The 223,117-nt window shown below is 62.2% G+C and carries 222 protein-coding genes, 3 tRNA genes and 5 pseudogenes (1 of these 230 cut by a window edge); 95 read left to right on the top strand and 135 right to left on the bottom strand.

Translation table 11 applies throughout. The features are described 5' to 3' along the window. Positions 1-21 precede the first annotated feature (21 nt). The 8 genes and pseudogenes from cas1 to ACCAA_RS21875 form a co-directional block, all read right to left on the bottom strand. Entirely contained in the window at positions 22-870 is an 849-nt protein-coding gene (gene cas1, locus ACCAA_RS03015) for a CRISPR-associated endonuclease Cas1 (protein ID WP_186405771.1), read from the bottom strand. After that, entirely contained in the window at positions 867-1,187 is a 321-nt protein-coding gene (locus ACCAA_RS03020) for a CRISPR-associated endonuclease Cas2 (RefSeq protein ID WP_186405772.1), read from the bottom strand. The genes cas1 and ACCAA_RS03020 overlap by 4 nt, the downstream gene beginning before the upstream one ends. A 177-nt stretch (positions 1,188-1,364) precedes the next feature. Continuing rightward, a tRNA-Asp gene (locus tag ACCAA_RS03025) sits at positions 1,365-1,441 on the bottom strand. 173 nt (positions 1,442-1,614) lie between these two features. Further along, entirely contained in the window at positions 1,615-3,060 is a 1,446-nt protein-coding gene (locus ACCAA_RS03030; protein ID WP_186405773.1) for an HDOD domain-containing protein, read from the bottom strand. Beyond that, positions 3,061-3,510, bottom strand: a complete 450-nt coding sequence (locus ACCAA_RS03035; RefSeq protein ID WP_186405774.1) for a hypothetical protein — start codon at positions 3,508-3,510, stop codon at positions 3,061-3,063. A 173-nt stretch (positions 3,511-3,683) separates the two neighbouring features. Next, positions 3,684-3,923, bottom strand: coding sequence for a CCDC90 family protein (locus ACCAA_RS03040; protein WP_186405775.1), 240 nt, complete (start codon positions 3,921-3,923; stop codon positions 3,684-3,686). Between the two features lie 274 nt (positions 3,924-4,197). Further along, on the bottom strand, positions 4,198-4,407 hold the full coding sequence (locus tag ACCAA_RS03045) for a BrnA antitoxin family protein (protein WP_186405977.1): 210 nt from the start codon (positions 4,405-4,407) through the stop codon (positions 4,198-4,200). 15 nt (positions 4,408-4,422) lie between these two features. Beyond that, positions 4,423-4,666, bottom strand: a pseudogene (locus ACCAA_RS21875) (BrnT family toxin); the annotation flags it as partial. A 610-nt stretch (positions 4,667-5,276) separates the two neighbouring features. On the opposite strand from ACCAA_RS21875, the gene ACCAA_RS03055 reads away from it, so the two are divergent. The 3 genes and pseudogenes from ACCAA_RS03055 to ACCAA_RS03065 all read left to right on the top strand — a co-directional run. Then, complete coding sequence (locus tag ACCAA_RS03055) at positions 5,277-5,960, top strand: hypothetical protein (protein WP_186405776.1); 684 nt, start codon at positions 5,277-5,279, stop codon at positions 5,958-5,960. A gap of 315 nt (positions 5,961-6,275) precedes the next feature. Further along, positions 6,276-6,854 (top strand): hypothetical protein, encoded by a 579-nt coding sequence (locus ACCAA_RS03060; protein WP_186405777.1) that lies wholly within the window; start codon positions 6,276-6,278, stop codon positions 6,852-6,854. Between the two features lie 125 nt (positions 6,855-6,979). Next, a pseudogene (locus ACCAA_RS03065) lies at positions 6,980-7,121 on the top strand (transposase family protein); the annotation flags it as partial. Positions 7,122-7,266: 145 nt separating this feature from the next. On the opposite strand, the gene ACCAA_RS03070 reads toward ACCAA_RS03065, so the two are convergent. The 12 genes from ACCAA_RS03070 to ACCAA_RS03125 form a co-directional block, all read right to left on the bottom strand. Then, positions 7,267-7,575, bottom strand: coding sequence for a DUF1640 domain-containing protein (locus ACCAA_RS03070; RefSeq protein ID WP_245754408.1), 309 nt, complete (start codon positions 7,573-7,575; stop codon positions 7,267-7,269). An 89-nt stretch (positions 7,576-7,664) separates the two neighbouring features. Continuing rightward, positions 7,665-8,609: a protein translocase subunit SecF gene (gene secF / locus ACCAA_RS03075; protein ID WP_186405778.1), complete on the bottom strand. Its 945-nt coding sequence runs from the start codon at positions 8,607-8,609 to the stop codon at positions 7,665-7,667. Positions 8,610-8,621: 12 nt separating this feature from the next. Beyond that, positions 8,622-10,499, bottom strand: a complete 1,878-nt coding sequence (secD, locus tag ACCAA_RS03080) for a protein translocase subunit SecD (protein WP_186405779.1) — start codon at positions 10,497-10,499, stop codon at positions 8,622-8,624. A gap of 60 nt (positions 10,500-10,559) precedes the next feature. After that, positions 10,560-10,886: a preprotein translocase subunit YajC gene (gene yajC / locus ACCAA_RS03085; protein ID WP_186405780.1), complete on the bottom strand. Its 327-nt coding sequence runs from the start codon at positions 10,884-10,886 to the stop codon at positions 10,560-10,562. A gap of 48 nt (positions 10,887-10,934) precedes the next feature. Then, entirely contained in the window at positions 10,935-12,050 is a 1,116-nt protein-coding gene (tgt, locus tag ACCAA_RS03090) for a tRNA guanosine(34) transglycosylase Tgt (protein WP_186405781.1), read from the bottom strand. 86 nt (positions 12,051-12,136) lie between these two features. Continuing rightward, a complete protein-coding gene (ppdK, locus tag ACCAA_RS03095; protein WP_186405782.1) occupies positions 12,137-14,866 on the bottom strand; it encodes a pyruvate, phosphate dikinase in 2,730 nt (909 codons plus the stop codon). Between the two features lie 163 nt (positions 14,867-15,029). Further along, positions 15,030-16,652 carry an NAD(P)-binding protein gene (locus tag ACCAA_RS03100; protein WP_186405783.1) on the bottom strand — a complete coding sequence of 541 codons (1,623 nt, stop codon included), beginning with the start codon at positions 16,650-16,652 and terminating at the stop codon, positions 15,030-15,032. Next, positions 16,652-17,665: a thiamine pyrophosphate-dependent enzyme gene (locus tag ACCAA_RS03105; protein WP_186405784.1), complete on the bottom strand. Its 1,014-nt coding sequence runs from the start codon at positions 17,663-17,665 to the stop codon at positions 16,652-16,654. The genes ACCAA_RS03100 and ACCAA_RS03105 overlap by 1 nt, the downstream gene beginning before the upstream one ends. 11 nt (positions 17,666-17,676) lie before the next feature. Next, on the bottom strand, positions 17,677-18,930 hold the full coding sequence (gene porA / locus ACCAA_RS03110; protein WP_186405785.1) for a pyruvate ferredoxin oxidoreductase: 1,254 nt from the start codon (positions 18,928-18,930) through the stop codon (positions 17,677-17,679). Continuing rightward, positions 18,923-19,519: a 2-oxoacid:acceptor oxidoreductase family protein gene (locus ACCAA_RS03115; RefSeq protein ID WP_186405786.1), complete on the bottom strand. Its 597-nt coding sequence runs from the start codon at positions 19,517-19,519 to the stop codon at positions 18,923-18,925. Before ACCAA_RS03115 ends, porA begins: the two co-directional genes overlap by 8 nt. Positions 19,520-20,022: 503 nt before the next feature. Beyond that, entirely contained in the window at positions 20,023-20,157 is a 135-nt protein-coding gene (locus ACCAA_RS22825; protein ID WP_483771140.1) for a DUF3024 domain-containing protein, read from the bottom strand. Positions 20,158-20,199: 42 nt separating this feature from the next. After that, positions 20,200-20,418 (bottom strand): hypothetical protein, encoded by a 219-nt coding sequence (locus ACCAA_RS03125; protein WP_186405788.1) that lies wholly within the window; start codon positions 20,416-20,418, stop codon positions 20,200-20,202. A gap of 221 nt (positions 20,419-20,639) precedes the next feature. On the opposite strand from ACCAA_RS03125, the gene ACCAA_RS03130 reads away from it, so the two are divergent. Beyond that, positions 20,640-22,082, top strand: coding sequence for a DUF1254 domain-containing protein (locus tag ACCAA_RS03130; RefSeq protein ID WP_186405789.1), 1,443 nt, complete (start codon positions 20,640-20,642; stop codon positions 22,080-22,082). A gap of 43 nt (positions 22,083-22,125) precedes the next feature. Here ACCAA_RS03130 and ACCAA_RS03135 read toward each other — a convergent pair whose 3' ends face one another. Continuing rightward, positions 22,126-22,533 carry a nitronate monooxygenase gene (locus ACCAA_RS03135; RefSeq protein WP_342674022.1) on the bottom strand — a complete coding sequence of 136 codons (408 nt, stop codon included), beginning with the start codon at positions 22,531-22,533 and terminating at the stop codon, positions 22,126-22,128. A 533-nt stretch (positions 22,534-23,066) separates the two neighbouring features. On the opposite strand from ACCAA_RS03135, the gene ACCAA_RS03140 reads away from it, so the two are divergent. The 3 genes from ACCAA_RS03140 to ACCAA_RS03150 are packed head-to-tail and all read left to right on the top strand — an operon-like array spanning position 23,067 to position 27,913. After that, positions 23,067-24,989, top strand: coding sequence for a PrkA family serine protein kinase (locus ACCAA_RS03140; RefSeq protein WP_186405790.1), 1,923 nt, complete (start codon positions 23,067-23,069; stop codon positions 24,987-24,989). Between the two features lie 33 nt (positions 24,990-25,022). Next, the gene (locus ACCAA_RS03145) at positions 25,023-26,303 is read left to right on the top strand and encodes a YeaH/YhbH family protein (RefSeq protein WP_186405791.1); all 1,281 of its coding nucleotides are present in this window, start codon (positions 25,023-25,025) and stop codon (positions 26,301-26,303) included. Beyond that, complete coding sequence (locus tag ACCAA_RS03150) at positions 26,300-27,913, top strand: SpoVR family protein (RefSeq protein ID WP_186405792.1); 1,614 nt, start codon at positions 26,300-26,302, stop codon at positions 27,911-27,913. The genes ACCAA_RS03145 and ACCAA_RS03150 overlap by 4 nt, the downstream gene beginning before the upstream one ends. Before the next feature lie 92 nt (positions 27,914-28,005). Here the strand turns inward: ACCAA_RS03150 and ACCAA_RS03155 are convergent, their stop codons facing one another. From ACCAA_RS03155 to ACCAA_RS03165, 3 genes are all read right to left on the bottom strand, one after another. Then, positions 28,006-29,064 (bottom strand): MaoC family dehydratase, encoded by a 1,059-nt coding sequence (locus ACCAA_RS03155; RefSeq protein ID WP_186405793.1) that lies wholly within the window; start codon positions 29,062-29,064, stop codon positions 28,006-28,008. Positions 29,065-29,076: 12 nt separating this feature from the next. Further along, on the bottom strand, positions 29,077-30,156 hold the full coding sequence (locus ACCAA_RS03160) for an HpcH/HpaI aldolase/citrate lyase family protein (protein WP_186405794.1): 1,080 nt from the start codon (positions 30,154-30,156) through the stop codon (positions 29,077-29,079). Between the two features lie 69 nt (positions 30,157-30,225). Beyond that, the gene (locus ACCAA_RS03165) at positions 30,226-31,446 is read right to left on the bottom strand and encodes a 2-methylfumaryl-CoA isomerase (RefSeq protein ID WP_186405795.1); all 1,221 of its coding nucleotides are present in this window, start codon (positions 31,444-31,446) and stop codon (positions 30,226-30,228) included. A 422-nt stretch (positions 31,447-31,868) separates the two neighbouring features. Here ACCAA_RS03165 and ACCAA_RS03170 point away from each other — a divergent pair, with 422 nt between their 5' ends. Genes ACCAA_RS03170 through ispF form a run of 3 tightly spaced genes read left to right on the top strand, consistent with a single transcriptional unit; the run spans position 31,869 to position 33,908 of the window. After that, positions 31,869-32,723, top strand: a complete 855-nt coding sequence (locus tag ACCAA_RS03170; RefSeq protein WP_186405796.1) for an HTD2 family dehydratase — start codon at positions 31,869-31,871, stop codon at positions 32,721-32,723. Between the two features lie 10 nt (positions 32,724-32,733). After that, positions 32,734-33,432: a 2-C-methyl-D-erythritol 4-phosphate cytidylyltransferase gene (gene ispD, locus ACCAA_RS03175; protein ID WP_186405797.1), complete on the top strand. Its 699-nt coding sequence runs from the start codon at positions 32,734-32,736 to the stop codon at positions 33,430-33,432. After that, positions 33,429-33,908 carry a 2-C-methyl-D-erythritol 2,4-cyclodiphosphate synthase gene (ispF, locus tag ACCAA_RS03180; protein ID WP_186405798.1) on the top strand — a complete coding sequence of 160 codons (480 nt, stop codon included), beginning with the start codon at positions 33,429-33,431 and terminating at the stop codon, positions 33,906-33,908. Before ispD ends, ispF begins: the two co-directional genes overlap by 4 nt. 6 nt (positions 33,909-33,914) lie before the next feature. Here the strand turns inward: ispF and ACCAA_RS21880 are convergent. The 3 genes and pseudogenes from ACCAA_RS21880 to ACCAA_RS03190 form a co-directional block, all read right to left on the bottom strand. Then, positions 33,915-34,040, bottom strand: a pseudogene (locus tag ACCAA_RS21880) (antitoxin); the annotation flags it as partial. A gap of 276 nt (positions 34,041-34,316) precedes the next feature. Beyond that, the gene (locus ACCAA_RS03185; RefSeq protein ID WP_186405799.1) at positions 34,317-34,733 is read right to left on the bottom strand and encodes a type II toxin-antitoxin system VapC family toxin; all 417 of its coding nucleotides are present in this window, start codon (positions 34,731-34,733) and stop codon (positions 34,317-34,319) included. Then, positions 34,730-34,984: a FitA-like ribbon-helix-helix domain-containing protein gene (locus tag ACCAA_RS03190; RefSeq protein WP_186405800.1), complete on the bottom strand. Its 255-nt coding sequence runs from the start codon at positions 34,982-34,984 to the stop codon at positions 34,730-34,732. Before ACCAA_RS03190 ends, ACCAA_RS03185 begins: the two co-directional genes overlap by 4 nt. Before the next feature lie 176 nt (positions 34,985-35,160). Here ACCAA_RS03190 and ACCAA_RS03195 point away from each other — a divergent pair, with 176 nt between their 5' ends. Both ACCAA_RS03195 and ACCAA_RS03200 read left to right on the top strand, forming a co-directional pair. Next, on the top strand, positions 35,161-36,045 hold the full coding sequence (locus tag ACCAA_RS03195) for an alpha/beta fold hydrolase (protein WP_186405801.1): 885 nt from the start codon (positions 35,161-35,163) through the stop codon (positions 36,043-36,045). Positions 36,046-36,121: 76 nt separating this feature from the next. Then, entirely contained in the window at positions 36,122-37,552 is a 1,431-nt protein-coding gene (locus ACCAA_RS03200; RefSeq protein WP_186405802.1) for a 3'-5' exonuclease family protein, read from the top strand. Here ACCAA_RS03200 and ACCAA_RS03205 read toward each other — a convergent pair. Genes ACCAA_RS03205 through mltG form a run of 6 tightly spaced genes read right to left on the bottom strand, consistent with a single transcriptional unit; the run spans position 37,544 to position 42,052 of the window. Then, complete coding sequence (locus ACCAA_RS03205) at positions 37,544-38,197, bottom strand: ankyrin repeat domain-containing protein (RefSeq protein WP_186405803.1); 654 nt, start codon at positions 38,195-38,197, stop codon at positions 37,544-37,546. The genes ACCAA_RS03200 and ACCAA_RS03205 overlap by 9 nt on opposite strands. After that, positions 38,197-38,976, bottom strand: a complete 780-nt coding sequence (locus tag ACCAA_RS03210) for a TatD family hydrolase (protein WP_186405804.1) — start codon at positions 38,974-38,976, stop codon at positions 38,197-38,199. Before ACCAA_RS03210 ends, ACCAA_RS03205 begins: the two co-directional genes overlap by 1 nt. An 18-nt stretch (positions 38,977-38,994) precedes the next feature. After that, a complete protein-coding gene (locus ACCAA_RS03215) occupies positions 38,995-39,375 on the bottom strand; it encodes a PilZ domain-containing protein (protein ID WP_186405805.1) in 381 nt (126 codons plus the stop codon). A 6-nt stretch (positions 39,376-39,381) separates the two neighbouring features. Then, on the bottom strand, positions 39,382-40,422 hold the full coding sequence (holB, locus tag ACCAA_RS03220; protein ID WP_186405806.1) for a DNA polymerase III subunit delta': 1,041 nt from the start codon (positions 40,420-40,422) through the stop codon (positions 39,382-39,384). Beyond that, positions 40,419-41,054, bottom strand: a complete 636-nt coding sequence (tmk, locus tag ACCAA_RS03225; RefSeq protein ID WP_245754409.1) for a dTMP kinase — start codon at positions 41,052-41,054, stop codon at positions 40,419-40,421. The genes holB and tmk overlap by 4 nt, the downstream gene beginning before the upstream one ends. Continuing rightward, positions 41,051-42,052, bottom strand: coding sequence for an endolytic transglycosylase MltG (gene mltG, locus ACCAA_RS03230; protein ID WP_186405807.1), 1,002 nt, complete (start codon positions 42,050-42,052; stop codon positions 41,051-41,053). The genes tmk and mltG overlap by 4 nt, the downstream gene beginning before the upstream one ends. A 117-nt stretch (positions 42,053-42,169) precedes the next feature. Between mltG and ygfZ the strand changes: the two genes are divergently transcribed. Then, the gene (gene ygfZ / locus ACCAA_RS03235; RefSeq protein ID WP_186405808.1) at positions 42,170-43,186 is read left to right on the top strand and encodes a CAF17-like 4Fe-4S cluster assembly/insertion protein YgfZ; all 1,017 of its coding nucleotides are present in this window, start codon (positions 42,170-42,172) and stop codon (positions 43,184-43,186) included. Between the two features lie 128 nt (positions 43,187-43,314). Continuing rightward, positions 43,315-44,097, top strand: a complete 783-nt coding sequence (locus tag ACCAA_RS03240) for an NRDE family protein (protein WP_186405981.1) — start codon at positions 43,315-43,317, stop codon at positions 44,095-44,097. Here ACCAA_RS03240 and ACCAA_RS03245 read toward each other — a convergent pair. Beyond that, positions 44,067-44,549 (bottom strand): L,D-transpeptidase, encoded by a 483-nt coding sequence (locus tag ACCAA_RS03245; protein ID WP_186405980.1) that lies wholly within the window; start codon positions 44,547-44,549, stop codon positions 44,067-44,069. The genes ACCAA_RS03240 and ACCAA_RS03245 overlap by 31 nt on opposite strands. A gap of 2 nt (positions 44,550-44,551) precedes the next feature. Then, a complete protein-coding gene (gene tadA, locus ACCAA_RS03250) occupies positions 44,552-45,013 on the bottom strand; it encodes a tRNA adenosine(34) deaminase TadA (RefSeq protein WP_186405982.1) in 462 nt (153 codons plus the stop codon). A gap of 163 nt (positions 45,014-45,176) precedes the next feature. On the opposite strand from tadA, the gene ACCAA_RS03255 reads away from it, so the two are divergent. Further along, positions 45,177-45,677 carry a cyclic nucleotide-binding domain-containing protein gene (locus ACCAA_RS03255; RefSeq protein WP_186405809.1) on the top strand — a complete coding sequence of 167 codons (501 nt, stop codon included), beginning with the start codon at positions 45,177-45,179 and terminating at the stop codon, positions 45,675-45,677. Here the strand turns inward: ACCAA_RS03255 and ACCAA_RS03260 are convergent. Together ACCAA_RS03260 and ACCAA_RS03265 are read right to left on the bottom strand one after the other, a co-directional pair. Then, positions 45,671-46,063: a CZB domain-containing protein gene (locus ACCAA_RS03260; RefSeq protein ID WP_186405810.1), complete on the bottom strand. Its 393-nt coding sequence runs from the start codon at positions 46,061-46,063 to the stop codon at positions 45,671-45,673. The genes ACCAA_RS03255 and ACCAA_RS03260 overlap by 7 nt on opposite strands. Before the next feature lie 203 nt (positions 46,064-46,266). Further along, complete coding sequence (locus ACCAA_RS03265) at positions 46,267-46,497, bottom strand: hypothetical protein (protein WP_342674024.1); 231 nt, start codon at positions 46,495-46,497, stop codon at positions 46,267-46,269. 672 nt (positions 46,498-47,169) lie between these two features. Between ACCAA_RS03265 and ACCAA_RS03270 the strand changes: the two genes are divergently transcribed. After that, the gene (locus ACCAA_RS03270) at positions 47,170-47,805 is read left to right on the top strand and encodes a PEP-CTERM sorting domain-containing protein (protein ID WP_186405812.1); all 636 of its coding nucleotides are present in this window, start codon (positions 47,170-47,172) and stop codon (positions 47,803-47,805) included. Between the two features lie 238 nt (positions 47,806-48,043). Here the strand turns inward: ACCAA_RS03270 and ACCAA_RS03275 are convergent, their stop codons facing one another. Together ACCAA_RS03275 and ACCAA_RS03280 are read right to left on the bottom strand one after the other, a co-directional pair. After that, the gene (locus ACCAA_RS03275) at positions 48,044-49,015 is read right to left on the bottom strand and encodes a ParB/Srx family N-terminal domain-containing protein (RefSeq protein ID WP_186405813.1); all 972 of its coding nucleotides are present in this window, start codon (positions 49,013-49,015) and stop codon (positions 48,044-48,046) included. A 205-nt stretch (positions 49,016-49,220) separates the two neighbouring features. Further along, on the bottom strand, positions 49,221-50,048 hold the full coding sequence (locus tag ACCAA_RS03280) for a hypothetical protein (RefSeq protein ID WP_186405814.1): 828 nt from the start codon (positions 50,046-50,048) through the stop codon (positions 49,221-49,223). 85 nt (positions 50,049-50,133) lie between these two features. On the opposite strand from ACCAA_RS03280, the gene ACCAA_RS03285 reads away from it, so the two are divergent. Further along, complete coding sequence (locus ACCAA_RS03285) at positions 50,134-50,316, top strand: hypothetical protein (RefSeq protein WP_186405815.1); 183 nt, start codon at positions 50,134-50,136, stop codon at positions 50,314-50,316. Between the two features lie 32 nt (positions 50,317-50,348). Here the strand turns inward: ACCAA_RS03285 and ACCAA_RS03290 are convergent, their stop codons facing one another. Both ACCAA_RS03290 and ACCAA_RS03295 read right to left on the bottom strand, forming a co-directional pair. Beyond that, positions 50,349-51,554, bottom strand: coding sequence for a patatin-like phospholipase family protein (locus tag ACCAA_RS03290; protein WP_186405816.1), 1,206 nt, complete (start codon positions 51,552-51,554; stop codon positions 50,349-50,351). Further along, a complete protein-coding gene (locus ACCAA_RS03295; RefSeq protein WP_186405817.1) occupies positions 51,551-52,039 on the bottom strand; it encodes an Lrp/AsnC family transcriptional regulator in 489 nt (162 codons plus the stop codon). Before ACCAA_RS03295 ends, ACCAA_RS03290 begins: the two co-directional genes overlap by 4 nt. 168 nt (positions 52,040-52,207) lie before the next feature. Between ACCAA_RS03295 and leuA the strand changes: the two genes are divergently transcribed. The 13 genes from leuA (at position 52,208) to asd (ending at position 66,289) form a co-directional block, all read left to right on the top strand. Then, positions 52,208-53,908 (top strand): 2-isopropylmalate synthase, encoded by a 1,701-nt coding sequence (gene leuA / locus ACCAA_RS03300; RefSeq protein ID WP_186405818.1) that lies wholly within the window; start codon positions 52,208-52,210, stop codon positions 53,906-53,908. Positions 53,909-54,241: 333 nt separating this feature from the next. Beyond that, positions 54,242-54,538, top strand: coding sequence for a CCDC90 family protein (locus ACCAA_RS03305; RefSeq protein WP_186405819.1), 297 nt, complete (start codon positions 54,242-54,244; stop codon positions 54,536-54,538). A gap of 233 nt (positions 54,539-54,771) precedes the next feature. Continuing rightward, the gene (locus ACCAA_RS03310) at positions 54,772-55,662 is read left to right on the top strand and encodes a metallophosphoesterase family protein (protein ID WP_186405820.1); all 891 of its coding nucleotides are present in this window, start codon (positions 54,772-54,774) and stop codon (positions 55,660-55,662) included. Further along, positions 55,659-56,042, top strand: a complete 384-nt coding sequence (locus ACCAA_RS03315; protein WP_186405821.1) for a cupredoxin domain-containing protein — start codon at positions 55,659-55,661, stop codon at positions 56,040-56,042. The genes ACCAA_RS03310 and ACCAA_RS03315 overlap by 4 nt, the downstream gene beginning before the upstream one ends. Before the next feature lie 19 nt (positions 56,043-56,061). Continuing rightward, a complete protein-coding gene (locus tag ACCAA_RS03320; RefSeq protein WP_186405822.1) occupies positions 56,062-56,592 on the top strand; it encodes a sigma-70 family RNA polymerase sigma factor in 531 nt (176 codons plus the stop codon). A 1-nt stretch (position 56,593) separates the two neighbouring features. Then, positions 56,594-57,238: an anti-sigma factor family protein gene (locus ACCAA_RS03325; protein ID WP_342674025.1), complete on the top strand. Its 645-nt coding sequence runs from the start codon at positions 56,594-56,596 to the stop codon at positions 57,236-57,238. A 78-nt stretch (positions 57,239-57,316) separates the two neighbouring features. Beyond that, positions 57,317-58,159: an oxidoreductase gene (locus ACCAA_RS03330; RefSeq protein ID WP_186405823.1), complete on the top strand. Its 843-nt coding sequence runs from the start codon at positions 57,317-57,319 to the stop codon at positions 58,157-58,159. 291 nt (positions 58,160-58,450) lie between these two features. After that, entirely contained in the window at positions 58,451-59,023 is a 573-nt protein-coding gene (locus tag ACCAA_RS03335) for an O-acetyl-ADP-ribose deacetylase (RefSeq protein WP_186405824.1), read from the top strand. Positions 59,024-59,059: 36 nt separating this feature from the next. Beyond that, entirely contained in the window at positions 59,060-60,460 is a 1,401-nt protein-coding gene (locus tag ACCAA_RS03340; protein ID WP_186405825.1) for an erythromycin esterase family protein, read from the top strand. 193 nt (positions 60,461-60,653) lie between these two features. Next, entirely contained in the window at positions 60,654-62,498 is a 1,845-nt protein-coding gene (locus ACCAA_RS03345; RefSeq protein ID WP_186405826.1) for an FAD-dependent oxidoreductase, read from the top strand. A 9-nt stretch (positions 62,499-62,507) separates the two neighbouring features. Next, positions 62,508-64,346, top strand: coding sequence for a 2-oxoacid:acceptor oxidoreductase subunit alpha (locus ACCAA_RS03350; RefSeq protein WP_186405827.1), 1,839 nt, complete (start codon positions 62,508-62,510; stop codon positions 64,344-64,346). A 2-nt stretch (positions 64,347-64,348) separates the two neighbouring features. Then, positions 64,349-65,404: a 2-oxoacid:ferredoxin oxidoreductase subunit beta gene (locus tag ACCAA_RS03355; RefSeq protein ID WP_186405828.1), complete on the top strand. Its 1,056-nt coding sequence runs from the start codon at positions 64,349-64,351 to the stop codon at positions 65,402-65,404. Positions 65,405-65,431: 27 nt separating this feature from the next. Then, positions 65,432-66,289, top strand: coding sequence for an archaetidylserine decarboxylase (gene asd / locus ACCAA_RS03360; RefSeq protein ID WP_186405829.1), 858 nt, complete (start codon positions 65,432-65,434; stop codon positions 66,287-66,289). Positions 66,290-66,390: 101 nt separating this feature from the next. Here asd and ACCAA_RS03365 read toward each other — a convergent pair whose 3' ends face one another. The 3 genes from ACCAA_RS03365 to ACCAA_RS03375 all read right to left on the bottom strand — a co-directional run bounded on the left by ACCAA_RS03365 (position 66,391) and on the right by ACCAA_RS03375 (position 68,272). Further along, positions 66,391-66,894, bottom strand: a complete 504-nt coding sequence (locus ACCAA_RS03365) for a hypothetical protein (RefSeq protein WP_186405830.1) — start codon at positions 66,892-66,894, stop codon at positions 66,391-66,393. A 5-nt stretch (positions 66,895-66,899) separates the two neighbouring features. After that, on the bottom strand, positions 66,900-67,055 hold the full coding sequence (locus ACCAA_RS03370; RefSeq protein WP_186405831.1) for a hypothetical protein: 156 nt from the start codon (positions 67,053-67,055) through the stop codon (positions 66,900-66,902). 194 nt (positions 67,056-67,249) lie between these two features. Beyond that, positions 67,250-68,272: a hypothetical protein gene (locus ACCAA_RS03375; protein WP_186405832.1), complete on the bottom strand. Its 1,023-nt coding sequence runs from the start codon at positions 68,270-68,272 to the stop codon at positions 67,250-67,252. 343 nt (positions 68,273-68,615) lie between these two features. Here ACCAA_RS03375 and ACCAA_RS03380 point away from each other — a divergent pair, with 343 nt between their 5' ends. The 3 genes from ACCAA_RS03380 (at position 68,616) to ACCAA_RS03390 (ending at position 71,280) form a co-directional block, all read left to right on the top strand. Continuing rightward, the gene (locus ACCAA_RS03380) at positions 68,616-69,248 is read left to right on the top strand and encodes a LysE family translocator (RefSeq protein WP_186405833.1); all 633 of its coding nucleotides are present in this window, start codon (positions 68,616-68,618) and stop codon (positions 69,246-69,248) included. Positions 69,249-69,302: 54 nt separating this feature from the next. Continuing rightward, positions 69,303-69,965, top strand: coding sequence for a carbonic anhydrase (locus ACCAA_RS03385; RefSeq protein ID WP_186405834.1), 663 nt, complete (start codon positions 69,303-69,305; stop codon positions 69,963-69,965). Positions 69,966-70,080: 115 nt separating this feature from the next. Next, positions 70,081-71,280, top strand: a complete 1,200-nt coding sequence (locus tag ACCAA_RS03390; protein WP_186405835.1) for an outer membrane protein assembly factor BamB family protein — start codon at positions 70,081-70,083, stop codon at positions 71,278-71,280. A 12-nt stretch (positions 71,281-71,292) separates the two neighbouring features. Here the strand turns inward: ACCAA_RS03390 and ACCAA_RS03395 are convergent, their stop codons facing one another. From ACCAA_RS03395 to ACCAA_RS03415, 5 genes are all read right to left on the bottom strand, one after another. Beyond that, positions 71,293-72,528: a Card1-like endonuclease domain-containing protein gene (locus tag ACCAA_RS03395; RefSeq protein ID WP_186405836.1), complete on the bottom strand. Its 1,236-nt coding sequence runs from the start codon at positions 72,526-72,528 to the stop codon at positions 71,293-71,295. Between the two features lie 6 nt (positions 72,529-72,534). Continuing rightward, entirely contained in the window at positions 72,535-73,818 is a 1,284-nt protein-coding gene (locus ACCAA_RS03400; protein WP_186405837.1) for a DUF3422 family protein, read from the bottom strand. A 110-nt stretch (positions 73,819-73,928) separates the two neighbouring features. After that, positions 73,929-74,243, bottom strand: a complete 315-nt coding sequence (locus ACCAA_RS03405; protein WP_186405838.1) for a BON domain-containing protein — start codon at positions 74,241-74,243, stop codon at positions 73,929-73,931. Positions 74,244-74,416: 173 nt separating this feature from the next. Continuing rightward, the gene (locus ACCAA_RS03410; RefSeq protein ID WP_186405839.1) at positions 74,417-74,704 is read right to left on the bottom strand and encodes a ferritin family protein; all 288 of its coding nucleotides are present in this window, start codon (positions 74,702-74,704) and stop codon (positions 74,417-74,419) included. Between the two features lie 48 nt (positions 74,705-74,752). After that, positions 74,753-74,941 carry a hypothetical protein gene (locus tag ACCAA_RS03415; RefSeq protein WP_186405840.1) on the bottom strand — a complete coding sequence of 63 codons (189 nt, stop codon included), beginning with the start codon at positions 74,939-74,941 and terminating at the stop codon, positions 74,753-74,755. A gap of 354 nt (positions 74,942-75,295) precedes the next feature. Here ACCAA_RS03415 and ACCAA_RS03420 point away from each other — a divergent pair, with 354 nt between their 5' ends. From ACCAA_RS03420 to ACCAA_RS03430, 3 genes are all read left to right on the top strand, one after another. Beyond that, positions 75,296-75,631 (top strand): ElaB/YgaM/YqjD family protein, encoded by a 336-nt coding sequence (locus ACCAA_RS03420; RefSeq protein ID WP_186405841.1) that lies wholly within the window; start codon positions 75,296-75,298, stop codon positions 75,629-75,631. Positions 75,632-75,738: 107 nt separating this feature from the next. Continuing rightward, complete coding sequence (locus ACCAA_RS03425; RefSeq protein WP_186405842.1) at positions 75,739-75,897, top strand: DUF3309 family protein; 159 nt, start codon at positions 75,739-75,741, stop codon at positions 75,895-75,897. 29 nt (positions 75,898-75,926) lie between these two features. Then, on the top strand, positions 75,927-76,238 hold the full coding sequence (locus ACCAA_RS03430; RefSeq protein ID WP_186405843.1) for a transporter: 312 nt from the start codon (positions 75,927-75,929) through the stop codon (positions 76,236-76,238). Here the strand turns inward: ACCAA_RS03430 and ACCAA_RS03435 are convergent. The 5 genes from ACCAA_RS03435 to ACCAA_RS03455 form a co-directional block, all read right to left on the bottom strand. Next, on the bottom strand, positions 76,194-76,979 hold the full coding sequence (locus ACCAA_RS03435; RefSeq protein WP_186405844.1) for a Crp/Fnr family transcriptional regulator: 786 nt from the start codon (positions 76,977-76,979) through the stop codon (positions 76,194-76,196). The two genes, ACCAA_RS03430 and ACCAA_RS03435, sit on opposite strands and share 45 nt — an antisense overlap. A gap of 37 nt (positions 76,980-77,016) precedes the next feature. Further along, complete coding sequence (locus tag ACCAA_RS03440; protein WP_245754410.1) at positions 77,017-77,844, bottom strand: response regulator; 828 nt, start codon at positions 77,842-77,844, stop codon at positions 77,017-77,019. Then, complete coding sequence (locus ACCAA_RS22675; protein ID WP_186405845.1) at positions 77,841-81,065, bottom strand: PAS domain S-box protein; 3,225 nt, start codon at positions 81,063-81,065, stop codon at positions 77,841-77,843. The genes ACCAA_RS03440 and ACCAA_RS22675 overlap by 4 nt, the downstream gene beginning before the upstream one ends. A gap of 122 nt (positions 81,066-81,187) precedes the next feature. After that, positions 81,188-81,766, bottom strand: coding sequence for a ferritin-like domain-containing protein (locus ACCAA_RS03450; RefSeq protein WP_186405846.1), 579 nt, complete (start codon positions 81,764-81,766; stop codon positions 81,188-81,190). 317 nt (positions 81,767-82,083) lie between these two features. Continuing rightward, positions 82,084-82,233 carry a lmo0937 family membrane protein gene (locus tag ACCAA_RS03455; RefSeq protein WP_186405847.1) on the bottom strand — a complete coding sequence of 50 codons (150 nt, stop codon included), beginning with the start codon at positions 82,231-82,233 and terminating at the stop codon, positions 82,084-82,086. A gap of 131 nt (positions 82,234-82,364) precedes the next feature. Here ACCAA_RS03455 and ACCAA_RS03460 point away from each other — a divergent pair, with 131 nt between their 5' ends. The 3 genes from ACCAA_RS03460 to ACCAA_RS03470 all read left to right on the top strand — a co-directional run bounded on the left by ACCAA_RS03460 (position 82,365) and on the right by ACCAA_RS03470 (position 84,010). After that, positions 82,365-82,928 (top strand): sll1863 family stress response protein, encoded by a 564-nt coding sequence (locus ACCAA_RS03460; protein WP_186405848.1) that lies wholly within the window; start codon positions 82,365-82,367, stop codon positions 82,926-82,928. Positions 82,929-83,011: 83 nt separating this feature from the next. Further along, positions 83,012-83,485: a CHRD domain-containing protein gene (locus ACCAA_RS03465; protein WP_245754411.1), complete on the top strand. Its 474-nt coding sequence runs from the start codon at positions 83,012-83,014 to the stop codon at positions 83,483-83,485. Positions 83,486-83,575: 90 nt separating this feature from the next. Further along, positions 83,576-84,010, top strand: a complete 435-nt coding sequence (locus ACCAA_RS03470) for a PRC-barrel domain-containing protein (RefSeq protein WP_186405849.1) — start codon at positions 83,576-83,578, stop codon at positions 84,008-84,010. 1,033 nt (positions 84,011-85,043) lie between these two features. Here ACCAA_RS03470 and ACCAA_RS22410 read toward each other — a convergent pair. The 13 genes and pseudogenes from ACCAA_RS22410 to ACCAA_RS03535 form a co-directional block, all read right to left on the bottom strand. Next, positions 85,044-85,403 (bottom strand): annotated as a pseudogene (locus ACCAA_RS22410) (beta-ketoacyl synthase N-terminal-like domain-containing protein); the annotation flags it as partial. Continuing rightward, a complete protein-coding gene (locus tag ACCAA_RS03480) occupies positions 85,385-85,957 on the bottom strand; it encodes a PIN domain-containing protein (RefSeq protein ID WP_186405850.1) in 573 nt (190 codons plus the stop codon). The pseudogene ACCAA_RS22410 and the gene ACCAA_RS03480, both read right to left, overlap by 19 nt. After that, complete coding sequence (locus ACCAA_RS03485) at positions 85,958-86,422, bottom strand: helix-turn-helix domain-containing protein (RefSeq protein ID WP_186405851.1); 465 nt, start codon at positions 86,420-86,422, stop codon at positions 85,958-85,960. It lies immediately after the preceding gene. Positions 86,423-86,716: 294 nt separating this feature from the next. Continuing rightward, positions 86,717-86,911 (bottom strand): hypothetical protein, encoded by a 195-nt coding sequence (locus ACCAA_RS03490; RefSeq protein WP_186405852.1) that lies wholly within the window; start codon positions 86,909-86,911, stop codon positions 86,717-86,719. Continuing rightward, complete coding sequence (locus ACCAA_RS03495) at positions 86,878-87,543, bottom strand: ATP-binding protein (protein ID WP_186405853.1); 666 nt, start codon at positions 87,541-87,543, stop codon at positions 86,878-86,880. Before ACCAA_RS03495 ends, ACCAA_RS03490 begins: the two co-directional genes overlap by 34 nt. Further along, positions 87,488-88,660: a hypothetical protein gene (locus ACCAA_RS03500; protein WP_186405854.1), complete on the bottom strand. Its 1,173-nt coding sequence runs from the start codon at positions 88,658-88,660 to the stop codon at positions 87,488-87,490. The genes ACCAA_RS03495 and ACCAA_RS03500 overlap by 56 nt, the downstream gene beginning before the upstream one ends. Next, positions 88,657-89,739 carry a S1 family peptidase gene (locus tag ACCAA_RS03505; protein ID WP_186405855.1) on the bottom strand — a complete coding sequence of 361 codons (1,083 nt, stop codon included), beginning with the start codon at positions 89,737-89,739 and terminating at the stop codon, positions 88,657-88,659. Before ACCAA_RS03505 ends, ACCAA_RS03500 begins: the two co-directional genes overlap by 4 nt. Before the next feature lie 379 nt (positions 89,740-90,118). After that, positions 90,119-91,360 carry a beta-ketoacyl-[acyl-carrier-protein] synthase family protein gene (locus ACCAA_RS03510; protein WP_186405856.1) on the bottom strand — a complete coding sequence of 414 codons (1,242 nt, stop codon included), beginning with the start codon at positions 91,358-91,360 and terminating at the stop codon, positions 90,119-90,121. Beyond that, the gene (locus ACCAA_RS03515) at positions 91,360-91,632 is read right to left on the bottom strand and encodes an acyl carrier protein (RefSeq protein WP_186405857.1); all 273 of its coding nucleotides are present in this window, start codon (positions 91,630-91,632) and stop codon (positions 91,360-91,362) included. Before ACCAA_RS03515 ends, ACCAA_RS03510 begins: the two co-directional genes overlap by 1 nt. A 49-nt stretch (positions 91,633-91,681) precedes the next feature. Further along, on the bottom strand, positions 91,682-92,974 hold the full coding sequence (locus ACCAA_RS03520; RefSeq protein WP_186405858.1) for an NAD(P)/FAD-dependent oxidoreductase: 1,293 nt from the start codon (positions 92,972-92,974) through the stop codon (positions 91,682-91,684). Then, positions 92,974-93,717 carry a class I SAM-dependent methyltransferase gene (locus ACCAA_RS03525; RefSeq protein WP_186405859.1) on the bottom strand — a complete coding sequence of 248 codons (744 nt, stop codon included), beginning with the start codon at positions 93,715-93,717 and terminating at the stop codon, positions 92,974-92,976. Before ACCAA_RS03525 ends, ACCAA_RS03520 begins: the two co-directional genes overlap by 1 nt. Positions 93,718-93,766: 49 nt before the next feature. Continuing rightward, entirely contained in the window at positions 93,767-94,825 is a 1,059-nt protein-coding gene (locus ACCAA_RS03530; protein WP_186405860.1) for a 3-oxoacyl-[acyl-carrier-protein] synthase III C-terminal domain-containing protein, read from the bottom strand. A 56-nt stretch (positions 94,826-94,881) separates the two neighbouring features. Continuing rightward, positions 94,882-95,388, bottom strand: a complete 507-nt coding sequence (locus ACCAA_RS03535; RefSeq protein WP_186405861.1) for a hypothetical protein — start codon at positions 95,386-95,388, stop codon at positions 94,882-94,884. A gap of 236 nt (positions 95,389-95,624) precedes the next feature. Between ACCAA_RS03535 and ACCAA_RS03540 the strand changes: the two genes are divergently transcribed. Together ACCAA_RS03540 and ACCAA_RS03545 are read left to right on the top strand one after the other, a co-directional pair. Next, positions 95,625-96,752 (top strand): sensor histidine kinase, encoded by a 1,128-nt coding sequence (locus tag ACCAA_RS03540; protein ID WP_245754412.1) that lies wholly within the window; start codon positions 95,625-95,627, stop codon positions 96,750-96,752. Then, entirely contained in the window at positions 96,749-99,190 is a 2,442-nt protein-coding gene (locus ACCAA_RS03545) for a two-component system response regulator (protein ID WP_186405862.1), read from the top strand. The genes ACCAA_RS03540 and ACCAA_RS03545 overlap by 4 nt, the downstream gene beginning before the upstream one ends. A gap of 37 nt (positions 99,191-99,227) precedes the next feature. On the opposite strand, the gene ACCAA_RS03550 is transcribed toward ACCAA_RS03545, so the two are convergent. The 5 genes from ACCAA_RS03550 to ACCAA_RS03570 all read right to left on the bottom strand — a co-directional run bounded on the left by ACCAA_RS03550 (position 99,228) and on the right by ACCAA_RS03570 (position 101,519). Next, positions 99,228-99,725, bottom strand: coding sequence for a hypothetical protein (locus ACCAA_RS03550; protein ID WP_186405863.1), 498 nt, complete (start codon positions 99,723-99,725; stop codon positions 99,228-99,230). A 199-nt stretch (positions 99,726-99,924) separates the two neighbouring features. Beyond that, positions 99,925-100,362, bottom strand: coding sequence for a hypothetical protein (locus ACCAA_RS03555; protein ID WP_186405864.1), 438 nt, complete (start codon positions 100,360-100,362; stop codon positions 99,925-99,927). 86 nt (positions 100,363-100,448) lie between these two features. Beyond that, positions 100,449-100,781, bottom strand: a complete 333-nt coding sequence (locus ACCAA_RS03560) for a collagen-like protein (RefSeq protein WP_186405865.1) — start codon at positions 100,779-100,781, stop codon at positions 100,449-100,451. A gap of 196 nt (positions 100,782-100,977) precedes the next feature. Next, entirely contained in the window at positions 100,978-101,172 is a 195-nt protein-coding gene (locus ACCAA_RS03565) for a hypothetical protein (RefSeq protein WP_186405866.1), read from the bottom strand. Positions 101,173-101,294: 122 nt separating this feature from the next. Further along, positions 101,295-101,519, bottom strand: a complete 225-nt coding sequence (locus ACCAA_RS03570) for a glycine zipper 2TM domain-containing protein (protein WP_186405867.1) — start codon at positions 101,517-101,519, stop codon at positions 101,295-101,297. A 388-nt stretch (positions 101,520-101,907) separates the two neighbouring features. Here ACCAA_RS03570 and ACCAA_RS03575 point away from each other — a divergent pair, with 388 nt between their 5' ends. Further along, on the top strand, positions 101,908-102,342 hold the full coding sequence (locus ACCAA_RS03575) for a Spy/CpxP family protein refolding chaperone (protein ID WP_186405868.1): 435 nt from the start codon (positions 101,908-101,910) through the stop codon (positions 102,340-102,342). A 7-nt stretch (positions 102,343-102,349) separates the two neighbouring features. On the opposite strand, the gene ACCAA_RS03580 is transcribed toward ACCAA_RS03575, so the two are convergent. Next, positions 102,350-102,898, bottom strand: coding sequence for a cytochrome b (locus tag ACCAA_RS03580; RefSeq protein WP_186405869.1), 549 nt, complete (start codon positions 102,896-102,898; stop codon positions 102,350-102,352). 74 nt (positions 102,899-102,972) lie between these two features. Between ACCAA_RS03580 and ACCAA_RS03585 the strand changes: the two genes are divergently transcribed. Further along, the gene (locus tag ACCAA_RS03585; protein WP_186405870.1) at positions 102,973-103,452 is read left to right on the top strand and encodes an OsmC family protein; all 480 of its coding nucleotides are present in this window, start codon (positions 102,973-102,975) and stop codon (positions 103,450-103,452) included. Positions 103,453-103,500: 48 nt separating this feature from the next. Here the strand turns inward: ACCAA_RS03585 and ACCAA_RS03590 are convergent, their stop codons facing one another. Further along, a complete protein-coding gene (locus ACCAA_RS03590; protein ID WP_186405871.1) occupies positions 103,501-103,884 on the bottom strand; it encodes a VOC family protein in 384 nt (127 codons plus the stop codon). A 107-nt stretch (positions 103,885-103,991) separates the two neighbouring features. Continuing rightward, positions 103,992-104,831 carry a cytochrome C assembly family protein gene (locus ACCAA_RS03595; RefSeq protein WP_186405872.1) on the bottom strand — a complete coding sequence of 280 codons (840 nt, stop codon included), beginning with the start codon at positions 104,829-104,831 and terminating at the stop codon, positions 103,992-103,994. Positions 104,832-104,861: 30 nt separating this feature from the next. Here ACCAA_RS03595 and ffh point away from each other — a divergent pair, with 30 nt between their 5' ends. Both ffh and ACCAA_RS03605 read left to right on the top strand, forming a co-directional pair. Beyond that, positions 104,862-106,217 (top strand): signal recognition particle protein, encoded by a 1,356-nt coding sequence (gene ffh, locus ACCAA_RS03600; RefSeq protein ID WP_186405873.1) that lies wholly within the window; start codon positions 104,862-104,864, stop codon positions 106,215-106,217. Between the two features lie 156 nt (positions 106,218-106,373). Then, the gene (locus ACCAA_RS03605) at positions 106,374-106,673 is read left to right on the top strand and encodes a hypothetical protein (RefSeq protein WP_186405874.1); all 300 of its coding nucleotides are present in this window, start codon (positions 106,374-106,376) and stop codon (positions 106,671-106,673) included. Positions 106,674-106,736: 63 nt separating this feature from the next. Here ACCAA_RS03605 and ACCAA_RS03610 read toward each other — a convergent pair whose 3' ends face one another. The 4 genes from ACCAA_RS03610 to ACCAA_RS03625 all read right to left on the bottom strand — a co-directional run bounded on the left by ACCAA_RS03610 (position 106,737) and on the right by ACCAA_RS03625 (position 110,624). Beyond that, the gene (locus ACCAA_RS03610) at positions 106,737-107,504 is read right to left on the bottom strand and encodes an MBL fold metallo-hydrolase (protein ID WP_186405987.1); all 768 of its coding nucleotides are present in this window, start codon (positions 107,502-107,504) and stop codon (positions 106,737-106,739) included. Then, positions 107,504-108,655 (bottom strand): outer membrane protein assembly factor BamC, encoded by a 1,152-nt coding sequence (bamC, locus tag ACCAA_RS03615; protein WP_186405875.1) that lies wholly within the window; start codon positions 108,653-108,655, stop codon positions 107,504-107,506. The genes ACCAA_RS03610 and bamC overlap by 1 nt, the downstream gene beginning before the upstream one ends. A gap of 14 nt (positions 108,656-108,669) precedes the next feature. Beyond that, entirely contained in the window at positions 108,670-109,554 is an 885-nt protein-coding gene (gene dapA / locus ACCAA_RS03620) for a 4-hydroxy-tetrahydrodipicolinate synthase (protein ID WP_186405876.1), read from the bottom strand. A gap of 143 nt (positions 109,555-109,697) precedes the next feature. After that, positions 109,698-110,624, bottom strand: coding sequence for a histone deacetylase family protein (locus ACCAA_RS03625; RefSeq protein WP_186405877.1), 927 nt, complete (start codon positions 110,622-110,624; stop codon positions 109,698-109,700). A gap of 110 nt (positions 110,625-110,734) precedes the next feature. On the opposite strand from ACCAA_RS03625, the gene ACCAA_RS03630 reads away from it, so the two are divergent. The 4 genes from ACCAA_RS03630 to mltB are packed head-to-tail and all read left to right on the top strand — an operon-like array spanning position 110,735 to position 115,614. Continuing rightward, positions 110,735-111,661 (top strand): AAA family ATPase, encoded by a 927-nt coding sequence (locus ACCAA_RS03630; RefSeq protein ID WP_186405878.1) that lies wholly within the window; start codon positions 110,735-110,737, stop codon positions 111,659-111,661. Then, entirely contained in the window at positions 111,661-112,623 is a 963-nt protein-coding gene (locus ACCAA_RS03635) for a DUF58 domain-containing protein (protein ID WP_186405879.1), read from the top strand. The genes ACCAA_RS03630 and ACCAA_RS03635 overlap by 1 nt, the downstream gene beginning before the upstream one ends. After that, positions 112,620-114,581 (top strand): transglutaminase TgpA family protein, encoded by a 1,962-nt coding sequence (locus ACCAA_RS03640; protein ID WP_186405880.1) that lies wholly within the window; start codon positions 112,620-112,622, stop codon positions 114,579-114,581. The genes ACCAA_RS03635 and ACCAA_RS03640 overlap by 4 nt, the downstream gene beginning before the upstream one ends. A 1-nt stretch (position 114,582) precedes the next feature. Next, a complete protein-coding gene (mltB, locus tag ACCAA_RS03645) occupies positions 114,583-115,614 on the top strand; it encodes a lytic murein transglycosylase B (RefSeq protein ID WP_186405881.1) in 1,032 nt (343 codons plus the stop codon). Between the two features lie 60 nt (positions 115,615-115,674). On the opposite strand, the gene rpoS is transcribed toward mltB, so the two are convergent. Genes rpoS through surE form a run of 4 tightly spaced genes read right to left on the bottom strand, consistent with a single transcriptional unit; the run spans position 115,675 to position 119,043 of the window. Further along, on the bottom strand, positions 115,675-116,625 hold the full coding sequence (gene rpoS, locus ACCAA_RS03650) for an RNA polymerase sigma factor RpoS (protein WP_186405882.1): 951 nt from the start codon (positions 116,623-116,625) through the stop codon (positions 115,675-115,677). A 2-nt stretch (positions 116,626-116,627) separates the two neighbouring features. Continuing rightward, positions 116,628-117,650, bottom strand: coding sequence for a peptidoglycan DD-metalloendopeptidase family protein (locus tag ACCAA_RS03655; protein ID WP_186405883.1), 1,023 nt, complete (start codon positions 117,648-117,650; stop codon positions 116,628-116,630). Beyond that, complete coding sequence (locus ACCAA_RS03660; RefSeq protein WP_186405884.1) at positions 117,647-118,303, bottom strand: protein-L-isoaspartate(D-aspartate) O-methyltransferase; 657 nt, start codon at positions 118,301-118,303, stop codon at positions 117,647-117,649. The genes ACCAA_RS03655 and ACCAA_RS03660 overlap by 4 nt, the downstream gene beginning before the upstream one ends. Beyond that, entirely contained in the window at positions 118,300-119,043 is a 744-nt protein-coding gene (surE, locus tag ACCAA_RS03665) for a 5'/3'-nucleotidase SurE (protein ID WP_186405885.1), read from the bottom strand. Before surE ends, ACCAA_RS03660 begins: the two co-directional genes overlap by 4 nt. Positions 119,044-119,364: 321 nt before the next feature. Between surE and ACCAA_RS03670 the strand changes: the two genes are divergently transcribed. From ACCAA_RS03670 to fliK, 8 genes are all read left to right on the top strand, one after another. Next, the gene (locus ACCAA_RS03670) at positions 119,365-119,763 is read left to right on the top strand and encodes a type II toxin-antitoxin system VapC family toxin (RefSeq protein ID WP_186405886.1); all 399 of its coding nucleotides are present in this window, start codon (positions 119,365-119,367) and stop codon (positions 119,761-119,763) included. Between the two features lie 186 nt (positions 119,764-119,949). Then, entirely contained in the window at positions 119,950-120,138 is a 189-nt protein-coding gene (locus tag ACCAA_RS03675) for a CsbD family protein (protein WP_186405887.1), read from the top strand. 334 nt (positions 120,139-120,472) lie between these two features. Then, positions 120,473-122,260 (top strand): flagellin N-terminal helical domain-containing protein, encoded by a 1,788-nt coding sequence (locus ACCAA_RS03680; RefSeq protein ID WP_186405888.1) that lies wholly within the window; start codon positions 120,473-120,475, stop codon positions 122,258-122,260. 87 nt (positions 122,261-122,347) lie between these two features. Next, positions 122,348-122,725 carry a flagellar protein FlaG gene (locus tag ACCAA_RS03685; RefSeq protein WP_186405889.1) on the top strand — a complete coding sequence of 126 codons (378 nt, stop codon included), beginning with the start codon at positions 122,348-122,350 and terminating at the stop codon, positions 122,723-122,725. A gap of 170 nt (positions 122,726-122,895) precedes the next feature. Beyond that, positions 122,896-124,302, top strand: a complete 1,407-nt coding sequence (gene fliD / locus ACCAA_RS03690) for a flagellar filament capping protein FliD (protein ID WP_186405890.1) — start codon at positions 122,896-122,898, stop codon at positions 124,300-124,302. 9 nt (positions 124,303-124,311) lie between these two features. Further along, positions 124,312-124,725 (top strand): flagellar export chaperone FliS, encoded by a 414-nt coding sequence (gene fliS / locus ACCAA_RS03695; protein ID WP_186405891.1) that lies wholly within the window; start codon positions 124,312-124,314, stop codon positions 124,723-124,725. Next, the gene (locus ACCAA_RS03700) at positions 124,722-125,024 is read left to right on the top strand and encodes a flagellar protein FliT (protein ID WP_186405892.1); all 303 of its coding nucleotides are present in this window, start codon (positions 124,722-124,724) and stop codon (positions 125,022-125,024) included. Before fliS ends, ACCAA_RS03700 begins: the two co-directional genes overlap by 4 nt. After that, entirely contained in the window at positions 125,021-126,316 is a 1,296-nt protein-coding gene (gene fliK, locus ACCAA_RS03705; protein ID WP_186405893.1) for a flagellar hook-length control protein FliK, read from the top strand. Before ACCAA_RS03700 ends, fliK begins: the two co-directional genes overlap by 4 nt. 138 nt (positions 126,317-126,454) lie before the next feature. Here the strand turns inward: fliK and ACCAA_RS03710 are convergent, their stop codons facing one another. Continuing rightward, a complete protein-coding gene (locus tag ACCAA_RS03710) occupies positions 126,455-126,739 on the bottom strand; it encodes a DUF1640 domain-containing protein (RefSeq protein WP_186405894.1) in 285 nt (94 codons plus the stop codon). Between the two features lie 53 nt (positions 126,740-126,792). Between ACCAA_RS03710 and ACCAA_RS03715 the strand changes: the two genes are divergently transcribed. From ACCAA_RS03715 to ACCAA_RS03750, 8 genes are all read left to right on the top strand, one after another. Further along, complete coding sequence (locus ACCAA_RS03715; RefSeq protein ID WP_186405895.1) at positions 126,793-127,221, top strand: DUF4351 domain-containing protein; 429 nt, start codon at positions 126,793-126,795, stop codon at positions 127,219-127,221. A gap of 13 nt (positions 127,222-127,234) precedes the next feature. Then, positions 127,235-135,034 (top strand): O-linked N-acetylglucosamine transferase family protein, encoded by a 7,800-nt coding sequence (locus tag ACCAA_RS03720; RefSeq protein ID WP_186405896.1) that lies wholly within the window; start codon positions 127,235-127,237, stop codon positions 135,032-135,034. A 58-nt stretch (positions 135,035-135,092) separates the two neighbouring features. Next, positions 135,093-135,773 (top strand): DapH/DapD/GlmU-related protein, encoded by a 681-nt coding sequence (locus ACCAA_RS03725; protein ID WP_186405897.1) that lies wholly within the window; start codon positions 135,093-135,095, stop codon positions 135,771-135,773. A 5-nt stretch (positions 135,774-135,778) separates the two neighbouring features. Continuing rightward, positions 135,779-137,329: a class I adenylate-forming enzyme family protein gene (locus ACCAA_RS03730; protein ID WP_281193155.1), complete on the top strand. Its 1,551-nt coding sequence runs from the start codon at positions 135,779-135,781 to the stop codon at positions 137,327-137,329. Next, on the top strand, positions 137,326-138,453 hold the full coding sequence (locus ACCAA_RS03735) for a Gfo/Idh/MocA family protein (RefSeq protein ID WP_186405899.1): 1,128 nt from the start codon (positions 137,326-137,328) through the stop codon (positions 138,451-138,453). Before ACCAA_RS03730 ends, ACCAA_RS03735 begins: the two co-directional genes overlap by 4 nt. Next, positions 138,450-138,734 carry an acyl carrier protein gene (locus ACCAA_RS03740; protein ID WP_186405900.1) on the top strand — a complete coding sequence of 95 codons (285 nt, stop codon included), beginning with the start codon at positions 138,450-138,452 and terminating at the stop codon, positions 138,732-138,734. The genes ACCAA_RS03735 and ACCAA_RS03740 overlap by 4 nt, the downstream gene beginning before the upstream one ends. Positions 138,735-138,844: 110 nt before the next feature. After that, positions 138,845-141,247 carry a glycosyltransferase gene (locus tag ACCAA_RS03745; protein WP_186405901.1) on the top strand — a complete coding sequence of 801 codons (2,403 nt, stop codon included), beginning with the start codon at positions 138,845-138,847 and terminating at the stop codon, positions 141,245-141,247. 11 nt (positions 141,248-141,258) lie between these two features. Beyond that, positions 141,259-142,404: a class I SAM-dependent methyltransferase gene (locus ACCAA_RS03750; protein ID WP_186405902.1), complete on the top strand. Its 1,146-nt coding sequence runs from the start codon at positions 141,259-141,261 to the stop codon at positions 142,402-142,404. 54 nt (positions 142,405-142,458) lie between these two features. Here ACCAA_RS03750 and ACCAA_RS03755 read toward each other — a convergent pair whose 3' ends face one another. Next, entirely contained in the window at positions 142,459-144,327 is a 1,869-nt protein-coding gene (locus ACCAA_RS03755; RefSeq protein ID WP_186405903.1) for a B12-binding domain-containing radical SAM protein, read from the bottom strand. A 220-nt stretch (positions 144,328-144,547) separates the two neighbouring features. After that, positions 144,548-145,660, bottom strand: a complete 1,113-nt coding sequence (locus tag ACCAA_RS03760; protein WP_186405904.1) for a DegT/DnrJ/EryC1/StrS family aminotransferase — start codon at positions 145,658-145,660, stop codon at positions 144,548-144,550. 499 nt (positions 145,661-146,159) lie between these two features. On the opposite strand from ACCAA_RS03760, the gene ACCAA_RS03765 reads away from it, so the two are divergent. From ACCAA_RS03765 to ACCAA_RS03790, 6 genes and pseudogenes are all read left to right on the top strand, one after another. Continuing rightward, complete coding sequence (locus tag ACCAA_RS03765) at positions 146,160-146,327, top strand: type II toxin-antitoxin system HicB family antitoxin (RefSeq protein WP_186405905.1); 168 nt, start codon at positions 146,160-146,162, stop codon at positions 146,325-146,327. A 146-nt stretch (positions 146,328-146,473) separates the two neighbouring features. Next, on the top strand, positions 146,474-147,388 hold the full coding sequence (locus ACCAA_RS03770; RefSeq protein WP_186405906.1) for an ABC transporter permease subunit: 915 nt from the start codon (positions 146,474-146,476) through the stop codon (positions 147,386-147,388). Further along, positions 147,388-148,689, top strand: a complete 1,302-nt coding sequence (gene livM, locus ACCAA_RS03775; protein ID WP_186405907.1) for a high-affinity branched-chain amino acid ABC transporter permease LivM — start codon at positions 147,388-147,390, stop codon at positions 148,687-148,689. The genes ACCAA_RS03770 and livM overlap by 1 nt, the downstream gene beginning before the upstream one ends. Next, a complete protein-coding gene (locus tag ACCAA_RS03780) occupies positions 148,686-149,552 on the top strand; it encodes an ABC transporter ATP-binding protein (RefSeq protein WP_186405908.1) in 867 nt (288 codons plus the stop codon). Before livM ends, ACCAA_RS03780 begins: the two co-directional genes overlap by 4 nt. Continuing rightward, positions 149,552-150,034: pseudogene (locus ACCAA_RS03785) on the top strand (ABC transporter ATP-binding protein); the annotation flags it as partial. The gene ACCAA_RS03780 and the pseudogene ACCAA_RS03785, both read left to right, overlap by 1 nt. Before the next feature lie 274 nt (positions 150,035-150,308). Continuing rightward, positions 150,309-151,211 (top strand): DMT family transporter, encoded by a 903-nt coding sequence (locus ACCAA_RS03790; protein ID WP_425394448.1) that lies wholly within the window; start codon positions 150,309-150,311, stop codon positions 151,209-151,211. Between the two features lie 69 nt (positions 151,212-151,280). Here the strand turns inward: ACCAA_RS03790 and ACCAA_RS03795 are convergent, their stop codons facing one another. After that, the gene (locus ACCAA_RS03795) at positions 151,281-153,566 is read right to left on the bottom strand and encodes a putative bifunctional diguanylate cyclase/phosphodiesterase (protein ID WP_186405910.1); all 2,286 of its coding nucleotides are present in this window, start codon (positions 153,564-153,566) and stop codon (positions 151,281-151,283) included. After that, complete coding sequence (locus tag ACCAA_RS03800) at positions 153,559-154,875, bottom strand: diguanylate cyclase (RefSeq protein ID WP_186405911.1); 1,317 nt, start codon at positions 154,873-154,875, stop codon at positions 153,559-153,561. The genes ACCAA_RS03795 and ACCAA_RS03800 overlap by 8 nt, the downstream gene beginning before the upstream one ends. Before the next feature lie 365 nt (positions 154,876-155,240). Between ACCAA_RS03800 and ACCAA_RS03805 the strand changes: the two genes are divergently transcribed. Together ACCAA_RS03805 and aroG are read left to right on the top strand one after the other, a co-directional pair. After that, positions 155,241-156,338: an HD domain-containing phosphohydrolase gene (locus ACCAA_RS03805; protein ID WP_186405912.1), complete on the top strand. Its 1,098-nt coding sequence runs from the start codon at positions 155,241-155,243 to the stop codon at positions 156,336-156,338. 15 nt (positions 156,339-156,353) lie between these two features. Beyond that, the gene (gene aroG / locus ACCAA_RS03810; protein WP_186405913.1) at positions 156,354-157,433 is read left to right on the top strand and encodes a 3-deoxy-7-phosphoheptulonate synthase AroG; all 1,080 of its coding nucleotides are present in this window, start codon (positions 156,354-156,356) and stop codon (positions 157,431-157,433) included. A 23-nt stretch (positions 157,434-157,456) separates the two neighbouring features. Here aroG and rpmG read toward each other — a convergent pair whose 3' ends face one another. Next, positions 157,457-157,612 (bottom strand): 50S ribosomal protein L33, encoded by a 156-nt coding sequence (rpmG, locus tag ACCAA_RS03815; protein WP_015767232.1) that lies wholly within the window; start codon positions 157,610-157,612, stop codon positions 157,457-157,459. A 14-nt stretch (positions 157,613-157,626) separates the two neighbouring features. After that, a complete protein-coding gene (rpmB, locus tag ACCAA_RS03820; protein WP_015767233.1) occupies positions 157,627-157,860 on the bottom strand; it encodes a 50S ribosomal protein L28 in 234 nt (77 codons plus the stop codon). 261 nt (positions 157,861-158,121) lie between these two features. Here rpmB and ACCAA_RS03825 point away from each other — a divergent pair, with 261 nt between their 5' ends. Continuing rightward, positions 158,122-159,975: an AsmA family protein gene (locus ACCAA_RS03825; RefSeq protein WP_186405914.1), complete on the top strand. Its 1,854-nt coding sequence runs from the start codon at positions 158,122-158,124 to the stop codon at positions 159,973-159,975. 61 nt (positions 159,976-160,036) lie between these two features. On the opposite strand, the gene ACCAA_RS03830 is transcribed toward ACCAA_RS03825, so the two are convergent. Continuing rightward, positions 160,037-161,257, bottom strand: a complete 1,221-nt coding sequence (locus ACCAA_RS03830; RefSeq protein WP_186405915.1) for an amino acid aminotransferase — start codon at positions 161,255-161,257, stop codon at positions 160,037-160,039. A 50-nt stretch (positions 161,258-161,307) separates the two neighbouring features. Between ACCAA_RS03830 and uvrB the strand changes: the two genes are divergently transcribed. Next, positions 161,308-163,386 (top strand): excinuclease ABC subunit UvrB, encoded by a 2,079-nt coding sequence (gene uvrB / locus ACCAA_RS03835; RefSeq protein WP_186405916.1) that lies wholly within the window; start codon positions 161,308-161,310, stop codon positions 163,384-163,386. Positions 163,387-163,454: 68 nt separating this feature from the next. On the opposite strand, the gene ACCAA_RS03840 is transcribed toward uvrB, so the two are convergent. Next, positions 163,455-163,901, bottom strand: coding sequence for a rhodanese-like domain-containing protein (locus ACCAA_RS03840; protein ID WP_186405917.1), 447 nt, complete (start codon positions 163,899-163,901; stop codon positions 163,455-163,457). Positions 163,902-164,198: 297 nt separating this feature from the next. Here ACCAA_RS03840 and ACCAA_RS03845 point away from each other — a divergent pair, with 297 nt between their 5' ends. The 3 genes from ACCAA_RS03845 to ACCAA_RS03855 all read left to right on the top strand — a co-directional run bounded on the left by ACCAA_RS03845 (position 164,199) and on the right by ACCAA_RS03855 (position 166,357). Beyond that, positions 164,199-164,714, top strand: a complete 516-nt coding sequence (locus tag ACCAA_RS03845; protein WP_245754413.1) for a hypothetical protein — start codon at positions 164,199-164,201, stop codon at positions 164,712-164,714. A 312-nt stretch (positions 164,715-165,026) separates the two neighbouring features. Then, entirely contained in the window at positions 165,027-165,344 is a 318-nt protein-coding gene (locus tag ACCAA_RS03850) for a hypothetical protein (RefSeq protein WP_245754414.1), read from the top strand. Between the two features lie 134 nt (positions 165,345-165,478). Further along, the gene (locus ACCAA_RS03855) at positions 165,479-166,357 is read left to right on the top strand and encodes a dienelactone hydrolase family protein (RefSeq protein ID WP_186405918.1); all 879 of its coding nucleotides are present in this window, start codon (positions 165,479-165,481) and stop codon (positions 166,355-166,357) included. A gap of 19 nt (positions 166,358-166,376) precedes the next feature. On the opposite strand, the gene ACCAA_RS03860 is transcribed toward ACCAA_RS03855, so the two are convergent. After that, complete coding sequence (locus ACCAA_RS03860; RefSeq protein ID WP_186405919.1) at positions 166,377-167,075, bottom strand: glycine-rich domain-containing protein; 699 nt, start codon at positions 167,073-167,075, stop codon at positions 166,377-166,379. Between the two features lie 179 nt (positions 167,076-167,254). Between ACCAA_RS03860 and ACCAA_RS03865 the strand changes: the two genes are divergently transcribed. Next, positions 167,255-167,755: a C40 family peptidase gene (locus ACCAA_RS03865; protein ID WP_186405920.1), complete on the top strand. Its 501-nt coding sequence runs from the start codon at positions 167,255-167,257 to the stop codon at positions 167,753-167,755. A gap of 13 nt (positions 167,756-167,768) precedes the next feature. Further along, complete coding sequence (locus ACCAA_RS03870; RefSeq protein ID WP_186405921.1) at positions 167,769-169,514, top strand: cation:proton antiporter domain-containing protein; 1,746 nt, start codon at positions 167,769-167,771, stop codon at positions 169,512-169,514. A gap of 161 nt (positions 169,515-169,675) precedes the next feature. Here the strand turns inward: ACCAA_RS03870 and ACCAA_RS03875 are convergent, their stop codons facing one another. Continuing rightward, positions 169,676-172,366 (bottom strand): cation-translocating P-type ATPase, encoded by a 2,691-nt coding sequence (locus tag ACCAA_RS03875; RefSeq protein ID WP_186405922.1) that lies wholly within the window; start codon positions 172,364-172,366, stop codon positions 169,676-169,678. Next, the gene (locus tag ACCAA_RS03880; RefSeq protein WP_186405923.1) at positions 172,356-173,360 is read right to left on the bottom strand and encodes a sodium:calcium antiporter; all 1,005 of its coding nucleotides are present in this window, start codon (positions 173,358-173,360) and stop codon (positions 172,356-172,358) included. Before ACCAA_RS03880 ends, ACCAA_RS03875 begins: the two co-directional genes overlap by 11 nt. A 109-nt stretch (positions 173,361-173,469) precedes the next feature. On the opposite strand from ACCAA_RS03880, the gene ACCAA_RS03885 reads away from it, so the two are divergent. The 3 genes from ACCAA_RS03885 to ACCAA_RS03895 all read left to right on the top strand — a co-directional run bounded on the left by ACCAA_RS03885 (position 173,470) and on the right by ACCAA_RS03895 (position 175,063). Next, entirely contained in the window at positions 173,470-173,610 is a 141-nt protein-coding gene (locus ACCAA_RS03885) for a hypothetical protein (protein ID WP_186405924.1), read from the top strand. Continuing rightward, positions 173,611-174,414, top strand: a complete 804-nt coding sequence (locus ACCAA_RS03890; RefSeq protein ID WP_186405925.1) for an SIR2 family NAD-dependent protein deacylase — start codon at positions 173,611-173,613, stop codon at positions 174,412-174,414. It begins immediately after the preceding gene. A 73-nt stretch (positions 174,415-174,487) separates the two neighbouring features. After that, positions 174,488-175,063 carry a DUF4337 domain-containing protein gene (locus tag ACCAA_RS03895; RefSeq protein WP_186405926.1) on the top strand — a complete coding sequence of 192 codons (576 nt, stop codon included), beginning with the start codon at positions 174,488-174,490 and terminating at the stop codon, positions 175,061-175,063. Between the two features lie 164 nt (positions 175,064-175,227). On the opposite strand, the gene ACCAA_RS03900 is transcribed toward ACCAA_RS03895, so the two are convergent. Next, positions 175,228-176,133 (bottom strand): SHOCT domain-containing protein, encoded by a 906-nt coding sequence (locus ACCAA_RS03900; RefSeq protein ID WP_186405927.1) that lies wholly within the window; start codon positions 176,131-176,133, stop codon positions 175,228-175,230. 275 nt (positions 176,134-176,408) lie between these two features. Between ACCAA_RS03900 and coaBC the strand changes: the two genes are divergently transcribed. Both coaBC and dut read left to right on the top strand, forming a co-directional pair. Further along, entirely contained in the window at positions 176,409-177,626 is a 1,218-nt protein-coding gene (coaBC, locus tag ACCAA_RS03905) for a bifunctional phosphopantothenoylcysteine decarboxylase/phosphopantothenate--cysteine ligase CoaBC (protein ID WP_186405928.1), read from the top strand. Beyond that, on the top strand, positions 177,602-178,063 hold the full coding sequence (gene dut, locus ACCAA_RS03910; RefSeq protein ID WP_186405929.1) for a dUTP diphosphatase: 462 nt from the start codon (positions 177,602-177,604) through the stop codon (positions 178,061-178,063). Before coaBC ends, dut begins: the two co-directional genes overlap by 25 nt. 22 nt (positions 178,064-178,085) lie before the next feature. Here dut and ACCAA_RS03915 read toward each other — a convergent pair whose 3' ends face one another. Both ACCAA_RS03915 and ACCAA_RS03920 read right to left on the bottom strand, forming a co-directional pair. Beyond that, the gene (locus ACCAA_RS03915; RefSeq protein ID WP_186405930.1) at positions 178,086-178,574 is read right to left on the bottom strand and encodes a disulfide bond formation protein B; all 489 of its coding nucleotides are present in this window, start codon (positions 178,572-178,574) and stop codon (positions 178,086-178,088) included. Positions 178,575-178,586: 12 nt separating this feature from the next. Beyond that, a complete protein-coding gene (locus tag ACCAA_RS03920) occupies positions 178,587-179,750 on the bottom strand; it encodes a DesA family fatty acid desaturase (RefSeq protein WP_186405931.1) in 1,164 nt (387 codons plus the stop codon). Positions 179,751-179,931: 181 nt separating this feature from the next. On the opposite strand from ACCAA_RS03920, the gene ACCAA_RS03925 reads away from it, so the two are divergent. The 4 genes from ACCAA_RS03925 (at position 179,932) to ACCAA_RS03940 (ending at position 182,527) form a co-directional block, all read left to right on the top strand. Next, positions 179,932-180,654, top strand: coding sequence for a winged helix-turn-helix domain-containing protein (locus ACCAA_RS03925; protein ID WP_186405932.1), 723 nt, complete (start codon positions 179,932-179,934; stop codon positions 180,652-180,654). Continuing rightward, a complete protein-coding gene (locus tag ACCAA_RS03930) occupies positions 180,641-182,044 on the top strand; it encodes an ATP-binding protein (protein WP_186405933.1) in 1,404 nt (467 codons plus the stop codon). Before ACCAA_RS03925 ends, ACCAA_RS03930 begins: the two co-directional genes overlap by 14 nt. 76 nt (positions 182,045-182,120) lie before the next feature. Further along, positions 182,121-182,273, top strand: a complete 153-nt coding sequence (locus tag ACCAA_RS03935; protein WP_186405934.1) for a hypothetical protein — start codon at positions 182,121-182,123, stop codon at positions 182,271-182,273. Positions 182,274-182,284: 11 nt separating this feature from the next. Continuing rightward, a complete protein-coding gene (locus ACCAA_RS03940) occupies positions 182,285-182,527 on the top strand; it encodes a hypothetical protein (RefSeq protein ID WP_186405935.1) in 243 nt (80 codons plus the stop codon). 19 nt (positions 182,528-182,546) lie between these two features. On the opposite strand, the gene ACCAA_RS03945 is transcribed toward ACCAA_RS03940, so the two are convergent. Genes ACCAA_RS03945 through ACCAA_RS03965 form a run of 5 tightly spaced genes read right to left on the bottom strand, consistent with a single transcriptional unit; the run spans position 182,547 to position 187,432 of the window. Beyond that, positions 182,547-183,848: a mechanosensitive ion channel family protein gene (locus ACCAA_RS03945; protein WP_186405936.1), complete on the bottom strand. Its 1,302-nt coding sequence runs from the start codon at positions 183,846-183,848 to the stop codon at positions 182,547-182,549. Continuing rightward, positions 183,845-185,101 carry an RsmB/NOP family class I SAM-dependent RNA methyltransferase gene (locus ACCAA_RS03950; RefSeq protein WP_425394447.1) on the bottom strand — a complete coding sequence of 419 codons (1,257 nt, stop codon included), beginning with the start codon at positions 185,099-185,101 and terminating at the stop codon, positions 183,845-183,847. Before ACCAA_RS03950 ends, ACCAA_RS03945 begins: the two co-directional genes overlap by 4 nt. Positions 185,102-185,103: 2 nt before the next feature. Further along, positions 185,104-186,138, bottom strand: a complete 1,035-nt coding sequence (locus tag ACCAA_RS03955; protein ID WP_186405938.1) for a DUF3108 domain-containing protein — start codon at positions 186,136-186,138, stop codon at positions 185,104-185,106. Further along, positions 186,123-186,800, bottom strand: coding sequence for a phosphoribosylglycinamide formyltransferase (purN, locus tag ACCAA_RS03960; RefSeq protein ID WP_186405939.1), 678 nt, complete (start codon positions 186,798-186,800; stop codon positions 186,123-186,125). Before purN ends, ACCAA_RS03955 begins: the two co-directional genes overlap by 16 nt. Then, complete coding sequence (locus tag ACCAA_RS03965) at positions 186,797-187,432, bottom strand: DedA family protein (protein WP_186405990.1); 636 nt, start codon at positions 187,430-187,432, stop codon at positions 186,797-186,799. The genes purN and ACCAA_RS03965 overlap by 4 nt, the downstream gene beginning before the upstream one ends. A 67-nt stretch (positions 187,433-187,499) precedes the next feature. Here ACCAA_RS03965 and mutL point away from each other — a divergent pair, with 67 nt between their 5' ends. Then, on the top strand, positions 187,500-189,368 hold the full coding sequence (gene mutL, locus ACCAA_RS03970) for a DNA mismatch repair endonuclease MutL (RefSeq protein ID WP_186405940.1): 1,869 nt from the start codon (positions 187,500-187,502) through the stop codon (positions 189,366-189,368). Then, positions 189,365-190,321, top strand: a complete 957-nt coding sequence (gene miaA / locus ACCAA_RS03975; RefSeq protein ID WP_186405941.1) for a tRNA (adenosine(37)-N6)-dimethylallyltransferase MiaA — start codon at positions 189,365-189,367, stop codon at positions 190,319-190,321. Before mutL ends, miaA begins: the two co-directional genes overlap by 4 nt. Before the next feature lie 85 nt (positions 190,322-190,406). Here miaA and ACCAA_RS03980 read toward each other — a convergent pair whose 3' ends face one another. The 7 genes from ACCAA_RS03980 to ACCAA_RS04010 are packed head-to-tail and all read right to left on the bottom strand — an operon-like array spanning position 190,407 to position 199,587. Continuing rightward, positions 190,407-191,045, bottom strand: coding sequence for an energy transducer TonB (locus ACCAA_RS03980; protein ID WP_186405942.1), 639 nt, complete (start codon positions 191,043-191,045; stop codon positions 190,407-190,409). Positions 191,046-191,058: 13 nt separating this feature from the next. Then, positions 191,059-196,287, bottom strand: coding sequence for a pilus assembly protein (locus ACCAA_RS03985; RefSeq protein ID WP_186405943.1), 5,229 nt, complete (start codon positions 196,285-196,287; stop codon positions 191,059-191,061). 33 nt (positions 196,288-196,320) lie between these two features. After that, a complete protein-coding gene (locus ACCAA_RS03990; RefSeq protein ID WP_186405944.1) occupies positions 196,321-196,833 on the bottom strand; it encodes a pilus assembly PilX family protein in 513 nt (170 codons plus the stop codon). Beyond that, the gene (locus ACCAA_RS03995) at positions 196,830-197,933 is read right to left on the bottom strand and encodes a PilW family protein (RefSeq protein WP_186405991.1); all 1,104 of its coding nucleotides are present in this window, start codon (positions 197,931-197,933) and stop codon (positions 196,830-196,832) included. The genes ACCAA_RS03990 and ACCAA_RS03995 overlap by 4 nt, the downstream gene beginning before the upstream one ends. Continuing rightward, entirely contained in the window at positions 197,921-198,544 is a 624-nt protein-coding gene (gene pilV / locus ACCAA_RS04000) for a type IV pilus modification protein PilV (RefSeq protein ID WP_245754415.1), read from the bottom strand. Before pilV ends, ACCAA_RS03995 begins: the two co-directional genes overlap by 13 nt. Positions 198,545-198,554: 10 nt before the next feature. Then, positions 198,555-199,178, bottom strand: a complete 624-nt coding sequence (locus ACCAA_RS04005) for a GspH/FimT family pseudopilin (RefSeq protein ID WP_186405946.1) — start codon at positions 199,176-199,178, stop codon at positions 198,555-198,557. Next, complete coding sequence (locus ACCAA_RS04010) at positions 199,135-199,587, bottom strand: type IV pilin protein (RefSeq protein WP_186405947.1); 453 nt, start codon at positions 199,585-199,587, stop codon at positions 199,135-199,137. The genes ACCAA_RS04005 and ACCAA_RS04010 overlap by 44 nt, the downstream gene beginning before the upstream one ends. A 342-nt stretch (positions 199,588-199,929) precedes the next feature. Here ACCAA_RS04010 and ACCAA_RS04015 point away from each other — a divergent pair, with 342 nt between their 5' ends. Continuing rightward, positions 199,930-200,358, top strand: a complete 429-nt coding sequence (locus ACCAA_RS04015; RefSeq protein WP_186405948.1) for a CHRD domain-containing protein — start codon at positions 199,930-199,932, stop codon at positions 200,356-200,358. 53 nt (positions 200,359-200,411) lie between these two features. Here the strand turns inward: ACCAA_RS04015 and ACCAA_RS04020 are convergent. The 4 genes from ACCAA_RS04020 to uvrC form a co-directional block, all read right to left on the bottom strand. Then, positions 200,412-200,485: transfer RNA gene (locus ACCAA_RS04020), tRNA-Cys, on the bottom strand. Between the two features lie 42 nt (positions 200,486-200,527). After that, positions 200,528-200,603: transfer RNA gene (locus ACCAA_RS04025), tRNA-Gly, on the bottom strand. A gap of 92 nt (positions 200,604-200,695) precedes the next feature. Further along, a complete protein-coding gene (pgsA, locus tag ACCAA_RS04030; RefSeq protein WP_186405949.1) occupies positions 200,696-201,274 on the bottom strand; it encodes a CDP-diacylglycerol--glycerol-3-phosphate 3-phosphatidyltransferase in 579 nt (192 codons plus the stop codon). Continuing rightward, positions 201,274-203,097 carry an excinuclease ABC subunit UvrC gene (gene uvrC / locus ACCAA_RS04035; RefSeq protein WP_186405950.1) on the bottom strand — a complete coding sequence of 608 codons (1,824 nt, stop codon included), beginning with the start codon at positions 203,095-203,097 and terminating at the stop codon, positions 201,274-201,276. The genes pgsA and uvrC overlap by 1 nt, the downstream gene beginning before the upstream one ends. A gap of 44 nt (positions 203,098-203,141) precedes the next feature. Here uvrC and earP point away from each other — a divergent pair, with 44 nt between their 5' ends. Together earP and efp are read left to right on the top strand one after the other, a co-directional pair. Next, positions 203,142-204,326, top strand: a complete 1,185-nt coding sequence (earP, locus tag ACCAA_RS04040; RefSeq protein WP_186405951.1) for an elongation factor P maturation arginine rhamnosyltransferase EarP — start codon at positions 203,142-203,144, stop codon at positions 204,324-204,326. Positions 204,327-204,363: 37 nt separating this feature from the next. Continuing rightward, positions 204,364-204,921, top strand: a complete 558-nt coding sequence (efp, locus tag ACCAA_RS04045; protein ID WP_186405952.1) for an elongation factor P — start codon at positions 204,364-204,366, stop codon at positions 204,919-204,921. Between the two features lie 142 nt (positions 204,922-205,063). Here efp and nagZ read toward each other — a convergent pair whose 3' ends face one another. The 13 genes from nagZ to rpoE form a co-directional block, all read right to left on the bottom strand. Beyond that, positions 205,064-206,107 carry a beta-N-acetylhexosaminidase gene (gene nagZ, locus ACCAA_RS04050; protein ID WP_245754417.1) on the bottom strand — a complete coding sequence of 348 codons (1,044 nt, stop codon included), beginning with the start codon at positions 206,105-206,107 and terminating at the stop codon, positions 205,064-205,066. Further along, positions 206,104-206,481 (bottom strand): holo-ACP synthase, encoded by a 378-nt coding sequence (gene acpS, locus ACCAA_RS04055; RefSeq protein WP_186405953.1) that lies wholly within the window; start codon positions 206,479-206,481, stop codon positions 206,104-206,106. Before acpS ends, nagZ begins: the two co-directional genes overlap by 4 nt. Further along, the gene (locus tag ACCAA_RS04060; protein WP_186405954.1) at positions 206,478-207,233 is read right to left on the bottom strand and encodes a pyridoxine 5'-phosphate synthase; all 756 of its coding nucleotides are present in this window, start codon (positions 207,231-207,233) and stop codon (positions 206,478-206,480) included. Before ACCAA_RS04060 ends, acpS begins: the two co-directional genes overlap by 4 nt. Continuing rightward, on the bottom strand, positions 207,230-207,946 hold the full coding sequence (gene recO, locus ACCAA_RS04065; protein WP_186405955.1) for a DNA repair protein RecO: 717 nt from the start codon (positions 207,944-207,946) through the stop codon (positions 207,230-207,232). Before recO ends, ACCAA_RS04060 begins: the two co-directional genes overlap by 4 nt. 38 nt (positions 207,947-207,984) lie before the next feature. After that, on the bottom strand, positions 207,985-208,884 hold the full coding sequence (era, locus tag ACCAA_RS04070; protein WP_186405956.1) for a GTPase Era: 900 nt from the start codon (positions 208,882-208,884) through the stop codon (positions 207,985-207,987). Beyond that, positions 208,881-209,552, bottom strand: a complete 672-nt coding sequence (gene rnc, locus ACCAA_RS04075) for a ribonuclease III (protein ID WP_186405957.1) — start codon at positions 209,550-209,552, stop codon at positions 208,881-208,883. The genes era and rnc overlap by 4 nt, the downstream gene beginning before the upstream one ends. Next, the gene (locus ACCAA_RS04080) at positions 209,549-209,914 is read right to left on the bottom strand and encodes a DUF4845 domain-containing protein (RefSeq protein ID WP_186405958.1); all 366 of its coding nucleotides are present in this window, start codon (positions 209,912-209,914) and stop codon (positions 209,549-209,551) included. The genes rnc and ACCAA_RS04080 overlap by 4 nt, the downstream gene beginning before the upstream one ends. Positions 209,915-209,926: 12 nt before the next feature. Beyond that, entirely contained in the window at positions 209,927-210,715 is a 789-nt protein-coding gene (gene lepB / locus ACCAA_RS04085) for a signal peptidase I (protein WP_186405959.1), read from the bottom strand. 12 nt (positions 210,716-210,727) lie between these two features. After that, positions 210,728-212,518 (bottom strand): translation elongation factor 4, encoded by a 1,791-nt coding sequence (gene lepA, locus ACCAA_RS04090; protein ID WP_186405993.1) that lies wholly within the window; start codon positions 212,516-212,518, stop codon positions 210,728-210,730. A gap of 96 nt (positions 212,519-212,614) precedes the next feature. Next, positions 212,615-212,866: a glutaredoxin family protein gene (locus tag ACCAA_RS04095; RefSeq protein ID WP_186405960.1), complete on the bottom strand. Its 252-nt coding sequence runs from the start codon at positions 212,864-212,866 to the stop codon at positions 212,615-212,617. A 7-nt stretch (positions 212,867-212,873) separates the two neighbouring features. Further along, a complete protein-coding gene (locus ACCAA_RS04100; RefSeq protein ID WP_186405961.1) occupies positions 212,874-214,313 on the bottom strand; it encodes a DegQ family serine endoprotease in 1,440 nt (479 codons plus the stop codon). A 78-nt stretch (positions 214,314-214,391) separates the two neighbouring features. Next, the gene (locus tag ACCAA_RS04105) at positions 214,392-214,808 is read right to left on the bottom strand and encodes a SoxR reducing system RseC family protein (protein WP_186405962.1); all 417 of its coding nucleotides are present in this window, start codon (positions 214,806-214,808) and stop codon (positions 214,392-214,394) included. A gap of 4 nt (positions 214,809-214,812) precedes the next feature. After that, positions 214,813-215,412, bottom strand: coding sequence for an RNA polymerase sigma factor RpoE (rpoE, locus tag ACCAA_RS04110; protein WP_186405963.1), 600 nt, complete (start codon positions 215,410-215,412; stop codon positions 214,813-214,815). A gap of 204 nt (positions 215,413-215,616) precedes the next feature. Between rpoE and nadB the strand changes: the two genes are divergently transcribed. Then, entirely contained in the window at positions 215,617-217,200 is a 1,584-nt protein-coding gene (gene nadB / locus ACCAA_RS04115; RefSeq protein WP_186405964.1) for an L-aspartate oxidase, read from the top strand. Here nadB and ACCAA_RS04120 read toward each other — a convergent pair. The 8 genes from ACCAA_RS04120 to rpmF all read right to left on the bottom strand — a co-directional run. Beyond that, the gene (locus ACCAA_RS04120) at positions 217,172-217,606 is read right to left on the bottom strand and encodes a protein YgfX (protein ID WP_186405965.1); all 435 of its coding nucleotides are present in this window, start codon (positions 217,604-217,606) and stop codon (positions 217,172-217,174) included. The two genes, nadB and ACCAA_RS04120, sit on opposite strands and share 29 nt — an antisense overlap. Before the next feature lie 30 nt (positions 217,607-217,636). After that, positions 217,637-218,875, bottom strand: coding sequence for a beta-ketoacyl-ACP synthase II (gene fabF, locus ACCAA_RS04125; RefSeq protein ID WP_186405966.1), 1,239 nt, complete (start codon positions 218,873-218,875; stop codon positions 217,637-217,639). Between the two features lie 122 nt (positions 218,876-218,997). Beyond that, positions 218,998-219,234, bottom strand: a complete 237-nt coding sequence (gene acpP, locus ACCAA_RS04130; protein WP_186405967.1) for an acyl carrier protein — start codon at positions 219,232-219,234, stop codon at positions 218,998-219,000. A 117-nt stretch (positions 219,235-219,351) separates the two neighbouring features. Next, positions 219,352-220,092 carry a 3-oxoacyl-ACP reductase FabG gene (gene fabG / locus ACCAA_RS04135; protein ID WP_186405968.1) on the bottom strand — a complete coding sequence of 247 codons (741 nt, stop codon included), beginning with the start codon at positions 220,090-220,092 and terminating at the stop codon, positions 219,352-219,354. A gap of 5 nt (positions 220,093-220,097) precedes the next feature. Continuing rightward, the gene (gene fabD / locus ACCAA_RS04140) at positions 220,098-221,039 is read right to left on the bottom strand and encodes an ACP S-malonyltransferase (protein ID WP_186405969.1); all 942 of its coding nucleotides are present in this window, start codon (positions 221,037-221,039) and stop codon (positions 220,098-220,100) included. A gap of 10 nt (positions 221,040-221,049) precedes the next feature. After that, complete coding sequence (locus tag ACCAA_RS04145) at positions 221,050-222,009, bottom strand: beta-ketoacyl-ACP synthase III (RefSeq protein ID WP_186405970.1); 960 nt, start codon at positions 222,007-222,009, stop codon at positions 221,050-221,052. Position 222,010: 1 nt separating this feature from the next. Next, a complete protein-coding gene (gene plsX / locus ACCAA_RS04150; protein WP_186405971.1) occupies positions 222,011-223,024 on the bottom strand; it encodes a phosphate acyltransferase PlsX in 1,014 nt (337 codons plus the stop codon). 69 nt (positions 223,025-223,093) lie between these two features. Beyond that, positions 223,094-223,117: the 3' end of a 50S ribosomal protein L32 gene (gene rpmF / locus ACCAA_RS04155; protein ID WP_186405972.1), read on the bottom strand. 156 nt of this gene lie beyond the right edge of the window; only the last 24 of its 180 coding nucleotides appear in the window; its start codon lies off the right edge, out of view; the stop codon is at positions 223,094-223,096.

Consider the following 223,117-nt stretch of genomic DNA (forward strand, 5'->3'; position numbering starts at 1 on the left):
CACGCTCTCGTGAAACGCCGGTCACGCTTTGGTGAAATCACCGGTCACGATGGCGTGAAATACACACCCGTCGCGCAGCAGGCAGCAATCGCCGTCGGTCTGGAAGTCGTCGGGAGTGAGTTCCGACTTCAGTAGCCGGGCACTGAAGCGGTCGGCGAGAGGGCGCAGGGGCTCGACCAGATCCATCAGCAGCGTCGGCCGGCCATCCGCGGCGGCGTGATAGAACCCGCCGGCCAGATCGAGCCCGGCAGCGGCAACGCCCACTTCGACTTCGTTCATCAGCAGGGTGTACGCCAGCGAGAGCACTGAATTGACCGGATCGGGAGGCGGATGCTGCCGGCGCTGCTCGAACTGGAAGGGGCTGCCTTCCAGGTGCTGTCGCAGGCCGTCAAAGAACGCCCGAGCGGCGGCACCTTCGTGACCGCGCAATCTGTCCAGATCCTGGCAATGGTGGCTGGCGAGCAAGCCATCGGTGATCTCGTGCCGCCGTGGCAATTGCCACTGCCGCCGCAAGCGGCTGTGGCCGCGCAGCTTGGCCTGAACCAGCGCGCCGGCGACAACCAGGCTTTCGGCAGGGTCGTCCATGGCTTGGTACTGGCGTTTGCGGCGCATGATCTGGCGTCCCGGTTGACCGGCCAGGACGCCCCGAAAGCCACCGCGCAGCGCCGAAAAAATAACCGGAATGCCTTCCCGCAGCAGCATCGCTATGGCGTCATGACTGAAGTTGGCGTGCGCCAGCACGACGATCACCTGCTCGATCTGATGACGGGGCAGTGTCTGTTCTTCCTGACCGGTGGTCTTGAGCGTCAGTCGCCCCTGTGCGCTGCCGACCTTGACGCCGTGACGATCGATGTAGAGGACGGCGCTCATTCGATGACCCATTCCCGGGCCGGAGCCTGCAGCGAGCCGGTTCGCGCCGGGATGCAGTCGATGCGCTCGTCGCCGGCATGCGGCAACTGCCGAAAGGTGTCGAGAAGTTTTTCGAGACGGCGCTGGTGTAGGGGGTCGAGCCAGCACAGGAATACCGATTCCTGCAGTGGCTCGCCAAAACCAAACAGCAAACGCCGCAAGCGGTTGCGCCGGCGACATTCCGAGATGTCGTAGGCGGCATAGACCGGGAGTGCGTGCGCAGCAACGGAAGCGGCGGCTGCCGGGGACGAGAGGTCGTGATGGGAGTCGGTTTTCATCGCCGTGTCGGGATTGATCGAGTATCCATGCAACGCGCGCGGCGGCACCGAATTCAACACTCAACACTCGCCACGGCGGTGACTGCGCCTTCCCGAGGCGAGTCTTGATTGAAATCCGGGTCGCCAGAAACCAGAAACCCGCAAAACCTGAGGCTTTGCGGGTTCTAGAGGTGTGACTGGCGGAGTGGACGGGACTCGAACCCGCGACCCCCGGCGTGACAGGCCGGTATTCTAACCAACTGAACTACCACTCCGTGCTTCAATTCCAGCGGAGATTTTTTCTCTCGCGCCAAGGAAGGAGCGCATTATAGCCGATTTTGGCAGGCAAGCAAGCGCTATGAGCAGAGAATCGTCCACGCCCTTCCGCACCGGTCAGCAACGCCGCGCAGTACGCGCCCGAATAGCCACCGCCGGCTTGCCGTGAATCTCACTGGATCGCGCCAACGAAGGCGTCGATACTCTGCCGGGCCTCCTGCAGGTGGTGCAGGCAGTCTTGCCAGTGCAGCGAGTCAAGGCCCAGGGTATCGAGCAAGGCGGTCAGCCCGCCGTCTCTTTCGCTCGGCGTGTAATCGACGGCGAGCGCGGCGTAGGCAGCCCGGTCGGCCAGTCCGATCAGCGCGCAGAAGGGGCTCTCGTCTCCGGCGCCGGCGGGGTCGTGGTGGTGGGCGATGGCAGCGACGTATCTGCTCGGGAGATCCCAGCGCTCGGCGACCATTTCACCGACCTCGGGATGGGTGAACTCGAACAGCATTCGCTCAGCTTCCAGACTGCTGATCGCCGATCCACGCCGCAATTCGAGCACCCGCTGGTAGGCGGGTTCGGCCTGAACGGCGAAGATCAGTTTGCCGATATCGTGCAGGATGCCGGCGGTGAATGCTTCGTCCGGCGAGCAGCCAACCACGGGAGAGCGTAAGCGCAGGAAGCGAGCGGCGGTTGCCGTCGTGATCGAGTGCGTCCAGAACTCCCGCAGGTTCAGTCGTTCGGTGCGGAAAGCGTCGAAAGCACCCACCGAGATGATCATTCCCTGCACGTTGGTGAAGCCAAGCACGCGCACGGCGTCGGCGATCGTGCTGATGCGCCGCGAAAAACCGAAGAACGCCGAGTTGGCGACGCGCAGGATCTTGGCCGAGATGGCGAGGTCGTGAACGATGACCCGTTCGACCGCCGTGGCCCCACTATTGGGATCCTGCATCACCCTGAGTGCGTGCAGGACAACAGAGGGCAGGGTAGGCACTTCGTAGAGGTCGATCGGCCTGAAGCGGGCTATCGGCTCGGCCTCCAGTTTGTGGCCACCCGACGTGTCGCCGAGTTCGAGCAGGTCCGGGGACAGCCCCGGGTGCATCAACTGGAAGACATGGACCGGACGCGGCAGGTCCCGCAGGCGAAGCAGGCCGGTATCGCGCAGCGTGCTGTGGGCGGGCAAGGCAGCGCGCAGCAGCGTCTCGGTGGCCGCGGTGAGCAGCGTCTGCCCACCGCGCGTGACGGCCAGCAGGCGGGCACAGCGATTGACCGTGGTGCCGAAGTAGTCGCCCTCGCACAGGTATGCCGGGCCGGTATGCAGTGCGACGCGCACCCGTAGTGGCGCCCGTGTCGGCCAGGTTTCGGCGCCGAGGCTGGTCTGGATCTGGTAGGCCGCGGCGAGCGCATCGGCGCCATCGTCGAAGGTCACGCAGAAAGCGTCGCCGACGGTCTTGAAGACACAGCCGCGATGGCGTGCAATTGCCGACGAAAGCAGCGCGTTATGGCGCTGCAGGGCGACGCGCATCGCCTCGGGCTCACGCTCCCACAGGCTGGTCGAGCCTTCGATATCGGTGAACAGGAAGGTCGCCGTGATCAGCGATGCGTCTCCCAGAGTAGATCCTGGCGGTCCCATTCAACAGCCTCTCCAAGAGGGAGCGGCAGCTCGCGCGCGCGATCGGAGCAAACCACCGCCCGCGCTGAAAGAACTGAAGATCAGGGCACCGCTGCCGGAGAGGATGCCGATGTTCGGCCAGATCGTGCCCGCATCGCTCCGCGTATCCCGCAGGTCGTAACTGATCGATCCGCCGAAGAACGCGCTCTGGTTGCCGGCATATACCGGCGACGAGCGAAAGGTATTCCAGTCGTGGATGTCAGACGACTGAATCATATGGCGTGTTGCGTCGTAGTTGACGCGGTCAAAGACTCTTTCGTCTGGCAGTGGATTGACTCCCAACTTGATACGGCCGGTTCCCCAACCCTCCGCATCGAGGTCGAACGTCGACGTGATTACCGCTGCCGAAACGCCGAAGGCGGGAAGACCAAGACAGGCCACCAGCAGCCGCACCGCAAGATTCTTCTTCATGTCACCTCCGGTCTGAAAGAACTACATGTCGGATTTGGCTTCCGCAAAGCTCACGCCGTGCGTGCTTCTTCGCGTTTGCGGCCGCTTTTCGATCATCCAGCTTGCGCACTGAGGCGTCCTTTTTTGGCACGCCGCTTGAGGAATGCCGGAATCTCGATCTTTCGTGGCAAGGCTCAGGAGAACTGCTTGGCGAAGTTGGCCAGGGCTATTGCCAGAGCGGTCGCCAGCATCCACCTGTTGAGCACCCATTCTGCTTTCAACTCTGTGCGCATCGGCTCGATGTCATGTTTGGTCGCCAGATCGGTGTGCGACTTGACGATCGTGCGCACCACCGCTTCTGCCTGCTCCGGCGGCATCCCGGCGGCGTGTAGCTCCTGGACAAGCTCTTGGGTGTCGAAGGTCACGGTGCTCATGGGCGCGAGCATAGCGCAGTTGATAACTCGCCAGCAAGGCTGACGCGCAAGACCGGCTGGCGCTGCCCTTGACCCGTAATGAGCGCTGAACTTAGATTTTCTGTTCGCGTAGTGTGGCGGGATGGAAAAACAAAACGAGATCAAGCGAACATTATCCCGACAAGGGTCGACAGAAGCGATCCGTGGGCTGCTGGGGAGCGCTGGAAACCTGGACCGCAGGTGATTCGCCGAAAAAGTTCCGCAGGGTGTACCCCAGGCCGAAGAGAAAAGGCGCCTACTTCCAGTTGAGATCGAGCTTGCGATGCGAAGCCGCGCAGTCGCGCAAATACAGGTTGATGAGGCTCTGGTAGGGGATACCAACGTCTTCCGAGATTCTCTTGAAGTACGTGATGGACTCTTCGTCGAGCCGAATGGTGATTTGCTTTTTGAGTTGTGCTGCGTATGGGTTTTTTCTGGCAGCGGAGAAGTCGTATTCTTTGCGCATGTGGCACCTCTGTGGATAAGACTTGGATTCCTCGGCAGTTGTCTTGCGAGCGGAGATAATACGAATGACATGACTTTCGCTCCGATAGCAATGACAGACAAGCAGCAGTCGAAGCGCGCTGCTCAGGAGTGATCGGGATCAACCTGGCGCGCTCATCACCGAAGACGGATTTGGCTTCCTCGACGCTCACGCCGTGCTTCGTCGCGTTTGCGGCGGCCTTCCGATCATCCCACTCGAAGTGGAGTGAGGTAACATTCAACCCTATCCATGCAGCATCTCTCCACCGGTCACGATCACGCGAAACGACCGGTCACGTTCCGCGAAATACGCACTCCCGCAAGACCTTCACCAAGCGCAGCACCCGGCCTTGGCCGGAATGATGATCAAGGCCGAGTGTGGCCATGTGCCAAGTCCCGGAATTGCTAGCCGATTCTTCCTGTCGGATTTCTTTACACCTCCATCGGGCAGCCCCATTGATCGGGTAGCCCCATTGTTTACACTGGCGGGGCTTTCAGCCCTATTCCTGCCTTGGCGGAAGCCGGGGGAGAGGTTCCATGTGTCGAAATATTTTACACTCGGACCAAGCAATCGATAACCATTTGCCTTCGGGAAGCAAGTAACGGTCTGAATTCAAAAGCTAACTATATAAATGGCATGAGTCTTGCTTTTCTCTTGAACACGGTCGCGGTGACGCGGCCCTGTCGGACTGATGGGCGACTACCTTGGGGGGACCAACCCTTTGTTGGACCATCGCGGTGGCCGCCACCATTCCCTTTCTTCGACGCGTGCTCAAATGTTTCGTGCGGGCTGAACGACTCGTCTGGCTCGGACAGACCACAACCTTAAGGGGTCAAAGTATGAAGATTTCCATGAATCAGGTGCTTGGCTGCACGAGTTTGGCACTCTTGATCGCTGCCGCCGCGCCGTCGGCGCAGGCGAACCTGCTCTCCGATCCTGGCTTCGAAACAAACACGCTCACCACCATAGCCAACGTGCTTGGCGACTTCGTCACATATAAGGGTCAATGGGGCGTCGAGAATGCGGTGATTACAGGCACAGTAGGCGCTGTCGTGCCGTTTCAAGGTATCAAGATGCTCGCCATGCTTGATGATGGCCTCATCACGACCCAGTCTGCTCAGACGATCGACGTAACGTCGTATGCATCAGATATTGATGCTGGGGGTGCGAAATTTCAATTGAGCGCCTTTTTCAACACTGATTTCGAGACTGCTGGAGCCATCGGCGGCGTAATCCTGCAGTTCTTCAGTGGTTCCAGCTACAGCACGCAGGTCGGCAGCTTTGCCAGTGGCAATATCACGCTTGACGACAATCCCCTCACATGGCAGCAATCTTCGATCCATGGTTTCATCCCGGTAGGCACGAGGTGGTTCGTCGCGCAAGTCCTGTGCGACGATGCGTCGCTGCAGGGCCATACGTGTTATGTCGATGCGACGGATTTGAGCATTCCCGAGCCGACGACAATGTCCTTGTTGGTTATCAGCGGCTTGTTTTTGAGGCGGCGGTTGCGGCGGTTCGGCGGCCAGTCTGCTTAGGCGATTTCCGGCAGAGAGCACCCCTGAATTCCGAAGAGGGATATTCTTGCCCAAAGAACTCCTCCCCTTTCAAGGGGGAGGCTGGGAGGGGATGGGGCAAAGCGACGTATCCCTGCCATGTACTATAACCCCATCCCCCCCGACCCTCCCCTTGAAGGGGAGGGAGCGCGTCTCTGTCGCTGGTAAGCACATTGCCGGAAATCACCTTAATGCGTCGGAGCGGGCAGCACAGTTGCACCGGGTGCATTCTGGCCTTCATTCACGGATGCATTCTGGATTGCTGGATTCGGGGTCAGCCCCTGTTAGGAGATTGTCATGAAAGATACGTCAACGCTAGGCAGGCTTCCAATGCATGCAAAGATGATTGTTACCAGCAGAAAGGTATTTAAATATATTCTGCTGGCTGGTTGCTTGCTGTTCCCCGCGATTGCGAAAGGGTATTATATTTATGACACGACACTGGCTATACAGCCGAATTCACCAATAACGACACAGGATGCGGTTTCAGCCGTACTGGGAGGCAGCTTCGCAACGAGCGGCTTTTGTGGTTCCATAAATACCTGCAGCAACTCAGTGACAATCACGGGCTACAACATTGATATCAATTTCTATTCCACGTCCCCAACCGGCAACGTCAGCCAGGTGCTGGTTCCATTTTTTAGTACTGCAAGCATTGGACACTTGAGCGCCGGTATATATGTAGCAAACGCGTATTTTTATGTAGATAATAGTACGCTTGATGTTGTGGGTCCACCTGCGGCAAATCCGGTCACAAAATCGTTCACCGTATTGGCGGTGCCCATTCCAGGCACGCTATGGTTGCTGGGCGCTGGATTATTCTCGATTCTCATTTTGAATAAGCGACCGGGATTACGGAATCTTGCCTCGTGGTAGACATGACCAGCGGGCTGGCCACCAGCGGACGAGTAGATGCCGAAACAGCTGCCGATGACAACGAGCAATAGTGCCAAAGCGCCGTTTTCCGCCAGTTCACGGCCGACCTGCGGGCCGACGAACTACGAAGGGCGTGGTTGCGTGAATTCATGGTGCTCAGGAATGGGGTTCCGTCGGAGAAGGCGTTTCTGCGCATCTTCCAGGCCCGCCGACCCAAAGCAATTCGAGGCGGCGTTCCGCCGCTGGGTGGCTGGGGTGGTCAGCGCGTAGGGTGCCAATAAAGCGAAGCGCATTGCACCAACTACCGGATGCCAAAGTCGACCGCAATCAGGCATCAGGCGAGTGATGGCGCAAAGCCCTTCAGTTATTCCGCCCAACGAGCTTGGGTGTCGAAGTTCATTGTGCTCATCAGTCAGTGTGGCAAGCGCAGCACGGCGATGATGACGCCGGCGGCGGCGGCGATGAAGGCGCCGAGTTTGACGGTGAGCCTCAGTTCAAGTGTTTCGATACGGTTTTGCAGGCGAGTTTCAAGCCCGTCAATCCTCGTTTCCAGACGAACAGCATCAGCCTTGGTTGCCAGGGTGGCGTCCAGCGCCTCGGACAGAGACTCCTTTTGCGCCTCGGCGATGGCCGCGGCTTGTTCGCGGGAGAGACCGGCCTTTTCCAGCCGGTCCACGAATTTGAAGGTATCGAACGTGGTTGTGCTCATGGGCGCGAGCATACCGCAGTTGATAACTCGCCAGCAAGGCTGACGCGCAAGACCGGCCAGCGCGCTTCATTCCATCGCGAATACGATGGAATGGCTGAGAACTAAACGACGGCGCCCTCGTCATTGGCGCCCTCGATCTGCTTCTTGGGCCGGATGAACTGCTCGCGCGAGACGCCGAGCCACATGACCAACGGACTGGCTACCAGCACCGACGAGTAGATGCCGAAACAGATGCCGATGGTCAGCGCCAGGGCAAAGTAGTGCAGCGTCTCGCCACCGAAGAGCAGCATCGAGAGGACCATCATCTGTGTACAGCCGTGCGTGATGATGGTCCGCGAAATGGTACTGGTGATCGCGTGGTCCAGCACCTGCGGCGTGGTCAGTCCACGGACTTTCCTGAAGGTCTCGCGGACGCGGTCGAAAACGACGACCGACTCATTGACCGAGTAGCCGAGCACGGCAAGGACCGCCGCCAGCACCGACAGCGAGAACTCCCACTGGAAGAAGGCGAAGAAGCCGAGAATGATGATCACATCGTGCAGGTTGGCGATGATTGCCGACACTGAAAATCGCCACTCGAAACGGAACGAGAGGTACAGGACGATGCCGATGACGACGAGCAACAATGCCAGAGCACCGTTTTCTGCCAGTTCACGGCCGACCTGCGGGCCGACGAACTCGACTCGACGCAGCGTGGCGCCGGGCGCCTCGGCATTGAGCGCCTCCATCACCGACTCGCCGATCTTGGTCGTGTTCTGATCTGCCTTGAGCGGCAGGCGGATCAGGAGATCCTGGCTGGAGCCGAAATTCTGCACCGAGAAGTCGCTGTAGCCCGCCTTGCCCAGCCCGTCGCGGACTTTTTCCAGATCGGCTGCCTGAGCGTAGTTGAGCTCGATCAAGGTTCCGCCGGTGAATTCGACCGACAGATGCAGGCCGCGGCTGAACAGGAAGAACACCGCCAGCAAAAAGGTGAGCAGCGAAATGACGTTGAACACCAGCGCATGGCGCATGAACGGGATGTCTTTTCTGATGCGGAAGAATTCCATCTTCGTGCTTCCCTATTTGACTGCCGCAGTGGCGGTGTTGCCGGGTTTCCAGACCTGACCGATGGCCAGCGACTCGACCTTGCGACGACGACCGTAGAACAGATTGATCATCGCTCGCGAGACGACCACGGCCGAGAACAGCGAGGTCAGGATCCCGAGGCAGTGCACCACGGCAAAGCCGCGCACCGGGCCAGAGCCAAAAATCAGCAGCGCGACGCCGGCAATCAGCGTCGTGATGTTCGAGTCGAGGATGGTCCCGAAAGCGCGCTCGTAACCCGTATGGATCGCTGCCTGCGGACTCGATCCATTGCGCAACTCCTCACGGATCCGCTCGTTGATCAGGACGTTGGCGTCGATCGCCATGCCCAGCGCGAGTGCGATCGCAGCGATTCCCGGCAGGGTCAGCGTCGCCTGCAACAAGGAGAGCAGGGCGACCAGGAAGAGCAGGTTGGCGGCCAGGGCGATCACCGAGACGAGACCAAAGAGCGCATAGTAGGCGATCATGAAAACGGCAATCGCGGTAAAGCCCCACATTGTCGAGTGGAAACCCTTCTGGATGTTCTCGGCTCCCAGGCTTGGGCCGATTGCACGTTCCTCGATGATCTCCATTGGCGCGGCGAGCGAGCCGGCGCGCAGGAGTAGCGCCGTGTCGTTGGCTTCCATGGTGCTCATGCGGCCGGAGATCTGGACGCGGCCGCCGCCGATCTCTGCCCGGATGACCGGCGCCGTGACCACTTCGCCCTTGCCCTTCTCGATCAGGACGATGGCCATCCGCTTGCCGACGTTGTCGCGGGTGATGTCCTTGAAGATGCGCGCCCCGGCCGAATCGAGCGTCAGGTGAACGGCGGGTTCGTGCGTCTGGTTGTCGAAACCCGGCTGTGCGTCGGTCAAACGATCACCGGTCAGGACGACCTGTTTCTTGACCAGCAGCGCCATGCCGCCACGCTCGACATACATCTCGGTGCCAAAGGGTGCCTGCCCAGCCTGGGCCGCTTCGAGGGCGCCGGGGGTGTCATCGACCATCCGGATTTCCAGCGTCGCTGTGCGGCCGAGAATGTCCTTGGCTTTCGCCGTGTCCTGCACGCCCGGCAACTGGACGACGATACGGTCAGCGCCTTGCTGCGCGATCACCGGTTCGGCGACGCCGAGTTCATTGATCCGGTTATGCAGCGTGGTCATGTTCTGCCGGACCGCGAACTCCTGGATGCGCTTGATCGCCTCGGGCTTCAAGGTGGCGACGAGCTTCAGATCTTCGCCCTCGCCCTGGTCGGCCAGGAGCAGATCCGACTGGCTATCCTCCAGGAGGATGCGGGCCTTGCTGCGCGTGTCGTTGTCGCGGAAGCGGATGACCACCCGATCACCTTCCCGGGTGATGCCGGCATGGCGAACGGTCTTGTCGCGCAGCAGGCTGCGGAGATCCGCGCTGATCGAGTCCAGACGTTTGGTAGCCGCGCCCTTCATATCGACCTGGAGCAGGAAATGCACACCGCCACGCAGATCGAGGCCGAGGTACATCGGCAGGGCATGCAGGCGAGTCAGCCACTGCGGCGAACTCGAGAGCAGATTCAAGGCGACGACATAGTGCGGGTCGCTGGGGTCCGGGTTGAACTGTTTCTCGAGCAGGTCCTTGGCCTGCAACTGGCTGTCCGCGCTGGGCAGGCGAACCTTGACGCCGTTGCTGTCGAGGAAGAGGCCATTACTTTCGATGCCCGCGGCCTGCAGGGTCTTGGCGACGCGCTCGCGCGTCTTGTCATCGACCTTGAGCGTCACCTTGGCGCTGGAAACCTGGACCGCAGGTGATTCGCCGAAGAAGTTCGGCAGCGTGTACACCAGGCCGAAGACCAGCGCGACGGCGACGAGGATGTATTTCCAGAGCGGATAGCGGTTCATGGATGATTGCCGTCGGAGGGCGCGGGCACTGCCGTGAGGGCAGGCGGCCCGGCGGGGTGGTTAGAGTGCCTTGAGCGTGCCTCTTGGCAGAACCAGCGTCACAGCCTGTTTCTGGACCTGGATTTCGACCGCGTCGGCGATTTCCAGCCCGACGAAGCTGTCGCTGACCTTGGTCACGCGGCCGGCAATTCCGCCACCGGTGACGACTTCATCGCCCTTGACCAAGCCTTCGACCAGAGCCTTGTGGTCTTTTGCGCGCTTCATCTGTGGGCGAATCATCAGGAAGTAGAGGACGACGAACATCAGAACGATCGGCAGGAACTGCATCAAACCACCGAACGGTTCGGCGGCAGCAGCGGTTTGGGCATGGGCGGTGCTGATCAGCACATCAGTCTCCTAGAACGGAAGGGTTGAATTCAACCCAAGATTGTACCACTACCGCTGCGCCTCCTGAGCGCGCGCGCGGTGGAAGGCGCTGACGGCGATGGCCAGCGTGCCGCCAGCAATCGCCGTCCGCAGATCGCGCATCAGATCGTGATAGTAGGAGAGGTTATGCAGGGTGCCCAGGTGGGCGCCGAGAATTTCGCCCACGCGGTTGAGATGGTGCAGATAGGCGCGTGAGAAATTCCGGCAGGTATAGCATGGGCAGCCCTCGTCCAGCGGCCGCGGATCGTTCTTGTGGCGCGCATTTCTGATTCGGACGTCGCCGTGACGAGTAAATAGATGGCCGTTGCGCGCATTGCGCGTGGGTAGAACGCAGTCGAACATGTCGATGCCGGCGCTGACCGCAGCCACCAGATCCTCCGGTGTACCGACCCCCATCAGGTAGCGCGGCTTGTCCTGCGGCAGTCGCGGTGCGCTGTGTGCGAGGATGCGCGCCATGTCGCCTTTCGGCTCGCCGACCGACAGACCACCAATCGCGAAGCCGTCGAAGCCAATCTCGGCGAGCCCGGCCAGCGACTCGTCGCGCAGGTCTTCGTACATGCCACCCTGGACGATTCCGAAGAGGGCGTTGCCGTTGTCGAGCCGGTCGTGGGTCGCGCGCGAGCGCTGAGCCCAGCGTAGCGACAGGCGCATCGACGTGGCGGCCTGGTCATGGCTTGCGGGGTAGGGCGTGCAGTCGTCGAGGATCATGACGATGTCGGAGTTAAGTACGTGCTGAATATGCATCGACTCCTCCGGCGTCAGGAACAGGCGGTCGCCATTGATCGGCGACTGGAAACGGACGCCCTCCTCAGTGATCTTGCGCAGCGCACCGAGTGAAAAGACCTGAAAACCGCCGGAGTCGGTGAGGATTGGGCCGTTCCAGCACATGAAACGGTGCAGTCCGCCGTGCGCGGCGATGACCTCCAGTCCCGGCCGCAGCCAGAGATGGAAGGTGTTGCCCAGGCAGATTTGCGCGCCGGTCTCGGTCAGGTCACGGGGCGTCATTGCCTTGACCGTGCCATAGGTGCCGACCGGCATGAATGCCGGTGTATCGACGCTGCCGTGGGCGAGGGTGAGGCAGCCACGACGGGCGGCGCCATCGTTGGCCAGAAGTGCGAATTTCATATGGACAAAGAAAAAAACCCTGCCGTGGCAGGGGTGTTCGGGCCATTGTCGGCAGTCACGCAAGTGACTGCCGACAAATGAAACACTTACTCGTTATTGATGGCCGCCTGCGCTGCCGCCAGGCGGGCAATCGGCACCCGGAAAGGCGAGCAACTGACGTAGTCGAGGCCGGCACGATGGAAGAACTCAATCGAAGCCGGGTCGCCGCCGTGTTCGCCGCAGACGCCCAGCTTGATTCCCGGGCGTACCGAACGACCCTTCTCGACGGCCATCTGGACCAGCAGGCCAACACCCTTCTGGTCGATCGACTGGAAGGGATCACGCTCGTACATGCCATCCTTGAGATAGCTCGGCAGGAACTTGCCCGCGTCGTCGCGTGAGAATCCCATGGTCATCTGGGTCAGGTCGTTGGTGCCGAAGGAGAAGAACTGCGCCTGCTGGCCGATACTGTCGGCGATCAGGGCGGCACGCGGTGTTTCGATCATCGTCCCGAGCAGGTAGTCGAGCTGTTCGCCACGTTCGGCAAAAACAGCGGCGGCCGTCTGGCGGATGACACGGGCCTGGGAGTTGAATTCGCGCACCGTGCCGACCAGCGGAATCATGATTTCGGCCTTGACGTCGAAACCCTTGGCCTTCATGTTCAGGCCGGCTTCGAGGATCGCCCGGGTCTGCATTTCGGTGATTTCCGGGTAGCTGATGCCGAGGCGGCAGCCGCGGTGGCCCATCATCGGGTTGAACTCGTGCAGATCATCGACGCGCATCTTGATCACGCCGAGCGGGACATTCATCTCGTGCGCCATGATCTTCTGGTTGGCTTCGTCGTGTGGAACGAACTCGTGCAGCGGCGGATCGAGCAGGCGGATGGTCACTGCCAGTCCGCTCATCTCGCGGAACAGACCTTCGAAGTCGGCACGCTGCATGGGCAGCAGCTTGGCCAGTGCCCGGCGCCGTCCGCCTTCGTCCTCGGACAGGATCATTTCACGTACCGCCTTGATGCGCTCGCCCTCGAAGAACATGTGCTCTGTACGGCACAGGCCGATACCCTTGGCGCCGAAGTTGCGCGCCGCCTTGGCGTCGTCTGGGGTGTCAGCGTTGGCGCGCACGGCCAGCTTCTTGTAGCGGTCAGCAAGATCCATCAGCGTGCCGAAGTCACCGGTCAGTTCAGCTTCCTTGGTCGCGACCTGGCCCAGATAGACTTCGCCGGTCGATCCGTCGAGCGACAGCCAGTCGCCTTCCTTCCACGTCTCGTTGCCGATCGACATGGTGCGTGCGTGGTAATCGACGCGCACGGCGCCTGCGCCGGAGATGCAGCACTTGCCCATGCCGCGCGCCACGACGGCGGCGTGCGAGGTCATGCCGCCGCGGGCAGTCAGAATTCCCTTGGCGGCACTCATGCCGCGCAGGTCCTCAGGCGACGTTTCCTGGCGCACCAGGATCACGTCCTTGCCCTTTCTGACCCATTCCTCGGCTTCGTCGGCAAAGAAGACGATCTGCCCGGTCGCCGCGCCCGGAGACGCTGGCAGGCCATGGGCGATCGAACGTGCCTTCTTGATCTCGGCCGGGTCGAAAACCGGGTGCAGCAGCTCGTTCAAGCGCTCCGGGTCAACGCGGCGCAAAGCTTCTTTTTCATCGATGATTCCCTGCTGCAGCATTTCCATCGCGATGCGCACCATCGCCGAACCGGTGCGCTTGCCGTTCCTGGTCTGCAGCATCCACAAGCGGCCTTCCTGCATGGTGAACTCGACGTCCTGCATGTCCGAGTAGTGCTGCTCGAGCTTCGTTTCGGCTTGCAGGAGCTGTGCATAGATGTCGGGCATCAGCTCTTCGAGCGACGGGAAGCGCGTGCGGCGTTCCTCTTCGCTGACCAGCGCCAGCTTCGCCCAGCGGCGCGAACCCTCGAGGGTGACCTGTTGCGGAGTGCGCGTGCCGGCGACGACGTCTTCACCCTGGGCATTGACCAGGAACTCGCCGTTGAACAGGTCCTCACCGGTTCCTGCGTCACGCGTGAAGGCGACACCGGTACCGCTCTTGTCGCCAAGGTTGCCGAAGACCATCGCCTGAACGTTGACCGCGGTTCCCCAGGAGTCCGGGATGTCGTTCAGTTCGCGATAGACCTTGGCGCGATCGTTGTTCCAGCTCTGAAAAACCGCGTTCACTGCTCCCCACAGCTGTTCCCAGGGATCGGTCGGGAACTCACGGCCAACGCGGGCGCGGATCAAGCCCTTGAAGCGCAGCACCAGTTCCTTCAGGTCTTCGGTGTTGAGCTCGGTATCGAGTTGAACGCCTTTTTTCTCCTTGAGCATGTCGATGACCACTTCGAAGGGATCGTGATCCTCTTTCGATACCGGCTTGAGACCCATCACCACATCGCCATACATCTGCACGAAGCGTCGATACGAATCCCAGGCGAAGCGCTCGTTGTTGGCTTTGCGAGCCAGGCCGACGACCGCCTCGTCATTGAGGCCGAGGTTCAGGATGGTGTCCATCATGCCCGGCATCGAAGCGCGCGAACCCGAGCGAACGGACAGCAACAGCGGATCGGCAGCGTCGCCGAACTTCTTCCCCATTTCCTGTTCAACGAAGGCCACGCCAGCACGAACGTCAGCCTCGATCAGCTTGAACACCGCCTCCTTGCCCTGCTCGGTATAGACGGTGCAGGCTTCGGTACTGATCGTGAAACCGGACGGCACGGCGATTCCCAGGCGACACATTTCGGCAAGGTTGGCACCCTTGCCTCCGAGTATATTCTTCATCTTGGCGTCGCCGTCAGTTCGGGCGGCACCAAATACGTAGACGTTCTTTGTTTCAGTTGACATACATACCTCGCGGGTCAGGGAAGAAGGAAAAGACACTTCGAACGGCACGTTCGAAGTGTCCCCAGAGTGGGTGACCCGGCCACCGGCACCGGATCACGGTATTTTCGCGTTCCTGGCCGGGAGGCAGGAACGGCAAGGCGAGTACAACCGTGCGACCGCGCGGTCAGATTTCCTCGGCCTCCATCTTGATCGCGCCGCAGGGGCATTCGGCGACGCACATGCCGCAGCCCTTGCAATAGTCGTAGTTGAACTCGAAGCGCTTGCCGGGGCCGAGCTTGATTACCGCGTTGTCGGGGCAGACGCCGTAGCAGTTGTCGCATTCGAAGCAGTTACCGCAGGAAAGGCAGCGCCGGGCTTCAAAGAGCGCATTGCTCTCGTCGAGCCCACCCTGGACTTCATCGAAGGTGGACTGACGACGGATGATATCGAGCATTGGCCGCACGGTCTTTGGTGCATCGGCATAGTACCAGGTGTTGAGGTTCTCGAAGGTAGCGACCTCGCGCTGGACCGGCGGGAAATACTGTTCGCCGCGCAGCCAGCCATCGATATGCCGCGCCGCCTGCTTGCCGTGTCCGATGCCGACGGTTACGTTGCGCTCGGCGGGGACCATATCCCCACCGGCAAAAATGCCCGGATGGCCGGTCATCATGTTGGCACCGACCTCGACCACGCCATCGGTCACCTTTAGTCCGGGAACGCCTTCGAGCAGACCGAGATCAACGTCCTGTCCGAGCGCGAGGACCAGCGAATCGGCCTCGATGGTCTCGAACTCGCCGGTCGGCTGCGGGAATCCTTTGCTGTCGAGCGCCATCTTCTCGATCGTCAGTGACGATTCATCGGCCTGCTTGATCGTCGACAGCCACTTGACCATGATTCCTTCTTGCAGCGCCTCCTCGAGTTCGAAATCGTGCGCCGGCATTTTCTCGCGCGTGCGGCGATAGACGATCAACGGCTCGGCGCCCATGCGCTTGGCGGTGCGGGCCACGTCGATGGCCGTATTGCCGCCGCCATAGACGACGACGCGGCGGCCGAGCAGAGGCTTGTCTTCACCCTCCATGCTGCGCAGCAGGGAAATGGCGTCGATGATCTTGGCGGCGTCGCCGGCCGGGATCATCGCTCGCTTGCCGATGTGGGCACCGACGGCCAGGAAGGCGGCGTCGAACTTGCCTTCCGCCATGGTCGTCAGGATGTTGTCTACCTTGCTGTTGAGCTTCACCGTGACGCCGAGGTCGACAACCCGCTGCATTTCCGCTTCCAGAATATCGCGCGGCAGGCGGTACTTGGGGATGCCGAAGCGCATCATGCCGCCGAGCAGCGGACCCGCTTCGTAGAGCGTGACACTGTGGCCGAGCCGGCGCAGGTGGTAGGCCGCGGACATTCCGGAGGGGCCGGCGCCGACGACCAGGACGTGCTTGCCTGATTCGGTGGCCGGTGGCGTCAGCTTCCAGCCCTGCTTGAGCGCTTCGTCACCGAGAAAGTGCTCGACCGAATTGATGCCCACCGGTGCGTCGAGCTGCCCACGATTGCAGGCACCCTCGCAGGTGTGGTAGCAAACCCGACCCATGATTGCCGGAAATGGGTTGTCTTTCGTCAGATGCCGCCAGGCACTTTCGTAGTCTCCGGATTCCGCATGGAACAGCCAGCCCTGGATGTCCTCGCCGGCCGGGCACTGTTTGTTGCACGGGGGTAGCCGGTCAAGATAGACCGGCCGCGACGTACGCCACGAGCCGGTATGGTTGGCCAGGGATGAGCCTGGGTCTAGGGTAATGGCAAAGGGTTTTTCCATCAGTTCGCCTCCTGGTCGAGCAGTCCGTATCTGCGAATGTTCTTGTCTGCCGCCGCTTGCAAGCGGGCGATCGTTTCCACTGCCGGCTTCTTGCCGAACAGGTGTGCGTAGCGCTTCTGAAGCTTCAGATACTCCTCGACGGGCTGCTGTCGGCGGATTTTCAGGGAGTTGGTGAGGTCGCCACGTTCGGCTTCGAAAACCGGAAAGATGCCGGTTTCCTTGGCCAGGCGCGCCAGTTTGATGGTGTCTTCCGAAGCGGCACCCCAGCCAAGAGGGCAGGGTACGAGGATGTGGATGTAGCGCGCGCCGCGCATGCCCATGGCCTTGGTGACCTTGTATTCGAGGTCACGCAGGTCGGCGACGGTCGCCGTCGCGACGTAGGGGATCTCGTGGGCCATGGCAATCGCCGGCAGGAACTTGCCCTGGCCGAAAACGTTGCCGGGTTCCGGGCCGACCGGCATGGTGGTCGCCGTGCGCGCTGCCGGCGGGGTCGCCGAACTGCGCTGGACGCCGGTGTTCATGTAGCCGCCGTTGTCGTAACAGATGTAGAGCACGTCATCGTTACGTTCGAACATCCCCGACAGGCAACCGAAACCGATGTCGGTGGTCCCCCCGTCACCGCCCTGGGCGACGACACGCACGTCGCCCATCTGTCCCTTCTGCCTCTTGATCTTGATCGCCGCGGCAATGCCCGTGGCCACCGCAGCCGTGTTGCCGAACAGCGAGTGAATCCATGGAATCTGCCATGAGGTTTCCGGGTAGGGCGTCGAGAAGACCTCGAGGCAGCCGGTGGCATTGGCCGCAATCAGGCGGCCACTGGCCGCTTTCATCGCGGCATCGATGGCATAGCGTGCGCCGAGTGCTTCACCGCAGCCCTGACACGCACGGTGCCCCGAGTTGAGGGAATTGGTACGTTCCATGTTGGCCTGCACACTGCGCTCTTCCTCGGCCAGCAAGCGATTGCCGACCGTGAAGGTGCCGGTCTGATAGAAATGAACGGGTTGGAAGCTCATCAATTTTCTCCTCAGACAATACCGGTGGCAACGACGCCGATGTCGCGCAGCATGCTTTCGGCTGCCGGACCCGAACGGCGCGTGGTGCGCTCGCGTTCGAGTTGCTTATTGACCACGTTCCAGTCGAGATCGAGAAAGGTCAGGTGGCCCAGTTCGCCGCGCGCTGCCTTGGTAAACAGCGCATGCAGGGATTTCCGAGTGATCGCCCGTCCGCCGAGTCCGGCGACGACGGTGTGTCCATGCAGTTGCAGACCCGACATCGCCATCCGTACATCGGTAGACACAACGCCGCCGATGCCCACAGCGAGGCTCTTCTCGAGCACGACGACGCGCTGCGCGTTCTGTAGCGCGGCACGTACGCTGTCGATCGGGAAAGGACGGTAGGAGGTGATGCCGAGCACGCCGATCTTCTCGCCGGCTGCGCGCATGTCGTCTACGGTGTCCTTGATCGTTCCCAGCACCGAGCCCATGGCAACGACGATGGTTTCTGCGTCTTCAGTCCGATACGAGTGCGTCAGACCGCCCGAGTCGCGACCAAAGATCGTCTTGAATTGTTCGGCCAACTGCGGGATGAGTTCAAGCGCCTGCATCTGCTTGGCGTGCGCTAGGTAGCGCACCTCGGAGAAAGCTTCCGGTCCGACCATGGCGCCGATCGATACCGGATCGGCGGGGTCGAGCACCTGGCGCGGTTCGTAAGGCGGCAGGAAAGCGTCGACCTGCTCCTGGGTGGGAACGTCCACGCGCTCGTAGGCATGCGTCAGAATGAAGCCATCCATGCAGACCATCACCGGCAGGCTTACTTCCTCAGCCAGCTTGAAGGCCTGAATATGCAGGTCGAGCGCCTCCTGGTTGGTCTCGGCGAAGAGCTGGATCCAGCCGCTGTCGCGCTGCGAGAGGGCGTCGGTGTGGTCATTCCAGATATTGATCGGCGCGCCAATGGCGCGGTTGGCGACCGTCATGACAATCGGCAGGCCGAGGCCGGAAGCGTTATAGACCGCCTCGGCCATGAACAGAATGCCTTGTGAAGCCGTGGCGGTGTAGGTGCGGGCACCGGTCGCCGACGAGCCAATGGCGACGCTCATGGCAGCGAACTCGGACTCGACGTTGATGAACTCGCAGTTCTCGATTTCGCCCGCTTTCACCATTTCGCCGAGACCTTCGACGATGTGCGTCTGCGGTGAAATCGGATAGGCGCAAATCACCTCCGGCCGGCAAAGGCCGACCGCTTCGGCAACGGCATGTGAACCTTCAGTCTGCTTAAGCATGTGCGGCCTCCTGGTGACGTGCTCCGGCGATTTCGTCCATCACGAACTGATAAGCCTCGCTGGCGGCAGCGATGTTTGCAGTGGCGATCTTTTCAGGGAACTTGGCATTGATGGCCTTGATCACCGACTCCAGCCGAATGAGACCGGACGCGGCGGCGAATCCGGCGAGCAAGGGCACATTGGGCATGGGTCGGCCGACGTGCTTGCGGCTGAGTTCGGTGGCCGGAACCGTACAGAGTCTGTCCGCTGGCCAGTCACGGACGTAATCACCAAGGCCCAACTCGTCGAAAGTGCGGCTGGTGTTGATCAGGATGTAACCGCCTTTCTTCAGTCCCGAGAAGACGTCGACCTGGAGCAGCAGGGTCGGATCCTGGATGATCAGGGCATCGGGTTCCATGATCGGTTCGCGCATTCGGATCTCCTGGTCCGCGATGCGGCAGAACGCCACGACGGGAGCGCCGGTACGTTCCGAACCAAAACTTGGGAAGGCCTGGGCATGGCGGCCTTCCTCAAACGCAGCAATCGACAACATCTCGGCAGCCGTAACCACGCCTTGGCCGCCGCGACCGTGTATTCGGACTTGGAACATGTTTCCTCCATTGTTTTCCATCGTTCTTTTAACGCTCGCGCAGCATAGCTTAGTTCGAGTCCATTGAAAACAACGATACCGCGGCGTATGGACGAACTTTTTGCGCGGGGGGGGGTCTGCGTAGCCAGCTCCGCCGCCGAGGTCAACATGAATGAATACCAGGCCGCGCAAGGACCGAGTTCTTGCGCAACCAGCATTCCGATGAGCGCTGCTATTTCGTCCTGGCCGGCCTGCACGCTCGTCTCGAAGCGTTCGTCCTGCCGCCCTCACCGTTGAGCCTCGATAGTTCGGAAACCCTGGCCGCGGACGAAGGCTTGATGATCCGCCTGACCGGGCGCGAAGCCTTGCAGGAAGTGGCGATCATGTTGCGCACGATCGAACAGGCACACGTTCCGGTCAGCGGAGAGACCGAGCTGCCACGCTGCGCTTGCTCAGCGAAAAGCTGGCGGGTGGTGACTTTACCCATGGGTCGAGAAAAAGTCCTGAATCAGGTGAGCGACGATTTACGGCTCAAAGAACGGATCGTCTCTGATCGCCTCCAGAGATTTCTCGAGGCCAAGATCGCGATAAACCTCGGCCCATTGCTGGGTATGACGCATGAATGATAGGTTGAAACGCGTCGGGCCGACATATTCCAGGCGAGCAAACTTTGCTTCAAATTCAGAACAGTTTCGACGAGTTCATCCATCTGCTGCTGCACAACCGCCTTGACACTCGCTGGCACGGTGACCGCCGGCGGTTTCGCTGGGCTGAAGACCCACGCCTTTCGTGTTCTGGCCATATCGAATATCGAGTTGCTCGCGCTGCTGGTGACGGTTGGTGCGCGGACAAGAAAACGCTTCCTGTCGCGGTTCCGCTTTGGCCTCTGCGAAAGTCTTCAAGAACGGCGTCGCGGCCATGGGCGATGTCCAAGCTGTAATCGTTGCACAGATCCGAGATTTCTACCATGCGTGTTACCATCGAAAGCCCGTTTAAAATATAGGACTATGACGTTAAGCTGCACCAGATGATCATTCTGGCCGCTACGGGAGCGATCTTGGGGTGCTGCCGGCACCGATCGACGGCAGGTTCATGAACCAATTTTCATCAAAACCAGGGATGCAATATGTATAAATCAGGCATGTATGGACTTGCGAAGCGATTGGCGCGGACGGTGCTCGTCGCCCTTTTTGGCCTTGGACTCGGTGCGGCTCAGGCTGCCGGCACGGGTTCGCTGACCACGGACGAAGCCAGGCAGATTGCGATCGACGCCTACATCTACGGTTATTCGCTCATTACGACGGATGTGACCCGTGTGCAGATGAGCAATGTGACAAAAGTGGAGGAGATCAAGGCTCCGACGGGCACTTTTTTCAACATCAAACGCTACCCGCCGGCCACCTTCCGCGGCGTCTCGGCGACGAACGCCGACACCTTGTACTCGGTGGCGTGGCTCGACCTGTCCGAGCCCCAGGTGTTCAGCCATCCCGAGATCAAGGACCGTTTCTTCACCTTTGAACTGGTCGATCTGTGGATGATCGTCAAGAATAGTGTCGGCACCAACACCAGCGGCTCGAAGGCGATGACCTACCTGTTCACCGGCCCGGGCTGGAAGGGTTCGGTACCGGCGGGCATGACGCACATCAGCTTCCCGACCCGTTACATGGTCGCCCTAGGCCGAACGTACGCGCAAGACACCGAAAAAGACCTCGCAAAAGTGAACGCCCTGCAGGCTCAGTACAAGGTGATGCCCCTGTCGGCCTACGGCAAGCCCTACACGTTTGTGGCCGGCCCCATTGATCCGAATCCGGGTTTCAGCATGACTGAAGCACCGCAAAAGGCGATTGCTGACCTGGGTACGACCGGCTACTTCAACCTGATGACGAAGCTGATGGGCGGTGCCGCACCTGCTGCTGCGGAAGATGCACCCATGTTGGCGCGCATGGCCAAGATCGGCATCGTGCCGGGACAGGCCTTTGACCCGAGCAAGCTTGATCCGGCGGTGCAAGCTGCACTCAAGGACGTGCCCGAGGAAGCGGTCCGGCGCACGACCGCCGCGTGGGAATCGCTGGGCAAGGATGTGAACGGCTGGCGCGTCACGACGGTCGGCGGCCGCTACGGCACCGACTATCTGCTGCGCGGCGCCTGGGCGACCAGAGGCTGGCCTTCGCAACTGCCCAACGTTTCCGTGTATCCGACCACCTACGTCGACAGCGCGGGGGAGAAGCTCGCGGGCGCAAACAAGTACACGCTGACCTTCCCGAAAGGGCAGTTGCCACCGGTCAATCCCTTGGCCTTCTGGTCGATCACGATGTACGAGAACACGCCCACGGGCCTGTGGTTCTACCCCAACCCATTGAACAAACTCACCGTGAGCCCCCGCAACAAGCTCAAGTACAACAAGGATGGATCGCTGACGTTGTACTTCTCGCACGCCTCTCCCGGCAAGGACAAGGAAGCCAACTGGCTTCCCGCACCCGAAGGGCTGTTTGCGCCCACGCTGCGGCTGTATTGGCCCAATACCACGCCACCTTCGATCCTGGATGGGACCTGGCAACCGCCGGGCCTCGTGAAGGTTCATTGAGGCCAGCCGCTTGAGGCAGCAATGACAATCATGCGGCCGAGGCCTATTTGGGTATGACGTATCGGTTCTCGGTGATATGTTTCGCTTTGTAGCCACAACGGCTCTCAGAACGGCGCTCAAACAAGGGCGCCGTTTTTATGGGCTGAGCCTTCGCCCGCAGTGGCGCAATGGCCCCGTTCGCCAGCGGAAACTTCGGTGCCAGCGCGTTGATCGGCCCCAACTCGCGCATGATGCGATTCATGATGCCGCGCGCCGGGCGGCCGGTGAACAGGTTGGTCGGTGCGCTGTGGTGCGCCGCCTCGCTCTTGAGCGCGGCGCGGTGGATGGCGCTGGTAGTCGCTTCCGAGCACAGTTCGACGGTGGTGGCCGAGCAGAGAATCTTGGCGCCCCAGGAACAGGCACGCGGGCGATGAGTTTCGGCACCAGCAGGCCAAGCCGGTGTCCGCGGCAATCAATGGCGGCGGCCTCGAACTGGCGCTGGCCTGCGATATCCGTACACAGCAGCATCGATGTGCCCTGTTTTGGTGCGCGCCGCGTGGCTTGCTCGAAAAAGTCGCTCTACAGGGCTCAGGCTGCTTGCTGGCGGATGAGGTCGGCCAAGAGCGGCACCTGGCGCCGCAGTGATCCGGTCGTTGAGACCGGTCTGGAAAGACGCTCCGCTGTGACAAGTTACCGCGCTTCGCCAAAGAAAACGTTGTCCAATGTCATGACACGCCAGCCCTGCGCATAGCCTGGCGCCTTGCAGCGGCAGTGCAAGTAGCGCGTATCCGCTACTTGCTGTCGCGTTCGGGCCGAGCGGCAGTGTCGGCTGTGGCGAATTGCCGCTCAGCCTGGCCTGATTGAAGGGCAGCAAAGGTGGCCCGCTATTTGCTTGGATCTTGTGGACCATGGGCGTTGCCGCCGTCGGGAAACACTGGCTGGTAGCGGCGCGGGATCGTCCGTGCCTCGTCAGAGTTGGAAGGTCAACAGATTGTGGAGATCAACATGGACATCGTCAGTCATTTTGCCGCCCGCTTCGAGCGGACCCGCGAAGAGGAGCTTTCACTGGAAGACTATCTCGCGGCTTGCAAACGGGATCCGCTGAGCTATGCCAGCGCTGCCGAACGGATGCTGCGGGCGATTGGCGAGCCGCAGACCATAGACACCCGCAAAGACCCGCGGTTGTCACGCCTTTTCGCCAACAAGGTGATCAAGATCTATCCGGCTTTCGCCGAATTCTACGGCCTAGAAGACGCGATAGAGCAAGTGGTGAGCTACTTCCGCCACGCGGCGCAGGGGCTGGAAGAGAAAAAGCAGATTCTGTACCTGCTCGGTCCGGTCGGCGGCGGCAAGAGCTCGATCGCCGAACGGCTCAAGTCGCTGATGCAGGAGGTGCCTTTCTACGCGATCAAGGGTTCGCCGGTGAACGAGTCGCCACTGGGGCTCTTCGATGCCGATGAAGATGCCGCCATCCTCGATAAGGAGTATGGCATCCCACGCCGCTACCTCAACCGCATCCTCTCGCCTTGGGCAGTCAAGCGTCTGGAAGAATTCGGCGGCGACATCCGCCGCTTCCGGGTGGTCAGGCGCTACCCGAGCGTGCTCAAGCAGATCGGCATCGCCAAGACCGAACCCGGCGACGAGAACAACCAGGACATCTCCAGCCTGGTCGGCAAGGTCGACATCCGCAAGCTGGAAACCTACGCCCAGGACGACCCGGACGCCTACAGCTTCTCCGGTGGTCTGTGCCTGGCCAACCAGGGCTTGCTCGAATTCGTCGAAATGTTCAAGGCGCCGATCAAGGTCCTGCACCCGCTGCTGACCGCCACGCAGGAAGGGAACTTCAAGGGCACCGAAGGTTTCGGCGCCATTCCCTTCGACGGCATCGTCCTCGCCCACTCCAACGAGAGCGAATGGAAGGCCTTCCGCAACAACAAGAACAACGAAGCCTTCCTTGACCGCATCTACATCGTCAAGGTGCCCTACTGCCTGCGCGCCTCAGAGGAAGTGAAGATCTACGAAAAGCTGCTGCGCGGCTCGTCACTCGCCGAAGCCACCTGCGCTCCGGGAACCCTGCGGATCATGGCGCAGTTCGCGGCCCTGACGCGCCTGAAGGAGCCGGAAAACTCCAGCCTGTATTCGAAGATGCTGGTCTACGATGGCGATAACCTCAAGGACACCGACCCGCGGGCGAAAAGCTATCAGGAGTATCGCGACTATGCCGGCGTCGACGAGGGGATGAGCGGCATCTCGACGCGCTTCGCCTTCAAGATCCTCAGCAAGGTCTTCAACTTCGACTCGGCCGAGGTCGCCGCCAATCCGGTGCATCTGATGTACGTCCTCGAACAGCAGATCGAGCGCGAACAGTTCCCGGCCGAAACCGAGGCCAAATATCTGGCGTTCATCAAGGAACACCTGTCGGTGCGCTACGCCGAATTCATCGGCAAGGAAATCCAGACGGCCTATCTGGAAAGCTACAGCGAGTACGGCCAGAACATCTTCGACCGTTACGTGACCTACGCCGACTACTGGATCCAGGACCAGGAGTATCGCGATACCGATACCGGCGAGGTGTTCGACCGCGCCTCGCTGAATGCCGAACTCGAGAAGATCGAAAAGCCGGCCGGCATCGCCAACCCGAAGGATTTCCGCAACGAGATCGTCAATTTCGTGCTGCGCGCGCGGGCCAACAACCAGGGCAAGAACCCGCTATGGACCAGCTACGAGAAACTGCGCACGGTGATCGAGAAAAAGATGTTCTCGAATACCGAAGAGCTACTGCCAGTGATCAGCTTCAACGCCAAGGCCAGCGTCGACGACGTCAAGAAGCACGAAGACTTCGTCAATCGCATGGTCAACAAGGGCTACACCTCGAAGCAGGTACGCCTGCTGTGCGAGTGGTACCTGCGCGTGCGCAAGAACTCGTGACCTGACAGCGACAAAGGGCCAGGAGGACATCCCATGCAACAGATCATCGATCGAAGGCTGGCCGGCAAGAACAAGTCGATCGGCAACCGCGAACGCTTCCTGCGCCGCCACAAGGCACAGATCCGCGAAGCGGTGAAGCGCGCGGTCGCCGGGCGTGGCATTCGGGAGATCGCCCAGGGTGAGGACATCCATATCCCGCGACGCGACCTCAGCGAACCGGTTTTCGGGCACGGCCAGGGTGGGCGACGCGAAATGGTGCACCCGGGCAACAAGGATTTCGTGCGCGGCGACCGCATCGAACGACCGAAGGGCGGCGGCGCCGGCAGTGGCGGTGCGGGGCAGGCCGGTGATGGCGGCGATGGCGAGGACGATTTCGTCTTCCATCTGACGAAAGAGGAGTTCATGCAGGTCTTCTTCGACGACCTGGCGCTGCCCCGACTAACGCGCACCACGCTCGCCGACACGCCCGAGTACAAGACGCACCGCGCCGGGTTGTCCAGCGACGGGACACCGAACAACCTGCACATCGTTCGTTCGCTGCGCGGCGCCATCGGCCGACGCATCGCGCTGGGCAGCGAATCACGACGCCAACTGGCCTACCTCGAAGAACTGCTCGCGGCCGTGCGTGAGGAAGCCGCAACTCAGTCACGCCGAGAACAGATCGCCGCGCTGGAGCGCGACATCGAAGCGCTGCACGCGCACATCCTGCACATTCCCTACCTCGACCCGATCGACCTGCGCTATCGCAGCCGCGTGCGGACGCCGGTGCCGACCGCCAGGGCGGTGATGTTCTGCCTGATGGATGTCTCCGGTTCGATGGACGAGGCGCGAAAGGATCTCGCCAAGCGCTTCTTCATTCTGCTCTATCTCTTCCTGACCCGGCACTATGAGCGGATCGACCTGGTCTTCATTCGCCATCACACACAGGCGCAGGAAGTGGACGAAGACGCCTTCTTCCAGGCGAAAGAAACCGGCGGCACAGTCGTGTCCAGCGCGCTGGTGCTGATGGAACAGATTATCCGCGCCCGCTACCCAAGCGGCGAATGGAACATCTACGGCGCACAGGCCAGCGACGGTGACAACTGGCATAACGACAGCCCGCACTGCCGTGAACTCCTGGCCAGGGACATCCTGCCGCTGTGCCGCTACTTCGCCTATATCCAGGTGGTCGAGCAGGAGCAGAACCTGTGGCACGAATACGCGCTGCTGGCTGAAGAGGCGCCCGAGGCCTTCGCCATGCGCAAGGCGAGCACTGTCGACCAGATCTATCCCGTTTTTCGCGAGCTGTTCAGCAAGGAGGGCAGGAGCAAATGAGCGACACCTTCAACCGCCGGCACGCCGGGCAGGCGGGAACGGCAAACGAGTATGGCGGACGGCGCTCGCAGGCGCCGTTGTCTCCCCCTTTGCCGTTGACCGAACGACCCATGTCGCACCTGCCCGCGCCGAGCGACTGGACTTTCGAGCTGCTCGATCGCTACCACGCGGTGATTCGCAGCACCGCCCAGCGCTTCGGCCTCGACACCTATCCCAACCAGCTCGAAATCATCACCGCCGAGCAGATGATGGACGCCTACGCGTCGGTCGGCATGCCGGTCAACTACCGCCACTGGAGCTACGGCAAGGAATTCATCAGCACCGACCGAAACTACCGGCGTGGGCAGATGGGCCTGGCTTACGAAATTGTCATCAATGCCAACCCGTGCATCAGCTACCTGATGGAAGAGAACACGATGGCCATGCAGGCGCTGGTCATCGCACACGCGGCCTACGGCCACAACAGCTTCTTCAAGGGCAACTACCTGTTCCGGATGTGGACCGACGCCTCGTCGATCATCGACTACCTGGTCTACGCAAAAGACTATGTCGCCGCCTGCGAAGAGCGTCATGGCATCGACGCGGTCGAACTGTTGCTGGACAGTTGCCATGCGCTGATGAACTACGGCGTCGACCGCTATCGCCGGCCGAGCAAGCTGAGCCTGGCCGAGGAGTTGGCGCGCGCCAAGGACCGTGAAATCTACGCGCAGCAGCAGGTCAATGAAATCTGGCGCACGCTGCCGCGGCGGCCGGAAAAGGAGGCCACCGAGAAACAGTCGACGCGCTTTCCCGCCGAGCCGCAGGAAAACCTGCTCTATTTCATCGAGAAGAACGCGCCGCTGCTCGAACCGTGGCAGCGGGAAATCGTCCGCATCGTGCGCAAGGTGGCACAGTACTTCTACCCGCAGCGGCAGACGCAGGTGATGAACGAGGGCTGGGCGACATTCTGGCACCACCACCTGCTGAACACTCTGTACGACGACGGTCACCTTGCCGACGGCATGATGATCGAGTGGCTCAAGTCGCACACCAACGTCGTCTTCCAGCCGCCGGTCGGCCACCCGGCCTACCACGGTTTGAACCCCTATGCGCTGGGTTTCGCGATGTACTCGGACATCAAGCGTATTTGCGAAGCGCCGACCGACGAAGATCGCGACTGGTTCCCGGATATCGCCGGCAGCCACTGGCTGGCCACGCTCGATCACGCCATGCGCAACTTCAAGGACGAAAGCTTCATCGGCCAGTACCTGTCGCCGCGCCTGATGCGCGCCTTCCGGCTGTTCGCCGTGGTCGACGACGAGAAGGCACCGACGCTCGAAGTCTCAACGATCCACGACGAAGCCGGCTATCGCGCGCTGCGCGAGGCGCTGTCGCGCCAGTACGACCTGGGTTCGCGCGAACCCGCTATCCAGGTGTGGAGCGTGAACCTGCGCGGCGACCGCTCGCTGATCCTCCGCCATACCCAGCACAACGACCGGCCGCTCGACAACGGCGCCGAAGAAGTGCTCAAGCACGTCGCGCGGCTGTGGGGCTTCCCCGTACATCTCGAAAGCGTCGGCGGCAACGGCAAGATGGCCCGCAGTTGGGTGGTCGCTCCGCCGACCGACTGAAGCCGCCGTGGCCAATGCCGGCAGGCATTATCTGGTGGCCACGAGACGATCGGGACGAAAATGGCGCGGTTTGTCCGCGGTGCGGCGGCTCGCTACGCTCGTCTCGGCATCAGCACCGTATAGTCGAAATCGAGCAGTACGCTCGGATCGAAGCCGCCATCGGCAGTCTTGTACGGAAAATCGGCGCAGGGACGGTCCTTGGTCGCCACGGTACGCAGGCGCAGCGCGCCGAGGTCGTTGCGCCCCGGCAGGATCAGCTTGTCGAGCACTTCGGACCAGGCGTAGACCGTGTCGCCGGCGAAGGTCGGAGTGACATGCCGGCCACCATTGATGGCCACGACGAGGAAGGCATTGGCCAGGCCATTGAAGGAAAGCGAGCGCGCCAGGCTGATGACGTAACCCCCGTACACTATCCGGCGGCCAAAGCGCCCGGCCTTTTCGACATGCTGGTTGAAATGCACTCTGGCGGTGTTCTGGTACAGGCGAGTGGCCATCATGTGTTCGCTTTCTTCGATGGTCGTCCCGTCCACGTGATCGATCCGTTCGCCGACCTGATAATCGTCCCACAGGTCGGGACTGCCTGACAGCGCGCAGTCGTACTGGTCGACCCGGATTCCCGCGGGAACGATCAGATCACCCACGGCGACGGCATCGAGAAGCTCCGGGACGATGGTTTCCGGGGCTGGCGACGCGGGATCACGCTTGCGAACCATGACCCAGCGGCAGTAGTCGAGTGCGATCTGCTGGTGCTGATTGACCCCGCATGTGCGCACATAGACGATTCCTGTCTTGCCGTCGCGGTTCTCCTTGACGCCGATCACCGTCGAATCGGCGGTCAAGGTATCCCCGGCGAAGACCCGGTGGCCGAAGCGGCCAGCCGCGTAGCCCAGGTTGGCGACGGCATTGAGCGAAATGTCGGGCACCGTCTTGCCGAAGACAATGTTGAAGGCCAGCAGGTGATCCACCGGCGCGCGAGGGAAGCCCAGACTGTGGGCAAAGGTATCTGCCGAAGTCATCGCAAAGCGCGAACCAGTCAGCGCCGTGTACAGCGCCACGTCGCCCTCGGTAATGGTTCTCGGTGTGGCGTGGGCGATCGTCTGCCCGACGCAAAAATCCTCGAAGAAGTTCCCCAGTCTGGTTTTCTCGTTCATCAGGCTATCTCCTTATTGTTGCGCGTGGCTGCTCGACGACCAACCGTAGGCTGCCGCCAGTTCGGGGTCCCGCCTGGCGACCAGTCGCGCCAGGTCAACGATGACTTTGGCCTGCTTCCAGGTCGCATCATCCTGCATCTTGCCGTCGATCGTCGCCACACCGCTGCCGTCGGGCATCGCTTCGAGGATGCGTTTGGCGAACAGCACTTCCTTGACGTCGGGGCTGAAGACCCGTTTGGCGATCGCGATCTGGTTTGGCGCCAGCGACCAGGCACCCGAACAGCCCATCAGGAAGGCATTGCGGAATTGTGCCTCGCACGCCGCTTCATCCTTGAGGTCGCCGAACGGGCCATAGAACGCGTGCAGGCCATGCGACACAGCCGCATCGACCATGCGCGCGACGGTGTAATGCCAGAGGTCCTGCTGGAAGAATGCGCGGCGCTGCTGGCCTTCCTCCTGGCCTGCTTCCGGGTCGGCGAGAACGCCGTAGCCCGGATGGCCGCCACCGACCCGCGTCGTCTTCATGCCGCGTGAAGCCGCCAGGTCGGCCGGGCCGAGGCTCAGGCCGTGCATGCGCGGGCTGGCACCGCAGATCGCCTCGACGTTGGTCACCCCCTGCGCGGTCTCGAGCAAGGCATGCAGGAGGATCGGCTTCTTGATCGCGTATTTCGCTTCGAGCAGCGAGACGTACTGATCGACGAAATGAATGTCCCATGGCCCTTCGACCTTGGGAATCATGATCACGTCGACCTTGTTGCCGACGTGCTTGATGATTTCATGGAGATCGTCGAGGACCCAGGGGCTGTTGAGTGCGTTGATGCGCACCCACATTGCGGTGTCGCCGAAATCGTTCTTGCTCAGCAAATCGATGAAGCCGGCGCGAGCGGCGTCCTTGGCTTCGATCGGGATGGCGTCCTCGAGGTTGCCGCACATCGCGTCACACTGCCTGGCGGTTTCGGGCGCCTTGGCGCGAATCTTGTCGATGTGCGGCGGAAAGAAGTGGATCATCCTTTCCGGTCGCACCGGCAGTTCACGCAGGGGCTGTGGCGCACCGATGGCGAGCGGCTTGTAGAAGTGGACTGGTAGCTTCATGGCAATTTCCCTGATCAAAAGAATGCGGGTGGGTGCGGCGCCGGCAGCAGGCCCGCTGCCGGCAGCTTTTCACTTGGCTCCGGCGACGACGCGCGCGTCGTGCAGGCGGCCGATTTCGGCTTCGCTCAGGCCGAGGATTTCGAGCAGAATCTGATCGGTGTGTTCGCCCAGTTTCGGTGCCGGCATCGCCGGCAGGCGCGCTACGCGGTCGAAGTCGAGCGGCGTCGAAGGCATCAGGTACGACCCGATGCCGGGCTGTTCGGTGAGGGTGAACAGCGGATTGTCGGTCGAGCAATCGGGGTCAAGCGCTATTTCCTCACGTACCGTGCGATAGGGGCCCCAAGCGACGCCGTGCGCATCGAGGGTCAGCGCCGCTTCAGCCAGGGTGCGCGCGTGGAACCATGGTTCGAGCAGCTTGGCGATCTCCTGGCGAGCGCGATAGCGATTGCCCTCGTCCTCAAAGTCGAGGCCCAGCCGTGCGGCGAGGGCGCTGACTGGCTCGCGAAGACCGGTGGCCTTGGTCAGACGCCGCCACTGCATGCCGGTAAGGCCGACGACCATCAGGCGCTTGCCGTCCAGCGTTGCGAAGTCGCGACCAAAAGCACCGTAGAGATAGTTGCCCTGCCGCGGTCGGTCGGCGTCATTGACCATGACTTCGGCAATCATGCCGAAATTGCCGAGCATCGCCAGCGCCACGTCCTTCAGCGCCAGACGAACCAGTTGTCCTTCGCCGGTCAGTCGCCGGTGCCGTTCGGCGGCGAGCAGACCGAGGGCGATCATCTGGCCGCTGATGAAATCCCACGCCGGGAAGACGTGGTTCACCATTTCCGGCGAAGTGTCTGGACCGGTCATCATGGGCAGGCCCATCTGTGGGTTCAGCGTGTAATCCACTTCCGAGCTGCCATCGCGACGCCCGGTGAGATTGACCATGATCAGGTCCTGGCGTTGCGCCTGCAGCGCTTCGTAGGCGAGCCAGCCTTTGGCCGGAAAGTTGGTGCTGAACAGGCCAGCGTGCTCACCCGGCGCGCAGATCAGTTGGGTGAGCAGCTCCTGTCCGCGCGGCAGGCGGAAGTCCACAGCGATCGAGCGCTTGCCCTTGTTCAGTCCCGCCCAGAACAGGCTGTGTCGACCATCGAGCGTCAGCGGCCAGCGACCGTAGTCCAGGCCGCCGCCGATCGGGTCGAAGCGGATCACCTCCGCGCCTAGTTGGGCCAGCGTCATGCCACCGAGCGGTGCGGCAACGAAGGCCGATCCCTCGACGACGCGCAGGCCCTTCAGAATTCCTTCCATTGCTTCCTCCAGTCCGGCGGCCGGCGTTCAGAGTTGAAAGTGTTCCCGGCGCAGTGAGCCACACTCTCAGTCATGACCGATCCTCCCGACATCCGAGCCGCAGAGCTTGCCCACTTCGTGATCTTGCCAGACGCGGCGACGGCGCGTGGCGCACAGTATAGGAGTAAAAATGGTTATTGGCGCAAAGATCTGACGGTCCCGGCAACTGCTCGACCCCATCGTGCGGCAACTTGAGTTTGCACGCTGGCTGTGCTGTACTTGTCGAACGGTCATGACTTTGCAAGACGCCTCGATAATGAAAGTTGTGACTGCTTCCCTCACCCCCGACCCGTCTCCCGCAATGCGGGAGAGCTGAGATTCGTGAGTCGCTGTCGCGACTTTCAAAGGAACTGCATGCGCACAATCCCGAAAGGATCGCCGTGATGACCGACTCGACAACAGACTACGCGCAATGGATTGGCCGTCAGGAGACCACCGACGATGACCTGGCACTGGCGCCGGCGCTGGCCGCAGCGGCGACTTTCGACGACACGCTGACCCGGTTCGAAAAGGGAAGCGCACTGCCACCCCTGTGGCACTGGTTCTATTTTCTGCCCAGAGCGCCGCAAGCGCTGCTCGACGTCGACGGTCATCCGCAGCGTGGCGGCTTCATGCCGCCGATTCCCTATCCGCGACGGATGTTTGCCGGCGCGCGCATGCGCTTTCACCGCCCGTTGGTGATCGGTCAGCCGGCACGCCGCGAGGCCACGATTCGCGACATCAGGCAGAAGTCGGGACGTTCCGGCTCGCTGGCCTTCGTTTCCGTCGTTCACAACTTCTATCAGGATGGCCTGCTGTGTATCGAGGAGGAGCAGGACATCGTCTACCGCGAACCGGGGCCGGCGGTGGCCTGCCCGCGAGCGATCGACTGGAAACCGGTGCCCGCCGGCGCCTGGTCGCGAATCGTCACGCCGGACCCGCGACTGCTGTTCCGCTTTTCGGCGCTGACCTTCAATGCCCACAGGATCCATTACGATCGTCCCTACGCGACCGGGGAAGAGGGTTACCCCGGCCTGGTCGTGCACGGACCGCTGACCGCAGTTCTGCTCATGGAACTGGCCAGGAAGCATGTCGCGCGGCCGGTCCGCGAATTCAGTTTCCGCGGTCTGGCGGCGCTTTTCGACCTGGCACCGTTTCGACTCGTCTGCACAGTTGATGATGGCCAACTATCCCTCGAGGCGCAGGCACCGGATGGCGCGCTGGCGATGAGCGCCAGCGCCGAACTGGCAGCGGCCTGAACATCACCCAATGCCAAACTACTACGCAATCGTTCCCGCTGCCGGTATCGGGTCACGCTTCGGCGGCGAAACGCCAAAACAGTACCGCTTACTAGCCGGGCGACCCATGCTCTACCACAGCCTCGCAGCCGTCTGCCGCTGCCCGCGCATTGATCGCGTCTGGGTGGTTCTTTCCCCAGACGATACCTGCTGGCGACAGCACGACTGGACAAGTCTCGGCTACAAACTGGAGACCGTTTTCTGTGGTGGCACGACACGATCCGAAAGCGTTGCCAATGGCCTGCACGCCGCCGCGACCGCCGCCGATGACGACGACTGGGTGCTGGTGCACGACGCCGCGCGACCCTGCCTGTCGCAAGCGATGCTGGCTGCGCTGTGTGACGAACTGGCCGGCGATCCAGTAGGCGGCATTCTCGCCGTGCCAGTGGCCGATACCCTGAAGCGCGCCGACGCCGACCAGTGCATCGCGAGTACCGAGTCGCGCGACGGCCTGTGGCAGGCACAGACCCCACAGATGTTCCGCTACGGACTGCTGACCCGCGTGCTGGCCGAGCACCGGGGCTGCACCGACGAAGCCTCCGCGATGGAGGCCGCCGGCTGCAGACCGAGGCTGGTTTGTGCCGACGCCAGCAACCTCAAGGTGACTTATCCGGCCGATTTACGCCTGGCCGAGACGATCTTGCAGGCGAGAATACGGGTAGACGAATGATCCGTATCGGACAAGGCTGCGATATTCACGCGCTGGTTCCTGGCCGCAGAATGATTCTCGGCGGCGTCGAGATCGCGCATCACAGCGGACTGCTCGGCCATTCCGACGCCGATGCGCTGCTGCACGCCGTTACTGACGCGCTGCTTGGCGCGGCAGCGCTCGGCGACATCGGCCGCCATTTTCCCGAAACCGACGAGCGTTATCGAGGCGCCGATAGCCGGCAACTGCTGCGCGCGACGCTCGCGCTGCTGGCCCAGGACGGCTGGCGGGTGGGTAACGTCGACGCGACGATCATCGCTCAACAGCCGAGAATGGCGCCTTATCTGCCGCAAATGGTAGCCAACATCGCTGCCGACCTGCAGGTAGCCGCAAGCTGCGTCAACGTCAAGGCGAAAACCGCTGAACGCTTGGGTTTTATCGGGCGAGGGGAGGGTGTCGCGACCGAAGCAGTGGTGCTGATTAGCCGAGACGTCTGAGACTGGGAGAAGCCGATCATGCTGGAGGATGACTTCGTCACAGGGTAGTTCGAATTCGCGTGGAATGCGCAAGGCCTGGTTACGTCCATTACGAAACAGCCGGGCGTGCCGTTCTTTAGCAGTATTGGCCATCAGGAAATCCCTGAAGTTAACATAGGCCAAGCATCTGCCTTGAATGAGCGGTCGTCAAGCTACGCTCTCTATGGCAAGTGCGTGTACTTTACATAATACAAATTATGCGAAGTCAGAGCAACTTGTCCGCCGGTCCCTGATGAGGCTCATATACTCTCAATGGTGCCGTTGGATTTCCTATCCTTCAGACCGAGTAACGGACTCAGAAAGACGCTCTTGAGCAACGCCACCGCGAAATCGGCACTCCGCTACCTTCGGTGCCGCGTGGCGGCACCTCTACGCTTCCCACGGATTGATGACGGTGACGCTGGCGGCCTCATAGGGAGCCGTGTCGCGTGACGCCACGATGAACCTCCGCGAAGCTGCAATCGCGGCGATGTAGCCGTCAGGTGTCGGGAATCCTCGTCCGCCGGCCTTGGCTGTCACAGCCAGCTCGGCATAGCACCGTGCTGCATCAGTGTCGAATGGCAGCACCCGATCCCTGAACAGTCCCATCAGACCGTCAAGGGCCTGTGTCAACATGTCCTTGCGCTTGCCGCCTGGGAGCGCCCCGATGCCAAACAGAAGCTCTGCCAGCGTCACACTGGACAGATACAGCGTTTCGGCGACTTGTTCATTCAGCCAGGCCCGCACGGCCGGATGCGGCTCGGGTTTCATCGCCTCGGAAACGACATTGGTATCGAGGATGATCATTCAAACCTCAGCGGCTCGGCCGGTGTCTTGTCTCTCCCTTGGTTGAAGACCTCGTAATCCTCGTTTGTCAGGCCGATCTTGCGGCCCAATGCCGCGAGGGCTTCACCCAGGCGAACGCGCGCCTCTGGCTTGACCGCGATCGCCAGAATCTCGCGGACCTCGGCCTCAGTGCTATGCCCATGTTGAGCGGCCCGCACCCGTAATGCGCGGTGTACGTCGTCGGGCAAATTACGTACTGTCAGCATTGCCATAGCGGCACCTCACAAAGATACACTCGATGCATTCATTTTACTAAAATGTATGCAATCCTTCAAGGCTGGCTGAGCGCGTTAGCCATGTCATCAGGGGCGATTCAGTGGTAAATTGCAGGGCGGCAGGTCCATCGGTCCATCCTGTCGCTGACTTCAACTTTCGCCTTCGCTCTCCTATGCCACAGATTACTGCCAACAAGCTGCAATTCGAATATGAAACCTTTGGCGACGCGTCGGCGCCGGCCGTCCTGCTGATCATGGGACTTGGCGCGCAACTGGGTCGCTGGAATATCGAACTCTGTGAGGCACTTGTCGACCGCGGTTTTCGCGTCATTCGCTTCGACAACCGCGACTGCGGCCTGTCGAGCAAGCTCGACGAGGCGGACGTTCCGGATGTCGGCCAGGCACTGCGCACCGGCACAGCACCGATGGCACCCTACGCACTGGAAGACATGGCGGCTGACAGCGTCGGTCTGCTCGACGCGCTGGGTATCGACTCGGCGCATATCGTCGGCGCGTCGATGGGTGGCGCGATCGCCCAGATCATTGCCGCGCTTTACCCGCAGCGCACGCTGTCGTTGACCTGCATCATGACCACCAGCGGCCATCCCGAGCTGCCGCCGCCGACGCGCGAGGCGGCGCAGGCGCTGTTTGCGCCATTGCCGGCGGCTCGCGACAAGGACAGCCTGGTGGAAGACGCCATGCGGCGCCAATTGGCTGTCGCCAGCCCCGATTTCCCGAGTTGTCCGCAGCGCCTGCGGGACTTGCTCACCGAGGAGCATGAGCGCGGCTTCCACCCGCGCGGGGTGACGCGCCAACTGGCGGCCTTCCTGGCCAGCGATCATCGCCGCGATCTGCTGCAGACGATCCGCGTGCCGACGCTCGTTGTGCACGGTGCTGAAGACCCACTGATTCCGGTTGCCTGCGGTTACGATGTCGCCGCCCACATCGCCGGTGCAGAAATCCGGGTGATCGAGGGCATGGGCCATGATCTTCCGCTGGCCCTGACCGACGTTTTCGCCGATGCCATCGCTACCGTGGCGCATGCGCGACAAGCCTGAGTCCCGTGTGCCCATCCTCGGCCACCCGCCGGCTGCCGTGCCCAGCCTGCTGGCAACGCACGCTTCCTGAGTGCCGATGAACGCGGTCCTCGCTCCGGAACCGCTGGTCTTCGTCGATCTTGAAACCAGCGGAGCGAATTTTGCAAACGATCGGATCATCGAAATCGGCCTGGTCGAAGTGGATGCCGAGGGTGTCCGTGAATGGAGCGTTCTGGTCGACCCCGAAACGCCGATCTCGGCCTTCATTACCGGCCTGACCGGCATCGACGACGCCATGCTCTCCGGCGCAGCGACTTTCCGGCAACTGGCACCGACGTTGCTGGACAGGCTGAGCGGACGCCTGTTCATCGCCCACAATGCGCGCTTCGATTACGGCTTCCTGCAGCGCGAGTTCAAGCGACTGGGCCTCGACTTCCGCGCACCGGCGCTTTGTACCGTCAAGCTGTCGCGCAAACTCTTTCCCGAACACCACCGGCACAGTCTGGATACACTGGTCGCGCGTCACGGTCTGAGGGTGGGCGGCAGTCGCCACCGCGCCCTTCCCGACGCGCGCCTGTTGTGGGATCTATGGCAGTGCTGGCATCAGCAACTGCCGAGCGAAACGATCCGCTGCGCGGTCACGGCCATCGTTGGTCGTCCGGACCTGCCGCCGCAACTCGATGCGGCGCTGATCGACGACCTGCCCGAGGCGGCCGGTGCTTATGCGTTTTTCGGCGACGACGGCCGCTTGCTGCTGAGCAGGCGCAGCAGCAACATTCGGCAGCAGGTGCTGGCCCATTTCACTGCCGCCAACCGCGAAACCCCCTTGGTTCGCGACACCTGGCGCATCGATTGGCGAGATGCTGCAGGCGAACTGGGCGCGCGTTTGCGGGAGATTGAACTTCAACTCGCCGCCTCACCGTCTGCCGCCAGTTCAAGTCCGTGGCCGCGTCCAGCGGCCGATGAACTGTGCTCCTGGCAGTTGCTGCAGGCTGCCAAAGGCGATTTCCGGCCGCAACTCGTTGTCGCCGCGGAAGTTGATTTCGCTTTGGCCGACGACCTGTTCGGCTTCTACCCAAATCGCCGCGAAGCCTTGCGAGCCTTGCGCAAGCTGGCTGACGCCCATCACCTGTGCCACCGCCAGTTGGGGCTAGAGGAAACGGCACGAGGAGAAGCCTGCGCCGCCTACAGGCAGAAGAACTGTCGCGGCGTCTGCATCGGTAAGGAAGCCGTGGCGCTGCATAGCGCCCGGCTGCTGACCGCGCTGGCCAAGTTCAAAGTGAAGGTCTGGCCCTACAAGGGGCCGCTGGCGCTAATTGAACGCGACGAGTTCGGAATGCGCGAAGATATTCACCTGGTCGACCGCTGGCGCCATGTTGGCACAGTACACAGCGAAGAGGCGCTGCAGGCCTGCCTCGCGAATGGCCCCAGCGGCCTCGGCTTCGACCCCGACATCTACCGCATCATCCACAAGGCACTGCAGGCCGGCAAAGTCCGCATTCGCGCCCTGCCCCCTTTTTCACCTTGACGGCTGGGGCGCGTCGCCGGCGCGGCCGCCCGCCTTGCGCAAGAGGTCGGCGATATCGGTGTTGTCGGTCTTCAGTGCCCAGTCGATGGCCGTCGCGCCACGCTCATTGGCGATGTTCGGATCTGCCTTGTTCTTCAACAGGAGTTCTACCAGTTCGAGGTGTCCGAAGCGTGCGGCGAAGAGCAGCGCCGTCGAGCCATTTTCTGTCCTTGCGTTGACCTCGGCACCTTTGCTGAGCAGGTATTCGGCTACCGCGGTATGGCCTTTGAAAGCGGCGTAGATCAGCGGCGACCAGCCATAAAGATTGATGTCGGCACCTGCTTCGACGAGTCGCTGGACAAAATACATGCGCTCCCGGTAGGCAGCCAGGCTCAGTGCGGTCTCGCCATGGCGGTTGCGGGTATTGATCCGGGCGCGGTGGCGCAGCAAGTAGTCGAAGAACTCCTTGTTGTCGCGATTCACCGTCTGCATCAGCAGCGTGTTGCCGGCGGCATCGACCGAGTTGACGTCCATGCCACGGGTGATCAACTGGATGGCCCACGGCGTATCAGCGGAGATCAGCGCTTCCTCCATGTCTTCGTACACCCCGGCTGCGGCAAAGGCCGGCAGGAGCAAGGCAAACAGTAGAGCGACAGTTTTCTTCATCAGGGACCTTTTTTCAGGGCTTCAGGAAACAGACGGAAGAAATTATCCGTCGTGGCGTCAACAACTTCTTGATAATCCAGACCACGCAGTCGCGCCACCTCCTCGGCAACGTGCTTGACGTAGCCAGGCTGGTTGGTCTTTCCCCGATATGGAACCGGAGCGAGATACGGTGAGTCGGTTTCGACCAGGAGCCGGTCGAGCGGAACGCGCCGGGCGACGTCCCTGACCGTGTGCGCATTCTTGAAGGTCACGATGCCGGACATGGAAATGTAGAAACCCTGATCAAGCGCCGCTTCGGCGACCTCCCAGTTCTCGGTGAAACAGTGCATCACGCCCCCTGCTTCGCCTGCCTCCTCCTCTTTCATCAGCCGCAGGGTATCGGCTGCCGCATCTCTGGTGTGCACCACCAGCGGCTTGGCGGCCTCACGAGCGGCGCGAATGTGCGTCCGAAAGCGCTCTCGCTGCCACTCGGGCGCGTCCTTGTGCCAGTAGTAATCCAGCCCGGTCTCGCCGATGGCGATGACTCTCGGATGGCGAGCCAGGTCGACGAGTTCGACGATGCTCGGTTCTTGCACCGCAGTCGCCTCGGGATGGACACCGACCGAGGCGAGCAGCATCGGCCAGGCTTCAGCCAACGCCAGCACACGCGGCAGGTCCTCAAGCGTGACGCTGATGCACAGGGCGCAACCGACATCATTACTTGCCATTAACGCCACGATCTCGGCGATCCTCGCGGACAGATCAGGAAAGTCAAGGTGGCAGTGCGAATCAACCAGCATGTGGCAAGCGTCAGACCGTCAGATGGTGTGTGTCGGGCGACCGGACTGCATGACTCCGCCGAGGAGGCCTTCGATACGCCGGCGAGCCTCGGTACCGGCGTCATCGTTCTTGAAATGAACGCCTATTCCCTGTGCCTTGTTGTTCTGGGCGCCAACCGGCGTGATCCACACCACCGTACCCGCAATCGGTAGTTTTGCCGGATCGTCCATCAGCGATAGCAGCATGAACACTTCGTCGCCGATGGAATAGTTGCGGGTGGTCGGAACAAAGACGCCTCCATAACGCAAGAGCGGCATGAATGCGGCGTAGAGCGCCGACTTCGAGTTGATGGTCAGCGACAGGACAGTCGGCCGCGGTACGGCAGGGACCGCTGGCTTGTGCTGGTTTGCGTCTGGCATAGCGCCTCAGGAGGTTCGGAAAAGACGGGTGTAGTTCAGGAAAAAGTCTTCGAGAAACAGGCGGCTATTCAGGGGTTGCTCGCACTGGCGCTGGTATTGTATCGCCTTTCGGTTGAACACCAAAAGCCTGCGCGTGTCGGTCGCTTGCGCCAGGCGTTGGAGCAGCGCTGCCTGCGCCAGAAAGTAGCGTGGCGGCAGACCCTCGCTAGCCAGAGTCAGATCGAAGAGCCATTTCTGTGCCCAGTCGAGCGTGCGTTTCAGAGGCGCCGGCCGTTTTTCCGCCTTCACCACCTTGTCCATCTGGGCGGCGCCGGCCAAGGGGTCAAGGCGCTCGGCTCGCGAGACCTGCGCCAGCAGCGAATCGAGCAGCGCGCGCTCGTTGCTGCCAGCGAGTTCAAGCGCCAGCAGCGGCGAACCACCGGCCAGCGCCAGCCAGTCTCCGGCGTCGCATACGCCGGCCTGGTGCAGCCATTTTGTCGCCGTGTGGACCGCCGGCCGTCGCACGGGAATCGACTGACAGCGGCTACGAATCGTCGGCAGCAAGCGGTGAGGCTCACTTGAAACCAATATAAATACGGTACCTGAAAGTGGTTCTTCAAGTGCTTTCAGAAGTGCGTTGGCGGTCGCACGATTCATCGCCTCAGCCGGGTTGAGCAACACCACGCGCGCACCATGGCGGTGAGTCCCCAGATGGAGAAAGTCATCCAGTGCACGCACCTGATCGATGGTGATTTGCTGGCTTGGTTTCTTCTTGCCCGCTTCCTCGCCGGCCACCACATCTCCCCCCTCGCCTTCGGTGAGAGCACCTGGCAGCAGCAAGCGCAAGTCCGGGTGGTGACCCTGCGCCAGCCAGCCGCAGGCCAGGCATCTGCCGCAGGCGCTGCCCACCGTGGTGAGCTTCTCGCAGAGCAGCGATTCGGCAAAGGCGCGCGCCAGATCGAACTTGCCGATTCCTCGCTGGCCCGTCATCAGAAGTGCGTGCGGCAACTGCGCTCGCCTGGCACCAAGTTGCTGCCAGACTTGATCGTGTAGTTCAATTATGTTCATAAACAGTACGTCACAATGTTTGTTTCAACCAGTTTCTGGATTGTTTCCGGCACCTGATCGGCGTCGATCACCCGCATGCGCCGCGGCGCCGCGGCCGCACGCTCGAGATAAGCGACGCGCACACGCTCGTGGAAGTCGGCCCGTTCGTGCTCGAAGCGGTCCAACTCACGCGCCTGAGCGGCTATTCGCCGGCCTGCGATCGGCGAGGGCAGATCGAAGAGCAGCGTCAGATCAGGTTGCAGGTCAGCATGTACCCATTGTTCGAGTTGGGTGAACTTTCTCCGTTCAAGGCCACGGCCACCACTCTGGTAGGCGTAGGTTGCGTCGCTGAAACGGTCGCAGATGACCCAGTCGCCACGTTCCAGTGCGGGTTCGATCACCTGTGCCAAGTGCTCGCGACGGGCGGCGAACATTAGCAGGGCTTCGGTCTCGAGGTGCATGGCTTCGTGCAGCAGCAGTTCGCGGAGCTTTTCACCGAGCGGCGTGCCGCCGGGTTCGCGGGTCGAGATCACCGGCAGGCCGCGCCCGCGCACGAACGCCGCTGCGGCGGCAATATGGCTACTCTTGCCCGCACCGTCGATGCCCTCGAAAGTGATGAATTTGCCGCGCGGCTTGCGCTCGCCTGGGATCAATATTTTCCGCCTTTCTGATAACGCGTCACCGCCTGCCGGTGTTCGTCGAGCGTACGCGAAAAATGACTGCTGCCGTCGCCACGCGCGACAAAATACAGCGCTTCGGTGAGTGCCGGATGCATTGCCGCTTGTACGGAAGCCAGGCCCGGCATGGCGATCGGTGTCGGTGGCAGACCAGGACGCGTATAGGTGTTGTAGGGGGTATCGCTGAGCAGGTCGCTCTTGTGCAGTTTGCCGTCGAAACGCTCACCCAGCCCGTAGATCACCGTCGGATCGGTCTGCAGCAGCATCTCCCGGCGCAGGCGGTTGACGAACACGCCGGCAATCAGGGATCTGTCTTCCGCACGGCCGGTTTCCTTTTCGATGATCGACGCCATGATCAAGGCCTGGTAGGCATCACGATAGGGGAGTCCCTCCGCCCTCGCCTGCCACTCTCGCGCCAGGTGTCGCTGCATCGCCCGTCGCGCACGAGCCAGCAAATCGACATCGCTGCTGCGCTTGGCAAAGAGATAGGTATCGGGAAAGAAAAGGCCCTCGGCAGCCTCTTCCGGCGCACCGATCAGGCTCATGAGTTCGCTTTCCGACACTCCGGCGGTGTCGTGCCGAAGGTCCGGATTCGCGTCCAGGCGCTCGCGCATCTGGCGGAAGGTCCATCCTTCAATGAAGGCGAGTTCGCCTTGTGTGACATCGCCACGAGTCAGTTTCCGCAACAGGTCCAGCGGCGTGACACCACGGTCGATGGCGTAACTGCCAGCCTTGATCGACGTCTCGATGCGCAGCCAGCGAGCAGCAAGGACCAGCATCCAGGGGTCGAGTTCGGCACCCGCCGCGGCGATCTCGCGGACGGCAGCGCGCAGGCTGCTGCCGGGCGCGATGGTAAATTCAATCTGCTCGCGCGGCAGAGCGATCGGCGACAGCAGCAGCGACGCAAAAACGGCCGCCAGCAGCAAGACCACAAGCAGAGCGACAATGAACAGGTTTCGGAGGTGTTTGCGCATCAATCCGGCGAAGCGGGGCGGCTGCTGGGGCTGGGACGGGAGCAAGGGCTGCGACTGGCTCTATAATAGCCGAAACCCTAAGCACTCCCCCAACCCTTGATGGAATCTAGAGCAACGATGAACTCGATCTGGCAGGAATTTCTGGGTGCCTCTGGTGCCCGCATCGATCACGGTCTGGTCATGGATTTCGGCGATGCGGCGGCAGAACTGGCGGCAGCCCGTGACGCAACCATCGTCTCACCGCTGACCCATCTTGGCCTGATCGACGTCGCGGGGCCTGATGGCAAGGATTTTCTGCATCATCAACTGACCAGCGACGTGAACCACCTGGCCGCTGATGCGGCGCAGCATTCGGCCTGGTGCTCGGCCAAGGGCAGGATGCTGGCCAGCTTTCTGATCTTTCGCAGCGGTCCCGACTACCACCTGCAACTGGCGGCGGATCTGCTGCCGGCGATGCACAGGCGACTGCAGATGTTCATCCTGCGCAGCAAGGTGACCGTCGCCGACCAGTCTGGCTGCCGTGAACTCGTCGGTTTGTCCGGTCCGCAAGCGGAAATGGCCCTGCAGACGGCCAGCCTGCCGATTCCCGCCGGGCTGCTGAGCACTGCCGCTTTCGCCGAGGGGGTCGTCATCCGGCTCGACAACAGTCGTTTCGAGATTGCCATCGATAGCGATGCGGCCACCCGTCTCTGGCCAGACCTGCAGTCGCACGCTCGCCCGGCGGGGACCGCGGTCTGGCAATGGCTCGACATCCAGGCCGGCATCCCGCTGATCACCGCGCAGACGAAAGAGGAGTTTGTTCCGCAAATGGCCGATTTCGAGCGACTGGGTGCGGTCAGCTTCCACAAGGGTTGCTATCCCGGCCAGGAAATCATCGCCCGCACGCAGTACCTGGGCAAGGTCAAGCGTCACCTGTATCGCGCTCACTCGGCCAGCCCGATGGCCGCCGGCAACGCGATCTTTTCGCCGGCCAACCCTGACCATCCTTGCGGCATGGTCGCCAACGCAGCGCCGGCTCCGACTGGGGGATACGACGCCCTGGTGGTCGTCCAGGAGAATTTTGTCGCCGCAGGAGATCTCGAGCTTGCCTCTCCGGGCGGCCCGCGCATCGACCTGCGATCGCTAAGCAGCTAGAGCGTGCTGGCCCACTCCCTGCCCGATGACCTTGCTGTAGGGTGCAATAAGCGAAGCCCATTGCACGGCATCATTCCAGCGCCATGTCCGTTGCTTATTGCGCCCTACCCTATCTTTGTCAGCCGACGATGTGCCTGATCGTACTCGCCTGGCAGGCACACCCCGACTATCCGCTGGTTGTGGCCGCCAACCGCGACGAATTCTTCTCCCGCCCGGCAGCACCTGCTACGTTCTGGCCTGAAGCGCCGCAGGTCCTGGCCGGGCGCGATCTCGAAGCCGGCGGTACCTGGCTGGGAGTCAGCCGCGGTCAGCGCTTCGCCGCGCTGACCAATTACCGTGACGGCAGCAAGCAGCTCGTCGATGCGCGCTCGCGCGGCGCGCTGGTCGCCGATTTTCTGACCGGCAATACCCGCTCGGACGCCTATCTGGCGCAGGTCGCGGCAGCATCGGCCGCTTACAATGGTTTCAATCTCTTCGTTGGCGATGGCGAGTCCCTCGCCTACTACTCGAACCGTGGCGACGACCCGCCACGCCGACTGATGCCCGGGGTTTACGGCCTCTCCAACCACCTGCTTGACACCCAATGGCCCAAGCTGGCCAGCGCCAAGGCTGCCTTTGCCGAAGCGCTGACGACGCTGCCGGCACAGGCGCCGTTCTTCGAACTGCTCGCCGACCAGGAGATCGTTCCTGACTCCCATCTGCCGGAAACCGGCGTGCCGCTTGAGTGGGAACGCATCCTGTCGGCCGTTTTCGTGCGCTCCGAAAACTACGGAACGCGGGCAGCCACACTCCTCACTCGGCACCGGAACGGGCAAACCTGCCTCGTCGAACGAAGCTTCGACGAGGCAGCGGTGGTCGTCGGCGAGGTCTGCGAAGCGTTTCAGTCGTCGCTGATATCGACCTGCGTGTAGGGCGGCACCAGGTCGAAGAGTTCTATGATGTCCGCGTTGTGCATGCGAACGCAACCGATCGAACCGGGGACACCCAGCGGCGTGCTGTCGGGGCAACCGTGGATATACACGTAGCGACGCATGGTATCGACGTTGCCCAGCCGGTTCCGACCAGGCTCGCAGCCGGAAAGCCAGAGGATGCGCGTCAGAATCCAGTCGCGCTTCGGGAAGCGCTCGCTCAGTTCGCGGCAATAGATCTCGCCGGTCGGTCGCCGGCCGACGAACACCGTGTTCTCTGCCTGCCCGGCGCCGATCCTGGCGCGCACCAGGTGGCGGCCGCGCGGCGTGCACAGGCTGCCGTGGACTTCGCCCGGCCCCTTCGCCGCAGTCGACACGGGATAGGCGCGCAGCACCCGGCCAGACTCGTCCGACACGGTCAGCTTCTGGGTTTTGATCGAGACGTCAATCCGCACTCTCATGTCGCTTTCCTGATCCGCCGCGAGGCAAAAAAATCGGAGAGCAAGCGGCCACACTCGTCGGCCAATACCCCACCAACGACCACAGTGTGGTGGTTCAGGCGCTCGACGGCAAAGAGGTCAACCACACTGCCATGGACGCCGGTCTTGGCGTCACGAGCGCCATAGATCAGGCGTGCGATGCGCGCCTGTAGCACCGCGCCGGCACACATCGCGCAAGGTTCGAGAGTCACGAACAGTTCGCAACCGGGTAGACGGTAGTTGCGCAGATGGCGCGCCGCATCACGCAGCGCGGCGATTTCGGCATGCGCCGTCGGATCGTGTTCGCCGATCGGCGAGTTGAAGCCCCGGCCAACGACGACGCCGGCGCAGACGACCAGAGCACCGACCGGCACTTCACCGAGACATTCGGCAGCCTGCGCCAGGGAGAGCGCCTCACGCATGAAGTATTCGTCTTTCATCGACAGCATTCTACCCCAGCAATCCTTTCGCCATTTGGTGACGAGTCAGAACAGCGCGATCAACAGCCGTCGGCTTTCTTCTTCCGTTCGCCTCGCGCGAGGCGCACAATGACGAACAAAGACGAGCAGAACAGACGACCACTATCGATGTCCGGGGTGAGCAGTGAAGACAGGCATATTTCTGCAGGAGCAACCGCTGTTCGGCGGGGTTGACGACCATGCGATGAGCGCCATCATCCCGCTCTTGCGGGAACTGGAATTCGCTGCGGGTGAGGCGATTGTCCGCGAGGGCGAAGATGGCGATTCGCTGTTCGTGATTTGCCGCGGCTCGGTCGAGGTGCTCAAGGCCAGCCCTGCTGCGAATGGTATGGTCGCCACGCGCATCGCCGTTTTGAACGTCGGCGATGTCTTCGGCGAGATGGAGTTGATCGACATGCAGCGCCGATCGGCGACCGTGCGCGCACTCGAAGCGGTCTCTGTTCTGGCGCTGTCGAACGGCGATCTCTTCCGTATCTACGAGTCCGACATGCCGACGTTCACCCTGATCGTCCTTAACCTGGCGCGAGAGCTGAGCCGCCGTTTGCGCAGCATCGACGATCTGGCGGTGCGCTGGATGCCCAGCGGCGCTGACGCCGACTCCTCGGCACTAGCGTCGAATCACTGACCCGCCTTCAGCTTCTCCTGCCACGCGCGCATGGCAATCACGAGCCTTCCGGACATCGTGACGTATTCGCCGTAGAGCAGGCTATAGGCCTCAACCATCCTGCCGGACGCAGCCAAGTCAAGCACCCGTGCGGCGAGTTGATGAAACTCGGCGTGCAAACGTTGCACAGCCTGGAAGTACTCTGAAACCCGTTGTTCAGCCGACAAGTGAGATCCGTACAGCCATTTGCCGAATTCGCATTGGTTGTCCGCTCGAATATACTCCCGATCCATCCCCGAATACGCCCCAAGAACCGCGTTCCTGAGATGCGTCATCCACACGGCATGCTGGCCGATCGCCGCTTCGATGTCCACCACATCATTCATCCCGTTTTTCTCCTGAAACATCAATGCACACTTTAACCGCATAGGCACAGCATTGACCTCGGCCGTGCGATCAGTGCTTATCCGAATCGTTCGGCAGAGGTGACATAAGGCATCGTGACGTTCCTTTCCAATAGGGTGTACTCGTCCGTGCGAAAGGCACGTGCCATGGCTTCACGGCGGACGGGAGGCTGCTCGAAATCGGCCAGCGATCTTGAGGTGCCGCCTCAGAAGAACTGCTTGGCGAAGTTGGCCAGGGCCAGCGCCAACACGGTGGTGACAATCCACTTGACCAGGCCCAACTCAGCCTTGACCTCGGCGATGTCCAGCTTGGTGGCGATTCTCTCGTCGATCAAGCGGGCCTGTTCTTCCGCGAGGATCTCTGCCTGTGCTTCAGGCATACCGGCTTCGGTCAGGCGTTTGACGAACTTGTGGGTGTCGAAAGTGATCGTGCTCATGGGAAGCATCCTACGCTACTTGACGAGCCAATCACAACGGGAGTTTGGTGCCCGCCGAAATCGTGACGGGCAACCATAAATCTGTCATCGGCAAAAATGCCGAACGACTTGGCCACGTGCAGGGCACCGACGGTTTTCGGGGGCCGCAAACGCGGCCAGAGGCGCAGCCCGGGTAAACACGCCCGGACTACCGCCTTGGTCCATATGGGTGACTCGTGCGGACTAGTTCCGACACCGCAAGAACGAAAACCAGGGCGCGAACGCCGCACTGATGCCAAGAGCGGAGTAGCTCACGAAATTATCACCGCTGCATAGCACGAGATCTTTTTAACTTGCTGACAAGGGCCGGTAATGGGTGACCCCGGCGGCGCGTGACCCCGGCGGTTGTGATCTGACCCTGGCGGCTTGTGCTGGCGCGTGATCCGCAATGTGATTAGGGCATGTGGAGACCGATGCCGCGCAACCGAACAACTGATTGGCCTAAAAAGCCTTCGATGTGTCGAAAAATTTTACACATGGCCTTTTCAGAATCGTTCTACTTTTACTATGTAACTGTTTAAATTAATGTATATATTTATGGCACGGAAATTGCTCAGTAGTGTTTGCTCGGGTCATCGCGATTAAAGCGTGACATTTCTCTCACAACCAACTTAACCCCACACAGAGGTAGCCATGCAAATCAAAAACCTGATCTCCGCAGCAGTTGTCGCCGCTGCAACCGTCGCCGCTCCGGCTGCGCAAGCCGCCTTCATTAATGGCGGCGTCTCCTTCGTCGGCGGCTTCCCTATTCCCGCTGCACTGACCAACCTGCCGACCAGCCTGGTAAGCGGACTGTCGTCGTTCGACGTTGATGCCGTAACGATCGGCGTCGGCGCGTCGGGTGATCTGACCCCCGCCGCTGGTGTGGGAACAGCGTTCGACTTCAGTAACACTAGCGTGCCGCAGACCGTGTTCCTAGCGGGCGGCTTCACTTTCAAGGTCCTGAGTTGGGGCGCGCCGGTTCCGACGGCGATGACTTGCACCGCAGGCAATTGCGGGGATGCGATTTCATTCAGCGCGCTGGGTGAAGTGAGCGGAGGAGGTTTCGACCCCACCGGCTTCACGATGTCGTGGTCTGCCAACGGCACCTGCAATGAGAGCACTACCGTTCCGGGAACTTGTGGCGATGGCGAGACCGCTTCGTGGTCAGCGAGCATCAGCGCCACCGGTAAAGAGCCGACCGTTCCCGAACCTGGTTCGCTCGCCCTGGTCGGCTTGGCGCTCGCTGGTGTGCGTTCCTTGTCCCGTCGCAAAACTAGCGAGGCCTGAGCTTCGCTTCCGCGCACCGCCGGGGTCACCCCGCCGGGTAGCGTAGCGGGCAGGCTTGCACCTGCCTGCCCTCATCAAACCGTGCGTGCGAATTTCCCGCACACGGCTTTCCGATGCTCTTGACGCCAAGGCCATGCGCCGAGTTACCGCCCGTCTTCGCAGGAACTTGGTACAGCCCGTAGCGCCCGTAGAGATGAGCACTTGGAAACCGGCGGAAGCCGGTTGGGCCGGTTGGCGCTTACTGGCAGGGGGGCACGACGCCCTGGTGAGGCTGCGGGTTGTAGCCGGCGCCCGCACCCACGTAGGCCCGCGTTTCCGGTGCCGCCGCCGCCGTCATTGCCGCGAGCAGAACCTGGGCCAGCTTCTCACGCTGGCGATCGAGACACTCCAGATTCAATGGGACCTGTTGCGAGCAGGAAATGCCGTCGCCGAGAGTCGACTTCACTTCCGGGACCGTGCTGTGATGCGCGGCCCATTTGAATTCGACGAAGAACGCCCGGGTGCACTCGACATCCGAGAACTGTGTCGCGCAGCTTCCTTCGGCGTCCTCGTCCGTCACACCGGGCGGATTGCACTTGACATAGCCACAGTTTGTCCGCACCCAGGCTGAAAGGGTCCGCAGCGGATCGTCCTGCAAGTCGGCGATTTTTTTCGGCAGCTCGCTGGGCGAGATCTCCTTTCCGTCCGGATTCTTCAGCCAGGTCAGGTTCTCCTGTTCCATCTTCGCCCAGAACGCGCCCTCCTTCATCTGGGACCAGTCCTTGAGAAGGTAGGCATACAGCTTCTTCTGCTTGGGCGGAATGTCTGCGTTGAGGACGGCGGTGGATAAATGATGATGGTCGGTCAGATAGAACTTCCCGCCCGGACCACGCACGAGGGGCACCCAGCGACCGTCCTCAAGCAGCTTGTCGTTCAATTTTCCAGCCTTGGCCCAACTCGCGATCTTGCCCGATTTGCAGGTCACGGCGCCCATTCCCACCGCTGACTGGGTCGGATGGAGGTCCTTGACGTCGATCCAACACCCTTTCCTCTTCTTTTCGTTCAAGGTGACGATCCTGATCGGCGCCTCGCCTGCGGCTGAATTCGTGCCATCATCATAATCAACGAGTTTGACGACCTTCGTGTTCTTGCCGCACTCGGCGATGCCCTTCGCCCACTCGTTCTTGCCACTCCCGGCCTCGGCGATGCCCGCCAGGCCGGTGATCAGCAATCCCGAGAGCATTACAGTGATCGCGCGCATATCTCTTCTCCTTGGTGACTGCGACAGGGAATGAAAATCATACGAAGACGCCTTTTACCCGTCGTGCCGAAAATAGCCTCAATGCCTTGACGGCAACCAATTGAATATCTTTATGACTGCCCACCGAGGCAGAGCATGACTGAGCGTTCCTGAAGGTTTCCGCCTCGTCCATCGGCTAACGTTCGTAGAAGCGCGCCCCTTGCTGCTCGAGCTTCTTCACCCACGGCTCCTTCGGTGGCGGCGGCGGTGGCACTGGCTCGTCGACGTGGATCGGCAACGGCATCGGCCGTTGCCGTGGGTAGCGATGCACGGTAACGTAGCGCAGGTAGAAGGTGACCGGCGATGCTCTCTTGAGCACCTCACCATCGCGGTCGACGATCGCCGCGTCGAGTTGGTAGCGCTGATTGGCCGGCGGCAGCGTATCTCCCCAGAACTCGGGCGGAATCGTGAATTCGCTGGCCGTGAAGCGCTGGCCAACCGGCCGGCCGTTGACGCTGACCCTGATCGCGTGCCCCTCGCCCAGTTGCAGCGGGGGTTCGAGCGCGACGCGCACCTCAAAGATCGCCGTGTTGGCCGCGACGCTGCCGTCGTCCTCGGGGAATACGATCCGGAAGCGGCGGTAGGCACGAACGACTGCCGTCGGGTGAGTGGCTTCAAGGTGCTGCCGGCTGGCCGCCGGGACGCCTTTGGCGACCGGCACCGGCTCGATCACGTTGAGCGGCGGCAAAGTCACCGGCTTGGCGCCGGGTTGTGGCTGGTCGGAAAAAGCCGGGCTACCGCCAGATCCACGCGTGACAAAAACCTCCTGCGCGAGCACCGCCGCCGGTACCGCCAACAGCAGGCACAACGGCACCGTCGCCTTCAGGCGACCGATCCAGTCGGTCGGGCGACGTTTTGCAGCGGGTGGTGGGCGGTTTGATGGCAGCATCACGAAACGGTTGAGCGAGCAGCAGATGGCACGAGTATCGAGGACTGGCGCCGAACTGGCAAGCGCCGGCCTCATTTCATCATTTCCCTGATTGGCATCCCTGCGGCAGTTGACGAGCGGAATCGCAATACGCCTCCTCGAACAGCTTGACGCTCACCCGATGCGCAGCGTCGTTTGCTTGCGCATCCTGTTGCAGACGGTGCCGGCGCTCAACTATGCCCTGGCTATGTCGGGAATCCGGTTCCGCGCGTACATGATCGGTACGCTGCTCGGCCCGCCGCTGCCAATCGCCGCCTATTGTCTGTTCTTCGACTTTCTTGCCGAGATACTGCATCTGAGCTAAACGGCAGCGCGCTGGCAACCGCCGCCCGCTGTTCACTCACCGGCGAGCAGGGCGAGCAGTTCAGCCTCGCGAGCTGCGGCATCGCTTTCTCCAAGGGAAATCAGCGAGTGCACAAAGCCGGGCTCAAAGAGCAGATAGCTGGCCAGTGTCCCGCCGCTCCCCTTGAGCATCCCCAGGGCACCCAGTGCCTCGCGGATGGGCACCGGCAATTCGGTCGTGTACCTCTGTGCCAGCGCGTCGAGCGACTGCGACGGCTCCATGGCCAGCACCTCGATCGCCTGGTAGCGCATTGCCGCGACCGCCTCGGGCGGCAGACTGTGGATGGTCTCGGTCACCCGCCTGGTCTGCTCCACATCTGCCTGCAGCGTATCGTGAAATACACTCGCCATGACGTGGCCGGCCATGCTGCCCAGCGTGGGACCGCGCGTCGGCGTGCTCAGCGGATCGATCGCCAGCGCCGGCTGCTCGGGTTCCCCGACGCCGATCACCAGGATCTTGCGTGCCCCCAGGTGCATCGCCGGCGATAGCGGCGTGATCTGGCGCATCGCGCCGTCGCCAAAGTGCTCTTCCCTTCCATCCACCCGCAGCGTGGTCGCCGGGAACAGGAAGGGGATCGCGCTCGAAGCCAGCAGATGGTCAACGGTGAGCGGCTGAAACTCGGCGCGGCGCCCCGGATGGCTCCACGGCTGAAAGGCATCGCGGCTCGCCGTGTGGCAGAAGGTCCAGTGCACGCCAGTGTTGTAACTCGATCCGGTCACCGCCAGTGCGTCGATGCGCCGCGCACGCAGGGCATCGTCGATACCGTTGAAAGCGATACCCTCGCGCAGCAGGGCTGCCAATGGAGTGCTGTCGAGCAGCGCGCCATTCACCTGCAGGTGGCGGGACAGGCCAAGGACCAGTGCCACACGGCTGAAGCGCAGCCAGTGCGGCAGGTTGAGCTGGTAGACGTCGGTCGACCGCAGGCGACCCCAGAATTCCGCCAGTTGCGCGAACGCATGCAGACCGTCCAGCGCCCGCCCGGCGAGAAAAGTGGCGTTGATCGCGCCGGCCGAGCTGCCAACCAGGATCTGGAAGGGAAACGACCTCGCGGCGCCGGGCTGTGACTGCAGCATGCCGGCCACGGCGCGTAGAACGCCGACCTGGTAGGCCGTGCGCGCGCCGCCGCCCATCAGCACCAGGGCCAGCGACGGCCGCTCGTACTGGCGCATGCCGGCATAAATGATCGTCGCCAGGCTCATGCTGCGACAGACGATATGAGCCGCGGCAGCGGCAGCGCGGTCTTGTCGACCACCCGGCGCAAGACAAAGCTGGAATGGACGCCGGTCACTCCAGGGATACGCGTGATCCGGTCGAGGAGGAGTTCCTGGTAGGCATCCATGTCCTTGACCACCACCTTGAGCTGGTAGTCGGCATCCTGGCCGGTGACCAGCAGACATTCGAGCAGTTCAGGGATCTCGGCAATCCGCGCGTCGAAGGTACTGAAACGCTCCGGCGTATGTTGATCCATAGAAATGTGGATCAAAGCCATCAGCGACAGTCCGAGTTTCCTGGCATCGAGCAGCGCGCGATAACCGGTGATCACTCCGGATTCCTCGAGCGCGCGCACGCGGCGCAGACAAGGCGAAGGCGACAGGCCAATGCGGTCAGCGAGGTCCTGATTGCTGATCCGGCCATCCTGCTGCAGGGCCTGCAGAATCTGACAGTCGTAGCGGTCGAGCGGCACGAAGCGTCTCCGTGGTTTGGATTCCGCAATATTAATCTACTTTGGCAGAGTTTTTGGCAATTTAATGGCCAACAAGCTCGCTGATCAGCCACATAACGCAAGCACCTGCGGGCCGCTTTTGCTTAACATTGAACTCCTTTCCTCAATCGCCCTTCAGGAGCCGTCATCATGTTGCAGAACCCTGCCAGCAAATACCATGCCTTCCCGCCGGTCGACCTCGCCGACCGCCAGTGGCCGAGCCGCAGCATGAGTCAGCCGCCGATCTGGATGAGTACCGACCTGCGCGACGGCAACCAGTCATTGTTCGAGCCGATGAATCTCGAACGCAAGATGCGCCTCTTCCGCCTGCTTTGCGAGATCGGCTTCAAGGAAATCGAGGTCGCTTTTCCCTCGGCATCGCAGACCGAGTTCGACTTCGTTCGCGGCCTCATCGAGGGCCAGCAGATCCCGGCTGAAGTCACCATCGAGGTCCTCACCCAGGCGCGCGAGCACCTGATCCGGCGAACGATGGAGTCGCTCCGCGGCGCCCGCCGGGCGATCGTGCATGTCTACAATGCCACCTCGCGGCCCTTCCGCGACTTCGTCTTCGACATGAGCCGGGCCGAGGTCGTCGACATGGCCGTCGCGGCCGTCAAATTGGTCAAACAACTGGCTGCTGAACAACCGGCCACCGAATGGGTGCTCGAATACAGTCCGGAAACCTTTACCGCTACCGAACTCGATTTCGCGCTCGAAGTCTGCAACGCGGTAACCGCAGCCTGGGGGGCAACACCCGACGACAAGGTGATCCTCAACCTGCCAACCACCGTCGAACTCGCGACGCCCAACGTCTATGCCGACCAGATCGAGTGGATGCACCGTCACCTCGAACGCCGCGACAGCGTCATCCTCAGCCTGCACCCGCATAACGACCGCGGCACTGCCGTCGCCGCCGCCGAACTCGCGCTGATGGCCGGTGCCGATCGCGTCGAAGGCTGCCTGTTCGGCAACGGCGAGCGCACCGGCAACGTCGATCTCGTGACGCTGGCGCTCAATCTCTATACCCAGGGTATCGCGCCCGGCCTCGACTTCTCCGACATCAACGCCGTCGCCCGAACTTTCGAGCATTGCACTCGCTTGCCCATCCATCCACGCCATCCCTATGTCGGCGACCTGGTGTTCACCGCCTTCTCCGGTTCGCATCAGGACGCGATCAAGAAGGGCTTCGCCGTCAAGCAGGACGATGTCGCCTGGAACGTTCCCTACCTGCCGATCGACCCGGCCGACGTCGGCCGCAACTACGACTCGGTGATCCGGGTCAACAGTCAGTCCGGCAAGGGCGGCATTGCCTATTTGCTCGAAGCTGAATATGGCGTCGTGATGCCGCGCCGCCTGCAGGTCGAATTTTCCAACGTCGTCCAGCAACATACCGAAGCGCACGGCGGCGAAGTCAGCGCCGCCGAGATCTGGCAACTCTTCGCGACGGCCTATCTCGACACCTGCGAACCGATACGCTACCGCGAGCACCGCCTGTTCGAAAACGGCCAGGCGCAGGGCATCCGCCTGGCGGTCGACATCGAAGGCGCGCCACGTTTGCTCACCGGCGAAGGCAACGGTCCGGTCGACGCGGCGGTGCACGCGCTGCACAACGCCGGCATCGACGTCCAGGTGCGCAGCTTTGAGGAGCGTTCGATGAGTGCTAGCGGTGAAGGAGGCAACGCCAGCGCCTGCGCCTTCATGGAAATCATCCGCGCCGATGGTGCCGGCGGCGAGTTCTACGGCGCCGGCGTAGACGCCAACATCGTCACAGCGTCGATCAAGGCGCTGCTCAGCGGGATCAACCGCATAGCGCTTCGGCTGCAACCAGGCGGGCAGCAGGAAGCAGCCTAGCTCTGGCGGAACGAGCGCCGGCACGGACGACGGCCAACGGCAGCGGCCACACCGACAGCATCGACCACGCCGGCGGCGTGTCAGCGCTGTCCGAACCGACCTCGCCGCCACGCCTTATGCCCGCCCGTGCGCTCCCGCTCTGGGAGATGCAGAGCGCCAACATGGGCGAGGACGACCTCTAGGCTCAATCGGCGCCTGAGTACGAATTCGATCAGCGCGTCGCCTGGTAGGTGCGGGATGGAAATAGCCATGCGCAAAGGTCCAGACTGAAGTACCGTGAAAAGCAGATTGCAACGCCTTGATTCTCGCCACGTCCTGAGCCACACTTTGGCCATGAGCGCGATCACTTTCGACACCTTGAAATTCGCCGAACGGCTGGAGAAAGCCGGCATGTCGCGCGAACTCGCCTCCGCTCTGGCGGAAGCGCAGAAGGATTCCTTGGCGGAAGTCATGGAGGCGCAGATGGCGACCAAGGGCGATGTTGCCGCCCTCGAAAAACCGTTGCGCCTTGATCTGGAGCGGGTTGAGCGCAAGCTGATCGAGCACGACGGCAAATTCGCGTTGCTGCAATGGATGATCGGCATCGTCATTGCCCTGGCCTTGGCCAACTTCGCCCAGCAGTTCTTCTAGCCTTTCCCCGCCACGCATCTTCCATCCCGCACGGAGCGGGATTTTTTTCGTCAGCCGCCCGCAAGGCGGTTTTTGGTGCCGGCAGCGAGTTCTACGGCGCCGGCGTAGACGCCAACATCGTCACGGCGTCGATCAAGGCGCTGCTCGGCGGGAATAAATTCCGTGGCTAGGCGGTATACAGGGTTGAGGCCCGTGAAAAGGGCTGCCCATCAACCCCAACAGAGGAGCACACCATGGACCGTCGAGATTTCCTGAGCCTTGCCGCCGTCGGTGGCGGCGCCGTTTTCGTCGCCAGCCTGCCGGGCTGTGGCAGTCTGGCCGGCACGGACAAGAGCGCCGGCACTGACTTCTACTTCGTGCAGTTGTCGGACATTCATTGGGGATACAAGGGACCGGCCAATCCCGAGGCCATGGTCACCCTGGGCAAAGCGGTAGCCACCGTCAACGCCCTCGATATCCAGCCCGACTTCATCGTGTTCACCGGCGACCTGACCCACACCACGGACGATCCGGGCGAGCGACGGCGGCGGATGAACGAGTTCAAGAGCATCGTCGCCGACCTCAAGGTCAGCAACATACGTTTCATGCCAGGCGAACACGATGCATCGCTGGATCGAGGAATGGCATTCAAGGAGATTTTCGGCGCCACCCACTACCGCTTCGACCATAAAGGGGTTCACTTCCTCGCCCTGGACAACGTCTCCGACCCCGGCACCAAGCTCGGCGACGAGCAACTGGCCTGGATGGGCGAAGAGTTGGACAAGCTTGACAAGGCAGCGCCGCTCGTCGTCCTTGCCCACCGCCCGCTTTTCGACCTGGTACCCAAATGGGACTGGGCGACGCGTGATGGCGCCAGGGCTCTGGCGCTCCTGCAACCCTTCCAGAAGGTCACGGTTTTCTATGGGCATATCCACCAGGAACACCACCACATGACCGGACACATCGCGCACCACTCGGCGAAATCGCTGATCTTCCCGCTGCCAGCGCCGGGATCGCAGGACAAGCCTACGCCGGTGCTCTGGGATCCGGCCATGCCTTACCGCGGTCTCGGCTTTCGCGAGGTGGATGCGAACCCCGCTGCAGCCAGCTACGTCATCAACGAATTCCCGGTGCTGCGCACATGAACAACCCAGCGCGGCGGCGGGCGCTGGTGCGCGGCGGCAGTTTGGCCGCAACCCTCTGGGTCGGGGCTCTGCTCGCCGGTCGCCTTGTCGCCGGGGAACGGGAAGATCGCGTGATCGAGATCGAAGCCAAGCGCTTCGAGTACACGCCGAACGAAATCCGGGTGAAACGGGGAGGAGCGGTGACCCTGGCCTTTCGTTCCATCGACTTCGTCCACGGCTTCAGCCTTCCCGATCTTGGCGTGCGGGCCGACCTGGTTCCTGGTCGGGTCACCGAGGTCCGCATCAAGGCAAAGGAAGCGGGCAAGTTCCTTTTCCTGTGCGACAATTTCTGCGGCGACAGGCATGAGGAAATGAACGGCATGTTGATCGTCGAGGCCTGACCACTCCGCAGGAACCCCAGTGACGACGCCCAGGGACTTCGAGACGCTGGTGCTGCCCCATTTGCAGGCGGCGTTCAATTTCGCCCGCTGGCTGGTGCACGACCATCAAGTTGCCGAGGATGTCGTGCAGGATGCCTTTCTCCGCGCCTATCGCTACTTTGATTCCCTGCGCGGCGACGACGCCCGTCCGTGGCTGCTGGCGATCGTGCGCAACAACTGCTACACCTGGCTGGAGGAGCAGCGCACCGAGCCGGGCCGTGTGGAGCTTGACGACGACCTGATCGACAAACTGCCGGCACACGAGCACGGGCAGGAAACGGACCCGGGCATCGCGCTCGAACGCGAGCGCACCCGCAAGCTGGTGGACCATGCGCTACGCGCGCTGGCGCCGCCGTTTCGGGAAGTGGTGGTACTGCGCGAACTGGAGGGTCTTTCCTACGCCGAAATCGCCCACGTCGCCGCCATCCCCATCGGCACCGTGATGTCCCGACTTTCTCGTGCCAGAGCCGAGTTGAAGACGACGCTGGCCGCGCTCAGAGGGCGCAACTGAGATGATTGACGACGACGACCATGAATTGAGCGGCCTGATCCGGACCCATGCCACGCGACATCGGGCCAGCCCGGCGCTCGACGCAGCCATACGCACCGAGATCGCCCTGCAATCGGCAGCGAGCCGCAAGCGGACGCGCTCGCCAGAGTGGCACTGGCCTGCCTGGGGGTTCGCCGGCGTCGGCTTCGCTTTCGGTGTCCTGCTCACGGTGCTGGTCGTGCTGCTCTCGGGGCAAGCGGTCGAAACGGACAAGCTGGCCGCCGAGCTGGTGAATAGCCACGTCCGCGCCCTGATGGTTTCCCACCTGACTGATGTCGCGTCTTCGAACCGGCATACTGTCAAGCCATGGTTCCAGGGCAAGCTGGACTTCTCCCCCGCAGTGCAGGATCTGGCAGAACAGGGATTCATCCTCGTCGGCGGTCGCCTCGACTACGTTTCGGGCAGGCCGGTAGCGGCCCTGGTTTACCGGCGCCACGACCATCTCATCAACGTTTTCATCTGGCCAGGTTCGGGGAACGAAGGTCAGCAAGCCAGCACGCGCCAGGGCTTCAATCTGCTTCACTGGCACGTCGACGGCATGCAGTACTGGGCGGTGTCCGACGCCCATGCCGAGGACCTGGCAGCGCTGGGCAAGCTACTGCACTAAGGTCTGTCAACAAAGACGAGCATCCGGGCTGCAGCTCATGTATCGTGCTTTCTCGCCCTAAAATGTCAGGAGTTGACGATGACCTCCGCTCATTCTGTCTGGCTTGTCACCGGTTGCTCGAGCGGCTTCGGCCGCGAAATCGCTCGCATCCTGGTCAAGCGCGGACACCAGGTCGTGGTGACGGCACGCAATCCGGCCGCCCTCGATGAATTTGCCTCGGCTCGGAACGCGCTGGTCGCCGCATTGGACGTGACCGTACCCGTGCAGATCGCTGACGTCGTCCAGCAGGCCGAGGCCCGCTTTGGACGAATCGACGTGCTGTTGAACAACGCGGGTTACGGCTATCTCGCGGCTGTCGAGGAGGGTGAGGACCAAGAGGTCCGCGCCATGTTCGAGACCAACGTTTTCGGTTTGGCGAACATGACCAAAGCCGTACTCCCCGGAATGCGCGAACGCGGTCGCGGCCACATCGTCAACATCTCGTCGGTGGGCGGTCTGGTCGGCTTCCCCGGTATCGGTTATTACAACGCCACCAAGTTTGCCGTCGAGGGTCTTTCCGAAGCCTTGGCCAAGGAAACCGCGCCGCTCGGCATCAGAGTCACCATCGTGGAGCCGGGGCCATTCCGCACGGATTGGGCGGGCCGTTCGCTCAAGACCCCCAAGAGCGCGATCGACGACTACGCGCAATCAGCCGGTGCCCGGCGGGCCGCCATCCAGGGCTACAGCGGCAGCCAGCAAGGTGACCCGGTGCGCGGCGCCGAAGCCATCATTCAAGCCGTCGAATCGCCTGAACCACCGCTGCATTTGCTCCTTGGACGGCCGGCATGCGAGATGATCGCCGTGAAGTTCAAGGAATTCTCGGCGGAAATAGACAAGTGGCGCGAGGTTTCTCTGGCGGCCGACTTTCCTGACGCGGGCTGACTGCCGCTGGTCCGTTTATGTGGTCCTTGCTGGGCCGCCTTACGTGCGTGTTGTTGGGCTTCGTTGATCCTGGAAACCTCTGTTGATGACACAAGAGCCCTTCGACACACCCGCTGCGCGGGCTGCTCAGGGCGAACGGAAGCTCACACGTTGGGTGAGGCGAAAGAATCCCGTTCTGCTGAGCCGGTCGAAGTATGAGCCGGTCGAAGTATGAGCCTGTCGAAGCATGAACCGGATTTTCCCCCGCCAACCGAGGCTTTCAGGATGAACGATTCCCAAGGCCGCGCCACCATGTCAAGCCATCAAAACAAGCCAAGCGATCCCACCCATCGCGCCAATCCCACCACCCTTCGCGCGCTGCACGCCGACATCACCACGCTGGCGCTTGACGCCATCGTGAACGCAGCCAACACATCGCTGCTCGGCGGCGGCGGGGTGGATGGGGCGATCCACCGCGCTGCCGGCCCCGAGTTGCTTGACGAGTGTCGCCTGCTCGGCGGTTGCCGGACCGGCGAGGCGAAACTCACTCGAGGCTATCGCTTGCCCGCGCGCTACGTCATTCACACCGTCGGCCCGGTCTGGCACGGCGGCGCCAGTGGCGAAGCCGAACTGCTGACCTCGTGCTATCGGTGTTCGCTCGCGATCGCCGCCGACCATGGCCTGCACACGCTTGCCGTGCCGAGCATCAGCACCGGCATCTATGGCTACCCGATCGAGCGCGCCGCGCGCATCGCGGTGACCACCGTTCGCGCTGCGACGCAAGAATTCGGTCAATTCGGTCGTCTGCAGGAGGTCGTCTTCTGCTGCTTCTCGGCCGGGGATTTGCTGCTCTACCAGAGGCTGCTCGACGAAATGGCTGACTGAGGGCGATCAAGCAGCAGCAGAAGGAGGAGGAGAGCGATGCCAGCCCGCCCGCGTCCGAAAATCCGCCGCCAGTGGCTGGCGCTCTGCGTCCTGCTGCTGGCCGGCTGTCTCGCCGAGAGCGTCGCCCTGGCGGCCGAAGAGAGCCGGCCGGAGGCCGAGCGGACTCTCGTCGCCGTGATCGGCGCCCACGCCCAGGCGATGACCGACAGCGCAGATGACTACGATCGCTTACTCGCTTCGATTGGCGACGCCAGGCTCGTCATGCTGGGCGAAGCGACACACGGCAGCGCTGAGTTCTACGATCAAAGGGCCCGCCTCACAGAACGGCTGATGGTCGAAAAAGGCTTCAGCGCGCTCGTTCTCGAAGCAGGTTGGGCACCGGCGACCGGGCTCGACGACTTCGTGCACGGCAGACTCCAGCCGCCCGATACCGTGAATCGCTGGCGCGCGTTTCAGCGTTTCCCGCGCTGGGTGTGGCGGAACGAGCAGTTCGCCGCTTTTCTCGATCAGTTGAGGGCGCTGAACGACGAGTCGGCGAGGGAGAGGCCGCTGGCCTCGGTGATCTCGCCAATCTCACCGATCTCTGTCTACGGCATGGATCTCTATGGCGTGCCTGATGCCGTCGCCGACGTGTTGCGCTATCTGCGCGCGCGCGACACCAGGGCAGCGGCGCAGGCCAGGCGCGACTACCGCTGTTTTGCACCGTACAAGCGGCCGGCTCTCGATCCTCAACTGTACGGCCGCGATGTCGCGCGGGGGTCGATGCCTTCGTGCGCCACCAGAGTCGCGGTCAGACTGGCGCAGATGCAGACACTTGCCGCGCAGGATCCAGATCGCGCCGCGTTTACGGCGCTGATGAGCGCACGTTCGATCGCCGGCGCCGAAGCTTACTATCGCCTCTTGCACACGGAGGGAGCTCTGACGTCATGGAATCAGCGCGAGCGCTTCCTCGCCGAGTCGCTGCAGATCCTTCTCGCCAGGCATGGCAAACTCGTCGTCTGGGCGCATAACACGCATCAGGGCGACGCCCGCGCGACCGATCAGGCGAAGGCCGGTGAGCTGTCGATCGGCCAATTGATGCGCCAACAACTCGGCGACGAAGCGGTCTATCTGGTCGGCATGACGACCTTCAGGGGCAGCGTTCGCGCGGCCACCGGCTGGGCAACGCCGGACCGCGCCACGACGCTGCGTCCGGCGATCGTGGGGAGCTGGTCACACCTGCTGCACGAAGTCGGCCTGCCGGCCTTCGTGCTCATTTTTCGCGACCACGCCGACCTGGTCCGGCAACTCGATCGCTCACTGCTCGATCGTGGCGTCGGCGTGACCTATCTGCCGGCAGCGGAACGCGAGAACCATTACGCGCACTCGTCGCTTGCCAGGCGCTTCGACGCACTGATCCACATCGATACCACGCATGCCTTGCGACCCCTGCGCTGAGACAGATGGCCTGGCACGTACTCGCCGTGCCGGGCATCCGCGGCGTCATCTGCGGCGATCCGCAAGCGAACACGACATATCCATGAAACATAACTCTTTTCAGAGCTTCTGCGGCGCGTTAGTATGGGCGCTTGTTTCCTCTCGGGCCAGGGGCCGTGGTCCGCACTCGTAGCGAAGAAAGGATGCGTTCGTCTTGAAGCCTACCGACATCGGCGCCCCCGACTATTTCCACAAAGTCGTTGATTGCCAGTGGGCATGCCCGGCCCACACTCCCGTTCCCGAGTACATCCGTCTGATCGCCGCTGGTCGCTACAGCGACGCCTACATGGTCAATTGGGTGTCGAACGTCTTTCCCGGCATCCTTGGCCGCACCTGCGACCGGCCCTGCGAGCCGGCGTGTCGCCGAAGCCGCGTCGAGGACGAAGCAGAGGACGGTCAGAGCCGCAAGGAACCGGTAGCCATCTGCCGCCTTAAACGCGTCGCGGCCGACTACAAGCAGGACATCCGCGGCCTGCTGCCGCAGCCGGTGGAGCAGAAGAACGGCCGCCGCGTGGCTTGCGTCGGCGCCGGCCCCGCTTCGCTGACCGTGGCGCGCGACCTGGCACCGCTGGGCTACGAGGTGGTGATCTACGACGGCGACACCCGCGCCGGCGGCATGATGCGCACCCAGATCCCGAAATTTCGCCTGCCCGAAGAGGTCATCGACGAGGAAACGGGCTACGTTCTCGGCCTCGGTGTCGACTTCCGCAGCGGCCAGTACGTAAAGTCGCTGCAGACCTTGCTCACCGAAGGCTACGACGCGGTGTTCGTCGGTTCCGGCGCACCGCGCGGCCAGGACCTTGATATTCCGGGGCGCCGCGAGGCAGCGAAGCACATCCATCTGGGCATCGACTGGCTGGCCAACGTGGCCTTCGGCCATACGACTTCGATCAGCAAGCGCGTCATCGTCCTCGGTGGTGGCAATACGGCGATGGACTGCTGCCGGTCGGCGCGCCGCCTCGGCGGCGACGACGTCAAGGTTATCGTCCGCTCGGGCTTCGAGCAGATGAAGGCCAGCCCGTGGGAGAAGGAAGACGCGATGCACGAGGGCATCCCGATCCTCAACAATCTGGTCCCCAAGGCCTTCACCCACAACGGCGGCCGACTGACCGGCGTGACTTTCTCGAAAGTGCGGTCGGTCTACGACGAGCACGGACGGCGCAGGCTGGTGCCGACCGGCGAGCCGGACCCTCACTTCCCGTGCGACGTGGTCCTGGTCGCCGTCGGTCAGGACAACGCCTTCCCCTGGATAGAGCGCGACATCGGCATCGAATTCGACCAGTGGGGGCTGCCCAAGGTTGACGCGACGACCATGCAATCGACCGTGCCGCACGTTTTTTTCGGCGGCGACGCAGCCTTCGGACCAAAGAACATCATCTGGGCCGTGGCGCATGGTCACGATGCCGCGGTTTCGATCGACCGCCTGCTCAACGGCGAGGACATCAGTGCCCGACCCGACCCGATGACCACGCTGATCTCGCAGAAGATGGGTATCCACGCCTGGCGCTACGACAACGCGATCTCGGTCGACCGCCGCCTGCGCGTGCCGCTGCGTGACATCAGTGCGGCGTTGAAGAACATCAAGATCGAGGTCGAACTGGGGTTCGACCCACAACTTGCGTTCGCCGAGGCGCAACGCTGTCTGAACTGCGACGTGCAGACCGTTTTTGCGCCCAAGCTGTGCATCGAGTGCGACGCGTGCATGGACATCTGCCCGATGGACTGCATCAGCTTCACGCACAATGGCGACGAGGACGAACTGCGCCCGCGGTTGCGCGCGCCTGCACTCAACGCGAGCCAGGACCTGTATGTCTCCGAGACGCTGAAAACCGGCCGCGTGATGGTCAAGGACGAGGACGTCTGCCTGCATTGCAGCCTGTGCGCCGAGCGCTGCCCGACCGGCGCCTGGGACATGCAAAAGTTCCTGCTCGAAATCACGCACGCCGGTCCCGCTTGCCGGGCTTCGGGCGTGCCAGGTCAGCCACAGCAAACCGCCTGAGGAGCGACAATGCAGAAGATCGAAGCGGTCAATGACTTCGTCGTCAAATTCGCCAATATCAACGGGTCGGGGTCGGCATCGGCCAACGAACTGTTCGCGCGCGCCATCCTGCGCATGGGCGTGCCGGTCTCGCCGCGCAACATCTTCCCGTCGAACATCCAGGGCCTGCCGACCTGGTTCGAAGTGCGCGTGACCGAGCACGGTTATCTCGGTCGCCGCGGCGGCGTCGATATGATGGTGACCATGAATCCGCAGACCTGGGATCAGGACTTGCGCGAGATCGACCCCGGTGGCTATCTCTTCTACGACAGCTCCAAGCCGATGCCGCGCGCCCGCTTCCGCGACGACATCCACGTCATCGGCATGCCGATCACCGAACTTTGCAACGCCGCCTATAGCGACTCGCGCGAGCGCCAGTTGTTCAAGAACATCCTCTACATCGGCGCGTTGACGGATCTCCTCGGCATCGACCCCGCCGAAATCGAGAAGCTCTTTGGCGAGCAGTACAAGGGCAAGGAGAAACTGTTCGACGCCAACGTGCGGGCACTCAACCTCGGGCGCGAGTACGCGCGCGAACACCTCAAGCCGATTGCGCTCAAGGTCGAGCGCCGCGATCGGGTCGGTGACCAGATCTTCGTCGACGGCAACAGCGCCGCTGCGCTGGGTTGCGTGTACGGCGGTGCCACCGTCTGCGCGTGGTATCCGATCACGCCGTCTTCGTCGGTCGCCGAGGCCTTCATGCGCTTCACGCAGAAGTTGCGCGTTGACCCGGTCAGCGGCCAGCATCGCTACGCGGTGCTGCAGGCCGAAGACGAACTGGCGTCGATCGGCATGGTAATCGGTGCCGGCTGGAACGGCGCGCGTTCGTTCACCGCCACTTCCGGCCCCGGCATCTCGCTGATGACCGAGTTCATCGGGCTGGCCTATTTCGCCGAGATTCCGGCAGTGGTGATCAACGTTCAGCGCGGCGGCCCCTCGACCGGCATGCCGACGCGCACGCAGCAGGCCGACGTGCTCGCCTGCGCCTATGCCTCGCACGGCGATACCCGGCATGTGCTGCTCTTTCCCGAAGACCCCTACGAGTGCTTCGAGATGTCGGCGCAGGCGCTCGACCTCGCCGAGCGCCTGCAGACGCCAATCTTCGTCATGAGCGACCTCGACATCGGCATGAACCAGCGACTGTGCCGGCCGTTCGCCTGGGACGACACGCGAGAATACGACCGCGGCAAGGTGATGACTCGCGAGGCCCTCGACGCAGGCGCCGACTTCGGTCGCTACCTTGACGTCGACGGCGACGGCATCCCTTATCGGACCTACCCGGGGACGCATCCGACCAAGGGTGGCTACTTCACTCGCGGATCGACCAAAAACGCCTACGCCGGCTACTCGGAAACCGGCGCCGACTACGTGTACAACATGCAACGCCTCTTGCGCAAGTTCGAGACGGCCAAGTCGCTGGTGCCGCTGCCGGTGCTCACCGCGGCCAGGTATCCGGCGCGTTTCGCCGCCGTCTTCTACGGGTCGACGAGTCCGGCAATGCATGAGGCGCTCGATGCGCTCGCCGACCAGGGCATCTACATCAACGCGCTGCGTATCCGTGCTTTCCCGTTCCAGAACGAGATCGCCGAATTCATTGCTGCCCACTCGAAGGTGTTCGTGCTCGAACAGAACCTCGACGGGCAACTGACGACGCTGCTGATCAACGAAGCCGGGGTGAACCCGGCCAGCGTGATTCGCATCCTGCACTACGACGGCACGCCGATCACCGCCCGCTTCATCACCCAGGAGATCGCCGAGCGCGTCTCGCGGATCAACGTGCGCCCACTGCGGGAAGGAATGGTGGCCTGAAGATGACCTACCTCGCCAAACCCACGCTTCACCACCCGACGCTGGCCAAGAATCGCGTCGGCTACACCCGCCGTGACTACGAGGGCAAGATGTCGACGCTGTGCGCCGGCTGCGGCCACGACTCGATCTCGGCGGCGATCATCCAGGCTTGCTGGGAACTCGACATCGAGCCGCACCGCGTCGCCAAGCTGTCGGGCATCGGCTGCTCGTCGAAGACGCCGGACTACTTCCTCGGCAACTCGCATGGTTTCAACACCGTGCACGGGCGCATGCCGTCGGTCCTCACCGGCGCTTACCTGGCCAATCGCGAACTCATCTACCTCGGCGTTTCGGGCGACGGCGACTCGGCGTCGATCGGCCTCGGCCAGTTCGCCCACCTCATGCGCCGGGGCGTAAACATGACCTACATCGTCGAGAACAACGGCGTCTACGGCCTGACCAAGGGACAGTTTTCGGCGACCGCCGACAAGGGATCGAAGTCCAAACGTGGCCAGGTCAATGTCGACGCGCCGATCGATCTGGCAACGCTCGCGCTGGTGATGGGAGCCACCTTCGTCGCGCGCGGGTTTTCCGGCGACAAAACGCAGCTCATCCCGCTGATCCGCGCGGCTCTCGCCCACCAGGGTGCGGCGGTGATCGACGTCCTGTCGCCCTGCGTCGCCTTCAACAATCACACCGGCAGCACCAAGAGCTACGACTACCTGCGCGAGCACAACGAGGCCGTGAATCGGCTCGACTTCTGGCCACCACGCGAAGAGATCACTGTCGAGTACGGCGAGGGCGAGGTCACCGATGTCGGCCAGCACGACGGGTCGATCGTGCGTCTCAGGAAGTTGCACGCCGACTACGACCCGGGCGACCGCATCCGCGCGATGAGCTACATCCAGGAGCATGCGGCGTGCGGCGAGGTGGTCACCGGACTGCTCTACGTCGACCCGGAGGCCTGCGACCTGCATCAGCAGATCAACACCGTCGACCAGCCCTTGAACGCGCTGGGCGCCAGCGATCTCTGCCCGGGATCGGCGGCGCTCGAGAATATCAACGCCTCGCTGCGCTAATGCGTCTTCTCTCTCCCAGGCTCAATCGTGTCCGACCGTCTCGCCGTACTGGCCCAGTACCTGTTGCCCAAACAGGCGCTGACCACCCTCGCCGGCCGACTCGCCAACAGCGAAGCCGGCAGCCTCACCACCAGCGTCATCCGCTGGTTCATTCGCCGTTACGGCGTCGAGATGAGCGAAGCTGTCGATGCAGATCCGGTCGGCTACCGGACCTTCAATGAATTCTTCACGCGACCGCTGCGCGCCGGTGCGCGACCGCTAGCCGACGCCGATTTTCTCTGCCCGGTCGATGGCGCCATCAGCCAGTTCGGCCGCATCGAACGCGACCAGATCTTCCAGGCCAAGGGCCACCACTACTCAACACAGGCCCTCGTCGGCGGCGACGGCGAACTGGCCGCCCACTTCGTCGACGGCGCTTTTGCCACTTTGTACCTCAGCCCGCGCGACTATCACCGGATACACATGCCGGTCGACGGCCGCCTGCAGCGCATGATCTACGTCCCTGGCGAGCTGTTCTCGGTCAATCCGGCCACCGCGCGCGGCGTGCCGGGTCTCTTCGCCCGCAACGAGCGCGTGGTCTGTGTCTTTAACTCTGAGTTCGGCCCCTTCGTCCTGACCCTCGTCGGCGCCACCATCGTCGGCAGCATGGCCACCATCTGGCACGGGACGGTGAATCCGCCGCGCAGCGGCAGGATCCGTCAATGGTCTTACGACGACCAGCAGATTCGTCTCGGGAAAGGCGAAGAAATGGGCCGCTTCCTGCTTGGTTCGACGGTGGTCATGCTGTTCCCGAAGGACACCCTGGCCTTCAATCCCGCCTGGGCGCCAGCCCACCCGATCCGCATGGGCGAGATGATGGCCGGCAAGACCCGGCTACGGGAGTAGCACCGCACCCCGGCGGATCACTCGTCCGCGGAACTCCTCAACCGTCGCGCCGACCCTGCTGCGCTACTCTGCGAACGCATCTGCCCCGGTCCGAAGGGCCGTCAGCCTGGCCGGCAAAAGTCATCGTCAATCCATGCCGTGGCGCTGGCCATGGTCAGTTTGAATCCCGGCTGCACGCGCAGCTCGGCCAGTTGCTCGCCAGAGGCATCTTGCGCCGCAAGCAGGGCATGGGGATCGTCTTCATCAGGAACGATGTCGAGAGTGACCCTGACGCGACCAGTCTGCGCACTCACCGTGATGCTCTTGTGGTACATGGCATGTTTTTGTTGCTCGTGTCGACGCAGGACCTCCGAAGCGGTCTTGACCAGCGTATTGAAGGCCGAGACGTCGAGCGGTTTGGGATTCCTTTTGTCACGCCCCATCGTCCAGGGGCCGACCAGGGCGGGCTCGGGTTCGCCGTCCTTGATCATCGCCACGGCCCATCCGTCATCGTCTTCGTTCTTGATGACCCGCGCGGTCCACCCGTTGTTGCGCCAAAAGCGTGGCTCGTTGACCGGGGTGGACCGCTCGTCCTCGACGGCCTCGTCGCCTGGGCTGAAAATCATGGCCCCTAATCCTTGCTGCCGTTCTTTCGCGGGGTAGCGGTGCTTGTGGCTTCCGGCTTCGGCGCTTCCGGGCTGTCGCCAATCACCCCTTTGAGCGGACAGATCTTGAACGCGGGGCATTTTTGGCAGCCAACGACGATGGCAATCGGGCAAAGAGTCATAAGAATTCTCCTGTAGAGTGGAAAAGGTGGATGAGGTGGATAAGATCGGGAAGTATGCGCGCGATCGGCACCGGAAAGTGGGCGGCCTCACCTAAAGCGACCTTCCGCTCTTGTAAGGAACTGACGATGAACGATTTTCTGGTTCAAGCGATCGCGTTTGTGGTCCCCTTTACAGAACTGCTGAGCGCCGCTGGTCAGCCGAGGAGCCTCTGCGCCTGGTCAAGCAAGCTCCCGCGGCGGATGAGCTCGCCGCGGGGAAAGCGACAGGCGAGCAGGTTCACCACCGGGGAACGCCTGACCACCACCTTCGGCACGGTGATCTCGATGGCCGCCTCGCCAGATCCCTCGGGCAGCACGATGTTGAACTGGTCGAGGCGCAGTTTAACCATGCGGATCTGTATATGGTCGGAGCCGTGAGTGAGCACGTCCTGCACCCGCTCCAGGACGAACTGCAGGCTCTCCCCGCCATTCCGACATGCGGCCAGCGCGCGCTCGTTCTCGGTAAGCTCCCGCTCCACGTCTTCGATCTTCGCCAACGCACCACCACCCTCGTCCAGCATCGGCTCGAGTCCGACCCGCTGGCCCTTCAAGATCAGTAGCCGCGCCTGCATCATGGCGCGCTGCCCCGTCAAATCCCTGCGCTGCATATCTAGCGATGCGATCTGCTCCAGTGCTTCCGTGAGCAGAAACTTGAATGCACGGCGTCGGATCTCGATCCGTGCATCGTGCTCGCAGCCGCTCGGCAGGACGACCTTCTTGTCCTCGAAGGACACGGCCGTCCGCGCTACGTCGTACCGAACGACATCGCCCTGGACCGCGACGCCGAAGCCTTCCCGCTCGCGGCCGAGGAAGCGCAGCGTCGCCCAGACCTGATCCGCGCCCGGTGTCGCTGAAAAAAAATCCTGAACCTGCACGCTGCGGCTGAAAACCGCCGGGATGTCCTGTGCGGTGGCAAAAAGAGCGCGCAAAGTCGGGCTCGCCGACCAGACAGAGGCGCTCGCTTCAATTGCGGGCGGAATCTGCGCCTCCAGCTCGCGACAGTAGAGCACTGCCCGCACCACCGCTGGGGCGAGTTTGCGGTGGTAGCCCGGGACGAGCTTCAGGCGCGGATTGACGATGCGCACGACCTGCTCGATGCGCTGGTCGACTACTGCGGGGTCGACCGTCGAACCGGTCGCCTCGTCACTGCTGGTGAAGAGCCAGTCCAGAATTCCCATGCGTGCCTCCCTTGCCGTCCAACTGCTTCCCCCTCTTCTGCCAAACTTCTACCGTACCACGGCAGGTGAATCTGTGCACCAAGACATAACAGCGACCACCGGTCGCCCAGGCGGTTTTCCGCGGGCGTGTCGGTGAGCGCCAGGCGCATGCCTCCAGGACGTTTGCGACACAGCGGCGAGCGAATACAATATGCTGAGCATCGTTGCTTTTCCCCACCCCCTGGAGCAAGGCCATGAAGAAGATCTTACTCGCACTCTGTCGCGCCACTACCGGAATCCTTGTGCATGCGGCCGGATTCTCTGCGGGCGTAGCCAGTAAGACGCGGCAGTCAAGGGGGAGCGCATGAGTCTGAATACCTGGCTGCTGTTCGTCGTCACCGTGTTTTTTGTGTCCGCCACCCCTGGCCCCAACATGTTGCTGGCCATGAGCCATGGGATACGTTTCGGGGTGCGCGGTGCCCTGCCGACGATGGCAGGTCTGCTGTCCGCCTTGGGCCTGATCATGGCCGCCTCGCTTGCCGGGCTGGGCGCCTTGCTGGCGGCATCGGAAACGGCGTTTGCGCTCGTCAAATACGCGGGCGCTGCGTACTTGGTGTACTTGGGCTATCAAGCCTGGCACGCGCCAATCAGCGAAACCGCTTGCGCTATCGATACCGGGGCTGACGCAGTGATCAGCAGCGCGCAGCGTTTTCGCACAGGGTTTCTGGTGGCCATGAGCAACCCGAAAGCCTTTGTGTTTTTTGCCGCCCTGTTTCCGCAATTCATCCGGGCCGATACGCCGCAAATGCCACAATGGCTTGCCCTGGGGGCCACTTTCTACGTGATCGAAAGCAGCTGGCAACTGGCATACGTCTACGGTGGAGCGTCACTCCGGCGGTGGCTGAACAGCCCTCCGCGTCAGCGCTTGATGAACCGCTTTGCGGGTGGCTCCTTCATGGCTGCTGGCATTGCCCTGAGCACGGTCAGCAATCGCTGAGCACCAGCGCGCTACTATATGCTTCAGGAACAACCGTCGCTGTGCGTCAGACCCATGAAACGTCTTCTCTTGCCGCTGTTGCTATCCGCCGCCACCGGCTGGGCCTCTACCTGCGATAGCGGGCAGCGACAATCACCGATCGACATCACGGCCACGACGCGACAGAAGCTGGCTGCCCTGACCTTCGATTACCGTGCTTCGCCGCTGAGAATCGCCGATGATGGCCACACGGTGCGGGTGCGCTTCGGCAATGGCAACCAGTTGTACATCGGCACTCAGCGCTACACGCTACAACAGTTCCACTTTCACACGCCGAGTGGCGACCGCATCGCCGGCAAGGAATTCCCGATGGCGGCACACCTGCTGCACAAGAGCTCCTCGGGACAGTTGCTGGCGGTCGTCGTGCTGTTTCGCATCGGCGCCGAGAACCCGCTGCTGGCTTCCCTGCTACCGCTCATTCCGGCGCGCGGCGACGGCGCTCACGCGCCGCCGGGGCTTACGGTCGATGTCAGCCGCCTGCTGCCGGCATCCCGAGGCTACTACCGCTACCCAGGCTCATTGACTGCCCCGCCGTGCACCGAGGGCGTCGACTGGATCGTCCTCAAGCAGCCGCTGGAACTGTCGGCGGCGCAACTGGCGCGCTACCGCGAGCGCTTTGCCGACAATGCCCGAGCGGTACAGCCGCGGCATGACCGCCTGGTGCTGGAAAGCCCTTGACCCGAGCAGTGCTGGCAGACGCACACTCCTTTGCTGCAGGTCAAGATCAGCCACCAGCGAGTGTTGGACAATGGCGGCCATGCTCGCCGTCCGCCGGCGCACCAAGGAAATCCGGATGCCCACACAAATCGCTTCCCATGCACGCTTCACGGCCACCCGGCGGGCAACCGGCGCGGGCCTCGCCGCATTCACCATCGCCTTGGCCGGAACGATGCTGACATTGGCTGCGCGGGCCTCGCCGGTCGCGCCTCAGCCCGAGAAAGCCGTCAAACCGGCCGGGGTGGAAGTCCAGGTGACCGCGGAAATGACCGGCGCCGGCATGGTCTCCAGCGGCGTCAAGCTTCCCGCCATCCCCCCGGTGACCGGCGACCGCAGGAATCCGGTTCCGTCGTGGGGGAAGCCCCTGCCCTACCCCATCGTGATCGCTGATCGGCGCAACAACCGCTTGCTCGAAGTGGCCCCCGACAAGCGCATCGTCTGGGAGTTTCCGTCGCCAAACCTGAAGATCTATCGCGGCAACGAAGACGTCAACTTTTCGGTGGACGGCAAGCAGTTGGCGGTCAGCGAGGAAGACAACTTCGACGTCCATCTCGTCGACTACGAAAAGCGCACGCTGACCTGGACCTACGGCATACCCGACACCCGCGGCAGCGGCGAGGGCTTGCTGAACTACCCGGACGATGCGCACCTGCTCGCCGACGGCAAGTTCATCACCGCCGACATTCGCAACTGCCGCGTGCTGATCATCGATCCGCAGGATAACAAGGTGCTCACCCAGTGGGGCACGCCCGGCAAGTGCAGGCACCACCCGCCGCATGAACTGGCCCACCCCAACGGGGCGACGCCGATGGACAACGGCGACATCCTGATCACCGAAATCAAGGACGCGTGGATCTCGCGCGTCACGCGCGCGGGTCAGGTGCTGTGGAGTGTCAAGGCACCGAACATCCGCTATCCTTCGGATGCTTTCCCGACGGTGGATGGCAAGCAGGTCATCGTGGCTGACTTCTGGCGGCCTGGCCGGGTGGTGATTTTCGACCCGGCGACGCGCAAGGTCACCTGGGAGTACTTCGTCAAGGACGGTGACAAGATGCTCGACCACTGTTCGATCGCCCGCGAACTGCCCGACACCGGCGACATCCTGGTGGTGGACGATCTGAACGACCGCGTGATCGTGATCGACCGCAAAACCAAGGAAATCATCTGGCAGTACGGCGAGAAGGGCAAGAAGGGCTTCACTCCAGGTTTGCTGAACTATCCCGATGGCGTGGACCTGGACGTCTTTCGCGACTGGAAGGCGGCGCTGCGCAAGTAAGGCCGCGAGCGATCACGCCGGCGGCGGATCGAGGCCCATCCACTGACGAACGTCCTCACGCAGATCGACCAGGTGCTCAGGTTCGATCAGACGAATGCGATAGGCGCGGGCACGCTCGCGCGCAGCGCAGCCGGCCCCTTGCTGTAGCCGTCGCGCAGTGAGCAGCCAGGTTTCGCCCATCGCGCCGCCGACATGGCGGCGCAGACTATCCAGGCGATTGAGGATCGACTGGCTGCCGCCTTCGGTGCTGATCTGCACGCCGGTCTTGCATTCAAGCACCAGCAACTGGTTGCGCCACACCAGGGCGGCATCGAGTTCGTTGCCTGCCATCTCCTGCACACCCTGGCCGGCGTCGATACGCACATTGGTTCCCCAATGACCATCGGGGAGGACTCCATCGGCCTGCAGCCTGGCCAGCGTCAGCCAGGCCCATTCCTCGAGCCAGCCGCCGCCAGCATAGCGCGCGGCGGCCTCGTCGGCAAAGAGGAAACCGCGATCGCCGTCCCACTGCCAAACAGCCGCCTGCTCGAAGGCGCGGGCCAGTTCGTGGTTGTTCCGGAACAACTGACGTTCGGCAATGACTTCGCTGCGGAAGGGGCGTGCGATGCTGCCGTCTGGTCGCGTAAGCGCTATCGCTTCGCGCGTCAGCCGGTTGACGTAGCCAAAATAGCCGTTGAGTTGCGGCGCCTCACGGGCGAGGAGATCGGTCAGGTCGGCGCGCGCCGCAGCGGCGCTGGCGAACTCGACGTTCCAGGTGGGATCGGCCACCACGCGATAGCCCTGCATCTGCAGCACGTCGTTCAGGTGCAGCATGTCGGCCGGCAGCTCGAGCGATGCAGCCCCGCCCAGATGCTCCAGCATGCTGTGGCGGGTATCGCAATACCAGGCATCGCCAAGCCCGCTCAGTGCCCCCAGGAAGCCGAAGGACATCACCTTGGTGCCACCGCTGGCATTGAGGTCGATCGGCAGGCCGGGATGCCGGCGCTGCAGGTCGCTGGCCAGTTCTCGGGCATAGCGGGTGACGCTCGCCAGATCGTGGTCGGGTGTGTGTTCGACGATGCGTACCGCATCCTCCGGCCAGCCGGCATCACGCAGTACATGGCTGACCTGCTCGGCACCCTTGCGCACCGGGTCGACGTCACTGGTCGCGATGACCACGTGCGCGGATCGCAGGCGGAGAGCGGGCAGCGTGTTCTGCATGATCTGGTCAGAGGCCAGGCAGACGAGGATACGCGGCTGAAATTGCATTCGCTGTTACCACACGGCGCGTTGCACGACACGACGGATGTGCCGGACGCCGAGCGCCGCGATGACCACGACGATCGGAATCGCGATGCCGGTGACGATCTCCGTATCTACCGCCACACCCGCGGCCTTGACCGCCTTGGCCGCATAGCCGATCAAGCCGACAACGTAATAGCTGACCGCTGCTACCGACAGCCCTTCCACTGTCTCCTGCAAGCGCAACTGCAACCTGGCTCGCCTCGCCGCGGTGCTCAGCAGCGCCTGGTTCTGCCGTTGCAGGGCGATGTCGACGCGCGTGCGCAACAATTCGGTAGCGCGGCTGATCCGCTCCGACAGGCTGTCCTGCAGTCTGGCGACGGTTTCGCAGGTGTTCATCGCCGGCATGAGGCGCCGCTCGACGAACTCGCGCAAGGTCGACAGCCCTTCCACGCGCACTTCGCGCAGTTCCACGATGCGACGTTCCACCATCTCCTGGTAGGCGCGTGCGGCACAAATCCGACCCAGTGTGGACGAAATCGTGTTCTCGACGAGAGCGGCAAGCCGCGTCAGCCGGTCGAGCAGAGCCGGTTCGTCTTCGCTAGTGACGGTGACCATTTCGCTGATCAGCGTGCCGAGTTGCTGGTCGGCATCGAACAGTACCGGCAAAGTAGCCCTGGCCAGGGGAAGCGTGAGCAGCGCGCGCATGAGATAGGTTTCCAACTCCGTCAAACGCTGCACCATCCGTCCTGCCTGGCGCTGGGTGAGGCTCACGTCCTCGATCAGGAAACGGCTGAAGCCGTCGGCATGGATGCGAAAGTCCGCCCTGACGCTGGCGACGCCGTCGCCGACTCGCGAGCCGACGAGCGGGTTACCTTCGAAGAACAGGGCCAGTTCCTCGCTGGTGGTCGCTTTCTTGGCTGCCGTTCGCAGCGCCACGTGCGCTGCCACCAGAACCTGCCCGGGCAGGCTGGCGAGCCAATCTTGCGGGACGCTGCCAATTACTGGCTGGGCGAACGGATCGTCGAACGGCCCCTGACGGAAGAAGGTGAAGCTGTTGCACTCGGTGCGGCGCTCCCACTTGACACGAAAGGTGCCGAGGTCGGCCTGGAAATGGTTGACATCCGGCGCCGGGGCCGCCACCCCATAGCGTGTGCACAGAGCGACGATGCTCTCGTACTCGGCTTGCCTGTTGGAGGGATCGGTGGCCAGTGCGAGATACGATGCCTGCTCCGGGATGTTCAGCGCTTCCGGCGGACGGGCATGCAACTCGTAGTTGAGCGCGAAGCGCTGCGGATGATTGACCGGGTTTGCCATGCTGCTCCTTCATCGGCTTCGTCGTTGAATTTCTGACGAATGATAACCGATGAGGGTTACCAGTCGCTGCACAACGTCAGGCCCCGCAGCGACTGGCGATCAGGCAAGGCTCACTTGACGCGCATATCGTTCTTGACCGATTTTACGCCCGCGACGCCGCGCGCCACCTCGGTCGCCTTGTTCGCCGCTGATTGCGAGCTCACGAAGCCGCTCAACTGGACGACGCCCTTGAAGGTCTCCACGTTGATTTCGGCTGATTTCAGCGACGGCTCATTGAACACTGCCGCCTTGACCTTGGTCGTGATGGCGGTGTCGTCAACATACTCGCCGGTCCCCTCCTGCTTTGGCGTCGACGCGCAACCGACAGCCGAAGCCAGCGTCACGGCGAGGAATACTGCGGAAAGATACTTGCTGATTTGGTTCATGGTTGAATCTCCAGTGGTGAGTCAAAAAAGACCGTGCGAGCGGCACGGCACGCGGCGAGCATGGTATCGCTCATGGTATGGCTGGCTTTCGCGGGAATTTGCAGCGCGCCAAAGGCAGAGACAACCGCCTTCGGCCATTGAGACCAGGTCTGGTCGGCACCCTGCACGCCTGCTTACTTGTCCGCAATCACTTTTTCGGTCATCAGGTAGTCCTTGATCTCATCGGAAAACGTCGCATCCTGGCGCCGAATCCACTCCAGCAGCATTGAGGCATGTTCCTTTTCCTCGTCCCGATTGTGCTCGAGGATGCCCTTCAATTCCGTGTCCTCGCAGACCTCGGCACGCTGGTTGTACCAGTCCACCGCCTCCAGCTCTTCCATCAGGGACACAATGGCCCTGTGCATGTCGCGTGTTGCCGCAGACAAATCTTCTACAGGCTCGTGATAACCGACGCTGGACATTTTCTTCTCCTGATGATGCCGATGATGGCGGGTTTGTGGCAAAGAGCGTCACGACACAGTCGCAGGAGCATCGTTCCCTGCGGGGCGTCCGCATTCATCTTCCCAGTCGTGCAGTTCGTCCCGGTTCTGCGCTTCCTGTGCTTTGACAGGGTGCTCAGTGCCCAGCAAGACGACTGGCGACGCGACTGCGCCAATGCGCGCAGTACGGTGTCGATGACTGTTGATGAAGGTGTTCATGAAAGTGAATCTCCTATGCAGGTGGGCAGTCTAGGCGCACCATTCGGCGCGATCTGTACGGTCACGCACACAGCGCGAGAGATGCTGACCAAGCTCAGACCCGGAGCGGTAGCCTTTCCCGACGTCGTTGTGCGCCACCGAACGCCCTGCGTACGGTGGCGCACAGACTGCACAGTGGGCGAGGAACAGAATCCGTGACCGAGGGATGGCGGCGCTTGAATACGCGGCCATCTGTCAAGAGAGACAGGCGGGTCGCGCAAATGCAGCCGACCCGTTTCTCGCCAATGGCCATGATGGGCAGGGAATCCCGACCGTCATCGTCACCCCGCTCAAGCACTTACACCAGGAGATGTGATGACTAGCAGATTTTTCGCACGGCAGCGGACGGTTGAAGGCACGAGCAACAGGCTCGGCAAGGATCTCAGGAGTGCCGTCGACGACGCCAACTACCTGCTGCAGGACATGGCCAACACCACCGCAGAGGAATTCGCCACGGCAGCCACGAGGATCGGAGAAAAGGTCGCCGAGGCCCGAGACCGATTCGACGACGCGCGACTCGCGGTAAGCAAGAAGGCCAGAGTCGCGGCAGATGCCACCCAGGAGTACGTACTGGACAACCCGTGGAAGCTTATCGGAGTTGCCGCTGCAGTCGGGCTGATCATTGGCGTCTTGGCCAGTAGCCGCCGCTGATCGATGTCGCAAGACAAAGCGCGGCGCGCCAAGGAAAACGCAATTGCTGCACCATGCGAGGTCTCTCGAACGCCGCGATATCACGAATTACTGTGAGGAGAAATGAAATGTCATTGGGAACCATTCTGCTGATCGTTCTGGTGTTGATGCTGCTCGGCGCGATTCCAGCCTGGCCGCACAGCCGGGCCTGGGGTTACGGTCCCAGCGGTGGCCTTGGGCTGGTGGTGTTGATCCTGATCGTCCTGTTGGTAATGGGCAGACTCTAAGCGCATTGCCTTGATTCTTGAGTTTGGCCATGACACGACCTGAACGCTTTCCCACTTTTTACCTGACTATTCTCTGGTTTATTTTTGCCGGTTGCGCTGCCGCACTCGAACAGGAGGGCGCAGGCGACGTTCTTCACGGGATGATCCGGAACACGAAGAGCAAAGCGGCGAATTTCAGTCAAACCTCGCTGAAATTCGCCGAAACCACCGCTGGCACCTTCAGGGGTATTCCGCAACTGAGCGGTTTCACCAGCTCTCGGGCCAACATCAAGCGAGCCGAAGTGACGACGGGAGAATTACCGCCCGCAAGACGGCAGACGCGGCTGGCCGGACGATGGTGAGTTGACGACCGTTGGCACACCCTGGCGAGAACGCACATCGGAGAGCAGGCGGATCAATTCCTTGCTGACCACGGCGTAGCACTCGCATGCGCGCGTCTCCAGTCCGGAGCGGTCAAGGACAGCAATGTGTCCACGCCGGTAGCGAATGAAGCCTGCTTTCTGCAAACGCCCGGCGACCTCAGTGATGCCTTCCCGGCGCACACCGAGCATGCCGGCGATCAATTCCTGGGTCATGATCAGGTCACTGCTCTGTAGACGATCGAGGGTCATCAACAACCAGCGGCACAGTTGCTGCTCCACCGAATGGTGCCGATTGCAGGCCGCGATCTGAGCCATCTCAGTCATCAGCGCCTGGGTGTAGCGCAGCAACAAACGTTGCAGCAAGCCGCCGCGACTGAATTCCTGCTTCAGCAGGCGGCCCTCCAGCCGATAAGCGTGACCCGCGGTCTGCACGACGGCCGAGCTTGGCGTGCTGTTCCCGCCCATGAACAGCGGAATGCCGACTACACCCTCGTTGCCCACCCCCGCGGATTCGGACGACGCGCCAGAAGCCATGACGTAGTGCAGCGAGACGATGGCGGTAGTCGGGAAATAGGCGTGCTGCAGCTCTATGCCAGGTTCGTAGAGCATGTCCCCGAGCGCCAGCGGCACCAGATGCAGGTGCGCGGCCAGAGGCTCGAATTCGGCCGTTGGCAAGGCGGCAAGAAGATGGTTTTGACCTGGACTATGGAGCGTTGACATTGCTGACCCTCAATACGCCTGGATTCTGATTCAGAGTCTACTTGGGCGCGCTGACTTCCACTCCGATTCCACGGTAGCCGACGAAACGGCACGAGCGGTTGAACATCGGCTCGCCGCTTACCCGAAACTGCTGTTGCGAGCCATCGGCATTGACGCGGTGAAAGAGAAAATCAAGGAATGGCTGTCGAGCAGCGATGGTCGCCTGCAGCACCTCCCGCTCCGCTTCATTCCAGCCTGCGAGCACAGCGTCACTGGTGGTCTCTCCCACCAGTGGGCCGACGCGGATTCCGAGCATCTCCAGGACCGGACCGGAAACCTTGGTGAAGTTCATCGTCTCGTCCTGCTCCCAGTACCAGTCGGACGCCAGTTCGGTCAGGCTACGATAGCGGGCTTCGCTTTCGCGCAGTTCGGCGGTCCGTTCCTGCACCGTCTGTTCCAGTACCGTGTTGTAGTTTTCGAGCTTCGTGTACAGCAGCCGCACTTCCAGCATGTTGCGGATGCGCGTCCGGACTTCGACCAGATCGAACGGCTTGCTGATGAAATCCCGCGCGCCGACCTGCAAGGCACGCAGTTTATGGCCCGGCTGGGCGGTGATCACGAGCACCGGCAGGTAGGCATCGGCAGCGTTGGTCTTCAGGCCCTCCATCACCTGGAAGCCGTCCATCAAAGGCATCTGCAGATCGAGCAGGATCAGGTCGTAGCAGTTCCTTCTATGCAGCGAGCAGACATCCTGAGGATTCATCGTCGAGGTCACGCAAGTATAGCCGGCCTCACTCAGCATTTGCTCGAGCAGAAGGACATTGGGTTCCTGATCGTCAACGATCAGGATGCTGGCAGCAAGGATTTCGGACTCGGTAACCATCATGCTCCTTCCTGGTTCGCTGCACGGGCAGCTTCTTTTTTTGCAAATCTCAAGGCCACGTCCAGCGTTTCCATGAACTCGTCGACCTTGATCGGCTTGGTGAGATAACGGAAGAACCCGGCTTGCAGTCCCTTCTCGATATCGCGGGGTATGGCATTGGCACTGAGAGCAAGCACCGGGATGTGCGCCGTGTCCGGATCTTCAGCCAGTATTCTAAGCGCCTTGATGCCGCTGATTCCCGGCAGGTTGATGTCCATCAGGATAACATCCGGCAGCGCGGCACGCGCAATCTGGATGCCGTATGTGGCGTCCCGAGCACTCAGGAAGCGGATATCATCCCGACGCGCAATCAGATCCTCGACCAGCATCAGATTCGCCGGGTTGTCCTCGACGTATAGAACGGTCTGCAGGGGCGCCTCGCCACGGCCCTGCGTCAGGGCAAGCTGCACCGGCTCTGCTTTGCGGGCGGCCACTTGCGGGGCAGTGATGCTGTCCAGTTCGATCCAGAACACACAGCCTTGCCCGACGGTGCTTTCCACACCGATGACGCCGCCCATCAATTCGACCAGCCGTTTGCACACCACCAGGCCGATCCCTGATCCCTCCTCGACGTTGGTCTTCTGTCCGAGACGATTGAAGGGTTGAAAAAGCTGTGCAAGCTGTTCCGCAGCCAGCCCCGCTCCGGTATCCCGGACGCTGATGCGAGTAGCATTGGGAAGACTTGGCGTGCACTCCACGGTGACCGCGCCGCCCACCCTGTTGTACTTGATCGCGTTGGAGAGCAGGTTGATCAGCGCCTGCTTCAATCGCGTCCGGTCGGCGTTGACAAAGCAGGGGGTTGGGAAGGGAGTGAAGGCCACGCGGATGCCACGCCGGTGCGCCTGCGCTTCGACCATCGCCTCGCATTCGTCCATGACTTCGGTGAGCGATACCGGCTCCACCGACAGCGACAGTTTCCCGGACTCGATCAGCGCGAGATCGAGGATTTCGTTGATCAGCTCCAGCAAATACCAGCCAGCCTTGAGAATCTGATCGATGCTTCGCTTCTGGGCGAGAGTCGGCTGCGGCGAGCCGGTTTCGATGAGTTGCGCAAAACCGAGGATCGCACCGAGCGGCGTACGCAATTCATGGCTCATGCTGGACAGAAAATCCGATTTCGCGAGGTTGGCTCTTTCAGCAGCGACCTTGGCGCTCTCCAGCTCGGTGTTCTTGTCATGCAGTACCTGATCGAGGAGCGCCCGCTCCGCTTCGACCCGCTTACGTTCCGTGGTGTCGGTGCCGATCAGCAGGTAACCGATGATGGTGCCCTGAGTGTCGTGCAGCGCAGTGACCGATACCTCGGCCGGGAAGCGGCTGCCATCCTTGCGGACATAGGTCAACTCGTAGACGTCGACGATGCCGCGCGAGGCCTTGAACACCAGTGCCTCGAAGCCCGGCGCAATCGGTGTCGAGAACTCGGCGCTCAAGGCACTGGCACGCACAATCACTTCCTGCGGATCGGAAATGTCGGCCGGCGTGATCTTGTCCACCACTTCGGCAGCCGCGTAGCCCAGCATCCGTTGCGCGCCGACGTTGAAAATCTGGATGACGCCCTGAGCGTCTGTGGCGATACTCGAGAAATTGGCGCTGTTGGAAATCGCGGTCTGCAGTGCCCCGGCTTTGAGCAGCGCCTCGTCAGCCTGCTTGCGCGCCGTGATATCGCGCAAGATACCGGTAAAGTAACGCTGGCCGCCCAGCCACATCTCGCTCGCTGCTATCTCCAGCGGGAAAGCGCTGCCATCCTTGCGCCGGCCGACGACTTCGCGCCCGAGGCCGATGGCGCGCGCTTCATCGCTCGCGCGGTAAAACTCGAGGCTGCCATTGCGCTGTCCTCGATCAAGTTCGGGGATCAGCAAACTGAAGTCTTGCCCGATGAGATCTGCGGCGGCATGGCCAAACATCTTCTCAGCCGCCGGATTGACCGTCTTGATCAGGCCGTCGTGGGCATGCAGGGTGACGATGCCGTCCACGACGGTGTTGAGAATCGTCTCGATCAGCGCGGCGCTGTCGCGCAAGGCCTGCTGCGCTGCGTATTCCTCGGTGACATCGCGGAACACCAGCACGGCGCCGACGACCAGACCTTCACGGTCGAGAATCGGTGCGCAACTGTCAGCGATCGCGCACTCGCTACCGTCGCGCGCTATCAGTACCGTGTGGTTGGCGAGGCCCTGCTTCGTGCCATTGGCCAGGGTGTCCATCACCGGAATAGCCGAGGGTTGACGCGTTTCCTGGTTGATGATGTGGAAAACTTCGTCCACCGGACGACCCGTTGCTTCGGCCTGCGTCCAACCCGTGAGTTGTTCGGCAACTGGATTCAGTCGCGTCACACGCGCCCGGGCATCGGTGGCGATCACGGCGTCGCCGATCGAGTTGAGCGTTACGGCGAGCTTTTCCTCGCTGTTGCGCAAGGTGGTGTTGGCCTGCTTAAGTTGCTCATTGATCGCCTCCTGACTCTCAAGCAAATGCTGCGTTTCGGCATGGAACGAGTTCGTCAGCCGCTGCTGTGTCTGTCGGTGAATCAGGCGGGCGAGCGACAGACCAAAGAGCAGCGCCAACAGGCTGGCGCTGACGATGAGGATGAACAAGCGGTGCATGCTGGCCTGGAAATCAGCCTCATGCTCGACCATCGAGGCTTGCTCAGCTTGAATGAATCCGTTCATTTCGGAACGAATCGAGTCCATCAACTGCTTGCCGTCGCCACTGCCGGTGGGCTTCGGCGCGGCGTTTGCTTCACCGCTGCGACGCAACTCGATGGCTTGCGACATCTCCGCCAACTTGGCGTCCATCAAGGGCACCAGGGCATCTAGTTTGCGCTGCGCAGGACCGCTCAAGCCGAGTTGACGCAACTGCACCAGACTCTCGCTGATATGGTCGCTTACGGCCAGATACGGCTCCAGAAAGGCCGTGTCGCCGGTCAGCGAGTAGCCGCGCTGACCGGTTTCGGCATCGGTCAGGTTAGCGAGCCAATCACCCGCGCTTCTGATGACCAGCGACGAGTGCTGTCGCGCCGCGGCAGCTTCTTCGACCTGCCTGAACGACCAGAACGATGCCGCTACGACGAGCAGGAACAGCAGGGCAGCGGCGGCGATCGAAGCGCCGATTTTCTGCGTCGCCGGCGAGGCGATAAGGCCGCCGACCGCGCCGACATCGGTCACCAGGCGGGCACTGTTTCCTGTTGCGGACATGGTCTGTCTTCCTGAAAGGGGTAAGGGATCCGGCGGGGAAACAGCGTTGCTCGGGCCGGCAAGCGACGACTCTGAGTCGTGCACGGTCTGTACTCGACATTCCGCTTCGGATCACCGTCGGGTCAGCCCTTCCCGTAGCCTTTGACATCCTTGAGGAGCGACGACAAGTCTTCGGCGTGCGCCTCCTCGCTGGCAAGTATGTCCTCCAGCATTCGGCGCGTGCTTGGATCCTGATCGCGGAGGGAGGCAATCACCTCGCGATAGCTCTCGATCGCGATACGCTCGGCAATCAGGTTTTCGGTAATCATGCTCTTGAGCGAATGCCCTTCGACATACTCCGCATGGCTGCGTGCTGCCAGCCCGTCAGGCGAAAAATTCGGCTCGCCGCCGAGTTCGATAATGCGCCTGGCGAGGAGGTCGACATGCGCCATCTCCGCCGCTGCGTGGTCGAGGAAGCGGGCAGCGACCGGCGTGGCCTGAATCCCCGCGGCCATGAAGTAGTGGCGCTTGTAGCGCAGCACGCAGACCAACTCAGTAGCCAATGCTTCATTCAACGCCTCGATCACGTTCTCGCGGTCGGCGCCATAGCCCGCAGTGACCGCGCCTCTGTCGAGATGCTGTTGCGCTCGCTCGCGCAGACTCCCGACCTTGGCAAGCGGCGGCTGTTTCGAGAATACGCCTCTTAGCGCAATGGCTTCCATTCCCTACTCCTCATCATGGCGGTTGGCTGGTACGCGCGGCTTGAGCAACTCCGGCTTGAGGGTATTCCGGGAAGCGAGTCCGGACTCAGGAGCGCCAGGGAGGAACGTACCGTGGCCCGAGCCACGGATGGCGCCAGACTGCCGCCTTCATCCTCCCACGTGCGCAGCCCTTCTTCGAGCCGCCGCTTTTCCAGGCGGCCGGGGCGACGGCTGACGGCAAGAGCGCCCGCAGCGCAGCCGGCAAGCGCCAGGGCGACTAACGCAAATTTGCTGATAATCATGATTTCCTCATTTTTGGCTATCCTTGTTCTGTGAAGTCAGCCGGAGCGGCGCCCGCTGATCAGGTTGACCAGAATCGAGATGACGGCGATGACCAGCAGAATATGGATGAAGCCTCCCATGGTGTAGGAAGTCACCAGACCCAGGAGCCAGAGGATGATGAGAACAACAGCGATCGTGTACAGCATGGCAGCTATCCTTTCCAGGTTGAGTTTGAGTTCTCTCGATCAAGAATTCGCCGACACCGAGCGGTGGCTGGCGTTGAGCCAGCGATTGGAATCTCACCCCTTTTCGCTGGCTGCGGAACTCGATTCACATTGTGAGCCTTGCCGCCCGCCGAATCCGTGCGCCAGCGTACACAGGTGGCAAACCTTTTCGCGCTCGCCGCTGCCAACTCGCGGCAGCGGACACGCTTGACTGCACGATCTTCGTCGCAAAGGGTCACCACAATCAGCTCCCGTCTGTACGCGAACGCACAGACTCCGCCTTCTTTCGCGCTTATGCTTTTCGCCATTGCAGGAAAACACGAAGGCGAGACACGGAATTGCTTGCTCGCTTTCAGCCCGATTTTTTTCAACCGCAAGGAGCTGATACCATGTCAACAAGAAGAGACGAGTATATCGAGAAGATGAAACTTCAACTCGATGACGTAAATGCAAAAATGAGCGCACTGGAAGCCAAGGCGCAGGAAGCGAAAGCCGGGGCGCACGAAAAATATCAGGCAGAAATGGCCAAGCTGCGTGAGCAATCACAACTGGCCATTGCCAAACTCGACGAACTCAGAGCTGCGGGCGAAGATTCCTGGGAAACGATGGTTGCCGAAATGGAAAAACTGCGCGATGCATTTATTCGTTCTTTTCATTACTTCAAGTCCCAGATTTAGGCTGGGCGGAATTCTCGGCAAACCCGTCGGTACGGGGGCAGCCGTTGCCGCCGGTTCATGCAACCGTGTGAAAGGAATACACTTTGATCCCTACGTCAACGTCGCCCCGAAGCCTGCTCAATCGGCTGGCCCCGCTTGTGCTGCTGCTCATCGCTTCGGCAAGCGCCCATGCCGAGCAGCCTGTGTCGATTTCCCTCAAGGGCAGCGCCGAGGTGCCGCCGGTGGCCACCTCAGCAATCGGGTCGGCACAGATATCTGTCCGACCTGACCACACGGTGAGCGGCAGCATCAAGATATCCGGATTTGTTGCGACGATGGCGCATATTCACGAGGCCGCCGCGGGGAAAAACGGCCCGCCGATCATCACCCTGAGCAAGACCGAGAGCGACAGCTTTTCGGTTCCTGTCGGCGCCAGGTTAACTGACGCCCAGTATGCGAGCTACCTGGCCGGTAATCTTTACGTCAATGTGCACAGCGCTCAGTCGCCGAACGGTGAGCTCCGGGCGCAGTTGCTGGTCAGCGAAGGAACCGCCAAACCGATGCTCATCGCCAAGTGATCCGGATGACCGCACCGAGCAGGTAAGCGCCGGGCACTCGGTTCGGCGCCCCTTTTTTTTTTCAATATCAGCGATTGAATGGAGATGCACATGAACTACGAAGAGCGCGATGCTTATGGCATGTACAGGATCGACACCGTGGTAAGTTCCGGAGCCGACGTGCGCCACGGACCGGGCCCTGACCAGATGGGAGCCGACACGCTTCTTGGCAACGAGGTCTACAACCAGAAAGGAGAAGATCTGGGTGACATCAAGGAGATCATGCTCGATATGCGCACCGGCAGGGTGAGCTACGCGGTATTGTCCTTTGGTGGTTTCCTCAGCATGGGCGAGAAACTTTTTGCTGTGCCCTGGGATGCTTTGACGCTGGATACGAGAAACAAACGCTTCACGCTGGACATGGACAAGGACCGCCTCGAGGGCGCCCCAGGTTTCGACAAGGACATGTGGCCCAATATGGCAGACCCGTCGTGGGCACACGGGATCAACGCTTTCTACGGAACGGCACCGCGCGCGGACGTCTGAGCGTTCACGACGCCAAGTCACCAAGCACGAACACCGGCTAAACGCGGCCTCCTGTCCAATGGCGCAGGGCGGTCGCCGGCAGCTCAGCCCAAAGACCACGAATGTCGACGTTCGAGATGTGCGCGCCGACCCGCCCGCGGGATTCCGCCCAGGTACAGGAACGTTAACCCAGAACCAGCTGCACGACCGCCTCGCACTGCAGGTAAGTGCGGGCTGTGTGGTCAGCACGGGTTGCTTGTTTTCTTGGTGACGCCTGCGCATTGGCCCCCACAGGACGCACAGCACGAGGACTTCATTCGTGCAGCCAAAGGCAAACGAGGGCGACAGCGTAGCCTTGTCCACATCAGTTCCATTCCCAGACTCGCAATTGCCCCCGCGTCTGTCAGATCGCCACCTTCCACTCTCGCAGCAAGCCAACGGTCTGCGTCAGCGCCTGCTTCATCAGCGTGTCCAGTGTCGCAGCCAGCGTCAGCAGCCCTGGCCTTGGCGATCAAGCCATATGGCCGATCGTCTTGCGAAAGCGTGCGAGCGAGGCGATGAAAAGGATCCTGCCGATTGCCAGGATCATCAGCGCCGCCCCGGTGAGGATGATCGACAGCATGGTGGCGTTGTTGATGATCTCCATCAGCGAACCGAACCACGACTGCTCGAGGTCGGGGTTGAAACGCATGCGCAGAGCCCCCCGGTGCAAAACGGATAGCTTGAAACGGCCTGTTCTTCGTTGTTCTGGTGGGTTCGTGGCTGACGCCTTGGCCTGCTGTCTCAACTGCGCGCGAATGGTGACCGCGCCGCGCTTTGCGTCTGTTCGCCAGCGCACGGAGCGAGCGCGACCCGGTCGCCCACAACCGCCGCAGCACAGGATCAGGAATCCGCTGCACGCCAGAGAATCGGTCTGAGCCCGGTTCCCGGCATGGGTGATTAACGGAAGCTCACCCGTTGGGTGAGCCGAGAAAATCCCGTTCGTGCTGAGCCTGTCGAAGCATGAACGGGATTTTCCCCCGCCAACAGAGGTTTTTAGGGTGAATGGCTTGATGCGGTCCGAGGCATCGCCATAGAGCGTCTTGTAGCCGTCGTCGCTGGTCTGCGAGCCGCCCATCCCGGTGCCGACGAAGACGCCTATCCGGCTGCGGTCCTCCTGGCCGAGGTCGCAGGATGCACGGCCGAGCGCCTGTTTCGCGGCGACGAGTGCGAACTGGCTGACCCGGTCGAGCATGCGCAGCTTCGGTGGCTCGAAATGCGCGCTGCCGTCGAAGGACGGCTGGACGCTGAATTGGTCTTCAACGATGAACAGCAGCTCGACGACGCCGAGCGGGTCGATGCTCAGCGCTTCGAGCGGCGTATCGGGGGTCAGACTCGGAATTGCCCGCGCGTCTGTCAGATCACCACCTTCCACTCTCGCAGCAGGCCAACCGTCTGGGTCAGCCCCTGCTTCAGCAGCGTGTCCAGGTATTCGTCCGCCGTTTTGGGCGGGTTCTTCAGCGACCGCCGGTGCGTGGCCGCTGCCTCGCAGACACTGGCCGGATGCTGTTCGAGCAGGTCGAAGATGAAGTCATCCGGATGTTGTACCGCGAGGTTGTAGCGCCTCAGCAACTCCTCCGGGAAGTCCTTCAGGTTGAACGTCAGGATCAGTGTGGCGCCGCCGTGAATGGCTGCTGCCACCACATGACGGTCATCGGAGTCCGGCAACTCGATGGACGGGATCAGATGTTCAAAGCCGGTGACGAGGCTGTCCCGCACATGCGCATTCATCAGAGCGCGGGTGCGATCCAGGTCTTCTCGCTTCAGATCCGGCCGCTTCTTGTGGACGTTGTGAATCCACTCATCGTGGATCATCTCCGTCCAGCACGCCCGGTACAGATCCGTAAGGGCCAGGCGCATAAGGAAATCGCGCAGCGGTGCCGGGTAGAGCACGCACGCGTCGTAGATGACGGTGAAGTGCAAGCGCATTCATTCGTACCCCATGTTGAGTTCCTGAGCCTGTTCTGCCAATGCATCGAGGGCCTTGCTGCGCTCCGCATCGATGCGATCCTTGTACGCAATCACGTCCTGGTAGCGGACGCGGCGGTGCGTGCCGATCTTGTGGAACGGGATCTCGCCGCGCTCCAGCAATTGCACCAGGAACGGACGCGATACGTTGAGCACGTCCGCTGCGTCCTGGGTGGTCAGTTCAGCATGGATGGGGATGATGCTGACGGCGCTGCCCTCACCGATCTTTGTCAGGAGATCAACGAGTAGTCGCAGAGCCGACACCGGGAGACGAACCGGATGGGCCGCGCCTTGGTCGTCGAAGATCCCGATCTGCTGCGTTTCAGCATGGGTCTCCAGATAGGCGGACAGAGCCCGCCCGCTCTCGCGTGCGAGAGCGACTTCCTCGGCCGAGGGCAGCGAGCGGGTGAATGAGAGAGTGGTCATGACGGCCTCCTGGAAGCTTGGAACAGCAGCGCGGGAGAAAGTATAAACGAAATATCCGAAACAGACATGCTACGAGGGCAGTCGGCGCCCAGGACACACAAAAACACGCCCGTTTGCACGCAGTCCGCCTCCAGACTCCCGTGTCACTGGGTGCCCGCACCGACGCGGCAAGATCTTTGTTCATGCCATACCCGCGAGATAAGGGCGCATTACGTTGGCGACACGACAAAGCCAGAATTTTGCACTTTCTTGGCGGTTAATGGAAAAAGAAAGGCATGACCTGCCGAACTGGTTTCACAGGTCAAGCTCCATCCGTTCGTCGGCCACCCAAAGGCGCATCAGTTCGACGGCGTAACCGTAGCGGCCCGTTTCGGCGATCAGCACGTCGTGCTCACGCAGCGCCTGCAGCGCGGCCGTCAGCCCGGCGCCGGTCAGTCCGGCGAGCTGGCCAAACGCTACCTCGTCGAGGCCTTCGGGGTGCGCTGCCAAGGCGCGCAGGAGCGCGTGCTGGCCAGCCGATCCCTCGGCGGCCTGTTGCCAGATGGCGTCAGGCCGCGCAGCAGCATCACGACGCGGTTGGCCTCCTCGGCCGGCAGGAGCTCGTCGAGCAGTTCGTACTCATCGAACACCAGGATGAAGCGTCGCTCGTCGCCGCCGCCGGCGTTGACGCCGGCCAGGAAGCGCCGCAGCGCGTGCTGCGGATGCGCGTCGAAGGTCGCCGCTGCCGGCTCGGCAAGCGCCTGCGGCGCCGCCTGCCAAAGGGCGAAAGCGATCGCGCGACAGAGGTCGGCCACAGCATCCGACCAGTCCACCGTCTGCAGGGTGAGATAGGCGAAACCGGTATTGGCGCCGAAGTCGCAGCCGGCGACGACGTTCTTCATCACGCTCGTCTTGCCCATGCGGCGATGACCGTAGACCACCAGCGAATCGCGTTGCCCGGGCTTGGCCCACGCCGAGCGAATCTGGTCGAAGATGCCCGCCCGCCCGACGAGCCGCTCTGCCGGAACCGGTGCGCCGACGATATGGGGGCTGGCGACCGCCTCGCGGGCGGTCAGCGTGCCGACCTCACTGGCGACGCCGAGCACCTGATCGAGCCAGCGGCCGAGGATCTGGTCGACCACGACTCGTTCCGGTTGCGGGCAGTCCGCCGCTGACAGCCGCCGTCGCCTGCAGCGCCTTCAGCGTGCCGCTGGCGCGGTTCAGCGCGGCGCTGCGTTCGCGGATCGAACGCGAGTCGCGGACCAGGCGGCAATCGCGAGCGATCTCGCCGAGGTGGTTGAGGACGGCGGCCACCGCGGGACGCAAGCGATCGCCAACCGGATGCTCGGGCGGACACCACTCGCCGATCTCGGCGAAGGAATCGCAGCGCTGCGCGGTCGACAGCGCTGCGGCGTTGCCGTGCATCTCGCTGCCGAAGGGCAGGTGCTGAACGTGGGCAAAGGCCTGCTCCGCCAGCTCCACCTCACCCGCGTGCAGCGACCAGAATCCGGCGCAGGCCGCCTCGGCTGGCGTGTCGTGGCGCAGCGTATCGTCGATCTGCGGGCGCCAGCGCCGAGGGACAACCCAGAAACCTTCCCTGAACGCGGTGGCCAGACCGCTGCGCAGACTCGCCGACTGGTAGCGAAGCGCTCGCCAGTCATTCAGCCCGAGGTCGCACCAGGCGGCGATCCGAGGCAGCAGCCGCGCCCCTTCGATCGCCTCCAGGTTGGCCCGAATCGCACCAACCACCGGCATGAACTGAAGGGTGTAACACAGCAGGCCTTCGCAGACGCGCAGGCCAGCCAACCAATCGCTCCGGAGTCGCTCGGTCAAAGAGGTCTCCAGACCGGGAACAGGCAGCGGCGATACTCGCTGGAGCCGTATCGCAAACTCCTTTGAGCGCTGCAGCCAGGCGGGGACAAGACACAGTAGATCCGCGTCGAGCCGCACGCCCACCACGCCGAGCGCCATCTTGGTGAGATTCACGGCAAGACCAAGCTCGGGCAACAGCAGCCAGGCAGCCAAGGCTAGCAGCCCCAGCAGCACCAGGGCTTGTGCAACCAGGCCGCGTTGTCCTTTGTCCTGCCGCAACACCTCGCGAATCGGTGCCTCCGCCGGCGAGGTCCCGAAGCGCTCGACATACCAGCGCAACGCCTGCGGAAAGTAGAAAACCCGGTACAACAGCAGCAGGTAATCGAAGGGATTGAGCAGCGACAGCGGCCGCTGGCGCCGCGGTGCGAAAGGGAACTCGTCGTTCACGCTGGGGCCGATCGCTGGCCGATCCGCCGCTGCTCCTCGAAGCGCGCAGCACAGCGAGCGAGCAGCGCGGCGGGTTGCTGCGGCTCACGGCAGAGGCCGGCGTAGTCAGCGAATGGCAGCTTGCTGCCTGCCAGTCGCGCCTCGACCAATCGCCGGCAGTCCGCCGCCGGCAGCGGTCCCAGCACGACCGGGATGGGGTCGATGCCGGCCAGCGGCGAGTCGCGCAGCGGGTCGTCTTTGCGGAAGAGGACTTCGAGCCGTTCGTTGCTGAGCGGTAGCAAGCGGGTCTGAAACTGGTCGTGGAGCCCGCGCAGCCAACGGCGCATTTCGAGCCCCTTCGCGCCGGCGTCCATGCCGCCCAGGTCGTCGAGGACGACAAGGCGCAGCGGCTTGACGCGCATCAGGCTGCGCCAGTCGCCCGCCCGCTGGCCGCCAAGCCGATGGACGAGCGCCTCCTGCAGTTCGCGCAGCGTCTCAATGGTACGGAAGTTGAGCCACGCCACTTCGCTTGCGGTCCAGTCCAGTTGCTCGCCGAGGCGCGGGCGGAGGAGTCGCAGCAGCGCCGACTTGCCGCTGCCGCGCGGTCCGACTACCGAGCAATGATTGCCGGCGCGCAGCTTGTCGAAGACGCGGTGCAGCGCTTCGTCACGGCCGATCACTTCCTCGCTCTCGCCGAGGAAGGGGTTGGCCGCGGCATCGCTGCGGCGCTGCAGGCGCGCGCGCTGTACCGGATCAAGGCAGGCGTGCCAGCGCGAGTCCGCGGCATGATGGAGCCGCTGCTCTTCGGCAATCGAGGCCATCGCCGCAAAAACGGCGCTGACCGGCACCGCGCGGCCGCCGAGCGGCACGCGCAGCAGCGCGAGGTCGGGAAAAGGTCCGGCGTGGTAGTCGACGATCTCGATCCCGTCGTCAAGTTCGCGCCCCGACCAGAATACGCGCAGCGGCCCGGCTGTCTTGTGGGCGCTGGCGATGACGTGCGCGCAAGTCAGCACCAGACCCGGAGCGACAAATGCGCCAGTGCCGGAGCTGCCGGCAGTCACGATACGCACGCTGCACGCGCGCAGCAGCTCGTCGATCATGGGCATCGCTGCCTGGCTCAATCCGTAGACGGGTGCGGAAGCCAGAGCCGGATTCCGCGGATTACGTGGCTTGCGTGGCCCACTCGAGCACGATCTTGAGGTTCGCCTTGCCGCTGCCTTTGACGAGCAGCGTCGTCAGCTTGCCCGCTTGCTTGCCCTCCCAGGTTGACCCGCTGCCTTACCGTCAGCAACAGCCGCCATGTTAGCGCAACGCGTGATGACACGCATTACTTCGCTCTGCTCGCGGCGGACGCGGGTGCACGCCCGTCGAGCCAGCGAATGTCGCGCAGGGAAGGCTGGGCGGCATGCGCGGCGATGGCTGCGGCACGCCCGCCCTGCTACGTCAGGGCTTGTTGTCGTCGTGATGCGGGCGCACTCGCTACGATACCGCGCGCAGCACGAGGACGGCATTCGTGCCACCGAAGGCAAACGAGTTTGACAGCATGGTGCGCACGGCAAGCTGGTCGCGGGCGGCATTCGGCACGTAGTCGAGGTCACATTCCGGGTCCTGCGTCTGCAGGTGCATGGTCGGCAAGGCAACCGCGTGTTGCATCGCCAGCAGCGACAACACGCATTCGAGCGCACCGGCAGCGCCCAGCAGGTGGCCGTGCAAGGCCTTGGTCGCACTGATCGGGATGCCGTACGCTCGTTCGCCAAACACGGCCTTGATCGCGGCGGTCTCTATCGCGTCGTTGGCCAGTGTACCGGTGCCGTGCGCGTTGATGGCGTCGATCGCAGACGGCGCGAGCGCTGCCGACTGCAGCGCCGCGCGCATCGCCGCTGCCTGGCCGTCGACGCTGGGCCGCGTGATGTGGCCAACATCGGTCGACAGCCCGTAGCCGAGGAGTTCGCCCTCGATCGCCGCGCCGCGTGCCACAGCACGCTCCCAGGGTTCGAGAACGACCATCGCTGCACCCTCGCCAAGGACCATCCCGCTGCGGTTCTTCGAGAAAGGCTTGCACGAGGCCGAGGGATCCAGCGTATCGATGGCGGCCAGCGTGTGCAGCGCCTCCCAGGCCTTCAGGGAGCCGAACGATAGCGGCGCTTCGGCGCCGCCGGCGATGGCCATCTCCAGGTCGCCCCTGGCGACGCGCAGCCACGCCTCACCGATCGCCACGGCGGACGACGAGCAGGCGGTCGAGTAAGTCAGATTCGGCCCGCGCAGGTCGTGCTCGATGCCGATCCATGCGGCCGGCGCGTTGTGCATGCCCATCAGCACGGTGAATGGCTTGATGCGGTCCGAGGCATCGCCATAGAGCGTCTTGTAGCCGTCGTCGCTGGTCTGCGAGCCGCCCATCCCGGTGCCGACGAAGACGCCTATCCGGCTGCGGTCCTCCTGGCCGAGGTCGCAGGATGCACGGCCGAGCGCCTGTTGCGCGGCGACGAGTGCGAACTGGCTGACCCGGTCCAGCATGCGCAGCTTCGGTGGCGCGAAATGCGCGGTGCCGTCGAAGCGCACGGCGGCAGCAAGCGGTGCGACGAGTCGGTGAGCGAACGGCAGGTCGAGGCACTGGATGCCTGAGCGGCCGGTATATGCACGACCGTACGCCTCGGCTCCACTGTTGCCGAGCGGCGAGACGACGCCGATACCGGTGACCGCTACCCGGCGCAGGGCGCTCATCAAGCGGACGTGCGCACAGCGCGAACACCCGAACCGTGTTGTGCCGCGATCACCTCGTCGATGTAGCGCACCACCTCGCCGATCGTCGTCAGGACTACCGAGTCCGGCGACAGCTTGACGCTGAATTCGTCTTCGACGGTGAACAGCAGTTCGGCGACGCCGAGCGAGTCGATGCCCAGCGCTTCAAGCGGCGCATCGAGGGTCAGGGATGCGGCATCGATCTGGTAGTCCTTGACCAGTATGGTACAGAGCACTGCGAAGGTATTCGTCATCTGTTTTCTCCTGCGTCGTCATGTTCATGTCAAATTCTCTCGCCCCGCCTCAGAGGGCGCGCGAAGCGAGTTTGCCCCCCCCGCGCGACTCGGCCACCCGTCTCTCTGTCGGCGCCAGCCAGGCGATCGTCGCCGGGTCGACGGCGCAGCGTGTCTTGCCGCCCCAGCTCGCCGCCAGCGTCAGTAGCCCTGGCCAGCTTCGTCCCAGCGCCATCGGCAGCGCGGCGGCGGCCGGCCGCATCGCCAGTTGGGCGAAGGCCGCGGCCAGCCGCAGGCGCGGCGCGAACTGGCGGCGCCACTCGGCCGCGTAGCGGCGAGCAAGCTCGCGCTGCCCCAGCTCGGCGGGAATCACGTCGCGGCACTCGCCGCCGAGCAGGTGCACGCAAAGGAGCCAGGCGGACTGCAACGCCATGCTCATGCCCTCGCCAATGATCGGATGCGCCTCGCCGGCGGCATTGCCGATGCGCAACACGCCGTCGTCAGCGTGCAGGTGAATGCCGGGATCGAGCGGCCCGGCGGCGAGCCATGGGCCCTCGCGCGAGGCCGCCTGCAAGGCGACGCGAACGCCGCCGCAGGCGCGCTTGAGCAATGCTTCGACCGCGTCGCCGGCGCGCCAGCCGGGTGCGGCGCGCCGGCAGGCTTCGAGCCGGTCGCGGCGGATGCAGCAGGCGACCGTGGTCAGGCCATCAGCGGCAACGACCATGCCGCCATAACCGCCGTCGAAAGAGAGTACGGGCAGCAGGCCATCGTCCAGCGATGCATCGCGAAAGTTGGCCTTGAAAGCGAGCAGATCGGCAGCCGAGCGAACCAGGCGCCGACGTGGACGCTGCGCAGGCAGCGGCTCCCATGAGCCGTACGCAGCAATGGCTAGTGGCGCGCGCAAGGTCAGTGCAGCCGCAGAATCGATGGCGCGAACGGCGCAGCGCCAGTCTCCGGCGCGGCCTTCGATCGCCTGCGCCGCCCAGGGTTGCAGCACATGCGCCCCGGCCGAGCGTGCCTGCCCGAGCAACAGGGTGTCGAGCGTCTCGCGGCCGAGCGCCCTGCCCCAACGATATCGCTCATGCGCGGCTGCCGGCAGATCGGCGACGATCTTCTGCTCGCCAAGCAGCAGTGCGACCTGACTCAATTCGGGGCCAGCGGCGGCGGCCAACGCCGGCCCGATGCCGAGGGCGGCGAGCAGCGGCAGGTTGCTCGCCGCCAGGCATTCGCCGCAGACCTTGCGGCGCGGAAAGGACTGCTTTTCGATCAGCGCCACCGACCACCCGGCCCGTGCCAGCAGGATCGCGGCCGACGAGCCGGCCGGACCGGCGCCGACGATGAGCGCATCGAAGTGGGTGCGCATCAGCTCACCTTGACGCGCGCGGCGCGAAAGCAGTGGCTGAAAAGGCCGGCTGAAGACTCCTGCACCTGCCATTCGACGCCAGCAGCCGGCCACACCGCCGTGAGCTCTTGCCCTCGGAAACCGGCATGCACGCTCAACACAGCGTCTGCGCGCGTGACCGCACTGGCGCCGATCACGCCGAGCAGGTGACTGCCGGCCAGGGCGAGCCAGGCACGGCGCGGTTCGCAGGCCAGGAAACGATCGCTGCGCGCAGCAATCACACGCAGCAGCGTGGCGAGCTGCTGCCCTGCGAAATGGTGCAGGAAGAGGTTGGCGATGATCAGGTCCCAACGCGCCGTCGCGTGGCCCTTACGCAGCGGGTCCGAGGGAGCAGTGGCCCAATCGAGGACGTCGGTTACTGTGGCGACAGCAGTCCAGCCCACCTCGGCGTAGCTCTTGACGATTTCGCCGTCCACCAGCGGCTGGGCGTCGAGCAGGGTCAGATCGACCGGCGGCCATGTCGGCGCGAGCCGACGAGCGACGCCAAGCAGCAGGTGGCCATCGCCGGCGCCGATTTCGAGCACCTGCAGCGGCAGCGGCCTGACTCGCGGCACGACCCAGTCAGACAAAGCACGCCGTACGATCGTGCGCGTACCCATCGCACGATGAACGCGCCGCAAGTCGCGACGCGAGCGAATCGCCGCCGGATCGTCCACAGCCAGCCCGTCGAGAGCTTCAGCGGCAACGATCCGCGACAGGGTCATCGTAGCATCCTGCGCTCGGTCGGCCGGGAGCATACGGTCCAGCCAGTCATCAACTCACTCGCAGCAAGGCACCGTGGCAACTGAAGCCAGCGCCAAACGACGAGAGCCACCACCAGCCACCCGGCGCTTCGTCAGCCAGCGCCGCCTCGAGGACGAAGTAGACGAACGCGCTCGACAGGTTTCCATACTCGCGCAACATTGCGGCGCTGTAGCGCAAGTCCTCGGCTTTGAGCTGGAATGCTCGTTCAAGCGCGAGCAACACATCGCGCCCACCCGCGTGCATGATCCACGCACTCACGTCGGCGGTGCACAAGCCGGCGCGTCCGAGCACGGTGGCGAGCACCTGCTGCGCATAGGTCGCCGCCAGCGCCGGTACGGCGCGTGTCAGGATGTTGCGCAGCATGCCGTCGCGGCTCTCGAACTTCAGCGCCTGGCGTTGGGTCGGTTCGATCAGCGATGTGCTGTGAGTCCACTCGATGCAACGGGCGGCCGGCTTTGGCTGCCGGGACAGAATGGCGGCCCCGGCGCCGTCTCCGAACAGGCACGCACTGATCAGGACACCGGGGTCGTTGTCGAGGTACATCGCCGCGCTGCTCACTTCGACGCAAATCGACAGCACGTGCTCACACGAGTCCGAGGCCAGCAAAGCGTGCGCCAACTGAAGATTCGGCAGCGCCGCCGCGCAGCCCTGGCCGACCAGATCGAAGGCCAGCACGTCGGCGCGCAAGGCCAGCCGCTCGACCACGTACCCCGACAGCCCCGGGCAGAGGTAGCCGGTGCAGGTGCTCACGATGACCGCACCAATGTCCCCCGCCGCCAGGCCACTCCCGGCGAGCGCACGTTCGGCGGCCTGGGCAGCCAGTGCCGGCGCCGTGGCGAGAAAGCGCTGCGCGAGCGTGTTCGGGTCGATCGCGAATACTTCGTCGAGCGAGTCAAGGGCGAGCCGGCGCGCCTCGATGCCGTTGTCGCGCTGCAGAACGGAGCGCGCCACGAAATGGGCGCGCGCGTCCAGCCGGGCGAACCAATCCGATCGCTGAAAGGCTTCCAGGCACTCCGCTTTGGTGTAGCGCGCTACCGGCGTCGCGGTGCCGATGGCGCGAAAGTACATGCAGACAGGCGGGGTCTGGCTGAACGGTCCACGTTCGTTAGCGATGGGTGCGTCGCTCAATGGCTCTGCGCGATGGAATTGCCGATGACGTCGCGGACCACGGTCTCTTCTGCCGCCGTCGTGGTATCGGCGACCAGCACGACGTGGCCGCTGCGGATGGCATCAAGCACCAGCTCCGAAAACTTCCCTTCCTTCTTTTCTTCCGGCTTTTCTGCGCCAACGGCAGCACCGAGCACTCCGCCGAGAGCGGCCCCCCAGCCGAGCATGGCCAGCGGTCCGATCAGCGGACTGGCGACGAAAAGGGTCACGTTGGCTGCCACCAGCGCGACTTCCGCGAGGACGCCCAGGCCGCTACCGACCGCCGCGCCGACGGCGCCATCGACCAGCACGTCTTTCAGCGCTTCGTCATCCGCCGCCATCCGGTGGCTGCCGTCAGCCTGGACGTTTTCCATGATGTGTAACTGGCCACGGCTCAGTCCGCGCTCGACCAGTTCGCTGCACACGGCATCGGCTTCGGCACGGCTGATATAGATCCCGCTTACAATATGTCTCTGGTCATTCATAGTCATCTCTCCTGCGTGGTGGTGAAACATGAGGTGACGTGCCCAACGGCCACGAGCACCCCGTCAGGCGACCGACGCTACTCAACGACGCGAATCGTCACCGGCAGACGCCCAGCCTAGCGCAAGCGCGTGGCGACGTATATGCGCTGACGAACAAAGTGTACAACGCCCAGTAGCCGCACGGCGAGGCGCCCGGCTGTGCGACCCCTCTCACCAGTACACCGCTGGAGTCTGCCATGACTACCGTAGCCGTCACCCTCGAGTCGACCCCTGCCGCCGACACGCCAGCCTCGCCAAGGGGCCCAATGGCGCCAATGGCGCTGGCCGGACTACCGCTAGGCGAGGATTCCTTCCGTCGCGTCGTCGAATGGGCGCCGAGCGCGATGGTCATGATCGACCGCTACGGAATCATGGTGCTGGTCAACGCCCAGAGCGAACAGATGTTCGGCTACCCGCGCGAAGCACTGATCGGGCAGTCGGTCGAGATTCTCGTCCCCGAGCGTTTCCGCCACCACCACAGTCTTTTTCGTGCCGGCTTCTTCAGCGATCCAAAACCGCGCCCGATGGGCGTCGGGCGAGACCTCGCCGGCTGTCGGTCCGACGGCAGCGAGTTCCCGATCGAGATCGGGCTGAATCCGATCGACACCGAAGCCGGAAGAATGGTGCTCGCCTCGATCATCGACATCACCGAGCGCCAGCGCGCCCAGCAGCGACTCGAAGAAGCACTGCGGCAAAAAACGATCCTGCTCAACGAAGTTCACCACCGCGTCAAGAACAACCTTCAGGTCATTACCAGTCTGCTCAACCTGCAGGCTGACCACGCCGCCGATCCGCGTCTGCGCGCCATCCTGGGCGAGACCTGTGGGCGCGTCAAGGCGATGGCGCTGACGCACCAGTTGCTCTACGAGCGCAAGGATTTTTCGCGCCTCGACCTGGGCGACTATCTGGATCGTCTGGTGCATTCGATCCGCGCCACCTATCGCGGCACCGGTGATCGCATCGCACTGCGCCTGGCACTACCACCCGTGGGCCTCCATATCGACCTCGACCGGGCCATTCCCTGCGGTCTGCTGGTCAATGAGCTGGTGACCAACGCTTTCAAGCATGCTTTCCCGGGGGAACGTTGCGGCGAAATCATGATCGAACTCGCTCCAGAAGGAGATGACTTGTTTCGCTTGAGTATCGCCGACGACGGCGTCGGTCTGCCTGCCGAGACGGAATTGGCGTCGCGCTCCTCACTGGGTCTGCAACTGGTGCCGCTGCTCGTCGAGCAACTGCACGGCGTATTGGCGATCAAGCGGGAACGCGGGACGTGGTTCTGCGTGCGCTGTCCGAAACGTCTTGTCGCGAAGGATGCGTCATGAGTGCGAGATTACCCGTCAATCTGATGCTGGTCGAGGACGAGCGTATCGTCGCCTTCGACCTGAAACGACAATTGCAGCGCTTCGGCTACCACGTCGGCGCGGTCGTCGCCAGCGGCGAGCAGGCTATCAGCCGGATCGCCGCCGAGAAGCCCGACCTGGTGCTGATGGACATCCACCTCGACGGACGAATGGACGGCATCGAGGCGGCCATCGAGATTCGCGTCCGGCACCAGACACCGGTCGTTTTCCTGACCGCCTACGCCGAGGACGACACGCTGCGCCGCGCACTTGACAGCCGCCCCTTCGGTTATCTCGTCAAGCCCTGCGACGGGCGTGAGTTACACGCAACGATCCAGATGGCACTGGCCCGGCACGAAGACGAGTTGGTCGTCGAGCGAAGTGAGGAACGTTTGCAACTGGCACTCGATGCCGGCTCGCTCGGCGTGCTCGAATGGAACCCAGAGGAAAACCGGCTGCGCGGCGACCTGCGCCTTGGCATGCTGTTCGGCAGTCGACTGCTGCCGCTCGACGAGCCCTGGGATACCTTCATCGGCCGCGTCGACGCGGCCGACCGGGAACATGTTCGCGCCGCGCTCGACTCGACGCTGGTCGGCGGTGAGGCCGTGCAGGTCGAGTTTCGGACCATAGGCCACCCTTCCCAGGTAGGCTATATGGAGGCACGTGTCAAGGCCTACTCCAGTGTGACTGCCATCCGCCGTGTCGTCGGCGTCCTCCATGACGTAACGCAACGGCGCCTGGACGACGAGCGACTCCGCCAGTCCAGCGTCGTTTTTCACGCCACTGCCGACGCCATCGTGATCACCGACGCCGAGCGGCGGGCGGTCGCTGCAAACACGGCGTTTACACGCATCACCGGTTACGCCGAAGACGAAGTCATCGGCCTCGATCCGAACTTTCTGCTGCGCGTCAGCCCCGATCCCGAACGTGATGCTGCCTGCCTGCAGCCCGATGCAGCGGATTTCTGGCACGGAGAAGTGCGCGGCCAGCGCAAGAGTGGCGAGCAATTTCCGGCTTGGCAGAGCGTCAGCGTCGTGCGCGATGCTGACGGCAAAACAACGCATCTGGTCACCACCTTTTCCGACGTGACGAGCATCCACGAGGCGCGCCAGCAACTTCATCATCTGGCACACCACGATCCCCTGACCGGTTTGCCAAACCGTTTGCTGTTTGACGATCGCCTGCAGAACGCCATCGAGAACGCACGGCGAAACGAGCAGCGCTGTCTGCTGCTGTTCCTCGATCTCGACGGCTTCAAGGTGATCAACGACACCCTCGGCCATGCCTTCGGCGACGAGTTGCTGCGCCGCGTTGCCGCACGGCTGCAAGGCGTCTTGCGCGCCAGCGACACCATCGCGCGCCTCGGCGGCGACGAATTCGTGATCCTCGCCGGCAGCGCCAACCCCGATTACGTCACGCAGTTGGCGCAGAAGATTGTCGACCAGTTGCGTGTGCCGTTCCCTGTCTTCGGCGAGTCGCTCTCCGTCACCTGCAGCCTGGGCATCGCCATGTTTCCGGACAGTGGAGCCGATGGCCAGCAATTGCTGCGCGCTGCCGACATGGCGATGTACACCGCCAAGGCCGAGGGACGCAATCGTTACCACGTCTATGCTCCGGACATGTCGGAGCGCGCCAACCGGCGAATGGATGTCGAACAGGGCCTGCGTCGCGCGCTGGCTACCGATAGTCTGGTCGTTCATTATCAGCCGCGCGTCGACCTCGCCGACCGCCGGATCGTCGGCGTCGAAGCACTGGTTCGTTGGCTACATCCGGAACGTGGCATGGTTCTTCCCGACAGCTTCATCGCCATCGCCGAAGAGTGCGGAATCATCGAGCAGCTCGGCCACTGGGTGCTGCACCGCGCGTGCAGCGAGATGCTCGCCGTGGTCGAGGCCAAAGCGGGAGAGAGGCTTCATCTGGCGGTCAACGTGTCGGCGCGCCAGTTCCTCGGTGTCGACTTCGTTGCCGTCGTCGCGGCGGTCCTCGAAGAAACCGGCTTCCCTGCGGCCGCGCTGGAACTGGAGATTACGGAAAGCACGCTGCAGGCGACCGAACGAAGCCGGCTCATTCTCGATGGTCTCGATGCCCTGGGTGTGGCCCTCAGCATCGACGATTTCGGCACCGGCTATTCCTCGCTGAGCATCCTGCGCGACCTGCCGATCAAGCGCGTCAAGATCGATCGCTCGTTCGTCGTCGACTTGCCGGCCAGTGAGAACCAACGTGCGGTCATTGAAGCCATCGTCGCAGTCAGTCGGGCTATGCACATGGCAACCACGGCCGAAGGCATCGAGCGCCAGGAGCAGGCCGACTTGCTGCAGCGGCTGGGTTGCCAGGAGGGCCAGGGCTTTTTCTTCGCCCGGCCGATGCCCCTGGCCGAACTGTCACATTTACTCGGTCACGGCGAGCTGCCAAAACGGTAGGCACTCGCCGCGTACAGCCGCCAGGCTGATCAAGGACTCACTTGTCGTGCGAAACAAACGACAGCTTGGTGGTACTGCCGGATGCGCCGGCCTGGACTTGCTGGCTCTTCCACACCCCGTCGATGTCGGCCGAGATTTTGTAAGACCCTGGCGGCAACTTCAGATAAAGCAGCGGGCCTTGGCTGACGCCGGAGTAGATTTCCCGAGCGTTGGGCGGAGCCAACTGGGCGACGGTGAAGGGAATTCCGGCGAGGTAGTTGCCAGTCTGGTTGCTGAACATCACGTGCACGTTGTAGGCCGCTGCCGCCTGCTGCATTTCAGCCAGCGCCTCGTCGCCGACGCCGCCGCTCATCCATGAAATCGCTTCCTGCGGCGCGCTGGTGGTGTTGGTGGTTCTGGCCGCACCATCCGCCGCCGCCGCCAGAAGCGGAGCGCCTTGCAGGGCGACGGCCACAGCCAGAAGCCCGCTCAGCATGGACAGGCGGCAAGTTCGTTGAGGGTTTTGAGTATTGAACGTTGACAGGTGTGTGCTCATGGTCTGCTCCAGGAATCAACCACGGGTTTGAGCGAAAGTATCGTTCGCCAGCCCTGGCCCGGCGAAATGCCCGACCCTCCGGTTGTCTGGCCATTGTCGTTCCTGCCGGCCGGCACGTCTGTACGCCAGCGCACCCATCCGGCCACACGGGTCAGCAATGCGGGGGGACTCACCTGGGGAAAGCGTCACCCCCCGTCGCTCAGCGACCACGACCCTGGTCGTGGTCACCACCATGGTGCTTGTTGCCGTGCTTCCCACGATTATCATGCTTGCGCTCGTCGCGGTAGTCCTCACCGCGCTCACGCTGATATTCCTGGTAACGCGGTACGTACTCGCGGTTGTACCAACTGTTCTGCACAAAATAGACCCGCTCGTTGCAGGCGTTGTACGCGCCGCAGTGTTGACGCCAATTCCTGGCCTGTGCGGGTGGCACGTTCAGGTAGATCGGCGGGCTGACCACCGGTACGCGCTCGATGATTACCGGTTGCCGGTAAATAAGTTGGGGCGGCGGATAGCCGCCGACGTCGAGATGGCCATAGAAGCCGGGCTGACCGATACTCACCGATACAGCCACGTCGCTGGCCAGCGCGGAACCGGTGACCGCGGCCAGCACAGCCGCGAATAGTAGACGTTTCATAATGATGGCCCTGCTGCTGTTGGCGGAAAAGGTGGTTAGAAGCTGGTTCGCTGCGGCATCCCTTCGTTGGCTTGCCGCAGGTCTGCTTAGCGAGCTGGAACGACGACCACGGTACCGCCGGTTGTCGCACCCTTGGCGCCGGTGCTGCCCCTTGCACCGGTGCTACCTGTGCTACCGGTGGCCCCCGTGTCACCCGTCGCCCCGGTACCTCCGCTGGCGCCGGTGCTCCCGGTCGCTCCGGTACCACCAGTTGCGCCGGTACCCCCGGTCGCGCCCGTGTAACCGGTGTTACCCGTATTCCCTTGTGCGCCCGTACCGCCCGTAGCGCCTTGCGGCCCGGCGGGTCCGGCGGGAAGTGTAAAGCAAGCTGTCAACGCGAACGTCGTCAGTGTTGCGGCAATCAGGTTCGAATAGTTCATGGTGACTCCTTCAGATTGGCTTACCAGGATTACGCACGTGATGGTGAGCAACCCCCCCGGATTTGATCAGCTTCCGACGGAATGAATCGGCGGCGGCGGATCGGGCCGTCGCTACTGCGAGGACGGAACATCAGCCAACTGTCAGACATCGCCTGAAGGCGTAGCTGATTTCGGCGCCGTACCGTGTTTGACGAGGCTACTTCTTGTCGCCCTTTGCCGCGTCCTGGATGCTGCTGCCGGCCTTTTCAACCTGCTGACCGACTTTTTCTACCGCCTTGTCGACTTCCTTGCCGGCTTTTTCTGCCGGGCCTTCCTGCTTCTGGCAGCCGGCGAGTGCGACCAGCAACACACTGATGGCGACGGCTGCGTTGACGCTGTAGCCAGATTTCATGGGTATCTCCTGGTGCCCCGTCTCACCTGCAAGCGAGCTCAACGGTATCGGTGACTCTTGCTGCACGATCACGGCGCGACTGCGATGCACCGGACGCAAGGGCTGGGCGCATGGCAAAGCGATCAGTGACCGGGTTTGTTGACCTCGTGGCCGATGACGCCGCCGACGACTGCCCCGCCGACCGTGCCAACCGCGCTGCCGCCGGTGAGGACGGCACCTCCGACAGCCCCCACGCCAGCGCCAACGGCTGTGCTCTTGTCCTGCGTCGACATCCCGGAACAAGCACCCAGGCCGAGCAGCATGGCTGCTGCAACTGCATTGAGCGCGAATCTCTGTATGGTTTTCATGGGACTACCTCTTCTGTGTCAAATGTGCTGCGGTCAGTACTCGGCGGACTTTTCGTTGGCCGTCGCGTTCGTATCCGTGGTCCTCATCGCCACGCTGCAGATGAGGCGCGCAGCTTGGCTCGGATGGTTGAGCTTAGCGAGAGACTCGACCACCGTCTGTCTGCCGACGCACATAAGCAGTATTCGTTACTGTGAAAGTCGCGCCGGCGGAATTCGCCGACAACACCATCGACTGGCCATTGACGTCGGCGCACCGGAGCGTGAAGTGCTGCTCCAGTTCCTGATCTGGCGCAGGACGCAACAACCAACGGGCAATGCGCTGGATGCGGGCGGTGCAATGCGCTTCGCTTATTGCACCCTACACAGATCCTGATTTCGAGTCTGGGGGGTGCTTGCCGCGCCAGTCGTTGCTGGCCCGCAGGACTGGGGCCCGTGGATGCGCGGCGGCGACTTCTGGGAACACCGCGTGGAGCGCATGGCGCAGCAGCACAAGAAGCTCCGTGACGCGCTGAAACTGACGCCCGACCAGGACAGCGCCTGGAAGAAATTGATGGGTTCCGAACATCCGATGGCCAGAGCGAAATCAGGCAAGCCCGACGACTGGGCAAAACTCACGACCCCGGAACGGGCTGACAAGATGCTCGAACGTATGAACGAGCACCAGCCGCTCATGGCCGAGCATGTCGTCGCCCTCAAGGACCTCTATGCCGTGCTGACGCCTGAGCAAAAGAAGACCTTCGACGACTTCCATTCCGGTCCGCGGCGTGGGATGCGTGCCAAGCCAGGACCTCGCTCGTTGGAGAATGCCCCGGCAAAATCCTGAGTCCGCCTCAATCCCGGCTCGGAAGCATGCGCCGGAGCGTGTTGTCACGCACAAAGTAGTGGTGAAACAAAGCTGCAGCGGCATGCAAGGCGATGAGAAAGTAGCCTACCGTGCCAACTGTCTCATGGACCTCCTTGATGAGACTCGCCACACTTTTGCTCTCGGCGATGAGCGCCGGCAGTTGCAGACCGAAAAAGGGGATCGGCTTGCCTGCCGCGCTGAGCAGCAACCATCCGGCGAGCGGCATGCCGATCATGAGCGCATAGAGAGCCAGATGCATCAGCCTGGCGGACCGCCTCTGCCACTGTGGCGGATTGGGCTCGATGCGAGGGACCACAGCCGTCAGGTGTAGCATCAGGCGCAACAAGCCGAGGACCAGCACCGACAAGCCCAGCATGAAGTGCCAAGTCTTCAACGCCTCGCGGGGATCGCTTCCTTTCGGGAAGAAATCGCGCAGTTCAATGCACGCGTAAACGCCGACGAACAGCAGCAGCACCAACCAGTGGAGCCCTATCGACAGCGACCCGTAGCGGTCCGTACTGTTGCGCCAGTTCATGAGTTTGCTCCCGAAAATTGAAAACGGATATGCTACCACCCACCAGTAGAAAGAACTCTGGAGGAAAACCAGTCATGACCCAGTATGGCGCACAAATTCTCTGGCTCCGCGGCGAGCAGGATTTTCTCAATAACCGTTACAGCCGCAAGCACCTGCTGCGCTTCGACGGTGGTCTCGACATCCCCGCCTCGTCGTCGCCGCACGTCGTGCCGGTGCCGATGTCCGATCCGGCTGCGGTCGATCCAGAAGAGGCTTTTGTCGCCTCGCTGGCCAGTTGCCACCTGCTGTGGTTTCTGTCGATCGCTGCCCGGCGCAGGTTTTGCGTTGATCGCTACGCCGACAACCCGCTCGGCGTCATGGCAAAAAACAGCGCCGGCAAGCTGGCGATGACCCTCGTCACGCTGAGACCCGAAGTCGCCTTTTCGGGGGATCGCGTGCCAACCGCTGCCGAGGTGGCGGAAATGCACCGCCAGGCGCACGAGGAGTGCTTTATCGCCAACTCGGTCAAGACCGAGGTCCGTTGCGAGCCGCTGTTCGGCCCCGCACAGGGCTGACGCGCTGCAGGTCAGCCGGGTCGCTGGCGCTGGCGACCCGGCTGACCGCTACTGCATCGAATGCAGCCCAATGATGTTGCCTTCGCTATCTTCGATCAGCGCGATATGGCCATACTGACCGATGGCCATCTTGGGCTGGACGATCCGGCCACCCGCCTGCGCCGCGCGACTGGCTTCGTCGGTGACGTCGTCGCAGGAGAAATAGACCCTCGTACCGCCCTTTACGGGTCCGCACGGCGGCTGCCTGACCAGCGCCCCGGCAGCGCCCGCGGCGCCCTCGATCCAGGAAAAAGCGTACATTTCGCCGCCTTCACCGATTTCGGGCAGTGAGATCAGCTCGCGTTCAAAGACCGCGGTGTAGAAAGCCCTGGCCCGCGCCATGTCAGAAACGTAGATTTCGAACCATCCGACGGGGTTACCTGGTTTGTCCATGCTCATGCTCCTCAGTGGGGTGGTGGTAAAGTGTAGCGCTCGTCCGGAAACGGAGACCGATCTTGCCGGCAAACCACCCGGCTGGATGCAGGCACAGGCGCACGGCTTCAGAGGCGACCGAGCAGCACTTCGGCGACGAATCGGCTACCGATGTAGGCCAGCAGCAGAACCATGAATCCGGCCAGCGTCCAGCGCAGTGCGACCCGGCCCCGCCACCCGTAAACCCGGCGTCCGACCAGCAGGGCGGCAAAGATTCCCCAGGACGCAAAGGCAAACAAGGTCTTGTGGTCGAGGGCCATGGCCGTGCCGAAGAGAGCTTCGGAGAACATGACACCGCTGATCAGCGCGATGGTCAGCAGGCAGAAGGCAACGGAAATGACGCGGAAGAGCAGCGCTTCCATGGTCAGGATAGGCGGCAAGCTGCTCAGGCTCCGGCTCACTGCGCGCTGATGCAGTTTGCGCTCGGCAAAACCCATGAAAACCGCGTGCAGGGCGGAGAGGGTGAACAGGCTGTAGGCCAGCATCGCGGTCATGAAATGGAGCTGGAAACCCCAGGCGCCGGCGTTGGCCACGACGCGCAAATGGGGAAACACGGCCGGCGCAGCGGCGCACAGCGCGGCGAGCGGCAGGACCATCGGCTGCAGGCCGTCCATGCGCGAGCGGAAACTCTCCAGCCAGTAGATCAGAACTGCCAGCCAGAGCATCAGCGAGAGCGCAAAACTGAACGAAAAGCGCATGCCGCCGGCGCCGAACAGCCCTTCGTAGAGACCGAAGCCTTGCACCGCCAGCGCGCCCAAGATGGCTGCCCGCTCCCAGGTCTGCATCGGCAGGGCCAGCAGCGGCTGGTCGGTTTCACACCAGCGCGTGCGCCAGAAATGGAATCCCAAGGCAGCGTAGAGCAGCGACGAAACGACGTGTGGGAGAAGGTGCAGTAGAATGTCTGCCATCCTTGAAGTTTACACCAAGCCGGAAGCCAAATGCTCGACAACCTGACTCAACGCCTTGCCCGCGTCATGAAAACGCTGCGCGGTGAAGCGCGCCTGACCGAAGCCAATATCGGCGATGCCTTGCGCGAGGTTCGCCTCGCCCTGCTCGAGGCCGACGTGGCCTTGCCGGCGATCAAGGAGCTGATCGCCGCCGTCAGGGAGAAGGCAGTTGGCGAAGAGGTGATCGGCTCGCTGAGCCCCGGCCAGGCGCTGATCGGTGTCGTCCATCGCGAACTTACGCGGCTCATGGGGGAGGCGCACAGCGGGCTGAATCTGGCCACCCAACCGCCGGCCATCGTCCTGATGGCCGGCCTGCAGGGGTCGGGCAAGACGACCACGGTGGGCAAGCTGGCCAAGATGTTGCGCGAGACGCAGAAGAAGAAGGTGCTCGTCGTTTCCTGCGACGTCTACCGGCCCGCGGCCATCGAGCAGTTGAAGACGGTCGCTGGACAGGCGGGAGCCGATTTCTTTCCTTCGACAGCGACCGACAAGCCGGTCGACATCGCCCGCAATGCCGTCGACTGGGCGAAGCGGCACTACCACGACGTGCTACTGGTCGACACCGCCGGCCGTTTGGCCATCGACGAGGCGATGATGAAGGAGATCGCGGATCTGCATTCCGCGATCAAGCCGATCGAGACCCTGTTCGTCGTCGATGCGATGCAGGGCCAGGATGCGATCAATACTGCCAGAGCGTTCAGCGAGGTGTTGCCGCTGACGGGCATCATCCTCACCAAGCTCGACGGTGACTCGCGTGGCGGCGCGGCGCTTTCCGTTCGTCACGTCACCGGACGACCGATCAAGTATGCCGGGATCGGCGAGAAGCTGACCGGCATCGAAGCGTTCCACCCCGAGCGGATGGCCTCGCGAATCCTCGGCATGGGCGACGTGCTGTCGCTCATCGAGGATGCCAGGAAAGGGATCGACGAGGAAAAGGCACTCGAGTTCGCGAAGAAGATGAAGTCGGGCAAGACCTTCGATCTCAACGACTTCAAGGACCAGGTCGGCCAGGTGCGCAAGATGGGCGGCTTGTCGTCGATGATGGAGAAACTGCCGCAGCAGTTTGCGCAGGCTGCGGGTCAATTGCCGGCAGGCGGTGAGGAGAAGGCGGTCGCCCGCATCGAAGGGATCATCAACTCGATGACCCCTGCCGAGCGCACCCGGCCCGAGCTGCTCAAGGCGACACGCAAGCGCCGTATCGCTCTCGGCGCCGGCGTTCAGGTCCAGGAAGTCAACCGGCTGCTCAAGCAGTTCGAGCAGACGCAGAAGATGATGAAGCAGTTTTCGCGCGGCGGCATGGCGCAACTGATGCGCGGCATCAAGGGCATGTTGCCGGGGATGCGCTGAACCGGCGCCGGCAGGTTCATGCTGCACCCGCAACAATTATGAGCATCAAGCAGGGAGATCGGTGTTAAAATCGCCAGTTGATCGACGTGCTAGCCGGTCAACCAAAAATCTTTTCGCTCGTTGTACTCATCTCATTGTCGATAAGGAACCGAATAAATGAAGAACTCCCTCCTAGTTGCTGCGCTGATCGCCCTTGCCGTTACCGCCTGTGGCAAGAAAGAAGAAGCCAAGCCGGCCGCCGCTCCGGCTGCTGCACCTGCCGCCGCTGCACCTGCTGCAGCACCTGCCGCTGCTGTTCCGCCAAGCGCACCTGCCGCCGCTGGTCAAGCCGCTTCCGACGCCGTCAAGGACGCAGCCAAGCCAGCCATGGACGCTGCCGCCGAAAAGACCAAGGAAGTTGCTGGCGCTGCCGCCCAGGGCGCTGCCGACGCTGCCAAGGACGCAATGAAGAAGTAATTTCTTCGCGGAACCAGGAAAAGCCGGCGCAAGCCGGCTTTTTTGTCGGCTGCCGCGGGCGGTTCACCGCAACTGCCGCCAATCGAATCCCCCTTCCTGATCGGCGATACCGATCCAGTCGTCGGCGCAACCGAGCGCCGACGCCAGCGCCCGCGCGGCCAGTTCCGGGCGGTTATTCTCCTGGCTCAGGTGGGCGGCGACCAGATGCTGCAAGCGCCGGGTATCGACCTGGCGCAGAAGCGTCGCCGCCTGCTCGTTCTCCAGATGGCCAAAGCGACCGCCGATACGCTGCTTGAGCGCCGCGGGATAACGCGACGCTGCCAGCAGCGCCCGGTCGTGATTGCACTCGAGAACCAGTGCGTCACAGGCACGCAGGACGTGGACGATGTGCGCCGTGATCGAGCCGCTGTCGGTCAGTACGCCCAGGCAGTGCTGGCCGTCGCTGAAAGCATACTGCACAGGTTCACGCGCGTCATGCGGCACCGGGAAGGGCAGCACTTCGAGACTGCCGATGGCAAAAGGCGAGTGCCCGTCGATCAACCGGCAGTCTGGCAAGACGGTCTTTCCTCGCGCCGCGGCGGCATGCGTGCCGTGCGTCAGATAGACGGTGAGTTGGTGGCGACGCGCCAAGGCGAAGACCCCGGCGACGTGATCACCGTGTTCGTGGGTGACCACGATGGCTGCCAGGTCGGCGGGAGAAGCACCCAGTCTGGCCAGCCTGGCGGTGGCCATTCTCGTCGAAAACCCGCAGTCGACCAGCACCTTCGTCTCGCCGGCATCGACAATCAGTGCGTTCCCCTGACTGCCGCTGCCCAGCGATGCGAAGCGCATCACTTCAACTGATCGAAGAGCAGATTGAGGATTCTCTTCGAGGTCTCGGACTTGTCCACGCCACCCTCGAGGGTCAGCACCTGGACCGTCGATCGGCTACCGTCGTCCTTGACGAAGATGCGGTACTGCGTTTGCGGTTTGCCGCTCGCACTCGACTTGAAGATATTCAGCTTGGACAGGAAGCCTTCTTCCTTCTTCTCGTTGTCGATTTCCGGGTCGACATAGCGAACGAAGTACAGGCCTCTGGAGCGATCGCGATCTTCTACCGTGAACCCGACCCGGTCGAGCGCCAGCCCAACTCGACGCCACGCGCGATCGAACGATTCCTCGACCTCGAGGGTACCGCTACCGTCAGCACCGCGCGACAGCCTCGCCCGCTCGACCGGCTTCTCCTGTGACGCCTGGATCGCTGCGGTGGCGCGCTTCTCTTCGCTCCCCAGGCGGACCATCAGACGACGCAGCATTTCGGCCTCCAGTTCGGGATCGGCCGGTCGCGGCTGCCACTTGGTCTGATCCTTTCCTTCGGAGACGAAGATTTCGTACATCCCCCGGTGACTGATGAAAATATCGGTGGTCCCCGGCGTCGTGCCCGGTTCGAGGCGGGTACGAAACTTGTCCCGCTCGGCCGTTGAGTAGACCGAATCGATCACCTTGCCGAGCAGGTTGCGCAGGAAGTCCTGCTCGATCTTGGCACGGTTCTCGGCCCAGTCGGTCTCCATCACGCCGGCGTCAGGCAACTCGAGCTTGATGACAAAACCGGTTTCCTGCCAGAAGTCCTTGACCGGCCCCCACAACTTGTCTGGCGACCCGGTGACGACCAGCCAGCGCTGATTTCCCGCCCGTTCGATGTGCGCTGTATCCACTTCCGGCAGGACGTCGCTTTGCTGCTGCGCCCTCGCCTGCGGTGAACGCTCGGCGTTGTAGGCCGAAAAAGTCGCCGCACCCTTGCCGCCAGTATCAGGAACCGCGTAACGGTCATCGCGCGCGGGCGAGGTCAGATCAGGAGGTACTTCAAGCGTCGGCACCTTGCTGGCGGACGCTGTCTTGTACTCGATTTTCTTGGGCTCGATCAAGGTCCCGGTGCAGGCTGCCAGGATGAGCAGCAAGAGCGCGGGGCGAAAGCGCGAAAAACCGGCACCGACAGCATTCATCTTGACCATCCTGACTAAACCAGCACGCCAGCCTGCCCCATGGCAGCACGGACCTGGGCGTGGCATTCCGGCGACAGCGGCGTCAGCGGCAAGCGCAGCCCATCCTCGATCAGGCCCAGTTGCTGGCAGGCCCATTTGACCGGAATCGGGTTCGCCTCGCAGAACAACTGACGATGCAGACCGAGCAGGCGTGAGTTCAATTCACGCGCCTTGAGCGCGTCGCCGGCCAGCGCTGCCGCGCACATGTCGTGCATCAAGCGCGGCGCGACATTGGCGACCACCGAGATGTCTCCCTGCGCACCCATCAGGATCAAGGCACAGGCACTGGCGTCGTCACCGCTATAGACGGCAAAGCCAGCGGGGGCGCGACAGATCAGTTCAATGCCGCGATCCATGTTGCCGGTAGCATCCTTGATGCCGACAATGTTCGGAACGGCCGCCAGGCGGAGCGCGGTGGCATTGCTCATGTCGGCGACCGTCCGGCCCGGCACGTTGTAGAGGATCAGCGGGATATCGACGGCTTCGGCAATCGCCGTGAAGTGGCGATAGAGCCCTTCCTGCGTCGGCTTGTTGTAATACGGCACTACCGACAGCGCGGCGCTGGCGCCCGCCTGCCGGGCGAAGCGAGTCAGTTCGATGGCCTCAGCGGTTGAATTGCCTCCCGTGCCGGCAATGATCGGGAGGCGACCGGCCGCCTGCTCGACCGCGACCCGAATCAGCTCGCAGTGTTCCTCGACGTTGACTGTCGGCGATTCGCCTGTCGTTCCGACAATGACGATGGCATCAGTCAGTTCATGCACATGGAAGTCGACCAGGCGGCGCAGGGCGGGCAAGTCGAGGCTACCGTCGGCGTTCATCGGGGTGACGATCGCGACGATCGATCCTGTAATCGTGGTCATTGGGTGAGCGCCCGAGAGTTAACCGAAAGGGTTTTGCCGTGGCAAGTCAAGGACTGGATTCTAACCGAAGGCCGGCGTCTTGGCCATGAAAAAAGCCACCCACCGAGCGCCCGAGGCCTGCCCTGTCGCGGCCTCGATCGTCTTCAGATATCAGCCAGTGCCCGGAGATGGGCGGTCACGCTGCGCGCCAGCGCCGACAGCGAGTAACCGCCCTCGAGCATCGACACGATTCGCCCCTGAGCGCTCTCGTCGGCCACTTGCTTCACTTGTTCGGTCACCCAGGCGTAATCCTTTTCGAGCAGTTTCAGGCCGCCCATCTCGTCTTCGTAGTGGGCGTCGAAACCGGCCGAAATGAACAGCATTTCCGGCTGGAACGCACGCAGACGCGGCATCCAGAGGTCGCTCACCACGCGCCGGAACTCCTCCCCGTCGGCCCCCCTGCCGAGTGGCACGTTGAGCATGTTGGCCGCCGGATGTTCGGTACCGCTATAGGGGTAAAAGGGATGCTGGAAGGTACTGACCATCAATACGTGTTCGTTGCCCTTGAAGCAGTCCTCGGTGCCATTGCCGTGGTGCACGTCGAAATCGATCACCGCTACCCGCGAGAGCTTGTGCGCCGCCAGCGCATGCGCCGCTGCGACGGCAATGTTGTTGAAAAAACAGAAGCCCATCGCCGCATTGCGCTCTGCATGGTGACCCGGCGGACGGACCGCGCAGAAGGCGTTCTGAACCTCCTTGGTCATCACCAGGTCGACGGCCAGCACGCCGGCCCCCGCCGCCCGCAGTGCCGCCTGCAAGGTGTGCCGATTCATCGCCGTGTCCGGGTCGAGGTGAACGATGCCCAACTCGGGCGAAGCACGCTTGACATGCGCGATGTGCGTCGCCGCATGCACGCGCCCGAGTTGCTGCAAGGTCGCCAGGGGCGCCTCATGATAAGCGAAATACGAATCCAGCCCTTGGGCAATCATGTGGTCGCTGATTGCGGTCAGCCGATCCGGTGCCTCGGGATGGTAGGAACCCATGTCATGCAGTTGACATTCGCGGTGGGTGATGAATGCAGTGCTGGTCACTGTTGCCTTTCTGCTGCAGATCGAGGCCGCCATGGGCAGCAAAATCTGTGAAGGATCGAGTTGTTCGCTAATCGTTTATTATCGTCCCAATTGCCCCACGACGACAAGCCATGCCCACCTCCAGCAGACAATCGCCGCTCACTGAAGTTCTGGCCGCCGCCGATGCGGTCATCCTTGGCAAGAGCGCGCAGACCCGACTGGCCCTCTGTTGTCTTCTGGCCAGGGGGCATCTGTTGATTGAGGACCTGCCGGGAGTCGGCAAGACGACTCTGGCGCACACCATGGCGCGGCTGCTTGGCCTGCAGTTTTCGCGCATCCAGTTCACCAGCGACATGCTGCCGGCAGACATTCTGGGCGTCTCGATCTTCGACCGCGAGCACGGCAATTTCAGGTTTCTCCCCGGTCCGGTGTTCTGCCAGGTGCTGCTGGCTGACGAAATAAACCGTGCCACGCCGAAGACGCAGAGCGCGCTGCTCGAAGCCATGGAAGAGGGCCAGGTGACTACCGAGGGGGAAACGCGGCCACTCCCTGAGCCGTTTTTCGTCATCGCCACGCAGAACCCTTCCAGCCAGATCGGTACCTTTCCATTACCTGAATCACAACTCGATCGCTTCCTGCTGCGCATAGAACTCGGTTACCCGGACCACGACGCCGAGCGCTTGCTGCTCGAAAGCGGCGGCCGACGCCAGCAATTGCCGGCGCTGGCTGCCCGCCTTGGCGCGCAGGACTTCGCGCCCTTCCAGCAGCAGGCGGCAGCCATCCACGCCTCACCGGCATTGCTTGATTACCTGCAGCGGCTGGTCGAAGCCACCCGCCATGAGCCGCGCTTTATCCATGGCCTGAGTCCACGGGCGGCCCTGTCGCTACTCGCCGCGGCGCGCGCCTGGGCGTTCACGGCCGGCCGCAAGATGGTGCTCCCGGAAGACGTGCAGGCCGTACTGCCCGCCGTCGCCCGCCACCGGCTGCATCTGGTCAGCGGCAACCACGCCGACGCGGAGGACATAAGGGCGCTGATTCGCTCCGTGGGTCTGGCCTGATGCGTACGCTGGCCGCCGTCCAGCGCTGGCTGTTCCGCCTGGGACCTGACGAGGACTTGCCGATCGTCCTCACCCAGCGCCGCATTTTCATCCTGCCGACGCGCGGCGGTGTGCTCTATGCAAGCGTCCTCGCCGTCATGCTGATCGGCGCCATCAACTACAACCTGAGCCTGGGTCATGCGCTCGTTTTTCTGCTTGCCGGGCTGGGCCTCGTGGCCATGGTGGAGACTTTCCACAACCTCTTCGGCCTGCGTCTGCATCCGGGTCGCCCGGAAGCTGTTTTCGCCGGCGATCTGGCACGCTTCCCTCTGCAGATCGAAAACGCCCGCCGCCAGGGACGTCGCGCGCTCGAATTCTCTTTCGAGCACCAGCCAGCGGTCACCGTTGACGTTCCTGCCGAAGGTCAGGCGGTGGTCGCCGTTCCCTGCGCCGCTCAACGGCGGGGCCGCCTGGACCCCGGTCGGGTGACGCTGGCCAGCCGCTACCCTCTCGGGCTCTTTCGCGCCTGGAGCTATCCGCAGCCGGTGTTTTCGTGCGTCGTCTATCCCCGACCGATGCGCACGCCGCTGCCGCCACTGTCATCGGCACGACACGCCGACAATCGGCACGGTGACGGCGGCCAGGAAGACTTCGCGGGTTTGCGGCCACGCCAGGCCAGCGACCCGACCCGGCACGTCGCCTGGAAAGCGGTGGCGCGCAGATCCGACGAGCAACCGTTACTGGTCAAACAGTTCGCCGGCGGCGCCGCGGAAGAATTGTGGCTGGACTGGTCGCTGACCCCCGCCGACCGCGGCCTCGAAGATCGGCTGTCGATTCTCGCCGGCTGGATCGTCGCTGCCGAGGAGCTCCAGGTGCGCTACGGCCTCAGTCTGCCCGGACGCCGCCTGGCGCCCGCGCAGGGCCCGAAACATCGGGCAGACTGCCTGCACGTTCTCGCCCTGTACCGCGACAACGATCCATGAGCAGCAGGCCCGTCGTCGCGCTCGAACACGGGGCAGTGCCCTGGCTGCTGGCCGTCGCCCTGGCCACCGCCGGTCCGCACGCCGGCCATCTGCCGCCGTGGCTGTCATTGCTCGTCGTCAGCGCCCTGCTGTGGCGCGCCTGGCTATGGCAGCAGCATCGCCGGCTACCCTCGCGCTGGTCGCTGGCCTTGCTGGTGGCCGGCAGCATCGCGGGAATCGGGTGGCAATTCCAGGCCCTGATCGGCAAGGAAGTCGGCGTTGCCCTGCTGGTCGTTTTCATGGCCCTCAAGCCGCTGGAAATGAACAGCCGGCGTGACGCGATGGTGGTCATCATGCTCGGCTATTTCCTGCTGCTGACCCATTACTTCTACTCGCAGAGCATCCCCACCGGACTGTGGCTGCTGGCCGCCATCGCCCTGCTCACCGGCACGCTCATCCGGCTGCACGGTGGCCAGCAACCCGTCGCGACCATCGGCCGCCAGGCCGGGCGCCTGCTACTCCAGGCGCTGCCTTTCATGCTCATTCTCTATCTCCTTTTCCCGCGCGTCGCCGGGCCGCTGTGGGGCCTGCCGCAGGATGCCTATGGCGCCCGCAGCGGCTTGTCCGAGCAGATGTCGCCGGGGTCGATCAGCAGCCTGATCCAGTCCGGCGCGATTGCCATGCGCATCCGTTTCGCCGGCGAGCTGCCGGAAAAGTCCGATCTCTACTGGCGCGGCCCGGTCTTCGATCACTACGACGGACTGACCTGGCGCGCGCCTGCGGCGCCAGCCAGCCTGCCGCGGCGAGCCCCGGTGATCGAGGCCAGCGGCCGCTCGTATGCCTACACCAGCATCATCGAAGCCCACGACCAGCGCTGGTTACTGGCCCTCGACGTGCCGACCAAGCTGCCCCCGGAGAGCACCCTGGCGCCGACCCTCGAAGCCCTGTCGCGCGAGCCGCTACGCGTCCGCGGGCGGTTTTCGTTCGTCTCGGCGGTGGACTTTCGCGCCAACATCATTGAAGCACCGGCCACGCTGCAAGGGGCGCTGGCCCTGCCGCCGCAGATCAACCCGCGCAGCCGCGCGCTCGCCGGCGAGTGGCGGCATCTCCCGGCAGAGAAGATCGTGGCAGCGGCCCTGGCGATGTTTCGCCAGGAACGTTTCTACTACACGCTGCGCCCTCCCCTGCTCGGTGCCGACGCGATGGACGAATTCCTGTTCACGACTCGCCGCGGTTTCTGCGAACACTATGCCTCGGCCTTCGTTTTTCTGATGCGTGCAGCAGACGTTCCGGCGCGCGTGGTCGCCGGTTACCAGGGCGGCGAGGTCAATCCAGTCGATGGTTATCTCACCGTGCGCCAATCCGATGCGCACGCCTGGGCCGAGGTCTGGCTCGCCGGACAGGGTTGGCTTCGCGTCGACCCGACAGCCGCTGTGGCCCCGTCGCGGATCGAGCAAGGCATCGCCGCCGCACTGCCCGAGGACGAGCCTTTGCCGATCGTCGTCAGGCTAGACGCCGACTGGCTGCTGCAGCTTCGCAACCGCTGGGAGGCGGCCAACAACACCTGGAATCAGTGGGTGCTCGGTTATAATCCACAGCGTCAGCGTGAAGTCCTGTCGCGGCTCGGCCTGGCCAACTCCGACTGGCAAAACATGACCGCTTCGCTGGCCATCCTGTGCGCTGCGGTACTGTTGGCGATCACCCTCTGGACCCTCCGACGACGGCGAGCCGCCGACCCGGTGCAGCGGGTGTGGCAAGAATACTGCGCACAGATCGGGCAACGGGGAATCAAACGCGCCGAATGGGAAGGACCCCTCGATTTCTCCAGACGAGTGGCGCGCGAAAGACCCGATCTTGCCGAACTCACCCGCCAGGCCGCCAGCCTCTACGCCGATCTGCACTACGGCCGCGGCGGCGGCGAACAAGCCCTGCGCCGGTTGAAGCAATGCGTACGCCAACTGCCACCCCGAAGGAGATAGCTTGAACGGAAAACGACGCGCCACGCTGGGTCTTGTGCTGCTCGGCTGCCTGCTGCCCCTGTCCGGCCGCTGCGAGCCGGGACCAGGATTCAGCCAGGATCCGGAGGTCAGGGCCTTCATCAGCGACATGCACGAACGGTACGGCTTCGATGTCGCCCACCTGACACGTCAGTTCGCCGCCATCCGGCCGAACGCCACCGTGCTGCGCGCCATACGCCCGCCGGCCGTTCCCGAAAAGCAGCGCTCATGGCAGCGCTACCGGGAGCGCTTCGTAAACAGTCGTCGCATCGACGGCGGCCAGCGCTTCTGGCAACACCATGGAGCTACCTTGAAGCGAGCCGAGGCGATCTACGGCGTACCGCCCGAAATCATCGTCGCGATCATCGGCGTCGAGACCGAGTACGGTCAGAACATGGGCAGCTTCGGCGTTCTCGAAGCGCTCGCTTCGCTGGCCTTCAATTACCCGCCACGGGCCGAGTTCTTCCGCGGCGAACTGGAACAATTTCTGCTGCTGGCGCGCGAAAACGGCGTCAACCCGCTGGATATCAAGGGCTCCTACGCAGGCGCCATCGGCATTCCGCAGTTCATGCCGAGCAGCCAGCGTCGCTTTGCCGTCGACTTCGACGGTGATGACCGTATCGACCTGCGCGCGAGCTCCGCCGACGCCATCGGCAGTGTCGGTCGTTTCCTGGAACAACATGGATGGCAGAAAGGCGCCCCGGTCGCCGTAGCGGCCACGGTCAACGGCGACCCCGGCGCGCTGCTCGCCGAGGGTATCAAACCCCGGCTGACGGTGCAGGAGATGGCCGACCAACGGGTGGTCGCCACTGGCGTCATCGCAGCGAGCGATGTCGACCGACCGGCGGCGCTGATCGACCTCGTCAGTCCAGGAGCCGCCACCGAGTACTGGCTCGGCTTCGACAATTTCTACGTCATTACGCGCTACAACCGATCGAGCTTTTATGCAATGTCCGTTTTTCAGCTCGCTGAAGCGCTGCGGGAAACCCGAGACCGGCTGGCTGGCGAACGCTAGGGCGAGCTGTAGTCGGTCAAACACGCAGAAATATCGGGTCACGCCAACCCGACCCACAGACTAGAGCAGTTGGTCGCTGGTCACCCCGCCGCGCCGGATGATGCGGCGCAGCCGATCGATCGCTTCCGCCTGGATCTGGCGAACGCGTTCGCGGGTCAGATTCAGGTCGGCGGCGATTTGTTCAAGGGTGCTCGTCTCGATGCCGCCAAGGCCGTAACGACGCTGGAGGACCTGCCGCTGCTTTTCGCCGAGTTGCTCCAGCCAGCTCGTCAACAGCTTGCTCACTTCGCAGGACTGCAACAGTTCATCCGGATCGACCAGCTTGTCGTCGGCGATCAAATCACCCACCGTCTGGCCAGGGTCGATCTGCAGCGGGGCGTCGAGCGACGCGGTCCGCTCGTTGAGCGTCAGCACGCGGAGCACGTCGTTGACTGGCCGGTCGATCAGATGAGCGATCTGTTCGGGACAGATGTGCCGTCCATTGGCGTACTCGAGATGACGTATGGCGCGCAGCACAAGGTTGATATCCTTGACCACATGGATCGGCAGGCGGATCGTTCGTGACTGATTCATGACCGCGCGGTCTATGCTCTGCCGGATCCACCAGGTGGCGTAGGTAGAGAAACGGAAACCGCGCTCGGGATCGAACTTCTCGATCGCGTGGATGAGGCCGAGATTCCCTTCTTCGATCAGGTCGAGCAGTGCCATGCCGCGGTTGAGGTAATACTTGGCAATTGCCACGACGAGTCGCAGGTTGTGCTCGATCATTTTCTGCCGGGCGAGAAACTCGCCGGCACGTGCCCGCCGTGCCCAGTCCGCCTCCTCGGCGGGCGAAAACAGCGGCTTGGCACCGATCTCGTTCAGGTAGTGCTGGGTGACGTCATTGAGCAGTTCTGCCTCCGGGGACGAGGAGAGATCGCCCCGCTCCGGCTCGGCAAGAGGCTCGTCCCCCGCATACTCCAGGTCGCGCAGGTAGCCCTCGAAAGGCTCGGCATCGAACTCCTCCGCCATGATCACCGCTGCGGCAGATGCTTGAGCGGGTCGACCGGCTTGCCCTGACGCCGGACCTCGAAGTGCAGCTTGACCTGATCGGCGTCGGTGCTGCCCATTTCGGCGATCTTCTGCCCCTTGCTCACTGCCTGACCTTCCTTCACCAGGACGTTCTGGTTATGCGCGTAAGCGGTCAGGAAGGTGTTGTTGTGCTTGATGATCACCAGCTTGCCGTAGCCGCGCAGGCCGGTGCCGCTATACACGACCTTGCCGCCACTGGCCGCCAGCACGGCATCGCCGGCCTTGCCGGCGATATCGACGCCCTTGTTGCCGCCCTCCGTGAAAGTACCGATCAGCTTGCCATTGGCCGGCCAGATCCAGATCACTTCTTCGCTTCCCGCCGTCGTCTCGTCGGGCCTGGCCTCGGCCTGATACTCAGGCCTCGCCTCAGCCCGCGTGGCGGGCCTGGCTTCCGGCCTGATCTCCGGCTTCGTGGCTACCACCACGGGAGCGGCCGCGGTCGCGGCGGCGGCCGCCACCGGCTCGACCACCTTCGCCTGCGCTTGCGCCCGCGCCAGCGCCTGATCGGAGTATGGCTCCTTGCCCGCCTTGGGTTCGCGCTTCAGAGCGTCGCCAACGCCGCCGCTACTGCCGCTGCTGCTGCCGCCATTACTCGTGCTACCGCCAGAACTGAGCGCACGCTGCTCGACCGCTGACCCGGTGGTGATCGGCCGCACCACCACCGCGTCCGGGCTGCTCACCGCTCCCGGAGGCCTGACACGCAGCGCCTGACCGACCAGGATGCGATTCGGATTCTCGATGGTGTTCCAGGCGACCAGATCCCTGTAATCCAGCCCATGATCAAGGGCAATCGAATACAGCGTGTCGCCCTTCTTGACGATATAGCCGTCCTTGATGGCCGGAGAAGCAAGCACTGGCGGGGCGCCATCGCCCCCCGGCGTCGGCGCTTTGCTGGCACAACCGGCCAGCACAAGCGCTGCCGCCAGGGCGACAAACCCTTTACCCTTGAACCGTTGATCCTTCATTCGACTCCCGAGAGAAGCGGAACAAAACGAACCGCATCGAGACGCGTTTCGAGATAACCCTCAGCCCGGCGTTCGATCAAGGCCAAGTACTGGGTTGCGCCGCCGACCGGCAAGATCATTCTGCCCGCGGGCGCGAGTTGCCGCAAAAGCGCCGGTGGCACGCGCAACGCGGCGGCGGCGACGATGATGGTATCAAAAGGCGCCGCTTCCGGCAGGCCGAGTTGACCGTCGGCGTGCTTCAGGCGCACCTTGGTCTCTTTGATGGCGCGCAGGTTGAGCCTCGCTTTGGCGAGCAGCGGCTCGATCCGCTCGACCGCGTAGACCTCGTCGGTCAGTTGCGCCAGAACGGCCGCCTGGTAGCCACAGCCGGCGCCGATCTCCAGCGTCTTGCCGAGTTCGCGCCCGACATGCAGCGCTTCGATCATCCGCGCCACGACATACGGCTGCGAAATCGTCTGCGCGAAGCCCAGCGGCAAAGCGGTATCCTCATAGGCCCGCGAGGCCAGCGCCTCTTCGACAAAGACATGCCGTGGCACGGCGGCGATTGCCGCCAGCACATCTTCGTCGACGATGCCCTTCTCGCGCAGTCGTTCGATCATGCGCGTGCGCGTGCGCTGCGAGGTCATTCCGAAACCGGAAACCGCGCCGCTCATTGCGCCAGCCAGCCGCGCACCAGCGCCAGTTGCGCGTAGTGAGTCAGGTCGACCTGCAGCGGGGTCACCGAAACCTGATGCTGCTGTACGGCGTAAAAATCGGTCCCCTCGCCGGCATCCTGCGCGCCACCGGCAGCGCCGACCCAGTACACGGTTTCGTTGCGCGGCGACAGCGTGCGTACCACCGGCTCCGCCTTGTGGCGCTTGCCCAGCCGGGTGACGACCTGACCCCGCAGTTGCTCATAGGGCACATCGGGAACGTTGACGTTGAGCAGCGCCGGCTCAGGCAAGGCCTGGCGCTGCAGCAGACCGACCAGCTCGCAAGCCACCCGCGCTGCCGTCTCGAAATGTTCGCCCGCCTTGCTGCACAGCGAAATGGCCAACGACGGAACGCCGAGCAGGAAGCCCTCGGTAGCCGCCGCGACCGTCCCGGAATAGATCGTGTCGTCACCCATGTTGGCACCGATATTGATTCCCGAGACCACCATGTCGGGCAGTTCATCGAACATGCCGGTGACGGCCAGATGAACGCAGTCGGTGGGCGTACCATTGACGTAATAGAAACCACTCGCGGCGCGCCTGAGCGACAGCGGACGGTCGAGGGTCAGCGAGTTGCTGGCCCCGCTGCGGTCGCGTTCGGGAGCCACGACCGTGACCTCGGCCAGTTCAGCCAGCGCGCGAGCCAGATGCTCGATCCCGGGCGCGAAATAACCATCATCGTTACAGAGCAGGATCCGCATATACCGTCCACAAACGTCCACGAACAGGAACCAACAGACAAGAAAACCGGCGGCTGGCCAGCCTTTTCACGAGAGAACAACGGCTTGTGGCAGCGATCAAGCGCCCTGATCCAGCCAGGGAGGAGCCCATTATAACCGCCTCAGCTCCGCGCTGAGAACAGACTTGCCGCATGGCCCGAGAGGCGCAGCGGCGAGGCGCCACACTTCTCTGGCCTGTGAACGGCACCCCCTTGAAGGGGGCGTGATCCAGGGCATCGCCGATGCGCCTGCCTTCGAAGCCAATCGTGAGGGCCTGAAACCTCCTGTAGCCGATCCCTTGGCATGAGGTACCTGCTCGATACCTGTACCGTCAGCGACTTCGTCAAAGGTCAGCCCAATGTGCTGGCCCGGATCAAGGCCACCCCCCCGAGTCAGATTGCCGTTTCAGTGGTGACCTGCATGGAGATCGAGTTTGGCCTGTTGCTCGACCCGGAGCAAGCGCGAAAGCTCGCCCCGCTCATCGCCGCCTTTCTCGGCAGCCTGTCGACCCTGCCATTGACCGAAGCCGACGCGCAGGCAGCGGCGGCGGTTCGTGCCGCGCGTCAACGCCATGGACAGCCGATTGGCGCCTACGATGTCCTGATTGCTGGCTGCGGGCTGGCCCGCGGACTGATTGTCGTCACCGCCAATAGCGGAGAGTTTCAGCGGGTGAGCGGTTTGGTGGTGGAGAACTGGCGTTGAGACCGACAGCGTGCTGCCGAACAGGTCTTCGCCAACGCTGTGGGGAGTGAAAGGGTGGCAGTACGGTCAGATGTGCGCTGGCGCACCGACGGCGTGGCGTTTTGTCGCGATGCTGCCCATGGCGCGTGGCGGAAAACTGGTGCAACGCGCTTTCAATCGCCTCAATTCACCCTCAGGAGAAAAAACGTGAGCAAGGATCAACTCAAAGGTCGAGTAAAGAAAGCCAAAGGCAAAGTCAAGGAAGTCACCGGCAAGATCGTCGGCAACAAGTCCCTGGAAGCCGAAGGGAAGCGCGAAGAAACCAGCGGCAAGCTACAAGCGGCCAGCGGTGATCTCAAGAGCGACCTGAAGAAAAGCAGCCAGGCACATATCTGAACCCGTTCCTCCGTTGCCGCCGCGCCCGGAGTTGCCAGCCGGGCGCGCTGCGTTGCCTCCCTGACCCGGGCAGTCGCGTCGGCGACAATCCATTCCGGGTACGAAAGTGAAGCGGAGCGCTCAACCGCGTCACTGTGCCCGAGCAAGCGGCCCTTACCCTTGGTCGCGTCAGGAAAGTCTCTGCAAATTATCGGCAACGCGCTAAAGTTCTCCCGCACGCCGTCGTAAGAGAAACTGTCAGCGAAGAAATCGCCACACAGGATGGGCCGGCAAAAGCCTGAAGAGGCAAGTCACCGCAACCCAAAGTCTCTCTTACCCAGCCAGGAGAAGCAAAATGCCCTCAATGATCGGTACAAACGTTGCCTCACTCAACTCGCAACGTAGCCTCACCTCGTCGCAGAATGCACTCGCGACTTCCCTGCAGCGCCTGTCATCCGGCCTGCGCATCAACAGCGCCAAGGACGACGCGGCTGGCATGGCCATATCGACCCGGATGACATCCCAGATCAATGGTCTCAACCAGGCTTCGCGCAACGCCAACGACGGTATTTCCATGTCTCAGACGGCCGAAGGCGGCTTGCAGAGCATCACCGACTCGCTGCAGCGGATGCGCGAACTCGCCGTGCAGTCGTCGAACGCCAGCAACACCAGCACGGACCGCGCCGCCATTCAGACAGAAGTCGACCAACTGGTACAGCAGATCAATACCGTCTCCGGCCAGACGGCATTCAACGGCGTCAAACTGCTCGACGGCAGCTTTACCTCGCAGTCCTTCCAGATCGGCGCTAACTCGGGCGAAAAGATCACCATCGGCTCGATCTCCAGCGCCAAGGCTGATGCTCTGGGCGTTGGCACGACCTCCTCGTATTCGACGACCAACACCGGTGCAGCCGCTACCGGCAACATCTCCGCCGGTGGCATCACCGTCAATGGCTACGGGATTGGCCCGAGTACTCGCGACGGCGTCTCCGCTGCGGGAAGCAATGACAGCGCCCTCGCCAAAGCGGCGGCCTTCAATGCCGTGGCGGGACAGACGGGCGTCACGGCCACGGCAGGCGCCACCACGCTGACCGGCGCAGCAAACAGTGCCCAGGTCGCTATTGCTGGCAATGCCACCGACAACCTCTATGTCAATAACGTCAAAATAGGTGCCATCGCAGCAGGCACCAATGCAACCACTCAGGGCGCCAACATCGCAGCCGCGTTCAATGCCGTTTCCGACCAGAGCGGCGTCACTGCCAGCTTCAACACCAGCACGGGAGCCGTTTCTCTGACCGCAGCCGATGGCCGCAACATCAGCCTGATCGGCACAGGCACCGGCGCAACGCTGGCGAACACGGGTCTGACGGTGGGAACCGGCGCCGCGATCACTGGCGCTGGTACCGCCGCCGTGGGAGCGTTAGCTGCCGGTGACCTGACGATCAACGGCTATGATGTCGGTGCAGTTTCTGCCGGTACCGACGCCACGACTCAGGGTACCAACGTCGCAGCGGCCATCAATGCGCTGACCAGCAAGACCGGTGTCACGGCAACCAATTCCGCGGGCACAATCACCTTGTCATCGGCGCTTGGGCAAGCCATCAGTATCAGCGGCAGTCTGACCAACCAGACCGCCACGGCAACGGCCACCGGTTTGAGCGCCAACCAGTTGGGAGCGTCCGCCACCGCGTCAACCAATGCCATTATCACGCGAGGGTCTATCCAGCTAAGCTCGTCGGGGAGTAGCGGTATTACCCTGGGAGGGTCAGACATTGCCCGAGCGGGGCTGACTTCAGCCTATACAGCAGCCACCGCGAGTTTCGGCGCCGGGATTTCGAGTGTCAATCTCACCACCGCCAGTGGCGCGCAGAACGCCATTGCCACCATCGATTCGGCGCTGGCCAACATCAACTCGAGTCGAGCGAACCTCGGCGCGGTGCAGAACCGGTTCAGCAGCGTAGTCAGCAATCTGGCGACAACGTCGGAAAACCTGTCGGCGTCACGCAGCCGCATCATGGACACCGACTTTGCAGCGGAAACCGCCAGCCTCTCGCGCAACCAGATTCTGCAGCAGGCGGGTACGGCGATGCTGGCGCAAGCCAATTCACTGCCGCAGGGCGTCCTCGCGCTGCTACGCGGTTAAGCGGTTCGGCCTAAATAGCAGTACCATCGGGAGCGCAGTCGTGGCAACGCGGTCGTGCTCCCGATTATCTTCCTCAAGGAGGACAAGATGAACATCCAACCCACGGTCGACTCTAGACCGCTACAGGGCAACCCGGCGGTCAGCAGTGCGACACGGGACGTCAAGACACCCGGCGAAGCCTCGCTCAGGGCGCTCAAGGCAGTCGAGCCGACGCAGTCGCCGCAGGCGGTTCAGCCAACTGACCGGGCAAAGCTGGAAGCGGCGACGCAAAGCGTTCGCGAGTTTGTCGAACCGATCAACAGCAATCTGGAATTCAGCGTGGACCACGATACCGGGGAGACGGTCGTCAAGATCATCGACCGCGCGACAAAGGAAGTGATTCGCCAGATGCCTTCGGAAGAAATGCTCGCCGTGGCCAAGGCGCTCGACAGCATCAAGGGGCTGTTTGTCAAGCAGACAGCCTGACGCGTCCCTCGCTGAGAAGCGGTGAATGAATCACCGAATCGTGATTCGATGTTTCGTCATTCCCGCGCATGCGGGAATCGTTTTATCGTTTTGAAGAAAACAAATGTCTACGCTGTGGATTCCCGCATACGCGGGAATGACGGTTTAGTTGCGCTGCGCAGGAGAGAATCATGGCAACTTCCTCATCGGGCATCGACGTAAACAGCATCGTCAGCCAGTTGATGACGGTGGAACAACGCCCGCTGACCGTCCTGAAAACCAAGGAAGCGGGCTTTCAGGCCAAGATCTCGGCGCTCGGCTCACTCAAGAGCGTCGTTTCGGCGCTGCAGACGGCCGCCGGCAACCTCGTTCCGGTGACCGGCACGACCGCCACGCAAAAATTCTCGGTCTTCAAGACCACGGTCGGCGACGCGACGATCGCTTCGGCGACCTCCTCATCGAGCGCCGTTGCCGGCACGTATAGCCTTGAAGTGAATCAGTTGGCAAAACAGCACAGCATCGCCACGTCCACGGTGGCAACCCCATTCTCGGGGACCGACGGCACGCTGACCACCGGCGGCACGCTGACCATCAGGCTCGACGCTCAGGCCGGTTCGGCGACGCCGAGCAAGACCACCGATGTGACGATTGCCGACGGTGCGACACCGGAGGCCATTCGGGATGCGATCAACAAGGCCAGCGCCGGTGTTTCGGCGGTGGTGATCAACGGCACCGCCGGCCAGCAACTTCTCCTGACTGGCGACACTGCCGGCAGCAACCAGTTCATCAAGCTCTCGGGAGTCGCTGGCCTGGCCTACGACCCGAACCTGCCTCCCTCCCCGCTTACCGACCCCTTTGCCCAGTCGCAGGCTGCGCAGGGTTCGGCCTTCAAGCTCAATGGTATCGCTGCGACAGCAACCACCAACACCGTGACCACGGCCATCGACGGTATCACCCTCACCCTGCTCAAAGGCCCGGAAGCACCGGCGACATCGCTCAGCACGACGCTGACGATCAGCAAGGACAATAGCAGTCTGACGACTGGAGTCACGGCACTGGTCAAGGCGTTCAACGATTTCAACACCACTGCCACCAGCCTCGGCAATTACAATGCAACGACCAAGGTGGCCGCCGTGCTCAACGGCGACAGCACGCTGCGCGGAGCACAGGCTGCCTTCCAGACGTTGCTCGGCAAGGTCCCTGCTGAACTCTCCACGGCTACCCTGCAGCACCTTTCGGACATCGGCGTCAGCCTGCAGAAGGACGGCAAGCTCACCGTCGATTCGACCAAGCTGAGCGCGGCGATCGCCAGCGACTTCACCGGCGTCGCCAACCTCGTCTCCGCCTATGGCAGCGCCTTCAAGGCCGCCGCCGACGGACTGGTCGCTGCCGGCGGCCTGATTGCCGCCCGTAGCGATGGGCTGAGTGCGTCGATCGTGAGCCTCGGCAAGCAATCCGACGTGATAACGCAACGACTGACAGAGATCGAAAAGCGCTATCGCAGTCAGTTCACGGCCCTCGACGTGCTGCTCACCGGGATGAGCAAGACCAGCGATTACCTCACGCAGCAGCTCGCCAACCTGCCCAAGATCAGCTAGGAGTGTTCAATGTTCGGAAATGCACGTAACGCGATTTCAGCGTATCAGAAGGTCGAGGTTGACCTGGCCATCGAAGTCGCCGACCCGCACCGACTGGTCCTGTTGCTCTTCGCCGGCGCGCAGGCGGCGATCGGCAAGGCGCGCGCCGCCATGGAGCAGCAACAGATTGCCGCCAAAGGGGAAGCCGTTTCCAAAGCCATCGATATCATCGCCAACGGCCTCAGGGTGAGCCTGGACCTGGAAAAAGGTGGCGAGATCGCCGAGCGGCTCGATGCGCTCTATGAGTACCTGGTGCTGCGCCTACTGCGCGCCAACCTGAACAACGACCTGCGCGCGCTGGAAGAAGTTTCGGGTTTGCTCGAAGAGATTCATGGCGCCTGGCGAGCGATTGCACCCGGCGCGCGGCAACAGGCCAGCGGATGAGCGAGTCTCTGGTCGCGCTCGAGGAACTGTTGGCGCTGTCAGAAGCGATGGTCAGCGCGGCAGCGGCCGAAGACTGGGAGAATCTGGCCAGCCGCGAAGCGGAACGTCGCGCCCTGGCAGACCGTCTACCGGCCGATCTGACGGCCAGCCTCGCGGCAACCGCGCAGCCGCGCGCGCGCCTCCTGATCGCCGCTTGCCAGCGCTGTGAGGCAAGCATTCGCCCGTTGGTCGAGGCTCGCCTGGACGATCTGCGCGTCGTTCTGCGCGCCGTGCGCGGCCCAGCGCTGCCGCTGCAATGATCAGCGTCGACCTCGCCAACCGCCTGCAACCGGGCGCCGACCCGGCTTTGCGGCCGGCTTTGCCGGCCCAGGAGATCACCGACAAACTGTCCGGGCTGGTTGCCGGGCAGAGGCTGCTGGCACAAATCGAGTCGCTGATGCCCAATGGCAGCTACCGCGCACTGATCAACCAGCGTAGCGTCACCCTCGCCCTGCCTTTTGCCGCCAAGACGGGCGACTCGATCGAACTCGAGGTCACCGAGAGCGACGGCAAGCTGACCCTGGCCGTCGTGGCACGCGAGGCAGCAGGGGCCGGGAAGGCGGGCAACGAATCGGCCACCACCAGCTTGAGCCGCACCGGACAACTGATCAGCAATCTGCTCGTGGGTAATCGCGACGCCAAAGGTGGACCTGCAGCATTGCCGCTGAACGGTAACCAGCCGATTGCGGCCGCGCCACCGACCAGCGCACAGGCCCTGCAACCGCTGCTGGAACAGGCGATCACGCAGAGCGGCATGTTTTACGAAGCGCATCAGGCGGAATGGGTCGAGGGCCGTTACAGCAAGGAACAGTTGCTGCAGGAACCGCAAGGCAGGCTGGCCCCGCAGGTACCGACCCAGGAACTCCCGGCCCCGCCGGGATCCCCGGCGGCTGGCGCAGCGCGCAGCATGGCCAGTGCAGTCCTTGACGGAGCACCGATGCCGATGAAGTTCGCCGAGGAGAATACCGCGCCGATGCCGATCAAGTTCGCCGACGCGAATGCCGCCACGATCCAGCCTGGCCAGGTCGACCAACCCGTCGCCCCGCAGGCACAGGCACTCGTCCGGCCAGGTGCGATCCCCGACAACGCGCCGGTGCCGATCAAGTCCACCGAGGCGAATACCGGTACCATCCAGCGTGGCCAGGTGGTCGATCAACCCGTCGCCCCGCAGGCACAGGCGATCGTTCAGCAGCAACTCGAAGCTTTCGCGACGCAGAGTTTTTCCTGGCAAGGACAGGTCTGGCCCGGTCAGCAAATGGAGTGGCAGATCGACGAACCGAACGGGCACCGCGAAAATGGCGCTGGCGAGAGCAGCGAGAACAGCGAAAGGTGGCAGACGCGACTACGTCTGACGCTGCCGACGCTTGGCGAGGTCGATGCGCGACTGCATATCCAGGGCAAGCAGATCACGCTGGCCGTAATGGCCACCGACGCCGACACGCGTGCGCTGTTGCGTAGCGACTCCGCCAGCCTGCGCAGTCAGCTCGAACAGGCCGGACTGGACCTCTCGTCACTCGGCGTCACTGCGCCACAGGAGAGCCAGCCTTCGTAGGTTGGGTTGGGTTGGGTTAAACCGGCCTTCGACAAGCTCAGGCCTTAACCCAACTTCTTGCGGCGAAAACACCGGGTTATGCTGGGCTAACCCGACCTAGGGAACTTAAGCTTCGCGGGATGAAACGATGAAACTGGATCAGTGCGGCAGGCGCAGGACGGCAATGAGGATGCCGACGGCCAGAGTGAAGAATGCACCGAGTCTGATGGTGAGCCGCAGTTCCATCGCCTGCATATCCTTGCCCATGCCGTCAATTCGGTTCTCCAGCCGAACCATGTCGGCCTTGGTCGCCAAGGTGGAATCCAGCGCCTCGGACAGAGAGTCCTTTTGTGCTTCAGCGATGGCGGCCGCCTGTTCGCGGGAGAGTCCGGCTTTTTCCAGCCGCTCCACGAACTTGAAGGTATCAAAGGTGGTTGTGCTCATGGGTTACAGCATACGCCACTTGACGGCCCACCCGCAACCGGCAGCAATTCTCATTGCGACCCATTGCAGGTGATAACCCTGAACAGCGCTATGCGGCAAAATGGCGGTTGGCCAGGCCGCTCTACGAACGTCACTGGGATAAACAGCGCATCATCGACAGGTTCAGCGTCATCGACTGGCTGATGCGGCTGCCGACCGAGCTGGAGCAACGCCTGTTGCAGGAAGTCTGCACCCTGGAAAGGAACCTCAGTATGCCCTACGTCACATCTGCCGAACGCTTCGGAATTGAAAGGGGCCTGCAACAAGGTGGCCAGAAGCAAGGCGAAGCCGCGCTCCTCCAGCGCCAACTCGCCCGTCGATTCGGCCCACTGTCAGATGCAGGCGCTGCCCGATTGGCGAGTGCCAGTATCGACCAACTGGCAACCTGGGCGAGAAAGGTGCTCGATGCCGAATCGTTGGACAACGTCCTTGATCCACAGTAAGTCCACGCAAGGGATGGCTCCCTCAGTCACGCTCGACGAGGCCCTTGCCCAGGCGCTGGCGACAGCGCTCGCCTGCCAAGCTGCCGGCTGCTTGTGCGAAGCCGAGCAACTCTATCGAGCCATCGTCCAGGCGCGGCCCGATCACCCGCAAGCGAACCACCAACTCGGCCTGCTCGAAGTCCAGCGGCAGCAGCCTGCTGCTGGTCTGGCGCACTTCCTCGCGGCAGTGGAAGGGAGCCCGGAATCAAGTCAATACTGGCTGAGCTACATCGATGCCCTGCTTCTCGCGGGCCAGACGGACACGGCACAACAGGTCCTCGCGCTCGGCCGGCAGCATGGTCTGGCCGGGGAGGCCCTGGACTCATTGGTAAAACGTTTGACCGATAGTAAGGCAGAGAGACCTTCCGGCAAGACCGCAGAGTCTAGGCCAGCCAAGGCGAGCAAAAAAGCATTTAGGAAAATGACTGTCGGCCGCAACGCGAAGCCAAGCACTCAGGAAGAGAGTGCGCTCGTCGGACTGTTCAACATCGGCAGATACAGCGAGGGAGAGTCCCTCGCTCGTGCACTGACCGAGCGCTACCCTGATCATGGTTTTGGCTGGAAAGTGCTCGGCGCGATGCTCACGTTGCAGGGGCGCGATACGGAAGCGCTGCCAGCCATGCGGCACGCGGCACGACTGCTGCCACGCGATGAGCAAGTCCAGAGCAATCTGGGCCTGGTGTTGGCCGAAATGGGGCAACTGTCCGACGCCGAAGCCTGCCATCGGCGAGCACTGAAAATCAGGCGGGACTTCCCCGAAGCGCATTACAACTTGGGCAACGTCCTCAGCTTGCGGGGACTGCACAGGGAAGCGGAAACCAGTTATCGAAGCGCAGTGGCTCTAAAGCCTGACTTTTCCCTCGCACACTGCCAACTCGGCAACGTTCTCAGGGACGAGGGCCGTCTTGCAGAAGCGGAAGCCGCTTGCCGAAGGGCGCTGACGCTTCAGCCGGAACTGTCCGAAGCACACAATAACCTGGGAACAATCCTCAAGGCGCAAGGCCGTCTCGACGAAGCCGAAAGCAGTTACCGACGAGCGCTGGCCATCAAGCCGGATCAAGCCGAGATCCACAACAACCTCGGGGAGATGTTGAGAGAACTGGGCCGGCTGACCGAAGCGGAGAACGCATTGCGCCGTGCCCTGGAATGTAAGCCGGATCTTGCCGTGGCGTACTCCAACCTCGGCAACACTCTTGCGACCCAAGGCCGTTTCGCCGAGGCGGAAGCCGCTTGTCGCCAGGCGCTGAGCTACAAACCGGATCTTCCCGAGGCACTCGCCATCCTGGGCTTGGCGCTTGGTGGCCAAGAACGACTCAGCGAAGCTGAAGCCAGCTTCCGCCGCGTGCTGAAATACCAACCGGATTTTGCTGAAGCTCATCATAACCTTGGCCACATCCTCCGGGCTCAGGGACGATTGAGCGAAGCTGAAGCCAGTTTTCGCCGTACTCTGGAACTTCAGCCCAACCTCGCTGCTGCGTTTCACAATCTTGGCGTGACCCTGACTGAACAGGGCCGATACGCCGAAGCCGAGACAGCCTGTCGGCAATCACTGACGATCGCAGACGACCCTGTAGTGCTTAGCGCCTTGCTTTTCTGCCTGAGTCACAACGAAGCCATCGATGCGGAGGCGCTGTTTGCCGAGCACTGTCGGTTTGGCGAGCAGTTTGAAGCCCCCCTGCGCGCTGACTGGCCGCGGCACCCGAACCGCAAAGACCCGGATCGTTGTCTGCAGATCGGTTTTGTTTCCGCTGATTTGCGCAGCCACGCGGTTGCCAACTTCATCGAGCCGGTCCTGGCAGAACTGGCGAAATACCGGCAATTATCGCTGCACGCCTACGCCAACCACGCCGTCGAAGATCACGTCACGCAGCGTTTGCGCGAGCACGTCGCTCACTGGCATCCGGTGGCCGGGATGTCGGAATCGGCGCTCGCCGAGGCCATCCGCGATGACGCCATTGACATCCTGATCGACCTGAGCGGCCATACCGCCCACCATCGGCTGCTGACCTTTGCTCGCAAACCGGCACCGATCCAGGCAAGCTGGATCGGCTACCCCGGCACCACCGGCCTGCCGGCCATGGACTACTATCTGGCCGATCGCTTCCTGCTGCCCGCCGGCGAATTCGACAGCCAGTTCACCGAGAAAATCGTCCGCCTGCCGGCCGGCGCGCCCTTCCTGCCGTTCGCCGGCGCACCGCCAGTGGGTCCGCTACCCGCTCTGAGCCAGGGGCATATCACCTTTGGCAGCTTCAACCGACCGACCAAGATCAGCCCCGCGATGGTCGCTCTCTGGTCACAGTTGCTGACCGCCCTGCCCAATTCCCGGATGCTGCTCGGCGCGATGCCGCAGGAAGGGCAAGCCGACCACCTGATCGACGACTTCGCGCGCCACGGCATCAGTCGGGAACGATTGAGCTTCCATCCGCGTTGCGACATGCAAGGCTATCTCGAATTGCATCAACAGGTGGACATCTGTCTCGATACCTTTCCCTACGCCGGCGGAACGACGACTTTTCACGCCTTGTGGATGGGGGTACCGACGCTGACGCTGGCCGGCCGTACCATGCCCGGCCGAACAGGTGCGGCGATCCTGGGTCAACTCGGACTGGGAGCCTTCATCAGCCACAATGCCAATGAATTCGTCGCTCAAGGCATCGCCTGTACCGCGGACCTCGCGGCTCTAGCCAGGCTACGGGCCGAACTGCGCGAGCGTCTGGGTCAATCGGCGATGGGTCAGCCCAACCTCATCGCCGCCGGCCTCGAACGAGCTCTGCGCATCATGTGGCAACGCTGGTGCGACGAGCTGCCAGCAGAAACATTCGAGGTGCGCGCGCAGGAAGCGCGACACGGGTTCAATGGTGAGCAGAATATGCCCCCCGCCGTGACACTCGACGAGGCACTTACCCAGGCGTTCGAGAAGGCCGTCGCGTACCAAAATTCGGGCCAATTGAGCGAAGCCGAGCAGCTTTATCAGGCGATCCTGAAGACGCAACCGAATCACCCGCGGGCGAATCACCAACTCGGTCTGCTGGAGTTACAGCGGCAGCAGCCGGCCACTGGCCTGCCACACTTGATGGCGGCACTTGAAGCGTGTCCGGAATTCAGCCAATACTGGCTGAGCGCACTTGATGCTCTCCTTCTGCTGGGCCAGGTGGACACTGCCCGGCAGATGCTCGTGCTTGGCCAGCAGCATGGCCTGACAGGGGATGCTGTCGATTCCCTGGTACTGCGCCTGGTCGAGAATGGGCCAGAGCGAGAGCCACCTATCGCAAAAACCGCAATGCCCTTGCCAGGCAAGCCGGGCAACAAGCCCTCCACCAAGCGGACTGCCGCCGGTCGCAGCCAGGAATCCAGCGCTGACGAAATGAAGACCCTTCTGGCATTATTCCACGCCGGTCACTACAGCGAGGGAGAAGCCCTCGCCCGCGCACAAACCGAGCGCTACCCGCGGCAGGGTTTCGGCTGGAAAGTGCTCGGCGCGATGCTCAAATCGCAAGGGCGCGATATGGAAGCGCTGGAAGCCATGCTGCAAGCAGCAAGACTGCTGCCTCGCGATGAGCAAGTCCAGGACAATCTGGGCCAGGTACTGGCCGATATGGGACAACTGTCGGAGGCCGAAACTTGTCATCGGCGGGCGTTAAAAATCAGGCGTGACTTCCCCGAAGCACATTACAACTTGGGCAACGTCCTCAACGCACAGGGACACCTCCAGGAAGCCGTAGCCAGTTATCGACGGGCAGTAGTTCTGAAGCCGGGGTTTCCCCTCGCACACTACAATCTCGGCAACGCCCTCATGAACCAGAACCGCCTTTCCGAAGCGGAAACCGCTTACCGGAGGACGCTGGCACTCCAGCCGGACCTAGTCGAAGCGCACAACAATCTGGGTACAATCCTCAAGGTGAAAGGCCGTCTCGACGAAGCCGAAACAAGTTACCGACGAGCACTGACCCTCAAGCCATATCAGGCCGTGACCCATTACAACCTCGGCAACATACTCAGCAGCCAAAACCGTCTCGCAGAAGCCGAAGCTGCGTGGCGCACTGCTCTCGACTGCAAACCCGACTTTCCCGAGGTCCTTGTCGTCCTGGGTTCAGCCCTCAACGAACAGGAACGACTCTGTGAAGCAGAAGCCTGCTTCCGCCGCTCGCTGGAACTTCAGCCCGACCAGGCTGACGCGCTTCTCAGTCTCGGCGTTGCCCTTAATAAACTTGGCCGATACTCTGAAGCCGAGGCAGCCTGCCGGCAATCCATGGTGATCCAACCCGATTACGACCTGGCGCATAGCGCTTTACTTTTCTGCCTGAGTCATAACGAAGCCATCGATGCAGATGTACTGTTTGCCGAGCACTGTCGGTTTGGCGAGCAGTTTGAAGCCCCCCTGCGCGCTAACTGGCCGCTGCATCCCAACCGCAAAGACCCGGATCGTTGCCTGCAGATCGGTTTTGTTTCCGCCGATTTGCGCCACCATGCGGTCGCCAACTTCATCGAACCGGTCCTGGCAGAACTGGCGAAATACCGGCAATTATCGCTGCACGCCTATGCCAACCACTCGCTCGAAGATCACGTCACGCAGCGCCTGCGCGAGCATGTTGCTCACTGGCATCCGGTGGCCGGGATGTCGGAATTGGCGCTCGCCGAGGCTATCAGCGATGACGCCATTGACATCCTGATCGACCTGAGCGGCCATACCGCCCACCATCGGCTGCTGACCTTTGCCCGCAAACCGGCACCGATCCAGGCGAGCTGGATCGGCTACCCCGGCACCACCGGCCTGCAGGCCATGGACTACTATCTGGCCGATCGCTTCCTGCTGCCCGTCGGCGAGTTCGACGGCCAGTTCACCGAGAAAATCGTTCGCCTGCCGGCCGGCGCACCCTTCCTGCCATTCGCCGGCGCACCGCCGGTGGGCCCGCTACCCGCTCTGAGCCAGAGGCATATCACCTTTGGCAGCTTCAACCGGATGACCAAGATCAGCCCCTCGGTGGTCGCTCTCTGGTCACAGTTGCTGACCGCCCTGCCCAATTCCCGAATATTGCTCGGCGCGATGCCGCCTGAAGGGCAGGTCGAGCACCTGATCGACGACTTCGCGCACCACGGCGTCACCCGGGAACGATTGAGCTTCCATCCGCGTTGCGACATGCAAGGCTATCTCGAATTGCATCAACAGGTGGACATCTGTCTCGATACCTTTCCCTACGCCGGCGGAACGACGACTTTTCACGCCTTGTGGATGGGGGTACCGACGCTGACGCTGGCCGGCCGTACCATGCCCGGCCGAACAGGTGCGGCGATTCTCAGCCATGTCGGACTGACCGCCTTCATCGCCCGCAACGCCAGGGAATTCGTCGCCCAGGGCATCGCCTGCAGCGCGGACCTCGCCACTCTGGCCAGGCTGCGGGCCGAACTGCGCGAGCGTCTGGGTCAATCGGCGATGGGCCAGCCCGACCTCATCGCCGCCGGCCTCGAACGCGCTCTGCGCCTCATGTGGCAACGCTGGTGCGACAAGCTCCCGGCAGAAACATTCGAGGTGCGCGCGCCGGAACTGCAACAAGGCCTCAGCGCCGCGCAGAACACGCCTGCCGTTGTGATGCGCGAAGAAGCCACTGCTCGATCGTTCGATAAAGTGCCGACCTGCAACCGTGTGGGGCCGGTGGATGCCTTTGCACCGCACCTGGCCGACAGCGTGCCGGATCAACCGGCTAGCGCCCTCTCTCCCCGGCCAGTCAGACCAGACAACAAGCTCGCCGGGAAAAGGGCTACCGGTCGAAGCAAGGAGCCTGCCGCTGAGGAAGTCAATACTCTCGTAACCCTGTTCCATGCCGGCCACTACCGGGAGGGAGAAGTCCTCGCCCGTGCACTGACCGAGCGTTTCCCTGAGCATGGTTTCGGCTGGAAAGTGCTCGGCGCGATGCTCAAGTCGCAGGGTCGCGATACGGAAGCGCTGCCTGCCATGCGACACGCGGCAAGACTGCTGCCACGCGATGCGCAAGTCCAGAGCAATCTGGGCCTGGTGCTGGCCGAGATGGACCAACTGTCCGAGGCCGAAGCCTGTCACCGGCATGCCCTGAAAATCAAACCGAACTTCCCGGAAGCGCATTACAACCTGGGCAACGTCCTCCACGCGCAGAGACTGCCCAGGGACGCAGAAGCCTGTTATCGACACGCACTGACCCTTGAACCGGATTACGCCAAGGCTCACAACAACCTTGGAGCAATGCTCAGAGAACTGGGCCGACTGACCGAAGCGGAGCGCGCGTTGCGCCGTGCTCTGGAGTGCAGCCCCGATTTTGCCAAGGCCCATGCCAACCTCGGCAGCACCCTCGGCGACCAGGGCCGCCTCGCCGAAGCAGAGACCTGCTTCCGACGTGCACTGCGAATCGAGCCTGACCTGGTTGACGCGTCCGTGAATCTCGCCCTGACTCTGACCCAATCGGGCCGATACGCTGAAGCCGAGGCAGCCAGTCGGCAAGCCCTGCAGATCCAGCCCGATTACGTCCTGGCGTATAGCAACCTGCTTTTCTATCTCAGTCACGACGAAGCTGTTGATGCGGCAGAATTGTTTGCCGAACACTGTCGGTTTGGTGAGCAGTTTGAAGCCCCTCTGCGCGCTGATTGGCCGCGGCACCCGAATCGCAAAGACCCGGATCGTTGCCTGCAGATCGGTGTTGTTTCGGCCGATCTGTACCACCACGCCGTCGCCAGCTTCATCGAACCGGTGTTGGCTGAACTGGCGAAGTATCCTCAATTATCATTGCACGCTTACTCCAACTGCGCCGTCGAAGACCACGTCACGCAACGGATACGGGGACATGTGGCGCACTGGCATGCAATTGCTGGAATGACCGACGCTGGGGTCGCCGAAAAGATCCGCGAAGATGGAATCGATATCCTGATCGATCTGAATGGCCACACCGGCCATCATCGGTTGCTGGCCTTTGCCCGCAAACCGGCTCCGATACAGGTCACCTGGATAGGCTATCCCGGCACCACCGGGCTGCAGGCCATGGACTACTACCTGAGCGATCCCTTTTTCCTGCCGCGCGGCGAATTTGACGGGCAGTTCACCGAGAAGATCGTCTACCTGCCCTGCTGCTCACCCTTTCAGCCCTTCGCGGACGCGCCGCTGATTGGCCCGCTACCCGCCCTGAGCCAGGGCCATGTCACTTTTGGCAGTTTCAATCGCCCGACCAAGATCAGTGCCTCGGTGATCGCCCTCTGGTCACGACTACTGGCCGCGGTGCCCGATTCCCGGATGCTGCTCGGTGCGATGCCGCCGGATGGACGAGTGGAGCAACTGATCGACGACTTTGCACGCCATGGCATTGGCAATGACCGCCTGAGTTTCCACCCACGATCCACCATGAGCAACTATCTCGACCTTCATCAGCGGGTGGACATCTGCCTCGATACCTTCCCCTATAACGGAGGAACCACCACTTTCCACGCCTTGTGGATGGGCGTGCCGACGCTGACCCTGGCCGGCGGTACCTTTCCTGGGCAAACCGGGGCGGGGATTCTGGGCCACGTTGGACTGCCAGCCTTCATCACCCGCAATGCCACCGAATTTGTCGAGCGCGGCGCCACCCTGGCGGCCGACCTTCCCCTTCTGGCCGGACTGCGTAACGAGTTACGCGAGCGACTGGCTCGATCGGCCTTCGGCGAGCCAGTCCTCATCGCCGCAGCCCTCGAACGCGCCCTGCGTGGCATGTGGCAACGCTGGTGTCACGACCTGCCAGCCGAGTCATTCGAAGTGCGCCGGCAGGATTTACCTTGAACACCCAGGCGACCAGGATGATCAAACATTTACAAAAGTCTTCCGCAGGCTGTTATTGATGGCCCGCGAAACACTCATCATCTACGGCAATGGGCAGATAGCCCGCATGCTCCTTCATTTTGCCCGAAGCCAGTTTGACGTCGTCGCCTTCACCGTGGACCGCTCGGTTCGGCAAGAGGCGGAAATCGAGACGGTGCCCGTGATTCCCTTTGAGGACATTGCCGACCATTTTTCGCCGAATGCGCACCAGATGATCATCGCAGTCGGCTACCGGGAAATGAACGCGCTTCGCGCCCGGAAACATGCCGAGGGCCGAGCCAAGGGATACTGCTTCACCAACTACATCCATCCCTCGGTGGTATGGCACCCCAACCTGATCGCGGGCGAAAACAATGTCATTCTCGACCATGTGGCCATCCACCCCTACACCCGCCTGGGCAACAGCAATTTCGTCTGCAGCAATACATCGATTGGACACGGCTGCACGATCGGCGACCACTGCTGGATCAACTCGGGCGTCTCGATCGGCGGCGAAACCCGGATCGGCGATGCCTGCTTCCTGGGAATCAATGCCGCCATCGGCGACAACATCGTGATGGGGGATCGCTGTTACATTGGTGCAAATACGCTGATCTCGCGTTCTACCCAAGCGGATGAAGTGTACATTTCCGCCGGCGGCGAACTTTTTCCCCTGCGCAGCCATGCCTTTCTGCAATTCATTTCCCCTCCCACGCCTTGATCCCGATGCTCGTCAACTCCCGACTCTCACCCATCTATCGTCGATTTCAGCAATCTGCAGAGAGAAATCCGGATAAATTGGCCCTCGTGGTCGGTGAGTCCCGCCAGACTTACCGCGAGTTGCTGAAAGAGGTGGATGCCCTGGCGGACGGACTTGCCAACGCCGGGCTGCGCAGTGGTGAGCACATCGGCGTCCTGCTTCCCAACTGTGCCGAATTCGTCCTGCTGCTTCTGGCCGGCGCCCGCCTCGGAGCCGTCATCGTGCCCCAGAGTCTGGGGCTTTCCCCTGAAGCGCTGGCCAATACCTTTAGAACGGCCGCTATCCGACACCTCGTCGCGTGGGCAGGAGCCGCCGACAATCTCGACCCACAGCTTCTTGCCGCCAAGGGCATATTGCTGTCCGTCGGCGGAGCGGTCGAAGGCTGGCTGGGCCTAGCGGAAATCCTTGCTTCCGGCAGGACAAACCCCCACTCCCCCCCGCTTCTTGGCGAAGACCGGCCTTACCTGCTGGTACTCACCTCCGGCGCCACGGGCGACCCGAAGCCGATCGTCCTGAGTCAGCACACCAAGTGTCTGCGCGCCGAAGCGGCGGCCGGACTGTACGGCGTCAAGGCCGACGACGTTATCATGGCCGCTACCCCCCTCTACCATTCCCTCGCGCAGCGCCTGGCCCTGATGTCCCTGATTTCCGGAGGCACGAGCGTCGTGATGGCGCATTTTTCACCGGCGGCCTGGATCGAGAACGTGTCACGCTACCAAGTCAGCTTTTCCATCGCGGTGTCCTCGCAGCTGAAGCAGATTCTGAATCACCTGGTCAGCACAGGGGAATCCCTGCCCTCGCTTCGCTGCCTGGTATCGTCTTCGGCTGTGCTTGACGATGAAACCAAGAGGTACCTGCTCGCTCGCCTGCAATGCGAGTTCCATGAGTGCTACGGGGCTTCTGAGATCGCCATTGCCACCAACCTCACGCCGACGGCGGCTCGGCGTAAGCTGGGTTCCGTGGGCACGGCCGTTCCCGGAACCGAGGTCATGATCCTCGGCGACGACGGCAAGCAGGCGCCGACCGGAACAGCCGGGGAGATCCTCTGCCGGACGCCGATGCTCTACAGCGGTTACTACGGGCAAGCGGAGACCACCACCGCCGCCAACTGGGGCGACTTCTTCCGCACGGGCGACCTGGGCACGATGGACGACGAAGGTTTTCTCTACTTTCGCGGCCGAATCAAGGACATCATCATCACGGGCGGCGTCAACGTATATCCCAAGGATATCGAGGATGTCATCGCCAGCCATCCGGAGGTCAGGGAATGCGCCGCCATTCCTCTTCTCGACGACGATATGGGTGAAGTCGCCGGGGTGGTCATCGCTTTCAATGACCCCGAAAATCCGCCCAGCCTGCGCGACATCCAGCGCCTGTGCATGCAACGCCTCGGTGACTTTCAGCAACCTCGTCGCTTCTTCGTCGTTGCCGACTTGCCGAAGAACGGTATGGGTAAAGTGGACAAACCGACCTTGCGGCAGACCTATTGCCGACCCATGACGCCGGGACAGGCATGATGCATCCCGTTCTTCCTCCGTTGCGTCTGGGCTTCATCGGCGGATCGATCCACTCGGCAGTCGGCCACACCCATTTCAACTCGAGCCGTCTGGACGGTCATTTCCGGGTCGATTGCGGCTGTTTCAGCCGCACAGCCAGCGACAATGAGGACACCGCCCGCACCTACGGTATTGCCACCGAACGTACCCATGCTTCATGGCACGAACTTCTGGAGCGGGAACGCGAGGCGCTTGACGCGGTGGTGGTGCTGGTGCCTACTCCCGGTCACCGCGAAATCGTCATCACCGCTCTCGACGCCGGCTACGCGGTCATCTGTGAAAAGGCGCTGGCGACCTCCAGCACTGAATGCCGGGCCATCGGTGAGGCCGTCGCCCGCAACCGCAGTTTTCTCGCCGTGACCTACAACTATTCCGGCTATCCGATGGTGCGTGAACTACGCCGCCTCATCGCCGAGGGTCACTTGGGTCACCTCCAGCAGATCCATATCGAGATGCCGCAGGAGGGCTTCCTGCGTCAAGGGGCAACGCCGCAGGCATGGCGCCTGCAGGACTACGCGGTTCCCACCGTATCGCTCGATCTGGGAGTACACGTACATCACCTCATTCACTTCGTGACCGGTGGCAAGCGCCCCCTTGATGTCGTCGGAGATCAGAGCACCTATGGCCAGTTCGGCGACATCATCGACAACGTCTCCTTCCTCGCCCGTTACGAGGGCGAACTGCGGGTTCAGTGCTGGTACGGCAAGACGGCTCTCGGTTACCGCAACGGCCTGCGCATTCGGGTATTCGGCAGCCAGGCCAGTGCCGAATGGTTGCAGATGCAACCTGAAGATCTGTGGCTGAGCCGGGCCGATGGCAGCCGTATCATTCTCGACCGTGGTTCCGGCGATGCCAATCTGGCACGCCAACCGCGTTATAACCGCTTCAAGCCCGGCCACCCCTCCGGTTTCATCGAAGCCTTTGCCAACCTTTACACCGACATCGCCGGTCACCTGCGCCATTTCCGGTCCGGCGAACCCGTGCCCAACGATTTCGTCTACAGCGCCCGCGAGTCGGAGGATGGACTGCTCTTTCTGGAAGCTGTCGCCCGTTCCGCCGATACAATGGCCTGGCAATCCGCATGATTAACCCTTTATCCGACTTTCCCTCGCCTGACATGACCGACCCCTGTATCCGCCAATTCGTCCTTCAACTTCTCCTGGAAAAGGGGCCGATCCCGGCCCATATCCCGATCGATGAGTATCCCTATCTGGACGTGAGGCACATCGACTCGCTGGCCTTCATCAAGTTCATCTTTCGTGTCGAGGAAAAGTTCGGCATCCGCTTCACCGAAGCCGATATTGTTGGCCAGCCAATCCGCACCGTCGGTGGACTGACGGGCCTGATAGCAGACAGTATTGGATAATCTTGAGCCGATATCACCGACCGTTCGTCACTGGTCCCGACGAGAACGCTCCAGAAAGACTGATGAGCCGGGATTACCGCGTGATGGCAACATCGCCAGGAGCAAATGAGATGACGGACATCACCCGCCCCCCTTCGGTTGAGCCCATCCCGATTCAGGCAGAGCATATTCTGCATTTTTCGGTAATTATCCCCGCCTACAATGCTGCAGAGGATATTCGACACTGCCTGGCTAGCGTTTTTGTCCAGGACTTCGATCCAGCAGGCTATGAAGTCCTGCTGGTCGATGATTGCTCCACAGATGCCACCCTTGACATTGCGTCAGGAATCGCCCGCGGCCATGGCAACCTGCAGGTGATGAGCACGCTGAAGAATAGTGGCCCCGGTATCGCGAGAAATATCGGCGTCAGCCAGGCCCGCGGCATGTGGATCATATTTCTCGACAGCGATGACACCCTCGCCCGCAACCTCTTCCGGAATTTAAAAGAATTCATGGATAACCAGGCGAGCGATCTTGATGCGATTGGCTACAACTGGGCTTTCGCCAGCGCCGACAATGGGGCCAGATTGTTACCGTCTGCCGGAAGACGTGATCAGAACCCGCTGGGTCTGATCAAGACAGATCTGTTGAAGCAATACCTTTGCCTGCACATGGATGGATCCGTCATCTACACCGCAGTACGCAGGGAACTCATAACCCAAAACCACCTTTGTTTCGCCGACGGTTATCATGAAGATGTGGATTACATTTTCATGGTGTACTGGTGTGCCAGGCGCGTCGGCTATCTTGACGAGGTGCTCTATTACAAGGGATGGCGACCGGGCTCCATCGTCAACACCATTTCCCGCCAGCATGTTCAGGGATTCATGCGCGCCTGGGCGCGGATCGCCGCCTTCATTCAAACGCACGATGAAGGCATTTTTGGCTCATTGCATTCGTTCTACCGGACGGGATTGGTGGGCGCCGTTGCCACCCGCGCAAGAGAAATATACCGCAAAGCCGGTTCGCTCGATCAGGCGACGGAACTGTATACGGAATTGTATGAATGCCTTCACAAGGAGTTCGGATCAATCCCCATTGAAGCGGGCGAAATTCCAAACACCCAATACGGGCAGATGACAGCCAATTTCCTCACCGTCTTGCAAGGCCGGAACCTGTCGAACCTGGAGAAAGGCGCCGCCATTAGCCGGTTCATGGGGGAGGCCATGGACAAGAGCTGGAGTTGCATCGATTTGCATCACTCACTTTTTCTGGCCCCCGATCAGATACGCACGTGCTGTAAACGCTTCTTCTTGGAAGGCGCCATGCGCGGTGATGTCGTCCTGTTGAACATTCCACCCGACAGCCCCATCACGATCACACCGGAATCTATTCGTAAAGCGAAGCAAGGGCTTCACCACGAGATAAACAGTGGCGGCAAGTCCCCTTGCGAAGGATGCCCATTCCTGGAGTTCAAAGAGTGGGGCTCGCTCGACAAACTGGAATTGAGGTACCTGTCATTCGAGTATCACTCGGTGTGCAACCTCAAGTGCAGCTACTGCAGTGACATCTACTTCGGTGGCAAGCAACCCCATTACGACGTGAAGCATCTGGTGAATGATTTGGGCGAATGCCATGCTCTGGACAACTGCTCCACGGTGGTGTGGGGCGGCGGTGAGCCGGTGGTGGACAAAGATTTCGACGCTCTGCTGGAAAACATGGTGCGGCGTCTACCCCATGCCAGCCAGCGCGTCCTGACTAATTCCGTCAAGCACAACAAGACGGTACAACGCCTGCTGGCTGAAAACAGGGTAAGCGTGACCACCAGTGTAGATGCAGGAACAGAAACAACCTATGTCAAGGTACGTGGCATGCCGAGTTTGAACAAAGCCATGGCAAACCTGAGACAATATGCTGAAGCCAACTCCAGCCAGGTCACAATCAAATATATATTCACCGATGACAATCGTTCGCTGGAGGAAGTCAGGGCTTTTGTTGCGCTGGTCACCGATTACAAGCTTATCGATTGCAACTTCCAGATCAGTTGCGATTTCAAGCACGAAACGCTGACTCTGGATACGGTCGTTTCGATGATAGTCATGTATGGCCTGCTGATCGATGCCGGATGCCGGCTGGCGTATTTCGATGATCTTCTGCGCCAACGTCTGAGCAAGGGACACGCCGAATCGGCAGAGGTTATTCAGCACACCTTGAAGGGACTCGGACTCGGCCACACACTGGCGGACAAGTCCGCCTACGAGTCGGTCGCCATCTGGGGTGCGGGTTGGCAATCCAGATACCTGATAGAGAAGTCTGCATTTTTCCGGGACGTCAGAGTCGCGTATTTCATTGATTCCCGGCCCTCGGTAATTGGCAAAGACTTCATGGGCTACGGTATTTTTGGTCCGGATACCCTGCTGAAAACTGACATCCCCGTCGTGATATCTGCCGTGCAGAATCTGCCTTTGATCCATCAGTCTTTCGTGACGCTCGGATTAGACAAGTCGCGACTGATCAATAAACTGATCCTTTAGAAAGCGCATCGATGGCAATAAAAGCAGGCCAGATCAACATCCATGAGCCAATCGGCGCGCTCAAGCCAACGCTTATATTTCCGGCCGGCATGCCGCGTTCGCTGGATTACCTGGAAAAATGCAGGCGTGAAGGACAGCCCGTAATCGGTTCTTCTTCACTGCCTTACGACGTATGCAAGCCGCTGTATCCCGCCTGGGCCTACCTCCCTTATATCACCGATTCGACGTTCAGGGATGCGCTAACAAAGACCATCAGGGAACACGGGCTGGGCATGATTTACTCGCCAAATCCTGTGGTCTGGAACTATCTGCAACGCGCTCTGAAAGACATCGACTCGGAGGTCACGCTGGTCAATGGCTCCCCGGTCGAGAGCGAATTGGGGGACTACCGGGCGGCCCTCCAGCATGCAAACAAGGCTCTGAACTTCCCGCTGTCCATTGCCTCCAGCCATCCGCTCAAGGCGCCAGTATCGGAACTGGAGATCGCTATCCTGTTCAAGCATGGCAACGTCATCTCCGGAATGTGTGATGACGAAAAAATTGCCGCCCTGTGCGAAATTGCCAGGCATAGCCCTGAAGGCGACCTCGTCGAAATCGGCAGTTGGTGGGGGAAATCGGCTTTTATATTGGCAAAGCTGGCTCAATACTACGCGATCGGAAATCTTCTCTGCGTCGACCCATGGAAGTCCGAGCATCTGGTGCAGCATGATAAAGGGGGTCTGGTTGATGGCGGAATCTCGCAATATGATTGTGAGGAGGCCCTGAAGGTCTTCATAATGAATCTATTGCCCTACAGCAGAGGCGACATCAACTATCTCCGCATGCCTTCCACTGCGGCGGCCGCTACCTATAAATCCGGGGAAACAGTCCATTCGGCGGCTTTTGGCACCACCCATTATACTGGAGAAATCGCCATTTTGCATATCGACGGCAATCACAGCGAGGATGCAGTCAGGGCCGATATGGAGTCATGGTGTGAGCGCGTCAAAGCCGGTGGCTGGATTATCGTGGATGACTACCTGTGGCCGTATGGCGACGGCCCGCGCCATATTGCTGATGAGTATCTGGAGGCAAACCACTGCAGACTCAGTTCTGCCTTTGTCATGGGTACCGCATTGTTTATGCAGATTTCCCTTGAACAATCCGACGCTGTTTGACCGGCATCGGCAGCGACGGATTTCCTTCCGGCCGGCCAACGTCTAATCTGTCCGCTATGTTTTTGCCATACTTAATAGATCGCTGATGGAAACAAGGCTCTCGATTTCGGGATATTCATCGAGAATCGGTTGCCGCAATCCCGCATAGTACTGGACGACAGAAACAACAATGCATTTGATGCGCTCCCTGTCTATCACGGATGGCGATTCTATTTTATGAGGGCCAACGGAAAGCCCCACCCTGGCTTCGGACTTGTCAACGATAACCATATCAGCGGGGTCCAGATCCAGCTTTTCCAGAAGGGCATAGATGTAAGCGTTTATTCCCCAGATGGCGACCTTTCCATACTCTGAATTAAGAGCAGAAATTGAGTGTTCAATGATATTCCCTATCTCATTCGGGATTGGGCTTACATGTTTTCTTCCACACTGGACGCAAGCCAATGTCTCGGTAACAAAGAGTCGGTTCTTTTCCCACCTGTTTGACGCATGACATTGGACGCATTCGCCGGTGAGGTCGATGCTGGAATTGGCCAAGTCGAGGGTGTAATTGATTTGCCCCTCTGGCATCGAATGCATCATGCGAGGCAATGACAGGATCTGCCCGAACATCCAGGCGTAATCTTCATGGCTCATTTTCGTCAGCTTGATTAGCGGACAGCCGTCCTTGATGAACTTGACCGGTTCCGGGATCAGTCCGTCTCGCACTGCGTCCTTGTAGACGGGACTTCCGGGATATGTAATGATGGCGCTCAACTGAAGCTCGTATTGCCTGTTTGCCTTCCACCAGTCGAACGTGCGTTGCGCACTTTCTCTTGTTTCGGCTGGGTCGCCAAAAATCAAAACGCCTTGTATGCCGATCCCGGACTTATAAACCATTTTCAAGGCACGATCATGGTGGTGAACTCTGATACCCTTTTTCATGCTTTTCAGAATCCGGTCGTCTGCACTTTCTATTCCAAAGGCCATCGTCGCGCAATTTGATTCTTTCAGAAGGTCAACGATTTCCTGCGTGATATCGCAAGTTCTGAACTGGGCAAGCCATTTTATGCCATAAGGCTTTATTCTGTCGCAGAACTCTTTGAGTCGTTTGGTTTTCTTGCCAAACAGGAAGAGTTCATCCTGGATGGACAGGTATTTGACACCAAATTCTGCCACCATATAGTCAATTTCCCTGAACACGTCGTCCAGACTGCGCTGACGAAATGTCTGGCCGCTGGGGTGGAAGCAAAACGTACATCTAAAAGGACAGGATCTGCCTGTAACGATGGGCAAAGTGTTGTATTCGGACATGCCGATCGTATTAGGAACGGAATTGAGCAAGTCTCTAAAATTAAAGCTCTCGTAATCGGGATAGGGTATTTCTTCCAGAGGAACTGGTTCAGGCTCGCCCGCTGTTTTGGTGAATTTGCCGTTGTGCTGAATGATCAACCCTGGAATGGACCATGGGTTCTCCCCATTTTCCAGGCAATGCAGCAATGATGGAAAGGTAAGCTCGGCTTCCCCGATCACACCGTAGGCACATATTTCCAGGGCGGCCATCGCCGTTTCCGGCGCGCTTGAAATAATCCCGCCGCCGCAAACGCACAAGATGTTCTTTTTGTGTTTCTTCGCGGCATCAAAGATCTCCTTTATTGCGCCGTATTGTCCGGTCACTCCGCCGGTACTCACCGTTCCAATCTGTTTTTCTTTAATGACTTTTTCGAGGATGTCGCTGATGGACCCTTCCACATGATTCAAGTTCAACGTGTGGACATTGAACCCGGCCTTCTTTGCACATGAAGAAACGTAGGCAACTCCCATTGGAAATTGATACCAATCCCCAATCTTGTTAACTATGCGCGGCACCACCAACAAATGATTTCGCTCGGTCACTTTATGAAACTTCCTGGAGGCCGGGATGAATCTCAAGAGATTTTGCATTTGCTCTGTCATTTTTGCGCCTAGCTGCGGAGAAGAAAAAATTCGATGGTAAGCGGTCCGCAAAAAGTCTTTCGTGTGTCGAGGCGCGCATTTTCTAGGCGGCGGGCCTCTGAAGATCGAAGAACTTATCCGAGAGCGCTTATCCTGCAGCATCAGCACCCGTTGGCGACCGGCGATCCGCCTATTCCGCGCCCAAGGCCGAAAGCGGGACAATGTCAATTCAGCGACTCTTGGAAACAATCTCGATGATTTGCTCAAGTGTTGCAGATTCGATATCAGGATAGATCGGCAGACAAAGTACCTGTCTGGCAATTTGCGTCGCCACCGGCAGGTTGGCTGGCGCCGCTGAGGCAATTCCCCGGTACATTGGCAAATCACTGATCAATGGATAAAAATAGCGACGAACGAAAATGCTGTTCCTGCGAAATTCATCGTAGAGTTGATCTCGTGAAATGGCGTACTCGGGGCCAATCAGGACCGGAAAATAGCCTCCATTCGACTTGACTCCTTCAGCAACCGGGATGCTCTCTACTCCTGGAACTTCTGCCAGAGCCTCGCGGTAACGGCGAGCGATATCGAGGCGCGCGGCAATGGCAGCGTCTATGTACTTCAGTTGCAGCAAGCCGAGGGCGGCCTGAAACTCGCTCATCTTGCCGTTGATGCCGGGCGCGACAACAGTGACCTCGTCGGCAAAACCGAAGTTCTTCAGGTAATCGATGCGCTGCTTGAGTTTCGCATCATGGCAGACGATTGCCCCGCCTTCGAAGGTGTTGAACACTTTGGTCGCATGAAAACTCAGTACCGCCAGATCGCCCTGCTCCAGCAGCGAACGCCCGTCAACGGTTACCCCGAAGGCGTGGGCTGCATCGTAGATCAGCTTCAGCGCGTAGGTATCGGCGATCTGCTGCAGGCGGTCAGCGGCGCACGGATTGCCGTAGCAATGGACCGGCAGGATGGCGGTGGTTCGGGGGCTGAGGGCGGCTTCGACCAGTTCCTCATCCAGATTGCAGGTATCGCGACGGATATCGACGAAAACCGGTTTGATTCCGTTCCAGAGCAGCGCATGCGTCGTCGCGGCGAAGGTGTACGGCGTCGTGATGACCTCGCCCGTGATCCGCAGGGTCTGTAGAGCGGTGATCAGCGCCAGCGTGCCGTTGGTGAACAAGGAGACGTGCGGAACACCGAGATATTGCCTGAGAGCTTCCTCGAACTGCTGGTGAAACGGCCCGCCATTGGTGAGTCGCCGGCTTTCCCAGATCTCCGCCAGATAGGGAAGGAATTCGTCCAGCGGCGGCAGGTAGGGTCGAGTGAGGAATGTGGGCTTGTCTGGCATACGTTCCCAGGCGGTGGGTGGCAACCGAAGTGCCCCATTATGCACCGCATGACGAAAATTGTGCTCCTCGAGTTGTTCCGCACGACCGAGGTTCGTCTTGACCTAGCGTGGCAGAAGCGCGCGCCTTTGCTTCGCGCCATCATGGTGACCTTGTTCGCAGGTGCGAAGCACATCCACCGTGACCGATGCGCTTCCCTTCGGTCAGCACATGCTACGCACCGGAAATACTCAGGCGTCGTGTGAGAGGTGACAAAAGACGCTCGGCGCCGTAACATCCGGCCATGAAGCTATTTCGGTGGCGTCCAGGGAAGAACGAAACCCGATACCTCAGCAAGGGTGGCCACGATGGAATCCATTCGATGGCCTCTCGGGGAAGAAAGCGCATTGCAGACCATTGCAAGCCACCTTGCGGTTCCGCGCGGTCCCGAATTCCGCGTTCGCTGCATCCGGACCGCGGCCACGCGACGAAGGACGGGAACAAGGAGGAGGAGAGCCAGCCATGAACCAAACCTACACCGCAGTAATCAAGCAGGATGCCGACTGGTGGATCGGCTGGATAGAAGACGTGCCTGGGGTAAATTGTCAGGAATCTTCACGCGAAGCGTTGTTACAGTTACTGCGCGAGACTTTGATCGAAGCCATTGACTTCAATCGCGCAGAGCAGTAACCACTTGGCGACCAAGATTTGCCGTGATCTCGGCATCCCGGGGCCAACAAGGTTCTGACAATTCGCTTGACTTGGACACCTCGCTGGCATTCCGCCCGCACCGGTGAGCCCCGCGTTTCACGCCCGCAACAAGGAGGAGGAGAACCATGGCTCTCGCACTTCAACAACTGATCAACGGCCTCACCCTGGGCGCGGTCTATGGCCTGATCGCCATCGGGTACACGATGGTGTACGGGATCATCGGCATGATCAACTTCGCGCACGGCGACATCTACATGGTCAGCGCTTTCATCGCGGTCACCGTGTTCACGCTGCTGGCTGGCTTCGGCATCAGCTCGGTGCCGCTATCGCTGCTGGTAGTGCTGCTGGTCGCCGTTTTCTTCACCTCGATCTACGGCTGGACGGTCGAGCGAACGGCCTACCGCCCGCTGCGCGGTTCGACCCGCCTGGCGCCGCTGATTTCGGCGATCGGCATGTCGATCTTCCTGCAGAACATGGTGCAACTCACCCAGGGCGCACGCGTCAAGCCGATCGCGCCGGTGCTGGTCGGCGGTATCGACGTCCTGACCGTCGATGGTTTCACGGTTCGTCTGGCCTACTCGCAGATTCTGATCGTCGTTGTTACCGTAACGCTGATGACGGGCTTCACCTGGCTGATCACCAAAACGTCCTTCGGGCGCCAGCAGCGCTCGTGCGAGCAGGACCGATTGATGACCTCGCTGCTCGGCATCAACGTCGACCGGACGATCTCGCTGACTTTCATGCTCGGCGCCGCCCTCGCCGCGGTCGCCGGGGTCATGGTCACGGTTTACTATGGCGTCGTCGATTTCTTCATCGGCTTCGTCGCCGGCATCAAGGCATTTACCGCTGCTGTCCTCGGCGGAATTGGCTCGCTGCCGGGGGCGATGCTCGGCGGCCTCTTGATCGGCCTGATCGAAGCCTTCTGGGCGGCGTATCTGTCGGCCGAATACAAGGACGTGGCGACTTTCACCATCCTGATCGTGGTGTTGATGTTTCGCCCTTCCGGTCTGCTCGGTCGCCCTGAAGTGGAGAAAGTCTGATGGCTGCCCTCATTCTTGCCCACCACCAGACGTCGCCGGCCGAGCGTCTCAAGGACGCCGCCGCAGTCGCTTTCATCGCCCTGCTGCTCGGCATCCCGATGATCGGCCTGTTGACCGTCGATCAGGGCGGCGCGCTGCGCATTGCGACGCGCTGGCCCGCGCTGTTCGCTTTTGTCGCCGCCTGCTTCGTCGGCCGCCTGGTCTTGCGCTATGCCCTTGATCAGTGGCGGGCGCGCCAGTTGGCGCGCGATCAGGCGGACACCCCCGCTAAGGAAGTGAGCCTGGCGACCAACCCGCTACTGAACTGGATCGGCTGGGTCGCGCTCGGTGTGTCGGTGGCGCTGCCGATCGTTTTTGCCGAAAACCGTTACGTCGTCGATACGGCGACCACGGTGCTGATCTACGTCATGCTCGGCTGGGGCCTGAACGTCGTCGTCGGCCTGGCCGGCCTGCTCGACCTCGGCTACGTCGCTTTCTACGCCGTCGGTGCCTATACCTACGGCCTGCTGTCGACGCAGTTCGGCTGGGGTTTCTGGTCGGCGCTGCCGGTCGCCGGCGCGATCACCGCCAGCTTCGGCGTCCTGCTCGGCTGGCCGACGCTGCGCCTGCGCGGCGACTATCTGGCCATCGTGACGCTGGGTTTCGGCGAGATCATCCGCATCATCCTGGTGAACTGGACCGAGTTGTCCGGCGGCCCAAACGGGATCGCTTCGATTCCCCGGCCATCGTTCTTCGGCCTGCCTTTCAAACCGCCCGGCGACGATCCCACCTTTGCCTCGTTCTTCGGTCTCGAATACGCGACCCATCAGCGGATCGTTTTTCTCTATTACCTGATCCTTGTCCTGGCGCTGCTCACCAACCTGTTCGTCTCGCGGATGCGCCGGCTACCGATCGGGCGCGCCTGGGAGGCGATGCGCGAGGACGAGATTGCCTGCAAGGCGATGGGAATCAATGCGCGCAACGTCAAGCTGTCGGCTTTTGCCATCGGCGCCATGCTCGGTGGCTTCGCCGGCGTTTTCTTCGCTGCCCGGCAGGGCTTCATCTCGCCCGAATCATTCACCTTCAGCGAGTCGGCAATCATTCTGGCGATCGTCGTTCTCGGCGGCATGGGCAGTCAGCTCGGCGTCGTTCTCGCTTCACTGGTGCTGGTCCTGCTGCCCGAGCTGGGGCGTGACTTCGCCGAATACCGGATGCTGCTCTTCGGCGCGGCGATGATCCTGATCATGATCTGGAAACCGGGCGGCATCCTCTCGCATCGCGAGCCGACACTGCGCTACTTCGCCAACGGAGGGCGCCGATGACCGCCCCGGCACCGCTCCTGAGCGTCGAGCACCTGACCATGCGCTTCGGCGGCCTCCTGGCCATCGACGACCTGTCGCTAGACGTTGCGGCGCGCAAGATTACCGGCGTGATCGGACCGAACGGTGCCGGCAAGACGACCTTTTTCAACTGCCTGACCGGCTTCTACAAGCCGACGATCGGCAGCGTTCGCCTCAATCACCCGCAGCGCGGAGTGCTGCGGCTCGAAGCGTTGGCCAGTCATCAGGTCGCGCGTTCGGCGCAGGTCGTGCGCACTTTTCAGAACATCCGCCTGTTTCCGCAAATGACCGTGCTCGAAAACCTGATCGTCGCCCAGCACAACGCGCTGCAGCACGCCTCGCGCTTTTCGCTCGCCGGTCTGCTCGGCCTGCCGGCTTATCGCCGGGCCGAAGCCGCGGCGATGGCCAAGGCGGTCGGCTGGCTGGAGCGCCTGAAGCTGATCGAGAAGGCCGACACGCCGGCCGGTGCCCTGCCCTACGGCATGCAGCGGCGCATCGAGATCGCCCGCGCGCTGTGCGTAGACCCCTTGCTGCTGTGCCTTGACGAACCCGCCGCCGGTCTCAATCCGCGTGAGTCAGCCGAACTCAACGAACTGCTCAAGCACCTGTCACGCGACGAGGGGATCGCCATCCTGCTCATCGAACACGACATGAGCGTCGTGATGAATGTCTCCGACCACCTCTGTGTCCTCAACTATGGCCGCAAGATCGCCGAAGGCACGCCGGCGCAGATCCAGAAAGATCCGAACGTGATCAAGGCCTATCTCGGCGAGGAGGACGCGGACGAGATGCGTGCCGATGAACTGCGTGCCGATGAAGCGATTGATCAGGAGGCCGTCCGATGATGCTCCAACTGTCCGGCGTGCATGCCCACTATGGCGCCATTCACGCGCTGCATGGTGTTGATCTGGCGGTCCAGGTCGGCGAGGTGGTGACGCTGATCGGTGCCAACGGAGCCGGCAAGTCGACCCTGATGATGGCCATCTTCGGCCAGCCACGGGCGTCAGGCGGGCGCGTCGTTTTCGATGGTGAGGACATTACCCGTCTGCCGACGCACGAGATCGCCCGCCGCGGCATTGCGCTGGTTCCCGAAGGCCGGCGCATCTTTCCGCGCATGACGGTCCTGGAGAACCTGCAGATGGGCGCCGTCCTGGGCGAAGAAATGAACTTCGAGGTCGACCTGAAGCGCATGTACTCGCTCTTCCCTATCCTCGAGGAACGCTGCGCACAGCGCGCCGGAACGCTCTCGGGTGGCGAGCAGCAGATGCTGGCCATCGCCCGCGCGTTGATGAGCCGGCCGCAACTGCTGTTGCTCGACGAACCCTCGTTGGGCCTGGCGCCACTGTACATCAAGAAAATCTTCCAGATCGTTCGCCAACTGAACCGCGACCACGGGATGACCATCCTGCTCGTCGAGCAGAACGCGCACCACGCGCTGCGCGTCGCGCATCGCGGCTACGTGCTGCAACATGGCCAGATCATCCTGTCGGGCACAGGTCTGGAGCTGCTGGCCAACCCCGAAGTGCACGCGGCTTATCTCGAAGGCGGACACGCTGCCGCTACTCCCCAACCCGTCGGCTGACGCCGCCGGCGAACGGACCCTGGCGGCGAACAAGGCACCGCCGCGCTGGTTGCCGTTCGTCGTCCTCGGCATCGGGCTGCTGGCGATCTCCTTCGGCGCCATCCTGGCGCGCCTGGCGCAGCGCCATGGCCTGCCGTCGCTGACCATTGCCACGCTGCGCCTCGGTCTGGCGGCGCTGCTCATCACGCCGATCGCCCTCTGGCAGTCGGGCCGCGCGCTGCGCACCTTGAACCTGCGGCAGGGGCTGCTGACCGCTGGCGCCGGCTTCTTCCTGGCGCTGCATTTCGCCACCTGGATCACTTCGCTCGAATACACCTCGGTGGCCAGCAGCACGGCGCTGGTGACGACCAACCTGCTGTGGATCGGCCTGGCCTCCTTCGTGCTCTTTGGCGACCGACCGAGGCGCCTGATGGCCATCGGCATCGTCATCTCGCTCGCCGGAAGCCTGCTGATTTTCTGGAGCGACAGCCGGACGAGTGCGGCCGGCAGCCATCCGCTGCTCGGCAACTTCCTGGCGCTGGTCGGGAGCTGGTGTTTCTCGTCCTATCTGTTGATCGGCCGCCGCCTGCGCGCCAGCCTGCCGCTGCCGGCCTATGTCTGGCTGGCCTATGGCAGTGCGGCGATCTTCCTGCTCTTCGCCTGCCAGGCCAGCGGCACTTCGCTGACCGGTTACGCCGGTGCCGCCTACCTCGTCGCACTGGGCATGGCGCTCGGCCCGCAACTTCTCGGTCACACCTCCTACAACTGGTCACTCAAGCACGTTTCGCCGACCTTCATCGCCGTTGTGACGCTCGGCGAGCCGGTCGGCAGCGCCGGCCTGGCCTGGCTTTTCTTCGCCGAGTCGTTCGCCTGGCTGCAGGGGATCGGCTTCGTCCTGCTGCTGGTCGGGATTTATCTGGCGGCGCGCGGCGAGGGGCAGTGACGCCGGATTCTGCCGGTTGGAGCCTGACCGGACGATGGGGGTGAACTACCGCCAACCGGGGTCACCGCCTCAAGGAGCCTGCAGAAAGCGCGCGAAGTCAGCCGCCGGTAGCGGCGGACTGAACAGGTAGCCCTGATAGGCGTGACAACCCTGCGCCGCCAGGACGTCGCGCTGCTCGACCGTCTCGACCCCTTCGGCAATGACCGAGAGACCGAGACTAGCGGCCAGCGTGATGATCGTGCGGGCGATCACCTCGTCATTGGGATCGGTCAGCAGGTCGCGGACAAAGGACTGGTCGATCTTCAACTGGTCGAGCGGCAGCCGTTTCAGATACGACAGCGACGAGTAACCGGTGCCGAAGTCGTCGAGAGAGAAACTGACACCACGCTCCTTCAAAGCGGTCATTTTGACAATGGTGTCCTCGATATTGTCGAGCAACATGCTTTCGGTCAGTTCGAGCTCGAGGTTGCGCGCGTTGGCACCTGCGGCGAGCACCGCCAGCACCTGCTCGACGAAGTTCGGCAAGCGAAACTGGCGAGCACTGACATTGACCGAAACCGTGAAGTGTTCCCTCCCCGGCTGGGCCGCCCAGAGTGCCGCTTGCGCACAAGCCGTCTCCAGCACCCACAGGCCGAGCGGCAGGATCAGCCCGGTTTCTTCGGCCAGAGGAATGAACTCGGCGGGCGAAACGATACCGCGCTGTTCGTGTTGCCAACGCAGCAGGGCCTCGGCACCGATGATGCGGCCCACGCCGTCCACCTGCGGCTGGTAGTAAAGAACGAAATCCTGCTTCCTGATGGCTTCACGCAGATCCTTCTCGAGGGCCGCACGGGCGGTGACCACCGCCTGCATCCTGGGATCGAAGAAGCGCAGGGTGTTACGGCCCGCGGCCTTGGCCTCATACATGGCGAGGTCTGCCCGCTTCATGAGGTCATCGATCGCGCTGCCATGCTGACCGCCAAACAGCGTGACGCCGATACTGGGCGTGTTTTGATACTCGTGGCCAGCCAGATCGTAGGGGTGATTGAGAACGGCGAGGACTTTCTCGCCGACGATCCGGCATTGGCCAGCGGCTTCATCGGTGCGCCCGTCAAGGTCGTCGAGCATGATCACGAACTCGTCACCGCCCAGCCGGGCGACGGTATCGCGCTCACGTACGCAGCCGGACAGCCGTTTGGCGACCTGGCGCAGCAGGTGGTCGCCCATGTCGTGACCGAGGGTGTCGTTGAGCGTCTTGAAGTTGTCGAGGTCTATGAACAGCAGTGCCCCCTGGCGGTCGCTGCGGGCGCTGGTCGCGATCGCCACCCGCAAGCGGTCGTGCAGCAGACGACGGTTGGGCAGGCCGGTCAGTGCGTCGTAGAAAGCCAGCCGCTCGATCTCTTCCTGGGCCGCCTTGTATTCGCTGACGTCGGTCAGCGCAGAAACATAGTGGGTCACCTTGCCTTCGCTGTCCCTGACCGCCGAAATCGTCAACCACTCCGCGAAGACCTCGCCGTTCTTGCGCCGGTTCCAGATCTCCCCTCGCCAGACTCCCGTGCCCTCGATGCTGGCGCGCATCGCCGCATAGAAGGCTGCGTCGTGGCGACCCGAACTGAGCATTTTCGGCGTCCGCCCGACGCAGTCGGCAGCGGAGTAGCCGGTGATCGTGCTGAAGGCCTGGTTAACCCGCAGGATAACGCTGTGGGCGTCGGTGATGAACATCCCCTGCTGCGACTCGAAAGCGGTGGCGGCAATACGCTCCCACTGTTCTGCCTGTTTGCGGTCGGTGATGTCGTGCGACACGACGACGACGCGGGCAGCCCGCCCCTGCTGGTCCGTGATCACTCTGCCGGTCGATGCCATGTGCCGGACACTACCGTCCTGGCGCACCAGACGATACTCGATTTCCTGACCACGACCCGTCCTGGTCGTCTCCTTGAAAACCTGCTGCACGCGCTCGCGATCATCGGGATGGACATCGGCGAACGAGTCGCTGCCGCGCAATTCGCGGGTGTCGCCGAAGATCTGTCGATACGAGGGACTGTTGTACAGCCGCTGGCCTTCGAGATCGAGAACTGCGATGTGCTCGCCAATGCTCTCCGAAATCAGCCGGAAGAACTCCCGCTGTTCCCGCAAGCTGGCTTCGAGTTCCTCTCTCTCGACAATGTCCTGGGTGGTACCGGCGCAAGCCAGCGTCTGCGCGTGCTTGAGGTCGGCTTCACACGCCTGCAGTTCTGCCCTTGTCCGGGCAAGATCGTTGCCGAGACGATGGACGTCATTTATCCGCTTCCGATACGAGCGAACGAGGAAAACGACCGGCAGCCAGGCTGTCGCTGCGATTAGGGCGATGGCTGCCGATCCGATCGGATCACGCATCAACGGCAGTGCTTTCGGCGAGTTCCCGGAAGAAGCGGTAGCAATTGCGCCCCGCTTTCTTGGCGTGGTACATCGCGGTGTCTGCGTTCTTCAATAGCCCGTTGACTTCCTCGGCGTGGTGCGGATAAACGGCAATCCCGATGCTGCCCGAAATGTCGATGTGGTGGGGACCGATGGTGAACGGTCGCCTGAGGGAAGCAAGCAGCTTGCCGGCCACCACTGCCGCGTCCCACGCCTTGTCGATCTGTGCCAGCAGAATGACGAACTCGTCACCGCCAAGGCGTGAAACGGTGTCCGATTCCCTCGGCACACAACTCTGCAGGCGATGCGCCACTTCCCTGAGCAGAAGATCGCCGATGTCATGGCCGAGAATGTCGTTCACGGGCTTGAACTGATCCAGGTCGAGGAACATCACGGCCACCGTTCCCCGGTCGCGGCGCGCCTGTGCCAGAGCCTGGGCCAAGCGGCCGTCAAGCAGCGTCCGGTTTGGCAAATCGGTCAAGTGGTCATGATGGGCAAGGTGCTGAACGCTTTCTTCGATGGCCTTGCGCTCGGAGATATCCTGTTTTATGGCGATGAAATGGCGAATCGTGCCATTCCTGTCGGTTACCGGGGAGATGGTCAGCGATTCATCGTAGAGGCTGCCATCCTTGCGTCGGTTGACCAACTCGCCGCTCCATACTCGGCCGGCCAGGATGCAGTCCCACATCCGCTGGTAGAAGGCGGCATCCTGTTTGCCGGAGTTGAGCATCTCGCCTGGGGTGCGGCCCACGGCTTCCACCAGAGTCCGCCCGGTCATGGTCGTAAAGGCTGGATTGGCCCACTCGACGGTCGCATGAATGTCGGTGATGACGATGCCGTTGGCCGCCGAATTCAGCGCCGCTTCGAACAGACGCAGGCGCGACTCGAGTTTCTGGCGCACCAGTGCGTGCCGTATTGCCCTGCCGAGCGCATTGTGCGCAAACTGACCCTTGACGAGATAGTCCTGCGCACCGGCGCGCAGCGCCTCCTCGGCAAGGTCATGGTCGTCCTGACCGGTGAGCACGATGACCGGCACATCAGGGAGCACGACACGCAGCGCTTTCACTGCGGCGAGTCCCGTCGAATCAGGCAGGGCCAGGTCGAGCAGCACGACATCGGGCTTGGCGGTAGCGGCTGCCGCAAGCCCCTCTTCCAGGGTGGGCGCCGAGGCGACGCGATCGCTGTCGCCAATTGCCCGCAGCCCGGCAAGGCGAACGTTGGCCCAGAGATCGCCAGGGTCGTTTTCGATCACCAGGATCGACAGTGGCTTTGGGACCGACTTGCTCATGCGCGACTCTCCCCTGTACCCGCTGACCAGGCCCTGCCCAGCCGGGTGCACGATGACCACAGCCAAGCGAGCTGCCCGGCTTTCATCGACCGTTGCTCGGCAAGCACACCAGTTTGAACCAGTACTCGCCCAAAGTGCACACAATGGCCATCAATTCGCGCAGATCCCAAAGCTTATGAACCTAGCCAGCGGTGTGGCATCGACTCCCTTCACCTTCTGCTTGTCGATTCTACCCCCTCAGGCGATGGGGAACGCGGGTGTGAACCAGAAACATCCCAGCCCGACGCCGCGTTGAAGATTGCCGGAAGTGATGGAAGCGGTAATAATGCGGACCGGCCAATTGCCGTTTCCCCGCTAGGTTCATCATGGCAACCATTCTGATCGTTGACGACACTCCAGAAAACCTGGCGGTTCTGACCTGTCTGCTCAGCCCACTGCATCACGTCCGGGCGGTCAACTCGGGACAGCAGGCCTTGCAGGCCGCGGCGAGCGAGCCGCGGCCCGACCTCATCCTGCTCGACGTGATGATGCCTGAGATGGACGGCTACGAGGTCCTGCGGCACCTGCACGCAAACCCGACCACCAACGCGATTCCGGTGATCTTTGTCACCGCCAGCGACAGCAGTGACGATGAGGAACAGGGGCTGACGCTGGGCGCCGTGGACTACATTACCAAGCCAATCAGGCCGGCGGTGGTCATCGCTCGGGTGCAAGCACATCTTGCCCTGAAAGCCAGCCGCGACTTGCTGCAGCGCACGCTTGACGAGGAGATCGACCGGCGGATGGCCGACAACCTCAGGATCCAGGAGGTCAGCATACACGCGCTGGCTCGCCTGGCCGAGATCCGCGACCCCGAGACCGGGAACCATCTCCGCCGGACGCGGGACTACGTCCGTACCCTGGCGAGTGAGTTGTCGTCACACCCCCGTTTTGCCGGCTTCCTGACAAAACAGAACATTGACGTCCTCGTCATGTCGGCGCCCCTGCACGATATAGGTAAAGTCTGCATCGATAACAGGATCCTGCGCAAGCCTGGCCCGCTGACACCGGACGAATGGGACGAAATGAAGACCCACAGCGAGAAGGGCTACAGGGCACTCGATCAGGCGGCGACCATGGCCGAGAAACCGATCGACTTTCTCAGCATGGCCAAGGACATTGCCCACTACCACCACGAGAAATGGGACGGCTCTGGCTACCCGGAAGGGCTGGCTGGCGACGCAATCCCCATCCCGGCACGCCTGATGGCCCTGGCCGATGTCTTCGACGCGCTGATCAATCGGCGGATCTACAAGGGAGCGTTCTCTGTCGGCGAAGCTTTGCAGATCATCCGTGACGGGCGCGGCAGCCACTTCGACCCGGACATGGTCGATGCATTTTTCGCCCGCCAGGACGAATTCCTCGCTATCGCAGCCAGACACGCCGGCAGTGAGGCCGGCCCGGCAATCACACCCACAACCTGATCTGGGAGATCAGCCATGACCTTGCAGAGCAAGCCCAACACTGACGACATTCGCATCCGGGAAATCAAGGAACTGGTGCCGCCAGCGCACGTCTTTCGCGAGTTTCCGGTCGGTGTCCGCGCCGCGCAAACGACCTATAGCGCGCGCCAGAACATTCACCGCATCCTGCATGGCGCCGACAATCGCCTGCTGGTGGTGATTGGCCCTTGCTCGATTCACGACGTAGATTCGGCCGTCGACTACGCCAAGCGCCTGCAGAGCGAAGTGCCGCGCTTCGACGACGATCTCCTGATCGTAATGCGCGTGTACTTTGAGAAGCCGCGCACAACGGTTGGCTGGAAGGGTCTGATAAACGATCCGCGTCTCGATAACAGCTTCCGCATCAACGAAGGGGTGCGCCTGGCGCGCGGGCTGCTGCTTGAAATCAACGACATGGGCCTGCCGTGTGCGACCGAGTTCCTCGACACCATCACGCCGCAGTACACGGCGGACCTCATCGCTTGGGGAGCAATCGGCGCACGGACTACCGAATCGCAGGTGCACCGCGAGTTGGCTTCCGGACTGTCATGCCCGGTGGGCTTCAAAAACGGAACCGACGGCAACATTCGCATCGCCATCGATGCCATCCGCGCCGCACAGTCACCGCATCATTTTCTTTCGGTGACCAAGGCCGGTCATTCGGCAATCGTGTCTACCAGCGGCAACGAGGACTGCCATGTGATCCTGCGCGGTGGCCGGGAACCGAACTACGACGCAGCGCATGTCGACGCCGCCTGCCGGGAAATCGCCGCCGCCGGCCTCGCCGCACGCCTGATGATCGACGCCTCGCACGCCAACAGTGACAAACGCTTCAAGCAACAGATCGCCGTGGCCACGGACACGGCGATCCAGATTGCGGCAGGCGAGGAGCGAATCATCGGCGTCATGGTCGAGTCGCACCTCATTGAAGGACGTCAAGACCTAGTGCCGGGTCAGCCGCTCGAGTACGGCAAAAGCATCACCGATGCCTGCCTGGGATGGGAGGAATCGATGATGCTGCTGGAGATGCTGGCGAAAGGTGTACGCTCCCGCCGCCTGGTCGAGGCCGCCCAGTAAGCAGGAGACCGGCGCGGGACGCGCTACCTGAGCTTGATTTCCTTGTAGATCACATGCTTGCGGGCTTTTGGATCGTACTTCTTGATCTCCATCTTGCCTGGCATGGTCTTCTTGTTCTTGGTCGTGGTGTAGAAATGCCCCGTACCGGCGGTCGATTCAAGCTTGATTTTGTCACGCATGGCGGACCTCCTTGTCAGATCTCGCCGCGTGCGCGCAGATCAGCGAGCACGACGTCGATACCATTCTTGTCGATGGTGCGCAGTCCGGCATTCGATACGCGCAAGCGCACCCAGCGGTTTTCGCCCTCAATCCAGAAGCGGCGATACTGCAGATTCGGAAGGAAGCGGCGCTTCGTTCTATTGTTGGCATGGGAAACATTGTTCCCCGCCATCGGGCCTTTGCCCGTCACCTGGCAAACACGCGCCATGATTGTCGCTCCAATTGTCTTTGGGAAGAAAGCCCGCGATTTTAGCGCATGCAGCGGGTTGAATTCAAGCCTTTTGGTCACGCACGTAGTGCAAGAGAAGAGAGCGTACGGCCAAAGCAATCGACATCAGCGATCCGCACGAGAAAGAGAGCACGGGTTTGCGCATTATTCGACTTCTCCCGTGTCCCAACAAGGTGCACAATCAATGCTTTCTGCAACCTGACGCTCCCCTGCCTCTGACACCAAGACGCTGCTGAAGCAATGGACCCTACTCTGATTGATCCCGATCTGATCTACGCCAAGACCGTTGCCGGCGAAAAGGCCATGCAGGAGCGGACACGCGTCGTCCAAAGAAACATCCGGATGGTGCTGATTCTCGTCGACGGCAACGCCACGGTAGCCGAATTATGCAACCGGACGGGCAATGCGCAACTGACCCAGAACGCGCTGATCGTACTCGAGAACGATGGCTTTATCGAGCGCAAAGCCGAAAGAGACCCGCTCTGGGGCCGCAGGGACAAATCCGGCAGGCACGCAAAGGCTGATGACCAACGATTGGCGTCCGAATTCTCGACCTTTGGCAACCGCGACGAATCGGCATTGGTACAGTCACGGCCGTCAGACAGCGGGGCACCAGGGATCCTTCGCCTAAATCCCGACCATGCCAGGCAGAGTTCGCTCTCGCCATCCTCATTGCCGCAAGTTCCGTCCCACTCCGGCGCCCACTCCGACACCGTACATCAGCAGGACGACGAGCTGGCCGCGTCATCGCCGGCCAGCGCAGAGAAGACACTCTCCCGTCTTGCGCGTCTGATGACCCGCACGCACTCGGGTACGGCAACGGATTTGCCTGATCTCAAGGCGATCCGTCGTGGCGGGCGCGGCTGGCATCTGGCCTGGCCGTTGACCGTGGTGCTCGGTGCAGTGGCCTTGTCGGCGCTGCTCTTTCTTGTCGCCATGCTCTTCCCCTATGCGCGCTATTTGCCGGAAGTGGAAGCTGCACTGGCGCTGCACGCCGGACAGCCGGTAAAAGTCGATGACCTGCGCGTCAGCTTTTACCCCAGGCCCGGTCTTCTGCTCGGCAGCGTCCAATTGGGCGACGCCGGCGAGATTCGCATCGCTGAACTGCGCCTGCAACCGGTTTTCAGCACGCTGCTATCATCAAACGTACTCTTCCGCGAGATCGATCTGAGCGGCATCGAGTTGTCTGCAGCGGCCATCTCCAGTCTTTCGCGGATGTTTGCTTCCGCGGTTCGGGAATCCGCCAGCACGGGCGCACTGCGCGTGACGGTTGACAAGGCGGACGTCTCGTTCGCGGGTCTTGGCACGGGTGAGATGAGGGGTGAACTCGGACTTTCTCCGCATGATGGGCTTCTGCAAACCGTGTCCCTGCATTCGGCGGACCACAGCCTGCAGCTCGAGGCCAAACCGATCGACGAGGGTCTCGCGGTTCAGATCGAGGGTCTCGGTTGGCGTCCATCACCCAAGTCGCCGTACCTGTTTGACTCTCTGACCCTGAAAGGAGAGATTCGGGCGAGTACTTTCACCATCGACCACGTGGAGATGCGCATCTTCGGCGGACTGGCTGAAGGTGCCGCGGTCTTGCGCGCAGACCGCCAACGCTCGATGTCTGGCGAGATCTCGTTTGAACGGATCAGTGCGAAACGATTCGGCGAGGCACTGGGGATTGGCGGACAGTTCGAAGGCAATGTCAACGGAAAAGTGAAATTCGCTGCCACGTCGGACACCTGGTCCGACATCCTCTCCGCTTTGTACGCCGACGGCGAGATGACGATGACCCGTGGCTCCCTGGGCGGTATCGACCTTCCCGAGGCCGTGCGCAGGGTTTCAGCGACGCCCGCAACGCTGGGTGGCGCGACACGCTTTGAGCAGCTATCCGGTGCGCTCAGGCTGACGCCGACCAGTTATCGACTCTCCCGCCTGGTCTTGAACGCCGGGCTGATGCAATCGACCGGCCAGCTCGAAGTGAGCCATGATCTGCAGTTGCGGGGCCGAATGGACGTACAGATGCGCGGACACGCCGACCATACCGCCAAACAGGTCACCATCAGCGGGCCGCTGAAGTCCCCGCAGCTACAGACGCCGTCGCCCTGATCAAGTGATCGTCGTGCGTCGCCAGGGCGACTTTCACGGCCAGGTCCGTGACCGTCGTCGATCAGCCGGGGGCACGCTGTTCCACCACGGAGGCGATCGCGTCGGCCACGTAGTCGATGTTGCGCGTATTGAGCGCCGCGACACAGATCCGGCCCGTGCCGACCGCGTAGATACCATATTCGTCACGCAGGCGGTCAACCTGTTCGACGCTCAGCCCGGTATACGAGAACATGCCGCGCTGCCTGGCGATGAACGAGAAGTCCTGGCTCGCCCCCTTGCCTTTCAGCTTGTCGACCAGGCTGACGCGCATGGCGCGGATTCGCCCGCGCATTTCGCCAAGTTCGTCCTCCCACATCTGTCGCAAGTCCGGGCTGGACAAAACGGCAGTGACCACTGCTCCGCCATGCGTCGGCGGGCTGGAGTAGTTGGTCCTGACGACGCGCTTGATCTGTGACATCACGCGTGCTGCCTCGTCCCTGCTGCCGGTAACCACCGACAGCGCACCGACACGCTCGCCATAGAGCGAAAAGGATTTGGAAAACGAACTCGCCACCAGGAACTGCAGGCCGGAAGCCGCCAGCAGCTTGAGCGCCAGTGCGTCTTCGTCAATGCCATCGGCAAAACCCTGATAAGCCATGTCGAGGAAGACGACCAGGCCGCGTGCGCTGAGGACGTCGATGATTTCGCGCCACTGCGCTTCGTCGAGGTCGGCGCCGGTCGGATTATGGCAACAGGCGTGCAGAACAACGATCGATCCGGCCGGCAAAGCGCTCAGTCCGCTCTTCATGCCTGCAAAGTTGACGCCACGGGTCGCCGCATCGTAGTAGGGGTAGGTCTCGACCGCGAAACCAGCATACTCGAAAAGAGCGCGATGGTTCTCCCAGCTCGGATCACTGATGAAGACCGTGGCCTCGGGCAGCAGCCGCCGCAGGTAATCCGCGCCGACCTTGAGCGCGCCGGTACCACCCAGGGCCTCGATGGTGAGCACACGGCCTTCTTCGAGCAAGCTCGAGTCCTGACCGAAAAGCAGCTTCTGCACGGCCTGGTTATAGGCGGCAGGACCATCGATTGGCTGATAGCCCCGCGACGGCATGGCTTCCAGCCGAGCCTTCTCAGCCTGTTTGACGGCAGCGAGCAGCGGAATCGTGCCGCTATCGTCAAAGTACACGCCAACCCCGAGGTTGACCTTGGTCGCGTGAGTGTCGGCGTTGAACGATTCAGTGAGACCGAGGATTGGATCGCGTGGAGCCATTTCGACGGCAGCGAAAGCGGAAGCGGGCATGGGTGTTTCCTAAATGGGCGAGAGAGCACGATACCACGTAAAATTCTAGCATGCCATACAGCGTCCGCTCTGCCGAAAAACCGCCTTCCGTCACTTTCGAGGGTAGCCCGTTTCGTCTCTGCCAACCGTTCCAGCCGGCCGGCGACCAGCCGACGGCGATCAGCAGGCTGGTCGAAGGACTCGCCGATGGGCTTTCGTTCCAGACCCTGCTCGGGGTCACCGGATCGGGAAAGACCTATACGATGGCCAACGTGATCGCGCGCACGGGCCGTCCAGCGCTGGTCCTCGCACCGAACAAGACGCTGGCCGCCCAACTCTATGCCGAGTTCAGGGAGTTCTTCCCCGACAACGCCGTCGAGTATTTTGTCTCCTACTACGATTACTACCAGCCGGAGGCCTACGTTCCGGCGCGCGACCTGTACATCGAAAAGGATTCGTCGATCAATGAGCACATCGAGCAGATGCGTTTGTCGGCGACCAAGAGCCTGCTCGAACGCCGCGATTGTGTGATCGTTGCCACCGTCTCGTGCATCTATGGCATCGGCGACCGCGACGAGTACCACAAGATGATCCTCACCATGCGCATCGGTGACCACATCGGCCAGCGCGAAGTGATCAAACGCCTGATCGACATGCAGTACGAGCGCAATGAAACCGACTTCCGCCGTGGAACCTTTCGCGTTCGCGGCGACCTGATCGACGTCTTTCCGGCCGAGCACGCCGAACAGGCGATCCGCATCTCGCTTTTCGATGACGAGATCGAAGGCCTGCAGCTCTTCGACCCCCTGACCGGGCATCTGCAGAGCCGGCTGCTGCGCTTCACCGTCTTTCCGTCATCGCACTACGTCACGCCGCGCGAGACGGTCCTGCGAGCGATCGAGAAGATCAAGCACGAATTGACTGAACGGGTCGCCGTTTTGAACAGCGAAGGTCGCCTGGTAGAGGCGCTGCGCATCGAGCAGCGCACCCGCTTCGACCTCGAAATGCTTGACCAGATCGGCTTCTGTAAGGGCATCGAGAACTATTCCCGCCATCTGTCGGGCCGCCAGGCCGGTGAACCGCCGCCCACCCTGATCGATTATCTTCCGGCCGACGCGCTGATGTTCATCGACGAATCGCACGTCTCGATTCCCCAGGTTGGCGGCATGTACAAGGGTGATCGCTCGCGCAAGGAGAACCTGGTCAACTACGGCTTCCGTCTGCCGTCGGCACTGGACAACCGGCCGCTGAAGTTCGAGGAATACGAGGCCCTGCTGCGACAGACGATCTTCCTTTCGGCGACCCCCGCAGCCTACGAAGAGGCACACCAGGGCCAGGTCGTCGAGCAGGTCGTTCGCCCGACCGGCCTGGTCGACCCGGTGCTGATCGTTCGCCCCGCGTCGACGCAGATCGATGACCTCCTGTCGGAGATCAGGCTGCGCGTCGCGCTCGCCGAACGTGTCCTGGTCACCACGCTGACCAAGAGAATGGCCGAGGAGCTGACCGACTACCTCGGCGAACACGAGGTGCGGGTGCGCTATCTGCACTCGGACATCGACACCGTCGAGCGCGTCGAAATCATTCGCGATCTCCGGCTAGGAAAATTTGACGTTTTGGTCGGCATCAACCTGCTGCGCGAGGGGCTCGACATCCCGGAGGTCTCCCTGGTGGCGATCCTCGACGCCGACAAGGAGGGATTTCTGCGCTCCGAGCGCTCGCTGATACAGACCATCGGCCGCGCCGCGCGCCATCTGCACGGCACGGCCATTCTCTATGGCGACCGGGTTACCGGCTCGATGAGCCGCGCGATTGCCGAAACGGAACGGCGGCGCTTGAAGCAGATGGCTTTCAATGAAGCGCAGGGCATCATCCCGAAGGGCGTCAGCAAGCGGATCACGGATATCATCGACGGCGTCCATGATGCAGACAATACGCAGCGGCAACTCAAGGCTGCCCAGCAGCAGGCCAGTTACGAAGCAATGAGCGAGAAACAACTGGCTCGGGAACTGAAACGGATCGAGCGGGAGATGCTCGAATACGCCAAGAACCTCGATTTCGAAAAAGCTGCCGCCGCGCGCGATGAGTTGTTCCGTATCCGGAAACAGGTGTTTGGCATCAGCGGTTCCGCAGCCAGCCCTGAAGCTTCCTGAGAGCGTGGCGGCACGGTCAATACGGTTAAATAGTCATCGACAGGGTTCGTCGACACGGTCCAGCAATTTCAGCAGCGGGCGCCGGCCGCGCAGGTCGCCTGAGCGCTGGGCGCTGGCGCCATCGGTCGCCCCTCCTTCGCCCAGGCGAGAATGCCACCCTGGACGCTGTACACCTTGCCGTAACCCGCCTCCTGCGACAGGACCCGGCTTGCCGCCTTCGTCCGCTTGCCGCTGCGGCAGATGAGGATCACCGGCTGGTCCGGCCCCGCGACGCCGCGTACCTTTTCCAGCCAGGCGGGCGAATCGGTACGACCACGCTCATCAACGAAGGTGAGCAACTTGCTGCCCGCGACGATCCCGGTTTCCTGCCATTCGCCTTCGGTACGGATATCGATCACCGGCACCCCGGCGGCGCTCAGACGTGCCAGTTCGGCGTTGTCGATATCGACCACGTCGGCGCGAACAGAAAGTGCGAAAAGCAGGACAAAGAAGGAAAAACCCAGTCTGCGGACCATGGCCGATGCTCCCGAAACGTCGAGTGGGCTATCTTACGTCCATTTGTCGTCTTGCACTCGCCTTGATGGTTGCCACGACGCCTGCACGTGGTACGCAGGCGCGACAAACGAGCGATCACCATGGTACGCTCTCGCCTTTCTGTTCTGGGGCCTTCCGAAATGGGCGTTATCTGCCGCAAGTCAAGCGCGTCCTATCCCTTTGCGATACGCGCCTTTCGTGTCGCCGACCGAAGATGCGCCCATCGCTCAGGGCGGTCGGCAGCGTGCTTCTTTCGCCAAGTTTTCGGCTGGCTGGCAATGGCCACCTTCGCTGCGCCGCCGGTTATGGCGCAGGCTCCGGCCCCGGCCCGGACGGACGTGCCGTCGCCCTGGGAGGCCCCGGAACCGTGGCGCACCGACAGGTTCTATTTTCAGACCAGCGTCGCAACGGTGCACTTCAACCCGGACCCCGAGCACAACAATTCGCAGCACCTCATCAACCTCGAATGGCGATTGAAGGAAAGCTGGCTCGATGGCCAGTGGCTGGTCGGTGCAGCGTTCTTCGACAACTCCTACAGCCAGAATTCCCAGTATGTCTATGGTGGTCTGCTGTGGCGGCCGATCGAGAAGGCGCAGCCCTTCTACCTGAAGCTGACCGCCGGTGTGGTGCACGGCTATACGGGCGAGTACCAGGACAAAATCCCGTACAACAGTACTGGCTACGCGCCCGGCATCGTGCCGTCGATGGGTTATTGTTATAACCGCGTTTGCTCCGAACTCGTGCTTTTCGGCGGGGCGGGCATGATGCTGACCATCGGCCTGACGCTACCGTGATCTGCTCCAGCCTCTGGCTATAGACAGGTGATGGTGTCGACCCGGAACAACTGCAGATCGATGGTCGAAATTATTGACCCCTGGCAGTCAACCGACTCGAACATGCGTCGTTAAGCGAAGTACGACGCAGCAGAAACAGGCTAAAGTGCTCCCCGAAGTCGAGACAGGAATCAGGTCTGTTTCAGCCAGATACTCGACTTCACCAATACTTGGGGGGCGCGTCGTTGGCAACGATAACAAGGTAATAAACTCAGCAGGTGTATTCGGCGGTAAATAGGTAACACCCACTTTCTAATCTAGAGGAGAAATACCATGCGCGCACAAATCGCTTTCATCGCTCTCGCCACCGTTTTGTCCACCGCGGCTTTTGCTCAAAAGACCCAGAGCACAACGAACCCGAACGCTGTCCAGATCCAGGGCAACACCAACATCACGGCAGAACAGAAAGACGTCACCGCTGTTGCCGTAGGCAAAGACAACACGGCCAAGAACACGGCCGGCGCCATCAAGGGTGGCACCCAGATCCAGGGCAACACCAACATCAAGGCCAAACAGACGGGTGCGACGGCGGTCGCAGTTGGCAAGGGCAATACCGCAGCAAATGAAGCCGGCGTCATCGGCGGCAAGTAAGCGCTCTTCCTCTTGAAGCCACCGCTGACGGCCATCTGTCAGCGGTGGCTTCTTCTTTTTTGTGGCGCTGCGCGGAGACTCCTCGCCGCAAGACCCCTGACGAGAAAGGCCTACAGCCCACACAGGAGAGTTCAGTGACCGACACGACCGATTTCGATAGTCTCGTGCCAGCCCTTCCCTTGAGCCGCCGTCTGTTCATCGTCACCGCCCTCGGTGCCGGCTTTGCGCTGTCCGTACAACCGGTGGCGGCACAAACGGTGATCACCACCAACAGCGCAGGCCTCGTCGCCGGCGAAATCAGCGTCCCTGCGGCAGGTGGCGAAATGCCTGCCTATCAAGCGCAGCCGGCAACGGGTAGCGGCTGGCCGGTAATCCTTGTCGTGCAGGAGGTATTTGGCGTCCATGACTACGTCAAGGACGTGTGCCGTCGCTTGGCCAAGTTCGGCTACCTCGCCATTGCCCCCGAGCTTTACGCGCGACAGGGCGACCCGCGGCAGTACAGCAACGTGCAGGAACTGCTCGACGCAGTGGTCAGCAAGGTTCCGGATGCGCAGGTCATGGCCGATCTCGACGCCTGCGTGGCCTGGGCGCGGGCCAATGGCGGCAACACGGCGAAGCTGGGAATTACCGGCTTCTGCTGGGGAGGACGGATTACCTGGCTTTACTCAGCGTACAACCCTCAGGTCAAGGCCGGAGTCGCCTGGTATGGCAGACTCGTCGGCCAGACCAGTGAACTGACGCCAAAGCAACCGCTCGACGTCGCTGCCAGCCTGCACGGGCCGGTGCTGGGGCTATACGGTGGCGCCGATCCGGGGATACCCCCCGACACCGTCAGAGAGATGCGCCAGGCGCTTGCCGTCGCCGCGAATCCGGCCAGCAAAGCGTCGAGAATCCATGTGTACGACGGCGCACCGCACGCGTTTCACGCCGATTACCGACCGAGCTACCGCAAGGAAGAAGCCGAGGATGGCTGGTGGCGCCTGCACGCGTGGTTCAAACAGCACGGCGTCTGATCGCGCGCCAGCGGCGGCGTCAGTCGCCGCCGCACCCTCCGCCGCCGCCACACCCGTCGCCGGAGGAACCACCACCGTCACCAGCGTCACCGCCGCTACTGTCACCGCCGCTACTGTCGCCGCTGCCACCAGTGCTGCCGCTACAACTGCCACCGCAACCGATGTGGCCAGCGCAGAAGTCGCTACCGGTCGGCGCGGCAAGGCAATCCAGCCGATAGACGAAGCCACCGACAATGCCGAGCGTGGCGTCGAGTGCGAAAAGAGTCGGTAGCGACTTCGGCGCCTGGGCATCGATCCCCTGACGTCGACACGACAGCCGCCAGGCGCGCTTGATGCCATCCTGCGCGTCGGTCGGCGTGCGCATCGCTTCGGCCGGCGTGTGGTGCAGAAAACGGCCGAGCCCGCGGTCACAGAACTGATGATACTGGCGGGTGAACAGAATGAACTCGTGCCAGGCATCGTCGACCGCCTGCGACGGCATGGCCACGAGACGATTGCCTGCCTCGCGGCAAAGCTGAAAATACTCGCGCAGGCCGTCGAAGACCCGCTTCCGCTGGGCGGCAGTCAACTCCGGCCGTCGCGCCGCGAGTCGCCGGTCGAGATACTTCGCGTAAGGATAGCTGTCGATATACCTGGCACGCTGCCTGAGCAGCGCCCGCCACCAGACGATCGCCGCGATGATCAGGCCGCTGGCCAACAGCACGACGAACAGCGTCATCTATCGCGCTCGCCGCTTCAGACCGGGCTGAAACAGCGGAACTTGACGACTCCTGTGCCATCGTCATCATCGGTCTGCCAGCAACCGCCGGCATGACAGTTCAAGCGCAGCCGACGTGGATCGCCAAGATGCATGACAATCTCGCAAAATCTGAAAAGGAGGAGTTTATACTATGCGCCATGCGTGCACCTCTCCTCATCGCCTACCTCGTCTCGCTGCTTCTGGCAGGCTGCGGCAGCACGCCGCCGCCGCAGCCTGATCGCCCACTACCGGCGACGCGTATCGATCGCCCGGCGAGCAACCCCAAGGCTCACGAGGTGGTGATCTTCGCTCTGGGCCTGATCGATACAGGCTACCGCTTCGGGGGCAAGAACCCCGAAGCGGGTCTCGATTGCAGCGGCTTGGTGTCCTATATCTACGGACGCGCCGCCGGCATCAAGGTGAGCGGCAGCGCCGCCGACATCGCCAGTCGCGGCCACCCGATCGAGCGTGCCAGCCTGCGCCCCGGTGACCTCGTTTTCTTCAACACGCGCAACGCCTCGTTCTCGCATGTCGGCATCTATATTGGCGACGAGCGCTTCGTGCACGCCCCGTCGAGCAACGGCCGGGTACGCATCGATCAACTGGGCGCCCGTTACTATGCGCAGCGCTTCGAAACGGCGCGCAGCTACTTCGACTAGGCCAAGGCGGACCATGGACCCTCACTCTTTCGTTTACTCAGCCGTTCTGCTGCTCGTCGTCGCCTCGATCGCCGTCGCCGTGTTCCGGCATTTCGGCCTCGGTTCGATCCTTGGCCTGCTGGTCACCGGGGTTATCGTCGGACCCCATACGCCGGGGCCTTTCGTCACCACCGAGGTCGATGGTGTCCGCCACTTCACCGAACTTGGGGTGGTGCTGCTGTTGTTCCTGATTGGTCTGGAGATGAAGCCGCGCCGCCTGTGGGAGCTGCGGCGGACGCTGTTCGGTCTCGGTTCGCTGCAGATCGTCCTCTCGGCGCTGTTCATCGCCGCCTATTTCAGACTTTTCCAGCCAAACTGGTCGACTGCACTGCTGATCGGCGCCAGCTTCGCCCTCTCGTCCACCGCCTTCGTGATCCAGATGCTCCAGGATCAGGGTGAAATCGCCAGCCCGCACGGTCAGACCGCTTTCGCCATCCTGCTGATGCAGGACCTGGCCGTGGTGCCGCTGTTGGCCATGGTGCCCATCCTCGCCGACACCGGCCCCTTGCCCAAGGAGGTGCCGTTGTGGGAGCAGATTGGCGCGGCCGTCGCGATGGTGGCTCTGGTGGTTGTCGGCGGCCGCTATGTCGTGCCGCGGATTCTGGACTATCTGGCCCGCCGGCACAACCGCGAGGCCTTCTTCCTGGTCGCCATGGCGGCGGTATTCATTGCTGCCTGGGCAATGGACCGCGCCAGCATGTCGATGGCGCTGGGCGCTTTCCTGATGGGCATGATGCTGTCGACCTCGCGCTACAGCCTGCAGGTCGAGGCCGCAATGGAACCTCACAAGGGTCTGCTGATGAGCCTCTTCTTCGTTGCCGTCGGCATGTCGGTGGACGTCGGCGCAGTCGCCCAGCAGCCATTTCAAGTCGCCCTGACGGTACTCGCGATCATCGTCATCAAGGTCGTCGTGCTTTACGGACTGTGCCTGTGTTTCGGCACCGGACGCAGCACTGCCTTCCGGGTCGCCTTCCTGCTTTCGCAGGGCGGTGAATTCGGTTTCGTGGTCTTCGGCGCTGCCAAGGCCCTCGGCGTCATCGATGATCAGGTCTTCGTGATGGCCGTCGCGGTGATCTCGCTGACCATGCTGCTCACGCCGCTGCTGGCCAAGCTCGGCAACCGGCTGGCGATATGGGCAGCCGAGAAAGCGACCGAAACTCACGAGGACTCGCGCTATCAAGCCCAGAGCGACGAAACCGAAACCCAGGTGGTGATCGCCGGCTACGGCCGCGTCGGCCATACGGTGGGCACCATCCTCGCCAGCAGCGACATTCCCTACGTCGCCTTCGACACCGATGCAGCCCTCGTCGCCCGGTGGCGCAGCGAGGGCCATCCGGTGTTCTATGGCGATGTCGCTGACCCGGAACTGCTTGGCAACGCCTCTCTGCACCGCGTCGCCCTGGTGATCCTGACCATCGACGACGGCCCTACGGCGATTCGCGCGGCGACGCTGATCCGTTCGCACGTACCGCAAATGACGATCGTCGCCCGCGCTCGCGACCTGGTCACCTGCGACGCCCTGCACCAGGTCGGCGTCAGCCATGCCTTTCCCGAGACACTGGAGGCCAGCCTGCGCCTGGCAGCGCAAAGCCTCGAAGCGCTGGGCATCTCCACGGACCAGACGGACATGCTGCTGCGCGGGATGCGCAGTACGGATTACGCACTGGTGCGCCTGGGCCCCGAGGCTGCGCCCCGCTCGACGACTGCGCCGGAAGCCTGATGGAGCAGCAGACCGCGCACCGACTGGAAGGCAGAGATACCACCAGTGACCGCACTTGAAGAGGGTTTTGTCCTGACAAAGTGCCCGGCAACCTCGCCGGGTGACCCGCACGGCTGCCGCCGGTCATCCAGGGAAAACCAACCAAGCCTCGGGCGGCACAATCACTTGCGCTGGCCGTCTTCGGTGGGCAGTTTGTTCGGGAAAAGCCTCCACAGGAACTTTCGCCCTTCATCGAGCAACACGACCGAAGCGGCGACGGCTATCGCCAGGCCCCAGTCCTGCCATGTGAGATCAACGGTCTCGAACACTGTTTGCGCCGGGGGCCAATGCACCACCAGGACCTGCAACGCCAACACCGCCGCCATGGCCTGCCAGAGCTTGCCATTAGCGAAGAAGCTGGCGCTGAAGACGCTGCCGTATTCAGCACGCGCGTTGAAGACGTTAAAGAACTGAAACAGCACAAAGCTCGTGAACGCCAAGGTCAGCGCGTAGCGCTGGTCGTGCACCGCGAGTCCATGCTGGAACATGAACAGGGTGCCGACCATCATCGTCAAGCCGTACAGCGCGAGCCGCAGAAGGCGCTCGCCGCCGAGAATCTGCGCCGATTGCGACCGTGGTTTGTCGCGCATGAGCCCGGGACGGCCTGGCTCGACGCCCAGAGTCATGGCCGGCGGCCCATCCATGATGATATTGATCCACAGGAGATGGATTGCACTGAAGGGCGCCGGCCAGCCCAGCAGCGTCGCGGCGAGGACGGTGAGGATCGCGCCGATGTTGGTTGATAACTGGAAGCGCACGAACTTGACGATGTTGTCGTAGATCACGCGGCCTTCCCTTACCGCACGCACGATGGTAGCGAAGTTATCGTCGGTGAGGACCAGCGTGGCAGCCTCGCGGGTCACGGCAGTGCCAGTGATCCCCATCGCCACGCCGATATCGGCAGCCTTGAGCGCTGGGGCGTCATTCACTCCGTCGCCGGTCATGGCAACAACATGCCCGGCGACCTTCAGGGCACGCACGATGCGCACTTTGTGCGTCGGTGAGACGCGAGCGAACACGTTGATGGCATTGACGCGAGAGCTCAGCGCAGCTTCGTCCAGCGCATCGAGTTCGGCGCCGCTGAGCACTTCACCGGCGAGGCCCAACTCGCGCGCAATGGCGGCTGCCGTCGCCTTGTGGTCACCGGTGATCATCTTCACCTGTATTCCTGCTTCGTGGCACAGGGCAATTGCCGCTTTTGCCTCTGGCCTTGGCGGGTCCATCAGGCCGGCAAGGCCAAGGAAAGTCCAGTCTTTGGCCCAAGTCATCAGATCACCCGCCGCGTCGAAATCCTTCGCTGGAATGATCCGCTGCGCCACGGCGAGAACGCGCAAAGCCTGGTTGGCAAGACCTTCGTTCTCGCACTCGATCAGGCTGCGGGACGCCTCGTCCATGGCCTGCTCGCCATTCGCAGCGAGCCACCGGGAAGCCCGTGCCAGGACCACGTCCGGGGCGCCCTTGACGAGCATTGCCACCGCGTCGCCGGCAGGGTGAAAGGTGGCCATGAACTTGTGGGCCGAGTCGAACGGGATTTCAGCAATGCGCGGCTGACGCTCCTGTTCGGCTTCCGGGTCGAGACCGCCCTTCTGGGCCAGGACCCACAGAGCCCCTTCGGTCGGGTCGCCAATCAATCGGGCGTCGCGGACGCGGGAATCGGTGCATAACACCATCGGCAGCAGGAGCGGGCGCAGGTCCGGCACGGTTGAGGCGGTCAACAGGGCGCCGTCCGCCTGGTAGCCCTCGCCGCTGACCGAAAAACCTTGCCCGGCAAACCAGCCGGCACGGGCAGTCATCTGGTTCATGGTCAAGGTACCGGTCTTGTCCGAACAGATGACCGTGGTCGAGCCCAGTGTTTCGACGGCGGATAGCTTCTTCAGAATGGCGCCGTTCTTTGCCATGCGCCACATGCCGATGGCCAGCGTTACCGTAACCACCGTCGGCAAGCCCTCGGGAATGGCGGCGACCGCCAGGGCAACAGCGGTTATGGCTGCCTCGGTCCACGGCAGGCCACGAGCGGAATCGACCACGAAAATCAGCGTGACGACAAGCACGGCGATGCCGGCCAGTTTCTTGCCCAGCGTATTCAGTTGGCGTTGCAACGGGGTTGCCCCTTCCGCCGCGCTGGCGATCATTCCCGCCAGCTTGCCCATCTCGGTGCACATGCCGGTCTCGGTGATCAACAATTCGGCACGACCACGGGTAATCACCGTATTCATGAAGAGCAGATTGAGGCGGTCGCCCAGAGGCAGGTTCTCGGCGTCAAGTTCCGCCGTGCTCTTGCCGGCGGCGTGCGATTCGCCAGTGAGCGCGGCTTCCTCCACCTCCAGGTTGTGGGCGGCCAGCAGCCGCCCGTCGGCCGGCACCAGGTCGCCGGCTTCCAGCAAGACGATGTCGCCCGGCACCAGTTGACCCGCGTCGACGTCCGACACCTGGCCGTCGCGCCGCACCCGGGCACGCGCCGCGAGCATCTCCTTGAGTGCCTCCAGGGTACGTTCCGCCCGATGTTCCTGCCAGAACCCGAGGCCGGCGTTGAGCAGCACCACGATCAGAATCACCGCCGTATCCTTGATATCGCCGATCGCCCAGGCCAGTACCGCCGCGAACAACAGCACGATCACCAGAAAATTCTTGAACTGGTCCAGAAACTTGAGCCAGACAAGCCGTGGGACGGCTTCGACCAGCTTGTTCTCACCGTGCTCGGCGAGGCGTTCGGCCACCGTGGTCGTGCTCAAGCCTTCGGCTGGAATAACAGCCAGCGCGCGCGCCGCGGCGGACGTTGAAAGAGCGTGCCAGGGGCGGTGTTCAATGTCCATGGGCAAAGATGATCCAGGTGTTTATGACATAGAGGGCGAACAGGCCGAGGCTGATCCAGGTCATTCCCAACAGCATTCGGCCGCGCGGACGGAAGATCAGCCCGACGATGACCAGCGCGCACATCATCACAGCGGTCAGCGCGGTGAGTGCATGCGATTCGCTGACCGAGGCCAGCAAGGGGCCGTGGACAAAGGCGATGTCGTCGATGGCGAGAATCAAAACGTTGAACAGGTTGCTGCCGAGCAGGTTGGCAATGGCCATATCAATTGCGCCAAGGCGTAGTGCCGACAGCGTGACGGCCGCTTCCGGAGCCGACGTGATGGCGGCCACCAGCAAAGTGCCGACGAAGCTCTGGCCCCAACCCATGAGCTCGGCAATATCTTTGGCAACGAAGGGCAGCCACGAGCCGGCAGCAACAATGAAGATTGCCGCCACGGCGTAGCCGATGATCGCCCCGCGCAAGGTGACGCTGGCGTATTTTTGAGCCTGCTCTGCCACGAAATCGGCAACAGTACGCTGCTCGTACTGATAGACGACACGCATTGATACCAGATAGATGGCGACCATGAACGGCGAGTAGGCGCCAACATGGGCCAGCGCCGGACTGAATCCGCTGCGCTCCAGCAGCACGCTGAAGCCGGCGAAGGCCAGTAGCAGCGCGCCGAGCGCGGCGGACAGGATATGCCCCTGGGCGGCGCGGGTATAGAGCGTCTCGCGCCGGTAGAGAGCGTCGAGCAGTACCAGTATCAGGAGATTGAAGACGGCACTGCCAAGCACGTCACCCACGGCGATGTCGGGTGCGCTGGCCACCGTCACTGCGGAGAGCCCGGTCACCAGTTCCGGCAGCGACGTGGCGGTGGCCAGCAGGATCAGCCCGACCCAGGAGGCCGACAGGCCGGTCTTCTCGGCGATGATCTCGCCGTTCCTGGACAGGTGCCAGCCAGCGACGCCGATTAACGCAAGGCACAGGACGAGTTTTAGCCAAGAAGTCATGCCTTCTTGCTCCTGAACATGATGAGTAGAGGAATATAGGGTCTGAACGGGCCAAGACTCATTGTGACACGAACATCTGTTCTACCCCACGAGAGAGCGGACGAAAGCGATGCGGAGCAGAAGGAAGGCGCGAAAGCGCGTTAATATTCGCCGCTTCGCCCTTTTCGACACCGTCCAGGACCCCATGCTGCGCGCGATCATCGACCCGGACGCCGCACCGCTGCGGCCAGCCTGGGCGCGGGGGCTGTAATTGACCGCCGACTACCCGCGCTGCGCGGAACTGATCCGCGCGGCTGATGGCCTGCTGATCACCGCCGGCGCCGGCATCGGAGTGGATTCCGGCCTGCCTGATTTTCGTGGTCCGCAGGGTTTCTGGCGCGCTTACCCGGCACTTGGCCGAGCGCGCATCGCTTTCGAACAGATCGCCAATCCCGCCGCTTTCGCGTCCAGGCCCCGCCTCGCCTGGGGCTTCTACGGGCATCGGCTGAATCTTTACCGCCACACCGTTCCACACGAAGGCTTTGCCATCCTGCGCCGGATCGGCGAGAGTCTACCGAACGGCGCCTTCGTGTTCACCAGCAACGTCGACGGCCAGTTTCGAAAAGCCGGCTTCGACGAAAAGCGCATCAGTGAATGCCACCGCTCGATCCATCACCTGCAGTGCCTCGATGGCTGCCACAGCGGCATCTGGCCAGCCGACGATTTCCAGCCACAGTTGGACGACGAACACTGCCTGCTGACCTCGGGATTCCCGCTCTGCCAGTCGCTCGCCCGCCCGAATATCCTGATGTTCGGCGACTGGGGATGGCTCAGCGAACGCAGCGATGCCCAGGATGTCCGCCTGCAAGCCTGGCTGCGAGACGTGGAAACCCTGCTGGTGATCGAAGTCGGAGCGGGAACGAACATTCCGACGGTCCGTCTGATGGGCGAGCGCGTACAAGGGCAAGTGATCCGCATCAACCCGACAGAGCCGCAACTGACATCCGGCAAGGGCGTGTCAATCGCCGCCGGCGGTCTGGCCGCCCTACAAGCCATCGCCGCGGCGCTGCTGTAGAGCCGCTGGTGTACCGCTAGTGTACAATTCGCGCCCGGATCATCAACGCCAACCGAATGGAGGAGAAGGACAGATGTCAGATCACGGTTTCCACGTGCATGGCCCGCACGATCACGAAGTCGAGCACGTCGCCCAGCATGGCGGTGACACCTTCACGTCACGCGTCGCCGTCTTGACCGCCGTGTTGTCCACCGTCGGCGCCATTTTTGGCTACCTCGGCGGCCACTCGCAGAATGCCGCCCTGCTTTACAAGAACGAGGCGGCGATCCAGAAGACTTCCGCCTCGAATCAGTGGAACTATTATCAGGCGAAGAGCAACAAGCAGAACCTCGCCGAGTTGTCTATCGTCCTGACCACCGGCGAGGCGAGGGAGAAGTACGTCCAGGCCGTCGAGCGCTACAAGAAGGAGAAGGAGGAGATCAAGGTCGAGGCCGACAAGCTCGAAGCCGTCGCCAAGGAGGCGGACCACAAGAGCGATCTCGAAATGCATGTGCATGAGCGCTGGGCACTGGCCACGACGCTGCTCCAGATCGCCATCGCCATGGCCGCGATCACACTGTTGACGCGCAAGCGCTGGATGCTGTTCGGCGTCTGTGGCGCGACCGGTCTCGGCGTGCTGGTCGGTGCGATGGGCTATCTGCACCTCTGATTGGCGGTTACTGTCACGTATCACTACCGCGAATACTGCAACAACCCCGCGCTTTGCGCTTCACTGGAGGAAAAAGGGCTCGTCATCAGCGAAGGCAAGGAAGTCGCCCGCAGCTTGCCCGGCCACTGATCGCGCTGGCAGCGGTCGGCCCGCCCGCCGCGGGCTCAGATCCTGCTCAGTAGTTCGGTCTTCTTGGCAGAAAACTCTTCGCCGCTGAGAATCCCCTTGGCGTGCAGGTCGGCCAGTCGCTCGATGAGCGCGAAGAGGTCGCTCCCGCTGCCGGGCGGAGGCGCGCCGCGAGCGTCCGAAGGCAGCGGTGCCGAGGCCGCTACAGCGGTGGATACGGTGATTGGGATGGGCGCCGCAGCCTGGAGCATGCCGTCCACCGCAACGACCGGCAGGCTGGCCACGGCCACCAGGCCGTGCTGGCTGGAAAACGTCAGCGACCCGCCAGCGCCTTGCTGCTGCGAGAAACCACCGATCTGATGATCGAGCGTGTCGTAGATCGTCACCTGGCCACCGACTTCGATCGCCAGCCGGCGGGCCTGGGCAAAATAGGCGTAGCGCACGCCGTTCTGCGCGCCGGTGCTGGTCGGCCAGCGCAAATCCGCGCCCCACCACTCACCGGAATCACCGGCAGCGTGCGGCACGAACAGACTGACCGGACCGACCGGCCCCGCGCCATCCTGTAGCTGGTGGGCACCGCTATAGCTGCTGGTGAGTTGGCCGCTGTCGCGGCCCTGCTGTTGACCGCCGCCGCTACCCTGGCTCTGCGATTGAAAGCTACCCCCGCGAAGGAGGTCCGGCTCGCTGGTCAGCAGCGCGGCGAGGTCATGGCAGAGCCCGTCGACGCGGCCTTTCAGCGAGTGGTTGAACATATCGGACAGCATGGTCATGCCACCGCGCATCCATTGGCCGGAACCGCCGAATTCCGGGTGGTTGAACTGCGCCATGCTGCCCTGAGCGTGGATCACGGCCTCGAGCATGTGCAAGACGGCGGCCGAAGTGAAGCCATGCCGCTGAGCCAGGTCGTTGATCGCCTGCTGGCCGGCGGAGGAAAGAGGTCGCATCGAGGCGGTTCCAAATGGAGGCAAGAGAGTTGAACTCTAGCGTGAACCACCGATCCTGTCCGCCTGATTCTGCGGCACCTGGACGCAATCCTTGCCGGCCATCGCGTTTGCACGCTGCTTCCCGACTGTCGGAATTTTTTACAGGGACCATTTTCTGAGCAAACAGGGCCAACCGGCAGAGCAGCGGGTCAGGCAGTAGAGTCGACAGGTTCAATCTCAAGTAGAATGTGCCGCCACGCCTCCTCACCTGACTGAAGAATAGTACGCATGACACCATGGAACTAGCGGGAAAACGCCTCGTCCTCGGCGTCACGGGCGGCATCGCCGCCTACAAGGTGGCCGAACTGGTCCGCCTGTTGAGCAAGGAAGGTGCGTCGGTGCAGGTGGTGATGAGCGAAGCGGCAACGCATTTCGTCACCCCGGTCACTTTTCAGGCGCTCTCCGGCAAGCCGGTGTTCACCCACCAATGGGATCCGCGGGTGGCTAACAACATGGCGCACATCGACCTGTCGCGCGACGCCGACGCGCTCGTCGTGGCCCCGGCATCGGCTGACTTTCTCGCCAAACTGGCCCACGGACTGGCCGACGATCTCCTGACGACGCTGGTGCTGGCGCGCGACTGCCCGCTGCTCGTCGCCCCGGCCATGAACCGGCAGATGTGGGAAAACCCGGCCACCCGGCGCAACATCGCGACCCTGCGCGGTGACGGTATCGAGATCGTCGGTCCGGCGTCGGGTGAGCAGGCCTGCGGTGAGACCGGGCCTGGCCGCATGCTCGAGCCGGAAGAACTTCTGGCCGCGGTGGTCGCCCACTTCCAGCCCAAGCTATTGGCTGGCAAACGCGTCCTGCTGACTGCCGGCCCGACCTTCGAGGCGATCGACCCCGTGCGTGGCATCACCAATCTGTCGAGCGGCAAGATGGGTTACGCGATCGCCCGTGCCGCCAGCGAAGCGGGCGCGCAGGTGACACTGATCTCCGGCCCGGTCAACGTGCCCTGCCCGCCCGGTGTCACGCGCATCGACGTAACCAGCGCCCGGCAGATGCACGCGGCGGTTCACGACCAGATCGCCGGAAAGGATGTCTTTGTCGCCGTCGCCGCGGTGGCCGACTACCGGCCAACCCATCCGATCAGCCAGAAGATCAAGAAGAGCGCGCAGACCACGGCACCAACGATCGAACTCGTCGAGAACCCGGACATTCTGGGCGAAGTCGCCGCACTGCCGCAGCCGCCGCTTTGCGTCGGCTTTGCTGCCGAAAGCGAAAACCTGCATGAGTACGCGGAGAACAAGCGGCGCCGCAAGAAGATTCCGCTGATCGTCGGCAACCTGATCCACGACGGCTTTGGCGGTGACGAGAACACGCTGATCCTGTTCGACGATGACGGCCAGCAGCCGCTGCCGGCCGCGCCCAAGATCGACCTGGCACGTCAACTCGTCGCGCGCATCGCCGTCCTGCTCGACAAACGCCAATGCCAAGCGTCGACCCCCGAATAGACGTCAGGCTGCTCGATGCGCGTCTGCGCGACAAGCCGCCGCACTACGCCACCAGCGGATCTGCCGGACTCGACCTGCGGGCGTGTATCGCCGCTCCGATCGTAATTTCTCCGGGAGAAACGGTGCTCATCCCGACCGGCATCGCGATTCACCTGGCGGACCCGGCGCTGGCGGCAATCATCGTTCCCCGCTCGGGGCTCGGTCACCAACATGGCATCGTTCTCGGCAACCTGGTCGGCCTGATCGACTCGGACTACCAGGGCGAAATCCTGGTATCGACCTGGAACCGCGGCCAAGTTGCTTTCACGCTCCAGCCGCTCGATCGCCTGGCACAACTGGTCGTCGTCCCGATCCTGCGCGTGGCCTTCAATGTCGTCGAAGAATTTGCCGCCAGCGCACGCGGCGACGGCGGTTTCGGCAGTACCGGCCGGTCCTGAGCAGGCCTGGTGAACCCGGTCTTCAGCGCTCGTCGCGCCGGACCCACAGCCACACTGCGGCGACCATGAAGCCCAGGAAACAAACGATCGACCAGTTGGCCATCGACAGGCCGAGAAACAACCAGTCCTTGTTCGAGCAGAAGCCGGTGGCCATGAACATCGACGGCCAGCGGACGCCAAACCAGTCAACGATTTGCTCGATCAGCGTCGGCTCGCCAAAACCGCACTCCCTGCTCGCATCGGGATAATACTGGAGCCAGCTCTGGTAGGCGGCAGTCGCCACTCCGCCGGCGGCCGTCAAGCCAATCAGCGCCGCCCAGAGGCGCCGCCAGCCGGGCAGCAGCCCACCAGCCAACGCAAGAAGCGCAATCAGGAGATAGAGCAGCCGCTGAAAAATGCACAGAGGACACGGCTGCAGCTTCATCCAATCGCCGATCACCAGGCCGGCGGCGGTCAGCCCAATTCCCGCCAGCGCTAGCAGGCCAAAACGGGCGCGTAGCGACAAGTGCATCAGTTCGCTCGCTCAGGCCGGCACATAGCTGCGCAAGCGCATCGACAGTTCCTGCAACTGGCGGACACCCGAGCTTTCCGCCCTCGCGCACCAGTCCTGCAAGGTCTGGAGGAGTTGCTCGCGGGAAGCATTCGACCGCTCCCAGACGACGGCAAGCTCCTGACGCATGGAGTAAGCCGTTTCGAGCGCGGGACTCGCTCCGAACAGTGAGTCGAGTTGCCCGCGCAATTCGTGCGGAACGGCGTCTGCATCCGCGGCCAGCCAGTGCGTCAGTCCCTTGAAGCGCTTGCCATCCTGGAGCTTGCCGAGTTCCTCGCGATAAACCTGTTTCAGCGACTTGGCGTAGCGCGAAAGGACGTCGTACCGGTTGGTGATCACCGCCTGCAAGGTGTCGAAATCGACCACCGGGCGCAGCGTACCGAGACGAGGTCTGGGTGCCACCTTTTTCACATGCGCCAGGCCGAGCGCCGCAAGGATGCGAATATAGAGCCAGCCGATGTCGAACTCGTACCACTGGTTCGACAACCTGGCCGAGGTAGCAAATGTGTGATGGTTATTGTGCAGTTCCTCGCCGCCGATCAGGATTCCCCAGGGACAGAGGTTGGTGCTGGCGTCAGGTGAGTTGAAATTGCGGTAGCCCCAGAAGTGACCGAGACCGTTGATCACACCAGCCGCCCAGAACGGTATCCAGACCATCTGCGCGGCCCAGATCAGCAAGCCGGGAAGCACGCCGAAGACACCCACGTCGATGGTCAGCATGATCACCACGCCCAGCTTGTGCCACGGGGTGTAGAGATGGTTCTCGATCCAGTCGTCGGGTGTTCCATGGCCGTAACGCTGCAAGGTTTCAGCGTTACGGGCTTCCTTGACGTAGAGAAAGACGCCGCCCCAGAGGACCCGCCGGATGCCGAGGACCTGGGGACTGTGCGGGTCCTCGGCAGTCTCGCATTTGGCGTGATGCTTGCGGTGGATCGCCGCCCACTCCTTGGTCACCATGCCGGTGCTCAACCACAGCCAGAGACGAAAGAAATGCGCCGCCAAAGGATGCAGATCAAGGGCGCGATGAGCCTGATGCCGGTGCAAGAAAATGGTCACCGATGCAATCGCCACATGCGTCAGAACCAGCGTGGCCAGCACGTAACCCCACCATGGCCAATCGACTAAGCCAGCGTACATGGTTCATCCATCCTCAAGAGATCCAACCCTCGATTCTAAGGCAATAACGGGCGCACGCCAAACGCCATTGCGCCCACGCGGTGCTCGGCGGCTGGCAGCAACGCTGGCTGCCGAGCGCGCGCTCGGGACCTTCGTGCCGGCCAGGGTTTATCGCGCGGCAACAACCCGTTATCATTGGCCCATGAAGACACGAATCCTGCTCGTCGAGGACGATGAACGCCTCGCCGACCTGACTGCCGAATACCTGCGCAAGAACGATTTCGAAGTCCTTGTCGAGGCGCGTGGCGACACTGCCGAAGCGCGCATCCTCACCGACCGACCCGACCTGGTGATTCTCGACGTCATGCTGCCCGGCAAGGACGGTTTCGAAGTCTGCCGTGCAGTCCGCGCGCAGTACGGCGGCGTGATTCTGATGCTCACCGCTCGCGACGAAGACTTCGACCAGATTTTCGGTCTGGAACTGGGCGCCGACGACTACATCGCCAAGCCCGTGCAGCCCCGCCTCCTGCTGGCGCGCATCAAGGCCTTGCTGCGCCGCGCGCCGGCAACCCCGCTCAACGCCGCAGGCGACGCTGCCGGCCCCCCCGAACCGGCCGAAATGTCTTTTGGCAGATTCCGTATCAGCCAGGCCACGCGCAGCAGCCAGCTCGGCTCAGACAGCATCGACCTGACGACGGCCGAATTCGATCTGCTCTGGCTGCTCGCCCGCCACGCCGGCAACATCCTGTCGCGCGACGATCTACTGCAGGAACTACGCGGCATTGGCTTTGATGGCCTCGACCGATCGATCGACGCGCGTATTTCCAGGCTGCGACGCAAGCTGGGTGACGATCCGGAGAACCCGGCACGGATCAAGACCGTGCGCGGCAAGGGTTACCTGTTCAGCAAGCATGACTGGCAATAACAAGCTGCTCGCCCTGTTCGGGGCCAACAAGCCGGCGCCGTGGCGAGGACGCTACAGCCTCGCCCGCCTGTTCTTCACCTTCTACCTGCTGGTCATGGGTTCCTTCGTGGCCATCGCGATCTTTGCCGACTTTGTCATTTCGACCGCCGTCAAGGGAATTACCGACGGCTATACCAGCCGTTTCATGCGCGGCACCATCGTCCTGATCGAGGACGAACTGTTCCGCCGACCGCGCTCCGAATGGCCAAGGACGATTGAGGCGCTGGATAGGAAATTCGCCTACAAGCTTGAGATCGTTGACCGCTGGACGCTGAAACTGCCACACAAGCAGGCCGAAAAACTCGACGATGGCGACCTGGCCATCGACGCACAGGGCGACATCCTTTACCACCGCCTCAAGCAGACGCCGCAGGTCCTGGTGGTCGGTCCGATCTCGCCCGAGCGCAATCCGGACTACCGGAAGGGCATACCGCTCGATTTGCGCATCAGTCTGCTGACCTGGAGCCTGATTGGTTTCTGCCTGGCGATCGTCGTCTGGCTCTGGGTGCACCCGGTCTGGCGAGATCTTGAAGCGATGCGCCAGACGGCGCGCGCATTGGGCGAGGGTCTCTTCGAAGCACGTGCGCCGACGATGCGCAGCAGCGCTTTCGGGCCTCTGGCGGAAACCCTCAACGGGATGGCGGAACGAATACAGCGGCTCATCGCGACGCAAAAGGAGTTATCCAGCGCGATCTCACACGAATTGCGCACGCCCATCGCACGCACGCGCTTCGCCCTCGAGATGCTCGCCGAAGCGGGCGATCGATCCGAGCACGAGCGCCTGTCGCGACTCATCGAAGCCGACCTGGATGAACTCGATGGTCTGATCGACTCCAGTCTGACCTATGCGCGTTTCGAGCGCGAGCAGCCCCAACTCGAACTGAGCACGGTTTTCATCGCACCATGGCTTGAAGAGCAGGTCGAAGCCAATCGCCTGCTTGGGCGGACGCTTGACCTGCAGGTCGACGTGTCGGCCTTGCCGCCGATGCAACGCGTCGAACTGGATTCGCGGAGCATGCCGTATGCCGTCACCAACCTGCTGCGCAACGCTATCAAGTACGCCCGCGCGCGCATCCGGGTAAGTGCGGAAATCGCCAACGACCAGATTGCCCTGCACGTGGACGACGACGGCATCGGCATCCCGGAGGCTGAGCGCGAGCGCGTTTTCTGGGCCTTTACCCGGCTCGACCGCTCGCGCGACAGGGCGACCGGCGGTTACGGCCTCGGACTGGCCATCGCGCGGCTGGTTCTGGAGCAGCACGGCGGCACGGCCAGCGCTGAAGAATCACCACTCGGCGGAGCCCGCTTCACCCTTTGCTGGCGACTGTCACAAAGCGTCACCGAAAGCTGACGCAATCACCGCAGACTCGCTCTCCAGTCGCACCTATCATCGGTGCTGCTTTCAAAAAAACGATGGAGGATGCGACATGAGTGAATTCAAGCTGAACTGCGAGCAGTTTCTCGCCACCACACGACAGCATTTTTTTGCCGGCGATCTGGTTGATGCCTTTGAAGCGGGCGACGATGGCGGCTTTTCATGCCCTGCCTCGGGCGCGATGGAGCATCGACCCCACAACTGACAATGACCGCGGTGGCCGAACCACCTGTGCCGCCCGTGCGTTTCCCGCTCGCCGAAGGAGTCGGAATTTTTATCGGCATAGTCGCCTGGGATGTGCTCACCCTCGGCGAGTTCGACCTTCTCAAGGCCTCGCTGATCGGCGCAAGCAGCGCGCTGGCCTGGTACGGCGTGCGCACTTTTCGCCGCCGCGCGAGTCGCATAGGGACATCCAGGCCTACCCCGGGACCCACCGACCGTCCTGATCGGGAACCTTGACGTCCGCTGCACTTCGCCATCACGCTGCGGCAGGCGAACCGCCGATCATGCGTACCTCGCGTTGGGGGAAAGGAATCTCGATGCCGTGGTCGCGGAACGAGCGCCAGATGGCCATGTTGACCGCTGAACGGACGCCGCCGGTCCCCTCTTGCGGGTCCGATATCCAGAAGCCGAGATCCAGGTTCAGGCCGCTATCGGCAAAAGCAGTCAGCAAGGCTTGCGGTGGCGGGTCAGCCAACACTCTCTTCTGCCCCAGTGCAGCCTCGACCAGCACCTGCATCGCTTGCTCGATATCCGTACCGTAGGCGACCTGAACGGAGACCATGAGGCGAATGCGCGGGTCGGAATGCGATTCATTGCGCACGATGTTCGATACCAGATACTCGTTTGGAATGATCACTGCGGTTCCGGTCAGCGTGCGCAGGACCGTGTAACGGGCAGTGATCTCTCTTACGATGCCGGAGGTGGTGGCATCGATGGCGACCACATTGCCGATGCGTATCGATTGATCGAGCAGGATGATGAAGCCACTGACGTAGTTGCTGGCGATCCGTTGCAGACCGAGACCCAGGCCAACGGCCAGTGCGCCACTGAACACCGACAGCGCGGTGATGTCGATGCCGACCATCGACAGGCTCAGCAGGAGGGCGATCACCGACAGCACGGCCTTGACCAGGCGGCCGAGCACTACCTGGATGTTGGAATCCAGCGTGTGGCTGGTCAACAAGCGTTTTTCGATGAAGCTGGAAAGCCAGAGCGCAAGCAGTACCGTCGCGCAAACGGTAACCACGCCGCTCAGGATGGTCCACAAATCGAGCTTCTGTTTGCCGGCATGAAAGCTTACCTGCTCAAGCATCTCGACCAACGGCGCGGACAAGCCGGTGAGATAAAGCGCCAGGCAGAACCAGATGCTGGTGGCGATGAAGCGCTCGGAAGTCGCCAACCAGCTACTCGGCGAGAAAGCGTGACGCAGGACGTAGATCGCCGCACGCACCAGGGCCATCGAGATCAGCAGCGGGAGTGCCAGATCAAGCAGACTGACCGGTCCGAGATGCCCGTAGGTGAATGCCTTGCGCGCGATCAGGACGAACAACAGCGCCAGCAGGGGAAAAGCGACGCGCTTCAGGCTACCGGTGCCGAGGGTACGCAGCGCGCCATGATCAGCGCTCGAACGGACAAACTGTTGCCGCTGCCCGTAGCGCGACAAGGCCCAGGCGAGGAGCAGACTGCTGGCCAGCGCCAACACCTGCCAGAGAAAAGCCGGGTCGCGAAAATCGCGCCACAACTCCAGCAACAAGACGAACATTTCGTTTTCGTTCATTTCCGCTCCATTATCGCCGCGTAAAAGGCATCGGTCCCGTGCCGATGCGGCCACAGGCGCAAGCGCTCGCCGCAGTCGATGGCAATCTCCTGGTTGGCAAGGATTTCCTGCGCCGAACGCACGACAAACTCGCCGTGCTGCGCCAGAAAAGCCGCGACGACGGCATCGTTCTCGGCGTCGAGCACGCTGCAGGTCGCATAGACGAGCCGTCCTCCCGGCTTCACCAGACTGGCCGCTGCCGAGAGAATGGCTCCCTGTTTGGCGCTCAGTTCGGCAACGCTCTCCGGCGTCTGCCGCCACTTCAGATCCGGATTGCGGCGCAGGGTTCCCAGGCCGGAACACGGCGCATCGACAAGCACGCGATCGAGCTTGCCGGCCAGTCGCCTGACCTTGATGTCCCGCTCCGACTCGATGCGCACGGGATACACATTCGACAGGCCGGAGCGCGCCAGGCGCGGCTTCAGCCTGGCCAGCCGCCGCTCGGCCACGTCAAAGGCATAGAGCCTGCCTTGCGAGCGCATCAGGGCACCGAGCAGCAAGGTCTTGCCACCGGCACCGGCACAGAAGTCGGCGACCATTTCGCCACGTCTGGGCTGCAGCAGGAAGCCGAGCAACTGGCTACCCTCGTCCTGGACTTCGATGCGGCCATCGATGAACAAGGCGTTTTTCGACAGCGCCGGCTTGCCGACCAGGCGGATGCCAAGCGGTGAATAAGGACACGCATCGGCCGCCAACCCATCGGCCAGCAACCGCGCCAGCACGTCGTGCCGCGTTGCCTTGAGGGAATTGACGCGCAGGTCGAGCGGCGCCGGCTGATTGAGCCCAGCCGCAAGCTGCTCGACGTCGTCCGCGGCAAATTGCACCGTCAACAGCGCATGCAGCCAGTCGGGCAGATCGAGGCGTACCGCCGGCGGCAGTTCATCGACTTTCACCGCCTTGGCGTGCGCGAGCCACTTGCGTTCGGCCTCGGTCAGCACCGCGTCCAGCTCGCGCCGGTTCATGCCCTGCACACAGGCCAGCGAGGCCAGCAACAGGCGCCGTGAGGTCACCTCGTCGGCGCAGCGCGCCGACAGCGAGCGTTTGCGGCGCAACACCGTGAAAACCGCTTCGGCCACGAAACCACGGTCGGCATGGCCAAGTTCACGATGCTGCCGAAAATAGTTGGAAACGACCAGATCGGCCGGAAAGCTTGAGCGCAACAGCTCGGCGAGCAGTGTTTCGGCATGGTGGAAAAGGGCGGTCGTCAAACGCACGGTCATTGCTCCTGGCTGAATTCGATGGTCGTCGCAAGCTGGACGTAGACATCCCCTTTGCGGTCGGTATGCTGTATCTTCACCGGCAGCAGCGCACGATCGTAGGCCAGCCACAGGTCGGTCGTCGATCCACCGGGCACACGCAGGTGAAGACAGCGAAAGGTGCCGGCCGGAACCTCGACTTCCTCGTCGCCGACCACTTCGAGGCGATACTGGCCGTACTTCTTGCCGGTGGCAACCGGCAAGCTGCTTCCCGAGGCCAGATTGGCCAGCAAGCCCAACTGGTAATTGAACGACAACAGATCCTGCGCGCCCAGGGTCAGGGCCTGCACTGGCCGACCAGGCATGCGTAACTGCATGTTCGCCCAGTCGAATTCGGCTAGTTCGCGGGGAGCGTGCCCGGCTTCTCGGCTCACGAAATGCTCGGGCACCAACCCGGCGACGGTCAGCCGGCCGCGACTTTCGAGTTCGACCCGCAGCGGCTTGAACAGCGCCACCAGCCCCGTCGTTTCGGTCACTGCGGTGAACCGGTACGCCCCATCGACGATTTCCCAGTCGTGCGTCGACTGACCGATGGCAAAGCCCTGGTCACCACGATCGACGCGATAGTGGATCATTCCCCGCGCGGGTAGCCGCGACTCGGTCGAAGCAGGCATCGCCGGAGGGGATGTCGCGACCGCCTCGGCTTGATCGCCAGGTTCGCTCTCGTGCTCGATCTCGGGTGCGGCCGCGGGTGTCGGGGTCGGCACGGGGGATTCCTGAGCGGTCACCACCGGCGGACGCGCAGCCCGCTCAAGCGGCCTGCGCGGCGCCTTCCTGCGTGCCACCGGCGGGAGTTTGGCGTTGACTCCCGCTTCGACCCTGGTTTCGATTCTGGTCAGTGGATCGGGCAACGGCGCCCCTTTCGCCAGCGGGCTCAGTTCGACCACCAACGGCGTGGGCTGGGCAGCGTCAGACAAGTCGAACTCGGGGGCAAAGAGCGCCAGGGCATGCACGCCAAGCGAAGCCGCGAAAGCGATGATCAGGGCCACAGGCATCGGGCAGCCGCCTCAGCCCCCACAGCCGGAGAGATCAATACGCCAGCGCCATCCTGTGCCGCATCCAGCGCGACGCGTCCGCCCTGCAGACGCAGGCGACCTTCGGCAAACCAGCGCACGGCCAGTAGATAGATTTGATGCTCCTGAGCCAGAACGCGCGCAGCGAGAGTCGCCTCGTCATCGGCATCGAGCACCGGTACGGCGGCCTGAACGATGACCGGCCCGTGATCAAGCTCGGGCGTCACGAAGTGTACCGTACAACCGTGAATCCGCGCCCCCTCGTCAAGCGCTCGGCGATGGGTATGTAAACCTGGAAACGCCGGCAACAAGGAAGGATGAATGTTGATCAGCCGTCCAGCGTAGCGGCGCACGAAACGGTCGCCGAGAATCCGCATGAATCCGGCCAGCACGACCAGGTCTGGCGCGAAGGTGTCGATCGCTGCGGCCAGCACGGCGTCGAAATCCTCGCGGGCGACAAACTGCCGGTGGTCGACCACGCGTGTCGGCACGCCGCTCGCGGCTGCGGTCGCCAGACCTTGGGCATCAGGGCGATTGGAGAGCACCGCGGCGATCCGCACAGCGAGCGTACCGGAATCGACTGCCGCGAGCAGCGAAGCCATGTTGCTGCCTCGCCCCGAGATCAGAATGACGACCGAGATCATGCCTTGCGCTGCCGCAACCAAGCAATGAACAGCGGCAGCAGGGAAATCACGATGATCGCCACGATCACCAGCGTCAGGTTCTTCTGAATCCACGGCAGATTGCCGAACCAGTAGCCGGCCAGGGTCAGCGACCCGACCCAGGCGGTACCGCCGATCAGGTTGAAGAGGGTAAAACGCGCATAGCTCATTGCGCCAATGCCTGCCACAAAGGGCGCGAAAGTGCGGAACAGCGGCAGGAAACGGGAAAGGACCAGCGTCTTGCCGCCGTGCTTCTCGTAGAAGGCATGCGTCTTGTCGAGCGCCGCCTTGTTGAAGACGCGCGACTGCTCCCAGTGGAAGACCTTGGGTCCGAGACAGCGGCCGATCTGATAGTTGAGCATGTTGCCGAGCACGGCGGCAGCGGCGAGCACGGCGAGCAGGATGCCGATCTCCATGCCACCCAGCGCAGCCAGCGCGCCGGCAACGAAGAGCAGCGAGTCGCCGGGCAGGAACGGCGTCACCACAAAGCCCGTTTCGCTGAAGATGATGACGAAAAGAATCGCGTAGATCCACGACCCGTACTGCTGCACCAAGATCGCCAGGTGCTTGTCGAGGTGCAGGATGAGGTCGATGAAGCTGGTCAGATATTCCATCGTCGGCGCAGGCAGGGTAAGCGGCAAGGCGCGATTCTACCGGAAGCCAGGCCGGTATAATCCGCCAATGCGCGAAACCCCAAGAATCCACCTGCTGCCGGATCTCCTGATCAGCCAGATTGCGGCCGGCGAAGTCGTCGACCGTCCGGCCTCTGTCCTCAAGGAACTCCTTGAAAATGCACTCGACGCCGGCAGCTCGACAATCCAGATTCAGCTCGAAGAAGGCGGCGTCAAGCTGCTGCGCGTCAGCGACGACGGTTGCGGTATCGCACGCGAGGAACTGGTTCTCGCCCTCACCCGCCACGCCACCTCGAAGATCCATTCGCTCGACGACCTCGAACGCGTCGGCACGCTGGGTTTTCGTGGCGAAGCGCTGGCCTCGGTAGCCGCCGTCGCCCGCGTCACGCTGACCAGCCGACAAGCGAGCGAGGGAGGACAAGGTAGCGCGGCCGTGCAACACGCCTGGCGGCTGACGGCCGACCCCGGCGCGACCCCTGAACCAGCCGCCCTGCTCACCGGTACGGTCGTCGAAATGCGTGACCTGTACTACAACACGCCGGCCCGGCGCAAATTCCTCAAGTCCGACAGCACCGAGTTCGCGCATGGCGTCGAGGCGGTCAAACGCATCGCGCTGGCGCATCCGGCAGTCGCCTTCACCGTGTCGCACAACGGTCGCGCCGGTCTGCATCTGACCAGGAGCGATAGCCGTGGCCGTGCCGGCGCCATTCTCGGCAACGATTTCCTGGCCGAGTCGCGCAGCCTCGACGTCCAGGCCGGCCCCCTGCGCGTTTTTGGTTACTGCGCGCTGCCAGCCTACTCGCGCGCGCGCGGCGACTCCCAGTACTGTTACGTCAACGGCCGCTTTGTCCGCGACAAACTGCTCGGCCACGCCCTGCGCGAGGCTTATCAGGACCTGCTGCACGGCAGCCGGTATCCGGCCTACTGCCTGTTCCTGGAAATCGATCCAGCGACGGTCGATGTCAATGTGCACCCGCAGAAAACCGAAGTCCGCTTTCGTGACGCGCGCGCGGTGCACCAGTTCGTCTTTCATGCCGTGCAGCGCCTGCTGTCCAGCCCACTGGCGACGCAGATCGCCGGCGCGCCAGTGGGCAATGCGGCGCCGCTGGCGACGACCTCAGGTGGCGAGCACTTGCCCCCACCAGACGGGGCGGTGGCCCACCTTTTCTTGGGCAAGACCCCCGATCGCCCCGCCTGGCGCCCAGCGTCGCAGGGTTCGCTGCACATCGGTGAGCCGACCACCACGGGCAGGTATCTGGCTTTTGTCGACGCAGCGCGCTCGCCGGATGGCCAAGCAGCGGCACTACCAGCCACAGCCGCCGACGACACGCAGGCACCACCGCTCGGCTACGCCCTGGCGCAATTGCATGGCGTCTATATCCTGGCGCAGAACAGCCAAGGGCTGATCGTCGTAGATATGCACGCGGCGCACGAACGGATCCTCTACGAAAAGCTCAAGCGGGCTTTCGATGAGCAGCAGGTGACCACGCAGTCACTGCTGATTCCCGCCGTCTTCCCGGCCGAAGCGCTCGACGTCGCCGCCGCCGAGGAGCACGGCGAAGCGCTACACCAGATCGGCTTTGAACTGGTGCCGATGGGTCCCCGACAACTGGCGGTCAAGAGCGTGCCGGTACTGCTGCTGGCCGGCGATCCGGCGGCATTGGCACGCGCGCTGCTGAGCGATCTGCGCGCGCATGGCGTCACCCAACTGCTGACCGCGCGGCGTAACGAGTTCCTCGCCGACATGGCCTGCCACGGCGCGGTGCGTGCGCGGCGCCTGCTGTCGCTGACGGAGATGAACGCCCTTCTCCGGCAAATGGAAGAAACCGAACGTGGCGACCACTGCAACCACGGTCGTCCGACGTGGACCCAACTGACGATGGCCGACCTCGACCGCCACTTCCTGCGCGGCCGATGAGCGCGCCCCCCGCCCATCGCTGCGCACTGCCACCGGCGATCCTGCTCATGGGACCCACCGCCAGCGGCAAGACCTCGCTGGCGATCGAACTGGCGCGCCGCTTCCCGGTCGAACTGATCAGCGTCGACTCGGCACAGGTCTTTTGCGACATGGACATCGGCACGGCCAAGCCCGACGCGGCGACACGTGTCGAATTCCCGCATCAACTGATTGACCTGATCAGTCCGCAGGAAACCTACTCGGCTGCCCGCTTCTGCGCCGACGCGAGCGCCGCGATGGTCGAGATCACCGCGCGTGGCCGCGTTCCCGTGCTCGTTGGCGGCACCATGCTCTATTTCAAGGCGCTGCTTGATGGCTTGGTCGACCTGCCACCGGCCGACCCCGTGACGCGTTCTGCGATCGACCTCGAAGCCGCCGCACGCGGCTGGCCGGCGCTGCACGCCGAACTCGCCGCGGTCGACCCGGCCACGGCGGCGCGTCTGCAGAGCACCGATGCGCAGCGCATCCAGCGTGCGCTCGAAGTCTTTCGCGTTTCAGGGCGGCCGCTCTCGGCGCTGATCGCCGCCGGCGAGAAGAAGCCGCCACCCTACGCCTTCCTGTCGATCGGCCTGTTGCCCGCAGACCGCAGCGTCCTCCACCAGCGCATCGCCGAACGCTTCGACGCCATGCTCGCCATCGGGCTGGAAGCTGAAGTCGACCGGCTGCACGAGAAGTACCGCCTGCGCGCCGAGTTGCCGTCGATGCGCTGTGTCGGCTACCGGCAGGTATGGGCAGTTCAGCACGGCATCGCGCCGCGCAGCGAACTGCGCGATCGTGGCATCTACGCCACCCGCCAACTGGCCAAGCGGCAGATCACCTGGTTGAGCAACACGCTGCGCCCACAGGGGGTCGATTGCCTCGCCCCGGACCTTCACGACACGGTCGCCAGGGCGGTCAGCCGCTTTCTCGACTGACCGCCCTGGCGACCAGAACGTAGGGCGTGCAGGAGAAGGCTTTGCTTCCGTTACCGTGACAGTCGCGAGCGACTCACGAGCCAGACTACTCGCGTCGAGGCCCGCTCATCTCTGGCAAAGTGAAGTCGACCTTGATCAACATACGGCTCTTGACCGCCTTCGTGCCACGGCGTCCGGGAGAAAACGGCGTAGTCCGAAAGGCTTCCAGTGCCGCTTCGTCAAAGACACCGGGGGGGCTCGCTTCAATCACCTTCAGGTGAAGAAGTTGCCCGTTTTCATCGATCAGCAGCACCAAGCGAACCCAGCCCTCCACGTCACGCGCCTGGGCATGCGGTGGATAGGCCGGCACCACCGTGACCAGGGGAGTCGGTTGTTCGTCGAGTTCTGACGACTTGAAGAAATGCTCGTCGATCGGCAGCGCAAGTCTGCTCTCTGCGTCGGGCAAGTCCGCGCGAACCTGACTCTCGGCCTCAGCCAGTTCGGGCGGCGCAGAGAGCGGGGAATCGGCTACCGTCTCGACGAGCGGGGCGGGATCTGCGACGACGGTAGCTACCGGCTGCGGCGCATCCTTGATGCGGGCCTCCAGACGAACAAGCTCACTGGAACGGGCTGGGGCCCTCACGGGCCCCAGCACTGACAGCAGCGCAGCGTGCAGCGAGGCTGACAGCAGCAGCGCCGCCGCGAGTGGCTGTCGGGTCAGCAGTGGCTTCCTTTCCGGAAGCAACGACTGCCGCCGGTCATTGCTCAGGTTCCTGGAACCAGTAGGCGCGCTGACCGACACCGGCCTTGCCGATCTTCTCGATGTTGAGCGCACCGGCACCGCCGCCGGACAGGTCCCAGATCTTTCCGTCACGGATGACGATCGTTCCATCCGACGGGAAACCCCGGATCGGAAAACCCGAGAAGGTGCGCGAATTGAGCTTTCCGGCGCTGTCGGTGTAGACAGCGTAGCCTCCATTGAGAGCGTTGATGGCATACATCGTCCCTCTGCCCGGCGGCAGGCAGGAAGGCGTTCCCGACGCAGACTCCTGCGCACCCGGGGTATAGGTTCCAAAGCGCAGGACATTGAAGAAGACTCTCGGTGCGTTGACGACTTTTTCTCCCAACGGGTCTTCCTTGCTACTCCTAAGTCTCAACACCCAGCCCTTCTTGACCTTGAGGTAATGCAAAGCCTCTGCCCTTGAACCCTTGATGTCCTCGGCGCCGTCGGTGCCCAATTGCACCTGATTGGCTGTCAGGTCGTAGAAGCTATCCGCGTTATACCTGATCGGCCAATCGGTCGTCTCAGTCGCCGTCAAACCAACATTCAGGTCCTTGATCATGAACATCAGGTCCTCGTTATCTGTGCGTAGAGGGTTCTCCCGGTCGCCGGTACCGACGTATACAGCGTCGAAGCGCTGTCTCTGGTCATACTGCTTCACCACCGCTGGTGGGAAGAAGATCTTCCGTCGCGGGGTTGCGCCATTGGTCAGATCTGCGAACTTCACCGCCTTCCAGTCTTTTGGCTTTCTTGGATTGCTGTCGTCGGCGCCGTCAATGTCGAAACGCCAGACGTTGCCGCCCAGGTCACCGATGTAGAGCCGATCCGCATAGTCGCCTGAATCGAGGTCGGTGTTGATCGGCGTGGCATCCGAGGGGATGCTGTAATCCATGCCAGAAACCTGAACATTGGTTTCGGAGGCGGCTGCCGGCGTGAAGCTGCGGATCAACGCACCCGTCTTGGCATTCACGAAATAGACTCCGCGGCCCATGCTGTCGGCCTTCTCCCCGAGCTGATCATTGGACGCTGGATCATAGCCTCCCCCGAAGACGAGCACGGGGTCGGCACTGGCGCGAAGCCGCGCAAAGGCCGGTGTTGACCAGGTCTGGCCCAGCTCCGCGAAGCCTTCCTCTGCCTTGGTGTTGTCGATCTTCCACATCAACTTGGGCTTCGCCCGGTCGACAATGTCGAGAGCGTATAGTGCACGGCCACCGCGGCGCAAGCCGAAGACCAGGTACGCTGTGTCTTTATCCGGGTTGTCGATTTTCCCGTCGCCATCACCGTCCTTGATGAAAAGCTTCGGACTGCCATCGCCCGCAGTGAGATGTTCGCCTTCCTTGTCGTCCATCAGGGCACCGAGTTGCGGCAGGGCTTCTTCCGGCATGAAGGCCCATTTCTCCTGACCGGTCTTGGTATCCACCGCATGCAGGATGCCATCATTGGACATGTAGAAGAGGTACACGACCGTCTTGGCTTCGTCCGCATTAGTCTCGTAATTCAGGATGGCTGGGCTGGAGTGCAGCACGTCGGCATGCGGCCAGGTGCGCCAGGTCGAGCAAGCGGTCCCGGCCTTGCTGCATCCACTATCCTTGTTGTCACCGCCGCGGCCAAAGTTGATGACCTTGGCCCGCTCATCGCCGTCGGCAGTACCGAGCAACTTCGCAGTGATCGCGGCGTTGGCTTGCGACATGGCGTTGGAGGCGTCAGTCAAATCGTGCTCGCTGTTGGACGACAGGTAGGTGTAAAGCTGCCGCGAGTCCGGCGTGGATCCGGATGCCGTCTTCAGCACATAGCCGGTTCCACCCTTATCGGGCTTGCCCCCGTCGGCATCGAAGGTACCGTCCTTATTTGGCTGGATCCAGAAACTCACCGCGTCATCGCGCACATTGCCGGTAATCACGTGCGTGGCGGAGTCAAGTTCCTCGATGTTCTTCAGGCCATTCTCGTTCTTGAACTCGGTCTGCCCAGTCAGGCACAGCGAGTCGGGGATACCACACTCCTGTTTTATGGTGCTGAGCTTGAATTTCTTCACTGTGCCATCCCAACGCACCCGGTTTTCCGGGCCAAAGAACGCCAGATACACGTCTTCTGCGCTCTCGTTGCGATTGGAAGCAGACAGCGACACGGTAGGCGCAACGGCCGTCGCGTGCCACGCGAGGATCGCCTTGAGAGTCTCAGAAAGCGCTGTGCTCAGGTCGCCACTGTCTTTGGCCTCGATGTTCATGCCCTTGCCGAACTCGGCGGCCTTCTTGAGCACAGGCGTGTTGCCCTCGCCGGCAAAACCGATCGTGTAAGTGCTGACCGTCTGAATCCCGGGCAGCAAGTCTTTCTCAGTCTTCGATCCGCCGCCGGGCGACATATCGCCGTTGGCCATGAAATAGGTCAGTTCGTCGAGCCAGACGTAGGTGCCGTACTTCTGGTCCGGCAGGCCAAACGGTTGGCCCGTGGCCGGGTCTTCGAACTGTTTGCTGGTCGTTGCCTGCACTGTGGTGAGCGGCGGCGTCTCTGAGGGTTCCTGCTTCAGTGCCTTGACCAGTTCGTCAGCCTCATTGTCGGATTCCGGCCCGCCATCCGAGATCAGTACGACGTAGTTCTTCTGGCACATCGCCGCAGATCCTTCCTTCGGGTTGTTCAGGATGGGCGAATTGTATTTTCCATCCTTGATTGCCTCGGGATCGTAAAAATCCGACACCAAGCCTCCGCTGGCGGCCGCGTCCTGAAGCGTTCCGAATTTCGGCTTTTCCCCACGGAAGTACAGATAGGCCTCGTACATCACCTCCGTCAGCGGGGTCTGGCCCGTAGCCACCACGCTATTAAGCTTGTCGATCAGCAGCTTTCGATTGTCCGTGTTCATCTGCCGGATCACCGAGACGACGTGGCCACCAGGGGTATCGAAGGGGTTAGCGGCAGAAGGCTTGTTGTACACCATCAGGCCGAAGCGTACGCCGTTCGTGCTGTTCACCACGCCGGTCAAAGCGTCCTTGGCGATCTGCAACTTTGTCTTGCGCCCGATCGGCTTACCGTTCGGCCCTCGCGGCCCAAATCTCCAGTTGAGATAATTGACCGAGTACATGTCGACCGCTTTTTTGGGGTCGATGTCCTTGGCACCTGTGGGAGTATATGCGACCGCATCGCTCCAATCCGTAGTGAAAGCCCGTTTCTCTGCGGTCATGACACTGTTGCCGGGGTTGCCGGCCTTGCCGTTGTCCGCCTGACAGTCGTGGACGAGATAATCCTGTCCTTTATTGAAAGGATATACGTCGTAAGTTTGTTTTGTGAAAGTCACTGGCGGAGCCGCGGTCTTGTTTTCACAGGGATCGATGGCGCCTACATAGAAACACCCAGGTGTTCCTGCAGGTTCATAGCTGCTACAGCTTGCGTATACGCCCTCGAAGGTATTGCAGGCGTAGTTGCTGCCGTTGTCTCCATTATCCCAGATGGCATTGTGATAAACAGTTTTGTTAACCGAAACATCCGTCGCCTTGGAGGTATCAATCCAGCAATAGTTGGCGCTTGTTGGCCCATCCGGACACGCCTTTTCGCCTAGTTTGTTTCCTTCCCCATAGCAAGAGCCGCTGCAAGTGCCACCGTAGTAAAGGGTTTGAGTCCCCTCGCCGGGGATACTTTTCCGACCGGACCATTTACATCCCTGATAAATGGCAGCCCGGTAGTTCACCGCTGGCGGCGAAGTGCAGGGCACAGGCTTTGGGTCGCACGTGGGCTCGACACTTTGGCAGCTTGCATCGCTCTTGACCCACCACCTTGCCGAGTTAGTGGCATCATTGGCTGCTGCGATAGGTTTGGCATTAATGGTGCAGGTCCGCGTGCAAACTTTCGCGGGGTCTGGCTTGTCTGGTATCCCGAGTGTGAGCTTGGTGACCGGTTCATCGTAATAGGCCGGGGTTCCCGTCATCTTGCCAAAAGCTGGCTCTGGCAGAAGGTCTCTATTACCCTTCCAGGCTAAATGCTGTGCCTGGTCCAAAGCAATTGGGGAACTAATATCGTATTGTTTCAGCGCCCAATACAGTTGATTCACATCAGCACTTCCGGACACGAATTTCTGAAAGTTAAAGCCGCCCATGTCCGCGACAAGATCTGTCCATCCAGAATAGGAGGCGCCGGTGATTTTGGTGCGTATTGGTTGACCCTGGCCAGCAACGTCATCGTAGCTAGGAAAAGGGGCTATCCAAGGATAACTGTCGCGTACGGGGGGGGAATCCAAGAACTGGGTGCGCGCGTGGATACTGGCGTTCACACTGGTGCTCAAAATGCCTTCGGCCGCCGTTATGCTAGCCGCCGCGGAATTGATGTTTGGAGTCCAAGCACTTAACGTCGTCGGGTAGACAGTGTCATTGTTCGCTAGGCGGCCGTTTCTGAGGCCGAGGAAGGGCTCCCAGCGCTGCCATAACTGGTTCTCGTATTTTCCCGTGTTGCGCGGATAGTCGGTCGGCGCGAAAACGGTGGATGGCAGCAGGTTGGCCAGCGAATCGTTGCATTTGTTGTAGTAGAGATATTTGTTGTCGGTCTCTCCATAGTTGATGCCGCCGCGTTTGTCGGCCGGACTGCCACTCTGGCGGACGCCTCCCTTCCAGCGATTGAAAGCATTGGACCATAGGCGCTTGTCGGTCTCGGCGGCTCCAGCGGGAAGCCAGTAAATCCAGTTGGCATCATTGTAATTGCGGTAGAGGTAACGCGGGCCAGGGTCGTCTGCGTCCGAGTCCGTCGTCTTGGTGTAGGTAGCCTTGGCGTAGGCGCTTGCGGCTGCCCACAGCGCTTTGCGCTCTGCCAGAGTTGAACCGGCCCAAGAGCCGTACCTCTTCAACACCGTCACCGGCTTGTCGTCGGTTGGAAATGCGGTGATCGTGGTGTCTGAATCATCTTTCATGTACGGGTTATCACTGCCGATGACCGTGAGGTCATTCCACAGATATTCCACATGGGAATCGTAGTCGCCGGGGTACTCACGCCATCCTTCCGGCTCATTCATCGAGTCTGAAGTATCAACGATCAGCAATACCGCCGGCTCGGCGGTATTGCCGGCATCCATCGCCGACTTGTAAATGTCCGTGTCTCGCGCGGAGGCCGCGGCCGAATACAGTGACAGCGGCAAGACCGTCGCCGGATTGGCGAGCGCCGCGATCAAGGTCCAGGCGAGACGCCTCTGCCAAGGCTTGCAAGTAATTTGTGTTTGGTCTGCGGTAAGCATGGTCAGGCCTCGCTCTCAGTCGGTGATTTCAGGTCAGAAGCAGGCGCCCGGCGGGGCGATGGACCGAATTCCCTGGTGGACGATCGTTCGCCCCGAAAAAACCGGGTCACGCGCGTCCGCCCGGACGTCAAAATAAACTGCCTGCAGCGTATTGGATCCCAGCATATTGCCACTCCCGACGCCGGCAAAGTCGGCGCACGCCACTTCGGCCACCTTCATGCACAGTTGGTGCTTAGCAACATCCAGGTAGCTGAAGTGCGGATCTTCAAGAACGTCGTAATCAGCGCTGAAATCGACGCAGCCGTCGACCTTGGGGAACACGTGGCCGTGGAAAAAACGGCCTCGGTTGCTGGGGGCGTTCATGAAAGCCCAGATCGATGCCTCTGCGTTGGCCAGGTTCTGGGCGGCAATCTGACTGGCCCCGCCGATCTTCAACTCGATGACGCTGGTGCGCACCAGGGAAACGGCGAGTAGCGTCATGATGACCAGCAGGATCAGGCTGGTGATGAGGACGACTCCAGTCTGCGCTGCGGTGGTTTTATTCATGGTTGCGACTCGAGTCGTTGGGCGATATTGCGCACCTGAAACGATTGCGTGAACACATGCCGATGATAGTTGCAGGGCAGCAGGTCTGGTGCATCCGCACAGCCCAACTCGGCGTTACCGTCACCGTCGAGATCGTAGCGCCGACTGCTATCGTCATAACCGGCGGTCGGCTTGGGCGATCGAACCAACAAGGAAACGCGCGCGGCTACCACCTGCGCGAACTCGGCAAGCGTCGGTGTCTCGGTGTATTTCCCTGGCGTGCCGTTGGGAGGGGCGTGCGTATCGATACCGTAGGAAATGCGTATGGCCTCGATACCCTCGGCGACAGCGACCTCGGTCATCGCCGCACCGACAAGTTCCTGACGAACGAGAGTGGGGACCGGTTGGTTGCCGTCGTCTGTGGCCAGGCAAACAGTGTCGCCGGTGCCTGTGGGTCGACTGCAAGGTCGCAAATAGTAGGCCTTGGCCTGATAAGCATAGATTGGCGCCTCGGCACCGCCGAGAACGGTTCGTCTCGGTGGGGTGCCAAAACCCGCATATTGGCTACCCTTGAACAGCATGCCACCGTTCGAATCAGCCTGGACATACAGCGTGTTGGCGTCCAGATTGGCAGGTGCTACCTGTACGCCAGTCGCTCCGCGCACGACAAGAATAAAGCTTGGCCGATCGGCGGCGCTGCCGATAAAGTTAGCCTGATTGATGCATGGCATCGCGGCGTGCGCGGCCGTACTGGTCAAGGCAGGGTCGCCTGACAGCGGGAGGCCGAGCAGCGGTTGGGCAAAATTGGTGGCCCAGCCTGCGCCACACTCCTCGCCCACGGCCGTGAGCGCCTGAATGTCGTTAGTCGTCGTGGCCCCATAGAAGCCAGCCATGCGCAGATCGGAGCCAATGGAGTTGAGTGCATAGGCCCCGTTTTCCTGCATGCGTGCGAAGTCGTCACTGACCTTGAAAACGCGCGTCGAGTTGACCAGCAGCGAGCCCATGGCCAACAGCAGGATGATGCCGATCGTCATCGCGACCATGACTTCCACCAGAGTCAGGCCACGCTGCAAGGCGTTGACCGCTGGGCCGGAGAACTGGCGCAGGATCACGACGCGCATCCCCACGGTTTAAGGGCATTCAATACGCAGGTGGATACCCTGAGCGTCACCAGGCGGCGACGTTCCTCCTTGCCGTAAAGACCTTGACCGCATGCTGAGGCATTATTGGCGGGCGCGACGGTGTCGCCCTCGCCCTGCCAGGCGACGCTGACCCAGAACACGGGCATAGCCGCATCCTTTTCTGGCCATTCGATGCATCCGCGCGCGCCGATGATGCCGCCGACCGTATTGGTGGCCACATCCTTGGTTTCCGCTGCGCCGACGAGCATGCCATCCCACGTGGCCAGGTGCTTGGCCGCAATCTGCTCGGGGGTGCAGGCATCTGAACAGTTGTTCTCGTTGTCCTTGAGCAAATTGCCCTGGCCAGGCATGTCGTTGCCGTCGGTCGTACCTGTCACGTAGTACGGGGCGCCACCCTGATTGGCACGGATCTTCTCGGCCATTTCCTGGGCCATGGCCAGCGCCTGCTGGCGTTGATAGCCCTCGAAAGAGGCCCGCTGCCCCTTGAGCATGAGAATCGCAATGCCGAGCAGGCCAATCAGCAGGATGATCAAGGAAACCAACACCTCGAGAAGCGTGAATCCACTCGCCCAGTCTTGACGGGAGCTCATTCGCGCGTCCTCAGTCGCATCTCGGCACGCCCGTGACAACAGTCACGCGCCCGCTTGGGCTGAACTCCAGCATGCGTGCCGGCACGTTCGGGGAAATCAGTGTCGAACTGATGATGATCGCCCGGACATTCGGTATGTCGACGCCGGCTTTGTAGGTGCGCACCCTCCCATCCGCACCAAAGGTCAGCACGTCGATCGAATTGTCCGCGTTGGTGCCTGTAGTGCAGACCTTGACCGAGGGATCGAGAGCCGGGCGAGAGATGAGGTAGCATTCATCTCCCAGATTGGGGCAAGTGTTGTTGGCAGCGGGTGTGAACTGGCCGTCACGGTTGGCGTCGTCAAAGACCTGCCAACCGCCGACCCACTGGTCAGTGACGCGAGCGATACCCACGCGCGTGCTGCGCTTGATCGCTTCGGTACGCGCCAGGGCCAGGTCGGCGGCCAGATCCGAAGTCACGGACTTCAGGCGTTGGTTGGCGATCAACTCCTGAAAAGGAAGTGTCGCGAGACTCATCAGAATTCCCAGGATGGCAATGACGACCAACAGTTCGACGAGGCTGAAGCCGTGACGGGCCTCGGCTGGTCGGGGACTACCATGGCTTGTCCTTGCCTGCCGTGTAAGTGTTGTCGCCATCGATGTCACGCCATTTCTGAGCGGTGTTGTTGACTACCAGGTTCCCGTCGTTAGCCATTCGTCCGCCAACATTGGGGGTCATAAAAACCATGAAGGACGGGGGCGTGGCGTCGTTTTTAACTCCGTCAAAGTTCGGGGCGGCGTAGTCCGAACCTACGTCCGCTGGCATCGTCAGGCCAAGTCCACCAGCTCCCAATGTCTTGGTGTACTGACGATTGTCGAGCAGATACTGCTCCTCGCGCTGGGCGACATCAAGCAGGAATTGCTGCGCGGCGGCGCGGTGGGCACGAAGAATGTATTCATTGTAAGCGGGTACGGCGATGGCCAGCAAAACGCCGATGATCGCCACGACGATCAGCATTTCAATCAAGGTGAAGCCGGAGGTCTTTTGTTCTGACGAGTGTTTCATCAAAAAAACCTACTCTATCGAGGTAACAAAGTCAAGGGCGCAGTGAAGAATTTCTGTGATCCTGTCCGCCGCGTCAGGCGCAATCCACCGCGTAGTCAATCATACCCTTGCCGGCCCGGTGTGCAAGGGCGGCATGAACAAGCGCCGACCTTTGGCAGAGCGCCTCCCCGGCCCTGTTGAATTTCCCCTCACCAGGCGTGTCTGAGGAGTCAGGCGATGCAGACCAGGAGCGATCCGCTGCGGCGATCCACGCCCGTCGGCACGCCGGCGTAAAAAAAAGTCCCTGCGCCCCATGGCGTGACCATGCGGGCCGACCGCTCAACAAACAGATTGGAGAATGCGATGACCCTTATCACAAAGTCCCCCGCCTATGCTCGGCTTTCGGCCGCGACCCTGTTGCTGGCAGCGCTGAGTACCGGCGCAGCGTTCGCCGCCGACATCAAGGTGACCCTATCGGGCACTAACGAGGTGCCGCCAGTGACCACGTCGGCAAGCGGCGGAGGAACGATAATGGTCAGCAACGAGGGTTCGGTCACCGGCGGCGTGACCACGATGGGTGTCGCGGGTACCGCCGCGCACATCCACGAAGGCGCTCCGGGCAAGAACGGGCCCGTCATCGTGCCACTGGTGAAGGAAGGCGACGCCTACAAGGTGCCAGCCGGGGCCAAGCTGACCGAAGCGCAGATGGCGAGCTTCAAAGCCGGCAACCTGTACATCAACGTACACAGTGCGGCGAATCCAGGCGGTGAAATCCGCGGTCCGTTGAAGTAGGCTGTCAGATACAAGAAAACCACCCACAGGTGGTTTCAGTGGTTGGTTGTTCTTGGAGGCGCGAGCGGGAGTCGAACCCACCTACACGGATTTGCAATCCGGTGCATAACCGCTTTGCTATCGCGCCGCGCTGGATCCGAAACGCGTGGACGCGCCCAGCCAGCCAATCTGGAGCGGGAGAAGAGTCTCGAACTCTCGACCTATACCTTGGCAAGGTATCGCTCTACCAACTGAGCTACTCCCGCATGAAGCGAGTGCGCATTATAAAGGCCTGCCCTTGACTGTCAACGCCTTCTTCGCTGTGCGCACGCTTGCCGGCATCTTCTTTCGCCGCTGACTAACTCTTGTGGTCCTCTTCAATCAGGTGCGGCCACGCCATTCGCATGTAGTAGCCCATCGACCAGAGGGTCAACACGGCCGCCACATAGATCAGCCAGATACCCGCCTGAAAAACGTCGAAGGTACCCAGTGGCGCGTGATAGAGCAACAAGGGAATGGCGAACATCTGCGCACTGGTCTTGATCTTGCCAATCATCGATACGGCAACACTTCTATGGGCGCCAATCTGCGCCATCCACTCGCGCAAGGCGGAAATCGTGATCTCGCGACCGATGATGATCGTTGCCAGGATTCCGTCGAGCCGGCCAAGCTGGACCAGTACGATCAATGCGGCAGCGACCATCAGTTTGTCCGCCACCGGGTCGAGGAAGGCACCGAACGCGGAAGTCTGCTGCCAGCGGCGTGCGAGATAGCCATCGAGCCAGTCCGTGATCGCTGCGACGACGAAAATCACCGTCGCGGCGAGATCGCGTCCGACGACGTTAACCCAGGAGTCAGGAACGTAGTAGACGGCGATCAGCAGCGGGATCAGGATGATTCGCAGCCAGGTCAGGAGAATCGGTATGTTCAGTGGCATCAGTGCAACGCTGCGTAAATTTTCTCGGCCAGTTCCCTGCTGACTCCGGCAACTGCTGTGAGTTGGTCAATCCCGGCATCCGTTATGCCCTGCAAACCGCCGAAACGGGAAATCAGCGCCTTGCGCCGCTTGGGTCCGACACCCATGATCTCTTCGAGCCGCGATGTGCGCCCTGCCTTGCCGCGCCTGGCGCGATGCCCGGAAACGGCAAAGCGGTGTGCCTCGTCACGGATTTCCTGGATCAGGTGAAGTGCGGGATGTTCAGGCGCCAATTGTAACGGCTCACGGCCGTCTGCGAAAACCAGCGTTTCGAGTCCCGGCTTGCGCGCCTCGCCTTTGGCCACGCCCAGGAGCGGCAGGTGCAACAGACCAAGCTCGGCGAGCGCCGCAGCAGCAGCCCCCACCTGCCCGCTGCCACCGTCGATCAGGATCAGCGCCGGCGCCAGCCCGGCGCCAATGACCAGCTTTTCGTAGCGGCGCTGAACCGCCTGGCGCATGGCCGCGCAGTCGTCACCCGGCTGGATGTCCCTGATGTTGAATCGGCGGTACTCGGAATTGCGCATGCCGCTGCCCTGATAGACGACACATGCGGCCACCGTGGACTCTCCTTGCGTATGGCTGATGTCGAAACACTCGATGCGCAGCTCTCCCTCGGTTTCGAGACCCAGCGTCTTGCAGAGCGCTTCGAGACGTGCTTCCTGTCTGGACAGCGCGCTGCGCCGCGCGGTGATCGCCAGCCGAGCGTTTTGCTCGGCCATCTCGATCCACACTCGCTGCATGGTCAGCCTGGCCTCAACAAGCCTTACCGGCCGACCGGCCATGTCGCTGAGCCAATCAGCGGGCTCGCCATCGACCAAAGGCAAATTGACGACTATCCGTTCGGGGATGGGATGGGCAAGATAATGCTGGTAAAGGAAAGCGGTCAATACCTCGAGCGGCGACGAATCGACCGAATTCGCGGGAAACTGCGGCCGGTCGCCGAGGTGCCGGCCACCGCGAACCATCGCCAGATTCACGCACAGCATGCCGCCATCGCCAACGGCGGCGACGATGTCCAGGTCACCGCCCTTGCCGCTGTCGACGTACTGCTTTTCCTGAACCTGGCGCAAGGACTGGATCTGGTCACGATAGACGGCCGCCTGCTCGAAGGCGAGCTTCCCTGCCGCCTGATCCATGGCTGCCGACAGGCGACCGATGACGTCCTGCTGACGACCCTGCAGGAACAAAACGGCCATCTGTACATCCTCGGCATAGCGCTCAGGCTCGATCAGTCCGACGCAGGGCCCGGAGCAGCGCTTGATCTGGTAGAGCAGACACGGTCGCGAGCGGTTGTTGAACACGGGATTTTCGCAGGTGCGCAAGCGAAACATCTTCTGCAGCAGGTGGATGCTTTCGCGTACGGCTGGTGACGAAGGAAACGGACCGAAATAATCCGCGCGCCGATCGGTGGCTCCGCGGAAGAAACCAAGCCGTGGACTGCGGTCGTGCGTCAGGACGATGTAGGGGTACGACTTGTCGTCGCGAAACAGAATGTTGTAGCGCGGCGACAGGCTCTTGATCAGATTGTTTTCCAGCAGCAGCGCCTCGGCCTCGGATCGCGTCACGGTCGTCTCGACCCTGGCGATCTGAGCGACCATCAAGGCGATACGCGGACTGGGATGGCTGTCGCGGAAGTACGAGGCGACCCGCTTCTTCAGGTTCTTGGCCTTGCCAACATAGAGAACATTGTCGGCGCCATCGACCATGCGATAGACGCCGGGCAAGTCCGTCAGGGTGGCCAGCAGGGATTTGGCGTCGAAAGTTGGGGCTTCTGGTTCAGTCATGAGCATGCGCAGTGAGGGGCCGCTGACGTAGGATAGCGCCTTCGATGTTATCACGCCCGCCCGCACCGCCCATGCAGCCAATGGCCATGGCCTCTCGCCCCGACTGGGATATCTTTTGCAAGGTCATCGACAACCTTGGCGATATCGGCGTCTGCTGGCGCCTGGCCCGACAGTTGGCTGGCGAACACGGTTTGCGCGTGCGCTTGTGGGTTGACGATCTGGAGAGCTTCAGCCTGCTCTGCCCGCAGCTAGACCCCCTACGCTCGCTCCAGCGTGTGCTGGGCATCGAAGTTTGTCGCTGGGCAACGCTCTTCCCAGCGGCCTGTCCCGCGCGAGTGGTACTCGAAACCTTTGCCTGCCGCCTGCCCGTGTCGTTTGTCGAGCGAATGGCGCAACAGTCGCCCTCCCCGGCGTGGATCAATCTCGACTACCTGAGCGCCGAGGACTGGGTGTCGAGCTGGCACGCGCTGCCCTCGCCGCACCCGCAGTTGCCGCTGATCAAGTATTTCTTCTTCCCCGGTTTCAGTGCCGACACCGGCGGGCTGTTGCGCGAGCAAGACCTGCTGGCTCGCCGGGCGCACGTCGCCGCCAACACGGAGCTGCAGATCGGCGTGTGGGACGAGGTCGGCTTCGCGCCACCGCCCGTGGGCACGCTGCTGATCTCGCTCTTCGCCTACGAAAATCCGGCCATCGGCGATCTGCTGCACGCCTGGGAATCGTCGGATACGCCGATCTGCTGCGTCGTTCCGTTATCCCGCACGCTAGCGGCGATCGAGGCCTTCGCCGGGAATCGACTCGGGGCGGGCGACAGCGTCTGCCGCGGTGCACTCGACATTCGCATTCTGCCCTTCCTCGAACAGAGCCGCTATGACCAATTGCTCTGGCTCTGTGACCTGAATTTTGTCCGTGGGGAAGACTCGTTCGTGCGCGCACAATGGGCCGCACGGCCGCTGGTCTGGCACATCTACCCGCAGGAAAACGCCGCGCACAGAGTGAAACTCGACGCCTTTCTGGCGCTTTACTGCGCCGACCTGCCGACGACCAGCAGTGCAGTGCTACGCGAGTTCTGGCAGGCGTGGAACCTCGGCAGGATCACCATCGAGCACTGGCGAAACTTCGCCCAGAGCATCGACAGGCAACGCACGCATGCACAACGCTGGGCCGAGCGACTCGCCCGGCAGGACGACCTGTGTACCCGTCTGCTCTGCTTCAGCCGTTCCCTGTTATAATGATCGGTTGATCCCTCACTGTTTTCTGGAACGTACGATGAAAACCGCACAAGAGCTTCGCGCAGGCAACGTCTTCATGGTCGGCAACAACCCGATGGTGGTTCTCAAGTCCGAATACGTCAAATCCGGGCGCAACGCTTCGGTGGTCAAGATGAAGATGAAGAACCTGCTGACTGATTCGCCGAGCGAAACCGTCTATCGTGCCGACGACAAGTTCGACGTCATCCAGCTCGAGCGCAAGGAAGTAAGCTACTCGTACTTTGCCGACCCGCTGTACGTTTTCATGGACGCCGAATACAACCAGTACGAAATCGAAGCCGACTGCATGGGCGACGCGCTGAACTACCTCGAAGACAGCATGCCCTGCGAAGCCGTTTTCTACAACGGCAAGGCGATCTCGATCGACTTGCCGACCAGCGTGGTGCGCGAAGTGGTGTACACCGAGCCTGCCGTGAAGGGCGACACCTCGGGCAAGGTCATGAAGCCGGCTCGCCTGGCGACCGGTTTCGAACTGCCGGTTCCCGCGTTCATCGAAATCGGCGACAAGATCGACATCGACACCCGGACGCACGAGTACCGCTCGCGCGTGAGGTAGGCGAGCCGCACCGCAGCCGGCGATCAGGCCGTTGGGGTGACGAAGGAACCCCAACGTAATCGCGACACGACCGCAAGATGTTGGGGTTCGCAGGCTCACCGCAACGGCCCTGGCTTTGCGTAGCCGGTGCAATGCGCTTCGCTTATTGCACCCTACGTGCTGCCGCGACGCCGGTCTGATAATCCGGGTCCTGTCGCAGGGTGGACCAGTCGAGGGCTCTGGCGGATGGTGAAAGGCGCGCGACACGCCGGGCGCGTGGCGCATCACGCATTGGATCGAATGCCGGCTGCCAGTTGGCCAGCAGTTCTCCGACCGCATCCGGCGAGTTGCACACCAGCAACAGGTCACAGCCGGCATCCCAGGCCGCCGTGCAGCGCTCGACGATGCCGCCGGCGACTCCGGCAGCGGCCATCGACAGGTCGTCACTGAAAATCACGCCGTCGAAGCCCAATTCGTCGCGCAGTAGCCGTATCCACACCGGCGAGAAACCAGCCGGGCGAGGGTCGACTTGCCGATAGATGACGTGCGCCGGCATGACCGCATCCAGGCTGAGCCGGCGGTAGGGTTCGAGGTCGGGCGCCAGTTCGTCGAGCGAGCGTTCATCGACCGGCAGATCGACATGCGAATCAGCCTCGACCCAGCCATGACCCGGAAAATGCTTGCCGCAGGCGGCCATACCGGCACTGCGCAGGCCGTCGATCAGCGCTTGTGCGAGCTCGACAACGACGGCCGGGTCGCCGTGTAGCGAGCGATCACCGATGACGCTGCTGCGCGCCCAATCGAGATCGAGTACTGGCGTAAAAGACAGATCGACGCCGCAGGCGCGCAGTTCTGCGGCCAGTACATGAGCCACTGCCCGTGCCACAGCCAGCGCTGCCTCCGGGTCACGCTCCCACAACTCGCCGAGACGGCGCATTGGCGGCAGACGGGTGAACCCGTCCCGGCAGCGCTGCACCCGGCCGCCTTCGTGATCGATGGCAATCAGCAGGGGTGGCGAACGCAGCGCATGAACCGACTCCGTCAGCCGCCCGAGTTGCTCTGGCGAGTCGTAGTTGCGGGCAAACAGAATCAGCCCGCCAACCAGCGGATGGCACAATTGCTGGCTTTCGACAGTGGACAAGGCGAGCCCCGCGACGTCGATCATCAGCGGGCCGAGCGGCAATTCGAGAGTCGTATTGATCTTCATGGTTGTTCCATGATCACGAAAGCGATCGCGTAGTCGTTTTCATCGCTGATCGAAAGATGCGCCACCAGGCCGCGCTGCGCAAGATGAGCCGCGAGTGGCGTCGCGTACTCGAACCACGGCCGACCCAGTGCATCATGTGCGACGCCGATGTTCGGCAAGGTCGCCGGCGTGGCAATGCCGGTCCCGAGCGCTTTGCCAAATGCCTCCTTGGCGGCAAAACGTTTGGCCAGAAAGCGTCCCGGATCGCGCGCGCCGACAAACTCGGCGCATTCCCGGTCCGACAGTAGCTTGACCAGCGCGCGCTCGCCATGCCGTTCGTAGAAGCTACCGAGGCGCGCGATGGCGACAATGTCGGTGCCGATGCCGCTGATCATCTGGCGCGCGCCTGCGCCTCGCGCAGCAGGCGTTTCATTTCCCGCACCGCTTCGCGCAAACCGACAAAGACGGCCCGGCTGATGATCGCGTGACCGATGTGCAGCTCCCGGATTCCGGCGAGCATGGCCACCGGTTGCACGTTGAAGTAGTTGAGCGCATGCCCGGCATTGAAACGCATGCCAAGCTGACGAACCGCCTCTCCGGCCAGGCGAATCTTCTCCAGTTCGGCCAGCGCGGCCGGGCTTTCGGCATCCCGCCCCTGGGTGTAGAAGGCATGCGCATAAGGGCCGGTGTGAATTTCACAGACCCGCGCGCCGATGCGCGCCGCGGCATCGACTTGCGCCGGATCGGCGTCGATGAAGACGCTGGTGATGATCCCGGCGTCGGCCAGGCGAGCAACGGACTGGCGCAGCCCGGCTTCCTGGGCCAGGATGTCAAGGCCACCCTCAGTGGTCACTTCATGTCGGCCCTCGGGGACCAACATCGCCATTTGCGGCGCGATCCGGCAGGCAATGCCGACCATCTCGTCGGTCGCCGCCATTTCAAGATTAAGCTTGATCTGCGCTAGATCACGCAGCCTCGCTACGTCGGCATCCTGAATGTGTCGCCGGTCCTCGCGCAGATGGATGGTGATGCCATCAGCGCCGCCGAGGTGCGCTTCAACAGCCGCCCAAACCGGATCCGGCTCGTAGGTGCAGCGCGCCTGCCGGATCGTCGCGACATGGTCAATATTGACGCCAAGTTCGATCATAGTTCGTGTAACTCCCTGAAGATCCTGCGGCTGCTCAGACTCCTGCCGCCCGTGTAGTGGCTGATCAGCGTGCGCATCAACTGCTTGGCTTCGGCCAGTGAGCGCGGGTCGGAAAAATCCTCGCGGGCCAGGTCGATCAGCGTCCGGCCACTGACCGACCTCGCCGAGCGACCCGGACCCGGCAGCCGTACCGGACCGTGCTCTATCTCGTACGCGTAATGTGCGTTCTCCTCGACCGCCAGACCCGCAGCATCGGTCTCGAGCAGCAGGCCGTAGCCGAGTTCCTGCAGCAGCGCCCGTTCGAAGCAGCGCAAGTCGGACTCCTGCGCGCCGTCGGCAAAGCGGCGCAAGGTTGCGGCGTAGACCGAGAAAAGTCGCGCATGCGCGTCCTCACGCGGCAGCAGGTGAATCAGCAGTTCGTTGAGGTAATAGCCACAAAACAGCGACTTGCCGGCCAGCAGCGGCTGACCGCCCTGCCACTCGGCCCTGATCAGCGTTTGCACCTCACCCCTGCCCGCCCAGCCCAGTTCAAGCGGCTGAAAGGCCTGCAGCACCCCACGGAGGACGGATCGCGGTCGCCGCGCGCCGCGCGCGAGCAGCGCGACACGACCATGATCCTGTGAGAAGACATCGACGATCAGGCTGGTTTCGCTGTAGGGGTAAGCGTGCAGCACGAAAGCCGGCTGACCGTCGACGTGGTGCCGCTGATTCACTTCCCGACTCGCTCATCAGACACCTGCCAGCCGATCAGCTATTCGTAACCCAGGGTCTTGAGCAGTCGCTCATCGTCGGCCCAGCCGGACTTGACCTTGACAAACACTTCGAGAAAGACCGGACCACCGAACATACGCTCCATATCCTGACGGGCCTCCGAGGCAATCCGTTTGACGGTCTCGCCGCCGCTGCCGATGATGATCGCCTTGTGCCCTGCCCGATCAACCACGATGGCTGCACTGATACGGCGCAATGAACCATCGCCACCCTCGACGGCGAACTTTTCCACCTCAACCGTGGCGGCATAGGGCAACTCGTCGCCGATCAGGCGAAAAAGCTTTTCGCGAATGTACTCGGCCGCCAGAAAGCGTTCGCTGCGGTCGGTGATCTCGTCCTCGCCGAAGAGAAACTGGGCTTTCGGCAAATGCTTGCGCGTTTCGGCGAGCAAGGAGTCGAGTTGTGCGCCGCGCGTCGCGCTGATCGGGACGATGGCCGTGAAATCGCCCTCCCTGGCCAGTTCAGCGAGGAACGGCAGCAATCGACTCTTGTCTTTCAACTGGTCGATCTTGTTCACCACGATGATCACCGGGCAGTCGGCCGGCACAAGTTGGCGTACGGCCCGGTCCCGATCGTCGAAGCGACCGGCCTCGACGACGAACAGAACGACGTCGACATCGGCCAGCGCCTGCCTGACCCCACGGTTCATCACCTGGTTCAACGCGTTGCTGTACTTGTTCTGAAAACCTGGCGTATCGACAAAAACGTATTGCGTATCCGTATCAGTCCGGGTGAGGATGCCCATGATGCGGTGACGGGTCGTTTGCGCCCGCCGCGAGACAATGCTCAGTTTTTCGCCAATCAGCGCATTGAGGAGCGTCGACTTGCCGACGTTGGGGCGGCCAACGATGGCGATTTGTCCGCATCGGATTTCGCTCATGACTTGTCCAGGGTTTCCAGCGCACGTTCCGCAGCCATCTGTTCCGCCGCACGTCGACTGCCGCCACACCCCTCGGTGCGGACGTGCAGGATATCAATCACGCAGGCGACCGTAAACTGCTGCGCATGTGCCTCGCCCTCGGTACCGGCCAACGCGTACTGAGGCAAGGCCAGTCTTCGCCCCTGGAGATACTCCTGCAAGCGTGTCTTCGCGTCCTTGGTGCCTTGTCCGGGAACCAGTTGATTGAGCATTCCTTCGTACAGTCGCGTGATGACCTCAGCCGCCGCAGCGAATCCGGCGTCCAGCCACAGCGCGCCAAACAGCGCTTCGAGGGTATCGGCCAGGATCGATGGCCGCTGCTGACCGCCGCTCCGCTGCTCTCCATCGCCAAGCCGCAGAAAGTTCCCCAGCGAGAGCGCCAAAGCCTGCTGGTGCAAGCTGTCCTGGCGCACCAGATGAGCCCGTAGGCGAGAGAGATCACCTTCCGGAAGCAGCGGAAAGCGCTCGAACAAGCGGTGCGCGATGACCGCATTGAGTATGGCATCGCCGAGGAACTCGAGTCGCTCATTGTGCGGAGAACTGTGGCTGCGGTGTGTCAGTGCCGTCTGCAGAAGCGCACGATCCCGGAATTGGTAGCCGAGTCCCTGCTCGAGTCGAGAATCGCTCATCGGCCGTAATTGCGCCCGGTTGATGAACCCTGAAAATCGATCAGCAGACTGACATTGGCGACCAGCGGAATACGCTTCTCGTAGGTAAAAGCGACGACGACTTCGTTGTCATCCTTGAAAATATCCAGGTCGGCCGGGCCGATGGTCTTGAGATGCTCGACTTCGGCATACTTGCCGAAAGCCTGCCGGATTTCGCCCACCGTCTTGCCGCTTGACTCTGCAGCCACCGCCTTGACCGCGTGCATGATTTTGTAGTAGTCAATGTACTCGGGAAGAACCCGGATGCCGAGAATGGCCACCAGTGCAATCACCACACCCCAGACCATCAGGGCCGAGAGCGCCAAACCTCGCTGACGATTCATGAGCAGCACTCCTTACCTGAACGAGCCAATCCGTTTGAGATCACTGAAATTCAACCAGATGAAGAAAGCCTTGCCGACAATATTGGCGTCCGGAACGAAGCCCCAGAAACGGCTGTCACGACTATTATCGCGATTGTCGCCCATCACGAAGTACTCGCCCGGCGGCACCGTGCAGATCACCCCGGCAGCATTGTAGGAGCAATTCTGGCGATTGGGGAACTGCGCTGGGCCAGGAACAAATGCTGGCGCGTCTTCATCATTGAGCAGGCGATGCTCTGTTTCGCCGAGTTTCTCGGTAAATTGCCGCGAGTAGTACAACCGTTCGGAATGTAGATAATCGTCGACCTTGGCGGTCGGCACCGGCTGGCCGTTGATGGTCAGCTTCTTGTTCTGGTAGGCCACCGTGTCACCTGGCAAGCCGACCACGCGCTTGATATAGTCGAGCGAAGGGTCCTCGGGATAGCGAAAGACCATCACGTCACCGCGTTGCGGGTTATTCATGGCGATTATTTTCCGGTTGATCACCGGCAAGCGAATGCCATAAGTGTATTTGTTGACCAGGATGAAATCGCCAACCTCCAAGGTTGGAATCATCGATCCAGACGGAATCTTGAACGGCTCGACGAGGAACGAGCGCAACAGGAAAACGACCAGGATGACCGGAAAGAAGCTGGCCCCGTACTCGACCCACCACGGGTCCTTGGCCCCGGGTGCACGACGTTTGCGCAGGACGAAAGCGTCCACCCCCCAGATCGCACCGCTGACCAGCAACAGGATCAACAGGATCAATGCAAAATTCACGCTCTCACTCCTTTACTTGCCAACCCGCAACACAGCCAGGAAAGCCTCCTGTGGAATCTCGACAGAGCCGACCTGTTTCATGCGCTTCTTGCCGGCCTTCTGTTTCTCCAGCAGCTTCCGCTTGCGTGAAATGTCGCCCCCGTAACACTTCGCCAGCACATCCTTGCGCATCGCCTTGACGTTCTCTCGGGCAATGATGTTGGCGCCGATGGCGGCCTGGATGGCGACATCGTACATCTGACGCGGGATCAGTTCGCGCATCTTGGCGGCCAGTTCGCGGCCACGATAAATCGAGTTGGTGCGATGCAGGATGACCGAAAGAGCATCGACCCGATCGCCGTTGATAAGCACGTCCAGCTTGACGACGTCGGCCGCCCGATACGCCTTGAATTCGTAATCCAGCGACGCGTAGCCCCTTGAAACGGACTTCAGTCGGTCGAAAAAATCCATCACCACTTCGGCCATTGGCATCTCGTACACCAGTTGCACCTGGCGACCATGATAGGTCATGTCGACCTGGTTGCCGCGCTTCTGATTGCACAGGGTGATCACGTTGCCCAGATACTCCTGCGGCACGAAAACGGTGATGGTGATGATCGGTTCGCGGATCTCTTCGATCTTCGACAGTTCCGGGAGCTTGGCCGGATTCTCGACATTGAGCAGGCTGCCGTCACGCAGCAGGACTTCATAGACCACGGTCGGCGCCGTGGTGATCAGGTCCTGATCGAACTCGCGCTCGAGACGCTCCTGGACGATCTCCATATGCAGCAAGCCCAGAAACCCGCAGCGGAAACCGAAACCAAGCGCCTGCGAGACCTCGGGTTCATAACGCAGCGACGCGTCATTGAGCTTCAGTTTCTCGAGCGACTCGCGCAGCCCGTCGTACTGGTTGGATTCCACCGGATAGAGACCGGCGAAAACCTGCGACTTGATTTCCTTGAACCCCGGCAAAGCGTCAGCAGCCGGCCTCTCGAGCAGGGTCAGTGTATCGCCGACCTTGGCCGCCTGCAGTTCCTTGATCCCCGAAATGACGTAGCCCACCTCGCCGGCGCGCAGGGCATCACGTGGCACGGCCTTAGGGGTGAACACGCCGACCTGTTCGCAAAGGTGCGTCGACCCGGAGGCCATCAGGCGAATCCGGTCCTTGGGACGTAGCGTACCGTCGAACACGCGCACCAGCATCACCACACCGACGTAGTTGTCGAACCAGGCGTCGACCAGCAGCGCTTTTAGCGGCGCATCCGGGTCACCCTTGGGTGGCGGAATGCGCTCGATGATCGCTTCGAGGATGTCCTCGACGCCCAGGCCGGTCTTGGCCGAGGCCAGTATAGCCTCCGAAGCATCGATGCCGATTACATCCTCGATCTCCTGGCGTGCCTGGTCCGGCATTGCCGACGGCAGGTCAATCTTGTTAAGCACGGGCAGGACATCGACGCCGAGTTCGATGGCCGTATAGCAATTGGCCACCGTCTGCGCTTCAACGCCTTGCGAGGCATCGACGACCAGCAACGCACCCTCGCAGGCGGACAGCGAACGTGATACCTCGTAGGAAAAGTCCACGTGCCCCGGCGTGTCGATCAGGTTCAGATTGTAGATCTTGCCGCTGCGCGCCCGGTACTGAAGGGCTGCGGTCTGCGCCTTGATGGTGATCCCGCGCTCGCGCTCGATATCCATCGAATCCAGCACCTGCGCCTCCATTTCGCGATCGGAAAGACCACCGCAGAGATGGATGATACGGTCGGCGAGTGTGGACTTGCCGTGATCGATGTGCGCGATGATGGAGAAGTTGCGGATGTGTTGCATGGGCATCGTGTTGACTCTGTGGCGACCGCACCGCCACTGAAAAAAAAGGGTGCCGGCGGCGGGCACCCTTGATCGAACTGCCTGAAGGCGCGGATTCTAGCCGATTTCACTCAAATAATCACGGACTTTGCGCACCTCGAGGAAGTAATGACAGAGCTCCTTGCCATCGTGCAGCAGCACCGGGACCCGTTCATCGTAAAGGGCTTCGAGCGCCGGATCAGCGTCCACGTCGAGCACCTCGACCTCGGCGCCGAAGTCGGCAGCCAGTGGCCGAAGGGCGATTTCCATCTCCTGGCAGAGATGACAGTAGCACCGCGACACCAGCGTCAGTTTCACGGCCTGGGTCACTGACGACTCACTCGGCGCTTCTGTCAGGCACGGGCCTGATCGTGACGAAGGTCTGCATGTCGCCGCGCCGCACCAACAGGGTCACGCTGGCGGACTTGTCGAACTGCGCCAGCAATCGGTTGAACTGTTCGGCGCTCCTGACTTCGGTGCTTTCGCCTCGCGCAATCAGCGCCAGGATCACGTCACCAGGCCGCAGCTCAGCGCGTGCACCATTACTGCGGACCTCGTCGATGAGCAGACCACCGTTGACCTTGAGTTCACGCTTCTGCTCGGCGCTCAGCTCCGACACCACCAGGCCAAGGCGATTGGCGCTGCGCTCGGCCGGCCTGGCCGGCCGGCTACTGCGCGCAGCGAGTTTCTCCTCGGCGATCTCGGCCACGACGAGCGTCAGGTCGCGGTGGGCACCCTTGCGCCACACCTGCACGGTCACCTTGCTGCCCGGTTTGGTGGCGCCGACGATGCGCGGCAGATCGCTGGAACTGCTAATCACCTTGCCGTCGAACTTCAGGATGACATCACCCGGCTCGATGCCCGCCTTCTCCGCCGGGCCGCCCTTCTCCACCGCATTGACCACAGCTCCCTGGGCCTTGCTCAAAGCAAACGAATCAGCCAGGTCCTTGGTCAGGTCCTGGATGACTACCCCGATGCGACCACGACTCACCTTGCCGGTAGCGCGCAACTGCGCCTGCACTTCCATCGCCACATCGATCGGAATGGCGAAGGAAATCCCCATGGAACCACCCGAACGGCTGTAAATCTGCGAATTGATTCCCACCACCTCGCCCTTCATGTTGAACAGCGGCCCGCCCGAATTGCCGGGATTGACCGCCGCATCGGTCTGGATGAAGGGCACGAAGTTCTCCTGGGGCAGCGAGCGTCCCTTGGCACTGACGATGCCGGCGGTGACGCTGTTGTCGAAGCCGAACGGTGAACCAATGGCGATCACCCATTCGCCGACCTTGAGAGCACCGGGGTCCCCCACGCGAACGGTCGGCAAGGCCACCGCGTCGATCTTGATAAGTGCCACATCGGTCCGCTTGTCAGTGCCGATGACCCGCGCCTTGAACTCACGCTTGTCGGTCAGACGAACGAGAATCTCGTCCGCCGAATCGACGACATGGGCATTGGTCAGGATGTAACCATCGGCACTGACGATGAATCCGGAACCCAGCGAGCGGCTCTCGAACTCGCGCGGCGCCCCGAATCCCGGCATCCCCGGCTGACGAGGAGCAAAACGCCGGAAGAGCTCGTACATCGGATCGTTTTCATCGAAAGGGAATGGCTGCGCGCCACGCCCACTGCCGCGGGCCGATTGCGTGCTGCTGATGTTCACCACTGCCAGCCCCTGCTTTTCCACGAGGTCGGTAAAATCCGGCAGTACGCGATTTTGCCCGTTCGCCCACAGGGAAAAAAACGCCAAAAGGAAAGCTGCAAGCAACTGTTTCATGGCCAGGAATGCCTCCCGCTTGTCACTGAAAACCAGCCCGGAACTAAAGATGTCGATCTGAGGACGTCCAACGAAAAGTCAAGAGCGAATCCACGGACGCAAACGTCGATCGCGCATGCCGCGCAACTGCGCACGTCGCAAACCCAGCCAGCCGATGAACAGACCGGCGATCGATCCGCCGATGGCGCCCACCTCGCCCGCCAGCACCGAGCCCCCCAGCGCGCCAGCCAACAGCGCCAGCACGGGCAAGGCGTAAGCATGGAGCGCACTGCTGGCCACCGAGCCCTCGGCGACGCCCACACGTACGCGCTCCCCGACGGTACAGCGGTCGGGGTTGGGCACCCGGAAAGTGCGCGGCGTCCGGCACAACAACTGAGCGAGGTTGTTACCGCCGCAGCCACCCGGCTCGCGGCAGCGACCGCAACCGCTGTCGTCGACCCGGATTGTCGCGCCTTCGTCATCCACGGCGGTGACCGTCCCCCACGTATCAGTCATATGACTACCATCGACGGTCAGTGGTGACATCGAGCAAGGGCCTCAACCTGTCGGCCACTGCCTCGCGCGCGCGGAAGATCCGCGAACGCACCGTACCGATCGGACAACTCATCGCCACAGCAATTTCCTCATAACTCAAGCCCTCGATCTCGCGCAAAAGGATTGCGCTACGCAGTTCTTCGGGCAGGTCCAACATCGCCGAATTGATCGTTTCACCGATCTGCTTGGACTGCAGGATGCTCTCCGGCGTGTTGATGTCGCGCAGTTGGCCGGCTTCCTCGAAACTCTCGGCCTCGTGAGCGTCGAACTCTGTCGAAGTCGGCGCACGGCGCCCCTGCGCGACAAGGTAGTTCTTCGCCGTGTTGACGCCGATCCGGTACAACCAAGTGTAGAACGCACTGTCTCCGCGAAACAACGGCAGCGCGCGATAGGCCTTGATGAACGCCTCCTGCGCCACATCCTCGACCTCGGCCTGGTCGCGTATGAAGCGCGACAACAGACGCCCGAGTTTGCGCTGGTATTTCTCGACCAGCATCTCGAACGCGTGTTTGTCGCCGGCTTGTGCGCGTTCGACCAGTTTCTGGTCAATTTCGCGTTCACTCATGCTTTGTGCTTATCCTGTCACAGACGGAATCTGTTGCTTGCGACAAAGTATAACGCAAGCATCAAATCACCAGCGTAACAGTGCGTAAGCGCCAGTTCTGGGCGCATCCACAGGGAAATTGGCCAGTGCCAGGCGGTTTCGCGCAGGCTTATCGCATCGCCATGCCCGTGCTATAGTTGCAGCCCTTTTGGCAGGACCTCCACAGTGGCGCTTCGCTTCGACGTTCTCATCATCGGCAGCGGTCTGGCTGGACAAGCCGCGGCACTGCGGCTGGCGCCAACGCGCAAGGTGGCGTTGATCAGCAAGCGCACTCTGGACGACAGCGCCTCCAGCTGGGCTCAGGGCGGAATCGCTGCGGTGCTCGACAATCGCGACACGATCGAAGCCCACATCCGGGACACGATCACCGCCGGCGCTTTTCTCAATGACCCACAGGCCACCCGCTTCGTCATCGAAAACGGTCGTCGCGCGGTAGACTGGCTGATCGACCAGGGGGTCCCCTTCACGCGCGATGAAGCCGGCTACCACTTGACTCGCGAAGGTGGTCACAGCGCCCGTCGCGTGATCCACGTCGCTGACGCGACCGGCCTGGCGGTGCAGAACACCCTGACCAGCAAGATTCGCCAGCAACCGAACATCACCGTCCTCGAACACCATATCGCCATCGATCTGATCACCGGCGACAAGCTGGGGCTGGCCAGCCAGCGCTGCCATGGGGTTTATGCGCTGGACAGCGTCAGCGGGGAGGTATTGACGCTGGGCGCCCGACACACCCTGATCGCGACTGGTGGCGCCGGCAAGGTCTATCTATACACCACCAATCCCGACACCTCGACGGGTGATGGCATTGCCATGGCCTGGCGTGCGGGCTGCCGGGTGGCCAACATGGAGTTCATTCAGTTTCATCCTACCTGCCTCTACCATCCGCAGGCCAAATCCTTCCTGATTTCTGAAGCCGTACGGGGTGAAGGTGGACTCCTGCGACTGCCTGACGGTAGCCGTTTCATGCCCGCACACGACCCGCGCGCTGAACTCGCGCCGCGCGACGTGGTAGCCAGGGCGATTGATTTCGAGATGAAGAAACGCGGCCTCGACTGCGTCTACCTCGACATCTCGCACAAACCAGCCGCCTTTCTGGCCGAGCATTTCCCGAATATTCTGGCCCACTGCCGCGAACTGGGAATCGACGTCACCCGCCAGCCGATCCCCGTCGTGCCAGCAGCGCACTACACCTGCGGCGGGGTCATCACCGACCTGCGAGCGCGCACCGACATCGCTGGCCTCTACGTCGCCGGCGAGGCTTCCTGGACCGGCCTGCATGGCGCCAATCGCCTGGCCAGCAACTCGCTGCTCGAGTGCCTGGTGTTTGCCGAAGCGGCGGCCAGGGACATTCTTGCGCAGCCCACCGGCGATCTGCCTGAGCTACCACCTTGGGACGCCAGCCGGGTCAGCGATCCCGATGAAGAGATCGTCATCGCACACAACTGGGACGAACTACGCCGCTTCATGTGGGATTATGTGGGTATCGTGCGCACCACCAAGCGTCTGCAGCGCGCGCAGAACCGCATTCGCCTGCTGATCCGTGAAATCGACGATTTCTACTCGCAGTTCCGCGTGAGTCACGACTTGATCGAACTGCGCAACCTTGTCGTCACCGCCGACCTGATCGTCCGCTGCGCGCTGCGGCGCCACGAAAGCCGCGGCTTACACTTCAGCCGCAATTATCCGGATACCGACGCCCGCGCCCGTAACACCGTACTCAAACGTCGCCAACCGACTGCTCGCTAGCATCGGGGCGCCAACGCAGCCACAGACGAAGCTGGCGAAACTGCTCGGCTGACATGCTGTCGGTCAACAAGACAAGCGTCATGAGCCGGCCCTGGTCATCGTCTCGCGCGCGCAGAACGATCAACTGGCTGAAGACGACCGTTTCAGGCTTTACCGACACAAGCACGCGATCGCCGGCAGCGGACAGAAATGCCAGTTCGCCACCTTCCGTCAGACGCAAGGCAACGACGGGCGACCGACGCAAGGCGTGCCATGCGGAGAGCGCCAGGAGCGCCAGCAAGCCGTAACGCAGCGCCGCCGGCCAGGACAGAACCCACACACAGCCGCCGGCCAGGAGGTGCACCCATACGATCAGGAAAGACAACAGGCGCGAGCGGCGCAACGTGAGATGAAGCGGAAACTGCACTCTCCCACCCGCTGGGCGCGCGCTGGTGAACTAGATCCGCTTGAAGGCCACCGTGGCGTTGGTCCCGCCAAAGCCGAAAGAATTCGAAATGCCGACGTCGATCTTCAGCGGGCGTGCCTCATTGGCACAATAATCCAGGTCGCAGGACTCGTCCTGATGGAAGATATTGATCGTCGGCGGCGAAACCTGGTGATAGACCGCCAGCACCGTAAACAAGGCCTCGACGCCACCAGCGGCGCCCAGCAGATGGCCGGTCATCGATTTGGTCGAATTGACCACCAGGTTCTTCGCGTGCTCACCGAATGCGCGCTTGACGGCGACGGTCTCGGCCTTGTCACCCAGGGGCGTCGACGTACCGTGCGCATTGACGTACTGCACATCCTGCGCGTTCAGGCCGGCGTTGCGCAAGGCGTTGGTCATGCAGCGCGCCGCACCCTCACCGTCTTCGCATGGCGCAGTCACGTGATGGGCATCGGCACTCATGCCAAAACCCACCAGTTCGCAGTAAATCCGGGCGCCGCGCGCCTTCGCATGCTCGTACTCCTCGAGCACCACGACACCCGCTCCTTCACCGAGCACGAAACCGTCGCGATCCCTGTCCCACGGGCGGCTTGCCGTCTGTGGGTCATCGTTGCGCGTCGACAAGGCACGCGGCGCACAGAAGCCCCCCAGGCCCAGCTTCGAGATGCAGCCCTCGGCGCCGCCGGCAATCATCACATCCGCGTCACCGTACTCGATCAGGCGACCGGCATCGCCGATGCTGTGCGTGCCCGTCGAACACGCACTGACCAGAGAGATGTTGGGTCCCTTGTAACCGTACATGATCGACAGATTGCCGGAGATCATGTTGATGATTGAACCGGGAACGAAGAAAGGCGAAACCTTGCGTACGCCGCCCGCGGCAAAATCGTCGCAGGTGTTTTCGATCATTGGCAAACCGCCAATCCCGGAGCCGATCGACACGCCAACTCTTTCCGGATCAACACGCTGCGCATCCAGTCCGGCGTCGCGCAGGGCCTGAATACCCGCGGCCATGCCGTAATGGATGAAAATATCCATGCGCCGCGCTTCTTTCGGCGAGAGATACTGGCCAAGCTCAAGGCCCTTGACCTCGCCGGCGATCTGCACCGGAAACGCTGAGACATCGAAACGGGTAATCCGGCCAATTCCGGAGCGCCCGGCGAGAATATTCTGCCAGGCTTCTGCGACGGAATTACCGACTGGCGAAATGATACCCAAGCCAGTGATGACGACTCTGCGACGTGCCAAGTTAAGCTCCGAGGATTAAAAATTCTGGAAGTTATGGAAGCCGGGGCTCCCTTTTCACGATCACGCCCTGCTGGACGCCCGTCTTGGGAAAAACCTGTCCGCAGGGACCCTGAATCAACAAATTACTTCTTGTGAGCCAGCACATAGTCGATGGCCTGCTGCACGGTGGTGATCTTCTCTGCGTCATCATCCGGAATCTCGCATTCGAATTCCTCTTCGAGTGCCATCACCAGTTCCACCGTGTCCAGCGAATCAGCGCCGAGGTCATCGACAAATGACGATTCGTTCTTGATGTCCGCCTCGTTGACTCCGAGTTGCTCGGCGACGATCTTCTTGACACGTTGCTCAATATTTTCCATTAAATTGCTCCTTCTCAAGGTTCATGTGTAAAACGAAAACGCGCCATTCTAACAAAATGACCGCAACTTACCTATTATCAGTGCCCACGGCGATGATCCCCCCTGTGCCGACAGGTATCAGTCCATGAACATTCCACCGTTGACGTGAATCGTTGTCCCGGTGACATAGTCCGCCCCCGGTGAAGCGAGAAAGGCCACGGCGGCGGCCACGTCCTGGGGCGATCCGAAGCGACCCAGCGGAATGTTGCCCAGCAGCGACTCTTTCTGCCGATCGTTGAGCGCCCGCGTCATATCCGTGTCGATCATGCCAGGCGCCACGCAGTTCACGGTGATGTTGCGGCTGCCGAGTTCTCTCGCCAGCGCCCGAGTCATGCCGGCAACCCCGGCCTTGGCGGCACAGTAGTTGGCCTGACCAGCATTGCCCGTATGAGCGACGACCGAGGTTACGTTGATGATCCGCCCGCGCCGGGATTTCATCATGCCGCGCATGACCGCCCTGGAAAGGCGGAAGACGGCCTTCAGGTTGGTGTCCAGGACCGCGTCCCAGTCGTCGTCCTTCAGGCGCAGCGAAAGATTGTCGCGCGTAATGCCTGCATTATTGACCAGCACCGAGACCGTGCCACGGGATTTCTCGATCTGGCTGATCAGCGCATCGACCTGCGTCGCGTCACGCACTTCCAGGACGACCCCCTCACCTTGTATGCCGGCATCGGCCAGAAAAGCAGCGATTCCCGCGGCGCCGTCGGAACTGGTTGCCGTCCCGATCACCGTGGCACCCAGCCTGCCGAGTTCCAGAGCGATGGCCTGACCGATGCCACGTGACGCCCCCGTGACCAGCGCCACTTGTCCGTTGAGCATGGTCTTTACTCCAGGCTGGCCAGCGCAGCATCCATGGCCGCCAGATCAGCCAGCGCGACACTGGTCAAGGTGTCCGCGCAACGCCTGGTGAGACCGGCCAGAACCTTCCCCGGCCCGCATTCGGCAACCGTCGCGATGTCCATGGTCGCCATCCTGCGCATCGTCTCGACCCAGCGCACAGGTGAATAAGCCTGACGAATCAGGGCATCCTTGATCCTCGTACTGTCCGACTCGATGGCCACATCGGCGTTGTTGATCACCGGGATCCGGGGCGCCGCAAAGCTCAAATCGGCCAGACGCACAGCCAGCTTGTCGGCTGCCGGCCTGATCAGCGACGAGTGGAAGGGTGCCGAAACCGGCAAAAGCAGTGCCCGCTTGGCGCCATGCGCCTTGCAAAGCTCGCAGGCACGCTCTACGGCCGCTTTGCTGCCGGCGATGACGGTCTGTCCCGGCCCGTTGAAATTGACCGGCTCAACGACGGCGCCGGTACCGATCGCCAGCGCCGCTTCAGCGCAGGCCTGAGCAATCCCGTCGTCATCCAGACCGAGAATCGCGGCCATCGCACCGGCACCTGCCGGAACGGCTTCCTGCATGGCCGCAGCGCGCAGCCGAACGAGCGGCACCGCGTCCTGGAACGCGATGACACCGGCGGCCACCAGCGCTGAATACTCGCCGAGGCTGTGCCCGGCAACGACCGCCGGCAGCTTGCCGCCCTTGTCGAGCCACAGGCGATAAACCGCCACGCCGGCGGTGAGCATCACCGGCTGCGTGTTGATGGTCTGCGCCAGCACTTCGGCCGGGCCCTCGGCAAGCAATTGCCAAAGGTCCTGGGCAAGCACCGCCGACGCTTCATCGAAGGTGGAGCGCACCACGGAAGAATCGCCATAGGCGGCCATCATGCCCACCGATTGCGACCCCTGACCGGGAAAAACGAACGCGAACGCCATGTATCCTCCCTTAAAGCTCGAACAGAACCGCGCCCCAGGTGAATCCCCCCCCGACACCTTCGAGCAACACCTTCTGCCCGGCCACAATGCGCCCGTCGCGAACCGCTTCGTCGAGCGCCAGAGGCACCGAGGCCGCCGACGTATTGCCATGCCGATCAACGGTGACCACGACTTTATCCATGGGCAGCTTCATTTTCCTGGCGGTCGCTTCGAGGATGCGAATGTTGGCCTGGTGCGGAATCAGCCAATCGATGCCCGATTGCGGAACGCCGGCAAGCCGGCAGCACTCGTCGGCCACTTCGGCCAGCGCGCGGACGGCAAATTTGAACACGGACTGCCCGTCCATGCGCAGGAAAGGATCGCCCGTGACCTTGCCGCCGCAGACGCTGCCTGGCACCGACAGGATGCCGTGGTACGAGCCATCGGCATGCAGCGCGGTGGCCAGGATGCCGGGCTTTTCCGCAGCCTCCAGCACCACCGCACCGGCACCATCGCCAAAAAGGACACAGGTGGCTCGGTCGGACCAATCGAGAATCTTTGAAAAAACCTCGGCGCCGACCACCAGAGCCCGCCGATGACTACCCGACTGGATGAACTTGTCGGCCACGGTCAGCGCATAGACGAATCCGCTGCATACCGCCTGGATGTCGAAGGCTGTCGCACCATGGTTGCCGAGTTTGCTCTGCAGCAGACAGGCAGTGCTCGGAAAAATGACATCGGGCGTCGAGGTGGCGACAATGATCAGGTCCAGATCGCCAGCGTCCAGACCGGCGGCGGCCAGTGCTCGCCGGCTCGCTTCCACCGCCAGATCACTGGCCGTTTCACCGTTCTCCGCCAGATGGCGGAACTTGATCCCGGTCCGACTGGTAACCCACTCATCGCTGGTTTCGATGCCGCGGCGTGCAAGATCATCGTTGCTGACCGCCGGGCCAGGCAGAAAACTGCCGATGCCGGCAAGGCGAGAGAACATACTAAGCGGTCTCCTGAATCGGTTGTCTTTGCGCCACGCGTTCGCTGATGCGCGCTAGAACACCACTCCTGGCCTCTTCGGCGGCGCGCCGCAGCGCACAGCCGAAGGCGACGGCATCGGCCGAGCCGTGGCTCTTGACGACGATACCCCTCAGGCCGAGCAGGCTGGCGCCGTTGTACTGCCGATGATCCACACGGCTCTTGAACCTTTTGAGCACCGGCATGGCGACTAGAGCAACCAGCCTGGTGAACAGATTGCGTTTGAATTCCTGACGCAGAAAAGTGGCCAGCAGTTGCGCCAGACCTTCCGATGCCTTCAGTGCCACATTGCCGACAAAACCATCGCAGACGATGACTTCAGCCTCACCCTTGTAGAGGCCGTCACCCTCGACATTGCCGATGAAATTCAGGTCCGAGTTCCACAGCAGTTCGGCCGCGCGCTTGACCACATCATTCCCCTTGATCGCTTCCTCGCCGATGTTGAGGATGGCGACCGTCGGTCGGTCGCGGTGCTCGATCGCCGAAACCAGCGCAGCGCCCATGATGCCGAACTGCAGCAGGTGCTCGGGATCGCAATCGACGTTGGCGCCAAGGTCCAGCACGTGGGTGTGCCCGGTCAGCGTCGGCAGGGCAGCGCAAATCGCCGGGCGATCGATCCCCGGCAACATTTTGAGGACGAAGCGGGAAACGGCCATCAGCGCGCCGGTATTGCCGGCCGAAACACAGGCATCCGCCACGCCCTCCTTGACCAGGTTAACCGCGACGCGCATCGAAGAGTCCTTCTTGCTACGTAGCGCGAGCGCCGGCGATTCGCCCATGGCGACCACCTCGGTGGAATGACGTACGGATACTCGCTGGTCAGCGGACTCCCCCAGGAAAAGCCGAATGGTCTCGGCAAGACCGACCAGAATGACGCGAACGTCGTCATGATCACGCACGAAATCCAGCGCGGCTGGCACGGTTACCTGGGGACCGTGGTCCCCGCCCATGCAGTCGATGGCGACGGTAATTGTCATCCGTTGGCAGACAAAAGGAAAGGCAGGCAACTCACCCGCAAGGGAAGCTGCCTGCCCACTCCCGTCGAATCACTCGGCCGGACTCTTGACGAC

It is taken from the genome of Candidatus Accumulibacter aalborgensis (assembly GCF_900089955.1).
GTDB classification, from domain to species: domain Bacteria; phylum Pseudomonadota; class Gammaproteobacteria; order Burkholderiales; family Rhodocyclaceae; genus Accumulibacter; species Accumulibacter aalborgensis.

What these genes read in the sequence shown, in the direction of transcription:
- ACCAA_RS03655 (WP_186405883.1), bottom strand. Translation starts at nt 117,650, where the DNA reads ATGAAGGATCAACGGTTCAAGGGTAAAGGGTTTGTCGCCCTGGCGGCA.
- ACCAA_RS03965 (WP_186405990.1), bottom strand. Translation starts at nt 187,432, where the DNA reads ATGGAATATCTGACCAGCTTCATCGACCTCATCCTGCACCTCGACAAG.
- ACCAA_RS03865 (WP_186405920.1), top strand. Translation starts at nt 167,255, where the DNA reads ATGCGTGCACCTCTCCTCATCGCCTACCTCGTCTCGCTGCTTCTGGCA.
- ACCAA_RS03470 (WP_186405849.1), top strand. Translation starts at nt 83,576, where the DNA reads ATGAACTACGAAGAGCGCGATGCTTATGGCATGTACAGGATCGACACC.
- ACCAA_RS03555 (WP_186405864.1), bottom strand. Translation starts at nt 100,362, where the DNA reads ATGAAACGTCTACTATTCGCGGCTGTGCTGGCCGCGGTCACCGGTTCC.
- ACCAA_RS03595 (WP_186405872.1), bottom strand. Translation starts at nt 104,831, where the DNA reads ATGGCAGACATTCTACTGCACCTTCTCCCACACGTCGTTTCGTCGCTG.
- ACCAA_RS03480 (WP_186405850.1), bottom strand. Translation starts at nt 85,957, where the DNA reads ATGCGCTTGCACTTCACCGTCATCTACGACGCGTGCGTGCTCTACCCG.
- ACCAA_RS03130 (WP_186405789.1), top strand. Translation starts at nt 20,640, where the DNA reads ATGTATGGACTTGCGAAGCGATTGGCGCGGACGGTGCTCGTCGCCCTT.
- ACCAA_RS03210 (WP_186405804.1), bottom strand. Translation starts at nt 38,976, where the DNA reads ATGCTGGTTGATTCGCACTGCCACCTTGACTTTCCTGATCTGTCCGCG.
- ACCAA_RS03635 (WP_186405879.1), top strand. Translation starts at nt 111,661, where the DNA reads ATGCGTACGCTGGCCGCCGTCCAGCGCTGGCTGTTCCGCCTGGGACCT.
- fliS (WP_186405891.1), top strand. Translation starts at nt 124,312, where the DNA reads ATGTTCGGAAATGCACGTAACGCGATTTCAGCGTATCAGAAGGTCGAG.
- ACCAA_RS03185 (WP_186405799.1), bottom strand. Translation starts at nt 34,733, where the DNA reads ATGATCATCCTCGATACCAATGTCGTTTCCGAGGCGATGAAACCCGAG.
- leuA (WP_186405818.1), top strand. Translation starts at nt 52,208, where the DNA reads ATGTTGCAGAACCCTGCCAGCAAATACCATGCCTTCCCGCCGGTCGAC.
- earP (WP_186405951.1), top strand. Translation starts at nt 203,142, where the DNA reads ATGTTATCACGCCCGCCCGCACCGCCCATGCAGCCAATGGCCATGGCC.
- ACCAA_RS03415 (WP_186405840.1), bottom strand. Translation starts at nt 74,941, where the DNA reads ATGAACACCTTCATCAACAGTCATCGACACCGTACTGCGCGCATTGGC.
- ACCAA_RS03365 (WP_186405830.1), bottom strand. Translation starts at nt 66,894, where the DNA reads ATGATTTTCAGCCCAGGCGACGAGGCCGTCGAGGACGAGCGGTCCACC.
- ACCAA_RS03035 (WP_186405774.1), bottom strand. Translation starts at nt 3,510, where the DNA reads ATGAAGAAGAATCTTGCGGTGCGGCTGCTGGTGGCCTGTCTTGGTCTT.
- ACCAA_RS03745 (WP_186405901.1), top strand. Translation starts at nt 138,845, where the DNA reads ATGACGGACATCACCCGCCCCCCTTCGGTTGAGCCCATCCCGATTCAG.
- ffh (WP_186405873.1), top strand. Translation starts at nt 104,862, where the DNA reads ATGCTCGACAACCTGACTCAACGCCTTGCCCGCGTCATGAAAACGCTG.
- rnc (WP_186405957.1), bottom strand. Translation starts at nt 209,552, where the DNA reads ATGAGCGATTCTCGACTCGAGCAGGGACTCGGCTACCAATTCCGGGAT.
- ACCAA_RS03485 (WP_186405851.1), bottom strand. Translation starts at nt 86,422, where the DNA reads ATGACCACTCTCTCATTCACCCGCTCGCTGCCCTCGGCCGAGGAAGTC.
- ispD (WP_186405797.1), top strand. Translation starts at nt 32,734, where the DNA reads ATGCCAAACTACTACGCAATCGTTCCCGCTGCCGGTATCGGGTCACGC.
- ACCAA_RS04145 (WP_186405970.1), bottom strand. Translation starts at nt 222,009, where the DNA reads ATGTTCTCTCGCCTTGCCGGCATCGGCAGTTTTCTGCCTGGCCCGGCG.
- ACCAA_RS03425 (WP_186405842.1), top strand. Translation starts at nt 75,739, where the DNA reads ATGTCATTGGGAACCATTCTGCTGATCGTTCTGGTGTTGATGCTGCTC.
- ACCAA_RS03610 (WP_186405987.1), bottom strand. Translation starts at nt 107,504, where the DNA reads ATGCGCTTCGCATCGCTGGGCAGCGGCAGTCAGGGGAACGCACTGATT.
- plsX (WP_186405971.1), bottom strand. Translation starts at nt 223,024, where the DNA reads ATGACAATTACCGTCGCCATCGACTGCATGGGCGGGGACCACGGTCCC.
- ACCAA_RS03285 (WP_186405815.1), top strand. Translation starts at nt 50,134, where the DNA reads ATGCGCAGCGTCGTTTGCTTGCGCATCCTGTTGCAGACGGTGCCGGCG.
- ACCAA_RS03400 (WP_186405837.1), bottom strand. Translation starts at nt 73,818, where the DNA reads ATGGCAAACCCGGTCAATCATCCGCAGCGCTTCGCGCTCAACTACGAG.
- ACCAA_RS03800 (WP_186405911.1), bottom strand. Translation starts at nt 154,875, where the DNA reads ATGAGCAAGTCGGTCCCAAAGCCACTGTCGATCCTGGTGATCGAAAAC.
- ACCAA_RS03995 (WP_186405991.1), bottom strand. Translation starts at nt 197,933, where the DNA reads ATGCGCGTCGTGATCCTGCGCCAGTTCTCCGGCCCAGCGGTCAACGCC.
- ACCAA_RS03150 (WP_186405792.1), top strand. Translation starts at nt 26,300, where the DNA reads ATGAGCGACACCTTCAACCGCCGGCACGCCGGGCAGGCGGGAACGGCA.
- ACCAA_RS03875 (WP_186405922.1), bottom strand. Translation starts at nt 172,366, where the DNA reads ATGGACATTGAACACCGCCCCTGGCACGCTCTTTCAACGTCCGCCGCG.
- ACCAA_RS03340 (WP_186405825.1), top strand. Translation starts at nt 59,060, where the DNA reads ATGCCAGCCCGCCCGCGTCCGAAAATCCGCCGCCAGTGGCTGGCGCTC.
- ACCAA_RS03335 (WP_186405824.1), top strand. Translation starts at nt 58,451, where the DNA reads ATGTCAAGCCATCAAAACAAGCCAAGCGATCCCACCCATCGCGCCAAT.
- ACCAA_RS03145 (WP_186405791.1), top strand. Translation starts at nt 25,023, where the DNA reads ATGCAACAGATCATCGATCGAAGGCTGGCCGGCAAGAACAAGTCGATC.
- ACCAA_RS03570 (WP_186405867.1), bottom strand. Translation starts at nt 101,519, where the DNA reads ATGAAAACCATACAGAGATTCGCGCTCAATGCAGTTGCAGCAGCCATG.
- ACCAA_RS03420 (WP_186405841.1), top strand. Translation starts at nt 75,296, where the DNA reads ATGACTAGCAGATTTTTCGCACGGCAGCGGACGGTTGAAGGCACGAGC.
- ACCAA_RS03390 (WP_186405835.1), top strand. Translation starts at nt 70,081, where the DNA reads ATGCCCACACAAATCGCTTCCCATGCACGCTTCACGGCCACCCGGCGG.
- ACCAA_RS03640 (WP_186405880.1), top strand. Translation starts at nt 112,620, where the DNA reads ATGAGCAGCAGGCCCGTCGTCGCGCTCGAACACGGGGCAGTGCCCTGG.
- ispF (WP_186405798.1), top strand. Translation starts at nt 33,429, where the DNA reads ATGATCCGTATCGGACAAGGCTGCGATATTCACGCGCTGGTTCCTGGC.
- ACCAA_RS03430 (WP_186405843.1), top strand. Translation starts at nt 75,927, where the DNA reads ATGACACGACCTGAACGCTTTCCCACTTTTTACCTGACTATTCTCTGG.
- ACCAA_RS03720 (WP_186405896.1), top strand. Translation starts at nt 127,235, where the DNA reads ATGGCTCCCTCAGTCACGCTCGACGAGGCCCTTGCCCAGGCGCTGGCG.
- era (WP_186405956.1), bottom strand. Translation starts at nt 208,884, where the DNA reads ATGAGCGAAATCCGATGCGGACAAATCGCCATCGTTGGCCGCCCCAAC.
- rpmG (WP_015767232.1), bottom strand. Translation starts at nt 157,612, where the DNA reads ATGCGTGACAAAATCAAGCTTGAATCGACCGCCGGTACGGGGCATTTC.
- mutL (WP_186405940.1), top strand. Translation starts at nt 187,500, where the DNA reads ATGCGCGAAACCCCAAGAATCCACCTGCTGCCGGATCTCCTGATCAGC.
- ACCAA_RS03845 (WP_245754413.1), top strand. Translation starts at nt 164,199, where the DNA reads ATGGCCACCTTCGCTGCGCCGCCGGTTATGGCGCAGGCTCCGGCCCCG.
- nagZ (WP_245754417.1), bottom strand. Translation starts at nt 206,107, where the DNA reads ATGAAGATCAATACGACTCTCGAATTGCCGCTCGGCCCGCTGATGATC.
- ACCAA_RS03405 (WP_186405838.1), bottom strand. Translation starts at nt 74,243, where the DNA reads ATGAACCAAATCAGCAAGTATCTTTCCGCAGTATTCCTCGCCGTGACG.
- ACCAA_RS03765 (WP_186405905.1), top strand. Translation starts at nt 146,160, where the DNA reads ATGAACCAAACCTACACCGCAGTAATCAAGCAGGATGCCGACTGGTGG.
- ACCAA_RS03795 (WP_186405910.1), bottom strand. Translation starts at nt 153,566, where the DNA reads ATGCGTGATCCGATCGGATCGGCAGCCATCGCCCTAATCGCAGCGACA.
- ACCAA_RS04080 (WP_186405958.1), bottom strand. Translation starts at nt 209,914, where the DNA reads ATGAATCGTCAGCGAGGTTTGGCGCTCTCGGCCCTGATGGTCTGGGGT.
- ACCAA_RS03710 (WP_186405894.1), bottom strand. Translation starts at nt 126,739, where the DNA reads ATGAGCACAACCACCTTTGATACCTTCAAGTTCGTGGAGCGGCTGGAA.
- miaA (WP_186405941.1), top strand. Translation starts at nt 189,365, where the DNA reads ATGAGCGCGCCCCCCGCCCATCGCTGCGCACTGCCACCGGCGATCCTG.
- ACCAA_RS03730 (WP_281193155.1), top strand. Translation starts at nt 135,779, where the DNA reads ATGCTCGTCAACTCCCGACTCTCACCCATCTATCGTCGATTTCAGCAA.
- acpS (WP_186405953.1), bottom strand. Translation starts at nt 206,481, where the DNA reads ATGATCAGCGGCATCGGCACCGACATTGTCGCCATCGCGCGCCTCGGT.
- ACCAA_RS03740 (WP_186405900.1), top strand. Translation starts at nt 138,450, where the DNA reads ATGATTAACCCTTTATCCGACTTTCCCTCGCCTGACATGACCGACCCC.
- ACCAA_RS03200 (WP_186405802.1), top strand. Translation starts at nt 36,122, where the DNA reads ATGAACGCGGTCCTCGCTCCGGAACCGCTGGTCTTCGTCGATCTTGAA.
- ACCAA_RS03030 (WP_186405773.1), bottom strand. Translation starts at nt 3,060, where the DNA reads ATGGGACCGCCAGGATCTACTCTGGGAGACGCATCGCTGATCACGGCG.
- ACCAA_RS03265 (WP_342674024.1), bottom strand. Translation starts at nt 46,497, where the DNA reads ATGAGCACGATCACTTTCGACACCCACAAGTTCGTCAAACGCCTGACC.
- ACCAA_RS03435 (WP_186405844.1), bottom strand. Translation starts at nt 76,979, where the DNA reads ATGTCAACGCTCCATAGTCCAGGTCAAAACCATCTTCTTGCCGCCTTG.
- holB (WP_186405806.1), bottom strand. Translation starts at nt 40,422, where the DNA reads ATGAACATAATTGAACTACACGATCAAGTCTGGCAGCAACTTGGTGCC.
- ACCAA_RS03055 (WP_186405776.1), top strand. Translation starts at nt 5,277, where the DNA reads ATGAATCAGGTGCTTGGCTGCACGAGTTTGGCACTCTTGATCGCTGCC.
- ACCAA_RS03850 (WP_245754414.1), top strand. Translation starts at nt 165,027, where the DNA reads ATGCGCGCACAAATCGCTTTCATCGCTCTCGCCACCGTTTTGTCCACC.
- ACCAA_RS03195 (WP_186405801.1), top strand. Translation starts at nt 35,161, where the DNA reads ATGCCACAGATTACTGCCAACAAGCTGCAATTCGAATATGAAACCTTT.
- ACCAA_RS03100 (WP_186405783.1), bottom strand. Translation starts at nt 16,652, where the DNA reads ATGGAAAAACCCTTTGCCATTACCCTAGACCCAGGCTCATCCCTGGCC.
- ACCAA_RS03315 (WP_186405821.1), top strand. Translation starts at nt 55,659, where the DNA reads ATGAACAACCCAGCGCGGCGGCGGGCGCTGGTGCGCGGCGGCAGTTTG.
- ACCAA_RS03105 (WP_186405784.1), bottom strand. Translation starts at nt 17,665, where the DNA reads ATGAGCTTCCAACCCGTTCATTTCTATCAGACCGGCACCTTCACGGTC.
- acpP (WP_186405967.1), bottom strand. Translation starts at nt 219,234, where the DNA reads ATGGAAAATATTGAGCAACGTGTCAAGAAGATCGTCGCCGAGCAACTC.
- ACCAA_RS03045 (WP_186405977.1), bottom strand. Translation starts at nt 4,407, where the DNA reads ATGCGCAAAGAATACGACTTCTCCGCTGCCAGAAAAAACCCATACGCA.
- ACCAA_RS03700 (WP_186405892.1), top strand. Translation starts at nt 124,722, where the DNA reads ATGAGCGAGTCTCTGGTCGCGCTCGAGGAACTGTTGGCGCTGTCAGAA.
- ACCAA_RS03440 (WP_245754410.1), bottom strand. Translation starts at nt 77,844, where the DNA reads ATGATGGTTACCGAGTCCGAAATCCTTGCTGCCAGCATCCTGATCGTT.
- mltG (WP_186405807.1), bottom strand. Translation starts at nt 42,052, where the DNA reads ATGCGCAAACACCTCCGAAACCTGTTCATTGTCGCTCTGCTTGTGGTC.
- ACCAA_RS03750 (WP_186405902.1), top strand. Translation starts at nt 141,259, where the DNA reads ATGGCAATAAAAGCAGGCCAGATCAACATCCATGAGCCAATCGGCGCG.
- ACCAA_RS04100 (WP_186405961.1), bottom strand. Translation starts at nt 214,313, where the DNA reads ATGAAACAGTTGCTTGCAGCTTTCCTTTTGGCGTTTTTTTCCCTGTGG.
- ACCAA_RS03375 (WP_186405832.1), bottom strand. Translation starts at nt 68,272, where the DNA reads ATGGGAATTCTGGACTGGCTCTTCACCAGCAGTGACGAGGCGACCGGT.
- ACCAA_RS03450 (WP_186405846.1), bottom strand. Translation starts at nt 81,766, where the DNA reads ATGGAAGCCATTGCGCTAAGAGGCGTATTCTCGAAACAGCCGCCGCTT.
- ACCAA_RS03805 (WP_186405912.1), top strand. Translation starts at nt 155,241, where the DNA reads ATGGCAACCATTCTGATCGTTGACGACACTCCAGAAAACCTGGCGGTT.
- purN (WP_186405939.1), bottom strand. Translation starts at nt 186,800, where the DNA reads ATGATCTCGGTCGTCATTCTGATCTCGGGGCGAGGCAGCAACATGGCT.
- ACCAA_RS03535 (WP_186405861.1), bottom strand. Translation starts at nt 95,388, where the DNA reads ATGAATGACCAGAGACATATTGTAAGCGGGATCTATATCAGCCGTGCC.
- fliD (WP_186405890.1), top strand. Translation starts at nt 122,896, where the DNA reads ATGGCAACTTCCTCATCGGGCATCGACGTAAACAGCATCGTCAGCCAG.
- ACCAA_RS03920 (WP_186405931.1), bottom strand. Translation starts at nt 179,750, where the DNA reads ATGTACGCTGGCTTAGTCGATTGGCCATGGTGGGGTTACGTGCTGGCC.
- fliK (WP_186405893.1), top strand. Translation starts at nt 125,021, where the DNA reads ATGATCAGCGTCGACCTCGCCAACCGCCTGCAACCGGGCGCCGACCCG.
- ACCAA_RS03735 (WP_186405899.1), top strand. Translation starts at nt 137,326, where the DNA reads ATGATGCATCCCGTTCTTCCTCCGTTGCGTCTGGGCTTCATCGGCGGA.
- porA (WP_186405785.1), bottom strand. Translation starts at nt 18,930, where the DNA reads ATGCTTAAGCAGACTGAAGGTTCACATGCCGTTGCCGAAGCGGTCGGC.
- ACCAA_RS03350 (WP_186405827.1), top strand. Translation starts at nt 62,508, where the DNA reads ATGCAGAAGATCGAAGCGGTCAATGACTTCGTCGTCAAATTCGCCAAT.
- secF (WP_186405778.1), bottom strand. Translation starts at nt 8,609, where the DNA reads ATGGAATTCTTCCGCATCAGAAAAGACATCCCGTTCATGCGCCATGCG.
- ACCAA_RS03660 (WP_186405884.1), bottom strand. Translation starts at nt 118,303, where the DNA reads ATGAGCGGCGCGGTTTCCGGTTTCGGAATGACCTCGCAGCGCACGCGC.
- ACCAA_RS03280 (WP_186405814.1), bottom strand. Translation starts at nt 50,048, where the DNA reads ATGAGGCCGGCGCTTGCCAGTTCGGCGCCAGTCCTCGATACTCGTGCC.
- ACCAA_RS03955 (WP_186405938.1), bottom strand. Translation starts at nt 186,138, where the DNA reads ATGCCTGTGGCCCTGATCATCGCTTTCGCGGCTTCGCTTGGCGTGCAT.
- ACCAA_RS03895 (WP_186405926.1), top strand. Translation starts at nt 174,488, where the DNA reads ATGTCAGATCACGGTTTCCACGTGCATGGCCCGCACGATCACGAAGTC.
- ACCAA_RS03525 (WP_186405859.1), bottom strand. Translation starts at nt 93,717, where the DNA reads ATGACCCTGTCGCGGATCGTTGCCGCTGAAGCTCTCGACGGGCTGGCT.
- ACCAA_RS03190 (WP_186405800.1), bottom strand. Translation starts at nt 34,984, where the DNA reads ATGGCAATGCTGACAGTACGTAATTTGCCCGACGACGTACACCGCGCA.
- ACCAA_RS03945 (WP_186405936.1), bottom strand. Translation starts at nt 183,848, where the DNA reads ATGAACGAAAACGAAATGTTCGTCTTGTTGCTGGAGTTGTGGCGCGAT.
- aroG (WP_186405913.1), top strand. Translation starts at nt 156,354, where the DNA reads ATGACCTTGCAGAGCAAGCCCAACACTGACGACATTCGCATCCGGGAA.
- ACCAA_RS03830 (WP_186405915.1), bottom strand. Translation starts at nt 161,257, where the DNA reads ATGCCCGCTTCCGCTTTCGCTGCCGTCGAAATGGCTCCACGCGATCCA.
- ACCAA_RS03520 (WP_186405858.1), bottom strand. Translation starts at nt 92,974, where the DNA reads ATGCGCACCCACTTCGATGCGCTCATCGTCGGCGCCGGTCCGGCCGGC.
- ACCAA_RS03410 (WP_186405839.1), bottom strand. Translation starts at nt 74,704, where the DNA reads ATGTCCAGCGTCGGTTATCACGAGCCTGTAGAAGATTTGTCTGCGGCA.
- ACCAA_RS04105 (WP_186405962.1), bottom strand. Translation starts at nt 214,808, where the DNA reads ATGACTGATACGTGGGGGACGGTCACCGCCGTGGATGACGAAGGCGCG.
- ACCAA_RS03725 (WP_186405897.1), top strand. Translation starts at nt 135,093, where the DNA reads ATGGCCCGCGAAACACTCATCATCTACGGCAATGGGCAGATAGCCCGC.
- rpmB (WP_015767233.1), bottom strand. Translation starts at nt 157,860, where the DNA reads ATGGCGCGTGTTTGCCAGGTGACGGGCAAAGGCCCGATGGCGGGGAAC.
- ACCAA_RS03385 (WP_186405834.1), top strand. Translation starts at nt 69,303, where the DNA reads ATGAAACGTCTTCTCTTGCCGCTGTTGCTATCCGCCGCCACCGGCTGG.
- ACCAA_RS03885 (WP_186405924.1), top strand. Translation starts at nt 173,470, where the DNA reads ATGCGGAGCAGAAGGAAGGCGCGAAAGCGCGTTAATATTCGCCGCTTC.
- ppdK (WP_186405782.1), bottom strand. Translation starts at nt 14,866, where the DNA reads ATGTCAACTGAAACAAAGAACGTCTACGTATTTGGTGCCGCCCGAACT.
- ACCAA_RS03560 (WP_186405865.1), bottom strand. Translation starts at nt 100,781, where the DNA reads ATGAACTATTCGAACCTGATTGCCGCAACACTGACGACGTTCGCGTTG.
- ACCAA_RS03310 (WP_186405820.1), top strand. Translation starts at nt 54,772, where the DNA reads ATGGACCGTCGAGATTTCCTGAGCCTTGCCGCCGTCGGTGGCGGCGCC.
- ACCAA_RS04015 (WP_186405948.1), top strand. Translation starts at nt 199,930, where the DNA reads ATGACCCTTATCACAAAGTCCCCCGCCTATGCTCGGCTTTCGGCCGCG.
- ACCAA_RS04060 (WP_186405954.1), bottom strand. Translation starts at nt 207,233, where the DNA reads ATGATCGAACTTGGCGTCAATATTGACCATGTCGCGACGATCCGGCAG.
- cas1 (WP_186405771.1), bottom strand. Translation starts at nt 870, where the DNA reads ATGAGCGCCGTCCTCTACATCGATCGTCACGGCGTCAAGGTCGGCAGC.
- ACCAA_RS03755 (WP_186405903.1), bottom strand. Translation starts at nt 144,327, where the DNA reads ATGCAAAATCTCTTGAGATTCATCCCGGCCTCCAGGAAGTTTCATAAA.
- ACCAA_RS03550 (WP_186405863.1), bottom strand. Translation starts at nt 99,725, where the DNA reads ATGAGCACACACCTGTCAACGTTCAATACTCAAAACCCTCAACGAACT.
- ACCAA_RS03020 (WP_186405772.1), bottom strand. Translation starts at nt 1,187, where the DNA reads ATGAAAACCGACTCCCATCACGACCTCTCGTCCCCGGCAGCCGCCGCT.
- ACCAA_RS03395 (WP_186405836.1), bottom strand. Translation starts at nt 72,528, where the DNA reads ATGCAATTTCAGCCGCGTATCCTCGTCTGCCTGGCCTCTGACCAGATC.
- dut (WP_186405929.1), top strand. Translation starts at nt 177,602, where the DNA reads ATGCCAAGCGTCGACCCCCGAATAGACGTCAGGCTGCTCGATGCGCGT.
- ACCAA_RS03580 (WP_186405869.1), bottom strand. Translation starts at nt 102,898, where the DNA reads ATGAACTGGCGCAACAGTACGGACCGCTACGGGTCGCTGTCGATAGGG.
- ACCAA_RS03155 (WP_186405793.1), bottom strand. Translation starts at nt 29,064, where the DNA reads ATGAACGAGAAAACCAGACTGGGGAACTTCTTCGAGGATTTTTGCGTC.
- ACCAA_RS03070 (WP_245754408.1), bottom strand. Translation starts at nt 7,575, where the DNA reads ATGCTCGCGCCCATGAGCACAACCACGTTCGATACCTTCAAATTCGTG.
- ACCAA_RS03325 (WP_342674025.1), top strand. Translation starts at nt 56,594, where the DNA reads ATGATTGACGACGACGACCATGAATTGAGCGGCCTGATCCGGACCCAT.
- rpoE (WP_186405963.1), bottom strand. Translation starts at nt 215,412, where the DNA reads ATGAGTGAACGCGAAATTGACCAGAAACTGGTCGAACGCGCACAAGCC.
- ACCAA_RS03605 (WP_186405874.1), top strand. Translation starts at nt 106,374, where the DNA reads ATGAAGAACTCCCTCCTAGTTGCTGCGCTGATCGCCCTTGCCGTTACC.
- ACCAA_RS03900 (WP_186405927.1), bottom strand. Translation starts at nt 176,133, where the DNA reads ATGCGACCTCTTTCCTCCGCCGGCCAGCAGGCGATCAACGACCTGGCT.
- ACCAA_RS03330 (WP_186405823.1), top strand. Translation starts at nt 57,317, where the DNA reads ATGACCTCCGCTCATTCTGTCTGGCTTGTCACCGGTTGCTCGAGCGGC.
- ACCAA_RS03680 (WP_186405888.1), top strand. Translation starts at nt 120,473, where the DNA reads ATGCCCTCAATGATCGGTACAAACGTTGCCTCACTCAACTCGCAACGT.
- ACCAA_RS03870 (WP_186405921.1), top strand. Translation starts at nt 167,769, where the DNA reads ATGGACCCTCACTCTTTCGTTTACTCAGCCGTTCTGCTGCTCGTCGTC.
- ACCAA_RS03305 (WP_186405819.1), top strand. Translation starts at nt 54,242, where the DNA reads ATGAGCGCGATCACTTTCGACACCTTGAAATTCGCCGAACGGCTGGAG.
- ACCAA_RS03370 (WP_186405831.1), bottom strand. Translation starts at nt 67,055, where the DNA reads ATGACTCTTTGCCCGATTGCCATCGTCGTTGGCTGCCAAAAATGCCCC.
- ACCAA_RS03880 (WP_186405923.1), bottom strand. Translation starts at nt 173,360, where the DNA reads ATGACTTCTTGGCTAAAACTCGTCCTGTGCCTTGCGTTAATCGGCGTC.
- ygfZ (WP_186405808.1), top strand. Translation starts at nt 42,170, where the DNA reads ATGAACTCGATCTGGCAGGAATTTCTGGGTGCCTCTGGTGCCCGCATC.
- pilV (WP_245754415.1), bottom strand. Translation starts at nt 198,544, where the DNA reads ATGAGCTCCCGTCAAGACTGGGCGAGTGGATTCACGCTTCTCGAGGTG.
- ACCAA_RS03990 (WP_186405944.1), bottom strand. Translation starts at nt 196,833, where the DNA reads ATGAATAAAACCACCGCAGCGCAGACTGGAGTCGTCCTCATCACCAGC.
- ACCAA_RS03380 (WP_186405833.1), top strand. Translation starts at nt 68,616, where the DNA reads ATGAGTCTGAATACCTGGCTGCTGTTCGTCGTCACCGTGTTTTTTGTG.
- ACCAA_RS03760 (WP_186405904.1), bottom strand. Translation starts at nt 145,660, where the DNA reads ATGCCAGACAAGCCCACATTCCTCACTCGACCCTACCTGCCGCCGCTG.
- uvrB (WP_186405916.1), top strand. Translation starts at nt 161,308, where the DNA reads ATGCCATACAGCGTCCGCTCTGCCGAAAAACCGCCTTCCGTCACTTTC.
- tgt (WP_186405781.1), bottom strand. Translation starts at nt 12,050, where the DNA reads ATGAAATTCGCACTTCTGGCCAACGATGGCGCCGCCCGTCGTGGCTGC.
- ACCAA_RS03685 (WP_186405889.1), top strand. Translation starts at nt 122,348, where the DNA reads ATGAACATCCAACCCACGGTCGACTCTAGACCGCTACAGGGCAACCCG.
- ACCAA_RS03670 (WP_186405886.1), top strand. Translation starts at nt 119,365, where the DNA reads ATGAGGTACCTGCTCGATACCTGTACCGTCAGCGACTTCGTCAAAGGT.
- lepA (WP_186405993.1), bottom strand. Translation starts at nt 212,518, where the DNA reads ATGCAACACATCCGCAACTTCTCCATCATCGCGCACATCGATCACGGC.
- efp (WP_186405952.1), top strand. Translation starts at nt 204,364, where the DNA reads ATGAAAACCGCACAAGAGCTTCGCGCAGGCAACGTCTTCATGGTCGGC.
- ACCAA_RS03115 (WP_186405786.1), bottom strand. Translation starts at nt 19,519, where the DNA reads ATGTTCCAAGTCCGAATACACGGTCGCGGCGGCCAAGGCGTGGTTACG.
- ACCAA_RS03270 (WP_186405812.1), top strand. Translation starts at nt 47,170, where the DNA reads ATGCAAATCAAAAACCTGATCTCCGCAGCAGTTGTCGCCGCTGCAACC.
- ACCAA_RS03170 (WP_186405796.1), top strand. Translation starts at nt 31,869, where the DNA reads ATGACCGACTCGACAACAGACTACGCGCAATGGATTGGCCGTCAGGAG.
- ACCAA_RS03930 (WP_186405933.1), top strand. Translation starts at nt 180,641, where the DNA reads ATGACTGGCAATAACAAGCTGCTCGCCCTGTTCGGGGCCAACAAGCCG.
- ACCAA_RS03780 (WP_186405908.1), top strand. Translation starts at nt 148,686, where the DNA reads ATGACCGCCCCGGCACCGCTCCTGAGCGTCGAGCACCTGACCATGCGC.
- ACCAA_RS03510 (WP_186405856.1), bottom strand. Translation starts at nt 91,360, where the DNA reads ATGAGCGCCCTGCGCCGGGTAGCGGTCACCGGTATCGGCGTCGTCTCG.
- ACCAA_RS03165 (WP_186405795.1), bottom strand. Translation starts at nt 31,446, where the DNA reads ATGGAAGGAATTCTGAAGGGCCTGCGCGTCGTCGAGGGATCGGCCTTC.
- ACCAA_RS03935 (WP_186405934.1), top strand. Translation starts at nt 182,121, where the DNA reads ATGAGTGAATTCAAGCTGAACTGCGAGCAGTTTCTCGCCACCACACGA.
- ACCAA_RS03240 (WP_186405981.1), top strand. Translation starts at nt 43,315, where the DNA reads ATGTGCCTGATCGTACTCGCCTGGCAGGCACACCCCGACTATCCGCTG.
- tadA (WP_186405982.1), bottom strand. Translation starts at nt 45,013, where the DNA reads ATGAAAGACGAATACTTCATGCGTGAGGCGCTCTCCCTGGCGCAGGCT.
- ACCAA_RS03585 (WP_186405870.1), top strand. Translation starts at nt 102,973, where the DNA reads ATGACCCAGTATGGCGCACAAATTCTCTGGCTCCGCGGCGAGCAGGAT.
- ACCAA_RS03860 (WP_186405919.1), bottom strand. Translation starts at nt 167,075, where the DNA reads ATGACGCTGTTCGTCGTGCTGTTGGCCAGCGGCCTGATCATCGCGGCG.
- ACCAA_RS03630 (WP_186405878.1), top strand. Translation starts at nt 110,735, where the DNA reads ATGCCCACCTCCAGCAGACAATCGCCGCTCACTGAAGTTCTGGCCGCC.
- ACCAA_RS04010 (WP_186405947.1), bottom strand. Translation starts at nt 199,587, where the DNA reads ATGAAACACTCGTCAGAACAAAAGACCTCCGGCTTCACCTTGATTGAA.
- fabD (WP_186405969.1), bottom strand. Translation starts at nt 221,039, where the DNA reads ATGGCGTTCGCGTTCGTTTTTCCCGGTCAGGGGTCGCAATCGGTGGGC.
- ACCAA_RS03915 (WP_186405930.1), bottom strand. Translation starts at nt 178,574, where the DNA reads ATGCACTTGTCGCTACGCGCCCGTTTTGGCCTGCTAGCGCTGGCGGGA.
- bamC (WP_186405875.1), bottom strand. Translation starts at nt 108,655, where the DNA reads ATGAATGCTGTCGGTGCCGGTTTTTCGCGCTTTCGCCCCGCGCTCTTG.
- ACCAA_RS03215 (WP_186405805.1), bottom strand. Translation starts at nt 39,375, where the DNA reads ATGCCAGACGCAAACCAGCACAAGCCAGCGGTCCCTGCCGTACCGCGG.
- ACCAA_RS03530 (WP_186405860.1), bottom strand. Translation starts at nt 94,825, where the DNA reads ATGTACTTTCGCGCCATCGGCACCGCGACGCCGGTAGCGCGCTACACC.
- ACCAA_RS03455 (WP_186405847.1), bottom strand. Translation starts at nt 82,233, where the DNA reads ATGCTGTACACGATCGCTGTTGTTCTCATCATCCTCTGGCTCCTGGGT.
- pgsA (WP_186405949.1), bottom strand. Translation starts at nt 201,274, where the DNA reads ATGCCACTGAACATACCGATTCTCCTGACCTGGCTGCGAATCATCCTG.
- ACCAA_RS03290 (WP_186405816.1), bottom strand. Translation starts at nt 51,554, where the DNA reads ATGAGCCTGGCGACGATCATTTATGCCGGCATGCGCCAGTACGAGCGG.
- fabG (WP_186405968.1), bottom strand. Translation starts at nt 220,092, where the DNA reads ATGCTCAACGGACAAGTGGCGCTGGTCACGGGGGCGTCACGTGGCATC.
- ACCAA_RS03590 (WP_186405871.1), bottom strand. Translation starts at nt 103,884, where the DNA reads ATGGACAAACCAGGTAACCCCGTCGGATGGTTCGAAATCTACGTTTCT.
- coaBC (WP_186405928.1), top strand. Translation starts at nt 176,409, where the DNA reads ATGGAACTAGCGGGAAAACGCCTCGTCCTCGGCGTCACGGGCGGCATC.
- surE (WP_186405885.1), bottom strand. Translation starts at nt 119,043, where the DNA reads ATGCGGATCCTGCTCTGTAACGATGATGGTTATTTCGCGCCCGGGATC.
- ACCAA_RS03125 (WP_186405788.1), bottom strand. Translation starts at nt 20,418, where the DNA reads ATGGCCGCGACGCCGTTCTTGAAGACTTTCGCAGAGGCCAAAGCGGAA.
- dapA (WP_186405876.1), bottom strand. Translation starts at nt 109,554, where the DNA reads ATGACCACGATTACAGGATCGATCGTCGCGATCGTCACCCCGATGAAC.
- ACCAA_RS03825 (WP_186405914.1), top strand. Translation starts at nt 158,122, where the DNA reads ATGGACCCTACTCTGATTGATCCCGATCTGATCTACGCCAAGACCGTT.
- ACCAA_RS03260 (WP_186405810.1), bottom strand. Translation starts at nt 46,063, where the DNA reads ATGTTTCAGGAGAAAAACGGGATGAATGATGTGGTGGACATCGAAGCG.
- ACCAA_RS03160 (WP_186405794.1), bottom strand. Translation starts at nt 30,156, where the DNA reads ATGAAGCTACCAGTCCACTTCTACAAGCCGCTCGCCATCGGTGCGCCA.
- ACCAA_RS03840 (WP_186405917.1), bottom strand. Translation starts at nt 163,901, where the DNA reads ATGGTCCGCAGACTGGGTTTTTCCTTCTTTGTCCTGCTTTTCGCACTT.
- ACCAA_RS03770 (WP_186405906.1), top strand. Translation starts at nt 146,474, where the DNA reads ATGGCTCTCGCACTTCAACAACTGATCAACGGCCTCACCCTGGGCGCG.
- ACCAA_RS03140 (WP_186405790.1), top strand. Translation starts at nt 23,067, where the DNA reads ATGGACATCGTCAGTCATTTTGCCGCCCGCTTCGAGCGGACCCGCGAA.
- ACCAA_RS03565 (WP_186405866.1), bottom strand. Translation starts at nt 101,172, where the DNA reads ATGAAATCTGGCTACAGCGTCAACGCAGCCGTCGCCATCAGTGTGTTG.
- ACCAA_RS03060 (WP_186405777.1), top strand. Translation starts at nt 6,276, where the DNA reads ATGAAAGATACGTCAACGCTAGGCAGGCTTCCAATGCATGCAAAGATG.
- ACCAA_RS22675 (WP_186405845.1), bottom strand. Translation starts at nt 81,065, where the DNA reads ATGTCCGCAACAGGAAACAGTGCCCGCCTGGTGACCGATGTCGGCGCG.
- ACCAA_RS03545 (WP_186405862.1), top strand. Translation starts at nt 96,749, where the DNA reads ATGAGTGCGAGATTACCCGTCAATCTGATGCTGGTCGAGGACGAGCGT.
- ACCAA_RS03505 (WP_186405855.1), bottom strand. Translation starts at nt 89,739, where the DNA reads ATGATCGACGAGCTGCTGCGCGCGTGCAGCGTGCGTATCGTGACTGCC.
- ACCAA_RS03985 (WP_186405943.1), bottom strand. Translation starts at nt 196,287, where the DNA reads ATGCTTACCGCAGACCAAACACAAATTACTTGCAAGCCTTGGCAGAGG.
- secD (WP_186405779.1), bottom strand. Translation starts at nt 10,499, where the DNA reads ATGAACCGCTATCCGCTCTGGAAATACATCCTCGTCGCCGTCGCGCTG.
- ACCAA_RS03540 (WP_245754412.1), top strand. Translation starts at nt 95,625, where the DNA reads ATGACTACCGTAGCCGTCACCCTCGAGTCGACCCCTGCCGCCGACACG.
- rpoS (WP_186405882.1), bottom strand. Translation starts at nt 116,625, where the DNA reads ATGGCGGAGGAGTTCGATGCCGAGCCTTTCGAGGGCTACCTGCGCGAC.
- ACCAA_RS03515 (WP_186405857.1), bottom strand. Translation starts at nt 91,632, where the DNA reads ATGACGAATACCTTCGCAGTGCTCTGTACCATACTGGTCAAGGACTAC.
- ACCAA_RS03205 (WP_186405803.1), bottom strand. Translation starts at nt 38,197, where the DNA reads ATGAAGAAAACTGTCGCTCTACTGTTTGCCTTGCTCCTGCCGGCCTTT.
- ACCAA_RS03925 (WP_186405932.1), top strand. Translation starts at nt 179,932, where the DNA reads ATGAAGACACGAATCCTGCTCGTCGAGGACGATGAACGCCTCGCCGAC.
- ACCAA_RS04005 (WP_186405946.1), bottom strand. Translation starts at nt 199,178, where the DNA reads ATGGCGACAACACTTACACGGCAGGCAAGGACAAGCCATGGTAGTCCC.
- uvrC (WP_186405950.1), bottom strand. Translation starts at nt 203,097, where the DNA reads ATGACTGAACCAGAAGCCCCAACTTTCGACGCCAAATCCCTGCTGGCC.
- ACCAA_RS03355 (WP_186405828.1), top strand. Translation starts at nt 64,349, where the DNA reads ATGACCTACCTCGCCAAACCCACGCTTCACCACCCGACGCTGGCCAAG.
- livM (WP_186405907.1), top strand. Translation starts at nt 147,388, where the DNA reads ATGGCTGCCCTCATTCTTGCCCACCACCAGACGTCGCCGGCCGAGCGT.
- ACCAA_RS03040 (WP_186405775.1), bottom strand. Translation starts at nt 3,923, where the DNA reads ATGAGCACCGTGACCTTCGACACCCAAGAGCTTGTCCAGGAGCTACAC.